Annotated in this window: 162 protein-coding genes, 4 tRNA genes and 2 pseudogenes; 61 read left to right on the top strand and 107 right to left on the bottom strand. The window is 60.5% G+C overall.

Annotated elements, in window-relative coordinates; genetic code table 11:
- Window positions 1-471: 471 nt before the first annotated feature.
- The 20 genes from ACM110_RS21470 to ACM110_RS21375 all read right to left on the bottom strand — a co-directional run bounded on the left by ACM110_RS21470 (window position 472) and on the right by ACM110_RS21375 (window position 23,070).
- A complete protein-coding gene (locus ACM110_RS21470; RefSeq protein ID WP_416129367.1) occupies window positions 472-1,368 on the bottom strand; it encodes a CsgG/HfaB family protein in 897 nt (298 codons plus the stop codon).
- A gap of 30 nt (window positions 1,369-1,398) precedes the next feature.
- Window positions 1,399-1,818 (bottom strand): curli assembly protein CsgF, encoded by a 420-nt coding sequence (locus tag ACM110_RS21465; protein ID WP_338586003.1) that lies wholly within the window; start codon window positions 1,816-1,818, stop codon window positions 1,399-1,401.
- Complete coding sequence (gene csgE, locus ACM110_RS21460) at window positions 1,815-2,198, bottom strand: curli production assembly/transport protein CsgE (protein ID WP_416129366.1); 384 nt, start codon at window positions 2,196-2,198, stop codon at window positions 1,815-1,817. Before csgE ends, ACM110_RS21465 begins: the two co-directional genes overlap by 4 nt.
- A complete protein-coding gene (locus tag ACM110_RS21455; protein ID WP_416129365.1) occupies window positions 2,195-2,734 on the bottom strand; it encodes a type II secretion system protein in 540 nt (179 codons plus the stop codon). Before ACM110_RS21455 ends, csgE begins: the two co-directional genes overlap by 4 nt.
- The gene (locus ACM110_RS21450; protein ID WP_180206144.1) at window positions 2,709-3,083 is read right to left on the bottom strand and encodes a type II secretion system protein; all 375 of its coding nucleotides are present in this window, start codon (window positions 3,081-3,083) and stop codon (window positions 2,709-2,711) included. The genes ACM110_RS21455 and ACM110_RS21450 overlap by 26 nt, the downstream gene beginning before the upstream one ends.
- 4 nt (window positions 3,084-3,087) lie before the next feature.
- Window positions 3,088-3,561, bottom strand: a complete 474-nt coding sequence (locus ACM110_RS21445; protein WP_416129364.1) for a type II secretion system protein — start codon at window positions 3,559-3,561, stop codon at window positions 3,088-3,090.
- A gap of 2 nt (window positions 3,562-3,563) precedes the next feature.
- Window positions 3,564-5,396, bottom strand: a complete 1,833-nt coding sequence (locus ACM110_RS21440; RefSeq protein WP_416129363.1) for a secretin N-terminal domain-containing protein — start codon at window positions 5,394-5,396, stop codon at window positions 3,564-3,566.
- A complete protein-coding gene (locus ACM110_RS21435; protein ID WP_416129362.1) occupies window positions 5,393-5,902 on the bottom strand; it encodes a hypothetical protein in 510 nt (169 codons plus the stop codon). The genes ACM110_RS21440 and ACM110_RS21435 overlap by 4 nt, the downstream gene beginning before the upstream one ends.
- Window positions 5,902-6,450 carry a GspMb/PilO family protein gene (locus tag ACM110_RS21430; RefSeq protein WP_338585995.1) on the bottom strand — a complete coding sequence of 183 codons (549 nt, stop codon included), beginning with the start codon at window positions 6,448-6,450 and terminating at the stop codon, window positions 5,902-5,904. The genes ACM110_RS21435 and ACM110_RS21430 overlap by 1 nt, the downstream gene beginning before the upstream one ends.
- Window positions 6,437-6,982, bottom strand: a complete 546-nt coding sequence (locus tag ACM110_RS21425) for a PilN domain-containing protein (RefSeq protein ID WP_416129361.1) — start codon at window positions 6,980-6,982, stop codon at window positions 6,437-6,439. The genes ACM110_RS21430 and ACM110_RS21425 overlap by 14 nt, the downstream gene beginning before the upstream one ends.
- Window position 6,983: 1 nt before the next feature.
- Window positions 6,984-7,787: a hypothetical protein gene (locus tag ACM110_RS21420; RefSeq protein ID WP_416129360.1), complete on the bottom strand. Its 804-nt coding sequence runs from the start codon at window positions 7,785-7,787 to the stop codon at window positions 6,984-6,986.
- A complete protein-coding gene (locus ACM110_RS21415) occupies window positions 7,768-9,474 on the bottom strand; it encodes a GspE/PulE family protein (protein ID WP_416129359.1) in 1,707 nt (568 codons plus the stop codon). Before ACM110_RS21415 ends, ACM110_RS21420 begins: the two co-directional genes overlap by 20 nt.
- Window positions 9,475-9,558: 84 nt before the next feature.
- Window positions 9,559-10,092, bottom strand: coding sequence for a response regulator (locus ACM110_RS21410; RefSeq protein WP_338585991.1), 534 nt, complete (start codon window positions 10,090-10,092; stop codon window positions 9,559-9,561).
- 221 nt (window positions 10,093-10,313) lie between these two features.
- Complete coding sequence (locus ACM110_RS21405) at window positions 10,314-11,267, bottom strand: peptidylprolyl isomerase (protein WP_416129358.1); 954 nt, start codon at window positions 11,265-11,267, stop codon at window positions 10,314-10,316.
- 13 nt (window positions 11,268-11,280) lie between these two features.
- Entirely contained in the window at window positions 11,281-12,822 is a 1,542-nt protein-coding gene (locus ACM110_RS21400) for an ABC transporter substrate-binding protein (protein ID WP_416129357.1), read from the bottom strand.
- A 9-nt stretch (window positions 12,823-12,831) separates the two neighbouring features.
- Window positions 12,832-13,470, bottom strand: a complete 639-nt coding sequence (locus ACM110_RS21395; RefSeq protein ID WP_416129356.1) for an SCO family protein — start codon at window positions 13,468-13,470, stop codon at window positions 12,832-12,834.
- The gene (locus ACM110_RS21390) at window positions 13,467-14,120 is read right to left on the bottom strand and encodes an SCO family protein (RefSeq protein ID WP_416129355.1); all 654 of its coding nucleotides are present in this window, start codon (window positions 14,118-14,120) and stop codon (window positions 13,467-13,469) included. The genes ACM110_RS21395 and ACM110_RS21390 overlap by 4 nt, the downstream gene beginning before the upstream one ends.
- Window positions 14,121-14,132: 12 nt before the next feature.
- On the bottom strand, window positions 14,133-16,085 hold the full coding sequence (locus tag ACM110_RS21385) for a cytochrome D1 domain-containing protein (protein ID WP_416129354.1): 1,953 nt from the start codon (window positions 16,083-16,085) through the stop codon (window positions 14,133-14,135).
- Window positions 16,086-16,253: 168 nt separating this feature from the next.
- Entirely contained in the window at window positions 16,254-22,097 is a 5,844-nt protein-coding gene (gene mnxG / locus ACM110_RS21380; RefSeq protein WP_416129353.1) for a manganese-oxidizing multicopper oxidase MnxG, read from the bottom strand.
- A 364-nt stretch (window positions 22,098-22,461) separates the two neighbouring features.
- The gene (locus ACM110_RS21375) at window positions 22,462-23,070 is read right to left on the bottom strand and encodes a lytic transglycosylase domain-containing protein (RefSeq protein WP_416129352.1); all 609 of its coding nucleotides are present in this window, start codon (window positions 23,068-23,070) and stop codon (window positions 22,462-22,464) included.
- A 205-nt stretch (window positions 23,071-23,275) separates the two neighbouring features.
- Here ACM110_RS21375 and gspG point away from each other — a divergent pair, with 205 nt between their 5' ends.
- The 3 genes from gspG to ACM110_RS21360 all read left to right on the top strand — a co-directional run bounded on the left by gspG (window position 23,276) and on the right by ACM110_RS21360 (window position 25,654).
- On the top strand, window positions 23,276-23,710 hold the full coding sequence (gspG, locus tag ACM110_RS21370; protein WP_416129351.1) for a type II secretion system major pseudopilin GspG: 435 nt from the start codon (window positions 23,276-23,278) through the stop codon (window positions 23,708-23,710).
- Window positions 23,711-23,721: 11 nt separating this feature from the next.
- The gene (locus ACM110_RS21365) at window positions 23,722-24,909 is read left to right on the top strand and encodes a type II secretion system F family protein (RefSeq protein ID WP_416129350.1); all 1,188 of its coding nucleotides are present in this window, start codon (window positions 23,722-23,724) and stop codon (window positions 24,907-24,909) included.
- Window positions 24,910-25,060: 151 nt separating this feature from the next.
- The gene (locus ACM110_RS21360) at window positions 25,061-25,654 is read left to right on the top strand and encodes a hypothetical protein (protein WP_416129349.1); all 594 of its coding nucleotides are present in this window, start codon (window positions 25,061-25,063) and stop codon (window positions 25,652-25,654) included.
- Between the two features lie 128 nt (window positions 25,655-25,782).
- Here the strand turns inward: ACM110_RS21360 and ACM110_RS21355 are convergent, their stop codons facing one another.
- The 7 genes from ACM110_RS21355 to ACM110_RS21325 all read right to left on the bottom strand — a co-directional run bounded on the left by ACM110_RS21355 (window position 25,783) and on the right by ACM110_RS21325 (window position 36,577).
- The gene (locus ACM110_RS21355; RefSeq protein ID WP_416129348.1) at window positions 25,783-26,679 is read right to left on the bottom strand and encodes a LysR family transcriptional regulator; all 897 of its coding nucleotides are present in this window, start codon (window positions 26,677-26,679) and stop codon (window positions 25,783-25,785) included.
- Window positions 26,680-26,863: 184 nt separating this feature from the next.
- Window positions 26,864-27,490, bottom strand: a complete 627-nt coding sequence (gene ycaC, locus ACM110_RS21350) for an isochorismate family cysteine hydrolase YcaC (protein WP_338585977.1) — start codon at window positions 27,488-27,490, stop codon at window positions 26,864-26,866.
- A 69-nt stretch (window positions 27,491-27,559) separates the two neighbouring features.
- Window positions 27,560-29,398: an amidohydrolase gene (locus ACM110_RS21345; RefSeq protein ID WP_416129347.1), complete on the bottom strand. Its 1,839-nt coding sequence runs from the start codon at window positions 29,396-29,398 to the stop codon at window positions 27,560-27,562.
- Entirely contained in the window at window positions 29,395-30,006 is a 612-nt protein-coding gene (locus ACM110_RS21340; protein WP_416129346.1) for an antibiotic biosynthesis monooxygenase, read from the bottom strand. Before ACM110_RS21340 ends, ACM110_RS21345 begins: the two co-directional genes overlap by 4 nt.
- A gap of 463 nt (window positions 30,007-30,469) precedes the next feature.
- Window positions 30,470-34,138: a translocation/assembly module TamB domain-containing protein gene (locus tag ACM110_RS21335; protein ID WP_416129345.1), complete on the bottom strand. Its 3,669-nt coding sequence runs from the start codon at window positions 34,136-34,138 to the stop codon at window positions 30,470-30,472.
- Window positions 34,135-35,862, bottom strand: a complete 1,728-nt coding sequence (locus ACM110_RS21330) for an autotransporter assembly complex protein TamA (RefSeq protein WP_416129344.1) — start codon at window positions 35,860-35,862, stop codon at window positions 34,135-34,137. The genes ACM110_RS21335 and ACM110_RS21330 overlap by 4 nt, the downstream gene beginning before the upstream one ends.
- Before the next feature lie 64 nt (window positions 35,863-35,926).
- Window positions 35,927-36,577, bottom strand: a complete 651-nt coding sequence (locus tag ACM110_RS21325; RefSeq protein ID WP_338581911.1) for a GNAT family N-acetyltransferase — start codon at window positions 36,575-36,577, stop codon at window positions 35,927-35,929.
- 184 nt (window positions 36,578-36,761) lie between these two features.
- Here ACM110_RS21325 and xthA point away from each other — a divergent pair, with 184 nt between their 5' ends.
- Complete coding sequence (gene xthA, locus ACM110_RS21320) at window positions 36,762-37,574, top strand: exodeoxyribonuclease III (RefSeq protein WP_416129343.1); 813 nt, start codon at window positions 36,762-36,764, stop codon at window positions 37,572-37,574.
- A 144-nt stretch (window positions 37,575-37,718) separates the two neighbouring features.
- Entirely contained in the window at window positions 37,719-39,053 is a 1,335-nt protein-coding gene (locus ACM110_RS21315; protein ID WP_416129342.1) for a substrate-binding domain-containing protein, read from the top strand.
- Between the two features lie 83 nt (window positions 39,054-39,136).
- Here ACM110_RS21315 and ACM110_RS21310 read toward each other — a convergent pair whose 3' ends face one another.
- The gene (locus tag ACM110_RS21310; RefSeq protein ID WP_075947974.1) at window positions 39,137-40,366 is read right to left on the bottom strand and encodes an acyl-CoA dehydrogenase; all 1,230 of its coding nucleotides are present in this window, start codon (window positions 40,364-40,366) and stop codon (window positions 39,137-39,139) included.
- A 164-nt stretch (window positions 40,367-40,530) separates the two neighbouring features.
- Between ACM110_RS21310 and ACM110_RS21305 the strand changes: the two genes are divergently transcribed.
- The 3 genes from ACM110_RS21305 (at window position 40,531) to ACM110_RS21295 (ending at window position 43,087) form a co-directional block, all read left to right on the top strand.
- On the top strand, window positions 40,531-41,460 hold the full coding sequence (locus tag ACM110_RS21305; protein WP_416129341.1) for a LysR family transcriptional regulator: 930 nt from the start codon (window positions 40,531-40,533) through the stop codon (window positions 41,458-41,460).
- Between the two features lie 178 nt (window positions 41,461-41,638).
- Window positions 41,639-42,040, top strand: coding sequence for a MerR family transcriptional regulator (locus ACM110_RS21300; protein WP_007980992.1), 402 nt, complete (start codon window positions 41,639-41,641; stop codon window positions 42,038-42,040).
- A 147-nt stretch (window positions 42,041-42,187) separates the two neighbouring features.
- Complete coding sequence (locus ACM110_RS21295) at window positions 42,188-43,087, top strand: hydroxymethylglutaryl-CoA lyase (RefSeq protein WP_416129340.1); 900 nt, start codon at window positions 42,188-42,190, stop codon at window positions 43,085-43,087.
- 665 nt (window positions 43,088-43,752) lie between these two features.
- Here the strand turns inward: ACM110_RS21295 and ACM110_RS21290 are convergent.
- Complete coding sequence (locus ACM110_RS21290) at window positions 43,753-45,447, bottom strand: AMP-binding protein (RefSeq protein ID WP_416129339.1); 1,695 nt, start codon at window positions 45,445-45,447, stop codon at window positions 43,753-43,755.
- Between the two features lie 271 nt (window positions 45,448-45,718).
- On the opposite strand from ACM110_RS21290, the gene ACM110_RS21285 reads away from it, so the two are divergent.
- The 4 genes from ACM110_RS21285 to ACM110_RS21270 all read left to right on the top strand — a co-directional run bounded on the left by ACM110_RS21285 (window position 45,719) and on the right by ACM110_RS21270 (window position 51,359).
- On the top strand, window positions 45,719-46,882 hold the full coding sequence (locus tag ACM110_RS21285; RefSeq protein WP_416129338.1) for an isovaleryl-CoA dehydrogenase: 1,164 nt from the start codon (window positions 45,719-45,721) through the stop codon (window positions 46,880-46,882).
- Between the two features lie 97 nt (window positions 46,883-46,979).
- Window positions 46,980-48,584 carry a carboxyl transferase domain-containing protein gene (locus tag ACM110_RS21280; protein ID WP_416129337.1) on the top strand — a complete coding sequence of 535 codons (1,605 nt, stop codon included), beginning with the start codon at window positions 46,980-46,982 and terminating at the stop codon, window positions 48,582-48,584.
- A 13-nt stretch (window positions 48,585-48,597) separates the two neighbouring features.
- A complete protein-coding gene (locus tag ACM110_RS21275) occupies window positions 48,598-49,413 on the top strand; it encodes a gamma-carboxygeranoyl-CoA hydratase (protein WP_416129336.1) in 816 nt (271 codons plus the stop codon).
- Window positions 49,413-51,359, top strand: coding sequence for an acetyl/propionyl/methylcrotonyl-CoA carboxylase subunit alpha (locus tag ACM110_RS21270; RefSeq protein ID WP_416129335.1), 1,947 nt, complete (start codon window positions 49,413-49,415; stop codon window positions 51,357-51,359). The genes ACM110_RS21275 and ACM110_RS21270 overlap by 1 nt, the downstream gene beginning before the upstream one ends.
- A 39-nt stretch (window positions 51,360-51,398) precedes the next feature.
- On the opposite strand, the gene ACM110_RS21265 is transcribed toward ACM110_RS21270, so the two are convergent.
- Complete coding sequence (locus ACM110_RS21265; RefSeq protein ID WP_416129334.1) at window positions 51,399-52,037, bottom strand: LexA family protein; 639 nt, start codon at window positions 52,035-52,037, stop codon at window positions 51,399-51,401.
- Between the two features lie 129 nt (window positions 52,038-52,166).
- Here ACM110_RS21265 and ACM110_RS21260 point away from each other — a divergent pair, with 129 nt between their 5' ends.
- On the top strand, window positions 52,167-52,508 hold the full coding sequence (locus tag ACM110_RS21260; RefSeq protein WP_416129333.1) for a DUF6124 family protein: 342 nt from the start codon (window positions 52,167-52,169) through the stop codon (window positions 52,506-52,508).
- Between the two features lie 424 nt (window positions 52,509-52,932).
- Here the strand turns inward: ACM110_RS21260 and ACM110_RS21255 are convergent, their stop codons facing one another.
- The 5 genes from ACM110_RS21255 to ACM110_RS21235 form a co-directional block, all read right to left on the bottom strand.
- Window positions 52,933-54,543, bottom strand: coding sequence for a gamma-glutamyltransferase family protein (locus ACM110_RS21255; RefSeq protein WP_416129332.1), 1,611 nt, complete (start codon window positions 54,541-54,543; stop codon window positions 52,933-52,935).
- Window positions 54,544-54,667: 124 nt separating this feature from the next.
- Complete coding sequence (locus ACM110_RS21250; protein WP_416129331.1) at window positions 54,668-55,447, bottom strand: amino acid ABC transporter ATP-binding protein; 780 nt, start codon at window positions 55,445-55,447, stop codon at window positions 54,668-54,670.
- Between the two features lies 1 nt (window position 55,448).
- Window positions 55,449-56,216: an amino acid ABC transporter permease gene (locus tag ACM110_RS21245; protein ID WP_338581926.1), complete on the bottom strand. Its 768-nt coding sequence runs from the start codon at window positions 56,214-56,216 to the stop codon at window positions 55,449-55,451.
- Window positions 56,217-56,227: 11 nt separating this feature from the next.
- The gene (locus tag ACM110_RS21240) at window positions 56,228-57,034 is read right to left on the bottom strand and encodes an ABC transporter substrate-binding protein (RefSeq protein WP_338581927.1); all 807 of its coding nucleotides are present in this window, start codon (window positions 57,032-57,034) and stop codon (window positions 56,228-56,230) included.
- Window positions 57,035-57,077: 43 nt separating this feature from the next.
- Window positions 57,078-57,746 (bottom strand): GntR family transcriptional regulator, encoded by a 669-nt coding sequence (locus ACM110_RS21235; protein ID WP_338581928.1) that lies wholly within the window; start codon window positions 57,744-57,746, stop codon window positions 57,078-57,080.
- 359 nt (window positions 57,747-58,105) lie between these two features.
- Here ACM110_RS21235 and ACM110_RS21230 point away from each other — a divergent pair, with 359 nt between their 5' ends.
- The gene (locus ACM110_RS21230; RefSeq protein ID WP_416129372.1) at window positions 58,106-59,257 is read left to right on the top strand and encodes a M14-type cytosolic carboxypeptidase; all 1,152 of its coding nucleotides are present in this window, start codon (window positions 58,106-58,108) and stop codon (window positions 59,255-59,257) included.
- Window positions 59,258-59,358: 101 nt separating this feature from the next.
- Here the strand turns inward: ACM110_RS21230 and ACM110_RS21225 are convergent, their stop codons facing one another.
- Both ACM110_RS21225 and ACM110_RS21220 read right to left on the bottom strand, forming a co-directional pair.
- Window positions 59,359-59,904: a cytochrome b gene (locus ACM110_RS21225; protein WP_416129330.1), complete on the bottom strand. Its 546-nt coding sequence runs from the start codon at window positions 59,902-59,904 to the stop codon at window positions 59,359-59,361.
- Window positions 59,901-60,986, bottom strand: a complete 1,086-nt coding sequence (locus ACM110_RS21220) for a catalase family peroxidase (RefSeq protein WP_416129329.1) — start codon at window positions 60,984-60,986, stop codon at window positions 59,901-59,903. Before ACM110_RS21220 ends, ACM110_RS21225 begins: the two co-directional genes overlap by 4 nt.
- 158 nt (window positions 60,987-61,144) lie before the next feature.
- Here ACM110_RS21220 and ACM110_RS21215 point away from each other — a divergent pair, with 158 nt between their 5' ends.
- Window positions 61,145-61,651, top strand: coding sequence for a sigma-70 family RNA polymerase sigma factor (locus ACM110_RS21215; RefSeq protein WP_416129328.1), 507 nt, complete (start codon window positions 61,145-61,147; stop codon window positions 61,649-61,651).
- Entirely contained in the window at window positions 61,648-62,400 is a 753-nt protein-coding gene (locus ACM110_RS21210) for an anti-sigma factor family protein (RefSeq protein WP_416129327.1), read from the top strand. The genes ACM110_RS21215 and ACM110_RS21210 overlap by 4 nt, the downstream gene beginning before the upstream one ends.
- Before the next feature lie 81 nt (window positions 62,401-62,481).
- Here the strand turns inward: ACM110_RS21210 and ACM110_RS21205 are convergent, their stop codons facing one another.
- Window positions 62,482-63,318, bottom strand: a complete 837-nt coding sequence (locus tag ACM110_RS21205; RefSeq protein ID WP_416129326.1) for an IclR family transcriptional regulator — start codon at window positions 63,316-63,318, stop codon at window positions 62,482-62,484.
- A 244-nt stretch (window positions 63,319-63,562) separates the two neighbouring features.
- On the opposite strand from ACM110_RS21205, the gene ACM110_RS21200 reads away from it, so the two are divergent.
- From ACM110_RS21200 to ACM110_RS21170, 7 genes are read left to right on the top strand one after another with little or no spacing between them, the layout of a single operon-like run.
- Window positions 63,563-64,588 (top strand): ABC transporter ATP-binding protein, encoded by a 1,026-nt coding sequence (locus ACM110_RS21200; RefSeq protein WP_416129325.1) that lies wholly within the window; start codon window positions 63,563-63,565, stop codon window positions 64,586-64,588.
- Window positions 64,585-65,454 (top strand): ABC transporter permease, encoded by an 870-nt coding sequence (locus ACM110_RS21195; protein WP_416129324.1) that lies wholly within the window; start codon window positions 64,585-64,587, stop codon window positions 65,452-65,454. Before ACM110_RS21200 ends, ACM110_RS21195 begins: the two co-directional genes overlap by 4 nt.
- Window positions 65,455-65,460: 6 nt before the next feature.
- Window positions 65,461-66,255: an ABC transporter permease gene (locus ACM110_RS21190; protein ID WP_338581937.1), complete on the top strand. Its 795-nt coding sequence runs from the start codon at window positions 65,461-65,463 to the stop codon at window positions 66,253-66,255.
- Between the two features lie 7 nt (window positions 66,256-66,262).
- Window positions 66,263-66,553, top strand: coding sequence for a (2Fe-2S)-binding protein (locus tag ACM110_RS21185; RefSeq protein ID WP_416129323.1), 291 nt, complete (start codon window positions 66,263-66,265; stop codon window positions 66,551-66,553).
- Window positions 66,550-67,905, top strand: a complete 1,356-nt coding sequence (locus tag ACM110_RS21180) for an FAD-dependent oxidoreductase (RefSeq protein WP_416129322.1) — start codon at window positions 66,550-66,552, stop codon at window positions 67,903-67,905. Before ACM110_RS21185 ends, ACM110_RS21180 begins: the two co-directional genes overlap by 4 nt.
- A complete protein-coding gene (locus ACM110_RS21175) occupies window positions 67,902-69,017 on the top strand; it encodes an NAD(P)/FAD-dependent oxidoreductase (RefSeq protein ID WP_416129321.1) in 1,116 nt (371 codons plus the stop codon). Before ACM110_RS21180 ends, ACM110_RS21175 begins: the two co-directional genes overlap by 4 nt.
- An 18-nt stretch (window positions 69,018-69,035) precedes the next feature.
- A complete protein-coding gene (locus ACM110_RS21170; protein WP_338581941.1) occupies window positions 69,036-70,082 on the top strand; it encodes an ABC transporter substrate-binding protein in 1,047 nt (348 codons plus the stop codon).
- 944 nt (window positions 70,083-71,026) lie between these two features.
- On the opposite strand, the gene ACM110_RS21165 is transcribed toward ACM110_RS21170, so the two are convergent.
- From ACM110_RS21165 to ACM110_RS21135, 7 genes are all read right to left on the bottom strand, one after another.
- On the bottom strand, window positions 71,027-71,998 hold the full coding sequence (locus ACM110_RS21165; RefSeq protein WP_416129320.1) for a spore coat U domain-containing protein: 972 nt from the start codon (window positions 71,996-71,998) through the stop codon (window positions 71,027-71,029).
- The gene (locus ACM110_RS21160) at window positions 71,995-74,352 is read right to left on the bottom strand and encodes a fimbria/pilus outer membrane usher protein (RefSeq protein WP_416129319.1); all 2,358 of its coding nucleotides are present in this window, start codon (window positions 74,350-74,352) and stop codon (window positions 71,995-71,997) included. Before ACM110_RS21160 ends, ACM110_RS21165 begins: the two co-directional genes overlap by 4 nt.
- Window positions 74,353-74,404: 52 nt before the next feature.
- Window positions 74,405-75,163 carry a molecular chaperone gene (locus tag ACM110_RS21155; protein WP_416129371.1) on the bottom strand — a complete coding sequence of 253 codons (759 nt, stop codon included), beginning with the start codon at window positions 75,161-75,163 and terminating at the stop codon, window positions 74,405-74,407.
- Between the two features lie 43 nt (window positions 75,164-75,206).
- Window positions 75,207-75,707 carry a spore coat U domain-containing protein gene (locus ACM110_RS21150; protein WP_416129318.1) on the bottom strand — a complete coding sequence of 167 codons (501 nt, stop codon included), beginning with the start codon at window positions 75,705-75,707 and terminating at the stop codon, window positions 75,207-75,209.
- Window positions 75,708-75,711: 4 nt separating this feature from the next.
- Window positions 75,712-76,248, bottom strand: a complete 537-nt coding sequence (locus ACM110_RS21145) for a spore coat U domain-containing protein (protein ID WP_416129317.1) — start codon at window positions 76,246-76,248, stop codon at window positions 75,712-75,714.
- A 20-nt stretch (window positions 76,249-76,268) separates the two neighbouring features.
- Window positions 76,269-76,802 carry a spore coat U domain-containing protein gene (locus ACM110_RS21140; RefSeq protein ID WP_416129316.1) on the bottom strand — a complete coding sequence of 178 codons (534 nt, stop codon included), beginning with the start codon at window positions 76,800-76,802 and terminating at the stop codon, window positions 76,269-76,271.
- A 105-nt stretch (window positions 76,803-76,907) separates the two neighbouring features.
- Window positions 76,908-77,435: a spore coat U domain-containing protein gene (locus ACM110_RS21135; protein ID WP_416129315.1), complete on the bottom strand. Its 528-nt coding sequence runs from the start codon at window positions 77,433-77,435 to the stop codon at window positions 76,908-76,910.
- Window positions 77,436-77,717: 282 nt separating this feature from the next.
- On the opposite strand from ACM110_RS21135, the gene zapE reads away from it, so the two are divergent.
- Window positions 77,718-78,833 carry a cell division protein ZapE gene (gene zapE / locus ACM110_RS21130; RefSeq protein WP_416129314.1) on the top strand — a complete coding sequence of 372 codons (1,116 nt, stop codon included), beginning with the start codon at window positions 77,718-77,720 and terminating at the stop codon, window positions 78,831-78,833.
- A gap of 84 nt (window positions 78,834-78,917) precedes the next feature.
- Here the strand turns inward: zapE and ACM110_RS21125 are convergent, their stop codons facing one another.
- A complete protein-coding gene (locus tag ACM110_RS21125; RefSeq protein ID WP_416129313.1) occupies window positions 78,918-79,622 on the bottom strand; it encodes a YebC/PmpR family DNA-binding transcriptional regulator in 705 nt (234 codons plus the stop codon).
- 216 nt (window positions 79,623-79,838) lie between these two features.
- Here ACM110_RS21125 and ACM110_RS21120 point away from each other — a divergent pair, with 216 nt between their 5' ends.
- On the top strand, window positions 79,839-81,269 hold the full coding sequence (locus tag ACM110_RS21120) for a type VI secretion system Vgr family protein (protein WP_416129312.1): 1,431 nt from the start codon (window positions 79,839-79,841) through the stop codon (window positions 81,267-81,269).
- A 3-nt stretch (window positions 81,270-81,272) separates the two neighbouring features.
- On the opposite strand, the gene ACM110_RS21115 is transcribed toward ACM110_RS21120, so the two are convergent.
- Both ACM110_RS21115 and ACM110_RS21110 read right to left on the bottom strand, forming a co-directional pair.
- Window positions 81,273-82,664 (bottom strand): FAD-dependent oxidoreductase, encoded by a 1,392-nt coding sequence (locus ACM110_RS21115; protein ID WP_416129311.1) that lies wholly within the window; start codon window positions 82,662-82,664, stop codon window positions 81,273-81,275.
- Window positions 82,665-82,734: 70 nt separating this feature from the next.
- On the bottom strand, window positions 82,735-84,060 hold the full coding sequence (locus tag ACM110_RS21110; RefSeq protein ID WP_416129310.1) for an MFS transporter: 1,326 nt from the start codon (window positions 84,058-84,060) through the stop codon (window positions 82,735-82,737).
- Window positions 84,061-84,329: 269 nt separating this feature from the next.
- Between ACM110_RS21110 and ACM110_RS21105 the strand changes: the two genes are divergently transcribed.
- Window positions 84,330-85,202 carry a LysR family transcriptional regulator gene (locus ACM110_RS21105; protein ID WP_416129309.1) on the top strand — a complete coding sequence of 291 codons (873 nt, stop codon included), beginning with the start codon at window positions 84,330-84,332 and terminating at the stop codon, window positions 85,200-85,202.
- An 89-nt stretch (window positions 85,203-85,291) separates the two neighbouring features.
- Here ACM110_RS21105 and ACM110_RS21100 read toward each other — a convergent pair whose 3' ends face one another.
- Window positions 85,292-86,152 (bottom strand): LysR substrate-binding domain-containing protein, encoded by an 861-nt coding sequence (locus tag ACM110_RS21100; RefSeq protein WP_416129308.1) that lies wholly within the window; start codon window positions 86,150-86,152, stop codon window positions 85,292-85,294.
- A gap of 109 nt (window positions 86,153-86,261) precedes the next feature.
- Here ACM110_RS21100 and ACM110_RS21095 point away from each other — a divergent pair, with 109 nt between their 5' ends.
- Together ACM110_RS21095 and phnX are read left to right on the top strand one after the other, a co-directional pair.
- Entirely contained in the window at window positions 86,262-87,371 is a 1,110-nt protein-coding gene (locus ACM110_RS21095) for a 2-aminoethylphosphonate--pyruvate transaminase (RefSeq protein WP_416129307.1), read from the top strand.
- Window positions 87,372-87,521: 150 nt separating this feature from the next.
- Entirely contained in the window at window positions 87,522-88,349 is an 828-nt protein-coding gene (gene phnX, locus ACM110_RS21090; RefSeq protein ID WP_416129306.1) for a phosphonoacetaldehyde hydrolase, read from the top strand.
- A 67-nt stretch (window positions 88,350-88,416) separates the two neighbouring features.
- Here the strand turns inward: phnX and ACM110_RS21085 are convergent, their stop codons facing one another.
- Complete coding sequence (locus tag ACM110_RS21085; RefSeq protein WP_416129305.1) at window positions 88,417-88,791, bottom strand: hypothetical protein; 375 nt, start codon at window positions 88,789-88,791, stop codon at window positions 88,417-88,419.
- Between the two features lie 320 nt (window positions 88,792-89,111).
- On the opposite strand from ACM110_RS21085, the gene ACM110_RS21080 reads away from it, so the two are divergent.
- Window positions 89,112-89,660, top strand: a complete 549-nt coding sequence (locus tag ACM110_RS21080; RefSeq protein ID WP_416129304.1) for a cytochrome b — start codon at window positions 89,112-89,114, stop codon at window positions 89,658-89,660.
- Between the two features lie 120 nt (window positions 89,661-89,780).
- Here the strand turns inward: ACM110_RS21080 and ACM110_RS21075 are convergent, their stop codons facing one another.
- Together ACM110_RS21075 and ACM110_RS21070 are read right to left on the bottom strand one after the other, a co-directional pair.
- Window positions 89,781-90,698 (bottom strand): 1-aminocyclopropane-1-carboxylate deaminase/D-cysteine desulfhydrase, encoded by a 918-nt coding sequence (locus ACM110_RS21075; RefSeq protein WP_416129303.1) that lies wholly within the window; start codon window positions 90,696-90,698, stop codon window positions 89,781-89,783.
- Between the two features lie 167 nt (window positions 90,699-90,865).
- Window positions 90,866-92,905: an FAD-dependent oxidoreductase gene (locus tag ACM110_RS21070; RefSeq protein ID WP_416129302.1), complete on the bottom strand. Its 2,040-nt coding sequence runs from the start codon at window positions 92,903-92,905 to the stop codon at window positions 90,866-90,868.
- A gap of 210 nt (window positions 92,906-93,115) precedes the next feature.
- Here ACM110_RS21070 and ACM110_RS21065 point away from each other — a divergent pair, with 210 nt between their 5' ends.
- Both ACM110_RS21065 and ACM110_RS21060 read left to right on the top strand, forming a co-directional pair.
- On the top strand, window positions 93,116-94,246 hold the full coding sequence (locus tag ACM110_RS21065; protein ID WP_416129301.1) for a carbon-nitrogen hydrolase family protein: 1,131 nt from the start codon (window positions 93,116-93,118) through the stop codon (window positions 94,244-94,246).
- Between the two features lie 3 nt (window positions 94,247-94,249).
- The gene (locus ACM110_RS21060; protein ID WP_416129300.1) at window positions 94,250-95,290 is read left to right on the top strand and encodes an AraC family transcriptional regulator; all 1,041 of its coding nucleotides are present in this window, start codon (window positions 94,250-94,252) and stop codon (window positions 95,288-95,290) included.
- A 342-nt stretch (window positions 95,291-95,632) separates the two neighbouring features.
- Here the strand turns inward: ACM110_RS21060 and ACM110_RS21055 are convergent, their stop codons facing one another.
- The 11 genes from ACM110_RS21055 to ACM110_RS21005 form a co-directional block, all read right to left on the bottom strand.
- Window positions 95,633-96,475, bottom strand: a complete 843-nt coding sequence (locus tag ACM110_RS21055; RefSeq protein WP_416129299.1) for a DUF2242 domain-containing protein — start codon at window positions 96,473-96,475, stop codon at window positions 95,633-95,635.
- Between the two features lie 201 nt (window positions 96,476-96,676).
- Window positions 96,677-98,548, bottom strand: a complete 1,872-nt coding sequence (locus ACM110_RS21050) for a SurA N-terminal domain-containing protein (RefSeq protein WP_416129298.1) — start codon at window positions 98,546-98,548, stop codon at window positions 96,677-96,679.
- Window positions 98,549-98,780: 232 nt separating this feature from the next.
- Complete coding sequence (locus ACM110_RS21045) at window positions 98,781-99,053, bottom strand: HU family DNA-binding protein (RefSeq protein ID WP_002552737.1); 273 nt, start codon at window positions 99,051-99,053, stop codon at window positions 98,781-98,783.
- A 149-nt stretch (window positions 99,054-99,202) separates the two neighbouring features.
- Window positions 99,203-101,599: an endopeptidase La gene (gene lon / locus ACM110_RS21040; protein WP_416129297.1), complete on the bottom strand. Its 2,397-nt coding sequence runs from the start codon at window positions 101,597-101,599 to the stop codon at window positions 99,203-99,205.
- A gap of 161 nt (window positions 101,600-101,760) precedes the next feature.
- The gene (gene clpX, locus ACM110_RS21035) at window positions 101,761-103,044 is read right to left on the bottom strand and encodes an ATP-dependent Clp protease ATP-binding subunit ClpX (protein WP_007946893.1); all 1,284 of its coding nucleotides are present in this window, start codon (window positions 103,042-103,044) and stop codon (window positions 101,761-101,763) included.
- A gap of 112 nt (window positions 103,045-103,156) precedes the next feature.
- Window positions 103,157-103,792, bottom strand: coding sequence for an ATP-dependent Clp endopeptidase proteolytic subunit ClpP (gene clpP / locus ACM110_RS21030; protein ID WP_219097672.1), 636 nt, complete (start codon window positions 103,790-103,792; stop codon window positions 103,157-103,159).
- A 92-nt stretch (window positions 103,793-103,884) separates the two neighbouring features.
- Window positions 103,885-105,195, bottom strand: a complete 1,311-nt coding sequence (gene tig, locus ACM110_RS21025; RefSeq protein WP_416129296.1) for a trigger factor — start codon at window positions 105,193-105,195, stop codon at window positions 103,885-103,887.
- 386 nt (window positions 105,196-105,581) lie between these two features.
- Window positions 105,582-105,657, bottom strand: a tRNA-His gene (locus ACM110_RS21020).
- Window positions 105,658-105,735: 78 nt separating this feature from the next.
- A tRNA-Leu gene (locus tag ACM110_RS21015) sits at window positions 105,736-105,820 on the bottom strand.
- 58 nt (window positions 105,821-105,878) lie between these two features.
- Window positions 105,879-105,954: transfer RNA gene (locus ACM110_RS21010), tRNA-His, on the bottom strand.
- Between the two features lie 32 nt (window positions 105,955-105,986).
- Window positions 105,987-106,063 (bottom strand) — tRNA-Arg (locus ACM110_RS21005).
- Between the two features lie 274 nt (window positions 106,064-106,337).
- On the opposite strand from ACM110_RS21005, the gene folD reads away from it, so the two are divergent.
- Together folD and pbpG are read left to right on the top strand one after the other, a co-directional pair.
- Window positions 106,338-107,192: a bifunctional methylenetetrahydrofolate dehydrogenase/methenyltetrahydrofolate cyclohydrolase FolD gene (folD, locus tag ACM110_RS21000; RefSeq protein ID WP_416129295.1), complete on the top strand. Its 855-nt coding sequence runs from the start codon at window positions 106,338-106,340 to the stop codon at window positions 107,190-107,192.
- A gap of 239 nt (window positions 107,193-107,431) precedes the next feature.
- On the top strand, window positions 107,432-108,370 hold the full coding sequence (pbpG, locus tag ACM110_RS20995) for a D-alanyl-D-alanine endopeptidase (RefSeq protein WP_416129294.1): 939 nt from the start codon (window positions 107,432-107,434) through the stop codon (window positions 108,368-108,370).
- A gap of 57 nt (window positions 108,371-108,427) precedes the next feature.
- On the opposite strand, the gene ACM110_RS20990 is transcribed toward pbpG, so the two are convergent.
- The 3 genes from ACM110_RS20990 to ACM110_RS20980 all read right to left on the bottom strand — a co-directional run bounded on the left by ACM110_RS20990 (window position 108,428) and on the right by ACM110_RS20980 (window position 109,691).
- A complete protein-coding gene (locus ACM110_RS20990; protein ID WP_416129293.1) occupies window positions 108,428-108,643 on the bottom strand; it encodes a hypothetical protein in 216 nt (71 codons plus the stop codon).
- A gap of 17 nt (window positions 108,644-108,660) precedes the next feature.
- Complete coding sequence (locus tag ACM110_RS20985; protein ID WP_338581970.1) at window positions 108,661-108,870, bottom strand: DUF6021 family protein; 210 nt, start codon at window positions 108,868-108,870, stop codon at window positions 108,661-108,663.
- A gap of 92 nt (window positions 108,871-108,962) precedes the next feature.
- Window positions 108,963-109,691: a peptidase C39 family protein gene (locus ACM110_RS20980; protein WP_416129292.1), complete on the bottom strand. Its 729-nt coding sequence runs from the start codon at window positions 109,689-109,691 to the stop codon at window positions 108,963-108,965.
- A gap of 179 nt (window positions 109,692-109,870) precedes the next feature.
- On the opposite strand from ACM110_RS20980, the gene ACM110_RS20975 reads away from it, so the two are divergent.
- Window positions 109,871-110,029: a hypothetical protein gene (locus tag ACM110_RS20975; RefSeq protein WP_416129373.1), complete on the top strand. Its 159-nt coding sequence runs from the start codon at window positions 109,871-109,873 to the stop codon at window positions 110,027-110,029.
- 75 nt (window positions 110,030-110,104) lie between these two features.
- Here the strand turns inward: ACM110_RS20975 and ACM110_RS20970 are convergent, their stop codons facing one another.
- Together ACM110_RS20970 and ACM110_RS20965 are read right to left on the bottom strand one after the other, a co-directional pair.
- Entirely contained in the window at window positions 110,105-110,854 is a 750-nt protein-coding gene (locus ACM110_RS20970; protein ID WP_416129291.1) for a TerC family protein, read from the bottom strand.
- Between the two features lie 29 nt (window positions 110,855-110,883).
- Window positions 110,884-111,126: a hypothetical protein gene (locus tag ACM110_RS20965; RefSeq protein WP_338581973.1), complete on the bottom strand. Its 243-nt coding sequence runs from the start codon at window positions 111,124-111,126 to the stop codon at window positions 110,884-110,886.
- A gap of 226 nt (window positions 111,127-111,352) precedes the next feature.
- Here ACM110_RS20965 and nhaR point away from each other — a divergent pair, with 226 nt between their 5' ends.
- On the top strand, window positions 111,353-112,252 hold the full coding sequence (nhaR, locus tag ACM110_RS20960) for a transcriptional activator NhaR (protein WP_416129290.1): 900 nt from the start codon (window positions 111,353-111,355) through the stop codon (window positions 112,250-112,252).
- Here the strand turns inward: nhaR and ACM110_RS20955 are convergent.
- Window positions 112,239-113,399: an MFS transporter gene (locus tag ACM110_RS20955; RefSeq protein ID WP_416129289.1), complete on the bottom strand. Its 1,161-nt coding sequence runs from the start codon at window positions 113,397-113,399 to the stop codon at window positions 112,239-112,241. The genes nhaR and ACM110_RS20955 overlap by 14 nt on opposite strands.
- A 324-nt stretch (window positions 113,400-113,723) precedes the next feature.
- Between ACM110_RS20955 and sstT the strand changes: the two genes are divergently transcribed.
- Window positions 113,724-114,956: a serine/threonine transporter SstT gene (gene sstT / locus ACM110_RS20950; protein WP_416129288.1), complete on the top strand. Its 1,233-nt coding sequence runs from the start codon at window positions 113,724-113,726 to the stop codon at window positions 114,954-114,956.
- A gap of 147 nt (window positions 114,957-115,103) precedes the next feature.
- Here the strand turns inward: sstT and ACM110_RS20945 are convergent, their stop codons facing one another.
- The 15 genes and pseudogenes from ACM110_RS20945 to ACM110_RS20875 all read right to left on the bottom strand — a co-directional run bounded on the left by ACM110_RS20945 (window position 115,104) and on the right by ACM110_RS20875 (window position 129,356).
- Entirely contained in the window at window positions 115,104-115,613 is a 510-nt protein-coding gene (locus ACM110_RS20945; protein ID WP_416129287.1) for a DUF1993 domain-containing protein, read from the bottom strand.
- 75 nt (window positions 115,614-115,688) lie between these two features.
- Window positions 115,689-116,564 (bottom strand): SDR family oxidoreductase, encoded by an 876-nt coding sequence (locus ACM110_RS20940; RefSeq protein WP_416129286.1) that lies wholly within the window; start codon window positions 116,562-116,564, stop codon window positions 115,689-115,691.
- Between the two features lie 162 nt (window positions 116,565-116,726).
- The gene (locus tag ACM110_RS20935) at window positions 116,727-117,875 is read right to left on the bottom strand and encodes an acetyl-CoA C-acetyltransferase (protein ID WP_416129285.1); all 1,149 of its coding nucleotides are present in this window, start codon (window positions 117,873-117,875) and stop codon (window positions 116,727-116,729) included.
- A 158-nt stretch (window positions 117,876-118,033) separates the two neighbouring features.
- Window positions 118,034-119,089, bottom strand: coding sequence for an acyl-CoA dehydrogenase family protein (locus tag ACM110_RS20930; protein WP_416129284.1), 1,056 nt, complete (start codon window positions 119,087-119,089; stop codon window positions 118,034-118,036).
- Between the two features lie 10 nt (window positions 119,090-119,099).
- Window positions 119,100-120,266 carry an acyl-CoA dehydrogenase family protein gene (locus ACM110_RS20925; protein WP_416129370.1) on the bottom strand — a complete coding sequence of 389 codons (1,167 nt, stop codon included), beginning with the start codon at window positions 120,264-120,266 and terminating at the stop codon, window positions 119,100-119,102.
- 10 nt (window positions 120,267-120,276) lie between these two features.
- Window positions 120,277-121,032 (bottom strand): enoyl-CoA hydratase family protein, encoded by a 756-nt coding sequence (locus tag ACM110_RS20920; RefSeq protein ID WP_416129283.1) that lies wholly within the window; start codon window positions 121,030-121,032, stop codon window positions 120,277-120,279.
- Window positions 121,033-121,042: 10 nt separating this feature from the next.
- A complete protein-coding gene (locus tag ACM110_RS20915) occupies window positions 121,043-122,110 on the bottom strand; it encodes an NAD(P)H-dependent flavin oxidoreductase (RefSeq protein WP_416129282.1) in 1,068 nt (355 codons plus the stop codon).
- A gap of 2 nt (window positions 122,111-122,112) precedes the next feature.
- Window positions 122,113-122,985 carry an enoyl-CoA hydratase gene (locus ACM110_RS20910; RefSeq protein WP_416129281.1) on the bottom strand — a complete coding sequence of 291 codons (873 nt, stop codon included), beginning with the start codon at window positions 122,983-122,985 and terminating at the stop codon, window positions 122,113-122,115.
- A gap of 23 nt (window positions 122,986-123,008) precedes the next feature.
- The gene (locus tag ACM110_RS20905) at window positions 123,009-123,797 is read right to left on the bottom strand and encodes a CoA-transferase subunit beta (protein ID WP_416129280.1); all 789 of its coding nucleotides are present in this window, start codon (window positions 123,795-123,797) and stop codon (window positions 123,009-123,011) included.
- A gap of 11 nt (window positions 123,798-123,808) precedes the next feature.
- On the bottom strand, window positions 123,809-124,690 hold the full coding sequence (locus ACM110_RS20900) for a CoA transferase subunit A (RefSeq protein ID WP_416129279.1): 882 nt from the start codon (window positions 124,688-124,690) through the stop codon (window positions 123,809-123,811).
- Window positions 124,691-124,701: 11 nt separating this feature from the next.
- Window positions 124,702-125,592, bottom strand: a complete 891-nt coding sequence (locus ACM110_RS20895; protein WP_416129278.1) for a VOC family protein — start codon at window positions 125,590-125,592, stop codon at window positions 124,702-124,704.
- A gap of 233 nt (window positions 125,593-125,825) precedes the next feature.
- Window positions 125,826-125,962, bottom strand: a pseudogene (locus tag ACM110_RS20890) (DUF6124 family protein); the annotation flags it as partial.
- A gap of 49 nt (window positions 125,963-126,011) precedes the next feature.
- On the bottom strand, window positions 126,012-126,449 hold the full coding sequence (locus tag ACM110_RS20885; protein WP_416129277.1) for a hypothetical protein: 438 nt from the start codon (window positions 126,447-126,449) through the stop codon (window positions 126,012-126,014).
- A 477-nt stretch (window positions 126,450-126,926) separates the two neighbouring features.
- Window positions 126,927-128,048 (bottom strand): LLM class flavin-dependent oxidoreductase, encoded by a 1,122-nt coding sequence (locus tag ACM110_RS20880; RefSeq protein WP_416129276.1) that lies wholly within the window; start codon window positions 128,046-128,048, stop codon window positions 126,927-126,929.
- A gap of 123 nt (window positions 128,049-128,171) precedes the next feature.
- Complete coding sequence (locus ACM110_RS20875) at window positions 128,172-129,356, bottom strand: flavin-dependent monooxygenase (RefSeq protein ID WP_416129275.1); 1,185 nt, start codon at window positions 129,354-129,356, stop codon at window positions 128,172-128,174.
- Window positions 129,357-130,511: 1,155 nt separating this feature from the next.
- Between ACM110_RS20875 and ACM110_RS20870 the strand changes: the two genes are divergently transcribed.
- The 6 genes from ACM110_RS20870 (at window position 130,512) to ACM110_RS20845 (ending at window position 137,165) form a co-directional block, all read left to right on the top strand.
- Window positions 130,512-131,027 carry a flavin reductase family protein gene (locus tag ACM110_RS20870; protein WP_416129274.1) on the top strand — a complete coding sequence of 172 codons (516 nt, stop codon included), beginning with the start codon at window positions 130,512-130,514 and terminating at the stop codon, window positions 131,025-131,027.
- A gap of 9 nt (window positions 131,028-131,036) precedes the next feature.
- Window positions 131,037-132,716 (top strand): FAD-binding protein, encoded by a 1,680-nt coding sequence (locus ACM110_RS20865; protein ID WP_416129273.1) that lies wholly within the window; start codon window positions 131,037-131,039, stop codon window positions 132,714-132,716.
- Window positions 132,704-133,459, top strand: a complete 756-nt coding sequence (locus tag ACM110_RS20860) for a glucose 1-dehydrogenase (RefSeq protein WP_416129272.1) — start codon at window positions 132,704-132,706, stop codon at window positions 133,457-133,459. Before ACM110_RS20865 ends, ACM110_RS20860 begins: the two co-directional genes overlap by 13 nt.
- Window positions 133,460-133,472: 13 nt before the next feature.
- Window positions 133,473-134,555 (top strand): 2Fe-2S iron-sulfur cluster-binding protein, encoded by a 1,083-nt coding sequence (locus ACM110_RS20855; RefSeq protein ID WP_416129271.1) that lies wholly within the window; start codon window positions 133,473-133,475, stop codon window positions 134,553-134,555.
- A 210-nt stretch (window positions 134,556-134,765) separates the two neighbouring features.
- The gene (locus ACM110_RS20850) at window positions 134,766-135,512 is read left to right on the top strand and encodes an SDR family NAD(P)-dependent oxidoreductase (RefSeq protein ID WP_416129270.1); all 747 of its coding nucleotides are present in this window, start codon (window positions 134,766-134,768) and stop codon (window positions 135,510-135,512) included.
- A gap of 72 nt (window positions 135,513-135,584) precedes the next feature.
- Window positions 135,585-137,165: a FadD3 family acyl-CoA ligase gene (locus ACM110_RS20845; protein WP_416129269.1), complete on the top strand. Its 1,581-nt coding sequence runs from the start codon at window positions 135,585-135,587 to the stop codon at window positions 137,163-137,165.
- Window positions 137,166-137,282: 117 nt separating this feature from the next.
- Here ACM110_RS20845 and ACM110_RS20840 read toward each other — a convergent pair whose 3' ends face one another.
- Complete coding sequence (locus ACM110_RS20840) at window positions 137,283-138,161, bottom strand: SDR family NAD(P)-dependent oxidoreductase (RefSeq protein ID WP_416129268.1); 879 nt, start codon at window positions 138,159-138,161, stop codon at window positions 137,283-137,285.
- Complete coding sequence (locus ACM110_RS20835) at window positions 138,158-139,900, bottom strand: FAD-binding protein (protein ID WP_416129267.1); 1,743 nt, start codon at window positions 139,898-139,900, stop codon at window positions 138,158-138,160. Before ACM110_RS20835 ends, ACM110_RS20840 begins: the two co-directional genes overlap by 4 nt.
- A gap of 377 nt (window positions 139,901-140,277) precedes the next feature.
- On the opposite strand from ACM110_RS20835, the gene ACM110_RS20830 reads away from it, so the two are divergent.
- The 3 genes from ACM110_RS20830 (at window position 140,278) to surE (ending at window position 144,321) form a co-directional block, all read left to right on the top strand.
- Window positions 140,278-141,855, top strand: coding sequence for a DUF1302 domain-containing protein (locus tag ACM110_RS20830; protein WP_416129266.1), 1,578 nt, complete (start codon window positions 140,278-140,280; stop codon window positions 141,853-141,855).
- A 23-nt stretch (window positions 141,856-141,878) separates the two neighbouring features.
- Entirely contained in the window at window positions 141,879-143,258 is a 1,380-nt protein-coding gene (locus ACM110_RS20825; protein WP_416129265.1) for a DUF1329 domain-containing protein, read from the top strand.
- A gap of 85 nt (window positions 143,259-143,343) precedes the next feature.
- A complete protein-coding gene (surE, locus tag ACM110_RS20820; protein WP_416129264.1) occupies window positions 143,344-144,321 on the top strand; it encodes a 5'/3'-nucleotidase SurE in 978 nt (325 codons plus the stop codon).
- Window positions 144,322-144,474: 153 nt separating this feature from the next.
- Here the strand turns inward: surE and ACM110_RS20815 are convergent, their stop codons facing one another.
- The 4 genes from ACM110_RS20815 to ACM110_RS20800 form a co-directional block, all read right to left on the bottom strand.
- The gene (locus tag ACM110_RS20815; protein ID WP_416129263.1) at window positions 144,475-144,933 is read right to left on the bottom strand and encodes an REP-associated tyrosine transposase; all 459 of its coding nucleotides are present in this window, start codon (window positions 144,931-144,933) and stop codon (window positions 144,475-144,477) included.
- 281 nt (window positions 144,934-145,214) lie between these two features.
- On the bottom strand, window positions 145,215-146,330 hold the full coding sequence (locus tag ACM110_RS20810; protein ID WP_416129262.1) for a 3,4-dihydroxy-2-butanone-4-phosphate synthase: 1,116 nt from the start codon (window positions 146,328-146,330) through the stop codon (window positions 145,215-145,217).
- Complete coding sequence (locus ACM110_RS20805; protein WP_416129261.1) at window positions 146,327-147,253, bottom strand: alpha/beta hydrolase; 927 nt, start codon at window positions 147,251-147,253, stop codon at window positions 146,327-146,329. The genes ACM110_RS20810 and ACM110_RS20805 overlap by 4 nt, the downstream gene beginning before the upstream one ends.
- Window positions 147,240-148,079, bottom strand: coding sequence for an SDR family NAD(P)-dependent oxidoreductase (locus ACM110_RS20800; RefSeq protein ID WP_416129260.1), 840 nt, complete (start codon window positions 148,077-148,079; stop codon window positions 147,240-147,242). The genes ACM110_RS20805 and ACM110_RS20800 overlap by 14 nt, the downstream gene beginning before the upstream one ends.
- 146 nt (window positions 148,080-148,225) lie before the next feature.
- Here ACM110_RS20800 and ACM110_RS20795 point away from each other — a divergent pair, with 146 nt between their 5' ends.
- The 4 genes from ACM110_RS20795 (at window position 148,226) to ACM110_RS20780 (ending at window position 151,593) form a co-directional block, all read left to right on the top strand.
- A complete protein-coding gene (locus ACM110_RS20795; RefSeq protein WP_416129259.1) occupies window positions 148,226-149,269 on the top strand; it encodes a Rieske 2Fe-2S domain-containing protein in 1,044 nt (347 codons plus the stop codon).
- A gap of 135 nt (window positions 149,270-149,404) precedes the next feature.
- Window positions 149,405-150,535, top strand: coding sequence for a helix-turn-helix transcriptional regulator (locus ACM110_RS20790; protein WP_416129258.1), 1,131 nt, complete (start codon window positions 149,405-149,407; stop codon window positions 150,533-150,535).
- A gap of 87 nt (window positions 150,536-150,622) precedes the next feature.
- Window positions 150,623-151,171, top strand: a complete 549-nt coding sequence (gene nudE, locus ACM110_RS20785) for an ADP compounds hydrolase NudE (RefSeq protein ID WP_416129257.1) — start codon at window positions 150,623-150,625, stop codon at window positions 151,169-151,171.
- A 254-nt stretch (window positions 151,172-151,425) separates the two neighbouring features.
- Complete coding sequence (locus tag ACM110_RS20780) at window positions 151,426-151,593, top strand: hypothetical protein (RefSeq protein WP_007976884.1); 168 nt, start codon at window positions 151,426-151,428, stop codon at window positions 151,591-151,593.
- A 66-nt stretch (window positions 151,594-151,659) separates the two neighbouring features.
- Here ACM110_RS20780 and dmpG read toward each other — a convergent pair whose 3' ends face one another.
- The 4 genes from dmpG to ACM110_RS20760 are packed head-to-tail and all read right to left on the bottom strand — an operon-like array spanning window position 151,660 to window position 155,250.
- Entirely contained in the window at window positions 151,660-152,694 is a 1,035-nt protein-coding gene (gene dmpG, locus ACM110_RS20775) for a 4-hydroxy-2-oxovalerate aldolase (protein ID WP_416129256.1), read from the bottom strand.
- A 13-nt stretch (window positions 152,695-152,707) separates the two neighbouring features.
- Entirely contained in the window at window positions 152,708-153,616 is a 909-nt protein-coding gene (locus tag ACM110_RS20770) for an acetaldehyde dehydrogenase (acetylating) (protein WP_416129255.1), read from the bottom strand.
- Between the two features lie 18 nt (window positions 153,617-153,634).
- Window positions 153,635-154,426, bottom strand: a complete 792-nt coding sequence (locus tag ACM110_RS20765; protein WP_416129254.1) for a fumarylacetoacetate hydrolase family protein — start codon at window positions 154,424-154,426, stop codon at window positions 153,635-153,637.
- Entirely contained in the window at window positions 154,423-155,250 is an 828-nt protein-coding gene (locus tag ACM110_RS20760) for an alpha/beta fold hydrolase (protein WP_416129253.1), read from the bottom strand. Before ACM110_RS20760 ends, ACM110_RS20765 begins: the two co-directional genes overlap by 4 nt.
- A 249-nt stretch (window positions 155,251-155,499) precedes the next feature.
- On the opposite strand from ACM110_RS20760, the gene ACM110_RS20755 reads away from it, so the two are divergent.
- Together ACM110_RS20755 and ACM110_RS20750 are read left to right on the top strand one after the other, a co-directional pair.
- Window positions 155,500-156,270: an SDR family oxidoreductase gene (locus ACM110_RS20755; RefSeq protein WP_416129252.1), complete on the top strand. Its 771-nt coding sequence runs from the start codon at window positions 155,500-155,502 to the stop codon at window positions 156,268-156,270.
- 121 nt (window positions 156,271-156,391) lie between these two features.
- Complete coding sequence (locus ACM110_RS20750; protein WP_416129251.1) at window positions 156,392-156,874, top strand: SRPBCC family protein; 483 nt, start codon at window positions 156,392-156,394, stop codon at window positions 156,872-156,874.
- Window positions 156,875-156,880: 6 nt separating this feature from the next.
- Here the strand turns inward: ACM110_RS20750 and ACM110_RS20745 are convergent, their stop codons facing one another.
- The 6 genes from ACM110_RS20745 to ACM110_RS20720 are packed head-to-tail and all read right to left on the bottom strand — an operon-like array spanning window position 156,881 to window position 162,121.
- Window positions 156,881-157,267 (bottom strand): steroid Delta-isomerase, encoded by a 387-nt coding sequence (locus ACM110_RS20745; RefSeq protein ID WP_416129250.1) that lies wholly within the window; start codon window positions 157,265-157,267, stop codon window positions 156,881-156,883.
- Window positions 157,268-158,470 carry an acetyl-CoA C-acyltransferase gene (locus ACM110_RS20740; RefSeq protein WP_416129249.1) on the bottom strand — a complete coding sequence of 401 codons (1,203 nt, stop codon included), beginning with the start codon at window positions 158,468-158,470 and terminating at the stop codon, window positions 157,268-157,270.
- Window positions 158,471-158,501: 31 nt separating this feature from the next.
- The gene (locus ACM110_RS20735; protein ID WP_416129248.1) at window positions 158,502-158,960 is read right to left on the bottom strand and encodes a MaoC family dehydratase; all 459 of its coding nucleotides are present in this window, start codon (window positions 158,958-158,960) and stop codon (window positions 158,502-158,504) included.
- A gap of 2 nt (window positions 158,961-158,962) precedes the next feature.
- A complete protein-coding gene (locus ACM110_RS20730; protein WP_416129247.1) occupies window positions 158,963-159,745 on the bottom strand; it encodes an SDR family oxidoreductase in 783 nt (260 codons plus the stop codon).
- A 13-nt stretch (window positions 159,746-159,758) separates the two neighbouring features.
- Entirely contained in the window at window positions 159,759-160,952 is a 1,194-nt protein-coding gene (locus tag ACM110_RS20725; RefSeq protein ID WP_416129246.1) for an acyl-CoA dehydrogenase family protein, read from the bottom strand.
- Window positions 160,949-162,121: an acyl-CoA dehydrogenase family protein gene (locus ACM110_RS20720; RefSeq protein WP_416129245.1), complete on the bottom strand. Its 1,173-nt coding sequence runs from the start codon at window positions 162,119-162,121 to the stop codon at window positions 160,949-160,951. Before ACM110_RS20720 ends, ACM110_RS20725 begins: the two co-directional genes overlap by 4 nt.
- Before the next feature lie 171 nt (window positions 162,122-162,292).
- Here ACM110_RS20720 and ACM110_RS20715 point away from each other — a divergent pair, with 171 nt between their 5' ends.
- The gene (locus ACM110_RS20715) at window positions 162,293-162,940 is read left to right on the top strand and encodes a YceH family protein (protein WP_416129244.1); all 648 of its coding nucleotides are present in this window, start codon (window positions 162,293-162,295) and stop codon (window positions 162,938-162,940) included.
- Window positions 162,941-163,100: 160 nt separating this feature from the next.
- Here ACM110_RS20715 and ACM110_RS20710 read toward each other — a convergent pair whose 3' ends face one another.
- Window positions 163,101-163,619, bottom strand: a complete 519-nt coding sequence (locus ACM110_RS20710; protein WP_416129243.1) for a cupin domain-containing protein — start codon at window positions 163,617-163,619, stop codon at window positions 163,101-163,103.
- Between the two features lie 9 nt (window positions 163,620-163,628).
- Entirely contained in the window at window positions 163,629-164,447 is an 819-nt protein-coding gene (locus ACM110_RS20705) for a shikimate 5-dehydrogenase (protein ID WP_416129242.1), read from the bottom strand.
- Between the two features lie 245 nt (window positions 164,448-164,692).
- Between ACM110_RS20705 and ACM110_RS20700 the strand changes: the two genes are divergently transcribed.
- From ACM110_RS20700 to ACM110_RS20690, 3 genes are all read left to right on the top strand, one after another.
- Complete coding sequence (locus ACM110_RS20700; protein ID WP_150705441.1) at window positions 164,693-165,058, top strand: hypothetical protein; 366 nt, start codon at window positions 164,693-164,695, stop codon at window positions 165,056-165,058.
- 352 nt (window positions 165,059-165,410) lie between these two features.
- Window positions 165,411-165,605: a hypothetical protein gene (locus ACM110_RS20695; protein WP_150768365.1), complete on the top strand. Its 195-nt coding sequence runs from the start codon at window positions 165,411-165,413 to the stop codon at window positions 165,603-165,605.
- 115 nt (window positions 165,606-165,720) lie between these two features.
- A complete protein-coding gene (locus tag ACM110_RS20690) occupies window positions 165,721-165,912 on the top strand; it encodes a hypothetical protein (RefSeq protein WP_416129369.1) in 192 nt (63 codons plus the stop codon).
- Here the strand turns inward: ACM110_RS20690 and ACM110_RS20685 are convergent.
- Window positions 165,909-166,970: an AI-2E family transporter gene (locus tag ACM110_RS20685; RefSeq protein ID WP_416129368.1), complete on the bottom strand. Its 1,062-nt coding sequence runs from the start codon at window positions 166,968-166,970 to the stop codon at window positions 165,909-165,911. The genes ACM110_RS20690 and ACM110_RS20685 overlap by 4 nt on opposite strands.
- 162 nt (window positions 166,971-167,132) lie before the next feature.
- Here ACM110_RS20685 and yegQ point away from each other — a divergent pair, with 162 nt between their 5' ends.
- Window positions 167,133-168,458, top strand: coding sequence for a tRNA 5-hydroxyuridine modification protein YegQ (gene yegQ, locus ACM110_RS20680; protein ID WP_416129241.1), 1,326 nt, complete (start codon window positions 167,133-167,135; stop codon window positions 168,456-168,458).
- Window positions 168,459-168,554: 96 nt separating this feature from the next.
- Here yegQ and ACM110_RS20675 read toward each other — a convergent pair whose 3' ends face one another.
- Window positions 168,555-169,418 carry a LysR family transcriptional regulator gene (locus ACM110_RS20675; protein ID WP_338581986.1) on the bottom strand — a complete coding sequence of 288 codons (864 nt, stop codon included), beginning with the start codon at window positions 169,416-169,418 and terminating at the stop codon, window positions 168,555-168,557.
- 95 nt (window positions 169,419-169,513) lie between these two features.
- Between ACM110_RS20675 and ACM110_RS20670 the strand changes: the two genes are divergently transcribed.
- The gene (locus ACM110_RS20670) at window positions 169,514-170,413 is read left to right on the top strand and encodes a DMT family transporter (protein ID WP_416129240.1); all 900 of its coding nucleotides are present in this window, start codon (window positions 169,514-169,516) and stop codon (window positions 170,411-170,413) included.
- Between the two features lie 50 nt (window positions 170,414-170,463).
- On the opposite strand, the gene ACM110_RS20665 is transcribed toward ACM110_RS20670, so the two are convergent.
- Window positions 170,464-171,171, bottom strand: coding sequence for a FadR/GntR family transcriptional regulator (locus ACM110_RS20665; protein WP_338581988.1), 708 nt, complete (start codon window positions 171,169-171,171; stop codon window positions 170,464-170,466).
- 279 nt (window positions 171,172-171,450) lie between these two features.
- On the opposite strand from ACM110_RS20665, the gene ACM110_RS20660 reads away from it, so the two are divergent.
- The 3 genes from ACM110_RS20660 to ampC all read left to right on the top strand — a co-directional run bounded on the left by ACM110_RS20660 (window position 171,451) and on the right by ampC (window position 175,413).
- Complete coding sequence (locus ACM110_RS20660; protein ID WP_416129239.1) at window positions 171,451-172,797, top strand: MFS transporter; 1,347 nt, start codon at window positions 171,451-171,453, stop codon at window positions 172,795-172,797.
- A gap of 12 nt (window positions 172,798-172,809) precedes the next feature.
- Window positions 172,810-174,153 (top strand): glucarate dehydratase, encoded by a 1,344-nt coding sequence (gudD, locus tag ACM110_RS20655; protein WP_416129238.1) that lies wholly within the window; start codon window positions 172,810-172,812, stop codon window positions 174,151-174,153.
- Between the two features lie 120 nt (window positions 174,154-174,273).
- Complete coding sequence (ampC, locus tag ACM110_RS20650; RefSeq protein WP_416129237.1) at window positions 174,274-175,413, top strand: class C beta-lactamase; 1,140 nt, start codon at window positions 174,274-174,276, stop codon at window positions 175,411-175,413.
- A gap of 102 nt (window positions 175,414-175,515) precedes the next feature.
- Here the strand turns inward: ampC and ACM110_RS20645 are convergent, their stop codons facing one another.
- Window positions 175,516-176,070 (bottom strand): DUF4174 domain-containing protein, encoded by a 555-nt coding sequence (locus ACM110_RS20645; RefSeq protein ID WP_416129236.1) that lies wholly within the window; start codon window positions 176,068-176,070, stop codon window positions 175,516-175,518.
- Between the two features lie 164 nt (window positions 176,071-176,234).
- Between ACM110_RS20645 and ACM110_RS20640 the strand changes: the two are divergent.
- Window positions 176,235-176,333 (top strand): annotated as a pseudogene (locus ACM110_RS20640) (VOC family protein); the annotation flags it as partial.
- Window positions 176,334-176,353: 20 nt separating this feature from the next.
- On the opposite strand, the gene ACM110_RS20635 reads toward ACM110_RS20640, so the two are convergent.
- Window positions 176,354-177,139, bottom strand: coding sequence for a sulfite exporter TauE/SafE family protein (locus tag ACM110_RS20635; protein WP_416129235.1), 786 nt, complete (start codon window positions 177,137-177,139; stop codon window positions 176,354-176,356).
- Window positions 177,140-177,280 lie beyond the last annotated feature (141 nt).

Raw genomic sequence — 177,280 nt, 5'->3', positions numbered from 1 at the left:
TTGATCTTGATCCACCCGCCCCATCGGCAGGCTGAGTGGAGGCGTTCATCCGGGGGTGGGCGCGCAGCGCCGTGCGGCGAAGCCGCACACATCGAGAGGAGGTCGTCGCGAAGCAGACCGGAGGCGATGCCCCCGGATGAATGCCGGAGCGAAGGAACCCCGAGCCTTAGCGAGGGGCCGTACGTAAGGGGCGAGACTTTTTGGTTCCTTTTGTGGCGTTTGACAAAAGGGACTCGCCGTAAGGGCGAAACCATAAGCCGCCGTTACCGCAGAAATGGATATGTACACGATCAACTAAACCCCGGCCGGCTATCAGGGAGCCATCGCTGGCAAGCCAGCTCCCACAGGGTCAAAGTACATTCGAAAATTACTGGTCGCCTGACACATAGCCATCGCGGGCAAGCCTTGCTCCTACAGAAGCGGCACCGGGTATACCCGCAAGAACCAGGTCGGCCCGAAGGCCGCCTCGGTTCACTCATCCGAACTAGAACCCGAACCCGAACCCGACTCCGACCCCTCAGGCACCACTTTGGCCTGGGTCAGATACCGATCCAGCGTCTCGTTCTGCGTAGACACCGAGTTATCCCCCGCCACCTGCCACAGATGCCGCTCGATCCCCTGCGCCAGCAAATGCCCCACCGCCGATTCGATCGCCGACAACACACACAACTGCGCCGGTTCGTTGGTGGTGTAGCCGACTTCGGCTTCGAGCAACTTCTTGAACTCGATGAACTTGAATACCCCGGCACTGCGGCCCACGGAGTAGATGGTCTTGCTGGTCATCACGTTGGCGAGTATCTGGCCGCTGCGCACGTCCACCGCCCGCAGGTTCACGGTGACCTGGTCCACGCGGTATTCCCGGGAAATATCGATGCCCAGGTAACGTGCCCCTTCCCCGCCGCTTTTCACGTTGGTGTCATAGGCGATGATCCCGCCTTCGAGCATCATGTTCGCCGCTTGCAGCGGTGGCAGTTCACCCTGAATGTTCATCGGGGTATTGGGCTTTTTCTGCGAGGCGCGAATGATCTTGCGCTCGGTCAGCAGGTTCTGCAGCCCTTCACGTTCCAGCACCACGAACCAGCCGCTGGCCTGCATCGCGTCCATCAGCATGCTCGCCGCACCCTGGGTGACGCTGGTGGAAAACGAGCTGGCGGGCGTCGGTTTGTACTGTCCGGTCTGGTCACGGAAGCCATACACCACCGCCATCAACCGGCCCTTGGGTCGTGGCATGTTGATCAAGTCGTAATAGGTCGACGCCCGTGGTGTCAGGGTCGGGGTTTCGGTGTCCTGTTCGGCCCCGATCGGCTCGCGCAGGCTGCAGCCTTGAAGTGCTGCCAACAGCATCCCTAGCAAAATTATCTTTTTCATGTCCGTTGCTCCCCGTCAGCCCAAATCCCCTCAAGGGGCCAGGCCATTAACCTTGATTTCCGACACTTCACCGGTCGCTCGGTCGGTCACTTGGATCGTCAGTTGCCCTGAGTCGTCGAGGACGTTGACGATGAAAGCGTCCGTAGACAGGCTCCCGGTATTGCCGGTGGAGATGTTGTCCAGCAGTTGCCCCAGCAATCGCGATTGCAACTGGCTGCTGAAACGCTCCAGGGCCGAGGTTCCGGTCAGCGTGGCGCGGTCCTTCAAGTCCGGATCGTCATAGTCGTTCTGCGCCTGGGCGTTGTTGAGCAGCCAGGTGCCGTTCAACGGGTTGCCGCCAAACGAGGGGTTGATGGGCGTGTAGACCAGCTCCGTGGCCTGGACCAGGCCGAAACTGCCCAGCCCGAGCAAGCACAAACCGGTGCGCTGCAAGAACGTTTTCGTTTTCATAGTTCGTCCCTCTCAAGGTCCGTGGTGTCCTGCAACAAGGCTTCCAGCTTGCGCTGGACAATCTGCCCGCGTACCCAGTCGGCGGCGTCATAAGCCTCGTCCTTGAGCTCCACGGTGTTCGGCGGCAGGAAACGCCGGTAAACCAAACGTTGTTGAAATTCCACGGTCACCAGGCTGCCCCAGCGAGCCGAAGGTCGTTCGCGTACCACCAGGTTGAAATCCATCGGGCTGGTGGCCCGCAGGCGTTCACTGAACGAGTAGTAAAAGTCGTGGCCGATGTGCGAGATCGTGTCGTCGATGATGAACCCGAGCATTTCGTCTTCTTCGGCGACCACCGAAGTGCTCAACACCAGGATCAACGCCAGGCAGAACCGGTTCATGGCTGCACCGCCTGTGGCGATTGCGACGGGCCTTTGGCCGGGCCTGATGCGCCATCAAGGAAGGCTTTCTCGGCCACGAACTGCCAGTCTTTGTAGCTGGCCATGCCGTTGAAATCCGACCATTGAGTGGGAAAGTCCGCCTGCTTCAGCGGCTTGTCGGTGGACGGGCTGCTGAGGCCGGTGATGCGTCCGTCGAAGCCGCGCATCAGGAACCATTCGCCGCCGCCAATCGGGTCCGGGTACAGCTGGCGGAGGTGGTGCTTGGCATTGGGAAAACGCTCGTCCTGCAGCAGGTCGGCCAGTTCTTTCGGGTACTGCGCCAGGCCCGGCGAACTGCGGTAGTAGCTGCGCAGCGCCTGGGCGTATTGAGTGCCGACCCACAGCAACTGGCGTTCGCGGTCACGGCGCGAGGCGGTGGACCACAACTCGCCGGCACTGGCCAGGCCCATGCCCATCACCATGATCAGGAACAGCACACCCAGGTAGGTGAAGCCGTCCTCTGATGCAGGCTTACCACTCGGAATAAAGGCTGCCATCACGCGCCCTCCCTGTGGCACCGCTCTTGATATCGGCAACGCCGCCGGCCACGCCTTCAGGCGGCGCAACCATGACCCAGGCGTCCTTGCGTTCGGCAATCGGGTCCATCGGTGGGTTGCGCAGGTAACGCTGCTCGACCAGTTGTTCGATGGAATCGGGATAACGCCCGGTGTCGCCGTAGTAGTGATCCAGTGCTTCACGCATCGCCGACAGGCTCTGGCGCAAGGTGGTCTCTTTGGAGGCCTCCAGGCTGTTGAAATAGCGCGGCAAAGCGATGGTCATCAGCGTCGCGATGATTGCCATGACCACCATCAGTTCCAGTAGGGTAAAACCCTTTTCCCGACGCATATGCTCACCACTCCCGGTAGGCGATGCCGTTGAGGCCTTTGCCGCGGGCCTTGGAGTAGACGTCAAAGACGTCCTGCCCATCCCGCGGGTTTTCAGCGGTGCTGTCGTAGGAGCGCAAGCCCCAGCCGCCTTCGTCGTCACGCTTGACCGCCGCCAGCGGGTCGTGGGGCACGCGCCGCAGGAAAAAGAACTTGGCGCCCTTGGCACTGCGCACATCACGCACGCCTTCGACCAGTACTTGCAGGTTCGGCGGGTAGCCGCTGCTGTTCAGCGACTTCTCGATGTAGCCCGCATCGAATGCCCGTTTGTAGGCGTCGATGGCATCGCGGATCTGGTACAGCGAAGTACGCAGTTCCTCCTCCTTGCCCCGGCGCACCACGGTCTCGGTCAGCGGCGCGGCCATGCCGGCCAGCAGGCCGATCAGGGACAGCGTCACCACGACTTCGATCAAGGTAAAACCGCGTTGCGAGGCGTTCATGATCAAGGCTTCCCGACGGTAACGGTGGTAGCGATCGGTGCGCTCATGCCATTGGCCCGAACCTCTTCGACTTCGACCTTCGAGCGATCCGGCGCCTGGATGTGCATGCTGGTTTCGGTGCCGGTAGGGAATTCCATGTCCGACGGGCTCTGGTACGGCAGGTTGCGCACGATCCGCGGCGTGATCGACAACACCAGCTCGGATTTGCTGACGTCGTCCTTGTTGCTGCCGAACAACCGGCCCAGGCCGGGAATGTCGCCAAGGCCAGGAATCTTGTTGCCGGTGCTGCCATGGTCGTTGCGCATCAGGCCGGCGAGGATCTGGGTTTCGCCGTCGTGCAGGCGCAAGGTGGTCTGCGCGTTGCGGGTATCGACCTGGACCGGGATCGTGCCCTGGCGGGTCGGTTCCAGCGGCGTGGCGTTACTGACTTCCAGCGCCACTTTGATCGCCACTTCGTTGTTCAGGTGCACGGTTGGCTGCACTTCCAGTTTCAAACCGACATCGAGGTAAGTCACGCTTTCGGTGATCACCGGTCCCTGGGTCGACGGCACCGACGTGGCGCTGATGATCGGCACGCGCTGACCGATGTGGATACGCGCCTGCTCGCGGTTGCTGACGCGGATCACCGGGCTGGCCAGGGTGTTGATGTCTTTGTCTTGCGCGTTGATCTTGGCCTGTGGCGACGGCGAAATGGTGATCCGGCTGGAGTTGATGCCTTTGAGCTGATCGAGAATCGTCACCGCCGAACCATCGCTGTTGACCACGCCGAAGGTGTTCGGCCATTGCAGGCCCAGGTCGAGGATCCGTTGGGTGGCGACTTCCATCACTTCCACTTCCAGCACCACTTCAGGGTTGGACTGGTCTTGCGATTGCAGGAGTTTCTCGGCCATGCGCACGGCGTCGCCGGTGTCGCGCATGGTCAGGGTGTTGAGGCGTTCATCGACGAACACGTCGCGGGTCTTGAGCATGGTCTTGATCATGTTCAGCGCGGTGTTGGCATCGATGCTGGTCAGGTAGAAGGTGCGCATCACCAGTTCCTGATAATCCTTGAGCTTCTGCGGCGAATCCGGGTAGATCAGCAAGGTGTTTTCGTTCACCACTTTCTGGTGCAACTGGTTCTGTTGCAGCAGCAGTTCCACGGCGTCTTCGATGCGCACGTCACGCACGAAGATCGTGGCTTTCATGTCCGGGCGCAGGTCCTTGTCGAAGATGAAGTTCAAACCGGCCACCTGGGACAGCACTTCGAAAATGGTTTTCAGGTTGGCGTCGCGAAATTCCAGGGTCACCGGTTTGTCGAGGCGAGTGCGCAGTTGTGGATAAGGAATCACGTTGCGGCTCTGCACCAGGCGAATATTGCCTTGCAGTTCCAGGGCGCCTTCGTTGTTCGGGTCCAGTTCAAGAATCTGCCGCACTTGGCGTTCGGACCCGTAGATGTCGCCCCGGCGCAGGTCGCCACGGGCCAGTTCGAGTTTTTCATCGAGGCTGCGCATGTGTTCCAGTTGACGCATGGCGTCCTGGGCCCGGCGATTATTCGGCTCGATGGTCAGCACCCGTCCGTAACCCATGCGTGCCGAAGCGAAATCACGCTGGGCGCGGTCCATTTCGGCCTGGGTCAGCAGCGCGGTGATCGCGCGGGCACGGGCGGTGTTGAGGGCAATGTGCAGTTCGGTGTCGCGAGGGTTTTCGCGCAACCCTTCCTCGATCCTGGCCAGTCCGGCTTCATACTGACCTTGTTCGATCAGGTCAGAGGCTTCTTCCTTGGCGACCTGCGCCGAGCTGCATGCGGCCAGCCCTGCACAAAGGCACAGGCTTATCAGCAAACGGGACTTGTTCATTGCGCGCTCCCCACAGACAACGTCTGGGACAAATGCAGAGGCAAATAGACCAGGCTCAGTTCCAGATCGGAAATCCCCTCGATCTTCCATGTTTCGTCGATCACATCCCCTTTGCGCACGACGTAGATCTTTTCGCCGCTCTGCAAGAACACTTGCAGATCGGTGCGGTCATCCATGCGGCCAATGAACTGGAAAGGCATCGGCGGTGCAGTGGGGGCCTGCACGACCGGAGCAACGTTGACGGGTTGTTCGGTGACGCTGGCAAGCGTTGGCGCAGCCTTCCAGCTGCGGGCGGCGAACAGGTCGCCGGCCGGGCTCAGGTCCTTGATCGGCGCTGCCGCTGCGGCGGCTTTGGCGGCCGACGACGTCTTGCCTTTGGCGGGCGTGGCGACGGCGGCGACGTCCACGTCACTGTCATCGGCCTGCTTGAAGTAATCGGGCAACCAGGTCAGCGCCGCCGCTACACCGAAGAACGCCACCCAACCCACTACGCGTTTGGTATTCATCATGACCTCGACAGGTAAAGGGTCATGCGGATCCGGCCGGTCAGGTCGGTGTCGGCGATCTTTTTACGCTGGAACTCCACGTCCTCCACCACCACCGCCGGCAACTGGCCGAGCAAGGCGTGCAGGAAGCGCCGCAGTTGCGGGTAGCTGCCACGCACCGGCAGCAGAATCTGATAACGGGCCAGGTGCGTTTTCGGATCGATGCCCAGCGAATACTCGCCTCGCGCCAGGGTGATGCGTTCCTGGGCGGCCAGCGCGTAGATCTTGTCGATGGCCACGGTGGCCTGCGGCTGGGACGGCAACTTGCTGCGGAAATCATCGAGCTGGCGTTGCGGCACCACCGGCGCGGCCACGGTGCCGTCTTCCACCTTGGCCAGGTACTCGCTGGCTTCGCGGGTCTGCTGGCTCAGGTGCTGCAACGATTGCCAGTCCGGCAGCAAACCGGCCAGGCCGTAAGTCAGCGCCACCACCAGCACCGCCAGCCCTGCCAGGCCCGGAACGCCGAGGCTTTGCAGGTATTCGTGGACGATCAATCTAGGGATTTGCATCGCCAATCTCCCAGGTAGCCGACAAGTTGAATTGCACCGGATGTTCCGGCACGTTGGCGACGATTTCGTGGCTGAGCAGCGACACATCGGACAGCTCGTCGCTGGCTTCGAGGCGGCGGTGGAAGTCGAGCATGGCGTCCAGGTCCCGCGCCTCGGCACTGATCCGCACCTGGCCTTTGCGGGCATCCGGGGTCAGGGTCAGCAAGGCGATGTTGTCGCGTTGCATGGATTCGAGCGTGGCGAACAGGCGTTCCCAAGGGCGGCGCAATTGCTGCGAGACCTTGCGCATCTCGGCCAGGTTCTGTGCCTGCTCGCGGGTTTCCGCCGGGGTCAGGCTGATCTTGCTGCCGGTGTCGCCAGTGAGCACGCGTTGCGCAGTTTGCAGGTGACCTTGCTGTTGTTCGGCCTCCCCGCTGAGGTGTTGCTGAATCACCATGCAGGTCAGCGCCAGCATCACGCCAGCGACCAGCAGGCTCCAGCCCAGTGGCGTCGAGCGGCGGCGTGGCTGAAAGTCGAGCATCAGGGCGCGCATGTCAGGCCACCGCCCGGGACATGACGTACAGGCAATCGTGTACGGCTGTCCGGTCCTCTTCGAGGGTCCGCAGGTGCACACCGGGAACGTCCGGGTGCGAGTCGATGCGCGCCGGGGCGTGCAGATAAACATTCAGTGGCCGTTCGCTGGTGGACGCCTGCAATTGGCTTTCGCGGCCGATCAGCGCGGTCAGCGCGGCATCGCTGTCGCTGCTGCCCACCGAACGCACCGCCGCCCAGCGACCTTCGCGCGCCACCAGCAACACACTGCGCACCGGCTCGGCGACCACGAAGAGAAAGTCCCCGGCGTCGAAGCTTTTGTCGAAGTGGTTGAAGGCCGCCATCAGGTACGGCTGCACCGAACGCAGGCGCAAGCCACGACCCGTGACCAGAGTCCGCAGGCGTTCCAACAGGTCTTGCGGCAATGCCGTGGCGACCCGGTCGTAGCCGGCAGGTTCGGCCGAAAGCACCAGGTTCCAGGGTTGGCTCGGGACCCCGTAGAGGTCTTCGAAGCACAGTTGGGCAAACCCGCGCAGTTCTTCGGGGCTGCTGATCTGCTCGCTCCAGGGCACCAGGCAGAAACGGCTGAAGTGCCCGGAGATGACCACGGTCAATTCCGCACCGGCGCGGGCATGTTCGCCCAGCAAACGGTCGAGAGTTTCCAGGGCCACGGTCCAGGCCTGAAAGCCTTCGTCGATGTAGCCGACGCTGCCCAGCCACAGGGTTTGACTGCCCTTGCGCTGGCCGAGGCCGACACCACTGGCGCCGAGGACGGCGACAAATTGCTCACGAGATAAAAGTGACACGATTGATCTCCTCGAGAGTGGTCCGGCCTTGTTGCACCAGTTCCAGCGCGGATTCGCGCAGCAGGCGCAAGCCACGTTTGCAGGCGTGGGCCTTGATTTTCGAAATGGGTTGGCGCTCGACGATCATTTGCCGCAGCTCATCGTCCAGGTGCAGCAGCTCGGCAATCGCGCTGCGCCCGCGGTAACCGGTGCCACGGCAATGGCCGCAGCCCTTGCCATGCACGAATTGGTAGTGCGCGACGTTTTGCGGATCGAGGCCGGAGGCTTCCAGCTCTTCTTCGTTCGGCGTGTAAGGGGCGCTGCAGCTGACGCAGACCAGGCGAATCAAGCGCTGGGCTAGCACCGCGTTGAGCGCGGAGACCAGGCTGTAGGGGTCGATTTCCATTTGGGTGAAACGGCCGATCACGTCGAATACGTTGTTGGCGTGAATGGTGGTGAACACCAGGTGTCCGGTGAGTGCCGATTGCACGGCGATCTGTGCGGTGTCCGGGTCACGGATTTCACCGACCATGATTTTGTCCGGGTCGTGGCGCAGGATCGAGCGCAGGCCTCGGGCGAAGGTCAGGCCTTTCTTTTCGTTGACCGGGATTTGCAGCACGCCCGGCAGTTGGTATTCGACCGGGTCTTCGATGGTGATGATCTTGTCCACGCCGTGGTTGATCTCGGTGATCATCGCGTACAGCGTGGTGGTCTTGCCGCTACCGGTCGGGCCGGTGACCAGCACCATGCCGTAGGGTTCGGCGGCCAGGCGGCGCAGTTGGCGCAGGGTTTCTTCTTCGAAGCCCAGGGCCTGCAATTGCACACCGCAGACCTTGTCGGCGAGGTCCTGTTTGTCGAGCACCCGCAGCACGGCGTCTTCACCGAAAATGCTCGGCATGATCGATACCCGGAAGTCGATCTGCCGGCCGCTGATGCCGATCTTGAAGCGACCGTCCTGAGGCACGCGTTTCTCGCCGATGTCCAGTTCGGCCATGACCTTGACCCGGGAAATCACCTGTTCGGCGAACTCGTTGCCCTGGATCTTGCTGATGTTGTTGAGGACGCCATCGATGCGGTACTTGATCACCAGACCGCTGCCGGTGGTGCCCAGGTGAATGTCGCTGGCGTGCATTTTCAAGGCGTCGTACAGGGTCGAGTTGACCAGCTTCACCACCACGCTGGAGTCTTCGCTGATGCTGGTCAGGGACAGGCTTTGCAGGGTATCGATTTCGGTGCTGCCGTCAGCCTGTGCGTTGAGCGACTCCACCGCGTGGAAGCTTTCTTCGTGGCGGGCCAGGTAGGCTTTCAGGTCGTCGGCGTGCACCAGGTACAACGGCGCGCCGTGCAGGCAATCGTCGATCCAGGCCAGGCGGGCCGTGTCGAAGGGGTCGGCGAACACGCCGATGACCGCGTCGTCGTGACGCAGCAGGGTGAATTCGCGCTTGAGGCATTGGGCCAGGGTGACCCGATCGAAAACCGGCGTGGCTTGAAACAGGCTGTCGGTGTCGAGCACCGGATAATGCAGGGTAGCGCCCAGGCACTGGATGAAGGGCATGGGGGCCAGTTCGCAGAGCTCACCGAGGGCTTGCAGAACCCGCTCGCCGGAAGTGGCGGCCAGCGACCGCGCCTGAGCCAATTGCTCACTGGTAAACCGGGTCGGTACACAGTCCAGCGGCACAGCATCGACGACAAGTGATAGACGGTCCATGGCTTGCTCTCCAACGCCCGGGGCTTTGAGCCCTGTCGGCGCGGCGAGCTATTTCGGCGGGGGCCGGAACGTCTTGTCGCGCCACTACTCCCCGGTGAGCAATTGTTCGTCGTCTGGCGCTGTGGAGGCCGTGGTACTTCGTCGGCGATCTGCAAGCACCCAACTACCGTCGTACAACTGCAGCGGGAAATTTTCGGTCCTGCTCTGGCGTCGTTCGACGAATCCTTCGGATGTGCTCATGCCCGCTCTGGGTTCGCGCTGCTTTCCTAGAAGATCCAGCACTGCCCGGGCCAATTCCGCCAACGGAAACGGTTTGAACAGGATGTGGCTGACTCCCAGTTGCCGGGCCCGTTCGCAAACCTCTGCGGTGGGGTGCCCTGTGATCAGCACAAAATGACAATTCCTGTTCTGGCGGACGGCATCGAGCACCTGAAAGCCTTCCATATCGGGCAAGCGGTAATCGAACACCATCACATCGGGTGCGAAATCGTTAGCTTCAACGATTCCTTGCGCACCGTCGTGAGCAATCCGGACGTCCAACTCTTGCGCCTGCAGGTAACCCTGGAGGTTTTCTGCAAGAAGTTGTTCGTCGTCAACAACCAGTACTTTGTTTAACAAGGTGGACTCCTTGAAACCGCAGGTCCGAATACCGAACCTGGCGGAGTGCGCGCCTTACAAGGTCTAACGCACACTTCATGCCAGGCTGAGCGCCGGTAATTTTATGTATTCATGTCCTTGAATTTAAAAGCAATGCCTTTTCGTCCACATACCCCACCCCCAAAAGCGGGGAAAACCGATCGGATGTGGATTGATGCTTTTCCCCACTTTTGGGGGAAAGCTCAATCGTCGTCAACCCGCTCGATCCGATTGCTGGAACGCAGCTGCGCCAGAACCTGTAGACGCGCCTGAACCTGTTTCTGTCGGGCAAGGTAAGCCCGAACCATGTCAAGTCCTTGCTCCTCTGTGACATCGGCTGCCTCCATTCGGTTCTGTAAATAAATCAAATGCCATCCCACCGCCGTGCGCACCGGTTCACTGACCGCGCCGGGCGCCAGGGCAAAGGCTGCCGCGTCGAACTCCGGCAGCATGCGACCCCGTGAAAAATAGCCCAAATCACCGCCCTGGCTGGCCGAAACGTCCTCGGAACCGCTCCGGGCGACGCTGGCAAAGTCCTCGCCCTGAGCGATACGCGTACGCATTGCCTCCAAGCGTAGTCTCGCCGATGAAACAGTGGAAGCCTCCGCGCCCTGAGGCACTTTGATCAGGATATGCCTGACCTGAATCTCCTCGGGCCTCTTCATCTCGGCGCGATGCTCTTCAAAAAACGCCCGCACCTGTTTTTCGTCCGGCTCGGTGACCTTGGTCAGTTCGGCAAACATCTGCTGGGCCGTCAGGTCACGGCGGGTGTATTCGATGTAGGCCGCCTCATCGAAACCGGCGTCTTCCAAACGTCGGGCGAACACTTGCGCGCCGCCCATGGCTTGACGCGTCTGGTCGATTTGGCTTTGCACCGTGGCATCGCTGATCACCACGCCTCGCTTGACCGCTTCCTGCCAGAGCAGCTCCTTGTCGATCAAGGCGTCCAGTGCCGCTTTGCGCAACTGCTTGTACGCGCTGGGGCTGCGGATGCTGGCGACCGCCCGGCCCTGGTCTTCCAGGTATTCGGCGAAATATCGCTCCAGGCGCATCTGCGAAATTTCCTCGCCATTGACCCGCGCCGCGACCTGGCCATTGCTGCAAAACGCAGCGGGCACCCATAACGTCAACAGAATCAGCACAGTGTTGAGTTTCATGTTCAGCCTCCGGTCAGGGCATGGCGGCAATGGGTTTATAAGGGGCAACCAGATAGAAACGCTGGTCGGGCAGGTCAACCGTGACCACATGGGCACCGTTCAGGCCCAGGCGACGGCCCGGTCCGAAGCTGATCAGCGGGGTCAGGCCGGTATCGAAGTCATGCAGTCCTTCCAGCGCGGTGACCAGTCTCTCGCGGCTGGCATCGCGCCCGGCCTGCTTCATGCCTTCGCTGAGCAGCATCATCGAACTGAACGCGCCGACTTGCAGGACCGCGTGCTCGCCACCGAGTTGCTGGCGTTCGCGCAACTGGGTCAGGGCCAGACGCCCGGCGATCGTCCAGTCGCTGGGTACGAACGGATACGCGAGGAACACCCGTCGGGAGAAACCACTGGGCACCTGCAGCAAATCACCCGCTACCTGATTCGACGCGGCAAACAGGTAAGGCACCTGCCCCGCTGTGTTCAATCGCTCGGCCAGGTGACTGAAACCGCCGCTATTGCCCAGGTAAAACACCGAGCGCGAACCCAACGGCAATTCGTCCTGCGCCGATTGATAGATTTGCAGACGGACTTTCTGCCAGGCGTTGTCTTGCAGGTACTTGGCGAGATTCTCTGCTGCCAGCCGTTGGCCGGGCTCGTCCGGGTAGGCGATCAGCGTCGGCCCCTGCAACACTCGCAGGCTCGCGGCTGCATAGTTGGCCAGGGCAATCATCTGCTCGCGCAACCCCGGCAGCGGTTCGAAAATCTGCCGGCTGACCTGAGTCGTGCCTTGCAATGACAAAGGTCCGATCAGCGGTACACCGGCCTGTTCCAGGCGCGGTGCCAGCTCCGAGTCGAGCGCCGGCACCAGCGGAGCGATCAGGGCGAACACCTGTTCCTGTTCGATCAGTTGGCTCAGTGCCTGCTCGGCGCTGGCACGATCCGGACCGGGATCGAGAATGGTCAGGCGCAACTGCCGGCCATGAATCCCGCCCGCCTCATTGATCCGTGCGATACACCCCCTGAGCACCGCCGCCACCGTGACGCCCTCCTCGCTCAACGCCCCGGTGCTTGGCAACAACGTGCCCAGATGCAGGCTGTCAGGGCTCAGGCCCGGATCACGGTCATCGGCCAGGCGCTTGAGGTACGCCGTGAGGTTGCGCTGATCGTTCATCGACAGCACGAACTTCGGCATGGCCGGATCGAGTCGATTGTTGCCGGGGTCGCGCCCCTCCTGCACCGCCCTGGCTAAGGTGCCGTCGGTATACGCCGGGTAAGTGCGCCCGTTGATCTGCTGCTGGCCATAGGTGCTGGTCAGCCGCGACCACGTCAGGTCCGGTGGTCGCACCCCGCCCTCGGGACGCCCGAGCCCATCGGCGCCGTGGCAGTTGGCACACGGCAGGCTGGTGGCCGGCAGCAACGTGCCCGCCGCCCCGATCCGCGCCATGATCGGCTCACCACTGGCCGACACGCCCTCGCGATACAGGCGTTTGCCGGCGCTTTCGCTGGGGGTCAGCGGCAGCGCCTGGGCAGTCAGGCTGAGCACGAGCAGGCCGAGGATCAGGACGTTTTTCATGGCGCGGACTCAACGGCCAGCCACGGGCATTGTCAGCAACTGCAAGCGCTGGGCAATGGCGGCGGCCGGGGCGTCGGGACGGATTTTGCTCCAGCGTTTGTTGGCCACATCGCCAACGATCAACTGCGTGGAATGCTGCTCGGGGGACGGAATGATCTGGCCGATGCGGGCCAGGACCACGTCCATTTGCGCTTTGTCGCCGGTAAGAAAAAGCCAGTGGGGCCCATCGACGCCCTGCTTCAAGGTGTAAGCCTTGAGTACCGCAGGCGTATCCCGCTGCGGATCACTGGTAAGGGAGATAAAGGTGATGCCGTCCGCCTTGTCGCCCAGCACTTCACGAACTTCCTTGAGCTTTTGGGTGATCAACGGGCAGGCATCGGTGCAACTGGTGAAAATCACATTGAGCAGCACCACGCGGTTCTGCAACGCGTCGCTGTAGAAACGCAGGGTATTGCCGTTCTGGTCCTGCAACGGCGTGTCGGTGAACCAGGTTTTGGCATCACGTGTACCGCCCGCCGGTTGCGCCGCGGCTACCGCTGCCGTCGCAGCAGCAGGTGCCGCAGGTTGCTCATGCTGCTCATGGGAAAAGGCCAGGAAGCTGATGATGCAGAAGCACATCGTCAGGAAGATCAGGGCGAGCGCTTTCATGGTTGATGCTCCATGGCGATGGCAGTGTGCTTGGCGTGGGCGTTGCGCTGGCCGCTGAGTTTCTCGACTTCACGGCTGAGCACCATCGGGTCGGTGAAGCCGTAGTAGCGAGTCCAGTGGCGGCTGTTGCCGTCGCCCACGAGGATCAGCGGCTGGTGGTTCTTGAAGTCGCCGCTGAAGCTGCCAAGGCCCTTGAGCGTTTCGTTGACCGACTGCGGCGAACCGGTGAGCCAGCTCCAGCCCGGGCCGTTCTGGAAGGTGCGGGCGTAGTCGTTCAGGCGCTTGGCGTCGTCGCGTTGCGGGTCGATGCTGATCGACACCAATTGCACCTCGGTGCCGACCCGTGCGCCCAGCTGTTTCTGTACCTTGCCCATGATCGACGACACCACCGGGCACACCGTGGTGCAACTGGTGTAGATGAAGCTCATGACCACGATCTTGTTGCTGACCAGGTCTTTTTCCAGGCGTACGGTCTTGCCGTTCTGGTCCACCAGCGCCACGTCGGCGAACTTGACCTGGGCGCTTTCCGAACTGGCGCTCTTGGGCGGCGTGTGACCGGCGTGCTCATCCGCTGAATGAGCCAGGGCCTGGCCGATACCAACCGCCAACAGACACAGAGTCAGCAGTCCACGGTGTGCAAATCGCTTCATATCGATGTCCTCTCAATGAGTTTCGCCGGGCAGCACCCGAACGCTGGCAAATGTCTGGTCGCCGAAATCCGCACCCAGCGACGCCGCACGTACATGCAGGTACCAGGCGCCTTTCTGGTCAAGCGTTACCGGGGCTTCATAAACGCCGTTGCCGACGTCCAGTGCCGCGACTGCCTGAGGCCGCGAGGATGGCGCCAGGAAGTAACGCACCTGAACGTCCTTGACCCCGCTGCGCTGGGTTTTCTGCTTGCCCTGGACGATGCGAAAACGCACCACGTACGGACTGCCCAATGCGGCCGTGGACTTGTCGAGCATGAACTCGACTTTCGGCGTGCCAACCACTTGCGCGACGTTCGGATTCGCCTCAACCACGGTGCTGAAGCAATGGATGATGTTCGGCTGGTTAAGCAGGAACGCCACGTCGAACCGCCCCGCCGTTGGCAGTTTGATCCGTGCGCTGTACAGCCCCGGCTCGACTTCGCGCAGGCTGCGGTCGATGACCAGCGCTGCCCGCGCCACTTGCCCGCGATTGGGGTAGCCGGACATCGGAGCGTTCATGCCTTCGGCATAGAAGTAAGTGGTGTTGTCGGTCGGGTTGACCACAAACACCGCGTTGTCGTCCCGCGACACCGCCAGGCTCGATGCCAGCGGCAGGTCACCGGCCAGCCGTGGGGCCTTGGTTCCGGCTTCGAAACCCTGGGTAATCGGCTTGCGGCCTTCACCGAGAGACGACAGGTTGATCATCGTCACCCTGGACGAGGCCAGCCCGCGAATGTAGGCATAAGCCTTGGTGAACACCACTTGGTAGGGTTCGGCGGACACGTCCAGTTCATGGATCAGTGCATCGTTGGCCGCATCGATCACCGAGGCCTGGTTCTCCAGGGTATTGAGCACGATGCCGAAACGCCCGTCGGCGCTGAAGCCCATCGGGCCGAGGCCCTGTTTCAGCTTGATCACCCGTCGCACCGACTGGCTCGCAGCGTCAACCACCGTCACGGTGCCGTCCTTGCCATCGGCCACATACGCGGCCCCGGACAGCGGCGAATACACCACCGACAATGGGTGCGAACCGGTCTTGAGCTGTTTGAGCAAGGTCAGGCTGGCGACATCGATGATGCTCACCGTGCCGTCGTCGCGGTTGGTGACGAAGGCAAAGCGGCTGTCCTTGCTGAAGGCGATCTCGTGGTGGCCGCCGCCAGTGGCCAGGTGCTTGAGGGTTTTCAGGCTGCGGGTGTCGATGACGGTGACCCCGGATTGCTCCGCTGTCTTGGCGTTGTTGCCGACCCACAGCAGGCGCTCGTCCGGTTGCAAGGCCACGCGCACCGGGTTGCTGCCGGCCGCGACCGAATCGAGCAACTTGAATTGTTCGGTGTCGATCACCGCGACTTCGCCAGCGGTCGGCATCGACACGAACACGCGTTTGTTATCGCGCGGGGTGACCCAGTCCATCGGCGCTTGCTTGATGTCGATCCGCGTCATGGTGCTGGTGATGCCGCCCACCGACACCGACGGGTCCACCACCGAAACGCTGGCATCGCGGTTCATCACCAACACGAAATAGCTGTTGAGATCGAGCAGCGGCCGCGCGCCGATGCTTGATTTGAGGAACACCCCGACCCGGGCTTTGCAGCTTTGGTCGCGACCCTGGGCCTTGTCGGCGGCGACGGTTTCCGGGTCGACCCAGGCGCCGGGAGCAATGCCCGACAGCGGTTGGCCGGAAGTCTTGTCGGTGACGCGAAATTGCACGTCGGCGAACTCACCTTCGCGCAGTACGCCATCCTCGGCCAGCGCCTTGACGTCGAGCGCCACGGACACGCCATCACGCTCAAGGGTCTGGCCGGTCCAGGTGTTGGGCAGTGCCACTTGGTTGAGCAGGGTCGGCGGCGATGTACGCGATACCCCAAGCCAGATCAACGCCCCTGCGACGACGAGCGCACAACTGGCGAATGTGATGGTCCTGTTCATGGCAAAACTCCCCTTCAGATCTGTGTCTGCCTCACTTCTTTGAGCGACATCGCCCCGTAGGAGCAAAGCTTGCTCGCGATGGCGTCAACCGCCTCACTACACAAAACCGGGGTGACCCCATCGCGAGCAAGCTTTGCTCCTACAGGTCGGTGTCACCCCATCACACACCTACGGCGCAGGCGCCGGTTCCGGCTCGTTGGTCACCCGCAACAGCCCCCACAACCCGGCGGTATTACCGAAGGACGCGTTGTCGCGGTACAGGTAGTCCCCCGCTATCGCATTGCTGCCCCCGGCGCTCGGGTGCATGAAGCTGAAGTGCGCCGCCGGCAACACGCTTTCCCGGGCGCCGATGTACATCGACATCGGGTTGTAGCCGAATTTCACCGAACCGATCCCCGGTGTGCCCGTCGGGTAGCCACCCACATCACTCTTCTCCGACACGAACGGGTTCACCGACCAGACGTGACCGTCAAGCTGGAAGGTCGAACCGCGACTGCCACCGGACGGCATCAGGATGTGCGTACGGAACGGTTGCCCCGGCTTGACGTAGAACACCGGCGTTTGCGGATCACCGCCGACCAAGGCGTTGCTGTAGGCCATGTGCGCGTTCGGCACGTCGCCGTAGGTGCCAGGGCTGCCGGCGTGACCGAATGGTGCATCCGGGGCCAGGCCGAAGCGGAACCACATCGGTTCGATCTTGTAGTTGATCGCCATGCTCGCGTTGTCCTTCGGATCGTTCGGCACACCGTTGCCTTCCGAGGCAATGCCTTCCACCGGCCGGCCATTGGCCCAGCGAGTGTTCAAGGCGCGCTGCCAGACCATCGCAAAATCGCGGTAGACGGTCTGGCCCGGCGCGGTCACTGTGGCCGACGCGCGCTTGGCGTCTTCAACCCAGGTCGAACCGATCGGCAGGACGCTCATCGCACCGCCAAGGCCTTTTTGCGGTTGCTTGATGACGTCCGCCGGAGTGAAGTTCAACCCGCCGAACTCCACCGCCGTGGCGTTGATGTTGTCGACGTTGCGCCCCAGTTGGGTGATCGGTTTGCCTTCACGTTCCAGGTGCCCGGCGTAGTACTGATAGGTACGGGTCGGGTACGCACCGGTGCTGCCGACGCGCGGTGGCACGGTCTGGATCGGGTTGGCGCCGACGTTGGCACCGTCCGATTTGGTGATGTCATAAGCCAGCAGTTGCGCGTGCAGGCCGACATGGCTCGATGGCCGCAACAGGTTGTTGTTGAAGGTGGTCGAGCCCATGCCATCGTTGCGGTCACGCTTGGCCAGGCCTTGCATGATCGCAGTCTGGGCCAGGTCCGGCATTACGCTCGGCAGACGGTTTTCCAGGGTGATGTTGATGCAGTCACCGGCCGCCGCACGCAGGATCAGCGGTTCGACAGGCACACCGGGTTTCAACTTGCCGGTGATCGGATCGAGGTCGCCTTTGCGCACATACAGGATTGCGGTCGGGTCATGCAGCGGCCCGCTTTGTCCGCCGATGGTGAAGGTCTCGCCATCTTCAAGATCGGTCACTGTGATTTGCGGAATGCTCACTGGCCGCGAGTTCAGCACCAGGGTGCCGCCCGCCGGTTTCAGCGGCCCGCCGACATGCTGGCCGAGATTCGCCGGATCAGCGATGGACAGGCCCAGCGGATTGCTGAGGATGTCGTTGGCCAGCGCCGCGACCACTTCATAGTTGCGCTGCACGGTTGGCCGGGTGCCAATGCCGTTCGGGTTGGCGCCAATCCGTGGGCAGATGCCGTCGAACGCCACGGTGTTGCGCATGCCGGTCGGTTTCGGATTGTTCGGCACCGCGAACAGGTCGCTGCGTTGCGCCGTGTAGTTGCGCATCACGCCCCAGATGCCGTTCCAGTAACCCTCGATGGACGCGTCCATGGTGTACAGGTAGTCACCGGTGGTCGCCGCCGCGCTGGAAATCATCGACACCGGCGCATTGAAGCCCATCTGCTCGGAGATCCCGACCATCTGCGACGCGCGCCAGCCCGAGTTGGAGCTGTTGCCGAAGCCGGAACCGCTTTGCAGCCACTTCACGCCGTGCAGGGTGACGTTGTGCTCCTCTTCGTGACCGCCGGCATGCACCCGCAGCCGCACGTTGTCACCGGTGTAGGTGCGCAGCATCGGCGTGAACGGATCACCCGGTTCGGCGCCGCCACGGTTGATGTGCGGCGGGAACAGCGTGGTGCCGCCGGTTGGGCCGGTGGCCGCGGTGATCAGGTTCGGCGCCAGGTTCATCGCCGGGATCGCACGGTCGGTACGGCTTTGCATGGCATACGCCAGGTCGCCGCCCAGGCCATCGGCCTGCATGCCGCGCTTGCCGTCCGGGCCGACCTTGTTCGGGTCGTACACCCGCAGGGCCAGCGGTTCGTTGCGGTAGTTGACGACGAACATGCCAGGGTCATCCACCGAGATCGCTTGTGGGCATGGGCGGCTTGGGCAGCCCGGTTTCACGCCGCCGCGCAGCTCGACAACCGCTTCAAGCAACTCGCTGGTGTTGTCACGCACCGGTGGGTTGATCGCGTAGCGGAAGCTGTCGGCCGTGGCCGGGAACGCTTGCGGGTTCGGCACGCCGTTAGGGCCAGCGCCCACGTACACACCGGCTTCATAGGCGTGCTGGAAGTCGCTGTACTCAAGGAAGAACTCGCGGAAGCTGTCGTTCTTGCCGTCGCCATCCAGGTCACCGGTAGAGATCACCGCCTGCCACGAAGTCGGCCCGCCGTCCTGCCGCGCGCCGCTGTACAGAGGCTCGCCGGTTTCGGCGTGGAACCAGGTGGAACCGGCTGGTTCAGCCAGTACGGTGGCATACAGGCCAATCTGTTGGTGAGTCGATGGGCCGAGGTGGTCGTGGGTGAAGATGGTGCCCAGGCCACGGTCGACGCCATAGGTATTCACCACCGGGTCGACGAACCAGCGTTGCATGGCCGTCCGCGCGCCCACCCAATCAGCCCGGCCGTATTGACCGAAGAACGGGTGATTCTTGGCTTTCGGGCAAGCCGGGGTGCCGTCACGCGGGTCGGTGCCTTCGCACTGGTTGAACTCGCGGATGGCGTGGACGCGTTCCTGCACGGCGCCTGGGGAGAGCACGCCGTCTTCGTAGTTCCAGCCGTTGGACGAACCATCGGCGGACACCAGGTCCCACTTCGGCAGGTGAATGTGCTGGCCGATCACGTCGGTCGGCGTGCGCACCTGATAGTCGTCCATCTCATAGGTGGCCGGAATCAGGTTGGTTTGCTGGTACTGCACGCAATCGAAGGTATTCATGCGCATCACCAGAGGTTCTGGCGGACGCTGCTTGGTGATGACCGGCCAGGCGTCTTCCCACAGCGCAAGAATGCGCGCTTGCGGGAAGTGGTAGCCGACCTTGTTGTACACCGCGTCGAACTGGATGTTCGCCGCTTTGTAGACCCGCGGACGGTCCGCGGTGAAGGTCGAGGCACCGATGAACGACATGCCTTCGAGGCGCTCGCCACTGATGAACTCACCGGTGCCGGCGCTGCTGGTCAGGCGTTTTTGCCGGTCATCCATGCACGGTTCGTAGTACGGCGCACCGGCCACCGGCAAGGCGCCGTTGGTGCGGAAGTTGCGCGCCACGATCTGGTTGCCTGGCAGTACGGCAAAGCTTGGGTGATCTTTTTTCGCGTGGAAGGCCATGGCCGCTTGTTCGACTTCCGTGCCCTCCTCGGGCATGTAAATAGGCTTGGCCCGGGTCACAGTCTTGGAGAAGTCCAGCGACGTGGTGATGGTCTCGGCTTCGCCACCTTCAGACACACCGCCCAGGGCATGGCGCGCCAAGCCGCCGTTCCAGCCACCGGATTGGTTCGGGTCGAGGTTGGCCCACAAGGCTTTGCCACTCGCCTTCAAGGCTTGGGCGGTAGCGGCATCGAGCATGTCCAGCGGTGGGGTCGGTGGGCGTTGGCCGACCGAACTTTCCATGCCGCCGATCCAGAATGGATAGCCTGGGTTTTTCAGGGTGCCATCGGCATTGCGGTTGGCTTCGCTGCGATCGACCAGCGCCAGCGAGCCGATGGCTCCGGTGACACCGCCGTCATGATGCTCGCCGTCATCGTTGCCTTCTTCACCGTCATCGTCGTCGTTGGCAGCCACGAGGGTTTCGCCGATTTTCGGTACGACCGCGACTTTGCCCGGCATTGGCGGCATGGCTTTGCCTGGCAGTGGAACGACTGCCGGGATTGGCGTGCCGGCAACGATTTCGCCATCGGGCAAGGCCCGTGCGTCCGCCGCCGGTTTGCCGCTGCGCAGCGCATACGGTTCGCTGTGGAAGCCGTCGGCACCTTGTTGTGAAACTTCGAGTTTGGTGCCTTCTTCAAACACGTCGTGGACCCGCCACATGGCCCACATGCCTTGGGCAAAGTGCGGGTAGAAGTGGCAGTGATAAATCGCATCGCCCGCGACCCGGTTACGGTTGCCGGAACCGCCGTTGGCAATTTCATAGGTGTAGCCGGCGCCCGGCCCGATGCCTTGGGCATCCACGTAGTCGGAGTTGTCGTCATTGGGGTTGAACAGCCACTGATGGCCGTGCAAGTGGAAGATGTGGTGTTCGTAGCCGTTGTGCGTGTTGCGGAATTTGACGAAGTCACCGATGTAGCTGTGAGCGACGTTCGAAGGCTCCGACGGATACAACGCCGTGGTCGCCTTGACCCCGACCTGATCGGCGTTCGGCGTCTGGCCCGGGGTGATGCCTTCCAGCCCGGCGTTGGCCGGTACGTCCACCAGCATCGCCACGTCGCCGACGGTGTGGGCACTGAGGAAGAATTCTTCATAAGCGCAGGAAAGACAATCGTGCATCGGCCCCACACCCAAGCGGTTGGCGAGCACCTCGGCACCCATGCCACCGGCGCCATAGTTGATCATGAACGAGTCGCGAGTCGGCTCCAGCACATGGGCCATGACCGGGTCCGCGAAATAAGCGGGGAACGCTTGGGTGACTGCGGTTTCATCCTGGAACTGCGCGGAGAAATCGCGGAACGGCTCAAGGCGATTGGGGATGGCCGGGTTGCGTTTGCCCAAGGCTTCAAGTGGATAAGTGGAGCTTGGGAAACTGCCGTCGGCGTTGCTGCCCATGACGATTGCATCGGCTTCGCTGGAGATGATTTCATTGCCGTCGACCATGTTGATGATCGGCTTGCCGGCCTTGCCTTCACGAATCCACGGCTCGCGCTGTGGGTAGCGCGCCTGGTAATCGACAATCGGCTGACCGGCTGGCGTGCGCCCGGTGCTGGCCAGACGCATTTCTTCTTCGGTAATGGTATTGCGGTAGCTGCGACCGCCCTTGGGCATGACCGCCACCTGACCGAACAGACCGTTGGCATTGTTGCCGGCCGCGCCCTCGCCACCGAACGTTGCGCCACGGCTGCTCACCACGAACGCACCTTCGCGTTCGGCATACAGGGTGTAGGAACGACTGGCGCCAGGGGCAACCAGTGTGTTGGCGTTGCGCCCGGTATAGGACGCAATGTCATCGATGCTGTTGACCGCTTGCATGCCGTTGACCTGGAAGCCAACGTGACGGTCAGCCGCTTGTTCGTCTGCCTTGAACTGGGTCGCACCGTCACCGATTTCGATGCCTTCTTCCTCTTCACCCTCTTCCTCTCCACCGCCATCGCTGTGGGAGCCGGGGTTGGGCTGGTAGGCCAGCAGGTTTTGCAGGTTGACGGTCAGGCAGTCACCGGCAGCTACGCGCAATACCAGCGGACGCGGACGCTTGTCAGGCCGCAGGGACACTTTGCCCGGCACTGCCGCGCCGCCCTGCTCCAGGGAAACCTGGCGGTCATCGACCACGTCTCGACGCAGGGCGAACATCATGCCGTTGACGTTCTGTGCCCCGAGGCGGTTGAACATCAGCGGCTGATCCAGCGCCACGACGTTGGCCACCAGGTTGCGTTCACAGCGCGCAGCTGCTTCGGCAATCTCGATGCCGAGCATCGAAGCGGCCAACAGCAACCAGGGGAGTATTTGTGGAGCGTGGTAAATGCCGGTCATGATCACGGGCCTCACTGTGGGTGCTCACAGGGAATAATTCTCGACAAAACCCTTTGAGCAATCTGCATGCCATAAAAAATTCAGTTGTTTTTCAGCCAGTTACAATCTTCATTTAGTAAGTCGGGGGAAAAACCCCCACTTTTTCCCCACTTTTTTGCCCGAACCGTCTGTAGCAGCTGCCGAGCAACGCGAGGCTGCGTTAGACGGCGAAGCCGTCGTGAAATCAGGCAATGCGGTGGGACAGAAAAAATCGTCTTCAGGGTTGGCGACTGCTTCGCACTCGAACGCAGCCTCGCAGGCTCGGCAGCTGCTACAGCGGGGCCACCATGCCCCAATGTTGGGGAAACCCGCCCCGGGGTTTCGATCACAGCGGGGCATCCGCCGCCAGCCCCTGCAAACGCCGGTATTGGCGTAAAACGCTGGGTACATAACGCTGGGTTTCGGCGAACGGCGGGATCACGCCGCCACGGCTGAGTACCGCTTGCGGCCCGGCGTTGTAGGCCGCCACGGCGAGGGCGATGTCGTTGTCGAACATCGTCATCAGGCGTTTGAGATAGCGGGCGCCGCCCTGGATATTGGCCTTGGGGTCGTAGACGTCTTTGACGCCCATCTCGCGGGCGGTGTCAGGCATCAATTGCATCAAGCCACCGGCGCCTTTGGGCGATACGGCGCTGGCGTTGTAGCTGGACTCGGTCTGGATCACCGCGTGCAACAGCGCCGCCGGCAACTGGTTGTCGGTGGCGGCTTTGGATACCAGCTCGGCATAGGGTCGCGCGGCGATCATCTGCGGCTGTTGGTCGAGGCTGACCACGGTCGCCTCGGCCTCACGAATCACCCGTTCATATTGGCGACCGGGGCGGTGGACGTTGGACAGGACGAAGTTGCCCTTGGCGTCCACGGAAACGAATACATCGGCTTGAACGACGCCGGCCAGCAGCATCAAGCCGAGCATTCCTGTGGTGAGAGTTTTCATAGCTCTGTCTCCCCTGCCCGGCCCCGAAAAATGGGGGTAATGCCCCAATGGCCGGTCGTTTATCAGCCATACGCAAGCACTGTGCCGAAAGCGCGAGAGGCCGTAATACGGGGGTTGCAGGAGGACGGCAAAAGCTTGATGAGCATTTGCATGGCAATTGCATAGGCCTTTGTTGCGACCCTTCTGCCGACTGTGTGAGGTCATCATGAAACAGCGACTGCATTTCGCCCCGCGTCCTCAACGCGGGTTCACATTGCTTGAATTGTTGGTGGTGCTGGTGGTGCTGGGGCTGTTGGCCGGCATCGTGGCGCCGAAGTATTTTGCGCAACTGGGCCGGTCCGAAGTGAAAGTGGCCAAGGCGCAAATAGAAGGCCTGGGCAAAGCCCTGGACCTGTATCGCCTGGAAGTCGGCCATTACCCGTCGACCGAACAGGGCTTGCAGGCGCTGGTCACCGCACCGAGCGACGAAACCCGTTGGACCGGCCCGTACTTGCAGAAAAAGCTGCCGCAAGATCCGTGGGGCCGTAACTACACCTACCGCTATCCCGGCGAAAACGGCGAGTACGACCTGTTGTCGATGGGCAAGGATGGCCAGCCCGGCGGCGAAGGCGAAAACGCCGAAGTCACCAGTTGGCAATGACGGTGGCGACCATGCGGTTTCACCTCAAAGCAGTCGGCAAGGCCGGTGTGGTGTCGATGACCGTCGAAGCACCGGGCCATAGTGAAGCCCGGCGCATCGCCGAGGACCAGGGCCTGCGGGTGGTCAGCCTGCACGCCGAGCGGCACTGGCGGGCGTTGCGCCTCAAGCAGCGCGAAACCTTCAACCTGGTGTTGTTCAGCCAGGAACTAACCACGTTGCTCAACGCCGGCCTGCCGTTGATCGACGCGCTGGAAAGCCTCGCGGAAAAAGAATCGGCGCCACAGGCCCGCAAAACCCTGAGCGAACTGGTGCGCCTGCTGTATGAAGGCAAATCCTTCTCCCAGGCCTTGAGCCAGTTGTCGGCGGTGTTTCCTCCGCTGTACGTGGCGCTGGTGCAGTCCAGCGAGAAAACCGGCGCGGTAGGCGAAGCTTTGGGTCGCTACGTCAGCTATCGCCAGCGCATGGACGAGGTTCGGCAGAAGATCGTCAGCGCCTCGATCTACCCGATGCTGTTGCTGGTGGTGGGCGGCGGCGTGGTGTTGTTCCTGATGGGTTATGTGGTGCCGCGCTTCAGCCTGGTATTCGAAGGGCTGGGGTCGAACCTGCCGTGGCTGTCGCAGATCCTGATGACCAGCGGCATGTTCCTGCACGCCCACCAGGGCGAATTCTTCGGTGCCTTCATGGCCATCATCGTCGCCCTCGCCCTGCTCCAGCGACAACCGTCGTTCCGCCGTGGAGTGGATCGCCTGATCGAAAAACTCCCGGCGGTGCACCAGCGCATCTTCATGTACGAACTGGCGCGCTTCTACCGTTCGCTGGGGATTCTGCTGCAAGGCGGCATTCCCCTCGTCACCGCCATGGGCATGGTCCGCAACCTGCTGACGCCCGCCTCCCGCGTACGCCTGGACCAGGCCTGCGAACGGGTGCGCGAGGGACAATCGTTGTCGACCGCGCTGGAACTCAATCATCTGGTGACCCCGGTGTCCCTGCGTTTGCTGCGGGCCGGCGAACAGTCCGGCAACCTCGGGCAGATGATGGAGCGCAGCGCCGACTTCTACGACGAAGAAATCAGCCGCTGGATCGAATGGTTCGTACGGCTGTTCGAACCATTGCTGATGACCTTCATCGGCCTGCTGATCGGGGTGATCGTGATCCTGATGTACATCCCGATTTTCGAACTCGCTTCAAGCATCCACTGACCCTCCGGAACGGGGTCTCACGGCACGCTGCGGTGTTTTTTTCAACTTTCGACTGAATAAAGCCGGACGTTGACGTGTTCACCCACTGAATACAGCAGCAAGTTGCAATGTTCATCAACGTTCCAAGCTGAACAAAAAGACGGAGAACGACATGCACATCAACAAGCTTTTACTGGCAGTAGCTATTGGCGCGGTCTTGTCGGCGTCTACCGTATTGATCCCGGACAGCCTGTCCGGTGTATCGAGTGCACAGGCGAGAGATGGTGGTAGTGGCGGCGGCGGAGGTGGTGGCCACGGTGGCGGTGGCGGTGGCGGTGGCGGTGGCGGCGGCGGCGGCGGCGGCGGCGGCGGCGGCGGCGGCGGCGGCGGCCATGGTGGCGGCGGCAATGGCGGCGGTCACGGTGGCAGTGGTGGTGGCGGTAACGGCGGTGGCGGCGGTAACGGCGGCGGTGGCAATGGCGGCAGCAGCGGCAGTGGTCACGGTGGCAACAGCGCTGGCAGCGGTCACAGCGGCAGCGACCATGCGTCGGGACACTCCGGCAGCACAGCCTCCAATTCCGGACGCAGCGGCACTCATTCCGAACCGGGTGACGATCATGGTGTACACCGTTCGGGTGATGACAATGGCGTGCATCGCTCAGGCGAAATCGGCGATGACCACGGTGTTCATCAGGCCGGGGAAATCGGTGATGATCGCGGGCTGCATGCGGCTGGTGAGCCAGGCGATGACAAACGCATCAACTGACTTGCACTAAACCTTGTAGGAGCAAAGCTTGCTCGCGATGACGGAGTGTCAGTCAACATCACTGTTGAATGGACCACCGCAATCGCGAGCAAGCTTTGCTCCTACAGGGGATGTTGCGAATTGCCGATCTACGATTCACCCTTCGCCTGATCCAGCCGCTCCCGCAAAAACCCGATCAACGCCTGCACCGGTCGCGATGACTGGCGATGCTGCGGATACACCGCCGACAGCGTCAGCGGCTCCGGACGAAACGCGTCCAGCACCGGCACCAACCTGCCATCCTTCAACGCCGAACCGACGATGAACGTTGGCAAGTAAGTAATGCCCATCCCGGCAATCGCCGCGTCCCTGAGCAACTCACCATTGTTGACCCGCATCCGCCCGGTGACATTGACGGCCAGCGGCTTGCCCTGCCCCGTGAAACGCCATTGCATCTGACGACCGTGGCCGTACGGCAGGCAGTCATGGCTGAGCAAGTCTTCAGGTTTGACCGGCGTACCACGTTCCGCCAGATAAGCCGGGCTCGCGCAATACACGCGTTCGATCGAAGCGATGCGGCGGGCGATCAATGTCGAATCTTCGAGGGTGCCGATGCGCAAGGCCAGGTCGTAGCCTTCACCGAGCAGGTCTACCGGGCGATCGCTCAAGTCCACTTCGACGGTGACGTCGCGGTAGCGCTGCAAAAAAACGGGTAGCAGGCAGCCCAGATGCGCCAATGCAAACGACAGCGGCGCGCTGACGCGAATGGTGCCGCGCGGCTCGGTGGTCTGGCCGGCGATGCCCTGCTCCACTTGCTCGACTTCGCTGAGCAGGCGCAGGGCTGATTCGTAGTAACTCTGCCCGAGCGGCGTGACGTCCAGGCGTCGGGTCGAGCGATTAAGCAGACGCACGCCGAGGCGCTCTTCAAGCTGCATCAGGCGTCGGCTGACGAATTGCTTGGACAGGCCCAGTTGATCGGCGGCGGCGGTGAAGCTGCCGGAATCCATCACCTGGCAAAAAATACGCATGTCTTCGAACGGGTTCATTGTCACGCCTTGGTTGACGGTCAAATGCGTTATAGCGGTTTTTACCCTTTTCAGCACTCCATCATCCTGGATAGCAAAAGATCGCAGCCTGCGGCAGCTCCTACGTTGGAATGCGTTTCCCTGTAGGAGCTGGCGCAGGCTGCGATCTTTTCAAGGGTGCCGGCCGAAGCCGACAGCCGAACACTTACTTGGCGGTAAACGTGGTGTAGCTGTTGATCAGGTTGCGGTAGTTCGGAATGCGCTCGGACAACAGGTTGGCCAGGCCTTCCATATCGTTGCGCCAGTCGCCTTGCAGCTCGCAGGCCACGGAGAACCAGTTCAGCAGTTGTGCACCGGCAGCCGACATGCGCGCCCATGCAGCTTGCTGCACGGTGGTGTTGAAGGTGCCGGAAGCATCGGTCACGACGAACACGTCAAAACCTTCGGCTAACGCCGACAGGGTCGGGAATGCCACGCACACGTCAGTCACCACACCGGCGATGATCAATTGCTTGCGACCGGTGGCCTTTACCGCTTTGACGAAGTCGGCGTTGTCCCAGGCGTTGATCTGGCCGGGGCGGGCAATGAACGGCGCGTCCGGGAACTGCGCCTTGAGCTCCGGCACGATCGGGCCGTTCGGACCGCTGTCGAAACTGGTGGTGAGGATGGTCGGCAGTTCGAAGAACTTGGCGATGTCACCCAGCGCCAGCACGTTGTTCTTGAATTCGTTGGGCGAGAAATCCTGCACCAGCGAGATCAGGCCGGTCTGGTGATCGACCAGCAGCACCACTGCATCGTCTTTGTTCAGGCGCTTGTAAGGAACGTTGCTCATGTGAAACTCCTTGGTGGATGGTTGTGACTTGAGGCGCTGACGCTGACCGCCAGGGCTTTTTTGTATTCGTCAGAAGGCAAAGCACGAGCAGCCGAAGGCGCCCCAGAAACCGGCGAAATCGCTGACCGGCGCATTCGACAGACGCGCCCGCTCATGGCTGTGGGAGTGCACCGCGCACGGCCCGCTGCACTGGTGAACCTGCGCCTGCAACGGTGCGTTCGGCCGCCAGTGTCCCGGCACTTTCGCCACCGGCGACCAGTCCGGTAGCACCGGTACGCTGGCCGGCCCGAGTTTTTCGAAGTCACCGGCGGCGTACACCACCTTGCCGCCGACCACGGTCAACACCGACTCGATCCACTTGATCGCATCTTCATCGACACTGAAAAAGTCCGCGCTCAACGCCGCGACGTCGGCCAGTTGCCCGACCTTGATCTGGCCCTTCTTGCCCTGCTCGGACGAGAACCAGGCGCTGCCATGAGTGAACAGTTCGAGCGCGGTTTGCCGCGACAAACCTTCGGCATGCAACTCCATGCCGCCAACGGTGCGACCGCTGACCATCCAGTACAGCGAGGTCCACGGGTTGTAACTCGATACCCGCGTGGCATCGGTGCCCGCGCCTACCGGCACGCCTTCGGCGAGCATGCGTTTGATCGGCGGCGTCGCCTCGGCGGCTTTCGCGCCATAGCGCTCGACGAAGTACTCGCCCTGGAACGCCATGCGATCCTGAATCGCGATGCCGCCGCCCAACGCCCTCACCCGCTCGATGTTCTGCGGGGTGATGGTTTCGGCGTGGTCGAAAAACCACGGCAGGCCATTGAACGGAATGTCCCGATTGACCTTCTCGAACACGTCGAGCATGCGGCTGATGGATTCGTTGTAAGTGGCGTGCAAACGGAACGGCCAGCGCTGTTCGACGAGGTGGCGCACCACCGGCTCCAGTTCGTCCTCCATGCTTTGCGGCAGGTCCGGGCGCGGCTCCAGGAAGTCCTCGAAATCCGCCGCCGAGAACACCAGCATTTCCCCGGCGCCGTTGTGCCGCAGGTAATCGTCGCCCTGATGCAACTTCACACTGCCGGTCCAGTTCTTGAAGTCGCTCAGCTCTTCCTTGGGTTTCTGGGTGAACAGGTTGTAGGCGATGCGCACGGTCAATTGCTCATCCTTGGCCAACTGTTCGATCACCTGATAGTCGTCCGGATAATTCTGGAAACCGCCGCCGGCATCGATGGCGCTGGTCAGGCCCAGACGATTGAGTTCGCGCATGAACTGGCGGGTCGAGTTGACCTGATACTCCAGCGGCAACTTCGGCCCCTTGGCCAGGGTCGAGTAGAGAATCATCGCGTTGGGTCGCGCCACCAGCATGCCGGTCGGATTGCCGTTGGCATCGCGAACGATTTCACCACCCGGCGGGTTCGGCGTATCGCGGGTATAACCGGCCACTCGCAGTGCGGCACGGTTGAGCAAGGCGCGGTCGTACAAGTGCAGGACGAACACCGGCGTGTCCGGTGCGGCCTGATTGAGTTCTTCGAGGGTCGGCATGCGCTTTTCGGCGAACTGGAATTCGTTCCAGCCACCGACTACCCGCACCCACTGCGGTGTCGGCGTGCGGTCGGCCTGGTCCTTGAGCATGCGCAGCGCATCGGCCAGCGACGGCACGCCTTCCCAACGCAATTCGAGGTTGTAGTTCAAACCGCCACGGATCAAGTGCAGGTGGGAGTCGTTGAGACCGGGAATCACGCAACGGCCCTTGAGGTCGATCACCTGCGAATTCGCGCCGCGCAATGCCATGGCTTCGGCATCGCTCCCCACCGCGACGAAACGACCCTCGCTGATCGCCACGGCGGTGGCGAACGGGTTCTCGCGGTCAACGGTATGAAATTGGCCATTGAACAGAATCAGATCGGCGTTCATCGCGTTTCCTTTGGCAAATGGGCGGCGGACAGCCAGGGTGCGAACAGACGCGTCGCCATGGGCATGAAGACATACACCACCGACAGCACTATGGTCAGGGTGATCAGGAACGTGGCGACCATGTAACTGGACAGGAAGGCATTGAGCCGCAGCAGCGGCCCCCAGATCAGCGGCACCAGCAGCGTGTGCGGCAAGATCACCAACAGCGTCACCACGGCCTGCTTCCAGCGCGGCGGTGGCGAGCCGTCCTCGGCCTGAGGCGAGAACCAGAACTCGTTGACCGGATTAACCTCGGTCTGGTCGCCATCGGCGAGCATCGGCGCAGCTTCGTCGACCAACGCCTGGCGTTGCGGCGAATCGAGCCAACGCTGCATCGCCTCGGTAGAACAAAAGCGTAGCACGCAGGTGTACATGTCGAGGCCGGCGCTTTTGCCGCGCACCACATCTACCCCCAAGTGACCGACGTTCTGCCCGGCGACTTTGACGATGTTGCGCAACCACGCTTCGTAAGGCACTTCAAAACCGGCCTTGACCCGATGCTTGACGATCAGGGTCACGACTTCATCAGCCCCAGGGCTGGTCGATTCAAGTGAATTGGAATCAGACATCACGCAAGGCTCCGGCGAAACGAGCATTGAGAATGCCGGGACCCAGCGAGAAAAAATTGAATGTACGTGCTCTTTTTTGCGTGCGTATTGGGTTCTGGCTACGACGTAGATTCCTGTAGGAGCGAGCCTGCTCGCGATGGATATCAACGATAACGTGCCCTATCTGAATGATCGCGTTGTCCGGACGTTTTTCGCGAGCAGGCTCGCTCCTACAGTTGGTTTGGGTACATCTGGAAGAGACTGGTTGGCAGGGAGGCCGACATCGCCCGCAGGCTGGCTCCCACAGGGGGAAGGCGTACACTCAAGCTCTTCACCACTCAGTAGGCCGAGCGTTAGCTCGCCTGCAGCTTTTGATCTTGATCCACCCGCCCCTTCGAAACGAAGGACCACCGAGCCTTAGCGAGGGGCCGGACGAAACCATAAGCCGCTGTTACCGCAGAAACGGATATGTACTCAGAAGCCCCTAAAAATCACGCTTATAAAAAATATCCAGCGAACTGGCCACGCCACCCGCGGCTTCGAGGTAAACCTTTTTGCTCAGCTTGTAACGCAAGGCAATGGTATTGGCCGGCTCAAAAACCCCGACGCCATACCGCAAACTGAGCTTCTCCGAAAGATTGCCACTGGCCACAACGCTGGTGGCATTGCCGCTGCCTTGGGTATCGAGCTGGAAATCCTCGATCCCCAGATTCTTGGCCAGACCGCCCGTCACCCCGGAACTGCCCATCAAGCCCAAACCAAGCGCCGCTTGGGCGAGCATGTTGTTGTCCTCACCGTTGGTGCTCAGCGGACGCCCCAGCACCAGATAGGACAACGCCTGCTCCTGACTCATGGCCGGCTCGGAGAAAATCTGCGTAGTCGGCTGCTCGGCGCTGCCGCTCAAGCGAATGCCAGCGATCACATCGTCAGTCTGGCGAATGGCTTCGATGTCCAGATACGGCTGGTCGATGGGACCTGCGAACAGCAACCGCGCCCGTCGCACCGTAAGCCGTTGGCCATAGGCGCGATAACGACCGTCGTTGAGCCATAGCTCACCGCGAGTGTCCATGTTGTCGCCGATGTGCACATGCCCCTTCACGTTCGCGGTCAGGCCGAACCCGGCGAAACTAAGTTTTTCCTCGCCGACCACCACATCAATGTCCATTTTCATGGCCAGTGGTGGTTTGCCTTCTTCGGTCTGCTGGCCGACGATCACCGTGTCATCGGAAACCTTGACCGTTGATGGCGGCAATTCGCGGATGGTGATGTCGCCCTTGGGCACCTGCACTTTGCCGGCGATGGCCAGCTCGTCGCCCTTCATCGAGATTTTCAGGTCCGGCGCCACTTCGACCTTGGCGTACGGTTCGACACTGACCGGCAACTGCGAGCCTTTGAGCACCAGATCCACCACCAGCGCCTGGCCCCAGGCAATGTTGCCGTTCAAGCTGCCCTGCCCGGTCTTGCCGCTTTTCCAGCCGCCGTTGATCTGAACGGTTTCACCGGCGATGACTGCCTGCAACTGCAAGGCTTCGATCTCCATCGGCAACTCGGGGCCGGACACTTCGCCGTCGCTGAGTTGCAGACTGCCGTTGACCTGCGGCGCCAATAGCCCACCGGAAATCGTGCCGCTGCCATTCAAACGTCCGGTCAGCTTCTCGACCATCGGCACGAACGGCCGTGCCACCGACAGATCCAGACCACTCAAGCGGAAGGAACCGGTCAGCGGTTTGTTCTTCGGCAACGGGTTGATCTGCGCCTGCACCATCAGTTCGCCGAGCTTGCCGCCGACGAAACTGAGGTCGGTGTCGATGCGCTTTGGCGTGAGCTTGCTGGTGAGTTTCAGGGTCTGGTAAGGGAAGTCCAGCCACTGGTCTTTCTCCTTCACACGCAATGTGCCACCGCTGGCATCGATGCTGACTACGCCGTTCGGGCCACTGGCGGGCAAGTCCAGTTGCACGTCGGCGTTGAGTCGACCCTGCCAGGCGAAATCCTTCGGTAGCCACTGCGCGAGGCTGTCGATCGGGAATTGCTTGAGGTGGTAACGCAGCTTCGGCTCTGGCATCAGGCGTTGGTCTTCACCACACAAACTGGCCGGACCGGACGCCCAGCAATGGGCGCCGAAGTTGATTTTGCCATCCGCCAGCCGTTCCAGTTTTGCCGGACCTTGCAGTTTCCAGTCCTGGCCCCCGGCCTGGATATCGCCGCTGGCCAGACGTCCGCGCCAGTTGCCTTTATCCAGCGCTCCGTCGAGGCCAAGCGCGAGTTTGAGCTTCGGCCCTTGCAGGTCGAGGTTGAGTTTCTGGTTCTTGATGTCGCCCTGTCCGCTGGCGGTCAACGTGCCCAGCGAGGTGTCGCCCGCCTGGATGCCGCTGCCCTTGAGGTCGATTTTCGCCCGTTGCGCGCTGTCGAGGGTCGCGTCGAGGTTGAGGCTTTGCAGGCGATTGTCCTGGAACGCCAACTGCGTGCCTTGCAACCCGAGCTTGCCTTGCGGTGCCTTGAGCGTACCGGCGACGTCGACCCGGCCATTGATCTGCCCGCGCAGTTGCGGCCAGAGCTGGGCCAGGCGCAGCAGCTTGATATCGATCTGCCCACTGAGTTTCTGTTGCAGGCTGCCCTTGCCGTTGATGCTGTTGTCACCGAGCCGAATCTGTAGGGCGTTGAGATTCCATTGCTCACCAGCGCCGTCGGCCTTGGCCTGCAAAATCGCTGGTTGGCCGCGCAGTTTGCCCTTCAGATCAAGGTCGGCAGCGAGGCTGAGTTTTTCATTCTTCAGCTCGCCCTTGCTGCGCAACGGTCCAGCGAGGGTGCCCGGCAGTTCCGCGACCCAGTACGCCGGGTTGATCGCCGAAAGATCCAGCGCGGTGTCCCAGGCGATGCCATCGGCGAATTGCAGGTTCAAATGCCCTTCGGCCTTGCCTTGCCCGGCCACCAGTTGAATTTGTTGTAGATAGATTTTCGTCAGGTCGCCAGCGAAAGGGCTGGTCAGGGTGAACGCACCGGCCGGGCCGTCCAGCGCCGCGTTGAAGTGGCCGAGGTATTTGCTGTCGGTGTAGGAAACTTCACCGGTGAAGCTGCGCAGGGCCACTTCCGGTTCGTCGATTAATGGATAGAGGCTGTGCCACGGGAAGTCCAGCCAATCGATTTTCGCCTCGGCGCTCAGGCCTTTGCTCCAGTCCACCTGCCCGTTGAGCTTGAGGCTTTGCTTGTCGTTGGCGGTCAGGTCCAGCGCGGCGATCTGCGCGCCATTGGCGCCGACCTTGCCTTGCACCGCCAGCGCGACCGGGCCTTTTTCCCCAGGCAAATTGGCCTTGCCGAGCAACTGATAACCGTTTTTCAGATCGCCCGCGCCGGTGAGTTCCAGTTGATTGAGTTGCAGGGTGTCCGGCAGATCGGCGCTGGGCTTGAAGCCGTCAGCGGTGATGCGCACCTTGGCCGGCAGGTTTTCCGCCAGCGGTTGCAATTCGCCAGTCAGTTGCCCGGTGAGATAGCCGCTGCTGTCGGCTTTCAGGTTCAGGGTTTTCAGCAGGTCGCCGTCAATCTTCAACGCCAATGTCCAAGGCGCGGGAGTCGACAGGGTCAATTGGCCCTCAGCGGTGAGCGGCCAGTTTCCACCGGGTTGCAGACGCCCCGACAGACTCAGGCTCAGATCGTCACGCTGCAATTTCACCGAGTCGATCTGCATGCCCTGTTCTGTCCAGTGCGCCGCCAGTTGCAAACCCTTGAGCTGTTCACTGCCGTTGAACAGCAGGCTGCCGACCTTGATGTCCCCCAGTTCAAGCGCCACCGGCAACTTCAAGTCTGGAAGACTGATCGGCCCACTGCTTTCCTCCTCCGCACCGGGCGGGAATTGCAGGCTGACCTGTTCCGCTTGCAATTGATCGATGCACAAGGTCATACGCGTCAGGCACAGCGGCGACCAGGCGAAGATGACTTTGCTCAGCTCAACGCGGCTGGTGTCTTGCTGCCACAGCACGCGGTCGGCACTCCATTGCCCGCCCAGGCGACCCTGAAAATTGTCCAGGCTCAGACCCGGCACAAAGCCCAGTACCCAACGGCTACCCGTCGCCGTGCCGAGCACCGTGGCCAGCGTCACGACCAGCAACATCAACAGTGCCGCAATCGCCAGCAGCGTTACTTTCAAACCGCGTTTCAAAGCTCAGGCCCCATGGAAAAGTGCAAGCGAATGCCACCATCGTCGTCCAGCGCATGGGCCAGGTCGAGGCGGATCGGCCCTACCGGCGAAACCCAGCGCACGCCGATACCGACCCCGGTCTTGAGGTTCGGCAGTTCGAGTGTATTGAAGGAGTTGCCCTGATCGACGAAGGTCGCGACCCGCCACTTTTCAGCGACGGAGTATTGGTACTCGACGCTGCCGGCGACCATGTAGCGGCCACCGATGCGGTCACCTTCGTTGTTTTCCGGAGACAGGCTCTGATAATCGTAGCCGCGCACGCTCTGGTCGCCACCGGCGAAGAAGCGCAGCGACGGCGGCACCGATTTATAGCCGTTGGTGGCGCTGCCGCCGACCTGCACCCGTCCGAGGAAACGGTGCTTGTCGAACACCGTGGTCAAGCCTTTGACCAGTGCCGTGCCGTACAACAGGTTGTTGTCCGAGCCCAAACCTTCCTTGGCCACTTTGCTTTCGAATTGCAGGCGATAGCCGTTGTGCGGGTCGATGCGGTTGTCGCTTTTCAGGTACGAATAACTCACGCCGGGCATCAACAAGGTACTGAGCCCGGAGTCGTCGCCGAGCCGGTATTCCTCACGTTGCCACTTGAGCGAGACCACCCGCTGCCAACCGCTGGGCAACTTGCTGTGCCATTCCGGACCGATGGTCAGCAGCTTGCTGAGGCTGTCCTTGTCGGCGATTTCCTCTTTCTGATAGCCCCCGGCGAAACGCAGTTTGTCGGTCAGCGGCGGGTCCAGCGGAATGTCGTAGAACAGCCCGACGTTTTGCCGTGGCGCCGAAATTTCCGTCTCCCAGCCATAGCTGTGGCCCTGCGGGTTGACCCAATGCCGGGTCCAGTTGGCCTTGATCCGTGGGCCGACGTCAGTGGAGTACCCCAAACCCAAACCCATGGTCCGTGGCTTGCGGGTTTCCAGTTTGACGTCCACCGGGATCACATCGTCCTTGGACGCTGTCGGCGCGGCATCCACCCGCACACCCTCGAAATAGCCGCTCGATTGCAGCGCCTGATTGAGTTCGGCGATCAGTTCGGAGTCGTATGGCGTGCCGGCCTTGAACGGCACCATGCGTTGCAGCAGGTCTTCGTCGAACGGCGTGTCGCCTTCAAACTTGACCTTGCCCAGTGAGTAGCGTGGGCCGCTGTCGTAGATCAACTCGATATCGGCCACGCCGGCACGCGGGTCGACCGACAGTTTGGAACGGGTGAAATGGCCGCTGAAAAAGCCGTAGCGCGAAGCCTGGTTCTGGATCAACCGCTTGGCATCGTCGTACTGACCATGATTGAGCACCGCGCCGGTTTGCAGCGCATGGCTCTTGGGCACACGAAAGGATTTGAGCGAGGCCGCCGGGCCATCGATGCGGATAGTGACGTTGCGCAAATGCACCGGCTCGCCGGGCACGATATTGAGGATCAGGTGCGGCGTCTTGCCACCCGTCACGTTGCTGTCGATTTGCGGCTGGTAGTAACCCAAGGCCTGGGCGGCCTTGCGCGCCTGTTCCTCGGCGCCACGGCTGAAGCGCAACAACGCCTCTTCGTCACGATCGCCGAGACTGCCGATATAGCCCTCTATATTGGCTTTGAGTTCATCGTTGGACGGTTTGATCCGCACATCCAATTCACTTTGCGCCAGTGCCGCGCAGCTGCTGATCAGCATGAGCACGCCACTGGTAATTCTTCCTGGAAACTTCATAGGCGCGGATGCTATCACGGGCACGGGAGCGTGATAGAGCCTGGCACGCAAGGAAAGTTCGACCTTATGCGATTGCGCTCTGCACAACCTGCGGATTGGCGTGAAAAAACACGTGCTCGCGAATCGGTCCTACGGCCACTTCGCCGATTTCCTCGTAACCCTGGCGCTTATAGAACTCCAGATAACGCGGATTGCCGGTATCGAGCATCACTCCCTGGGAATTTTCATCCACCGCGCACCAGTTATGTACCGCTTGCAGCAATTGTTCGCCGAAGTGTTTGCCCTGGAACTGCGGGTGAATCCCCAGCAATGGCAGGACATGCACCGAGTCGGACGGCGAACACGCCGCCACCGCATCGTGATATTCGAGGTAGCGACGGGTGCAGCGAAAGCCAGTGCTGAGCACCATGCGCAAACGCCAGGCCCAGCTTTCGGTGATCCCCAGCCGACGTTGCGGCGGTGCGATCAGGGCGATACCGATCAAGCGATCGTTGACCAGCAGGCCGATGGCCGGTAAATCCTGCAAAAAGTGCTGTTTGACCAGTTCGCGCACGGTCGCGCGCACTCGCTGTTCGTAACCGGGGCGCTCGGCTTCGAACAAGTAGCCGAACGTCGGCTCGTGGCGGTAAGCCTGATACAACAGCGAACGCGCTTCGCGGGAATAGCCGCTGTCGAGCATGTGAATATCGGCAATGGCGGTGGAGGTTTCGGGCATGTCGGTTGATCTCCCCGGCACAGCTCGGGCGGCTGCGCTCTTATTGGTACGAACTCAGTGGCGCTGACACAGTTCCTTACTGATTCGGAATCAGTGTAGGCAATGAAATGGCAAACGTCCCACCTCGCACTGGCCCGATTCCTACATGTCAGCTAGCATCGCCCTTTTGCCAGGACTGCCGACCATGAAGATTGTCTCCTTCAACATCAACGGGCTGCGCGCCCGTCCCCATCAGCTGGCGGCGCTGATCGAAAAGCATCAGCCCGATGTGATCGGGTTGCAGGAAACCAAGGTCCACGACGACCAGTTCCCGCTCGATGAAGTCAGGGCCCTGGGCTACCACGTGTACTTCCACGGGCAAAAGGGTCACTACGGCGTCGCCCTGCTCTCGCGCCAGGAACCGCTGGCCCTGCACAAAGGTTTCGCCACCGATGAAGAAGACGCGCAGAGACGCTTTATCTGGGGCACGTTCGCCGACGCCAATGGCGTGCCGGTGACCATCATGAACGGCTATTTCCCACAAGGTGAAAGCCGCGACCACCCGACCAAATTCCCGGCCAAGCAACGTTTCTACGGCGATCTGCAGCAACTGCTGGAAAGCCAGTTCAAGAACGATCAACCGCTGGTGGTCATGGGCGACGTGAACATTTCCCCGGAAGACTGCGACATCGGCATTGGCCCGGACAACATGAAGCGCTGGCTGAAAACCGGTAAATGCAGCTTCCTGCCGGAAGAGCGCGAGTGGATAGCACGCCTGAAAAACTGGGGCCTGACGGACAGCTTCCGCCACCTGAACCCGGAAGTGGCGGACGTCTTCAGCTGGTTCGACTACCGCAGCCGTGGTTTTGAGGACCAGCCAAAGCGTGGCCTGCGTATCGACGTGATCCTCGCTTCCCATGGCCTGTTGCCACGGGTCAAGGCGGCGGGTGTCGACTATGAATTGCGCGGCATGGAAAAACCGTCGGATCATGCGCCGATCTGGCTTGAGTTGAGCTAAAAAGCAAAAGATCGCAGCCTGCGACAGCTCCTACAAATATCTACTGTAGGAGCTGCCGCAGGCTGCGATCTTTTGACTGTCATATTTTAGAAACCTCACTGACTTAATCTCCCGACACCTCCTTTGGCTATATAAGGTGCCGGCATGACGCTGCGCGTATTGTTCCTGTTGATGCTGTGCCTGCCGCAAATCGCAACGGCCGGCACGTTGCCGATCCCCGAGCACGGCCCGGCGCTGCGCATTCAGGGTTCCAACACCATCGGCGCAGCATTGGGCCCGGCGCTGGTGGAGGGACTTTTGCGCGAACAGGGTTTGCTCAAGGTACACAGCGAGGCCCCGGACAAGGCCAATGAGTTGCGGATCGTAGGCGAAACCGCGCAAGGACGCCGGGTCGAAGTGGAACTCGCGGCCCACGGTTCCAGCACCGGCTTCAGCGCATTGAAAAACGGCAGTGCCGATCTCGCCGCTTCATCACGTCCGATCAAGGACAGCGAACTTCTGAACCTCGAATCTTTCGGCGACCTGAAAAGCCCCGGCGCCGAACAAGTCATTGCCATCGACGGCCTGGCAATCATCCTTCACCCGCACAATCCGCTGAATCAACTGGACACCGTGCAACTGGCGCGGATTTTCAGTGGCGAGGTCAAGACCTGGGAAGAACTCGGCGGCAGCGGTGGGACAATTCATCTTTATGCGCGGGATGATCAGTCCGGCACGTATGACACGTTCAAGGAATTGGTCCTCAGCGGTCGTGGGAAATCCCTGAGCAGCGCTGCGAAACGCTTCGAATCCAGCGAGCAATTGTCTGACGCGGTCAGCCTTGATCCGCAAGGCATCGGTTTTATCGGCCTACCCTACGTGCGTTCAGCCAAAGCCGTGGCGATTGTCGATGGTCAGTCACAAGCCATGCTGCCACTCAACAGCCTGATCGCCACCGAAGACTATCCGCTGTCGCGCCGCTTGTTCCTTTATTTGCCGCCTTCCGCAAACAATCCGTGGGCGCAAGCCCTGGTAACGTTCGCCCAAAGCAGTCAAGGCCAGGCGATTGTCGCGGCCAATGGCTTTATCGCCCAGACCGTCCAGGCCATGGCCGTCACACCGAATGCGCTGATGCCGGAGGGCTATCAGGCACTGAGCCGTCATGCCCAGCGGTTGTCGGTGAATTTTCGCTTTGAGGAAGGCAGCGCCAATCTGGATAACAAGGCGCGACAGGACTTGTCGCGGGTGCTCGACTATATAGAGCAGAACGACAAGACCGATCGGCGGGTAACACTGGTGGGGTTTGGCGACGCCAAGGACGACCCGGCGCGCGCCGACCTGTTGTCGAAACTGCGGGCCATGGCGGTGCGGCGAGAACTGGTGAAGAGCGGCGTGGTGTTGCGCGAGATTCGCGGGTTTGGCGCGGTAATGCCGGTGGCGGCCAACAGCGCGGATGAGGGGCGGATCAGGAATCGGCGGGTTGAGGTTTGGGTGTATTGAAAAAGATCGCAGCCTTCGGCAGCTCCTACAAGTGCATGCATAACCTGTAGGAGCTGCCGAAGGCTGCGATCTTTTTTGCTGACTTACTGCCCGCTACGCATCATCTCTTTCGGCACATATTTGCCGATCTCGAACTTGCCAATCGCCGCCCGGTGCACTTCATCCGGGCCGTCGGCCAGGCGCAGGGTGCGCTGCATCGCGTACATGTAGGCCAGCGGAAAATCATTCGAAACCCCTGCACCGCCATGCATCTGGATCGCCCGGTCGATCACCCGCAGCGCAACGTTCGGTGCGACGACCTTGATCTGCGCGATCTCGCTTTTCGCCACTTTATTGCCGACGGTGTCCATCATGTACGCCGCTTTTAACGTCAGCAGACGTGCCATGTCGATTTCCATCCGCGAGTCGGCAATCTTGTCGATGTTGCCGCCCAGGCGCGCCAAAGGCTTGCCGAACGCGGTGCGATTCACCGAGCGCTTGCACATCAGCTCCAGCGCGCGCTCGGCCATGCCGATCGAACGCATGCAGTGGTGAATCCGGCCAGGGCCAAGGCGACCTTGAGCGATTTCGAAGCCGCGTCCTTCACCCAGCAGGACGTTTTCGTACGGCACCCGCACGTTTTCGAAATGCACTTCGGCGTGACCATGAGGTGCGTCGTCGTAACCGAACACCGGCAGCGGGCGCACGATCTTCACGCCTGGCGCATCCACCGGCACCAGAATCATCGAGTGCTGGGCATGGCGCGGCGCATCAGGATTGCTCAGGCCCATGAAGATCAGTATCTTGCAGCGCGGGTCGCACGCACCTGACGTCCACCATTTCTTGCCGTTGATCACCCACTCGTCGCCATCACGCACGGCACGGGCGGCCATGTTGGTCGCATCGGAGGACGCAACGTCCGGTTCGGTCATGGCGAATGCCGAGCGGATCTCGCCGCGCAGCAGCGGTTCGAGCCAGCGCTGTTTCTGTTCTTCGTTGGCGTAACGCACCAGCACTTCCATGTTGCCGGTGTCCGGCGCCGAGCAGTTGAACGGCTCCGGCCCCAGCAATGAGCGGCCCATGATTTCCGCCAGCGGCGCGTATTCGAGGTTGGTCAGGCCGGCACCGAGCTCGGACTCAGGCAGAAACAAATTCCACAGCCCTTCAGCCTTGGCCTTGAGTTTGAGTTCTTCCATGATCGCGGTCGGCTGCCAGCGATCGCCCTCGGCGACCTGGCGCTCGAACACGGCTTCGGCGGGGTAAACATAGGTGTCCATGAACGCGGTCACGCGCTCACGCAGTTCCTGAACCTTGGGCGAATAAGCGAAATCCATGAGCAGCTACCTTCTTGGGAGAGGTTGTTTAGGTCATGCAATCGATGCTAGAACAGCCATGAAAATTTACCTAGCCTATTCTCGGCGTGTATTAACATTCATCACCGATATATGATCGGCTGATCTTCAAGGCCAGCCGTCCACACAATAAGAGAGCCGCGTAAATGAATCTGAGCAAGGTCGACCTCAACCTTTTCATCGTCTTCGACGCGATCTACACCGAAGCCAACCTGACCCGTGCCGGGCAGATCGTCGGCATCACCCAGCCTGCGGTTTCGAACGCTCTGGCCCGCCTGCGCGAGACTTTCAACGACCCGCTCTTCGTCCGTACCGCCCAAGGCATGGTGCCCACGCCGATGGCGCAGAACATCATCGGCCCGGTCCGCAATGCGCTCTCACTGCTGCGTATCTCCGTGCAGGAAAGCCGGATTTTCAATCCGCAGCAGGCGAACAAGACCTACCGCATCAGCATGACCGACCTCACCGAAGCGGTGATCCTGCCGCCGTTGTTCCAGCGTCTGCGCCGCCTGGCGCCCACGGTGATTATCGAGAGCTTCCTGTCCAAGCGTCGCGAGACCACCAAGGAACTGGCGGCCGGTCGCCTCGATTTCGCGGTGGACGCACCGCTCAACACCGACCCGCAGGTGCGCCACGTCAAATTGATGGAAGACCGTTACGTCTGCGCCATGCGCAAAGGTCACCCGCTGGCGGGCAAGGAAAAGCTCAGCCTCGACGAATACCTGGGCCTGACCCACATCCATATTTCCAGCCGTCGCAGCGGTCTCGGTTATGTCGACCTGGCACTCGGCAAAATGGGCATCCAGCGCAAGATCGCGCTGCGCTCACAGCATTATTTAATGGCATCACAGGTGATGCAGCAGACCGACATGGTCATGACCGTGCCGGAACGTTTCGCCCGTCGTAACGATTTGCACGCCTTCAATTTGCCGGTCAACGATGTTCCGCCGGTGGAAACCCACCTCTACTGGCACGAAAGCACCGATCAGGACCCGGCCAATCGCTGGATGCGCGAGCAGATGATCGAGTTGTGCCAGCAGGTGACGGCGCATGAGAAGAAGCTCGAAAAGGTGTAGGGCCAAGCACCGAGTAATCGTTCATCGCGAGCAAGCTTTGCTCCTACAGGTTCGCCACAGCCCGTAGGAGCAAAGCTTGCTCGCGATGGGGCCAGAGCGAGCCACCGAAAACCCTGCCACTTGACGTAAACGTCAACCTACCTTTAGCTTAGCGCCATGACCTTTCGTGAGCGCTTCCATGAGCAGCCAGACCTACAGCATCTCCGACCTCGCCCGCGAGCTCGACATCACCACCCGCGCTATTCGCTTTTATGAAGAGCAAGGCCTGCTCAGCCCTGAACGTCGTGGTCAGGAACGTATCTATTCGCCCCGTGACAAGGTCAGCCTGAAACTGATCCTGCGGGGCAAGCGCATCGGTTTCTCACTGGCCGAATGCCGCGAGTTGATCGAGCTTTACGACCCCTCCAGCGGTAACACCAAACAACTGCACAGCATGCTGGCGAAAATCAGCGAGCGCCGGGAACAGCTGGAACAGCAACTGCTGGACATCGAACAGATGAAGCTTGAGCTGGATACTGCCGAAGAGCGCTGCGTGCAGGCGCTGGAGCAGACGCTCAAGAGCCAGGAATCGATTCAATAAACCCCGACCCCTTGTAGGAGCGAGCCTGCTCGCGATGGTCGTTAACGATGACGCGTACCTGCTGGATAAACGCGGTGCCTGGGAGCTCATCGCGAGCAGGCTCGCTCCTACAGGGTTCTCCGAACAATCAACACAGGTCGAATCCCCATGTCCCTTCCCACCCAAGTACGCCTGGTCGAAGTCGGCCCCCGCGACGGTCTGCAAAACGAAGCCCAACCCATCAGCGTCGCCGACAAGGTGCAACTGGTCGACGCGCTCACGGCCGCGGGCCTGGGCTATATAGAAGTCGGCAGTTTTGTTTCGCCCAAGTGGGTGCCGCAGATGGCCGGTTCCGCTGATGTCTTCGCGCAGATCCAGCGCAAACCGGGCGTCACCTACGGCGCCCTCGCCCCCAACCTGCGCGGCTTTGAAGATGCCCTGGCCAGCGGGGTCAAGGAAGTCGCGGTGTTCGCAGCAGCGTCGGAAGCGTTTTCCCAGCGCAACATCAATTGCTCGATCAGCGAAAGCCTTGAGCGTTTCGTGCCGATCATGGACGCGGCCAAACAACACGGCGTGACGGTGCGCGGTTACGTGTCCTGTGTACTGGGCTGCCCTTATGAAGGCCACGTAAAACCTGAGCAAGTCGCCTTTGTCGCCCGCGAGCTCTACGCTATGGGCTGCTATGAGGTTTCGCTGGGCGACACCATCGGCACCGGCACCGCTGGCGCAACGCGCAAGATGTTTGAAGTGGTGTCGGCTGACGTACCGCGAGAAAAACTGGCCGGGCATTTCCACGACACCTACGGTCAGGCCATGGCCAATATCTACGCCAGCCTGCTGGAAGGCATCGCGGTGTTCGACAGCTCCATCGCGGGCCTCGGCGGCTGCCCTTATGCCAAGGGAGCCAGCGGTAACGTCGCCACCGAAGACGTTGTTTACCTGCTCAACGGCCTGGGTATCAAAACCGGAATCGACCTCAACGCGTTGATCCTGGCCGGCCAGCAAATTTGCAACGTATTGGGTCGCCCTACCGGTTCGCGTGTGGCCAAGGCTCGCAGCGCACAATGAGTGGGGGGAATGTGTCCGGGTGTTACCGCAACCTCTGAAACGTGGGCGCAAGCGAGTAACACGGAAACAAAATGTAGGGTTTTACCTGAGGCGAAAAACCCTACAAAAACTCAAAGTGTTGATTTTAAAGGATTTTTAAAAGTTGGCACGGCTTCTGCTATATCTATCGCACAACAAGAATAAAAAAATTGCGGCAACCCTAATAAAAACAAGACGTAACGACTCTGACATAACAAAAACAACACGGCAGAGACGCAGCTAACAGATTTTTTTGGAGAAGATGTGCTTTTCAGGGTGCTTTTCGGAGTTACCCGCAACCGGACAGAGAATAATAAAACTACCTTCAGGTAGCTCCCGAATCGGTTGGATCGTTCAGCGAGAAAGTAGATCAGCGCTCAAAAAAATACGTTTGCTCTTGATCCCGAATGGGGATCGCCAAAAACAGCGGTAAAGGGCAACGGTTGCCAAAAACAAAAACAGACCGACCCTCAATAATAAAAAAAGAGCACGCGCAACGAAAATTAAAGGGGAGCTTCGGCTCCCCTTTGTGCTGTCTGGTGTTTGAGTTTTCCAAGAGAATCGCAACCTTGTAGGAGCTGGCGCAGCCTGCGATCTTTTGATCTTGACCTTCGCCAACCCTAAAAGATCGCAGCCTTCGGCAGCTCCTACCGTATCGCTTTGAGCTCCTCGATACTGATCTCGCGCATCCGGAATTTCTGGATCTTGCCGGTCACCGTCATCGGAAACTCCTCGACGAACTTGAAGTAACGCGGTGTCTTGAAGTGCGCGATGCGCTCCTTGCACCACGCTTGCAGTTCCTGCTCGGTAGCACTGTGGCCAGGATGAAACTTGATCCAAGCAACGATCTCTTCGCCGTAACGCGAGCAAGGAATGCCGATCACCTGCACGTCGGCCACGGCCGGGTGGGTGAAGAAAAACTCTTCCAGCTCCCGCGGGTAAACATTCTCACCGCCGCGGATGATCATGTCCTTGTTACGCCCGGCAATGCACACGTAACCCTCGTCGTTCATGCTCGCCAGATCACCGGTGTGCATCCAGCCGGCCTGATCGATCGCTTCTGCGGTGCCCTCAGGATTGTTCCAGTAACCGAGCATCACGCTGTAACCGCGAGTGCACAACTCGCCGATGGTGCCGCGCTGCACAAGGTTGCCTGCCTCGTCGATGATCTTGCTTTCCAGTTGCGGCTGGGTGCGGCCGACAGTGGTGACGCGCAACTCCAGGTCATCCGACGGACCGGTCTGCAACGACACCGGGCTGGTTTCCGTCATGCCGTAGGCAATCTGCACTTCGCTCATATGCATTTCGCTGATGACGCGACGCATCACTTCGATCGGGCATGTCGCCCCCGCCATGATTCCGGTGCGCAGGCTCGACAGGTCGAATTCGGCACGCTGCGGCTGATCGAGCATGGCGATGAACATGGTCGGTACGCCGTAGAGCGCAGTGGCTTTTTCTTCGGCGACCGTGCTCAGGGTCAGCAGCGGATCAAACGCATCGTTGGGGTAAATCATGGTGCTGCCATGGGTGATGCAACCCAGATTGCCCATGACCATGCCGAAGCAGTGATACAACGGCACCGGGATCACCAGGCGATCAGCGGCGGTCAGGCCGAGGCTTTCACCCACCATGTAACCGTTGTTGAGAATGTTGTAGTGACTGAGGGTCGCGCCCTTGGGGAAACCGGTGGTACCGGAGGTGTACTGAATGTTCACCGCTTGATCGAAATGCAGGCTGTCCTGACGTTCGCGCAGTTGTTCGCCCGACACGCTGGCCGCCAGATCGGCCAATTGCGACCACAGCAGGAAACCGCTGGGCGGCTGCGCATCCAGGCTGATCACGCCGCGAAGATCCGGCAAGCGTTCACTCTGTAATTTGCCGATGGATTGCTCGGCCAGCTCAGGCACCAGGCCTTGCAGCATGGCGTGGTAGTTGGAGGTCTTGAAAGCCCCGGCGCAGACCAGCCACTGGCAACCCGACTGCTTTAATACGTATTCGAGTTCGGAGCTGCGGTAGGCCGGGTTGATGTTGACCAGGATCACGCCGATTTTCGCCGTGGCAATCTGCGTGATGCACCATTGCGCGCAATTCGGCGCCCAGATGCCGAGACGGTCACCGGCCTGCAAGCCCAGCGCCAGCAGTGCTCTGGCATGCGTATCCGCTGCATCCGCCAGTTGCCGCCAGGTGTAACGCAGCTGCTGATGGCGAACGACCAGCGCTTCTCCGGTCGGGTACTGCGCGACAGTGTTATCGAACGCCTGGCCAATGGTCATCGCCAGCAAGGCTTTGTCCTGGGAACCACGGGTGTAACTGCGTTGCGGGCTTGCACTGGGTTGATCCATGACGACCCCTATTGTCTTTATTAATGGGCTACCTGCACTGTACCTGTAGGAGCGAGCCTGCTCGCGATGGACGTATGGACAACGCGTTCAACCAGACAATTCGCGCTATCGTTAACGTCCATCGCGAGCAAGCTCGGCTCCTACAGAATCACCCAAGTTGACGTTAACGTAAAGGGTGATTGACAGCCTTTCGTCACAGGCTTACGTTAACGTAAAGGTGAGAGCCGAATCACTGCCCTCCCCACCCAACAAAAAAGCCAAAAGGTGACCCATGAGCTACCCATCCCTGAATTTTGCCCTCGGTGAAACCATCGACATGCTGCGCGATCAGGTTCAGTCCTTCGTCGCCAAAGAGATCGCCCCGCGCGCCGCTCAGATCGACATCGACAACCTGTTCCCCGCCGACCTGTGGCGCAAATTCGGCGACATGGGCCTGTTGGGTATCACCGTTCCGGAAGAGTACGGCGGTGCCGGCCTCGGCTACCTGGCCCACGTAGTAGTGATGGAAGAAATCAGCCGCGGCTCGGCCTCGGTGGCGTTGTCCTACGGCGCGCACTCCAACCTCTGCGTCAACCAGATCAACCGCAACGGCAATCACGAACAGAAAGCCAAATACCTGCCGAAGCTGATCAGCGGCGAGCACATCGGCGCCCTGGCCATGAGCGAGCCGAACGCCGGTTCCGACGTGGTGTCGATGAAACTGCGCGCCGAAAAACGTGGCGACAAGTACGTGCTCAACGGCAGCAAGACCTGGATCACCAACGGCCCGGACGCCAACACCTATGTGATCTACGCCAAGACCGACCTGGAAAAAGGCCCGCACGGCATCACCGCTTTCATCGTCGAGCGCGACTGGAAAGGCTTCAGCCGCAGCAACAAGTTCGACAAGCTCGGCATGCGCGGTTCGAACACCTGCGAACTGTTTTTCGATGACGTCGAAGTGCCGGAAGAAAACATTCTCGGCGTGCTCAACGGCGGCGTGAAAGTGCTGATGAGCGGTCTCGACTACGAGCGCGTCGTCCTTTCAGGCGGCCCGACCGGGATCATGCAGTCATGCATGGACCTGATCGTGCCTTACATCCACGACCGCAAGCAGTTCGGCCAAAGCATCGGCGAGTTCCAGCTGATCCAGGGCAAGGTCGCCGACATGTACACCCAACTCAACGCCAGCCGCGCTTATCTGTATGCCGTGGCCCAGGCCTGCGAGCGTGGCGAAACCACGCGCAAGGACGCCGCCGGCGTGATCCTCTACAGCGCCGAACGCGCCACGCAAATGGCCCTCGACGCGATCCAGATTCTCGGCGGTAACGGCTACATCAACGAATTCCCGGCCGGCCGTCTGCTGCGTGACGCCAAGCTGTACGAAATCGGCGCCGGCACCAGTGAGATCCGTCGCATGTTGATCGGTCGCGAATTGTTTAACGAGACGAAATAAATTTCGTCAGCTGCAAGCGGCAAGCTTCAAGCCACAAGTAGAAGCGGTCCTCTTGCAGCTTGTAGCTTGCCGCTCAAAGCTGCTTACGGAGTAAGCCATGATTTTGCATACCCAGCTCAACCCTCGTTCAGCGGAGTTCGCCAGCAACAGCGCGGCGATGCTCAAACAGGTCGACGCGTTGCACACCCTGCTCGCCCAAGTGGCGCAAGGTGGTGGTCCGAAAGCTCAAGAACGCCACACCTCGCGGGGCAAACTGCTGCCCCGTGAGCGCATCAACCGCTTGCTTGATCCGGGTTCGCCGTTTCTCGAGATCAGCCAACTGGCGGCCTACGAGGTTTATGGTGAGGACGTTCCCGCCGCTGGCGTGATTGCCGGGATTGGCCGTGTGGAAGGCGTCGAATGCATGATCGTCGCCAACGATGCCACGGTAAAAGGTGGCTCGTACTACCCGCTGACCGTGAAAAAGCACCTGCGCGCCCAGACCATCGCCCAGCAGAACCGCCTGCCGTGCATCTATCTGGTGGACTCCGGCGGCGCCAACCTGCCACGTCAGGATGAAGTGTTTCCGGACCGTGAACACTTCGGCCGGATCTTCTTCAATCAGGCCAACATGAGCGCCATGGGCATTCCGCAGATTGCCGTGGTCATGGGTTCCTGCACCGCTGGCGGCGCGTATGTGCCGGCGATGGCCGACGAAGCGATCATGGTCCGCGAGCAAGCGACGATCTTCCTCGCCGGCCCGCCGCTGGTGAAAGCCGCGACCGGTGAAGTGGTCAGCGCCGAAGACCTCGGCGGGGCCGATGTGCACTGCAAGATTTCCGGTGTGGCCGACCATTACGCCGAAAGCGATGAACACGCCCTCGCCATCGCGCGACGCAGCGTGGCCAACCTCAACTGGCGCAAGCAAGGCGAGGTTCAGCAACGCACGCCGATCGCCCCGCTCTATAGCAGCGACGAGTTGTACGGCGTGGTTCCAGCCGACGCCAAGCAGCCGTTCGATGTGCGCGAAGTGATTGCGCGCCTGGTAGACGGATCGGTGTTCGACGAATTCAAGGCACTGTTCGGGACTACATTGGTTTGCGGTTTTGCCTACCTGCACGGTTACCCAATCGCGATCCTCGCCAACAACGGCATCCTCTTCGCTGAAGCGGCGCAGAAAGGCGCGCACTTCATCGAGTTGGCCTGTCAGCGTGGCATCCCGCTGCTGTTCCTGCAAAACATCACCGGTTTCATGGTCGGCCAGAAATACGAGGCCGGCGGCATCGCCAAACATGGCGCAAAACTGGTAACCGCCGTGGCCTGCGCCAAGGTGCCGAAGTTCACCGTAATCATCGGCGGCAGCTTCGGTGCGGGCAACTATGGCATGTGCGGGCGCGCCTACGATCCGCGCTTCCTGTGGATGTGGCCGAATGCGCGCATCGGTGTGATGGGCGCCGAGCAGGCGGCCGGCGTGCTGGTGCAGGTCAAGCGCGAACAGGCCGAACGCAGTGGCCAGGGTTTTAGCGCCGAGCAGGAAGCCGAGATCAAGCAACCGATCCTCGACCAGTACGAAGAACAGGGACACCCCTACTATTCCAGCGCTCGCTTGTGGGACGACGGTGTCATCGACCCGGCCCAGACCCGCGACGTGCTGGCCCTGGCCTTGTCCGCGTCGTTGAACGCGCCAATCGAACCGAGCCGCTTCGGCGTGTTCCGGATGTGATCGGGAGAAGAACATGAGCGACTTCAACACCCTCGAACTGCTGACCGACCCCCGTGGTTTCGCCACGCTGTGGCTCAGCCGTGAAGAAAAGAACAACGCTTTCAACGCCGAGATGATCCGCGAACTGATCCTCGCACTGGACAAGGTGTCGAGCGATGCCAGCCTGCGCTTCCTGATCGTCCGTGGCCGTGGCAAGCACTTCAGCGCCGGCGCCGATCTGGCGTGGATGCAGCAGTCGGCCGAACTCGATTACCACACCAACCTCGACGACGCCCGGGAACTGGCGGAGTTGATGTACAACTTGGCCAAACTGAAAGTCCCGACCCTGGCCGTGGTGCAAGGCGCAGCCTTTGGTGGCGCGTTGGGCCTGATCAGTTGCTGCGACATGGCCATCGGTGCCGATGACGCGCAGTTCTGCCTCTCGGAAGTACGCATCGGCCTGGCACCGGCGGTGATCAGCCCGTTCGTGGTGCAAGCCATCGGCGAGCGCGCCACCCGGCGCTATGCCCTGACCGCTGAACGCTTTGGCGGGCAACGGGCACGGGAACTGGGACTGTTGTCGGAGAGTTATCCGACTGCCGAGCTGGAGCAAAAAATCGATCAGTGGATCGACAACCTGCTGCTCAACAGCCCTGCCGCCATGCGTGCCAGCAAGGACTTGCTACGTGAAGTCGGCGACGGTTCGCTGAACCCGGCACTGCGTCGCTACACCGAAAACGCCATCGCCCGCATCCGCGTCAGCCCCGAAGGCCAGGAAGGTCTGCGTGCCTTTTTGCAGAAACGTCCGCCGAGCTGGCAAGCCGAAACCACCACCAAGGAGCCGCGTTGATGAGCGCACCTGTCCTCACTACCCTGCTGGTGGCCAACCGTGGCGAAATCGCTTGCCGGGTGATGCGCACCGCCAAGGCCCTGGGCCTGACCACCGTGGCCGTGCACAGCGCCACCGACCGTGACGCCCGCCACAGCCGCGAGGCGGATATCCGCGTCGACCTGGGTGGCAGCAAAGCCGCTGAGAGTTACCTGCAAATCGACAAACTGATCGCCGCGGCCAAGGCCAGCGGCGCCCAGGCGATCCATCCCGGTTATGGTTTTCTGTCGGAGAACGCCGGGTTCGCTCGCGCCATCGAAGCGGCAGGCCTGATATTCCTCGGCCCGCCCGCGTCTGCCATCGACGCCATGGGCAGCAAGTCCGCCGCCAAGGCCCTGATGGAAACTGCTGGCGTACCGCTGGTGCCGGGTTATCACGGCGAGGCTCAAGACCTCGACACCTTCCGCGATGCCTGCGAACGCATCGGCTACCCGGTGCTGCTCAAGGCCACGGCCGGTGGCGGCGGCAAAGGCATGAAAGTGGTCGAGGACGTCAGCCAACTGGCCGAAGCCCTGGCCTCGGCCCAACGTGAAGCGCTTTCGTCGTTCGGCGATTCGCGGATGCTGGTGGAGAAGTACCTGCTCAAACCGCGTCACGTGGAAATCCAGGTGTTCGCCGACCAGCACGGCAACTGCCTGTACCTCAATGAACGCGACTGCTCGATTCAACGTCGGCACCAGAAAGTCGTCGAAGAAGCACCGGCGCCTGGGCTGAGCCCGGAACTGCGCCGGGCCATGGGCGAAGCCGCCGTGCGTTCGGCACAGGCCATCGGCTACGTCGGCGCCGGCACCGTGGAGTTCCTGCTGGATGCTCGCGGCGAGTTCTTCTTCATGGAGATGAACACCCGCCTGCAAGTGGAACACCCGGTTACCGAAGCCATCACCGGCCTCGACCTGGTGGCGTGGCAGATTCGTGTGGCGCGTGGCGAAGCCTTGCCGATGACCCAGGAGCAGGTGCCGCTGATCGGCCATGCAATCGAAGTGCGGCTGTATGCCGAAGATCCGGGCAATGACTTCCTGCCCGCGACCGGGCGTCTGGAGCTGTATCGCGAATCCGCGCCGGGTGCGGGTCGCCGGGTGGACAGCGGTGTTGAAGAAGGCGACGAAATTTCGCCATTCTACGACCCGATGCTCGGCAAGTTGATTGCCTGGGGCGAGGACCGCGAACAGGCTAGATTGCGCCTTCTCAGCATGCTGGATGAATTCGCCATTGGCGGACTGAAGACCAACATCAACTTCCTGCGGCGCATCATCGGCCACCCGGCGTTTGCCGCGGCGGAGCTGGATACCGGGTTTATCCCGCGCTATCAAGAGCAACTGCTTCCAGCACCTGCGCAACTCAGTGACGAATTCTGGCAGGCCGCTGCCCAGGCGTTTACCCAGAGCCAGCACCGTTCAACACGCAGTGATGATCCGAGTTCGCCCTGGGCCATCGGCAACGGCTTCCGTTCCGGATTGCCAGCGGAAATCACCCTGCACCTGAGTTGTGAAAGCCAGGATCGCGCGCTGACTTTGGGCGACATCAACGCCCAACTCCGGGGCGAGCAATTGCTGACCGAACACAACGGCGTGCGCCGCCAGCATCGGGCGATCCGTCGGGGTGAACATGTGTATTTGCAATGGGACGGTGAGCTGCATCGCATCGAGTCCTACGACCCGATCAGTGCCGTCGAGGCCAGCCACAGTCATCAGGGTGGTCTGACAGCGCCCATGAACGGCAGCATCGTGCGCGTGCTCGTGGAAGCCGGGCAAACGGTCGAAGCCGGGGCGCAATTGGTGGTGCTGGAAGCAATGAAGATGGAGCACAGCATCCGCGCGCCGCATGCGGGTGTGATCAAGGCACTGTACTGCCAGGAAGGCGAGATGGTCAGCGAAGGCAGTGCATTGGTCGAGCTGGAAGAGGTGTGAAATGAAGATCGGTCCTACGCATTGCGAGGACCGATCTGATCAGAACTTGGCTGTTGCCTGAACCACCACGCCGATGATTCGGCACTCTTCGGTGTAAAGGGCTTTCGGATACGTCGGATTGAGCGGGACCAGATAACGCTGCCCGCCCTCATCGATCAACTTGCGAAAAACCGCCTCGCTGCTGTCCCGCCACTGCGCGATGACCAGTTTGCCAGGCACGGCTTCCACGTCCGGGTCCACCAGGATCAGCATGCCTTCGGCGATGCTGGGGCCACTGGGTGCGGTCATCGCATCGCCCGTGACCGTCAACCAGAATGCCGCGCCTTGAGCGTGGTAGTCCGACAGTTCAAAACGGTATTGGGCCTGTTCGCCATCGCGGACTTCCCCGGTTTCCCGCCAGTCACTGACCGGGTAGCGGAAGTACGGGTTGTACTTTTGCGTCAGGGAAATCCCGTCGTCCTGCGGCTCTTGAGGCTCGCGAATCACCAACACCACCTCGAGAAAATCCATCCCGAGCGCCTTCAACACGCGGTTCATGTTGTCGATGCCGGGCTCGCGACGCTTGTTCAGCCAATGACCAACGCCGCCCTGGGACATCCCGAGGCGGTCGGCGAGTATCTCTTGAGTGACTTTGAGCTCACTCATCTTGGCCTTGACCAATTCAATCCATTTATCCATGTGCGGCACGATACGGGGTGGACTCCGGCCATCAAAACACAAATTGTAGTATTTAAACTATGGTCACAAATACAGATCGTACTAGGATGGATTCACGGATCTGAATCAATCACGGAGCGTTCCCCCACCATGACCCAACCCGCCAACGACCTGCCTGATATGCAAATCGACACTTCCCTCACCTCACCGCAAGGTTCGGCCGCCGCCCAGCGCGCACTGGACTATTACCTGAAACCGGCTGTTTCAGAGGAAGGGGTCGCGGAACGTTTCTTTGATGTGAACCGAAATATCAGCAGCGAGGAGGCGCTGGTCCATGCGTCAGACCTGCTGCGCTGTGCCGCCGCCACGGCTTTCGAGTCAGCCAGTCATTTGCAGGGTTCGAGTCGGGACTTGGCGTTTTCGGCGGTGCACATGATCGACATGGCCAAAGCCATGGTGGACCGGTCACTGGAGAGAAATCAAATCGGTTGAAGCGGAGGTGTAAAAAAGAAAGGACTGGAAAGAATTTTCCAATCGCGCAGATAAAATCATTTGACTTGCAAACGAGAATGATTATTATTGCATCAGCTGGTCGCGAGATCAGTCGATGGACCAAGAGACCTTAGGTCGGTCTTTTGGACTATCTCCTCATCAGGCTAATCACGGTTTTTGACCCGGCTTTTTGCCGGGTCTTTTTTTTGCCAGTTTTCTGGCTTATGGCTTCAGGCTAATGAAGTCTTTAGGTGCCGCAAATTCGATGGCGCGGATGATATCAAAAGAATATTTGTTGGCAAGAGAAGCCTGTGATCATTAGGGCAAAGTAATGGCAAATAGCACTTGAGAATCAATCGCACAATCTCTAAGCTGCGTCGGCGTCAAGGAGGACGCCCCCCTTGATACCGCCCTTTCACGCCTTTCAATACACCGCGATATGCGAATCCGTTCGCGGCTCGGTTCCCCCGCACAACACCCCCGTTTCAGGATCACGCAGGATGATCTGCCCTCGCCCGTAACTGGTGAGATCGCAGGCAACTTCCACCGTGTGACCACGACGTGCCAGCGCCGCCGCCATGTCCCGTGATGCATCCTGTTCGATTCCGACCTTCAGTCCGCCCAGCCATTGCCAGCGCGGCGCATCGAGGGCTGCTTGCGGGTTGAGTCCAAAATCCACCAGGTTCATCACCATTTGCACATGCCCTTGCGGCTGCATGTAACCGCCCATCACGCCAAACGGCCCCATCGCCTCACCGTCCTTGCTGAGAAACCCGGGAATGATGGTGTGGAAAGTCTTTTTGCCAGGCGCCAGGCAATTGGAATGCGCGGGATCGAGGCTGAATTCTTCACCACGGTTTTGCAGGGCGATACCACTGTCAGGCAGTACCACCCCGGAACCGAACCCGTGGTAGTTGCTCTGGATAAACGAAACCATGTTGCCATCGGCGTCGGCGGTGGCCAGGTAAACGGTGCCGCTGGCGTGGGGATCGCCCGGCTGCGGGGCGATTGCCTGTTCGCCAATCTGCGCCCGCCGATGGCTTGCATAGTGATCGCTGAGCAAGTCGTCTACAGCGACCCGCATGTGCTCCGGATCCGTGATGTAGTGCAATCCATCGCTGTAGGCGAGTTTCATGGCTTCGAGTTGACGATGCCAGGTCTGTTGACTGTCGCGGTGATCGAACTCGAAGCCCTCGAGAATCTTCAATGTCATCAACGCCACCAGCCCCTGCCCGCTCGGTGGAATCTCCCAGACGTCGACCCCGCGGTAATTGACTTTGATCGGCTCGACCCATTGCGCGCGGTAGTCCTGCAAGTCGCTGGCGCGCAAATATCCGCCCGTGGCCCGGGAGTGTGCGTCCAGCCGTTGCGCCAGCGCACCACGGTAGAGACTTTCACAACCGCTGGCCGCCAGCTCGCTGAGGGTTCGAGCCTGGGCCGGGTTGCGGAACAGTTCACCGGCACGGGGTGCGCGACCTTCAATCAGAAAGGTCTCGAACCAGCTTTCAAGCACCTCGCTACGGTCAGGTGTGAAATCCTCCAGTGCGCTTTGCCATTGCAGCGCAACCACCGGCGATACGGGAAAACCATCGCGCGCCAGACTGATTGCCGGTTGCAGCAACTCGGCAAACGGCAGTCGACCGAAACGTTTGGACAGCTCAGCCCAGGCCGACGGGCAACCCGGAACGGTGACCGGCGTCCAGCCATGCAACGGCATCTTTTCATGGCCCGCGGCTTTAACCGCCTCGATGCTCAAGGCTTGTGGCGCAGCGCCATTGGCGTTCAAACCGTGCAATTTGTTTTGCGTCCAGACCAACGCAAACGCGTCGCCACCGATACCGCAACCGGTGGGCTCGACAACCGTTAACGCTGCGGCGGTGGCAATCGCTGCATCGATGGCATTACCGCCACGGCGCATGATTTCAATTCCGGCTTCAGCCGCCAGTGGTTGTGAAGCGGCGACCATGCCGCGCTTGGCGAAGACGCTTTGACGTTGTGAGGCGTAGGGGTATTCATGGGCTGAAAATTTGAACATGGCAGGACTCACACAATAGTAATGTTCATAAAAACCTGTAGGAGCGAGCCGCGATGGACTCAAGAGCCGCGTTTTTCCAGCACGCCCGCGTCATCGTTAACGTCCATCGCGAGCAAGCTCGCTCCTACAACACTCGACTGAGAAAGGCGCGGGTACGCGCGTGCTTCGGCTGACTGAAAATCTGCTCAGGCGGACCCTGTTCGATCAGTTCGCCCTGATCGAGCACCACCACCCGATCAGCCACCTCGCGGGCAAACCCCATTTCATGGGTAACAACGACCATGGTCATGCCCTCCTCGGCGAGCTCCTTCATCACTTGCAGCACTTCGCCGACAGTCTCGGGGTCAAGGGCACTGGTGGGTTCGTCGAACAGCATGGCCTGGGGTTTCATGGCCAATGCCCGGGCGATGGCCACCCGCTGTTGCTGACCACCGGACAACATCGACGGGTAGTGATCGGCCTTTTCCGCCAGCCCCACCCGCGTGAGCAGCGCCCGCGCTTGCTCCAGCGCCGCCGCACGCGCAACACCCAGCACCTGAATGGGCGCCTCGATGATGTTTTCCAGAGCCGTCATATGCGGGAACAGATTGAAACGCTGGAACACCATGCCGATGTCCCGACGCTGGCGGGCAATGTTGCGCTCCGAATCCCGGACCAGGCTGCCATCGGCCCGGGTGCGATAGCCCATCGGCTGACCCGCGACGCGGATCTGCCCCGACTGGATGTCTTCGAGCAAATTGATGCAGCGGATAAACGTGGTTTTACCGGAACCGGACGCACCGATCAGCACCACCACTTCACCGCGTTTCACTTGCAGGGAAATGCCCTTGAGAATCTCAAGCTCACCAAACGACTTGTGGATATCCAGCGCTTCGATGACCAGTTCTTCACTCATGTGCGCCATCTCAACGCCCCCTCAACAGTTTCATGGTGTTGCGTCCGAACATCCGGCTGGCGGCCGGTGCCGGGCGATCGGACTGACCGAAACGTGTCTCCAGCCAGCGCTGGAAAAAACCCCAGAGTGTGGTCAACGCCAGGAAGTAGATGGCCACCACCAGATACAATTCGAACACGCGGAAAGTTGCCGACGTCACCATTTGCGTACTGAGTAGCAGTTCCTGCACCCCGATCACGCTGACCAGCGTGGTGTTTTTCAGCATCACGTTGAACTCGTTGCCCAGCGGCGGCACGATCACCCGGAACGCTTGCGGCAGCACGATGCGGCGCATCAATTTGGGGAACGTCATGCCCAGGGACCGCCCGGCTTCGTACTGCCCCTTGTCCACCGCACCGATACCGGCCCGAATGATTTCGGCCATGTAGGCGCCTTCGTTGAGACCCAGCGCGATGATCGCCGCCTGGATGTTGCCCGGCACGATGAACCAGCCGAGGTCCAGGTCTTCAAAGCGGAAAATCCCGCCCGCCGCCAACGCCGTGTACAGAAACACGATCTGCACCAGCAACGGCGTGCCGCGCATCAGCCAGACATAAAAGCGCACCGGGTATTGCAACAACGGGTTACTCGACAGCTTCATCAACGCCGCGATCAGCCCCAGCACACAACCGAGCAACATCGCCGAAACGCTGATCAGGCAAGTCAGCCACAGCCCCGTCAGGTACACATCGCTGGGCTGCAGCAGGTATTGCCAGAACACATCCCAATTGAAGTTCATCAGGTTTTCCCTCAGTCCAGTTTGTCGCTGTCGACATGCCATTTACTGAGGAGCGCGGTGTAGCTGCCATCGGCGCGCATGCCTTGCAGGACTTCGGTCAACGCCACCGTCAACTGCGGATCGCTTTTGCGTACGCCGAAACCGGTGAGGATGCGATTGAATGCCGGCACCGCTGACTGGAACAGGTCAGGCGCCAGTTGCTGATAGTGTCCGGCGGACTCGACCGTGGTGCCGAAGGCGTCTACCTGATTGATGCGCAAAGCCTGGAACGCATCGGCATCGACGTTGTACACCACCAGTTTCATCGGCGCCTTGCCCGCCGCTTCAAGCTTTTCGTTCTCCTTGCCCAGCAGCATGCGGATGGTCGAACCGTTACTGACCGCGACCTTGAGCCCCGACAAATCTTCCAGCGTGCTCACCGATTTCGGGTTGCCCTTGGGTACCACGATCGACTGGCTGGAATACATGAAGTTGACGATGTCGATCACTTCGCGGCGTTCGGGTTTGTCGAACAGTTGATCGACGATCATGTCGCACTGCTGCGCCAGCAATGCCGGGATCAACCCGGCGAAAGGCGAGATGCGCCATTCGACTTTCTTGTCACCCAGGCGTTTGGCAATCGCTTCGCCCATATCGACCTGAAGTCCGACCGGTTTTTGCTTCAGGTCAAACGACACCAGCGGCGGCGAGTCCATGCCGGAGCAATAGACGATCTTTTCGCTCTTGCTTAATCGCTCGGGTAACTCGGGGGCGGCAAATGCCCATTGGGAACACAGACTCAAGGTGAACACCGCAACTAACGCGCAAGGCTTTTGCATGACATGACTCCAGGTGGCTGCAACGGGGGATGTGTTTGTTCTTCTACTGATGAGCCTCAAGAAACTGAATCAACCGCGGAATGGTGCCTTCGATGTGCTCGCATACCACGGCGGCTGCTTTATCCGGATCGCCGGAACGCAAAGCCGTCACAATCGAGGCATGTTCGTCCCGGGCACTGCGGGGTTTGTCGGCGTGTTGCAGCCACAGGCGCATGTGCGGCTCGATCACCGAATACAGCGCCGAAATTTGCCGCATCAAGCGCGGGCGCTCACTCAGGCTGCACAGGTATTCATGGAAGGCGCGATGGCGGCTGACCCACTCGGCACCGTCCTCGCGGTAGTCGTCCATCTCGTCGAGCAGACGCTCCAGGTGACTGAAATGGCGCTCGCTCATTTTGGTGACAGCCACCCGGATGGCGAGGCCTTCCAGGGCACTGCGCATCTCGAATACCTCACGCATTTCGTCGATGTTCAGCCCGCGAACGATGGCGCCGCGATTGGGCCGCAACGTCACCAGGCCGTCGGCATCCAGACGGCGGAAGGCTTCGCGCACGGGCATGCGGCTCATGCCGATTTCACCGGCGATATCCTCGGCGATCAGCCGTTCGCCGGTGCGGTAACGTCCCTTACAGATAGCCTCCAGAAGAAAGTTGTAAGCCTCTTCCTCGGCGGTAACAGGCTGGCGCTCGGTGTAGACAGGGGCGAATTTCATCGGTGCACCTTTTGTATTTTTGTATCCAATTATCCACAAAGCCAAAAAAGCACGATGCATGCCAAATTCAGCATGGGGCATGCAGGTGATTGATTAGGTTGGTTTATTGAGAATGGAGAACGCCGATATGCGGATTGGTCATCGCGGGTAACGAGTTGAAATGCCCCAGTCTGGGGTCGACAGGCCCCAAAGAGGTGCTGGTGGTAACACAACTGAAACCTTTGCCTGCAATCGAATGTTGCGGCGATCGGTGAGCGACGAAACAGAACGGCGTCCATGGGGATGAAACGTTTTTTCTGCGCTCCTAACCCTCTTCTCTTGCGTGTAAAGTAGCCGCCATAAAATCTAAATCAGGAACCCTGACCGTGGCCAAATCCTCTCTCGACATCAGTGCCAACTTCGACAGCGGCAACATTCAGGTCATTGACCTCAGCGACCCGCTCAAGCCCCTGCTGGCGATCCGCCCCGATACCAAGAGCAATCACTTTCAATGGTTCCACTTCAAGGCCAGCGGCCTGCACGTCGGTCAGGAACACTGGTTTCGCCTGAACAATGCCAGCCAGTCTTCGTACAACAAGGCCTGGGACGGTTATCAGGCGGTCGCGTCCTACGACCACGTCAACTGGTTCCGCGTGCCGACTATCTTTGAAGGCGACTGCCTGCGCTTCTGCCTTGAAGCCACGCAAACCCACGCCTGGTTCGCCTACTTCGAACCCTACAGCCGTGGCCGTCACGACTGGCTGATCGAGCAGGCGCTGACCAAGGCCGGCACCGAACTGCTGGCCACCGGCAAGAGCGTCGAAGGTCGCGACATCCAGTTGCTGCGCAAAGGCACCGGCGCCGAAGGCCAACGCAAAGTGTGGATCATCGCCCAGCAACATCCAGGCGAACACATGGCCGAGTGGTTCATGGAAGGTGTGATCGAGCGTCTGGAAAGACACGACGACCCGGTACTGAACAAACTGTTGGCCAGCGCCGACTTGTACCTGGTACCGAACATGAACCCGGACGGCGCCTTCCACGGTCACCTGCGCACCAATGCCATGGGCCAGGACCTGAACCGAGCCTGGCAGAACGCCAGCCCGGAAATCAGCCCGGAAGTGTTTTTCGTACAGCAGCAGATGGAAAAGTACGGTGTCGATATGTTCGTCGACGCGCACGGTGACGAGGAAATCCCTCACGTGTTCACCGCCGCGTGCGAAGGCAACCCGGGCTACACGCCGCGCATTGAAAAACTCGAAGAACGCTTCCGCAGCCACCTGAAGCACACTACCAAGGACTTCCAGACCAAACACGGCTACACCCGCGACGAACCGGGCCAAGCCAACATGACCCTGGCTTGCAACAGCGTTGGCCAGAAGTTTGATTGCCTGTCGCTGACCCTGGAGATGCCGTTCAAGGATCACGATGATCATCCGAACCCATTGACGGGGTGGTCGGGCAAGCGCTCGAAGCAGTTGGGGAAGGATGTTTTGACCACTGTGGCAGATATGGTTGATAGCCTGCGTTGATCGCCCTTTGAAATCAAAAGATCGCAGCCTGCGGTGCTCCTACATTGGAATGCGTTTCCCTGTAGGAGCACCGCAGGCTGCGATCTTTTTTTGCCCCGCGATTATCCGCGATCCTTACCCCGCAACATGCTGTCCAGCACATCATCACGACGCACCCAGGCGTGAAACAACGCCGCCGCCAAATGCAGCAGCACGGTCAGAAACAACAAGTACGCCAGATACCCGTGGGCCTTGCGCAGGAACGCAAACACCTGAGCATTGGCCGCTACGATCGATGGTAATTGCAACGAGCTGCTGAGCATCACCGGTTCGCCGGACGCCGAAATCATCGCCCAGCCGAGCAACGGCAAAATCAGCATCAAGGCATACAGCAAGATGTGGGAGGCCTTGGCCGCCAGCACTTGCCAACCCGGCAGGTCCGCTGGCAGTGGTGGTTGCGTGGTGGAGAAGCGCACGCCCAGGCGCACAATCACCAACAGCAAAATGGCAATGCCCAAGGGTTTGTGCAGATGGATCAGCATTTCATGTCGCTCAGACACCGAGGCAACCATGCCCGCGCCGATAAACAGCATGGCGATGATCATCAGCGCCATCAGCCAGTGCAGCAAGCGCGCCAGAGGAGCGAAGTGGTTGGGTTGAGTGCTCATTGCTGGGCCTCCTGTTTGGCGGCGGGCAATTGGCTGACTTCGCTGGTGCGACGCAGGTAGGAAGTGGCGTAACCCGCTGAACGAGCGGCGAGCAACGGGTCGTCGGAACCTTCGATACCGGCGGGCAATACCAAGGGGTCGTAGTTGATGTCACGGCACTCGCCGCTGAGTTGTGGCTGGGTGCTTTCAAGCACCAGAGTGCCAGCGTTCAACACTTTACGTCCTTCGGGCCAGGCTTTGCTGGCGTCGTTCACTGGGTCGCCGGGGTTAGCCAACGTGATGTTCAACTGCCAACGCAGCGGACCTGCGGCGATCCGTTGCACCAGATCCTTCTCCAAAAAGTCGCTGCCTTGCGGCGCCGTGGCACCCGGTGCGTCCTGAACCAGCGGCACCATGCTCCAGCGCACTGCCTGACGCTGCCCGGCGGCGTTCACCAGATAGAACGCGTTGACGCTGTTGTAGGTTTCGGTCACGTAGCTGGCCGAAGGCTTGGCCGTCTTGACCCACGCCAGAAACGGCACGGCTTCCGGGTGCGCTGCGAAGAATTCCGGCACCGCTTTCGGGTCCGGCTTTCCGGTAGCCGGATCCGGCGATTGCGCCTGCTGGAATTGATAGAACGCCTCGGGCGTGCCCACCGGGAACACCGGCATGCTGTTCATCCCGGTGCGCCATTGCTGGCCGTTGGCTTGAGTGAATCGCAATGCCAGGCTGCGGATCGGCACCGCATTGTCGGGTGCATAAGGATTGCCGGCCGGCAGGGCCAATCGTCCGACCACCGGGGTGCGCGCCTCATTGAACACTTGCGCCGTGGAGTAACTGCGCGCCTCACCGCTGCTCTCGAAATGACCGATCACGCACACGCCTTTGGAGTGGTTGCGACGGAATCCGGGATGCACGCCGTTGTTGGTTTCCAGCACATTGATCAGCTTTTTCGGCGTCAGGCGCTGTGGGTCAAGCGTGCCGTTGACGTAGGCAAACGCCCCGGCCACGGCGGCGACGACCACGGCAATGCCGGCCAGACGCAATGTCAGGCTCGCGGCACTCAACGGTGGCCGGGGTGGCGGTGATGATCGATCTACCATGAAAGACTCCAGGGCCATCGGCCGCGAGTGAGAAGAATCAGGCAGACGAACCGCGCAGCGGTTTATTCCCTCGCGCGGTATTTATTTTTTCGGGCGTGGAATAACCTCCAGTCCCGGGCGTCTTCCTAGTCCACAGCGTAGTGACTAGTCAGTACTTCATGAACGATATCGACGAACAACTGAGAGAAATCATTCCCAGATTGCGGCGATTTGCCGTGTCGTTGACGCGCAACTCCAGTAGCGCCGACGACCTGGTTCAAGCCAGCCTGGAGCGTGCGCTGTCGAGTTGGGGCGCCAAACGTGCCGACGGTGATCTGCGCGCCTGGCTGTTTTCGATTCTCTATCGACAGTTTCTCGATGCTCATCGACGTTCCCGGCGCTATGCACGGATGCTTGAATTTTTCACCGGGCGCGACGATGCGCAGCCTTCGGCAGAGCGCACCGTCATCGCGCAATCGACCCTCAACGCCTTCGACCGACTGCCCACCGAACAGCGCGCTCTGCTGCTTTGGGTATCGGTCGAAGGCCTGAGTTATAAAGAGGTCGCCGAGATTCTCGACGTACCCACCGGCACCGTGATGTCCCGCCTGTCCCGGGCCCGCCAGGCCCTGCGCGAACTCAGCGATGGCGAAATCACCCGCCCAGCTCTGCGGAGACTCAAATGATCAGCATGCCCCCAAGCGAGCGTGACCTGCACGCTTACGTCGACCATCAACTCAACGAAGACGACCGACGTCTGGTGGAGACTTTTCTTGCAAGTAATACAGACGTTTCCGCACAGGTCCGCGCCTGGCAGCAGGACGCCCAGCAACTGCGCGCGGCGCTCAGCGGTGCGTTGCAGCAACCGGCCAACCCGGCGCTTGATCCGGCGATGATTCGTCAGCGCCTCAAACGCCAATCGCGGCGACACCTGGCCAGCGCCGCGGTGTTGCTGATTGCGGTCAGCGTCGGCGGCTTCGGCGGCTGGCAGGCTCGGCAAATGACCTTCATCAGCACTCAGCTACCGATGACCGATGCCCTGCAAGCCTATCGCCTGATTGCCCAGCAAGAAATATTGCCGGCCGATTACAAGGCCAGCGATGACGGCGACATGCAGGGCTGGCTCGACCGTTACTTCACCCAGGCCAATCGCCTGCCCGATCTTGCCGGCGCCGGATTCAAACCGGTGAGCGGACGCTTGCTCAGCACCGAACAAGGGCCGGCGGCGATGGTGGTCTACGAGAATCAGGGCGGGCAGAAGATCAGCTTCTACGTGCGCCCGCCGGGGCCGAAAAACTATCTGCTGCCGAGAGGGAGCCGCAGTGATGGTGGTTTGCAGGCTGAATATTGGTCAGGGGGCGGCTACAACTATGCGATGGTCAGCCCGACCGATACGCCGGCGGCGCAGATGCTGAGGCAGACCGTGCAGTTTTAGACAATCAAAAGATCGCAGCCTGCGGCAGCTCCTACATTGGAATGCATTTCCCTGTAGGAGCTGCCGCAGGCTGCGATCTTTTCACCCCTGCCCAAACACCTGCGAAGGCCTGCGCAGCAACGGATCGAACGGATTGATCCGCGGCCCGATCAGCGCCGCTTCGCGCTTGAGCATGTCCACCACCGTCGGCAAGCGATCCGGCCCGAGGCGATCACTCACCGTCGCTACACTCAACGCCGCCACCGCCCGCCCCTCACGATCGAGAATCGGCACCGCGACCCCGGCCATGCCCTGCAACACGCCGGTGTTGCGTCCGGCGTAACCAAGCTTGCGCACGTTCTCGACTTCCGAGCGCAAAAACACTTCGTCGTACAGATGGAAATCCTTGAGCCGTGGCAGGTTGTAATGGATCACCGTGTCGCGCTCTTCTTCCGGCAGAAACGCCAGGATTGCCAGGCTGCCCTGCCCCACGCCCAGAGCCACGCGCCCGCCGATATCACCGGTAAAGGTGCGAATCGGAAACGGCCCTTCACTGCGATCCAGGCAGATCGCATCAAAGCCGCAACGCGCCAGCAAAAACAACGAATCACCCAGCGACGCCGACAGCCGCAACAACGCCGGGCGCACCAGTTCGCGCAGGTTGCCGCTATTGCCCGCACGGGCGGCCAGGGCGAAAAAATCCAGGCTCAGTCGATAGCGTTTGCTGCGCGCGTCCTGCTCGACCATGCCCTCGTCCATCAGGCTGCGCAGCAAGCGGTGAGTGGTCGGTTGCGACAAACCGATATGTTGCGCCAGTTGCGTCACCCGTTCTCCGCCCTCAACCGTATCGCCCAACGCACGCAGCACCCCAAACAGTCTTGAGACGGCCCCGACTCCGACTTCATTTTTGCTTTTATTCCGCTCAATGGAATCTGACATGTCATTTCTCGACAATTAATTTACTGATCGAATAAAACTGAAAATAGTCATCGCCTCAGTGAAATAGGCCATTGAGCCATCCTAGTCTTCGTCCTAATCTGCGTCCAGACGGGGCGATTCGAACAACAACGGCAGCCGACTCAAGTCGAGCGCCAGCGTACCCCCTGCAACACTTTTCGTATCTGCCCATACAAAAAAGCGCGCCCTCGGGCGACGCATAACAATCTCAGGTGGAGGCGCAGGCATGGCTTTTGTGCAACTTGAAAAACTCGGCAAACGCTACGGTGAAATCGACGCCGTGGTCGCCACCGACCTCTCAGTCGAGAAAGGTGAATTCGTTTCTCTGCTCGGCCCTTCCGGGTGCGGCAAAACCACCACCCTGCAAATGATCGCCGGCTTCGTCGAAGTCACCAGCGGGCGCATCTTGCTCGACGGGCGCGACATCACCCACGCCAAACCCGCCAGCCGTGGCCTGGGCGTGGTGTTCCAGAGTTACGCGTTGTTCCCGCACATGACCGTCAAGGACAACGTTGCCTTCGGCTTGCGCATGCGCAAAGTGCCGAGCGCCGAGATTCAGCAGCGGGTCGAGCGGGTGCTGAAACTGGTGCGCCTCAATCAGCACGCCGAGCGTTACCCACGGGAACTGTCCGGCGGCCAGCGCCAGCGTGTCGCCCTGGCCCGGGCGCTGGTGATCCAGCCGCCGGTGCTGCTGCTCGATGAACCGCTGTCCAACCTCGACGCCAACCTGCGCGAAGAGATGCAATTCGAGATCCGCCGCATCCAGCGCGAAGTCGGGATCACCACGCTGATGGTCACCCACGACCAGTCCGAAGCGTTGTCGATCAGTGACCGCGTGGTGGTGATGCAGGCCGGGCGCATCACCCAGATCGATGCGCCCTACACCCTCTACGAACACCCGCGCACCGAGTTCATTTCCGGCTTCGTCGGCAAGGCCAATCTGTTGCCCGGTGAGCGCGACACGGCGGGCGTGGTTCAGGTGTGCAGTCGTGGCGACGGTGACCTGACCCTGAGCCTGCGCCCGGAAAAAATCGACCTGCGCGACGCCGGACATGGCCGCTTGCAAGGCAAGATTGCCAGCCGTTTCTTTCTCGGCAGCCAATGGCTGTACGGCGTTTCAACCAACCTCGGTGAACTGTGCGTGGTGCGCCGCAACGACGGCTCGGCACCGCTGAGCGAAGGCACCGCCGTCGGCCTCGATTGGGACGCGGCGCTGTTGCGCGTGCTGAGTGTCGACGAGGTGACGGCATGAGTACGCTTGCCGCCATCCGCCAAGGACGCCAGGGTTACTGGCTGTCGGCACCGGCCCTGGCCTTGTACCTCGCGCTGCTGGTCATCCCGCTGGCCTTGACGCTGGTGCTGTCGTTCAACGTCTTCGACTACAGCTCGGGGATCGACGGCGACGCCTTCACCGTCGAGCACTACAGCATCCTGCTGGGCGATCCGTACTTCTATGAAATATTTCTGCGGACCTTGTGGATCAGCGCGCTGACCACTTTGCTTTGCGTGCTGATCGGCGTGCCCGAGGCCTACATCCTCAGCCGCATGGGCACGCCGTGGCGTTCGATTTTCCTGATCCTGATCCTCACGCCGCTGTTGATTTCGGTGGTGGTGCGCGCGTTCGGCTGGAGCCTGTTGCTCGGCGCCGACGGCCTCGTCAACCAGACCCTGCAAGCCTTCGGCGGCTCGCCGGTGAAGCTGCTCTACACGCCGTTCGCGGTGGTGATTGCACTGGTTCACGTGATGCTGCCGTTCATGATCATTCCGGTCTGGACCTCGTTGCAGAAACTCGACCCCGCCGCCGAACAAGCCGCGCTGTCGCTGGGCGCCAGCCAGTTCACGGTGATTCGCCAAGTGGTGCTGCCGCAAGTGATGCCCGGCATTTTGTCCGGAACGCTAATCGTGTTCGGCCTCGCCGCCAGTTCCTTCGCGATTCCCGGGCTGCTTGGCGGACGCCGCCTGAAGATGGTCGCCACGCTGATCTACGACCAGTACCTGTCGGAGCTCAACTGGCCCATGGGTGCGGCGATCGCCGTGGCCCTGCTGCTCATCAACCTGCTGATCATGCTGTCGTGGAACCGCATGATCGAAGGCCGCTACAAGAAGTCATTGGGGTAACTCGCCATGTCCAGGAACGGTCCTTTCGCCCTGTTGTTTCACACCCTGGTGGTGCTGTTCATGCTCGCGCCGCTGGTGGTGGTGTGCCTGGTGGCCTTCACCCCGGAGAACACCCTGAGCCTGCCGACCACGGATTTTTCCCTGCGCTGGTTCCGTGCGGTGTTCGAGCGCGCCGATTTTGTCGATGCGTTCTACAACAGCCTGATTTTGGCATTCAGCGCTGCCTCGCTGGCGACCCTGATCGCTGTGCCCGCCGCGCTGGCGATCACCCGTTTCGAGTTTCCCGGCCGGGACTTTCTCAATGGGTTGTTCCTGTCACCGATCATCATTCCGCACCTGGTGCTGGGTGTGGCGCTGCTGCGTCTGTTTGCGCTGATGGGGGTCAACGGCAGCTTCGCCTGGCTGATCTTCGCCCATGTGCTGGTGATTACGCCGTATGTGCTGCGGCTGGTGTTGGCCTCGGCCATCGGCCTGGACCGCAGTGCCGAACACGCAGCGCAATCTTTGGGTGCCGGGCGTTTCACGCTGTTCCGGCAGATCACTTTGCCGATGATTCTGCCGGGTGTCGCTGGCGGTTGGTTGCTGGCGTTCATCAACAGTTTCGACGAGGTCACGCTGTCGATCTTCGTCACCTCGCCGGCCACGCAAACCCTGCCGGTGCGCATGTACGTGTACGCCACCGAATCCATCGATCCGATGATGGCGGCGGTGTCGGCACTGGTGATTGCGCTGACCGCAGTGACCATGATTCTGCTTGATCGGGTCTATGGCCTGGATCGGGTTCTGGTAGGGAAACAATGAGGACGCCATGGCGCTGCTGAAACGACTGGCCGAAGGCGACCGCCCGGCCCTGGACTTTACCCTCGACGGCCAACCGGCCACCGCCTTGCTCGGTGACACCGTGCTGACGGCGGTGCTGACCTGCAGCGAACACCTGCGCGGCAGCGATTTCAGCGCCGAACCCCGCGCCGGTTTCTGCCTGATGGGCGCCTGTCAGGATTGCTGGGTGCGCCTGGGCGATGGCCGCCGAGTGCGCGCTTGCTCGACGCTGCTCGAAGCCGGGCAACAAATCAGCCGCGAACCGGGGCGATCGTTATGAAACCAGTCGTCATCATCGGCGCCGGGCCCGCCGGTATTCGTGCCGCGCAAACTTTGGTCGAGCATGGCGTACGCCCGGTGCTGCTGGATGAAGCGGCGCGCGGTGGCGGGCAGATTTATCGGCGTCAGCCGGCCAATTTCAAGCGTTCGCCGATCAAGCTGTATGGCTTCGAAGCGCGCAAGGCCAGTGCGCTGCACCAGACAATCGACACCCTGCGCGAGCAACTCGATTACCGCCCGGAAACGCTGGTCTGGAACGCCGAGGATGGCGCACTCGACATGTTGCAGGAGGGCCGGGCCGGGCGACTGGCGTTTTCCAAAGTGATCGTCGCCACCGGCGCCACCGACCGGATTCTCCCGGTACCGGGCTGGACCCTGCCCGGCGTCTACAGCCTCGGCGCCGCACAGATCGCCTTGAAATTCCAGGGCTGCGCCATCGGCGAACGCGTGGTGTTCGCCGGCAGTGGACCGCTGCTGTACCTGGTCGCCTATCAATACGCCAAGGCCGGCGCGAAAGTCGTCGCCGTGCTCGACAGTTCGCCGTTCAGCGCCCAGGCCCGCGCCCTGTCCGGCCTCCTGGCGCAACCGGCCACGCTGGCCAAAGGCATTTATTACCGAGGCTGGTTGACCGCCCACGGCATCGCGGTACATCAGGGCGCAACGTTGAATCGCATCGACGGTGAACAGCGCGTGCAGTCGCTGAAATGGTCCGACTCTAACGGCCAACATCAGCTGGACTGCGACGCCGTTGCTTTCGCCCACGGCCTGCGCAGCGAAACCCAACTCGCCGACTTGCTGGGTTGTGAGTTCGCCTGGAACCCGCTCAATCGCGCCTGGCTGCCAACTCGTGACAGCGCCGGTCGCAGCAGTGTCGCCGAGGTCTACCTGGCCGGTGATGGTGCCGGGATCATGGGCGCAGACGCTGCGGAGATGGCTGGCGAGCGTGCCGCGTTGGCGTTGCTCGAAGACATCGGCTACCTGATCCCGCCGCAACGCCCTGCGCAACTGGAACAGGCGCTGCAACGCATCGGCGATTTTCGCCAGGGGTTGGAACGTGCTTTTGCCTTTCCCGACAACTGGGCCGCCGACGTCGCTGATGACGTGACGGTCTGCCGCTGCGAAGAAGTGTGTGCCGGTGACATTCGCCAAGTCGTGCGCGAAGGCCACTGGGAAATCAACCGGGTCAAGGCGCACTGTCGGGTCGGTATGGGCCGTTGTCAGGGCCGTATGTGTGGCGCCGCTGCGGCGGAAATCATTGCCCGCGAAAGCCAGCGCCCGGTATCCGAAATCGGTCGGCTGCGGGCCCAGGCACCGATCAAACCGTTGCCATTTGGCCTGGAGATCGAAGCATGATCGACGTCGACGCAGTGATCATTGGCGGCGGTATCGTCGGCGCCTCCGCAGCGCTGTTTCTCGGCAAGGCCGGTCGCCGCGTGGCGTTGCTGGAACGGGACTTTTGCGGTTCGCATTCCAGCGGTGTGAACTACGGCGGCGTGCGCCGACAGGGCCGCCCGCTGTCGCAACTGCCACTGTCGCAACGGGCGCATGCGATCTGGGCGCAACTGCCACAGTTGATCGGCATCGACGGTGAATATCAACGCAGCGGTCACTTGAAACTCGCCCGCAGCCTCAACGATCTGCACGCCCTGCAAGACTATGCCGACAGCAGCCAGGGTTTCGGCCTCGATCTGCAAGTGCTCGACCGCGCGCAATTGCGTGCGCGGTTTCCATGGGTCGGCGACGTGGCGGTGGGCGCGTCGTATTGCCCGGATGACGGTCACGCCAATCCACGGTTGGTGTCCCCGGCGTTTGCCCAGGCCGCACGGCGACATGGCGCGCAGGTGCATGAGCAATGCGCTGTGACCTCGGTTGAACATGACGGCCAGCGCTTCCGCGTGTGCACACGAACCGGTCTGGAGTTGCACACGCCATGGCTGTTGAACTGCGCCGGCGCCTGGGCCGGCAGCCTCGCCGCGCAATTCGGCGAGCCGGTGCCGATGCATTCCGGGCACCCGGCGATGCTGGTGACAGAGCCTTTGCCGCTGGTGATGAACGCCAGCACCGGCGTCGAGGGTGGCGGCATTTATGCGCGTCAGGTGGCGCGCGGCAATTGCGTGTTGGGCGGTGGCCAGGGCTTTGCCCTCGACGACGCTCGCGCCCGCCCCGGTCAAGGCGCGGTGTTGGAAATCCTCCGCCAGGCCGTCGAGCTCTATCCATTTCTTGAAGGCGCCCAGGCAATTCGTACCTGGAGCGGCACCGAAGGTTACCTGCCAGATCGCCAACCGGTGATCGGTCACAGCCGTACCCAGCCAGGTCTGTTGCACGCGTTCGGCTTCGCCGGCGCCGGTTTCCAGATCGGCCCGGCGGTGGGCCAGGCGCTCACCGAAATCATCTGTAGCGGCGCGTCAAAGACGTCGCTGGATGCGTTTTCCATCACCCGGTTTCACTCCATTTCCGTAGCTTGATAGAGGAAGGTCGCGCCAATGAAAAACTTCAAACGCACTGCTCTGCTCGGTTTGTCCTGCATGAGCGCCCTGCTCACCGTCACCCAGGCCCACGCCGAACCGACGCTTTACCTGGGCATGAACGGCGGGACCATGGAGCGGCTCTACGCCGACAAGGTGCTGCCGGCCTTCGAGAAGGCCAACAACGTCAAAGTGGTGATCGTGCCGGGCACCTCCGCCGACATCCTGGCCAAGGTCCAGGCCAGCAAGGGCAACCCGCAGATGCACGTGATGTTCCTCGATGACGGCATCATGTACCGCGCGATCGCCATGGGCCTGTGCGACAAACTCCAGGACAGCCCGACGCTGGAACAGATTCCGGCCAAGGGACGGATCAAGGAAGAAGCCGTGGCCGTCAGCCTTGGCGTCACGGGGCTGGCGTACAACACGCGCCTGTTCAAGGAAAAAGGCTGGAGCGCGCCGACCTCCTGGATGGACATGGCTGACCCGCGCTTCAAGGACAAACTGGTGTTCCAGTCGATGGCCTCCTCGACCTTCGGCCTGCATGGTTTCCTGATGTTCAACCGGATTCAGGGCGGCAGCGAAACCGATGTCGAGCCGGGGTTCAAGGCCTGGCCGAACAGCGTCGGGCGCAACGTGCTGGAATACATTCCGAGCTCGGCGAAAATCTCCGAAATGCTCCAGACCGACGAAGCGGCGCTGTTCCCGCTGACGCCGACCCAGGTCACCGCCCTGAAACTCAAGGGCATGCCGGTGGAGTACGCGCAGCCGAAGGAAGGCGCCGTGGTACTTAACGTAGCCGAGTGTGCGATCGCCAACAACACGCAACCGGAACTGGCGCAGAAACTCGCGGCGTTCCTGCTGACGCCTGAAGCCCAGGCTGCGGCGCTTGAGGATGGTGACCAGATTCCTTCTAACCCGAATACCCCGACGACCGATCGCACCCGTGGGCAGGTTGAGGCGATGAAACAGTATCTTCAGACGGCGATTGCGGTGGATTGGGATCAGGTCAACGAACAGCGCCCGGCGTGGAATGCGCGGTGGAATCGGAGTATTGAGCGGTAGATAGCGTTTGCGTGGACACAGCAGTTGCTTGTGGGAGCAAGCTTGCTCGCGATGGTTTTGTGTTGGGCGATGAGTATTTTTTGGGTGTACATATCCGTTGCTGCGGTAACGGCGGCTTATGGTTCCGCCCTTACGGCGGGTCACTTTGGAAAAGCCCCAAAGTAACCAAAAGGCTTTGCCCCTGACGTTCGGTGCCTCGCTGTGGCTCGGCATGCCCTCGCTCCGGTCCTGCTCCGTGGGCCCGCCGCCATCGGCCATCCATGGCCGTGGGCGGCTAACCCGGCATCCTTGCCGGGTTGCCCACTGCGCAGAACCTCCACTCGGCCTCTCGAGGGTGCAAGAAGATCAAAAGCCAAAGCAAAAGCGAGGCGGCCTACCGGCCGGCCTGGCTCTTGAAGCATGCGCGTTTCTCTGTAGGAGCTGTCGAGTGCAACGAGGCTGCGATCTTTTGATTTTGTTTTTTACAAGCGAGATCAAAAGATCGCAGCCTTCGGCAGCTCCTACATTGGGCGTGATACAGCACAAAATCGGGTCGGCTGTCAGGCTGGCTCCCACAGTGGAACGGCGCACACCCAAGCTTTTCACCACTCAACAGGCCGAGCGTTAGCTCGCCTGCCGCTTTTGATCCACCCGCCCCATCGGAAGGCTGAGTGGAGGTGTTCATCCGGGGCTGGGCGCGCAGCGCCGTGCGGCGAAGCCGCACACATCGAGAGGAGGTCGTCGCGAAGCAGACCGGAGGCGATGCCCCAGGATGAATGCCGGAGCGAAGGAACCCCGAGCTCTAGCGAGGGGCCGTACGTAAGGGGCGAGCGTTTTTTGCTTCCTTTTTTAGGCGCTTGTAAAAAAGGGAGTCGCCGTAAGGGCGAAACCATAAGCCGCCGTCACCGCAGCAACGGATATGTACCCAATCAACCAAGAACCTGGTCGGCCCAGAGGCCGCCAAGTCAAAACCCAACATCAAGCACAACGCTATCCAGATAAGTCCCCGCCGGCGGCGTCACCTGATCCGTATAAACCTTCGCGTTGTAATTAAAAACCTGACTCCCTGTACCCAACCCATTCCCAGGATTAACCTCGGCATCCGTACTCGCCCGCCGCGCACTGCCCACATTGCCCCAGCGAGTCGTCCCGGCACTTTTGAAAATATCGTAAGCCAGATAATTCCCGCCAGACACCATCCGCCGCCGCCCCCCGACACTTACCGGATTCTGCCCATCCCCCAACCCGACGGTATACGCACTGCCCTTGGTACACGCCAGGTTTATGGTCTGCCCGGTGACCGGAGCAAACGCACTGACCACCGGCGCACTGCCAAACGCAATGTTCGGCACAGTGATGGTGCAGTCATTCGCCACCGTCATGTTCACCGTCAGCGTGGTGGTGCCGCTGCTGATATCGCGCCCCAGGCAAATGTCACCGATGCCAATACCGGAGCAGTAATTCCAGCTCCAGAAAATGCTCAGGGTTTCGCTGTAGACCCCGGCGGCGACGTTGCTGCCAACAATCGTGCGCAGGTAAAGCGGCACGGTTTTCGGCACCGTGCCGTTGAGCAGGCCCAAGGCATCGATGATGCCGTTGCGGGCAAAATCGTACGCCATGCCACGGGTCAGCGGGTAACTGGTACTGTTGTTGGCGTAAATCGTGTAGCCGATGACATCGCCGGTGGGTCCGCGCAAGCCGCTCTGGGTCGACGTGATCGTGGCATAAAAATGATCATTGGTCGTCAGCAACGACAGCAGCGAACCGGTACAACTCAAGCCACCGTTGAGCGTGGAACTGGGCTGCGACGTGGTGCGCACGGCAATCGAACTTTGCGAACCGAATCCCGCCGGCGTGGTACTGACCACCGAGCACAAGGCCCACGCCGATCCCGGCAGCCATAGCGCCAGCAGCATCAGCCACTTCGCCATGTTCATTGGCACACCAGCGGACCGATCAACGGGATCTGATCCTGGTTCATGTCCACGGCAAACTGCACTTGGCAGGTTTTGCCATCGGCCAGGGTAACCTGCAGATTGTTCTGCGGCTGCAGGTTTTCCAGGTACACCAGCCCGTCCCAACCGACCACGGTTTGCGTGCCGCTCTGCGTGTGCAAAACGCCGCTGCCCAAGGCCAATTCCTGCTGTTGTGCGTCCACCAGCACGATGCTCGCGGCGATCACCCGGCTCAGTGGAAACTCCAGCAAATAGCCGCTGCCACGACGCACCGCAATGCGTTGCTCGACGTTCGGGCTGCGCACGTTGGCCGGTAGATTCAGCGGATCGATTTCGTATTTTCCACGGTAATAGGCACTGCTCCACGGCACGAGCAAATGGCCGTTGCGATCGGTCTGGCCGACCTGCTGGTTTTCGTAGCGCACCGGGATGTTGGCATAGCCGTCGGTGCTGACCACCACGAAGGCATCGTCGATGCGGTTGGCGGCGAACACCTGGCGGTCCATCCACACCAGCGAACCGCTGGCATCGGCCCAACGCGTTTCGGCGTCGCTGGTGCCGTAGACACCAGCCTGCAATTGCACCGATTGCAGGCGCCAGGTCAGGTCGGCCTGCCGGTAATCCGCGCCGTCACCCTTGGCGTAGCCGAGATTGAAACCCACCCCGCCCTCGGTCGGTACGGCGCGGCTGTAATTGACGCGTTGTTGGGTTTGCCCGGTCTTGCTGCGCTCGCTGCTGATGGCCAGGCTGCCGCGCAGGTCGAAGGGAATCACCAGTTGTGCCTGCACCGCCCAGTTGCTGTCGCCGATCTCGCGATTAGCCGACAGGTAAAAACTGCTGTTGCGCCACAGCGGTTTGCTCCACGTCAGGTTGAGCAGGCGCGTGCGCGAATCGTCCGCCGCGCGCACGTCGAAATACCCGGCGCCCAGGCTGCCCCAGGTATCGAGGTTCACGCTCAGGGTCGCCTGTTCACTGCGCGTGCTGAGCGTGGTGTACGAGTTGTCGACAACCGTCAGGTCAGCGTATTGATCGCGCCGTTGCAGGCGCTGCCACGAAAAACTGAAACGCTGGCTGCTGTACTGATATCCGAGGCTCATCTGCTGACCGCTTTCACCGTCGAAACGGCTTTGGCTGATGGCGCTGTTGAGTACGCCGAAATTGCCCAGGCGCACATTGCCGCCGACACCGCCAAGGGTCAGGGCGTCCGAAGCTTCGGCGTGGCTTTCCAGGGTGAAGTTGTCGCTCAGGCCATAACGCAGGCTGCCGGACGTTACGCCCGGGCCGTAACTGAAATCGCGCAGGCCGTAATCCTGGCGCAAGGTGCCGGCGGCCAACGAGAAGTCGCTCAAGCCTTTTTGCAGCAGGCTGCTGGTGACGTAGAACGGCACCGTGGTCGAGACCTGTCGACCCAATGCATCGGTGGTGACCACTACGGCTTCGCCGGCGCCGTTGATGAAGGGAATGTTGGTCAGCGTGTAGGGACCGGGTTGCAGATCGGCGCTGCTGGATTTGTAGCCGTTGATGAACAGGTCCACCGACGACGGCACCGCCGCCTCCCCGGCAAACTGCGGCAAGGGATAGGTCACCAGATCCGGGCGCACGCCGAAATCCCTGGAAAACTGCACCCCGCCCAGACGCACCGAATTGCTCCACGGCAAAGCGCCGCTGACCAGATCCCCGGCCTCGTAGGTCAGCAGCCGCTCATCATCGGAGTAACGCCAGGTAGTGTCGTAGCGCAGGTAACCATTGCTCAACGTACTGACTTCGTCACCAGACAGCGTGCGGCGATATTGCCCGGTATTGGATAGAGTGCCCCAGCTGTCGAACAGCCGCACTTCGTTCCAGGCTGCGAGATAAGTGCCGGCATCATCGGTGTCATTGAGGTACAGGTCATAGTTGAACAACGCGCCAAAACTGCTCAGGGCCGGAGTGCGCGGGTAGGCCTCGCGGCGGCCGACAAACTGTTCGGGCAACCAGTCCGGCGGCACGTCCAACAGCAAGCGCTGGCCGTTGCTGTCGTACTCGCTATGCAGGCCCGGCAGGCTGTCGAGGCCGACTTCGGCACCGATGTCTGCCGGCAGTTTCATTCCGGTATCGCGCAATGCACTGGCCGGGAGGAAAAACTGCCCGTTGCGCTGCTCGACCGCCACGACTCGTCCGGTGTTCATCTGGTTGACCACCAGCTCCAGAAACAACTGCGCATCGGCCACAGCCTCCATGCCGCTGGGCGGAGGCGGCAGGTCGCCGGCCTCTGCGTGATGAACGATCGCCAGGCAACATACCCAACCCACGGCCCACAACGGACGCTGAACACTGCGAGCCCAACCCTGGTTCATTACTACTTTTTGTCCGTCATTGGACTGTTGACTCCTTTACCTCATCCGGCCTTCATCGCGATGGCGCAATACTCTGCACCTGCGACGCGCCATTGACCCGCACCTGCAACGCCGGTTCGCCGGCAACCGGACCGGGCGCAGGCCAACGCATGATGGCGCCGGGCAACACGTAGCCCAGCAGTCCTTCAACCAAGGGTTTGGTCTGGCTGCCCTGCTTGAGTGCCACATCGGTCAGCCGCGCGTGCACCGCGCCCTGGTTGCGCACTTCCACATATGGCTTGCCGTCCACGGCCACCGTGCGCCAGGTCAGGTTCGGCAGGCCGATGCCTTTCGGATCGCGCTGGCGGGTGGTGTCTTCCTTGCTCCACAGGCCTGCGCCATAGGCGAACAACGGCACCGAGTAGCGCATCTGGAAACGAATCGCCGCCGCGGTTTTGCCGTCATCCGCCTGAGGTGGTTTCGCCGAGGGAATTTCATCGATGATGATCCGGTAGGCCAGCTCCTGACCCGGCGGAACATCCCGGGTTCGCGTCAGGCGCACCAGTTGCTTCTGGCCCGGCTCGATCTTCGCCACAGGTGGACTGCCGATCACGTCGCGCTGGTTCTGGTATTGATCGTTGAAGCCGCTCTGGCTCCAGGCAAACACGCGGATTTGCAGATTGGCCGTCTCGCTGCCGCGATTTTCCAGCCACAAGGCGCTGGCCTGTTGATCGGCCTCCAGCACCGGATCGATCGGCCAGATCAGCACCGAACTGGCCGCCTGCACCTTGCCCACTCCCAGTAACAGCATCGCCGACAACGTGCATCGCATAACCGGTAACCACATACGCTTGCTCCTTGTTCAAATCGCTCCGTTACCACGACAACTGCACTTGCAGCACATCGCTGTAGGTTCCTCCCGGCTGATTGCCCGGTAACTGCACCTGGCCGTAGATCGGCAGGCTGATGTTGTTTGCGTCGCTGTACGCCACCGCCACGCTTTGGCCGATCCCCAAGACCTGGCTGAACGCCGCATCGCGAAACAATTGATACGCCACCCGGTTGCTGCCGGTGGTGAGCTGCATCTGTCGCCCGCCATTGTTGTACTGACCGCCATCGACGCTCATGTTCAGCGTCACCCCCGGCGTGCATTGCAACTTCACCCCGCCGGTCAACGCGACCTGGACCGGACCAGTGGCCAGCGCCGAGCGGCTGCCGAAATTCAGGCTGCCGTAATTGGAAACGCCGCCGACCACCAGGCAACCGGCGGTCACCGTGGCGCTGACCTGGAAGCTCTGGCTGGTCACCGCCGCCAGCGGCAACGGCACACTGCCAACGCACAGCAGCAGAAACGCCGCACAAGCATGGCGGGCCATGGCGCTAGAACGTCAGTTCGACGGCGACGGTGTCGGTGTAAGTACCGGCAGGTAAACCAGCCTTGCCCAGCGCCTGACCGTAGATGTTCAGGGTCTGCGCCACGCCGGTGCTGGGGGCGAGGTTGATCACGCCGTCAATCGCCAGCAACTGCGAGTGCCCGGCATCGGTGTACAAGTCATACGGCACGTAGTTGGCAACCCCGTCGTACAGTGCTCGGGTACCGCCCGCCGATTGCCCGTCATGGGCGCCGGCACGGACCTTGACCGTCGGCGTGGTGCCGCTGGAGCAGAGAATCGACAGCGCCCCGCCGCCACCGCCCAGCACCTGGCCGCTGGCCGAAGTGAACAGGCTGTTGGCGGTGCCGAAATTCAACGCGCCGAAGTTCAGGTTGGTGGAACCGCCGACACCGTTGACCTGACAACTGCTGGTCAGGATCAGGCTGGAAGTGATCTGGCCGGTGACCGTGGTGGCGGCCGTTGCGCTGGACGCCAGCGTCAGGCCAAGCAATGACAATCCGATCCTTGATGCAAACGTACGCATGGTGTCCGTCCTCTACGGGATTACCAGTCGAGCGTCACCGTCAGGGTGTCGGTATAGACACCGGCCGGTAGCGCGCGGGTATTCGCCACCACCGAGCCGAATACCGGAATCGGTATCTGCGCCCCGCTGGTAACAGCGAAATTGTGTTGTTGGCCGATGCTGTAGCTGCGGTTGCCGGAAGCATCGAGGAACAATTGATAAGGGATGGTCTGGCTGCCATTGCTCAGGCGCCGGGTGGTGCCATCGCCATGGGTGCCGCCGTCGATGGTGACGGTGAAACCGGTGACTGACGGGTTGCAGGCCACGTTCAGCTTGCCGCTGGCTTCGTCGCCGAGACTGGCCTTGATCGGGTTGTTCCAGGTCGGGCCTTGCTGACCGAAATCGAGGGTGCCGAAGTCGGCGACCGGGCTATCGGGGTTGGCCCCGTTAGTCACTTCGCAACCGGCGATGAGGGTTAGCCGCGCCTGAATCTGCCCGCTGATTGCGGCCTGCGCGACACCGCCCGTCAGTAGCAGTGCGCCGATGGCGATAACCCTGAAAAACTCGCTTGTCATCACACCAATCCCAATTCCTTCAGGATTAAACACACGGTCGTTCGCTCGCGAACGCCTCCTTCCCTGCACAATCCGGCTCCGCCAGATTGTTTGCTGCCGATCCACTCACCAGCTGACCGTCACCTTCACCAGATCCGAATAGCGACCGACTCGCACAATGTCCGCCATGGGTTCGATGCGGGCATACAAGGGCAAATCCACTGAGCCGCTGTCCGGCACGCGACCGCTCATCGGCACATCCACCGCCAGCGGGATACGCCGCGCCGGGTCCTGATACAGCCGATAGGGAATGGGTTTGCTGTGCTCGGCGTCGGCCGCCATGTAGCGCACGTCGCCGACGCCGCCATGCAGGCCGCCATCCACGCGTAATTGATATGGGGTATCGGGGTTGCATTCGAGCCGGGGCAAGCGCTCGTTCATCAGCGCGGCGCTCAATGGCCCGGCAGGATCATCCAGGCGCGCGGTGCTGCCGAAGTCCAGCACGCCCAGCTGCTCGATTCCTGCGCTGCGTTGTTGCCCGACCAATTGACAGCCGCGCTGCACATCGACCCGTACCTCCACCTGGAGTTCGGCGGCCGATACTGTCGCACTGAGCCCTGCGCCCAAGACTGCCAACACCACACGTCCATTCACGGCCCCATTCCTTTTGAGGGGTGTCTTATAGAGTCAGGTTAGCAATGCATCGGGAAATCGCCAGTCAGCTAACGATAATTGGATCCATGAAAAGCAGTGATTTTATAGTGCCACTACCGCCCAGAAGCTCGACAGCTTCGGGTTATAAGCTGTACACACCGCAGCATTTTGTCTAATTACATCCATATTCCATCGACACAACTGGAAGCACATTCATCGCTCTGGTTACACTACGCCGCCGCAGCTCGGGGAGCCTGCCTGAAGATCACGGGGTGACATCCAGTGGCCGTTCGACCGCCCAACCGTTCACGTCTCACACCACGCTGGCCGTCACTTCGCCGCCTGTTCGGCAAAGCCTCGGCCGCGCCTGCGACCGGTCGGGTCATCCACGACTACTTTCACCACAAGGCCCATGCCCAGGGCTACACCCTCAGTCACAGCCAGCAACGCGTGATCGACTGCATGGCGCAACACGCCACGACGTTGACGGGCGCTGCGGCGAAAACCCTGCCGGGGCTCTATCTGCATGGTGCCGTAGGCCGTGGCAAGAGCTGGCTGCTGGACGGGTTCTTCCAGGCCATTCCCCTTGCGGAAAAACAACGCCTGCACTTCCATGAATTTTTTGCCTGCCTGCACCAAGGGATGTTCCGCCATCGCGATCAGCCGGATGCGCTGGCGACCACCCTCGATGAATTGCTGCGTGATTGCCGGGTGTTGTGTTTCGACGAGTTCCACGTCCATGACATCGGCGATGCGATGTTGATCACGCGCCTGTTCAAAGCATTGTTCCGCCGAGGCATCCTGCTGCTGGTCACTTCCAATTACCCACCGGAAGGCCTGCTGCCCAATCCGCTGTACCATGCGCGCTTCAAACCGGTGATCGATCTGATCAACGCGCGCATGCAGGTGATGGAAGTCGGCGGGCCGCACGACTACCGCAGTCAGGTCAGAACCCATGCGCAGCAATTGTTCACTCAAGGCCAGTACGTCTGGCCCGCCACGCAGGCGCAACGTCAGGCCTCCAACCTGCCTGACGCCGATGCCGCCGCCATTGCCTTGCCGGTCGGTACGCGCCACTTGCCGGCACGCTACTGTGAAGGGCGCACCATCGGTTTTACCTTCAGCGATTTGTGCGATCAGCCCACGGCAGTCATGGATTATCTGGAATTGTGCCGACGCTTCGATCACTGGATCATCGATGAACTGCCCAACCTGGCGGACTGTTCGATTGCCGCCCAGCAGCGTTTCATCAATCTGGTGGACGTTCTGTACGATCAGGACAAGCACCTGATCCTGCTCGGCCAACGCTCGTTGCGTGAAAGCCTGGACGGTGATGCGATTGACCTGGCGCGTACGCGCAGCCGGTTGGGGCAGCTGGTGGAGGTTCGGGAGACATAGATCAAAAGATCGCAGCCTGCGGCAGCTCCTACAGATGTATGTGAAACCCTGTAGGAGCTGCCGCAGGCTGCGATCTTTTGGTGATTAACCCGCCAACCCGACAAACATGTCCTGCACGTCGTCGTGGTTATCGAGGCCTTCGAGGAACGCTTCGACTTCAGCCATCTGCTCATCGCTCAAACCGCTGACCGGATTCTTCGACTGGTAACCCAGTTTGGCCGAAAGCACGGTGAAGCCTTGCTCGGGCAGGGCTTTTTGTACCGCGTCGAGGTCGGTAGGCTCGGTCAGGAACAGGGTCGCGCCGTCTTCGCCCGGTTCGAAATCCTGGGCACCGGCTTCGATCGCAGCCATTTCCGGATCGGCGTCCGGGGTGTCCGGCGAGGCTTCGATCATGCCGACGTGGTTGAAGTCCCAGGCCACCGAACCGGAAGCGCCCAATTGGCCCTTGCGGAACGCGACGCGGATTTCAGCCACGGTGCGGTTGATGTTGTCCGTCACGCATTCAACGATCAGCGGCACCTGATGCGGGGCGAAGCCCTCGTAGGTCACGCGATGGTATTGCACGGTTTCGCCCAACAGGCCCGCACCCTTCTTGATGGCGCGGTCCAGTGTTTCCTTGGGCATCGAAGCTTTCTTGGCCTGTTCAACCACCAGACGCAGGTGTGCGTTGGTGGTGGTATCGGCACCGTTGCGCGCAGCAATGGTGATTTCCTTCACCAGTTTGCCGAAAATCTTGCCCTTGGCGTTGGCTGCCGCTTCTTTGTGTTTAACCTTCCACTGTGCGCCCATTACTCACTCTCTTGTCTATGGCGCCGAGACATCTATTGGCCGACGCTTTGCGCAAGTTTACCCGGCCTAAAGTTGGCAATCGACCAAAAATTCTGACCAAGAATCGACATCTTCTCCAACGGTTGTAGGGCGATTCTGAAACTTCGGTTTGCGATGTCCATATACCGCCGAGGTTTCGTACCCTCTTCGCCCGTCCCCATGGCAGAAGCGCGTTCGATGCATAACGACAAGGAAAGTCCCTACACCCTGACACTTCTCGACGACGACTTGAGCTTTCAGGTGGTACGGTTCAGCGGCCATGAGGCCCTCAACCAACCCTATCGGTTCGACATCGAAGTGCTCGGCCTGGCGCCGGCCATGCCTTCCGAACACTTGTTGCTACAACCGGCACACCTCGGTTTCGGGCGAGGTGCGGGTATTCATGGCGTGCTGCACAGCGTCAATCGCGAGCATCACGGGCCGCACTGTGTCAGTTACAAACTGGTACTGGTGCCCGCGTTGCAAGCGCTGGAGCAGTCTCGATCCCGGCGCATCTTTGCGCACCTCAGCGTGCCGATGATCCTGCGCCAGTTGCTGGAGGAACATTATCTACCTGACAGCAGTTATCGCTTTGAATTGACGACCGGACACTACCCGCTGCGGCCGTTTTGCATTCAGTACGACGAAACCGACCTGGCCCTGCTGCAACGGTTGTGCGAAGAGGAAGGCATTCACTATCACTTCGAACACCATCACGACGCCCATGTGCTGGTGTTCGCCGAAGACAGCCTGAGTTTCCCGCAGGAACCGCTGTTGATGCCGTTCCACAGCGATGCGCCCGACGCCGGCAACGCAGCGACGATCAGTGAATTGTTCCAGCGCCATGACGCGCCGCTCCTGTCGCCGCGACTCGACAGCAGAAACCGTGGCGCCGCAGGCCTCGACGACGGGGCGGCCAATCAGCCCATTGCCCGGGGAACGCCAACCTTGCCCCGCCCCGCCATCGAAAAGAGCCATCGCGATCAACTCGCCCGCCGGCATCTGGAACGTTTGCGTTGCCAGCAAGTGCAGATCCACGGCCAAAGCAATCACGGTGAATTACGCAGTGCCCACATCGTGCAAGTGGCGGAACATCCTCTGTCAGGGTTCAACGATCAATGGCTGGTGACCCAAGTGCGGCATCAAGGACAACAGGGCTCGATTCTGGCGCCGGATACATCGGACTTGCCGCCGAGTTACCGCAACCAGTTCACTGCCGTTCCTTGGTCGACGGTGTTCCGCCCGATGCTTGAACAGCCGAGGCCGAACATCCCCGGTCATCAGCCAGCGCGAGTGTGTGGCCTGGCCGGGCAACCGCCGACGGTGGATGATCGAGGCCGGATACCGGTCAGTTTATGGCCGGCATCGGATGTTGAATCAGAGGCATCCGACGGTCTCTGGATACCGGTTGCCCTTGCTGTTTCGGACAACCGTAGTGAGCCGTGCGCACTGCCTTTGGCCGGTAGCGACGGGCTGGTCAGTTTCCTCGACGGCGACCCCGATCGACCGGTGTTTTGCGCAAACCTGGGGCATCGCTCCAAGCCCCGGCCCGCTCGCTCCCCGGCGCCGCGCAGCGATACCCGACTGCTGCTGGACTGGTTGATCAACCCCACGCATCCGGGGCCCTGACCTTCAACCCTTGTCGGCCTTGCCGGCAGCGGCCGCGAACTTCGCCAGACGCACGTCCAGGTGTCGTGGCCGATGTCCGTGATCCTCGGCGCGCTCCTTGCGGCGGATGGCGTTGCGCACCATCAGCGAGCCGAGGTAGCGAATCGGCTCCGGTGGGAAGAAGCCCAGCGGCCCGTTGACCAACGGCGAACGGGTCCAGGCATTGTCGAGCCCCAGGACCATCGAAGCGAGAATCTGCCCGCCCATATGACACGGCCCGACGCCGCTGCCGGAGTAACCGAAACCGTAGAACACGTTGCCGCTGGCGCTCATCTGGCCGAAGAACGGTAAACCGGTGACCGAACGATCCGACGGGCCGTTCCACGTTGCTTCGACCTTGACGTCGGCAAACGCCGGGAAGAAATCCGCCAGGCTGCTCTGCAACAGGCCGGCATAAGGCGATGGTTGATCGAACACCGGCAGCATGCGCCCGCCATAGGCGAAGGTATTGCCGCCCTTGCCGAGCATGATCCGGCCGTCCGGGGTGTTGTGGTAGTAGTGCACGAAAATCCGCGAATCGAGCACCGTGACGCCGCTGGTCAACCCGATTTCATTGAGCAAATCGGGCCGTGGTTCGGTGATCGCCATGTCGCTGGAAACGATCGCCACGCTGCGCTCGAACTGCGGAAATGCGCGAGCCATCCACGCGTTCATCGCCAGCACCACGCGATCGGCGCGGACCGTGCCGTTGCGGGTCTGGATCCCGGCGGGCTTGCCCTCCTCCAGCCCGGTCATCGCGGTGTTTTCATGAATCTTCACCCCCAATTGCAAAGCCACCCGGCGCAAACCGCGCACCAGTTTGCCCGGCTGCACACTGGCCGCCGCCGGAGAAAACCAGCCTTCCAGATGCTTGGCCGAGCCCGCCATGCGCTGCACATCGGCCACTGGCCGCTGGGTGAACGAGTTGATGCCGTTGCGCTCCAGCGCCGCGATTACCGCGTCGGTCGAGCCGACCTGGGCGCGGTTGGTCGCGGTATAGAGGGTGCCATCGAGGCGATAGTCCGCGTCCACCGCGTACTGTTCGCAGAAGGCGCCGATGGCGTGGATGCTGCGCTCCGATTCCTTGACCAGACGCACGGCTTCTTCGACGCCGAACAACCGCTCAAGGGTGAAATACTTGGCCGACCACGACAGCGCGCAACCACCGTTGCGACCACTGGCCCCGGCACCGCAGATGTCCGCCTCAATCAGCAATACATCCAGCTCGGGGTTCTGCTCCTTGAGCATGATCGCGGTCCACAACCCGGTGTAACCGCCGCCGACGATACACACGTCGGCGCGGGCGTCGCCTTCCAGTGGCGGACAGGTTTCGGATGTATCAGCCTTCAAGGCCTGGTCCAGCCAAAAGGGTCTCATGGGGTCAATCTCCGGTCAGTGGTCCACACGCCAGCCTGCCGCAGGTGCAGCAGGCGACGCGGGACAGGATTCAGGTACGCAGGGGTTTGATGTTCATCGCCTGGTTGGGCACGAAGGGGTAGTTGGTTTTCAGGCCACCGGGGCGGCTGTTCCAGTGCGGGATCAGCACCAGCGCGGAGAACATCGCGCAACCGGCAAAGACGATGAACACGGTGACGGTGTCGAAGTAACCCGGCAGCAGCCCCCCGAGAATCGCCCCGACCGAGCCGCAGCCGTTGACGAAACCGGCTGCCGTGGCGCCGGCCTTGGCGGTGCCGAAATCGATGGCGGCCGCGCCGCTGATCATCGAGTCCGGTCCGTAGAGCGTCAGGCCCATGACGAACAACAGCGCCACCACCAGCGCCACGCTCCCGGTGTGCAGGGCGCCCATGAAAAACGCCAGGGAAACGGTCAGCGCCAGCAGGCTGATCACACAGGCCGGCATGCGCCGGGCGCCGAACAGTTTGTCCGAAGCCAGGCCAATCATGATCGGCCCGAGCAACCCGGCCAGTTCAAACGCAGTGGGAATGATCGCAGCGCCGACCTTGCCCACCGAGGGCATCTGTTCGAAAACGATCACCGGGCCCCAGAGTAGAATCGCGTAGCGTGCCGGTTTGAGCATGAAGTACGCCAAACCCAGCACCAGCACGGTGCGGTTGCGCAGGATTTCCTTCAGCGGCTCCCACATGCTGATTTTGCTTTGCGCCTCGGCTTCTTCAGCGGTCAGCACAGGTTCCGGCTCCACCGCCGGCAAGCCGACGTCTTCCGGTTTGTTGCGTTGGAAAATAAAAAACAGCACGGCGACCAGCCCAACTACCGCCGCACTGGAAATGAACGCCGCATGCCAGCTGCCGATGAGCGTATACGCCCACCAGCCGGCAAACGGCGAAGCGACAAGACCGCCAAAGGCGTAGCAGGAACTCCACAACCCCAGGACTCGCCCACGTTGCTCGGAGGGAAAGAAACTGCCGAGGTTCTTGCACAGTCCCGACCAACCGGTGGACTGCGCCAAGCCTTGAATCAACATGCAGGTGGCGAAGATCGGCAACGTGGCGTAAGTGCCCATCACCAGCGCGGCGGCCGCCGAAATCAGCAAGCCGCCAAGAACCACCACGCGAGGCCCGAAGCGGTCGGCAAGAATGCCCCAAGTGAATTGGCCGATGGCGTAAGCGGTCAGGTAAATGGCGTCGAGGTTGGCCATGGCCATTTTGTCGAGCATGAACGTCGGGTCTTCGCCGATGCCGAGTTTGGCAACGGAGAACGCTTTGCGGGTGAAGTAGAAAGCGGCGTAGGCGAGCCAGGTGATCGCGAAGATCTGCACGCGCCAACGCTTGATGGTGCCGATGTGCTTGTTCATTGTGGTTCTGACCTCAGGGTGTGAGTGTGCCGGCAGAATTGGAAGAAAACGCCTTTGTTTTTTATTGTTGAGCACTGCGAAATCACCTTGTCCCTGTGGGTGATTCCGGTCAGATGAGTCCTGTAGTTGCACGCACAGGCTCATGGCACCCGCTGCTGTTCGACTGACCAGTCACCGGGGCTGAGGTGGATAAAAACAATTACTGATTAATAAGTGAAATCGATTTATCGTATTTCACAAATAAGCTCAGCTTGTTACAGGAGTTTCCCATGTCGGTTTCCCACGCCCAGCTCAAAGCCTTCCATGCCGTGGCCGTGCATGGAAGCTTTACCAAAGCCGCCGAGCGATTGTTTTTGACGCAACCGGCGATTTCCGACCAAGTGCGCAAACTCGAAGAGCGCTACGGCGTTTTGTTGTTTCATCGCAACAAGCGCTCGGTGCGCCTGACCGATCTGGGAGAGCGATTGCTGAGTGTCACGCAGAAACTATTCGTGATCGAAGCCGAGGCCCAGGAGCTGTTACAGGACTCCCAGGCGCTGCAAACCGGCAGCCTGATTCTGGCGGTGGATGCGCCGGTGCACGTGCTGCCTCAGATCGCCCGCTTCTGCGAGCGCTATCCGGGAATCAGCGTGAAGATCGAAACCGGCAACACCGATGAGTCGCTGTTCCGGCTCTTCAACTACCAGGCTGATCTGGCGTTGCTGGGCCGTGACGTCAGCGATGAACGCCTGCTCTCCCTGCCGCTGCGCAATGACCCGATGGTGGCGTTCGTATCGCGCAACCATCCGTGGGCCGACCGCGAATCCATCACCCTCGCCGACCTCGACGACACGCCGCTGGTGCTGCGGGAAATCGGCTCGGTGACTCGCCAGACCCTGGAAGAAGAAATGGCCGGCGCCGGGTTTCGTATTCGTCCGGCGATTCAGGTTGAAGGCCGGGAAGCGGCGCGTGAGGCGGTGGTGGTGGGGATTGGTGTGGGCGTTGTCTCGGCGGCCGAGTTTGGTGCGGATTCGCGGGTGTGTGCATTGCCGATTACTGATTGCAAACGGCGGTTGACCGAAACGTTGGTGTGCTTGCGCGAGCAGAGTTCGCGGCGGATCGTGGCGACATTTCTGGAGATGGTTCGCGAGAGTCTGAACTGACCCCATCCCTGTAGGAGCTGCCGAAGGCTGCGATCTTTTGATCTTGTTTTTAAAAACGAAGATCAAAAGATCGCAGCCTTCGGCAGCTCCTACACCGGCGCCAACCCGAAAAACGCCTGAATCAAGCGCAGATCCCGCCGCCGCTCCATGCACCCCATCATGTGCCGGTTCACCAATCCTTCACCAATGATCGGCACCGCCGCCACTCGCGGGTCGTGACTGACCTCCACCGACGACACCACGCCCACGCCCAGTTCAGCGGCAACGGCCTCGGTCACCGCTTCGCGGCTGTCCAGTTCCAGCAACACCCGTGGATTGACCTTGGCCTGGGCACACGCGTCATCGAACGTACGCCGGGTAATCGAACTCGGTTCACGCAACACCATGATCACTTGATCCAGTTCCTTGAGCGGCACGCCTTTGGTCCGTTGCGCCCAAGGATGCCCATCAGGCACCAACGCACAAATGCGTGACTCGCTCAGGGCTTGCAGATGCAGGCCCTTGCGCGGCTCGACTTCGGTTAGCACCGCCACGTCGGCATGCTCGGACAACAATGCCGCCAACGTTTCCTGGGCATTGCCCAGACGCAGGTTAACGGTGATACCCGGATAGCGTGCACGCAGGCTCGCCAGCATCGGCATGACCATGTGCGGCCCGTCCGCCGCCACTTCCAGGCGCCCGGTCAGCAACTGTCGGTTGGCCTCCAGCATCACCTGCGCCTCTTCGGCCAGGCCGAACATCGCCCGGGTGATCGCCGCCAGTTTGGTGCCCTCCTCCGTCAACTCCACCCGTCGCGCGGTGCGGCGCAACAAGGTGATCTGGTAATGCTCCTCCAGTGCCTTGATGTGCCCGGTAACCGCAGGTTGGCTGATGAACAACCGCGCGGCCGCCCTGGTAAAGCTGCCCTCGCGGGCCACGGCATCAAAGGCGCGGAGCTGAAACAGGTTCATGAATAACCCTTACTGATGGCTGGCATAACAACAAACAATTTGATTGATAACTCGGCAAATTGCAATTTAGGCACCAACGCTTCATCCCATCGATTGCGAGGACACGAGAATGAGTACTGCCGCCCCCATCCTGCTCACCCCCGGCCCGTTGACCACTTCGGCCCGCACCCGCCAGGCGATGATGGTCGACTGGGGTTCATGGGATGACCGCTTCAACCAACTGACCGCCAGCCTCTGCGAACAATTGCTGGCGATCCTCAACGGCGCCGCCACTCACCACTGCGTGCCGTTGCAAGGCAGCGGCACTTTCGCTGTCGAGGCGGCAATCGGCACACTGGTGCCTCGCGATGGCAAGGTTCTGGTGCTGATCAATGGCGCCTACGGCAAACGCCTGGCGAAGATCTGCGAAGTGCTCGGCCGCTCGTTCAGCACTTTCGAAACCGCCGAAGACGAACCGACCACCGCCGCCGACGTCGATCGTCTGCTTTGCGCTGATGCCGGCATCACTCACGTTGCGCTGATCCACTGCGAAACCAGCACCGGCATCCTCAACCCGCTGCCGGAAATTGCCCACGTCATTGCACAACACGGCAAACGCCTGATCATCGACGCCATGAGTTCGTTCGGCGCCCTGCCGGTGGACGCTCAGCAGATCCCGTTCGATGCACTGATCGCCGCTTCCGGCAAATGCCTGGAAGGCGTACCGGGCATGGGCTTCGTCTTCGCCCGTAAAGAATCCCTGGCCAGCGCCGCCGGCAACTCGCATTCGCTGGCGATGGACCTTTACGATCAGCACAGCTACATGGTCAAGACCGGTCAATGGCGCTTCACCCCGCCGACCCACGTGGTCGCGGCGCTGCACGAAGCCCTGCTGCAATACAACGAAGAAGGTGGCTTGCCGGCACGGCACGGACGCTACGCCGCCAACTGCCAGGCATTGATGGAAGAGATGGGCAAACTGGGCCTGCGCAGCTTCCTGCCTGCCTCGATTCAGGCACCGATCATCGCCACCTTCCACGCCCCGAAAGACCCGCGCTATCAGTTCAAGGAGTTCTACGAACGGGTCAAGGCCAAGGGTTACATCCTCTACCCCGGCAAACTGACCCAGGTCGAAACCTTCCGCGTGGGTTGCATCGGTCACGTCCAGCCGGCGGAAATGCGCGAAGCCGTGGCGGCCATCGCTGAAGTGTTGCGCGAGATGGAAGTGCTCGAAATCTGAACCACCTTCCCCTGTGGGAGCGGGCTTGCCCGCGATGAGGCCAGACCAGTCAGCACACATGTTGAATGAAAGACCGCCATCGCGAGCAAGCTCGCTCCCACAGTAAAAGCTGCTCTCCAATAGTCAGTTGTTTACAGGAAATTAATTGCCATGAACTACACCAACCCAACCAAACTGCAAGCCGCCATCCTCGACTGGGCCGGCACCGTCGTCGACTTCGGCTCCTTCGCGCCGACGCAGATTTTTGTCGAGGCCTTCGCAGAATTCGACGTTCAGGTTTCCATCGAAGAAGCCCGCGGCCCGATGGGCATGGGCAAGTGGGACCACATCCGCACGCTGTGCGATCAACCGGAAGTCGCCGAGCGTTATCGCAAAGTGTTCGGCCGCACGCCGACCGACGATGACGTCACCGCCATCTACCAACGCTTCATGCCGTTGCAGATCGAGAAAATCGCCGAACACTCGGCGCTGATTCCGGGCGCCCTGAACACCATCGCCAACCTGCGCCAGCAAGGGATCAAGATCGGCTCCTGCTCGGGCTACCCGAAACAGGTCATGGACAAAGTCGTCGAACTGGCCGCCACCAACGGCTACATCGCCGACCACGTGGTCGCCACCGACGAAGTTCCCAATGGTCGCCCTTGGCCAGCCCAGGCATTGGCCAACGTGATCGCCCTGGGCATCGACGATGTCGCGGCTTGCGTGAAAATCGACGACACCGTGCCGGGCATTCTCGAAGGCCGTCGTGCCGGCATGTGGACCGTGGCGCTGATCTGCTCGGGTAACGCGCTGGGGTTGGACTATGAAGGTTATCGCGCACTGGCCAGCGACACCCTGGACAGCGAACGCAAGCGCATTCATGCGATGTTCGAAGGTTCGCGTCCGCATTACATGATCGACACGATTACCGACTTGCCGGAAGTGATTGCCGATATCAACAAACGTTTGGCCAACGGCGAAATGCCGCAAAACCAGTAAACAAAAAGCCGTAGGACTCAAATGAGTACTACGGCTTTTTTATGTCTTTGATTTACAGCAAGATCAATTATCGCTCATCGCTACCGAGAGGAATGTAGATCTCGGCATCATCCTCATCTTCAATAATCAACGTTTGAACTTCATCCGTTGGATTCGTGGTGTCCTCCACGCCCTCTTGCTCAACAGATTCGGCATCATCCGGTGCATCATCGGTGGGCTCGACTTCAGCCAAGGCCGTTTCCTCTTCAGCCGTCAGGCCGACTTGCCGCCCAGTTACATCAATGACAACCCCATCAACGTAAAACGTCAAACCATCAAACTCGAGCGAGCCATCGGCATATTGAATGGCGCCGTTGTTAAACTCTTTTGTTCCGTCGGACCACATTCTTCCCCAGGTGTATTCACTCACTTCACCACGGACTCCGTTCACATTGTCATTCATGCTCATTCCTTTGATCGCAAATTAATAAATACAGAAACATGGCCAACCCTTTAAATCAGCCGCCACGCCAGATGCATACTAATCAACCACCCTCGTCACTCAAGCCTGAAACTGAAAATACAGCACAAACAGAATCGCCCTACACCTGATCAACCGCTTTCAAACAGCCTGCGGTTATTTTATTTACGTGAAACTTTCTTCATGTCCGCATGCGGCAGAAAATCCTGCGTGCGCCAGGCAATCCCATACAAACAGGATTACAGTTAAAGCACCCCGTCACACAAGAACGGTGGTTAGATCCGTCCCGTGAGGAACACCGTATGCCGTGGAAAAATTCCGCCTCGCGCTACAGCACCGTATCGATCGCGTTGCATTGGTTGATGCTGGTCTTGCTGGCGCTGGTTTACGCCTGTATCGAGCTTCGCGGGGTCTTTCCCAAGGGCAGTGGCGGGCGAACGCTGATTGTCGAATCGCACTTCATGCTCGGCCTGACGGTATTCGTACTGGTCTGGGTGAGATTGTTCGCTCGCAGCCTCGGCCCGGCACCGCAGATCTTCCCGGCCTCGCCGCACTGGCAGATAACACTGGCCAGGCTGATGCACTGGGCGCTGTACATTTTCATGATCGCCATGCCATTGCTGGGTTGGCTGGTCACCAGCGCCAAAGGCAATCAAGTGATGTTCTACGGCCTCGACCTGCCGCTGCTGATGGCCGAGAACAAGGAACTGGCCAAAGAGCTTCAAGGCTGGCACGTTCTGGGCGGCACCATCGGCTATTGGCTGATCGGCCTGCATGCCGTGGCCGGGCTGTATCACCACTATGTGGTGGGCGATAACACCTTGTTGCGGATGATGCCCAAGCGCACTTAACGTCAACACACCCCCTGTAGGAGTGAGCCTGCTCGCGATAGCGGACTTCCGGTCAGCACAGGTCGACTGACAGTCCGCTATCGCGAGCAGGCTCACTCCTACAGGGAAATGCAGTGGTCTTCAGGCTTGTGTGAATCCCCGACGGCCCTGCAAGCCGCCGGTATGAACGAAGATCAGGCGTGTGCCCTTCTTGAATCGCCCTGATTCGACCTGCTGCCTGAGCGCCAGCAATGCCTTTCCGGTGTATAGCGGCTCAAGCGGAACGCCGCTGGCCTGCTCGGTCTGTTCGATGAATTCGATTAGCGGCGGATCTACTTTGGCGAAGCCGCCACGGCTGGCATCGATCAGCTCATAGGCCACTCCACCCTTCTGCTGAGTAATCTTTTCGACCTGCTGCGCCACACCATGGTCGTCAGGTACCGCCAGCGCGCCATAAACCGCGTGCTCTCCTGCTTCAGCCAAAACCAGGCCAGCCAAGGTAGTTCCGGTTCCACAGGCCAGCCACCAACCGTCGTAATCGCTCCAACCCAAATGAGGCAATTGCTTGCGGACCTGATCCTTGAGCTGCATGCAGCCACGCGCACCCGGCAACCCGCCTCCGCCTTCGGGCACAGGATGCAGATCGGGATACTGTTCTTTCCATGGCAACCAGAAACCCGGTTCATGCCGCGCTCGATAACCGCCATAGCCCAGCCAGTGCAACTGCATGCCGAACGCCTGCAAGTCCTTTACCGTTGGTGTTTCCTGTGGATGCCCGCGCAACAGGCCGACTGTGGAAAACCCGAAACGCTTGCCGGCCGCGGCCAGTGCATGCAGATGATTGGAATGAGCTCCACCCAGGCTGATGATGCCTTTGGTGCCGGACTGTTCAGCGAGTTTCAGGTGTTCAATCAGCTTGAACCATTTGTTGCCGCTGATCAGCGGGTCGATCTGATCCAGACGCAGGATCGCGCCTTCGATGCCGGCCGTGGTGAGCCAGTCGAAAGAAAGGTGTTCGAGGGGGGCTTGGGGGAGCCAGTTACCGGGAGGGAGATGCATCAATGCCGGATCCGTGTAAGGAGCCGGCATCTTAGCAGCCTTGAGACCGCCATCGCGGGCAAGCCTTGCTCCTACAATATTTGTGATCGCCGCATTATTTAGGCACGACACAAAACCTGTAGGAGCAAGGCTTGCCCGCGATGGCCATTGGCACGCTTGACCTGCTTTTACAACTGCGCAGCCAACCGAGAACCCTGATTGATCGCCCGTTTGGCATCCAGCTCCGCCGCGACATCCGCGCCGCCGATCAGATGCACGTTCTGCCCCGCCGCCACCAAGCCGTCCTGCAACTCGCGCAGTGGATCCTGACCGGCGCAAATCACGATGTTGTCCACCGCCAGCACTTGCGGCTCACCGGTTTCGCCGATGCGGATGTGCAGGCCTTCGTCGTCGATCTTCAGGTATTCGACGCTGTTGAGCATCTGCACCTGCTTGTTCTTCAGACCGGTACGGTGAATCCAGCCTGTGGTCTTGCCCAGGCCATCGCCGACCTTGGATTTCTTGCGTTGCAGCAGGAACACTTCGCGGGCCGGTGCATGAGGTGCAGCCTTGATCCCGGCGACACCGCCGCGCGCTTCCAGATGCGTGTCGATGCCCCACTCTTTCCAGAACTCATCACGGTTCAGGCTGGTGGCCTCGCCCTGATGGACCAGGAATTCCGAGACGTCAAAACCGATACCGCCAGCACCGATCACCGCAACGCGTTTGCCCACCGGTTTGCGCTGAAGCAACACGTCCAGATAGCTCAACACCTTGGCGTTCTCCACGCCCGGAATCGCAGGGGTTCTCGGGGCGATTCCGGTCGCGAGGATGATCTCGTCGTAACCGCCCTCGACCAGTTTCGCCACATCGACGCGAGTGTTCAGGCACACCTCGACGTTGCTGGTCTGCAATTTGCGGCCGAAATAACGCAGGGTCTCAAAGAACTCTTCCTTGCCCGGCACACGTTTGGCGACGTTGAACTGGCCGCCGATCTCGCTGGCCGAATCAAACAGCGTCACCTCATGACCACGCTCGGCGGCCACGGTCGCAGCGGCCAAACCGGCAGGGCCGGCACCGACTACGGCGATCTTCTTGATCTGCTGCACCGGCAAGTAGTTGAGTTCGGTTTCGTGACAGGCACGCGGGTTGACCAGGCAACTGGTCAACTTGCCGCCGAAGGTGTGGTCCAGGCACGCCTGGTTGCAACCGATGCAGGTGTTGATTTCATCGGCGCGGCCTTCAGCGGCCTTGTTGACGAAATCCGCGTCGGCGAGGAACGGTCGTGCCATGGACACCATGTCGGCATCGCCATCGGCCAAAATCTGCTCGGCCACTTCCGGAGTGTTGATGCGGTTGGTGGTGATCAGCGGAATGCTCACCGAGCCACGCAGCTTGGCGGTGACTTTACTGAACGCCGCACGCGGCACCTTGGTGGCGATGGTCGGAATCCGCGCTTCGTGCCAGCCGATCCCGGTGTTGATGATCGTCGCACCGGCCTTCTCGATGGCCTTGGCCAACAGCACGATTTCTTCCCAGGTGCTGCCGCCTTCGACCAGATCGAGCATCGACAAACGGAAAATGATGATGAAGTTCGGGCCGACCGCTTCACGTACGCGGCGGACGATTTCCACCGGCAGGCGCATGCGGTTTTCGTAGCTGCCGCCCCAGCGGTCGGTGCGGTGGTTGGTGTGGGCCGCGAGGAACTGGTTAATGAAATAACCTTCGGAGCCCATGATTTCGACGCCGTCGTACTCGGCCTGTTGCGCCAGGGTCGAGCAGGTGACGAAATCGCGGATCTGTTTCTCGATGCCTTCCTCGTCCAGCTCTTTCGGCTTGAACGGATTGATCGGCGCCTGGATGGCGCTTGGTGCGACCTGCTTCGGGCTATAGGCATAGCGACCGGCGTGGAGGATCTGCATGCAGATCTTGCCGCCCGCTTCGTGCACCGCGCGAGTCACGATCTGGTGCTTGAGCGCTTCTTCCTCGGTGGTCAGCTTGGCTGCGCCGGAGTACACGCCACCCTCGTCGTTCGGCCCGATACCGCCAGTGACCATCAGGCCGACACCGCCACGGGCACGCTCGGCGAAGTACGCCGCCATACGCTCGAAGCCACCCGGTTTTTCTTCCAGACCGGTGTGCATCGAGCCCATCAAGGTGCGGTTGCGCAACGTGGTAAAACCCAGGTCCAGCGGGGCCAACAGGTGCGGGTAATGAGCGGCGGTCATCGGTAACTCCACAACAAACGATCACGGAAAAAGTGAGGACGCTCTTTGGCGTCCCTCTGTCATGGGTTACAGACTATGAGCAGTCCAGCGGTCGCTCAATGACCGAAACTGACAACTTATTGATCAAAATGTGCAGCGCCCCTTGGCAAGCGGGAACATGGGTCATACCCTAGTCGTCGAACCCTGCACACGGCCGTCGACTGTTTCCCCATGCGCAAACTTTTGTACCTGACTTTCTCCATGGCGTTGATCGCCGCACTGACAACCTACGCCATGTGGGCTGCGGACCGCCCGGTCGGTCATTACCTCTCGGACTTGAGGATTGATCTCGCGGTTGACCAGGGCCAACCCGCCGACCGGGGTAACCTGCTGGGCATCCAGCCCGAATTGTTTCCTACCGACTATCAAAGCCCTAAGCGCCTGCACCGCAAACTCGCGGCCTACCTGCAGAAAGCGCAGGAACAAGGCCTGTTGAACGAAAAAACCATCGTCGTGTTGCCCGAGCATGTCGGCACCTGGCTGATGGTCAGCGGTGAAAAGGACGAGTTGTACCAGGCCACCACCCTCAAGGAAGCCATGAACTGGCTGGCCGTGAGCAATCCATTGAAGTTCGTTCGCGCGCTGATTAGCGCCGAGGGCGGCAGTCGTCTGGATGACGCGCACTTGCGCATGAAAGCCAAAGGCATGGCCAAGGATTACCAGGCACTGTTCGGCGGGCTGGCAAAAGAATTCCATGTAACGCTGGTGGCGGGGTCCATCGTGTTGCCCGAACCGAGCATCATCGACGGCACCCTCAAAATCGGTCGCGGCGCGCTGTACAACAGCAGCGTTGTGTTCGGCCGTGATGGATTACCCATCGGCCAGCCGCAGCGTCAGATGCACCCGGTTTTCGAGCAGCAGGATGCGATCAAGGCCAATGGCGAGCACACACTCAACGTCGTCGATACTCCGGCCGGGCGCCTGGGCGTGCTGATCGGCAGCGACAGTTGGTATCCGGACAATTACCGCAAACTCGACACTCAGCAGGTACGGATCGTCGCGGTTCCGGCGTTCGTTACCGGCCGTGGCACCTGGGATCAACCGTGGCGCGGCTATCAGGGCTCGTTGACCCCGGGCTCCGTCAGTCTCAAGGCCGGAGAACTCAGTGAGGGCCAGGCCTGGCATCGCCTGACCCTGACCACTCAATCCCCTTCAAGCCAGGCGATCGCCGGCATGAGCGTGTTCCTGCGCGGGCAGTTCTGGGACCAGTCCAGCGCCGGCCAGAGTTTTCTGAGCAGCAACGGTCAGCATTTCGCCGACGGCAACGTCCGCGGGGCGCGTCTGCTGAACCTTTGGTTGTAAGCCATGAAACCGCAGCCGATGCGTCTCGGCGATTTGTCGGTCGGCTTCGTTCATAGCCTGGCCGACGCCATGCGCAGCCACGGTGTCGACCCACAGCCCCTGCTGGAACAGTACGGACTGGATGCGGCCCGACTCGGCGAAGCAGGTGCCCGACTCTCGATTCCGCGCTACATGCGTCTGGGCCACGGCGCCATTCAGCTGACCGGCAACCCGGCGCTCGGCTTACGGATGGGTCAGCTCAGCCGCTTGAGCCAGGCCGGTCTGGCCGGTGTCACCGCGGCCCAGGCGCCGACGGTGCGCGAAGCGGCGCGCTGCCTGATTCGCTTCGAAGCCTTGTATGGCTCCAACTATCGCGGTCAATCGAGTTTCCACGAGGACCCTCAAGGGGGCTGGCTGCGCTTTTACTCCATCAGCCCTTACAACAGCTATAACCGCTTCGTGGTGGATTCGATCATCGCGGGCTGGTTACAGCAATTATCCAGCGTCAGCCCTGCCCCGCTGCGCGCCGAACGCATCGAGATCGAATTCGAAGAACCCGACTACCGCGCCGCCTATGACGCGTTGGGCGACTGCCCGATTCAGTTTGCTGCCGAGCACAATCAACTGCGCCTGAGCCTGGCCAGCCTCGCCCAGCGCAACCCGGAGCACTGCCCGAGCACATGGCGCCACTTGCTGAGTTTGTGTGAGCGGGAACTGGAGCAACTGACGCGCACCCGCAGCCTGCGTGAACGCATCACTCAGTTACTGGGGCCGTTGCTCAATGGTGGCCGGGAACCCGACCTGGAAGAAGTGGCGGCACGCCTGAAGCTGCCCACCTGGACCTTGCGCCGCAAGCTCGCCGAAGAAGGTACGCAATTTCGCGCGATTCTCAACGACACCCGTCGCGACCTGGCCATGACTTACATTCGCGATACCGAACTGGCATTCGGAGAAATCGCCTACCTGCTGGGCTTTGCCTCAGCCGAAGCGTTTCAACGCGCCTTCAAACGCTGGACCGGCCAGACACCCGGCGAGTTTCGCCGCAGTCATCGCCAATCCGCCTGACATTTACAACTCGGTAGCGTCTTCGGCGGGTTCCAGCGGATCCAGTTCAAACGCCTGATACTCGAGCAGCTCTTCTTGATAATCGTCCATTTTCGAATCCCCCACAGCTCATTAAAAAAAGTCTGAATAAATGACCAGCGCCTTGAGCCTAAAGTGCCCGCATGAAGGAAAAATGACGCGGGCACGACACTTCGTCGCCAATAGATAAAACGTAGCAGGCGGTCGGGGATTTATCACAGGATTTTTTCGATGCAGACCGCAGGACTACGGTCTGTTTGATGCGAGTCAATATTTACAGCGGGAACGGGACCAGCGCAGTTTCGCGTGGCCCCGTAGCGCCGATCACTGACCAGTGATCGGCATGGCCTGAATCGGCTCCGAAGGTGGCGCCATGTCGCTTGGGTTGGCCGGTGGCGTGATCGCTTCCGGGGAAGGCGTTGGCTCAGCGCTTGGAGCCGCAGTAATCGGTGCGGCTTCAGGCGGTGGAGCTACCGGCTCTGACGCGACTGGAGTCGCTTCAACCGGTGCCTGTGCCGCGTCTGCCGCCGGGGCAGGCTCAGCCGCGGTTTGCGGGGCCAATGGCGCCGGTGCGGCCTTGGGCTCAGGCACACCCAGATCGGTTTTCGGCTTCTCGGTGATATGCGCCGCTTCTTTCACTTCCTTGGGCAGGAACAGTTCGACCAGCGCGAAGAAACGCTCGTAGAACTTGGCGGACGTCACGGTTTCGCTCGCGACCTTGACCATCGAGTCATCCGACGAACCGATCGGCATCGATACCGAGCCCAGCACACCGACACCGAGACTGGCGGAGTTGTTGGTTTTCTTCAGCGCATACTTGTCTTGCAGGGCATTGGCGAACACCGTGGCGTGATGCCCGGCACTGCCGTCTTCGGCGCAGACCACACTGAAACTGATTTCCATGTGGGTCTCGCCGGTCTGCTGGAAGCTTTTGTGCCCGCTGATCAGTTTTGGATCGCTGCTGGTGATGATGTAGCCCTGACTCAGCAGGGCCCGACGAGCGGCTTCGCAGGAAGCGGTGTCGGCCACTGGATAGTTACGGGAAAATGTCCCGGAGTCGTCGAAGTTCTCATGCTCATAGATGGCGGCTTTCTTCGACGAGCACCCGGCCGCAACGGCCAGCACCAGCGCCAGCCCGGCAACACGCATGGGAAATGATTTAAACATTGAACATCCTGAGGAAAACGGTTCGGGGCGTATTGTGCAACAGATCGATGCTTAGCGGCGCATCGATTGTGTCTTAAAACAGTTACAGGAGTGTTGACTCCGACATTCAGTAAATGTCCCGCACGTTTGTCTGTTCACCTGTAACAAAAAACCCCGGCCTTTCGGCCGGGGTTCTTGTGTAGCGCACCACTCAGTCTGAGATCAGAAACGCTTGATGTCAGCCTGGCTTTCCAGCTGCTTGCGGTAGGCCGCAAAGTCTTGCTGCCCAACGCGTGAAGCGAGGAAGCGACGGTATTGAGCCTTCTCTTCTTCGGTCGGCGTTGCGGCTTCGTTGACACCGTTCAGGCGCACGATCACCAGGTTGCCATCGGCCAGAGTCACGCTGGTGAACGTCGGCTTGTCCTTGGCGGCAGGCTTGGGCATGCGGAACAGCGCTTGCAGCACAGCCGGGTCAACCCCTTCCTGAGCGCGAGTCGCGGCTTCGGTAACCTTCCAGCTCTGACCGTCAATCGGCTTGTCCAGTGGCGACTTGCCGTCGCGCAGGCTGGCAATCAACTCATCAGCATGGGTCTTGGCAGCCGCAATGGCGTGTTCCCTGGCCAACTGCGCACGGATCGGGCCCGCGACGCTTTCCAGCGGCAATTGCGTTGGCTTGAGGTGTTCCTTGGCGCGCAACACGATCACGGTTTCCGGATCGAGCTCGATGGCGGTGCTGTTGGCACCCTCATCCAGCACTTCCGGGCTGAACGCTGCGGTGATCACGGCACGGTTGGCCGCAATGCCTTCGCCACCTTCACGGCCGAACGGCGCGGACGTGTGAACGGTCAACTTCAAGTCTTGCGCCGGCTGGGCCAGATCGGAAGCTTCGAACGAGGCGTCCTCCAGCTGCTTGGTCGCCTCGACGAATCGCTGCTCGACCTGCGCGGTCTTCAAGTCGCGGGTCAGCTTGCCTTTCAGGCTGGCGAACGTCGGTACTTCAGGCGCTTCCACGCCCAGCAGCTTGATCAGGTGGAAACCGAAGTCGGTGCGAACCGGCTCGGAAACCTGATCCTTGGTCAGCGAATACAGGGACTTCTCGAAGACCGGGTCATAGACACCAGGACCTGCATAGCCGAGGTCGCCGCCATTGTTCGCCGAACCTGGATCCTGGGAGAACTCCTTGGCCAGGGCCTCGAACTTCTCGCCTTTGGCCAGACGCGCCTGGATCTCTTCGATCTTCGCCTTGGCCTGTGCTTCGGTGGTCTTGTCGTTCACTTCGATCAGAATGTGCGCAGCCCGGCGTTGCTCGGACAAGTTCGCGATTTCTTTCTGATACGCCGCTTGCAGGTCTTCGTCCTTGACGCTGACCTGATCAAAGAAGGAAGCCTTCTTCAACTCCAGATAATCGATGACCACCTGATCGGGCGTCATGAATTCCTTGGCGTGCTCGTCGTAATAGGCTTTGACTTCGTCATCGGTCAGCTTTACCGCCGCCGGGTCTACCTTGATGTTCAGGGAGGCGAAATCGCGGGTCTGTTTTTCCAGACGGGCGAAAGCCAGAACCTGAGCATCAGTGACGAAACCGCTACCCGCCAGACCGGCGCGCAACTGGCCGATCAGCATTTCCTGGGCCAGCATTTGGCGGAACTGCATGCGGCTGTAGCCGAGTTGACGAATTACCTGGTCGAAACGCTCAGGACTGAACTTGCCATCAACCTGAAATTCAGGGGTTTGCAGGATGACCTGGTCCAGCGCCGCTTCGGAGAAGGCGAACTTGGAGTTTTCTGCGCCTTGCAGCAGCAGTTTGCGATCGATCAGGCCTTTGAGGGCCGATTCGCGCAGCATCTTTTCGTCGAGCAAGGAAGCATCGAAATCCTTGCCCAGTTGTTGCATGAGTTGACGGCGTTGCATATCGACCGCCTGGCTCAGCTCGTTCTGGCTGATTTCGTCACCATTGACCTTCGCCGCCTCGTTTTTGTGCGTCGTGGCCTGAAAAATGGCGTCGAAACCGGTCAAAGCCATCAGTGCAACGATGACCCCGATAATGGTCTTGGCAATCCAGCCTTGTGAATTGTCCCTGATATTCTGCAGCATGCGTCCCCCATAAACGGTTGAACTTCAAAATTAGGCAACCGTGGAGCGTGGGTAGAATCCGGATAGAAGAAAGGCGCATCCGAGGATGCGCCTTCTCGTAACTGGCGGAGCGGACCGATAACTCGAACTTGCGAGCCTCGGCGTCTCGGACCGGCAACTGCCGTCTGGACTACCGCTCCGCTGCCAGGTCAGGCTTGACCCTGACCCGGATAGGCAAAAACCTGAATCGAACTTAGTTGACAGCTTCTTTCAGTGCTTTACCGGCTTTGAAACCTGGTTTTTTGGCTGCTGCGATTTCCAGCGTCTTACCGGTCTGTGGGTTACGACCAATGCGAGCTGGACGATCAGTTACGGAGAAAGTACCGAAACCAACCAGAACAACGGAGTCGCCAGCCTTGAGAGCGCCAGTGACGGATTCGATTACAGCGTCCAGCGCACGGCCAGCAGCAGCTTTCGGGATATCAGCGGATGCAGCGATAGCATCAATCAGTTCCGACTTGTTCACTCTAAGTCCCCTTATATCTATTTGAGTATGATTCTAAGTTTTTTTGGTGAAAGCAAAAACGAGTGCTGAATGGCCAACAGACACTTAAGAGCCGCTTTATAACAAGGGCTCTAAAAATCTGTCAAGGAAGCCCCCCAGGCAAATACGTACTAATGCGTGCTAATTCTTTCCTTAGAATCGGACTCGCGTTTTTCATCCTTCGCGACAATCTCCGGAGCCACATCCGGCAAGGGCTCCGGCGCGTATTGCAGCGCAATTTGCAGGACCTCGTCAATCCATTTAACCGGTTTAATCTGGAGATCTTGCTTGATATTGTCAGGAATCTCCTTCAGATCGCGAACATTCTCTTCAGGAATGATCACGGTCTTGATTCCACCGCGGTGAGCAGCGAGCAGTTTTTCTTTCAAACCACCGATCGCCAGCACTTGACCACGCAAGGTGATCTCACCGGTCATGGCCACGTCCGCACGCACCGGAATGCCGGTCAATGCCGACACCAGCGCCGTGCACATGCCTACACCGGCGCTAGGGCCGTCTTTCGGCGTCGCCCCTTCCGGCATGTGGATGTGGGTGTCACGCTTCTCGTGGAAGTCCAGGGGAATGCCCAGACTCTTCGCGCGGCTGCGCACAACCGTCAGGGCTGCGGTGATCGATTCGACCATCACGTCACCCAGGGAACCGGTCTTGATCAACTGGCCTTTACCCGGCACTACAGCGGCTTCGATGGTCAGCAATTCGCCACCCACCTGCGTCCACGCCAACCCGGTCACTTGACCAATCTGGTCCTGCTGCTCTGCCAGGCCGTAGCGGAATTTGCGAACGCCCAGGTAGTGTTCAAGATCGTCCGCAGTGACCTTCACCGAGAAGCGTTTTTCCAGCGCATGCTCTTTGACCGCCTTGCGGCAAACCTTGGCAATCTGGCGCTCCAGCCCACGCACACCGGCTTCGCGGGTGTAGTAGCGAATGATGTCGCGGATCGCTTCGGCGTCGAATTCCAGCTCGCCTTTCTTCAAACCGTTGGCCGTGATCTGCTTCGGCGAAAGGTATTTGACGGCAATGTTGATCTTCTCGTCTTCGGTGTAGCCCGGCAGACGAATCACTTCCATCCGGTCCAGCAGCGCCGGCGGAATGTTCATGGAGTTCGAGGTGCACAGGAACATCACATCCGACAGGTCGTAGTCGACTTCCAGATAATGATCGTTGAAGTTGTGGTTCTGCTCGGGATCGAGCACTTCCAGCAACGCCGACGCCGGATCGCCACGCATGTCGCTGCCCATTTTGTCGATTTCATCGAGCAGGAACAGCGGGTTACGGACGCCCACCTTTGTCATCTTTTGAATCAATCTTCCTGGCATCGAACCGATGTAGGTGCGGCGATGACCACGAATTTCCGCCTCATCACGCACACCGCCCAAGGCCATGCGCACGAATTTACGGTTGGTGGCGTGTGCGATCGACTCTGCCAGAGAGGTTTTACCCACCCCCGGAGGACCCACCAGGCACAACACCGGACCACGAATCTTCTTCACGCGTTTTTGCACGGCGAGGTATTCGAGAATCCGCTCTTTGACTTCTTCCAGACCATAGTGGTCGGCGTCGAGAATGTCTTCTGCGCGCGCCAGGTCCAGGCGCACCTTGCTCTGAGCCTTCCACGGCACCTGAACCAGCCAGTCGATGTACGAACGCACCACCGTCGCTTCCGCGGACATTGGCGACATTTGCTTGAGCTTGTTCAGTTCGGCCGTAGCCTTGGCGAGCGCGTCTTTTGGCAGGCCGGCGGCATCGATGCGCTTTTTCAGCTCTTCGACTTCGTTATGCCCTTCGTCGCTGTCGCCGAGTTCTTTCTGAATGGCCTTCATCTGCTCGTTCAGGTAGTACTCGCGCTGACTGCGCTCCATCTGCTTTTTAACGCGACCGCGAATGCGTTTTTCAACTTGCAACAGATCGATCTCGGCATCCAGCAACGCCAGGACGTGCTCGACCCGGGCCGACAAATCGATGATTTCGAGGATTTCCTGCTTCTGCTCGATCTTCAGGGCCATGTGCGCGGCCATGGTGTCGACCAGGCGCCCAGGCTCGTCGATGCTGTTGAGCGACGACAGGACTTCAGCCGGGACTTTCTTGCCCAGCTGCACATATTGTTCGAACTGCGACAGCAGGCTGCGGACAAACACTTCCGACTCGCGTTTTGGTGCGTCGACTTCGTCGATCAACGAGACTTCGGCACGGCAATGGCCGTCCACTTCGCTGAAGCGCTCCACGGCGCCTCGCTGCTCGCCTTCGACAAGAACCTTGACCGTGCCGTCAGGCAGCTTCAGCAGCTGCAGAACGGTCGCAATCGTACCTACGCGATAAAGTGCGTCTTCACCGGGATCGTCGTCAGCAGGGTTTCTCTGAGCCAGCAGAAGGATCTGCTTGTCGCCCGTCATCGCTGCCTCGAGAGCTTCGATGGATTTCTCGCGCCCCACGAACAGCGGGATAACCATGTGCGGATAAACCACGACATCACGCAATGGCAGGAGAGGCAATTCGATGGTTGTCTTCATGATTTCGCCTCTACGGCGGCCATATGGCCGGAAACAGATGGAAGTAAGCTTGAAACCAAGATGGGGGCAGCCTTCAAAAAAAACAAGCACAAAGACTGTGTAAAAAACCGGAAAAAGCAAAGGGGCCCGAAGGCCCCTTCTTTGTACCGACTGCGTGACGCTTAGGCGTCTGGCGCGGCCTTGGCAGCAGGCTCACTGTTTTCATAGATATACAGTGGCTTGGACTTGCCTTCTATAACGCTTTCATCGATCACTACTTTACTCACCTCGGATTGCGAGGGGATTTCATACATAGTGTCGAGCAATACACCTTCGAGAATCGAACGCAGCCCACGCGCACCGGTTTTGCGTTCCAGCGCGCGCTTGGCGACCGATTTCAGTGCGTCAGCCCGGAATTCCAGGTCCACGCCTTCCATCTCGAACAGCTTGGCATACTGCTTGGTCAGAGCATTTTTCGGCTCGGTGAGGATCTGCATCAAAGCAGCTTCATCAAGCTCGTCCAGCGTCGCAAGAACCGGCAGACGACCGACGAATTCAGGGATCAGACCGAACTTGACCAGATCGTCAGGCTCGACTTCACGCAGGGATTCACCGACTTTCTTGCCTTCTTCCTTGCTGCGAACTTCCGCGTTGAAACCGATGCCGCCCTTGGTGGAACGGTTTTGAATAACCTTTTCCAGACCGGAGAACGCACCACCGCAGATGAACAGGATGTTACGGGTGTCGACCTGCAGGAATTCCTGCTGCGGATGCTTGCGACCACCTTGAGGCGGAACGGAAGCGACCGTGCCTTCGATCAACTTGAGCAGGGCCTGCTGTACGCCTTCACCGGAAACGTCCCGGGTGATCGACGGGTTGTCAGATTTGCGCGAAATCTTGTCGATTTCATCGATGTAGACAATGCCCATCTGGGCCTTCTCTACGTCGTAATCGCACTTCTGCAGCAGCTTCTGAATGATGTTCTCGACATCTTCACCTACGTAACCCGCCTCGGTGAGGGTGGTTGCGTCGGCGATGGTGAACGGAACGTTCAGCAAGCGAGCCAGTGTTTCGGCAAGCAGGGTTTTACCCGAGCCTGTCGGGCCGATCAGCAAGATGTTGCTCTTGCCGAGTTCGACGTCGTCATTCTTTTTGTCACGCTGGTTCAGACGCTTGTAGTGGTTGTACACCGCTACGGCCAGAACCTTTTTTGCACGCTCTTGACCAATCACGTACTGATCAAGGATGCCGCTGATTTCTTTAGGCGAAGGCAATTTATGCGCGCTGCTCTCGGCCTGTGCTTCCTGCACCTCCTCACGGATGATGTCATTGCACAGGTCGACGCACTCGTCGCAGATAAAGACCGAGGGGCCGGCAATCAATTTGCGCACTTCATGCTGGCTTTTGCCACAGAAGGAGCAATAGAGCAGCTTGCCGTTGTCCTCGCCGTTGCGGGTGTCAGTCATTCGTTCGATCCAAATCCGATAGGCTTGCAACACAAGATGAAGGCTATTGCGGGCTTTTTCAAGCCCGCCGCTGATCAGACCAGCCGACCAAGCCTATTTTGAGCTGCTTATTTTAAGCGGGGCGCTGATTGATCACTTCGTCGATCAACCCGTATTCACGCGCAGCTTCTGCACTCATGAAGTTATCGCGGTTGGTATCGCGCTCGATTTCCTCAAGCGTGTGCCCGCTGTGCTTGGCCATCAACGTGTTGAGACGCTCACGGATGAAGAGGATTTCCTTGGCATGGATTTCGATATCCGATGCCTGGCCCTGGAAACCGCCCAGTGGCTGGTGAATCATCACACGCGAGTTCGGCAGGCAGTAACGCTTGCCAGGGGCACCGGCAGTCAGCAGGAAAGCGCCCATGCTGCACGCTTGGCCGATACAGGTGGTCGACACGTTGGGTTTGATGAACTGCATGGTGTCGTAGATCGACATGCCTGCTGTCACCGAACCGCCCGGGGAGTTGATATAGAGATGGATGTCCTTGTCCGGGTTTTCCGCTTCAAGGAACAGCAGTTGCGCACAGATCAGGTTAGCCATGTAGTCCTCTACCGGGCCAACCAGAAAGATCACTCGCTCCTTGAGGAGACGCGAGTAGATGTCGTAGGCGCGCTCGCCACGAGCGGACTGCTCGACAACCATCGGGACCAGGCCGCCTGCGGCCTGGATATCAGAGTTCTGCTGAATATACGAATTACGGAACATGCTCTGCAGTCACTCCCAAATAGTTATGTCTTGAATACGCATAAGCCAGCTCGAGAGCTGGCTTATGGTGTGTGCTTCTAACGCAAAAACAATCAGTCGGCTTGTGGAGCTTCTACCGGCTTGACCGCTTCTTCGTAAGAGACCGATTTGTCGGTCACGCTAGCTTTCTGCAGAACAGTATCCACAACTTGCTCTTCCAGCACAACCGAACGAACTTCGTTCAGTTGCTGGTCGTTCTTGTAGTACCAGGACACAACTTGCTCAGGCTCCTGGTAGGCCGAAGCCATTTCCTGAATCATCTCGCGAACGCGGGTTTCGTCAGGCTTGAGGTCGAATTGCTTGACCACTTCAGCCACGATCAGGCCCAGCACTACGCGGCGCTTGGCTTGTTCTTCGAACAGCTCGGCCGGCAGTTGGTCAGGCTTGATGTTGCCACCGAACTGCTGAACAGCCTGCACGCGCAGACGGTCAACTTCGTTGGACAGCAGAGCCTTAGGCACTTCGATCGGGTTGGTGGCCAGCAGACCGTCCATTACCTGATTCTTGACCTTGGATTTGATCGCCTGACGCAGTTCACGCTCCATGTTCTTGCGAACTTCGGTGCGGAAGCCTTCCAGACCGGTTTCCTTGATGCCGAATTGAGCGAAGAACTCTTCGGTCAGCTCTGGCAGTTTTGGCTCGGAAACAGTGTTCACGGTTACGGTGAACTCAGCGGTTTTGCCAGCCAGGTCGAGGTTCTGGTAGTCCTCTGGGAAAGTCAGGTTCAGAACGCGTTCTTCACCGGCTTTAGCGCCAACCAGACCTTCTTCGAAACCAGGGATCATGCGGCCGGAACCCAGAACCAGCTGAGTACCTTTGGCGGAACCGCCAGCGAACACTTCACCGTCGACCTTGCCGACGAAATCGATGTTCAACTGGTCTTCGTTCTGGGCAGCGCGGTCGGCCACTTCAAAACGGGTGTTCTGCTTGCGCAGGATGTCGAGCATCTTGTCCAGATCGGCATCAGCCACGTCAGCGCTCAGGCGCTCTACGTTGATACCTTCGAAACCGGCAACGGTGAACTCAGGGAACACTTCGAATACGGCAACGTATTCCAGGTCCTTGCCTGCTTCCAGCGATTTAGGCTCGATCGAAGGCGAACCAGCCGGGTTCAGCTTCTGCTCAACCACAGCTTCGTAGAAGGAAGACTGGATCACGTCACCTACAGCTTCCTGACGCGCATCAGCACCGAAACGGCGCTTGATTTCGCTCATTGGCACTTTGCCTGGACGGAAGCCGGCAATCTTGGCCTTTTGGGCGGTCTGCTGCAGACGCTTGTTGACCTGGCTCTCGATGCGCTCAGCCGGCACGGTGACGCTCATGCGGCGCTCAAGAGCAGTAGTATTTTCAACAGAAACTTGCATGGATATTCCTCGTTGCACAGACGTTAGCCGGCCGTTTCCGACCCCAGAATCAAGGGCATGCATTCTAGTGGGTCAAACTCAAGAAGTCACCCTACTGAAAACGGGTAAAAACGCAGCAGGCAATTTATAGGTGCGAATGCACGAATGCACCTCGCCCCGATGGCAAATACAACCAATCACGCCAGGGCTCTGCGCCAACCCTTCTATATATAGAAGAGGTCGCCAGCGATCTCCCTGACAGCCGACCTCGCAAGCAAGGCCAGCGGACAGAGCGGCATCATCGAGAAACATAAATACGACGAAACGCCCCGCCCCTGCGGCCCGGAACCTGCGGCCGCTGAAACAAAAAAGGCGCCAGACTTTTCAATCTGGCGCCTTTCGAAATATGGGGTGGACGATGGGGATCGAACCCACGACAACGGGAGTCACAATCCCGTGCTCTACCAACTGAGCTACGCCCACCATATTGCGTAACAAGGAAGCCAAACAGCTTCGTTGCTGAACTCCATTCACACCGACCGGCATGAGCGAAGCTTTATTTGGTGCGGATGAAGAGACTCGAACTCTTACGCCTCGCGGCGCTGGAACCTAAATCCAGTGTGTCTACCAATTCCACCACATCCGCGGAGTGAAGCTTTTAAAGCAAAGGCGCCAGACTGTTAATCTGGCGCCTTTTCGAAATATGGGGTGGACGATGGGGATCGAACCCACGACAACGGGAGTCACAATCCCGTGCTCTACCAACTGAGCTACGCCCACCATATTGCGTTACTTGTGCCAAAGCTGCCTAATGGCGCACCCGGCAGGACTCGAACCTGCGACCATCCGCTTAGAAGGCGGATGCTCTATCCAGCTGAGCTACGGGCGCCTTATTAGCTGTACCCTTGAAGGACTACAAACTAAGAGCTTGTCAGTCTTGCAGAACTGTAATTCCGTTCGACCTTCTTAACCAGTGCTAGGCTGTGCCCGACAAGTGCGACGAATAGTATAGAGCCCCCCTGAGGTCGTCAAATCCTTTTTAAAAAAAATTCATTTAATTAAAGGAGTTAGGGGAATTTGCAGACCAAGCGCCTTTGCCCTCACCGCATGACATGCGAGAATGCGTTCTCTTTTTTTCCCCTCTCGATGGTTAATCACGCGCAATGACTGCACAACTAATCGACGGCAAATCGATCGCCGCCAGCCTGCGCCAGCAGATCGCCCAACGGGTTACCGAGCGTCGCCAGCAAGGCCTGCGCACGCCCGGCCTCGCGGTGATCCTGGTCGGCAGCGATCCTGCCTCTCAGGTTTATGTCTCGCACAAGCGTAAAGACTGTGAAGAGGTCGGCTTCCTTTCCCAAGCCTATGACCTGCCTTCCGAAACCACTCAAGAAGCGCTGACCGATCTGATCGATCGCCTGAATGACGATCCGGCGATTGACGGCGTTCTGTTGCAGCTTCCTCTTCCTGAACACCTGGACGCCTCCAAATTGCTGGAGCGCATTCGCCCGGACAAGGACGTCGACGGTTTCCATCCTTATAACGTTGGTCGTCTGGCCCAGCGTATTCCGCTGCTGCGTCCGTGCACGCCCAAAGGCATCATGACCTTGCTGGAAAGCACCGGTGCCGATCTGTATGGAATGAATGCCGTGGTCGTCGGCGCGTCCAACATTGTTGGCCGCCCGATGGCGATGGAGTTGTTGCTGGCCGGTTGCACCGTGACCGTCACTCACCGCTTCACCAAGGATCTGGCCGGCCACGTCGGTCGTGCTGACCTGGTTGTTGTCGCCGCCGGCAAACCGGGCCTGGTCAAGGGTGAATGGATCAAGGAAGGCGCGATCGTGATCGACGTCGGCATCAACCGCCAGGAAGACGGCAAACTGGTCGGTGACGTGATCTACGAAACCGCCCTGCCCCGCGCTGGCTGGATCACTCCGGTACCGGGCGGCGTCGGTCCGATGACTCGTGCCTGCCTGCTGGAAAATACGCTGTACGCCGCTGAAACCCTGCACAGTTAAGGCTGGTTGCAGAGGTAGTCCGCGACACAAGAAACCCCGCCCATGGCGGGGTTCTTTTTTGCTCGTGGAACAGGTTCGACCATCCGCCGGAAAATGACATTTTTTTCATGTTTTCCGGGACTTTCACCTGTTACTTGAACAACCATCGACAGTTATTCAGCCATACTCCAGAATGTCGCGCTTTTTACGAAATAGCCCGTTACATAAACGGCGTATCAACACTTTATGAGTCTGCCAGCGTGAAAATCCGTCTTTCCATCCTGAGCCTAGTTTTTGCAGTTACAGGGACTTTCATCACGCCAATCGCCAGCGCTGGCGAAACCACCGCAGCGCCTCGAGATACCTCGCAACTCAAGCTCGCATCCGGCAGCTCTTTGCTGCTGGATATGCAGACCAACAAAGTCATCTACGCCAGCAACCCTGACGTGGTTGTCCCCATCGCTTCCGTCAGCAAGCTAATGACCGGCCTGGTCGTGGTTGAAGCCCGGCAAAACATGGAGGAATACATCAACATCAACATCAGCGACACGCCGGAAATGAAAGGTGTGTACTCCCGGGTCAAGCTGAAGAGCGAATTGCCACGCCGGGAAATGCTGCTGATTGCCCTGATGTCCTCCGAAAACCGCGCCGCAGCGAGCCTGGCCCATCACTATCCGGGTGGCTATGCCGCATTCATTGCCGCGATGAACGCCAAGGCCCGTGCGTTGGGCATGACCAATACCCATTTCGTCGAGCCGACGGGTCTGTCCCCGCGTAACGTTTCGACCGCTCGCGACTTGAGCAAACTGTTGATCGCCGCGCACAAGTACCCGTTACTGACCGAGTTGAGCACGACCAAGGAAAAAACCGTTACCTTCCGCAAACCCAACTACAGCCTGGGCTTTCGCAACACCGACCATTTGGTCCGTAAGCCGGACTGGGACATCCAGCTGACCAAAACCGGCTTCACCAACGAAGCAGGTCACTGCCTGGTACTGGTGACCCGAATGGGTAACCGCCCGGTGGCCTTGGTGATCCTGGATGCCTACGGCAAGTACACGCACTTTGCCGATGCCACGCGCATGCGCAATTGGGTAGAGAGCGGCAAGAGCGCGAACGTGCCTTCCGTAGCCTTGCAGTACAAGGCAGACAAGAACCTCAAGCAGCGCCAGAGCGGCGTGGTTGAGGCTTCGAAGTAACATTGCGGTGAACACACGAAAAAGCCCCGAACACTCGGGGCTTTTTTTCGTCGCCAATTAGTCGTTAGGCAGCGGCATCTGGTCGTCATCCGGAATGCCATCCCCTTTGCTCGGGTCGCGCCAGCCATGCGGATGTTCGGTTGGCGCTACGGTGGGACGAGCCAGTGGATCTCGCATCGGGCTGTCCGGGTCCAGCACCGGATCGATGCTTTCTTCAGGAGTGGTCGGAACGGTTTCCGGACGTTTGTCGTTGAAACTCGAATCGGTAGACATACGCACCTCCATGAGACCTAGGGTTTCAGATCACCGAGTGGATCGTAGGGCTTTGCCGGAGCCTTGGGATTATCACCCGGCTTCACATCCTTCGGCGCCTTGGCCGGTCCGATGGGATCGACCTGAGGATCGGCGAGGTCAGGAGAATCGGGATCAAACCCCAGTTCATCATCGCCGGACGAATGCTCGGACGAATGCGGGCCGGCGGGGGTATTGGAATGTGCCATGGACGCCTCCTGATCACGGCCCGGAAAGATCCGGGCCTTACTGGTTCAGAGGACGCCAACGGGCCGGGGTGCCCGGCAGATGACGAACGGGCTTACTGCGCGCTCAGAGCCTTTTTGGCCTTCGCCGCTGCCTGCTCCTGGCCGGCCTGGGCCAGATCGTTCGCCGCCTTGAGCCAGCGCTGCTGATCGACTTCCGCTGGAATCTGCGTCGGTGACTGAATCAGCACCGCCCATCCACCGGCATCCTTGAAAGCCGATTCGAACGAACCGAAGCTCATCAGCAACCGCTGGTCCATCCCGGCGCGCAACAGCACGGTCTGTTTCTGACGGTTGTAGCCGGACAGAATCGCATAACGCGGCTCAGCCCAAAGCGCCGACCCCTCGGTAAACCGCACCATCACAGGATATCCGGCCGCCACCTGAGTCAATAAGGCGGGCAAGTTGCTGTCCAGCGGATAAACCATCATTCCGTACTCACGGGCGAGGTTCTGCATGCTCTGTTGCAACTGGGCTTCGGCGCCCGGCAAACGCAGCGGTTTGTCGAGCAAACCCGGGGTGATCACGATGCCCTGCTGGGACAACATGCTCGCCAGCACTTGCGGCCCGCTTTGATTGGCCACGCCCTTATAAAACCGACCCGTGAGTTCGACCCGCTCCGGCAGCCGCTTGATCTGCGGCGCAACGCTCCCCGCGCAACCAGACAGACTGGCGACACAACCCACGATCACCGCCACCGAAAGAATTCGAGAAATTACCCGCACCATCGTCACTCTCTTGTTCAGACGCCAGGCAATCCGCTTCCCGGCTTGGTCGTCGATCATAGGACGCCGCGCGGCAGCGGTATAGCCTTAACCGGTAGTTGATTGCTTTCGATAGAGCGAACTGGTTGGTGACAGGCGACTTTCGGTCAATTGCCTGAAACACGCCAGCGACTAGACTGTCACTTGCATAGCGTGTGTGCCCGCTGCAGGGCAAAGAGGAGGCATCGATGAGCCTGACAATGACAATCGTAATGTTGATTTCCGGCTGGCTGGCCGTCGCCGCTGCCATGTTGTGGGGAGTTCTGCGCATTACCCGTCGTCACCATCACCATCCGGTCCAATCGGAGCCGGTGACGAAAGCCGAGAAACCGCCCGTACGTCACGCCACCGCGCACTGACATTTTCCGGATCCACATAAAAAAACGGCCGCCTGGACTCTTTCGAGTTCAGGCGGCCGTTTCGTTTAGCGATGGTTAAGCTTCAGTGGCAATGCGCTTTTGCTTCGCACGCCGGGACATCATGTTCAACACTTCAATCGTGGCCGAGAACGCCATGGCGGCATACACATAGCCTTTCGGTACGTGGGCGCCAAAGCCTTCGGCGATCAACGTCATGCCGATCATGATCAGGAAGCCCAGGGCCAGCATGACCACCGTCGGGTTGTCATTGATGAACTTGGCCAGCGGATCAGCTGCAAACAACATCACCAGTACCGACACCACCACCGCGATGATCATGATCGGCAAGTGCTCGGTCATGCCGACGGCGGTAATGATGCTGTCGATGGAAAACACCATGTCCAGCATCAGGATCTGCCCGATCGCCGCAGCGAAACCCAGGGTTACCGTCGATGTCGCCGATGTCGGATCATCCGGAGCAGGGTCCATGCTGTGGTGGATCTCGGTCGTAGCTTTCCACAACAGGAACAGGCCACCGGCGATCAGGATCATGTCTTTCCAGGAGAACGCGTGGCCAAGAATCTCGATTACCGGAGCGGTCAACTGGACAATGAACGCGATGGTGCTGAGCAAGCCCAGGCGCAGGATCAATGCCATGCCGATACCGATACGGCGCGCTTTCTGCCGGTGCTGCTCGGGCAGTTTGTTGGTCAGGATCGAGATGAAGATCAGGTTATCGATGCCGAGCACGATTTCCATCACCACCAGGGTGGCCAGGGCGACCCAGGCAGTGGGGCTGGCGGCTAGTTGTAAAAGGTATTCCATGGGTCAGTCCTGACTCGCTGTAAGACGGTTTAGATTTCCTTGGAGGAAGATTCGGATTTTTCCGAGTCTTTTTCCGATGATTCTTTTTTGCTGATCAGTCCGCCGGTGGCATCACTGAGCGCTTGCTCGGCGGCTTTGTGCGTATCGTCGATGGCCTGTTTCGCGCTTTCGGCGGCTTTGCCCATCAGTTGCTGGGCGCTTTTTTCGGCTTGGTCGCAACCGGCCAATACCAGTAAAGATGTGATCAACAGCGCCGTGGCTTTAATTTTCATGATGCTTCCCTCGATATAACGAACGGGACCGAAACGATGGCCCGTTGATAGCGAGGCATTCTAGGGAAGCAGATACTTCAGGAAAATTCGTATTTTTGCCATGTATACTTCGGTTTTTACGAATGTAGGAGTTGCCGAAGGCTACGATCTTTTGATTTTGTTTTTAATGGGCAGATCAAAAGATCGCAGCCTCGTTTCACTCGACAGCTCCTACAGGGGACCGTACATGTTGAATTATCGGCAATTGCACTACTTCTGGGTGGTGGCCAAAACCGGCAGCATCGTGCGCGCCTGCGAACAGCTGAACCTCACGCCGCAGACCATCAGCGGGCAGATTTCACTGCTCGAACAAACCTATGGCATTGAGTTGTTTCGCCGTGTCGGTCGGCAACTGGAACTCACCGAAGCCGGCCGGCAGACCCTGCCCTACGCCGAACAAATGTTTCAGCTGGGCGGTGAACTGGAGTTGATGTTGCGGGCACAACCCAATGAACAGCAGATTCTGTTTCGCGTCGGTGTAGCCGACGTGGTGCCCAAATCCATCGTCTATCGCCTGATTGCGCCCACCATGGAGTTGAGCGAACCGCTGCGCATTACCTGCCGCGAAGACAAGCTTGAACGTTTGTTGGCCGACCTGGCGATCCAGCGTCTGGACCTGGTGATCTCCGACAGCCCGATGCCATCGCACCTGGACATCAAAGGCTACAGCCAGAAGCTCGGTGAATGCGGGATCAGTTTCTTCGCCACACCTGAGCTGGCGGCGCGATACGGCGAGCATTTCCCGCGCAACCTGCACGGTGCGCCGTTGCTGATTCCGGGACCGGAAACCGTAGTGCGCAGCCGTTTGCAACGCTGGTTTGCCGAACAACAGATCCAGCCGAAGATCGTTGGCGAGTTCGACGACAGCGCCTTGATGCAGGCCTTCGGTCAATCCGGCAGCGGGATTTTCATCGGCCCGAGCGTGATCGCCGATGAAGTGAAACGCCAATGCGGCGTAGAGGTGATTGGCCAGACCGACGCGGTGAGCGAGTCGTTCTACGCCATTTCCGTGGAGCGCAAGGTCAAGCACCCCGGCATTGTCGCCATTACCGAAGGTGCCCGACGCGAGTTGTTTACAACGCTGTGATTTCTTCGCGCGGCTTGAAGGTCATCAGGGCGATGGCCAACAGGATCGAGGCGAGAATAAAAGCCGCCGCCGCGAAGCCAAGGCCTTGCAGGCCAACACTGTCGATCACCCGACCGCCGATCATCGCGCCCAAGCCAATACCGAGGTTGGCCCCGGCGATGTTCAGCGACGCAGCAAACGCCGGAGCCTCGGGTGCGGCTTTCATCAGGCGCACATGGCTGACCAAAAACAACGCCGCCTGAGTCACGCCCCAGATGCCCATCGCCGCCGCCAGACCGAGGGGCGAATGAATGTTCGGTACCAGCGCCACCAGGCCGGCAATCATGAATGCGCAGAACATCATCGAAGCCATCAGCGGGTGACGATCCACCGCGCGACCACCCAACGAGTTGCCGATCAAACCGACCGCACCGAAACCCATCAGATACCAGCCCACTACCGTGCCGTTGAAACCGGCCAGGCGTTCAAGGATGTCCGCCAGATAGGTGTACGCGGTGAACATGCCGCTGAACACGATCACCGACAGCAACACATGACCGATCATCAGCGGGCTGCGCAGGATCTTGAACTGCGAGCGAAAGCTGACCTGATGCTGGTGCAGGTTGGTTTTCGGCAGGTAGATAAACAGCAGCAACGCCTTGGCAAACGCGATGACCGCCAGAATGGCGAAGGCGCTGCGCCAGCCGAACGCATCGGAAATCAGCGTGCCCACCGGAATGCCAAACACCGTGGCGCAGACGATGCCGAAGCCGATCTTGGCGATGGCGCGACCGGCGTAGTCCGGGCCGACAATATCGACGGCGGTTTCACTGGCCAGCGCCCAGAACACTGGCAGCCCCAGCGCCGGAATCAACCGGGCGAACGCCATCACCCAGATGTTCGGCGCCAGCGCCGCGAGGGTGTTGGCCAGGCCAAACATGATCAACACCGAGATAAACAGCTTGCGTCGTTCGAAGCGGGCGAAGTACGCGGTGAGGAACGGCCCGAATGCGGCGACGGTGAAGGCGAACAGGGTCACCAGCAAACCCGCTTGCGGGATGCTGACGTCGAGGTCACGGGCGATTGCCGGCAGCAGGCCGACAATGATGAACTCCGTGGTCAGCACCGTGAAACCGGCGGCAGACAACAGAAGAATCGGAAACAGCATGCAAAACTCCAGAAAACGACAACACCAGCGATAGCCCGAAGGCTCACTGGCAGATGAAAATGAGGATGGCGAATCTTAACAGAGTGTTTCCGGATGCGGTTGCACGAACCTGCAATTCGCGTTGAATGCCGGGGTGGCAGTTCGTCACAGGTCTGAAAGATCGTTCTTACGCTGTGATAAAGTCCGCGCCCTGAAAAACGTACACCCTGTGTTCATCGAGCATTTATTGCCGCCGATGTCGCGACATTCTTCGGTTTCCTGCCTGCGATCTGCCCCGTAGAGCGGTGAAACTTCGAACTTATAAAAAATCAGAGATGCCGTTTTATGACTGCTTCATCCCCTTCTCTATTGCAACGCCTCAAACGCCTGAGCCTGGTCACGCAAATCGTGATCGGCCTGATCGCCGGTATTGCCCTGGCCCTGGTTGCGCCTGAAGCGGCGAAGTCCACCGCGTTCATCGGCAAAGTGTTTGTCTCGGCGCTGAAGGCCGTCGCGCCAATCCTGGTGTTCGTGCTGGTCATGGCGTCGATCGCCAACCACAAGCACGGCCAGGAAACCCACATCCGACCAATTCTGTTCCTGTATCTGCTGGGGACTTTTGCCGCCGCCGTGGTCGCGGTGGTTGCCAGCATGATGTTCCCGTCGAGCCTGGTGCTGTCGACCCAAGACGTCGCGGTCACAGCGCCGGGCGGGATTGGGGAAGTGCTGCAAAGCCTGTTGCTGAGCGTGGTCGACAACCCTGTCAGCGCCCTGATGAATGCGAACTTCATCGGCATTCTGGCGTGGGCCATCGGTATGGGCGTTGCCATCCGTCACGCCGGCGACACCACCCGGGAAGTGCTGGGCGACCTGTCCAACGGCGTGACGGTGATCGTGCGAGTGGTGATTCGCTTCGCCCCGCTGGGCATCTTCGGCCTGGTGGCCTCGACCTTGGCGACCTCCGGTTTCGGCGCCCTGATCGGTTACGCGCATCTGTTGGCCGTGCTGCTGGGTTGCATGTTGTTTGTGGCGCTGGTGATGAACCCGCTCATCGTGTTCTGGAAACTGCGTCGCAACCCGTACCCGCTGGTGCTGACCTGCCTGCGCGAAAGCGGCATCACCGCATTCTTCACCCGCAGCTCGGCGGCGAACATTCCGGTCAATCTGGAGTTGAGCAAGCGTCTGGGTCTGCACGAAGACACCTACTCGGTATCGATCCCGCTGGGCGCGACCATCAACATGGCCGGTGCGGCGATCACTATCACCGTACTGAGCCTGGCGGCCGTGCACACGCTGGGCATCGCTGTGGACATCCCCACCGCGATCCTGCTGAGCGTCGTCGCAGCGATCTGCGCCTGCGGTGCCTCGGGTGTGGCCGGTGGTTCGCTGTTGCTGATCCCGCTGGCGTGCAGCCTGTTCGGCATCCCGAGCGAAATCGCCATGCAAGTGGTGGCGGTTGGTTTCATCATCGGCGTGTTGCAGGACTCGGCGGAAACCGCGCTGAACTCGTCCACCGATGTGCTGTTCACCGCAGCGGCTTGCCTGGGTGAAGAGGCAAAAGCAGAACGCCTGGCCTAAAAGATCAAGAGATCGCAGCCTGCGGCAGCTCCTACATTGGATCGCCGTACACCCTGTAGGAGCTGCCGCAGGCTGCGATCTTTTGATTCACCAATGAAAAGCCCGCCAAGGCGCAAACCTTGGCGGGCTTTTTTGTACCTGGGCGGTTTAGAACGCGCCCATGTAGTCGCGCTTGCCCACTTCCACGCCGTTGTGGCGCAGCAGTGCGTAAGTGGTGGTGACGTGGAAGAAGAACTGCGGCAGGCCGTAGGTCAGCAGGTAGGACTGGCCGCTGAAGCGCTTCTCTTTCGGCGTGCCCGGACGGGTGACGATCTCGATGTTTTCCTTGCCATTGATCTGCTCAGGCGTGAACTCGCCGATGTAGGCCAGAACCTTGGCGATCAGTGCTTGCAGCTCGGCGAAGGTGGTTTCGGTGTCGTCGTACTTCGGCAGTTCGACTTCGGCCAGACGCGAAGAAATGCCTTTGGCGAAATCAACAGCGATCTGCACCTGACGCACCAACGGGAACATGTCCGGGAACAGGCGCGCTTGCAGGAACGCATTCGGGTCGATGTTTTTCTCGGTGGCGTGGGCTTCGGCCTTTTTCAGCACGCCGCTGAGGGCGTTGAGCATTTGCTGGAGAACAGGGATGGAAGCGTCGTACAGGGAAATGGTCATGGCAGGTCTCGTGTGATGACAGGAGGGAACGTGGGCCGATTATAGCCACCCGCGCCCTCCCGAGATCGTTCTTTTTCAGCTGCCGTAAACCTTCGCCGCCGGAACGGCCTGAGTCATCAACTGCGCAATCGCCTCGCCCATTTCACCCACCGCCCAACGGCCCTGGCGATCCAGTTGCGGACCACGGCGCCAGCCGTCGGCAATCGACAACTTGCCGCCCTCGATCTCGAACATCTGCCCGGTCACCTCGGCGGAAGCCTCGGAGCCCAGCCACACCACCAGCGGCGCGACGTTTTCCGGGGCGAAGTAATCGAAGCCTTCTTCAGGCTTTTTCATGGTGTCGGCGAACACTTGCTCGGTCATCCCGGTGCGGGCGGCCGGTGCCAGGGCGTTGGCGGTGATCCCGTAGCGGCGCAGTTCAGCGGCCTGCACCAGCGTCAGCGAGGCGATACCGCCCTTGGCCGCTGCATAGTTGGACTGACCGATGGAGCCCTGCAAACCGGCGCCGGAGCTGGTGTTAATGATCCGCGCATCGACCTTGGCGCCGCCCTTGGCCTGTTCGCGCCAGTACTTCACGGCGTGGCTGGAAATACAGAAGTGGCCCTTCAGATGCACGGCCACCACGGCGTCCCAGTCGCCTTCGGTCAGGCTGGCGAACATGCGGTCGCGACAGATGCCGGCGTTGTTGACCACCACGTTCAGGTCGCCGAAGGTTTCGATGGCCTGGCGCACGATCAGCCCCGCCGAGTCATAGCGGGTGATGTCGTCGCTGTTGGCCACGGCGCTACCGCCCTGCCCCAAAATTTCGCTGACCACGGCCAGTGCCGCTTCGCGGTTGATGTCGTTGACCAGCACTTTCGCGCCTTCAGCGGCGAAAGCCAGCGCGTAGGCGCGGCCGAGACCGCCGCCGGCACCGGTGATGATCACGACGCGGTTTTCACAGATTTTCATGTTCTACATCCTTCAAATTCATCACGGGTCAACACAATCCTCTGTAGGAGCGAGCCTGCTCGCGATGGACTCAAGAACAACGCGGCTATCCAGATACCCTGCGTATTCGTTAACGACCATCGCGAGCAGGCTCGCTCCTACAGGATCGGTGTACATCTGGTTTTACAGGCGTTCGATAATCGTCACGTTGGCCTGCCCACCGCCTTCGCACATGGTCTGCATGCCGAAGCGTCCGCCGCAGCGTTCCAGTTCATGCAGCAAGGTGCACATCAGGCGGGTGCCGGTGGCGCCCAACGGATGGCCAAGGGCAATCGCGCCGCCGTTGACGTTGGTTTGTTCATGGGGATAACCGGTCTCTTTCAACCAGGCCATGGCCACCGAGGCGAAGGCTTCATTGATCTCCACCCGGTCGATGTTTTCGAGCTTCATGCCGGCACGCTTGAGTGCGTAAGCGGTGGCCGGGATCGGCGCGGTGAGCATCCAGATCGGGTCTTCGGCGCGAACGCTGATGTGGTGGATTCGCGCGCGCGGCGTCAGGCCGTAGCGTTTGAGCGCCGCTTCGGAAACGATCAGCATCGCGCTGGCCGCATCGCAAGTCTGGCTCGACACCGCGGCAGTCACCCGGTCGCAGCCGAACAGGTATTCCAGCTCGGCCATTTTTTCCAGGCTGGTCTGACGCGGGGTTTCGTCATGCCGCACACCGGCGATCGGCACGATCTCGCGGTTGAAGTTGCCCTGAGCGATGGCACGCAACGCCCGTTGATGGGACTCCAGCGAATAGGCTTCGAGCTGTGCTCGAGACAGGTCCCATTTCTCGGCAATCATCTGCGCCGAACGAAATTGCGTCGGCGGTTGCGCGCCATAGCGCCGCACCCAGCCTTCGGAGCCGCTGAACGGATCGGTGAAGCCCAAGGGTTCGGCGGCGATCATCGCCGAGGAAATCGGGATCTGGGTCATGGTCTGCACACCACCGGCGATGACCACGTCCTGAGTGCCGCTCATCACCGCTTGTGCAGCGAAGTGCACCGCTTGCTGGGACGAACCGCACTGGCGATCAATGGTGGTACCCGGCACCGACTGCGACAAACCGGCGGCCAGCCAACTGGTGCGGGCGATGTCACCCGCCAGCGGGCCGATGGTGTCGACACAACCGAAGATCACGTCGTCGTAATCCTCGTCGGGAATGTCGTTGCGCTCGACCAGCGCGCGCAATACATGGGCGCCCAGGTCGGCGGCGTGAATCTGGCTCAGACCACCCTTGCGCCGCCCGGTGGGCGTACGCAGGGCGTCGACGATATAGGCTTCAGGCATGGTCTACCTCGGTATAAAAATGGAAGTCAGGCGCCGATAACCTGTGGGAGCGAGCTTGCTCGCGATGAGGCCGGCACATCCAACATTGATGCCATCTGACGCACCGCCATCGCGAGCAAGCTCGCTCCCACAGGAATTTCGTCACCTTTACTGACGGGTTAGAACGTATGGCCCGCACCCAGCTCTGCGTTGCCGTCAAACAGCGCCGCGCGAATCCGCCCTTTGTGCAGGCCGCGATCGCCCCAGACCTTGTCCAGGGCCCAGGCGCGCTTCATGAACAGGTGCAAATCGACTTCCCAGGTGTACCCCATGGCGCCGTGGGCCTGGATGCTGTTCTTCGCCGCGAGCATCGCCGCTTCCGCCGTTGCCAGTTTGGCGTGGGATACCAGCACGTCCTGCCCCGGTTGCTGCTCGGCCAGCGCATAAGCGGCGCGGTACAGCGGGCCTTTGGCGAACTCGATCTGCACCGCGACGTTCGCCATCAAGTGCTTGACCGCCTGGAACGAACCCACCGGTTTACCGAATTGCTTGCGCTCGAAGGTGTAGTCCACCGCAAGGTCGACCATGCGTTTGGCCAGCCCGAGCAGTTGCGCGGCACTGGCGAGGGCGCCACGGTTGAAGGCGGCCGTCCACAGGCGTCGGCCCTGTTCACCACTGGCCACGCAGGTGGCGGGGGTTGGCGTCCACTCGACCTGGAACAGCTGGCGGCTAGGGTCGACCGACTCGTTGCGGGTCAGGCGCACGGCATCACGCTCCAGCGCATGCAATTCATCGCCATGGGCCAGCAACAGCAAATCGGCGACATGGGCATCGCTGACCAGCGGATTACCCGGCTCGGAAACCGCGAGACGCGCACGGCCCTCGGCCACTCGCGACAACCATTGTTGTTTGAGCGCGGCGTGTTGCTCATCAAGAGCTGCAAGCAATGGAACGCCAATTAGCATGGTGTCCACCAATGGTTCGGGCAAACCGGCGTAACCGCATTCCTGGGCAATCAGCACGAAGTCCAGCTCATTCATGCCCATGCCGTCCTGCGCCTCGGGCACGGTCAGCGCGGTCAGGCCCAGTTCCACCAGTTGCGCCCAGAGCTGATCGCTGCGGCCACTGTCGCTCTGCCACAGTTCGCGAATGCGTTCCGGGGTGACTTCGTTGATCAGGAAGCTGCGGACGTTGTCCTGAAACAACAGTTGGTCGCGGCTGAAACTAAAGTCCATGGTCTATTCCTCAGGCTCGCGGCATGCCGAGCATGCGTTCGGCAATGATGTTGCGCTGGATCTCGTTGGTGCCGGCGTAGATCGGCCCGGCCTGGGCAAACAGGAAACCTTCCAGCCAATGGCCGACGTCACTGGCGGCCGCGGCTTGCGGCAGCAGTTCGCCACGCAAGCCGAGAATGCTCATGGCGGTGTCGTGCATGCGTTGGTCGAGTTCGGACCAGAAGATCTTGTTGGTCGAAGACTCCGGCCCGATCTTGCCGCCCTGCACCAGTTGCGAAGCTGTCATGTAGGTGCTCAGGGTGTAGGCCTCGGCATCGAGCCAGGCGCGCATCACCGCCTCGCCAATGGCCGGGTCGCGGTCGGCCTGCTCACGGTTGGCCAGGTACAGCTCGACCAGACGCTTGGCGGTTTCCTGGAAGCGCGCCGGTGAACGCAGCAACAAACCTCGCTCGAAACCGGCGGTGGACATTGCCACGTGCCAGCCCATGCCTTCGCCACCGAGGGCGTTTTCCACCGGGACTTTTACGTCGTCGAAGAAAATTTCGGCAAAGCCTGGCAAGCCATTGAGCTGTGGAATCGGCCGCACGGTGATGCCCGGCGTGTTCAGCGGCAGCAGGATGAAGGTCAGGCCGTTATGGCGCTGGGACTGCGAGTCGGTACGAAAAATACCGAACGCCCAATCGGCCCACACCGCGCGGGTCGACCAGGTTTTCTGGCCGTTGATCACGTAGTGGTCGCCCACCCGTTCTGCCTTGGAGCGGATCGCCGCCATGTCGGAACCGGCGCCCGGCTCGGACCAGGCCTGGGCCCAGATGTCTTCTCCCGTGGCCATGCGCGGCAGGAAGCGTGCCTTTTGTTCAGCGCTGCCGTACTCCATCAGGGTCGGGCCGAGCAGGAAGATGCCGTTCTGGTTGACCCGTGCCGGGGCGCCAGAACGGTAGTATTCCTCTTCGAAAATCAGCCACTCGATCAGGTCGCAGCCGCGCCCGCCGAGTTCGGTCGGCCAGGTGACCATGCCCCAGCGGCCTTCGTTGAGCCTGGCTTCCCAGGCTCGGTGCTCGGCAAAGCCTTGTTCGGTGTCGAACGATTGCAGCGGTTCACTCGGTACATTGGCCGCCAGCCAGGTCCGTGCCTCGGCACGAAAGGCCTGCTGGGCCGGGGTGTAGGTCAGGTCCATGGATATGCCTTCAGCCGTTGAATCGGGCATCGCGTTTCTCGACGAACGAGTCGCGTGCTTCCTGAGAGTCCAGTGAGCGGTAGGCTTCGAGGGTGAAGCCTTGCTCCCAGCGGTATTTGTCTTCCAGATTGCCGTCTTCGATGCCGGTCAGCGCTTCCTTGGCCAAGCTGATCATGCCCGGACTCTTGGCGGCGATGGTGCGGGCGATGCGCAGCGCGGCATCGCGCAGGTCCTCGCGCTTGACCACCTGCTCCACCGCGCCCAATCGATAGGCTTCGGCGGCGTCGATCGGCTCGCCGGTGAAGTACATGTGACGGACTTTCTGCACCGGGAACAGGCGCTGCAAATGCGCGCCGCCGCCCATGGCGCCGCGATCCACTTCCGGCACGCCGAAGGTGGCGCACTCGGACGCGACGATGATGTCGGCGGCGCCGCAGATGCCGATGCCGCCGCCGAGCACAAAGCCGTGCACGGCGACGATCACCGGTTTCGGGTTGCGATGGATCGCCTTGAAGCTGTCGTAGTTGCCCTTGTTCACCGCGACGATCAGGTTGCCGTCGGCGGCCAGTTCCTTGATATCGACGCCGGCGCAGAAGCCACGACCTTCGGCACGGATCACGATCACCCGCACGTCGCTGTTGCGGCCCAGGCCCCCGATCTCGCTGGCGATATCGGCCCAGCCCTGGTTGTTGAAGGCGTTGACCGGCGGCCGGTTGAACACCAGTTCGGCAATGCCGTGTTCGATGCTGACGCTAAATGGTTTCATGTCTTTCCTCTCACGACACACGGCGGCAGAGCTCGCCGAGGCGCGCTTCGGCGTCGCGGACGATCTGTTCAATCAATTGGGCGCAGCTGGGCAAGCTGTCGATGGATGCGGCGATCTGCCCGGCGGGCAACACGCCCGCGGCCGGTAGCCCGTCGACCATGGCTTTCTGGATCACCATCGGCGCGTTGGCGGCCATGATGCTTTGCGCGGCGGTCAGTTCGCCGGCACCGCGCATCTTCAAGGCACTGGTCAGCAACTGGGTCAGGCTCATGCCGGTGTGGCGGCGATACGCCAGGCCACTCTGCAACGCCAGCAACAGGCGCTTGAGGCCGCCGCTGTTTTCCAGCTGGTTGAGCAATTCGTTGCGGATCATCCGTTGCGGCATACCGTCGATGGCGCGGCTGATGATGATCGCGGCCGGGTCCTTGACCGCCAGGTAACGGGCCAGCGTTGCTTGCGGCACCGGACTGTCGGCACACATCAGGAAGCGCGTGCCCATGGCGATGCCTTCGGCGCCGTAGGCCAGGGCCGAGACCAAGCCCCTGCCATCCTTGAAACCTCCGGCCGCCAACACGGGCACCGACACGGCATTGACCACTTGATCGAGCAGCAAAGAAGTCGGTACGGAACCGGTGTGTCCTCCGCCCTCACCACCCTGCACGGTCACCGCATCGGCGCCCATTTCCACGGCTTTCTGCGCATGTTTAAGTGCGCCAACCGTGGGAATGCACACCACGCCGGCGTCCTTCAAACGGCTGATCATCTGCTTGCCCGGCGAACGGCTATAGCTGACCGCCCGAACTTTGTGGCGCAACACCAGCTCGACGATCTCGCCGGCATTGGCCTGGTACATGTGGAAATTAACCCCGAACGGCTGATCGGTCAGGCGCCGGGTTTCAATGATCGCCGCTTCCATCTGTTGCGGCTCGATGGTCGCCCCGGCGAGAAAACCGAAGCCGCCGGCATTGCCCGTGGCCGCCACCAGTTTCGGGTCGGCGACCCAGCCCATGGCGGTCTGGATGATCGGGTAGCGGCAACCGAGCAGTTCAGTCAAACGGGTATTCAACGAGATCGCCATGCTCACGCCTCACCCGGCTTGCGCTGGGAACTGGCCATGGCCTTGGCGTCGTAGCCACCGAGGCGGTCGCCGGACACCAGTTCATTGTGGGCATGGGCGAAGTGATGCAGGCCGAACACCATGTCCATGGTCGCGCGCTTGCCCATCAGGTCTTCGGCGTTGTTCACCGCTTGCTTGCTCAGTTGCAAGCCCAGGCGCGGCATCTGGGCGATGCGCCCGGCGATGTCGAGGGTCTGTTGTTCCAGCTCGTCGCGAGCCACCACCCGATTGAGCATGCCCATCTGATAGGCACGCGGTGCCGGCATGCGCTCGCCGAGGAACAGGAACTCCTTGGCGATGCGCGGATTGAGTTCATGCACATGGGCGAAATACTCGACCCCGGGAATGCCCATGCGCACCACCGGATCGGCGAAATACGCATCCTCGCTGGCGACGATCAGGTCGCAGACCCAGGCCAGCATCAACCCACCGGCAATGCACGCGCCCTGGACCATGGCGATGGTCGGCTTGGGCATCTCGCGCCAACGGCGGCACATGCCCAGATAGACTTCCTGCTCCCGGGCATAGAGAAACTCGCCGCCCGGTTTGTTCACATGGTCGTACCACAGGCTGGCGCGGTCGAAGGTTTTGTCGACGTCGCGGCCCGGGGTGCCGATGTCATGCCCGGCGGAGAAATGCTTGCCGGCGCCACGCAGCACAATGACCTTCACTTCATCGTCATCGCAGGCCCGGCGAAACGCCGCATCCAGCGCATAAGTCATCTGCGAGTTCTGCGCGTTGTGGAACTCGGGGCGGTTCATGGTGACCAGGGCCACCGCGCCTTGCACTTCGTAAAGCACCACGTCGGCCTGGTTTTTATCGTTATCTTCAGCCATCACTTTTCTCCGCAACGCGTTGCTCAGCGTTGGCCTGGCGGGTTGTCTTTGAGTTGCAGGGCGCGCAGGTTGTGCGGGTCCAGGCGCTGGATCAGTTGCAACTGCTCGGCCGTCGGTGCCGCCGTGGTCGGGCAGTCGTTCGGCACGTGCAGCTCGAAGCCGGTGTTGTCCTGGACTTGCGCCACGGTCACGCCGGGGTGCAGCGAGCGGATCCGTATTTGTCGAAGCGGACCTTGGAAATCGAGGACGCAGAAATCGGTGATGATCAGGCGGATGTCGATGTCGTCCAGCGACCAGCCCCGCGCCAGACGCGCCGGGTTGTAGCCGACCGAGGCGACCATATCGACCTCGCCTTCGACGAACACCCGACGGTTGTGGCTGGGCACGCAAAACGAGTTGGCGTGGCTGATCGAATTGCCGGGGAAACCCCGCACGCCAAGCATCTGTGCCTTGGGTTTGGCGTAGTCGCCGATGCAGGAAATGTTCGCCTGACCAAAGCGGTCGATCTGGGTCGGGCCGACCAGCGCATGGCGTTTGCCGCCCCAGACGTTGTCGAAAATCCGCGAGAAACCCATCCAGCTGTCGCGCTTGGGCTCGTAGCCTTTGCGCGCGCCCAGCGGCACCGGCTCGGCGACCATGTAGGCCTCGGAATCGGTCATCAGCAGTTGCGGGTTGCTGGTCAGCATGGCCAAGGACGCGGCCAGACGCGGGATCACGCCGATGCCGGAGGCCAATACTTCGTCGTCTTCGCGCCAGGCTTCGGAGGCCGCGCAGATCATCAACTCAGCGAGGCTGAAATCAGTAGTGCTCATCGAAAGGCTCCTCAGAAAATCGGCAACGGCAGTTCACGGATCGCAGCCAGGCCGCCGATCTTTTCCAGATACTGTTCGTGGGTGCAATCGACGTAGTCGCGCACGTAGCCTTCCCAGCCATCGGCCGCCTGGACCGTGGCGTTGTAGGCCTTGAAGTGCGCAACATCGAAACCGTACAGCGGCGCGCAGGACGACGGATGCGCGCCGCCCGGCACGTGGGCCACAGCGGTGGTCAGGTTGCGTTCCCAGAACACTTGATGGGCATGGGCGGCGTCTTGATGGAAATACTCGCTGTCGACCAGTTCATCGCAGGTCACGTAGCTGTGGGTCGCGGCCCGCACGAACAGGTCGTCCATGTAGTGATCCGGACCGCTGATCTGGCACACGCCGCGTTTGTCGGCGCGGTCGACGTGCACCAGCGCCGCGTCGAGTTTGAGCGCCGGCATGGCGACCCAGTCCTTGCCATCGGCATAGGGCGAGGCAATCAACTTGATCTGGCGGTTGTGGCGCAGCACATCGGTGCCCAGCCCTACCGCTGTCGGAATGAACGGCACGTTCATCGCTGCGGCGCGCAGGCCGAGCAGCAACATGCCTTCGTCGATCTCCATCACTTCCAGCGCCGCTTCCTGTCGCGCCTTGCGGAAGTACGGCTCCAGCGGAATGAAATCCAGCGAGACGAAAGCGAACACCAGTTTCTTGATTTTTCCCGCTGCGCAGAGCATGCCGACGTCCGCACCACCGTATGCAACAACAGTCAGGTCCTTGAGGTCCGAGCGCAGAATTTCGCGCACCAGCGCCATCGGCTTGCGACGCGGCCCCCAGCCACCGATACCGATGGTCATGCCGTCACGCAGTTGGCCGACGATCTCGGCGGTGGTCATTTGCTTGTCCATCGTCTTGTTCCTCATTGGCGACCGACACTGAAGTCGTGGCCCCAGTGGCTGACCACGGTGCTTTCGAACGGCGTGTGGCGGTCCCAGTCGACCACGAGGCCATCGCAGCCGTACTCCAGGTCAAACCCGGACGGGGTCTTGATATAAAAAGAAATCATCTGGTCGTTGGTGTGCTGGCCGAGGGTGGCCGACAGTTTCACACCGTTGGCATGCACGCGATCCAGGGCGCGACCGACTTCATCCAGCGCGTTGACCTCGACCATCATGTGCACGCAACCGTGAGGCATCGGGCACTCGAAAATCGCCAGCGAGTGGTGGCGGCCGTTGTTGCAGTGCAGGAAATGAATGCGTTTTTGCGGCTCGGCCGGGTCCGGGGTGAAGCGGACTTTCATCAGGTCGGACAGACCGAAACCCATCACTTGTTCGTAGAAGTCGCGGCAGCGCTCGAAGGCCGGCGCTGGCAGTACGACGTGGCCCATGCCGAGGTCGTTGGTGACAAAACCTTTGACCCCTACCGGCGAAACGAAACGGGCGAAGTCCTGCAACGGACCCCAGAAAATTTCGTGGCGATTGCCATTCGGGTCGCTGAAGTGCACCAGCTCCTGGACCTTGCGCAGCTCGGCTTCGGCTGCTGTACCGCGAGTGACTTGCACGTCGGCTTGCTGGAGCTCGCTGACCGCCTGTTCCAGCGCTGCTTTGCCGGCCACTTCCCAGCCGCAGGCACCGAAGCTGTTCTCGGCATTTTTTTGCACGAGGATGCGGTAATGACGCTCGTCCATTTTCAGGTACAGCTGCTCATCGTCGCCACTGACCATCATGCCCAACACCTGACTTGCGTAATGGCGCCATTGCGCCAGGTCGCTGGACAGCAGGGTGACGTAACCCAGACCACGGATATCCATGGATGCACTCCTCGTTTTTCTCAGGCCGTGCCGCCCTTCGGCTGGTGCCGGGGGAGACTTTATGTAAGGCCTATTCAAACGGGTTCGGTGAGGGGCAACATCGTCCAATGGGACTAGCGGAAAACAGGCAGAACGCAATCCCTGTAGGAGCTGCCGCAGGCTGCGATCTTTTGATTTTGTTTTTCAGATCAAGATCAAAAGATCGCAGCCGTCGGCAGCTCCTACAGAGAGCGTTACTCAGATGGTTCGATTTGATCGAGCACGCGATTCGCGGTGATTTCGGCGCGCATCACGCCGTTGGAAATGCCAACAGGACATTGCGCGCCGAGCTTTCCAGATGATCGACCAGGTAATGAACCATGACGTTTACCTAGACCAGCGCGTAGCGCGAGACATGTCGTGGCAAGTCTGCTCTGTTGTTACTGGCTGGTTTGGGCTTCTCGCACTTTCGTTTGCTCTGCCAGTGCTATTTCCTTGAAATCATAGGTAGGAAAAAACTCTGTCCGGTAACTTCCCCATGCGGTGTTTTCGAGTGCGAGATTTACCGCTGAGAGACGCGAGGCAGGCAAACGCAGAACGATGACCTGCCCTATACCCATGGTTATATTCCAGCTGACAACCTCCACCCCGGCAGGAGGGAATACTTTATAAAACTCCTGCCTGGCGAGTTGCGCCTTTAACTCGCCTAATGGTCGCGATTGATCGTGTTTCAGAAATACAGTCAGCATGAGTGCATTATCGGGCGTAGCGACGACCTCCTTCGAGACCGGAGATGTTGTCGACTGAGCATTCGCGCCAGCCGAACCTATTCCAGCCGGCAGGAAGATGGTTATTAAAAGAGGTCTTAATTTAGTCATGGTGCATGCCTTTATTTATGAGTTTATTCTTTTACATAAAAATGATCACTGCTATCAGGGGAGGAAATATAGGACCGATATCAACCACTCACAACTCCATGTATATATTTGCAACAATTACTCCAGCAACTATTTCCAATAAAGACAAAAACAATCCCGACAGGAAATATCTCCCGTAAAAGTTCGGAAACGCCTGTAGGAATTATCGGTATTTATATATTTCCGAAGTTAAAAAAAATAAGTGGCAACCACATAAACTCAATCGACCACGGATAAATCGGCAGGCATAAAAAAACGGGCCTTGGGGACCCGTTGGAAAGTTGGCCGGGCATCCGTGCCAGGCCTGAAAAGCAATCAAACTGTGGGAGCGGGCTTGCCCGCGATGGCGGAATGTCAGCCAACAGAGATGCTGAATGTGAAGCCCTAATCGCTGGCAAGCCAGCTCCCACAGGTAATGAGGCGTGAGTGGGCTGTCCTTCAGCCCTTACGGAAATGCGGGATGACCTTCTCGCCAATGTTCTTCAGAGTCTCCAACTGCGCCCACTGCGGCACGGTGCCCATCTGGCAGATGAACAGGATTTCATCGGCGCCGGCATCGATCAGGCGCTGCACGTAATTGATGCAATCCTCGACGGTGCCGTAGGCGTGGTTCGGGTTCATCATCGCCATGGTCGGGTCGGAGAAGTCGACGCTGACTTCTTCCGAGGCGAAGCGCGACTTGATCACGCTCTGGCCGTTGCCATCGACGAAGGTGTCGTCTTTCCACTTTTCCGGGTCCGGACGCTCGCCACCGCCGTACCAGTAGCCCAGGGATTCCATGAAGTAACGCTGGCCACGGATGCCGATGCGGCGCGCTTCGGCGTTGTCATCCAGAACGATGGCCGGGCACAGTGCGGCGATGTGACGGTTAGGGCGGAAACCGACCTGCTTCTTCTCATCTCGGTTGTCGTAGGCCGTGTGATACACCTCGACCTTCTTGGCGATTTCTTCTGGGCCACCGAAGCCCAGCACCAGCGCACCCATGCCACGACCACCAGCATTTTTCAGCGACTCGGTGTTGGTGCATGCCAGGTACATCGGCGGGTGCGGATCCTGGTAAGGCTTTGGATGGATCGGGCGTTTCGGGATCTGCACGAAGTCGCCGTTGTGCTCGATCTCGTCCTGCACGAACATTTTCGGGATCAGGTACATCATCTCGTCGATCTGCGGCTGCAAGGTCGCCAGGTCGTAGCCGAAGGTTCCGGCCTCTTGCTGGGTGCCGCCCTTGCCCACACCGAAGTGCACACGGCCCTTGGACAACAGGTCGAGGGTAGCGATGCGCTCGGCGACTTTCACCGGGTGGTTCATCGCCGGTGGCAGGCAGACCACGCCGTGGCCGATGCCGATGCGTTCGGTTTTACCGGCCACGAAAGCCAGCATGGTTTCCGGCGCGGACATGTGCGAGTAGTTGCTCAGCGCCGTGTGTTCCACGCACCAGAAGGTGTCGAAGCCGAGCTTGTCGGCGAGCACGGCTTGTTCGACTGTGTCTTCGAAAATCTTGCGGTCGCCTTCGCGGCTGGAGTCCACCGTCTGGGCTTCGTAAATCAGGGAAAATTTCATGGTTGATCCTTGGGCTTGTTTGGATGCGCAGTCGGCGCCAGAAACCTGTGCCTTGCGCCCATGCTCGGGTATTGGCAGGGCGCTCGAATCACGCAAACGGACTAGCTGATTTGTAGGGAAGCGTCAGAGAAAAAAGTCGTTGCTGTCCTGCCCCATGCTCACCCCACCAAGGTTCCAGGCGTACTTGGCCGGGCTGTTGGCGACGTGGGCGCGACCGGTGTGAATGTCGCGGAACGCACGGTTGATCGGGTGGCTGCGGAAGATCGTCGAGGCGCCGCTGTTGAACATCAGCTCGCCAGCGGCCTTGGCGCATTTGTCGGCCACCAGCGCCGAGTCGTAACGCATCTTCACCCGCTCGGGCATGCTCAGCGGCTCGCCTTTTTGCGCGCGCTCCAGCATCAGCGCGAAGTTGCGATGCAGCACGGTCTTGCACTCGTCGATACAGACCATGGCATTGGCCAGCGCCGATTGCGCGGCCGGGTCCTGGACCATCTTGCGACCGTCATTGACCCCGACGCGGGCGCGGTTATGCTCGACAAACTGATCCACCGCGCCTTGCAGGGCACCGATAGCGGACGACGAAACCGCACGTACGAAAATCTGCCCGAACGGCAGGCGGAACAACGGTGCAGTATTCACCTCATTGCCAGGACTGTTCTGCATGAAACCGTCGAACGCGCGATGGGTGCGATATTCGGGAACGAACGCGTTTTCCACCAGGATGTCGTGGGAGCCGGTGGCTTCCAGGCCCATGACGTTCCAGTTGTCGAGAATCTGGTAGTCGCTGCGCGGCACCAGGAACGTCCGGTAATCCGGCGCCCCGCCCGCCTCTGCGGGCGGCACCAGCGCACCGAGGAACGCCCATTCGCAATGCTTGCTGCCGGAGGAAAAGCCCCAGCGTCCGCTCAACTTGAAACCACCGTCGACCCGCTCGACCTTGCCCACCGGCATATAGGAAGACGAGATCAACACGCTGGAATCGCTTCCCCAGACATCCTGGGCCGCGCGGTCGTCGAACAGCGCCAGTTGCCAGTTGTGGATCGCCACCACCCCCAGCACCCAGGCCGAGGACATGCAGCCTTCGGCAAGGGTCATCTGCACGTCGAAGAAATCCTTGGGCTCCAGTTCATAGCCTTCCCAACGGGACGGTTGCAGGATGCGAAAGAACCCGGCGTCGTGGAAATCCTTCAGGGTTTCTTCAGGCAACTGCCCGGCTTGCGCGGCATTCAGGGCGCGTTCACGCAGGATCGGCACCAACTCGCGGGCACGTTGGCTCAGACGCTGGCGAATCAGGTCTTGGTTGAGCATTTTTATTGTTCTCCTTTGTTCACCCCATCCGCCGGGGCGCGCGTGCAACGGGGCGGGTGTAGCGCCCCTACACTGGCATTCAAACAATGCGCAACGCGGGGGACATCCCTCAAACGGACCATGTGGTTTTTGGGGATTAGTTACTGGGGATACATCTGGAAGAGGTGTGCTGGCTGTCGGGCCGCTATCGCCAGCAGGCTGGCTCCCACATTGGATCTCCGGTTTTATTTGGGATTTGTGGCCACTGAAGATCCCCTGTGGGAGCAAGCCTGCTAGCGATGGCTTTGTGTTTGGCGCTGTGATTTGGTCTACATATCCATTGTTGCGGTAACGGCGGCTTATGGTTCCGCCCTTACGGCGGGTCACTTTCGAAAAGCCGGAATGCCGGCCCAGACGAAAGTAACCAAAGCGCTTTGCCCCTGACGTTCGGCCTCACGAGGGTGCAAGAAGATCAAAAGCCAAAGTAAAAGCGAGGCGGCTTACCGGCCGGCCTGGTTCTTGAGGCATGCGCGTTTCTCTGTAGGAGCTGTCGAGTGCAACGAGGCTGCGATCTTTTGATTTTGTTTTTTACAAGCGAGATCAAAAGATCGCAGCCTTCGGCAGCTCCTACATTGGGCGTGATACATCACAAAATCGGGTCGGCTGTCAGGCCGCCATCGCTGGCAAGCCAGCTCCCACAGTGGGTCGGGGTGCATTCACGCTTTTCACCACTCAATAGGCCGAGCGTTAGCTCGCCTGCCGCTCTTGATCTTGATCCACCCGCCCCATCGGCAGGCTGAGTGGAGGCGTTTATCCGGGGGGGCGCGCAGCGCCGTGCGGCGAAGCCGCACACATCGAGAGGAGGTCGTCGCGAAGCAGACCGGAGGCGATGCCCCCGGATGAATGCCGGAGCGAAGGAACCCCGAGCCCTAGCGAGGGGCCGTACGTAAGGGGCGAGCGTTTTTTGCTTCCTTTTTTAGGCGCTTGTAAAAAAGGGAGTCGCCGTAAGGGCGAAACCCTAAGCCGCCGTTACCGCAGCAACGGATATGTACTCAATCAGCCCAAAGCCTGGTCGGCCCAGAAGCCGCCAAGGCCTAGTCCCCTCGGACGATGTTGAAGAAGGACACCAGAGCAAGAATCCATCGCACTCCCCAACCAACAAAAAGGCCCAGTGCGATGAACGACGTCAATCTCAAAGCCGACATGCTCCAGGCCATGCGCCGCCTGGCCAAGTCAGTCACCATTATCAGCACCAGCAACGGCTCCGAACGCTTCGCCATGGCCGCCACGGCCGTCGACTCCCTGAGCACCGAGCCGCCATCGCTGCTGATCTGCGTCAACAAGACCGCCTCGCCCCACGCCGCACTGGCGACCGGCGCGGACTTCTGCGTGAACATCCTCGGCGTCGAACAACAAGACCTGGCCAACCTGTGCAGCGGCGCGATCAAGGGCGAAGCCCGCTTCGACCGTGGCAACTGGCTGACCAGCCCCGGCGGCATTCCTTACCTGGGTGACGCGCAGTCGGCGATCCTTTGCCGCCAGGACGGCCACTTCAGCTACGGCACCCACACCGTGTTCATCGGACGCATCCTGCAAATCCACACCACCGCCGAGATCACCCCGCTGGTCTACCTCGACGGCAGCTACACCACCACCGCCAAACCCGTACCTTCTCTCGCTGCTGCTGGCTGAGGCCCGAGCATGAACGGCGTGAACGGGTTGACGGCGTTGCGAGTGAACAGCGCCGACCAGTTGCCATGGGATGACCGCTGCGACTTGCTGATCGTCGGGTTTGGCGGTGCCGGTGCTTGTGCCGCCATCGAAGCCAGCACTCGCGGCCTGTCGGTGCTCGCCCTGGATCGTTTCGAAGGCGGCGGCGCCACGGCGCTCAGCGGTGGGGTGGTGTATGCCGGCGGCGGTACGCCGTATCAGAGTCAGGCTGGCTATGAAGACACCAGCGAAGCCATGTTCAATTACCTGCGTCAGGAAGTCGGCGAGGCCGTCAGCGGCGAAACGCTAAAGCACTTCTGCGAATGCAGTGCCGAGCAACTGGCCTGGCTGGAGCAACAAGGCGCAGCGTTCGAGGCCAGCGTGCCCCCGCATAAAACCTCGTACCCGAGTGACCAGTTCTACCTCTATTACTCCGGCAACGAAGCCGTGCCGGCCTATGCCGCCAGCGCCAAACCGGTGCCCCGTGGCCACCGTACCAAAGGTCCGGGCATGTCCGGCGCCAGCCTGTTCGCCCCGCTCAAGGCCAGCGCCTTGCGCCACGGTGCACGCCTGCGTAGCCAGTGCGAAGTGCGGCGACTGGTGCTCGACCTCGACGACAAAGTCCTCGGCGTCGAAGCCTGGCAATTGCCCTCGGGTAGTCGCGCCGCCAAACAGCATGCGCGTCTGTCACGCTGGGCCGCCGCCATTCATATGTACGCCCCGGCGTTGGCCGATCGCTTGCGCGCCCGTCAGCGTCGCATCGAGCAGATCAGCGCCATTAGGCAATTGATTCGCGCCGAACAGGCGGTGCTGCTGAGCAGCGGCGGCTTCATCTTCAATCGCGAGCTGGTGCGCCAACACGCGCCGCAGTACCTGGCCGGTCTGCCGCTGGGCGCCACCGGGTGCAATGGCAGCGGCATCGCCCTGGGCCAGAGCGCCGGTGGCAGCGTGGCGCGGATGGACAAAGTCAGCGCCTGGCGCTTCATCAACCCGCCTCTGGCTTGGGCTCGTGGGCTGATCGTCAATGCGCGCGGGCAGCGTTACGCCAACGAAGAAATCTACGGCGCGACCCTCGGCCACGCCATGGTCGAAGAACAGGATGGCCGCGCCATTCTGATCCTCAATTGGGCGCTGGTTCGAGAAGCAATCCGTCAGGTCGGCCCCGGCAAAGTCTGGAATTTCCAACGCCTGCCGGTGCTGCTCAACCTGCTGTTCAACGCCAAGCGCAGCAACACCCTCGCCGGGTTGGCCAAGCGCTGCAACCTGCCGCCGGAACTGCTGCGCCAGAGCGTCGAGCGTTATTCCCGCGCGGCACGGGGTGAGGTCGCCGACGAGTTCGGCAAATCCGCCGCCATGCTCACCGACCTCGACCTAGGCCCGTGGTACGCCCTCGACCTGTCCTTCGACAGCAAACTCTTCCCCTGCCCGGTCATCACCCTGGGCGGGCTGAAGGTCTGCGAGGAAAGCGGTCAGGTCCTGGACCACGCCGGCCAGCCAATAGACGGCCTGTACAGCGCCGGCCGCAATGCGGTCGGGGTCGCTTCCAACCTGTATGTCTCCGGCCTGTCCCTGGCCGACTGCATTTATTCCGGTCGCCGGGCTGCCGCCCACGTGGCCGACCAATTCGCACTTCAAACCGCACGATCAGGAGAACAACAATGCAACGTGTAGAAGGCAAAGTCTGCATCATCACCGGCGCCGCCAGCGGCATCGGTCGCGAAGACGCAATCCTGCTGGCCCGCGAAGGTGCCAAAGTGGTGCTGACCGATCTCAACGAAGAAGCGGGCCGTCAGGTTGCCGCCGAGATCGGCAGCAACGCGCTGTTCATCCGCCACGACATCGCCAGCGAAAGCGATTGGCAGAACGTGGTGAAAACTACTGTTGAACACTTCGGCCGTCTCGATGTGCTGGTCAACAACGCCGCGATCCTGGCCCTCGGCAGCATCGAAGACACCACGCTGGAACTGTGGCAGAAAGTGCAGAAGATCAACGGTGACGGCTATTTCCTCGGCTGCAAATACGCGATCCAGGCGATGAAGGAAACCGGTGGCGGTTCGATCATCAACATGTCGTCGGTGGCTGCGTTGGGCGCGATGCCGATGTTCTGCGCCTACTCGGCGTCCAAAGGCGCGGTGGCGGCGATGACCCGTTCCATTGCCCTGCATTGCAAGCAGCAGGGTTACCGCATCCGCTGCAACAGCGTGCACCCCGATGGCGTGAACACGCCGATGACCCAGGCGCTGGCCGGTGGTCAGCCGATCCCGCAGGAAGCGCTGGACCAGGACCCGATGAACCGCATGGCCGCGCCACGGGACATTGCCAACGTGGTGCTGTTCCTCGCCACCGACGAGTCGCGATTCGTCAACGGTGCCGAGATCCGCGTCGACAACGCCCAACTGATCAGCGGGCTCTGAGGCCGAGGTGAACATGGGCACGCAACAACAGAACCTGACCCCGGCCGAACACACGACGGGAAGCGTTTCATTGCGAGTGTGCGCGGTGATCGACGAGACCGCCGATGCGCGCTCGCTGGTGCTGGACGTACCGCCAACCCTGCGTGAGCGCTTTCGCTACAAACCGGGCCAGTTCCTGAGTTTTCGCGTGCCCTTGGCCGGCAAACTGTTGACCCGCTGCTATTCCATGGCCAGCTCGCCCCACGCGGACGCGCTGCCCAAGGTCACGGTGAAACGGGTCGACGGCGGCCGGGTGTCGAACTGGATGAACGAAGTGCAGGTCGGCGACTGGCTGGAAGTGCTGCCACCGGCCGGGCTGTTCTGCCTGGATCCGCAGGCAGACACCGAAAAGCCGCTGGTCCTGTTCGGCGGCGGTTCGGGCATCACCCCGGTGTTTTCCATTCTCAAGTCGGTGCTGCACAGCAGTCGGCGGCCGATCAAGTTGATCTACGCCAACCGCGATGAAGCCTCGGTGATTTTCAAGGACGAGCTGTGCCGCTTGATCAAGGCGCATCCTGATCAACTGCACGTGGTGCACGTCCTCGATTCGGTGCAGGGCTTTCTGACCGACGCTCAAGTGCGGCATCTGTTGCGCGGCTCGGCTGGCGGTGACTATTTCATCTGCGGGCCGGGGCCGTTCATGGATACCGTGGAACGCACGCTGCTGGCGCTGGGCGAAGCGGCCGAGCGGATTCATGTCGAACGTTTCGTCTCGCCACCAGACCCCGATGAATTGCTGGCCGAAGAAGCCCTCGCCCGCGAAGCAGCGATGGGTTCGCAGTGCGAAGCGTTGATCGTCGAGCTCGATGGCGAGCAACACGAAATCGCCTGCCAGCCTGGTGATACGTTGCTGCAAAGCTGCAAGGCCGCCGGCCTGGATGTGCCGTCGTCTTGTGAAGAAGGTTTCTGCGGCGCGTGCATGTGCGTGGTCAAGGAAGGTGAGGTTCAGTTGGCGCGCAACGATGTGCTGACACCCAAGGAACTCGCCGATGGCTGGACACTGGCCTGCCAGAGCCGACCAATCGGGGCGAAAGTACGCCTGAAATTCCCGGATTGAGGCTTCGCCTCGCCCCCTTGTAGGAGCTGCCGCAGGCTGCGATCTTTTGATTTTTTAGAAGCAAGATCAAAAGATCGCAGCCTGCGGCAGCTCCTACAGGGATCGATTGAGGCGCTCTGTCGCCATAGTCTCAACGGACGATCATGTCCGGCCCGGTCTGCGGTTAGACTCGGCCACAGCATTAGCCCACAACAATAAAGAGGTGCAGTTATGGCTCGTTTGCAGAATAAGGTCGCGGTGGTCACCGGCGGCGCTTCGGGGATCGGTCTGGCCTGCGTGCGCCGTTTCGCCGCCGAAGGCGCGCAAGTGGTCGGGCTGGACATCGGCAGCGCACCGGCAGACTTTCCCGGCCTGTTCATGAACCTGGACGTGCGCGATGAAGCGCAGGTGCAGCAGGTCATGCAAGAAGTCATCAGCCGCTTCGGGCGCATCGACGTACTGGTCAACGCCGCCGGCGTCGCCGACCAGGGCAGCGTGACCCAGACCACCACCGCCAACTGGCAACGGGTGATGGACATCAACCTGACCGGCAGCATGCTCACCAGCAAATACGCAGTAGAGTCGATGGTGTCGCAGCGCAGCGGTTCGATCATCAACATCGGTTCGATCTTCGGCCTGCAGGCCTGCGACAACAACGTCGCCTACAACGTTGCCAAGGGTGGCATCAACCAGTTGACCCGTTCGATGGCCATCGACTACGGCCACGCCAATGTGCGCGTCAACGGTCTGTGCCCGGGCCTGATCGAAACGCCGATGACCAGCATGGTCCGCGAGCATGAAGCGTTCCACGCCTTCTTCGCCTCGCAGCACATGCTCAGCCGTTCCGGGCAGCCTGAAGAAGTCGCCAGCGCTGCGTTGTTCCTGGCGTCCGATGACGCGTCGTTTGTCAGCGGCCAGATGATCGCCGTGGACGGTGGATTCTCCGCCGGCCGCCGTTTCGCCCCGCCCGCGCAGTAACTCGCTATCCGGCCGGGCGCCCTGCCCGGCCCACTCCCTTTTTCGTACTTGTCTTCTAACCGGGGAGGCCCCATGCCGCCTGTCGCCACCGCACTGACCATCGCTCAACTGTTCGCCAACATCGCCCAGGCCTACGGCGACCGCCCGGCCATCGAAGACGCGGGCCATTCGATCAGCTACCGGCAACTCGACCAGTTGCGCAGGCAAGCCGCCCGCGCGTTGCTCGCGCTCGATGTCCAGGCCGGGGACCGCGTAGCGATCTGGGCGCCCAACGTGTGGGAATGGATCGTCGCCGCAGGCGCCCTGCAAAGCGTCGGTGCCGCCCTGGTGCCGCTCAACACGCGGATGAAGGGCAGCGAGGCCGGCTACATCCTGCGCGAAAGCGGTACCTGCGTGCTGTTTTCCATCGGTGAATTCCTCGGTGCGGACTATCCGGCCATGCTGGCGTCGGAGGACCTGCCTGAGTTGCGCCACATCGTCAGCGTGCGCGGCGCCAATTCAGGGACTTTGTCCTGGGAAAGTTTTATGGATCTGGGGACCGACGTGTCGCACCTGGCCCTGCGCACCCGCGAACAGAGCGTTGGCCCGCAGACCTTGTCCGACGTGCTGTTCACCTCGGGCACCACCGGCAAACCCAAAGGCGTGATGACCAGCCATGGCCAGAACCTGCGGATCGTGCGGGATTGGAGCGATATCGTCGGTTTGCGCGAGGGCGATCGCTACCTGATCGTCAACCCGTTCTTCCATTCCTTCGGCTACAAGGCCGGCTGGCTGGCGGCGTTGATGCGCGGCTGCACGATCTTGCCGCAGCAGGTGTTCGATGTGCAGGCCGTGCTTGAATGCGTGCAGCGCGAGCGCATCACCGTGTTGCCGGGGCCGCCGACGCTGTATCAATCGTTGCTGGCCCATCCGCAGCGCAACGAATTCGACCTGAGTTCCTTGCGCGTAGCGGTGACCGGGGCGGCGGCGATTCCCGTGGAGATGATCCACCGCATGCGCGACGAACTCGGCTTCGCCACCATCGTCACCGCCTATGGCCTGACGGAAGTGTGCGGTTTCGCCACGATCTGCCGCTCCGGCGATTCTGCGGAGCTGGTCGCCAACACCAGCGGCCGGGCGATGCCGGGAGTGGAAGTGCGTTGTGTCGGCAACAGCGGTCGCAGCCAGCCGGCAAACATTCCCGGTGAAGTGCAGATTCGCGGCTACAACCTGATGCAGGGTTATCTCAACAATCCTGAAGCCAGCCAGGAACTGCTCGACGCCGACGGCTGGCTGCACACCGGCGACATCGGCATGCTCGATGAACAGGGTTATTTGCGCATTACTGATCGACTCAAGGACATGTTCATCACCGGAGGCTTCAATGTGTACCCGGCGGAAATCGAGCAGTGTCTGCTGACATATCCGGGGGTCGCTCAGGCGGCGGTGATTGGTATTCCTGACGAGCGTTTGGGTGAGGTGGCGATGGCGTTTCTGCTACCCGCGCCGGGGATGGAAATCGAACAGACTCGGTTCCTGTCCTGGTGCCGTGAGCAGATGGCTAACTACAAGGTGCCGCGTCGAGTGCAGGTGCTGCAGAGCATGCCGATCAATGCGGCGGGGAAAGTGACCAAGAATGTGTTGCGCGAGTGGGCGTTGCAGCCCGTCAGTTAAACGCAATCCCTGTAGGAGCGAGCCTGCTCGCGATGGTGTGTCAGTCGACATCAATGCAACTGATAGACCATCGCGAGCAGGCTCGCTCCTACAGGTTTTTGTGTATGCCTGGATGGATCAGACCACCCGCGCCGGATGCTGTTGGCGCGGGTCGCCGAGCAGGGCGCGGTGGGACGGTGGCTGACGGCCTTCGGCTTCGCTGATGCCGTAACCGGGGGCAATTTCTGCGGTGATCAGCGTCTGCCCGGATAACCTCATCAACTGCGGATCATTGAGCAACGCATGAATCACCCACCCGTTGAATTGCGGGGTTTCGGCGTGGGCGAGAAACGCCTGGTACTGCTCGCCATGCTGCTCGCCGGCAATCTTCGTGCGCTCGGTCAGTTGCGGGCCGAGCCACAGCGACAACGCCGCCACGCTCTGCCCTTCGAAATCGATCGCCATGTCCGCCGCCAGTTTGTCGATACCCGCCTTCTGAGCACCGTACGCCGGGCCGTGCATGTAGCAACCGGCACCGAATGATGAGGTGAAACAAATCAATCCTTGGGCACTGCGCAGCAACAATGGTGCGGCGTAGTAACTGGCGATGTAGGCCGAACGCAAACCAACATCGAGAATGCGCACCAACTCCAGCGGCTTGGCCCAGAACGGTCCCGGCTCCATCAACTGGTCATGGATAAACGCTGCGTTGTTCACCAGCAAATCCAGATGGCCATACTCTTCGTCTACGCGTGAAAACAGTGCCTGAACCTGCGCATCATCGGCATGATCACAGACCACCGCGATACCGCGCCCTCCGGCTGCGGTGATTGCCGCAGCGGTGTCTTCCAGCGAGCCGCGCAAGGCGTGCCCATACAAATTCGATCCGCCCTGATCCGGGGCGCGACCGGTGACATACACGGTCATGCCCGCCGCACCCAAGGCCAGGGCGATGCCTCGCCCTACTCCGCGACTGGCGCCGGTAACGACGGCTATCTGTTGGCGTGGCTGATTCATTCAACACTCCCGAACAAGGTTTTCGCCGAGGCTGTTTCGCTCTGGCGCTTGATGTGATTGGCCGCCAGATACCCGAAGGTCATGGCCGGGCCGATGGTCGAGCCGGCGCCCGGATAGGTGCGGCCCATCATCGATGCGGCGCTGTTGCCGATGGCGTACAGGCCGTTGATTGGCTCTCCGTCTTCATGCAACACGCGGGCGTGCACGTCGGTCAGCAAACCGCCCTTGGTGCCGATATCGCCAGCATCGATACGCACGGCGTAGAACGGCCCCTTGAGCAACGGCGCCAGGCACGGATTGGGCTTGACGCTCGGGTCGCCGTAGTAGCGATCGAACAGTGATTCGCCCTTGTGGAAATCTGCGTCGACGCCCAGTACCGCCATGGTGTTGAAGCGCTGCACGGTGCGCGTCAGTCCATCAGCATCGACGCCGATTTTCGTCGCCAGTTCTTCCAGGCTCGGTGCCTTGTGGAAGTAATCGCGCAGGTGTTCGGGCAATTGCCAGTCGCGCTGGGCATAACCCGGCAGCAACGCGCCGCAGGGGTATTTGCGCCGGAACTCAGCGTCGAACACCATCCAGCACGGCACGCTCGCCGCGCCTTCGCGGTTGTTGGCGTACATCGCGTAGACGATGTCGGTATAGGGCGCGGCCTCGTTGACGAAACGCTCGCCCGCCGCGTTGACCATCACACAGCCCGGCAAGGTTCGTTCGACAAACAACGCGCGTTGTTTTTCTTCGGCGCGCACGTAAGTGGTCGGCGCCCACCAGCTGTGTTCCATCAGCGCGGTTTGCCCACCGACGGCCTGGCCGGCGCGGATGCCGTCGCCGGTATTGTTCGGCGGCGTGGCACTCCAATCCGCTTTGGACGGTTGCGGCAAATACTGCTCGCGCATCGCCTGATTACGCTCGAAACCACCGGCAGCGATGATCACCCCGTAACGCGCCTTGACGTTGAGCAACTGACCGTTGCGATTGACCCGCGCCCCGCCGACCCGGTCGCCGACCAGCAACAATTCTTCCAGTGCACAGTTGAGCCACAACGACTTGCCGCGATCCTGCAACGAACAGCGCAAGGCACCGATCAAGGCATTGCCCAGGGTCAGGTAACGGTCGCGACGGGACAAACGTCGGCCTTCGCGGTCGCGCCAGTAACGCCACATCACCCGCAGGGTCAGGCGCAACCAACCGGGGCCACGGCACAGCAATACTTGCGCTTCCTTCATGGTCATCGCCATGCGCCCCATCATCAGCGTGCCGGGAGATGGCGCACGCATGCGCAGGAACTCTTCGCCAAGTTCAGCGGCGTCAAACGGTTGCGGGTCCATCGAGCGATAACCCGGTTTTCCGCCTTCGACTTCCGGGTAGTAATCGGCGTAACGCGGTTGCGCTTCGAAGCGCACGCGGGTCTGGTTTTCCAGGTACTCGACCATCTCGCGACCGTGTTCGACATACGCCTCGATGCGCCCATCATCGATCTCGCCACGGGTCACCGCACGGATGTAGGCAATCGCTTCGGCCGCCGAATCGCTGCCACCGAGGGCATTGATCCGGTGGTTGTCGGGGATCCAGATACCGCCGCCGGACACCGCCGAGGTGCCGCCATATTCGCTGCTCTTTTCGATCAGCAGCGCATTCAGGCCCAGGTCGTGGGCGCGCAACGCAGCGGTCATGCCCCCCGCGCCGGAGCCAATCACCAGCACATCACAGCACTCGTCCCATTTGATCCCGGCAGCGTTCATGCGATCACCCTTGTTCTGCGCCCATCAGGCAAAAACCGCCGCTGCCGGATCTTCGCCCGGTGCAGTCGGTCTCGGGATTGTTCGCCGCGCGCGCCGGGTGTTCATCGTCCCATCGGACTAAGCCACAGCTCCTCGTCATCCCCGATCCCCTGTAGGAGCTGTCGAGTGCAACGAGGCTGCGATCTTTTGATTTTTCAAAGCAAAGTCAAAAGATCGCAGCCTTCGGCAGCTCCTACATGGATCCGTTGTCCCCGTGCAAATCGCTTAGTCCGCTTGGACGATGTTGCGCGCAAGTCGTGACTCCATAGTCGCCCACAGCACCAATCACCCCCCCTGAATTGCAGGTCGGGCAGGCCTGACCTGGGCATGAGGACGACATGATAAAAACAATAATCGCCCCACAATCGCTGCATCCGCGCACACAGTTGGCCTTGCTGTTGCTGGCCGGCGGACTGAGCACTCAAGTCAACGCGATGAGCTTTCAGCCCAGCGATGACCTGAGCGTCGATTGGGACACGACACTGACCTACAGCCTTGCATGGCGCACCGAATCGCGCGATCACAAGCTGGTCGCCAATGCCAACGGCAACGACGGCGACAACGCCTTCGACAGAAACAGCCTGATCAACAACCGCGCCGGTTTCCTCACCGAAGCCAACATCAAGTGGCGTGAGGATTACGGGGTGTTCCTGCGCGGTACGGGTTTCTACGACAACGTCTACGATCGCGGCAATGACAACGACACGGGCACTTCGAACTGCTTCGCGGGCGGTCATTGCAGCCGTTCCGACCGCTTCTCACAGGACACCATCGACCAGCATCGCGATGAACTGCGCATGCTCGATTACTACGCCTATGGCACCTGGGACCTGAGCGGTCACAACCTCAATGCGCGTCTGGGCAATCAGGTGGTGAGCTGGGGTGAAAGCCTGTTCTACCCCGGTATTTCTGCGGCGCAGAGCCCGGTGGATGCGACCAAGGCGACCACGCCGGGTGTTGAGGTCAAGGAAATCCTGCTGCCGGTCGGCCAGCTGTTCACCCAGTTCAGCCTGACTGAGAGTCTGGGTGTCCAGGCCTACTACCAATACAAATGGGAGAAGACCGAGCTGTTCGGCGTGGGCAGCTATTTCTCCACCACCGACTACATCGACAAGGGCGGCTTCAACGACGCCACTGGTTTCCTCACCCGTCTCAAGGATGACGAGCCGAGTGACAGCGGCCAGTACGGTGTGGCCTTCACCTATGCCGCCGAGTCGTTGAACAACACCGAGTTCGGCATTTACTACTCGCGTTATCACGACAAGACCCCATCGCTGGATTTCCAGACCGATCTGGGTCACTACCGCGTGCGCTACTTCGACAACATCGACTTGTTCGGCGCGAGCTTCGCGACGGTCATCGGCGACGTGAGCTGGGCCGGTGAGGTCAGCTACCGCGACGGTTCGCCGGTGATGGTCGACAACGGTTTCTCCAGCCCCGTGCGCGGCGAAACCCTGCAGGCGCAGACTTCGGCGATCTACGTGGTCGGCCCGACGTCCTGGGCGGACAACACCACCCTGACCGGGGAAGTCGTCTACAACACCGTGCTCAGCAACGACAAGTCGCAACCGCTGACCCTGGCCCCCGGCTTCACCTTGCCGGGCACCGACAGCCTGGTCTACGACCGCGATGCCTGGGGTTACACGGTTCAGGTCAACCTCGATTACAACAACGTGTTCAGCGGTTGGGACATGTCGGTGCCCGTCACCTACAGCACCGCCGCGCAGCATGACAGCGCGCTGGTGGGCTCGATCAACTCAGGCCAGGGCGACGACCGCGCCAGCATCGGCAGCTCTTGGCGCTACCTGGGCAACTTCACCGTCGAGGCCCGCTACAACGCCTACCTCGGCAACGCCAACAACAGCCCGTTGGCCGACCGCGACAACGTCGCGCTCAACTTCAAGTACCGGTTCTGATTCCCCAATCGGAGGAGCACAGCATGTCCAGATTCACCCAAACATTATTGAGCACCGCGCTGACCGTCGGCCTGCTCGGCAGTGGCCTGGCCTACGCCAAGGTCAGCCCCGAAGAAGCCGCGCGCCTGGGCCAGGACCTGACCCCGATGGGCGCGGAAAAGGCCGGCAACGCCGACGGCAGCATCCCGGCCTGGAGCGGCAAATGGCTGGGCCTGCCGCCGGGTCTCAAGTTTGACGGCCCCGGCACGCCGTACCCGGACCCGTACGCAGCGGAAAAACCGTTGTTCGTGATCGACTCGAAGAACATGGACAAGTACGCCGCCAACCTCACCGATGGCCAGAAAGCGTTGCTCAAACGCTACCCTGACACCTTCAAGATCCCGGTGTACCCGAGCCACCGTGACTTCCGCGTTGACCCGAAACTGGTCGAAGCGGTCAAGCACAACGCCCTCAATGCCGAGCTGGCCAACGACAACAACGACACGAAAAACGCGTGGGCCGGTTCGCCGTTCCCGATTCCGAAAAATGGCAGCGAGTTGATGTTCAACCACACCCTCGCCGGCCGCGCCGCCGCCGAAGAGGCCAACTACCGCCAGGCCGTGGTGTATTCCAACAAAGAGCGGGTACTCGAAGAGGTCAACTACAAGATCTTCTCGATCTGGTCCAACCCGGACAGAACCCTGGAAACGTCCAACGGCATTCTCACCAACTTCCTGATTACCACCCTGGAACCGGTGCGCAAGAAAGGCGAGATCGTCGTCGGCCACGAGTTCATCAACCCGACGGCCTCCCCGCGTCAGGCCTGGCAATACAGCCCGGGCCAACGCCGGGTACGTCGCGCGCCGACCGTGGGTTACGACTCGCCGACCGGTGCCGGTGGTTTTCGCGTCTACGACGAAGACCGTTTGTTCAACGGTGCGCCGGACCGCTACAACTGGACCATCGTCGGCAAAAAGGAAATCTACATTCCGTACCACAACTACAAGATCGACGATCCGAGCGTCAGCACCGATCAGATCCTGGACACCACCGGCCACATCGATCCGCAGTACATGCGCTACGAAAAACATCGGGTCTGGGTGCTGCAAGCCACCCTCAAGGAAGGTGCCCGCCATGTCTACGCCAAACGTGTGATGTACCTGGACGAAGACACCTGGGCCGCGACCCTGGCCGACAACTACGACAGCCGTGGCCAGTTGTGGCGCACCAACATGCAGACTTCGATCTACGCCTACGAGATGCAGCGCTACCACGCTCGCCTCGGCATCTACCACGACCTGATCGCCGGCTCGTACCTGGTTGACCGGATTCTGATCGATCAGAAACCGGCCAAGCTCAACGCCACCGCCTTCACCGAAGACGAATTCACCCCTGGCAACCTGCGCAAACTCGGCACCCGCTAAACCCACCGCGCCCCGACCGATTCATTCGGTCGGGGCGTTGTGCTTTTCTATATCTGCCATCTGCCCACTTCACGGAAAACCTCCCATGAACAAACTGCTCACTGGCGTGATCGCCATGGCCAGCGTCGGCCTGTCGATGCAGGCCAACGCCCTGAACATCCTGCTGACCAACGACGATGGCTGCCGCGCGCCCGGCATCGATGCGATGTACCGCGCACTGACGGCTGCCAGGCATAAGGTCACGCTGGTTGGCCCGTTGAACGACAGCAGCGGCATCAGTGCCGCCAGCGTGGTCGTGCCTGGTCAGGCGTTGGCGGTTACAGAGCTGGCTGCGGACAAGTTTTGCGTTGGACCGCCGGAGGGTTACACCTCGCCTGCCGGTAAGACATCTGCCATCGGCACGCCGGTGGATGCGGTCAACGTCGGTCTGGATGTGATCCTCAAGGACAACCGCCCAGACCTGGTGGTGTCCGGCAGCAACTTCGGAGAAAACGTTGGTCCACTGACGCAGATGTCCGGCACCCTCAACGCCGCCGTGCGCGCCATGTTCAAGGGGATTCCGGCGGTGGCGGTATCCACGGCCATCGACATGGACCTGATCATTCGCGATCAACAGGCCGGGTATCGCAAAACCCTCGACGCCATGGACGACACGGCGCGGTTTGCGGTGAAGGTCATTGAACAGGCGAGTCTTGCCGGTGCGGAAGCCAAACAGGCGTGCGCCAAGAACAAACAAAAATGCGAACTGAACGTACTCGGCCTGCCGGGCGTCAACGGCCTGAATCTCAACTATCCGCCGCTCAAACCTGACGAGGTCAAGGGTGTGAGCTTTGCTCCGATCGGCAATTGGGACCGCGTTAACTTCACCTCACAGCGCGGCACTGATGGCGTGGTCCACGTCAACCTCGCCCCGCCATCGACCCCGACCGCCGAGCAGCAAAAAGCCGATGCGTATCAACTGTGGCAGGGGCATGCGGTGATCACCGTGATCGACGGCAACATGACTGCGCCGGATGCAGTGCAGGATCAGGCGAAGGAAATGTTGCGAGGCATCAAGCCTTAAGGGCTGAGCACATTCGACATTGCTGTCGCCTGATACACCGCCATCGCGAGCAAGCTCGCTCCCACAGTGGATCTGGGTGTTCGCGGACGTTGCATACACCTGATAACCCTGTGGGAGCGAGCTTGCTCGCGATTGAGGCAACACGGTTCCAGATCAAACCCATATCGCGTCCCACAGCGCATAGTCGCCAAGCTTCTCCACCAACCCAGCCCGCAACGGGTTGGCGACGACATAACGAGCAAGCTTTACCAAATCCTCATCCCGCCTCAGCGCCCGATCGTGATAGCCCTGCTGCCAAAGGCTGCCTCTACGACCGGCGGACAGGTTCACAGCCCGCGTACTCAAGGATTTTGTTTTTTGCATCAGCTGACTGAGTGAGCACTGTTGCAGTTCGATCAACCAATGAAAATGATCAGGCATGACGACCCATGCCAAGGAATTCGCCCAGCCTTGCTTCTGCGCTTGTCGAAATTGCTCAACGACCAATCGGCCTAAGCGGAAATCCTTGAAGACTGGCTCCCGGTGGAGAGTGTTGGTGGTTAACAGGTAAACCCTGCTGAACTCAGCATAACGACCGATACGTAGACGATGTGAAGAAGGTACGTCAGGCATTCCGTTGCCCCCCAATATGAAGTCATGAAGGCTAGACCGAGGAATGCCCGAGCGTGGGCGCAACTTTGGACTAGATGTGTCTGATAGTCAGTCATCGCGAGCAAGCTCGCTCCCACAGTAGATCTGGGTGTTCGCAGACGTTGCGTACACCTGACAACCCTGTGGGAGCGAGCTTGCTCGCGATGGGGCCGGTACATTCAACATCAATGGCGCCTGACAATCCGCTATCGTCGGATCGCCGCCCGGAGCAAGCTCGCTCCCACAGTTTTTTTGTGTTGGCTTTAGATTGGGGGTTGGAACGGTACGAATTCCGTCACTTCCAGATCAAACCCTGACACGGCCTTGTACGGCACCGGCGAGCTCATCAGGCGCATTTTGCGGACGTTCTGGTCCCGCAGGATTTGTGCGCCGATGCCCAGGGTCCGTTGCGGAAACTGCGGCGTGCGCTGCTTGCCTCCGCTGCGCTGACGCAATTGCTCCAGTACGCCATCGGCCGTTTCCTTCTGCGCCAGCAATACCAGCACGCCAGAACCTGCCGCGGCAATACTTGCCAACGAACGCTCCAGCGTCCATTGCTGCGGTCCGCCTTCGCTTTCGCAGCTCAAGGCATCGCGCAGGGTCTCAATGCTTTGCACCCGCACCAGCACCGGTTGCGAGCTGTCGACCTTGCCCTTGACCAGCGCCAGATGCAGCGCACCTTGGTAGGTGTCCTGATAGGTCGTCACCCGAAACTCACCGTGGCGGGTGTGCAAGGGATACTCATCACCACGCTCGATCGTGCCTTCATGCAGGATGCGGTAGTGAATCAGGTCGGCGATGCTGCCGATCCGCAGGTCATGGCGCTGGACGAATTCGAACAGCTCGGCACCACGGGCCAACTCGCCCTCTTCATTGAGAATCCCCACCAGCGTTGCCGCCGGTTGCAGGCCTGCCAGGCGCGTCAGGTCGCACGCGGCCTCGACATGCCCGGCCCGCTGCATGACGCCACCGGGCAAGGCTTGCACCGGGAAGATATGCCCCGGCTGCACCAGGTCCGCCGGACCGCTGGCCGGATCCACCGCCACCTGAATCGAACGCGCCCGATCCGCCGCAGAGATGCCGGTGGACACCCCGGTCGCCGCTTCGATCGAACGGGTAAACCCCACGCCATGCTGCGCCCGGGAATTGGGCACCATCAAATCCAGCCCCAACGCACGGCAACGTTGCTCGGTCAGGGCCAGGCAAATAAGCCCGCGTGCCTGCACCGCCATAAACGTGACCGCCTCGGCCCCGGCCTGTTCGGCCGCCATCAGCAACGAGCCTTCGCCGTTGTGTTCGTCGTCGGTGATGACCACCATCTGCCCGGCCGCGATGGCCTCGATCAACTGCGGCACCGTGTTGAACACCGCGCCGTTCAATTGAATGCCCTGCGCAGGTCGGCTGCCGCATCGGCCAACGCGAGTGCCGCGCGTTCGACAAAGGGTGCCATGCTGATGAAACCGTGAGTCATGCCTTCGCAACGTTGCAGGCGCACCGAGATGCCGGCCTTAAGCAAGCGCCGGGCAAATGCCTCGCCTTCATCGCGCAAGGGATCGAATTCAGCCGTGAGCAACGTTGTCGGTGGCAGTCCCGCCAGTGACTCGGCATGCAGCGGCGAAGCCAAGGGATCATCGCCCTGCCCAGAGTCCTGCAAATATTGCTGCCAGAACCAGTACATCATCGCGCTGCTGAGCAGATAGCCTTCGGCGAAATCCTCGTAGGACTGACTGTCGCAACGCGCATCGGTCACCGGATAAAACAGACATTGGTAACTGATCTTCGGCCCTTGCCTTTGCGCCGCCAATTGACTGACCGCCAGCGCCAGATTGCCTCCTGCACTGTCTCCGGCCAGCGCCAGCCGACGGCCATCGACACCCAGCGCGGCAGCGTTTTCCACCAGCCAGCAGGCGGCGGCATAACAGTCGAGCGGTGCCGCCGGAAAATGATGCTCCGGCGCCAACCGGTAAGCCACAGACACCACCACCGCCTCTGCCTGACGGGCCAGGGATCGGCAGAGATTATCGTGGGTATCGAGGTTCCCCATGACAAAACCGCCACCGTGGAAAAACACCAGCAGCGGCAAACTGTCCTCGTCCAGTGGCCGATACAGCCGTGCATCCAGCTCGCCGCCCGCGCCGGCAACCCGCAGGTCACGCACCTCGATCATCGGATCGCCGGGAATGGCCGGCAGCAGGTTGTCGGAAAACTGCCGGTATTGAACGGCGTCCACCTGGCTGAAATCGGGCTCCGGAATGTCGCGAAACTGCTGGAGCACCGCAGCGATCTGTTTATCGAGCGGCATGGGCATCTCCTTCTACATCGGTCATTTGAAACTGTGGGTTGCGCTCTTCCAGGATGCTTTGCACCCGCCGCTCCAGCGCCGGTTTGAAGCCTTTATGGGGCAGGATCCAGAAGCGTTTGTCAGCGATGGCGGCGAACACCTGCGCCGCGAGTTCGGCCGGTGTCATGCCTTGGCGGATGGTGCTGTCGAGCAGCTGACTGAAGTCAGAGCCGGCGCTGTCCACCACCTGGTTCGAGGCCATGATTTCACTGGCCACCGGCCCCGGACACAGCACCGAAACCGATACCGGCGCACCGAGCATCGCCAGCTCGTAATGCAGGGTTTCCGAGAGCGCGACCACGGCCTGCTTGGTCACGTTGTACGGTGCCATCAGCGGGCTGCTGACCAACCCGGCAAGCGACGCGGTGTTGATCACATGCGCCGCTCGCCCCTGCCGCAGCAACAGCGGCACGAAACTGCGAATGCCGTTGATCACGCCGTTCAGATTCACGTCGAGCATGCGCTGCCATTGCGCGTCGGTGATTTCCCAACTGAAACCGGTTTGCATGACCCCGGCGTTGTTGAACAGCAAATCAACGCCGCCAAACTGCTCTAAGGCGCAATCACGCAGACGCTCGACTTGCTGCACATCGCCGACGTCGGTGACACAGGCAATCGCCTGCGCACCGCCAACATTCAATTCATCGCACAGGCTTTGCAGACCTGCCGCATCCCGATCCGCCAGCACCAGACGCATGCCCAGCGTTGCCGCGTGCTCGGCCAGGCCTCGACCGATACCACTGGCGGCCCCGGTAATCACCGCCACCGGCCCTTGTTCATTATTCATCGCCAACTCCTGCCTTGGGTCCAATGGCGCCAGTAGAGCGGGCCTGTTTGACGCAGCCATCGTCCATTCAGACGATGCCCGCTTTTACAGGGGCGGCAGAATCCCTTACATGCGCCAAACCCGTGATCCCTTGGGAGAATAATAAGATGAGTACCCTGCACCGCATCGAAGCCAAACTGCTGGAAGACCGCTACGCCCGTGGCTGGCATTGCCTGGGCCTGGCCGCGCAATACCGCGACGGCAAGGCCCATCGCCTGGAGGTGTTCGGCACCCGGCTGGTGGCCTTCCAGGGCGAAGACGGCGAGCTGCACATTCTCGACGGCTACTGCCCGCACATGGGCGCCGACCTCAGCACCGGTTGCGTCGAAGGCAACTCGATCCGCTGCCCGTTCCACGCCTGGCGCTGGGGCGCCGATGGTGTCTGCGATGACATTCCCTATGCCAAGCGCATCCCGCCACGGGCCAGGATCAAGAGCTGGCCGATCATGGAAGAGAACCAGCTACTGTTCGTCTGGAACGACCCGGAAGGCAATCCGCCGCTGCCGGAGCAACGCATTCCGCGCATCGACGCCTGCTTCAATGACGAATGGGCGGCGTGGGAAGTAGCCGAATTGCAGATCGGCACCAACTGCCGCGAACTGATCGACAACATCGCCGACATGGCGCACTTCGGCACGGTGCACGGCGCGCCGGTGGAAGAGTTCATCAACGTTTTCGAAGGCCATTTGGCGACCCAGATCATGCGTGCCCGCAGTGAGCGCTTGTCCGGTGACAGCGTGCTGAGCACCGAAGCTACCTATTTCGGCCCGGCCTACCAGATCACCGAAATGACCGGCGCCATGAACGGCCAACCGATCCACTCAATCCTGCTCAATTGCCACGTGCCGATCGACCTCGACAGCTTTACCCTGCGCTACGGTGTGCTGGTGAAGAAGATCCCGGGGCTCAGCGAAGAGCAGAATCAGGCGATGGCCAAGGCCTACGTGCAGCAGGCGCAAGCGGCCTTCTATGAAGACGTCGCGATCTGGCACAGCAAGACCCGCGTCGATAACCCGCTGCTGTGCGATGGCGACGGCCCGGTCTATCAGTTGCGTCGCTGGTACGAGCAGTTCTACACCGACGTCGAAGCGCTGTCGGCTGACGTTGCCGAACACAAGAAATATGTCGTGCGCGCCACCGAACGGGCCTGACGACAGCGGCGTTTCGCCCGCCATGGGCCTGACCGGCAGCCGCCCGTCAGGCCCCGAGCCCGAGCGTTGCAAGGAGTCGATACCGGCGCTTATTCTCGGCCACCGCCAACGCTAATAATAAAAATGGTTTTACCTATGCAGCAGAGCCTCAGCCTCGATACGTTCAGTGATTTGCTCGGCAACCTCTACCAAGGACCGCTGGAAACCATTCCCTGGGCGACCTTCCTCAATCAGCTCAATGTGCATCTGAACAGCAAGTACGTAACCTTCATCCTGCGTCCGCCCAGCGCCCACGTGGACGGCTTGATGGTCAACACCACCGGCACCTCGACCGAGGCGACCGCGTCGTACAACAAGCACTTTTTCAGCCTCGATCCGTTTGTCGACCTGCCCAACCGTCAGGTTGTGACCCTCGCCGAATTCGTTTCCAACGACGATTGGCAGGAGTCGGAGTTCTACAAGAATTTCCTTGAGCCGGTGGACGTGTTCCATATCCTCGGCGCCGATATCAATACTGTCGACGGTGCCCAGTGCCGCATTCGCATCAGTCGCGGCCGCGACGACAAGGCCTTCGGAGCCGAAGAAAAAGAACTGCTGACGCACTTCATTCCGCACCTCGAACGCTCGATCAAGATCCACATGCAGCTCAACCGCATCGAAGCCGAGCGCAATCTTTACGCCGGCGCGGTGAATCAGATGGCAGTCGGCACGATCATCCTCGATGAAGCGGGCAAGGTGCTGCAGACCAACCAGGTCGCCGACCGGCTGATCCAGGAAAAGGACGGGATCAAACTGGTCAACGATGGCCTGCAAGTCGGTACGGCCCGGGACACCCAGGAATTCCGCCGACTGGTCAAGCAGTCGCTGTTGTCGCAAAAGAGCGGCAATCCGTCAGTGGTAGAAGCCCTGCGCGTACAGCGGCCGTCCGGCAAAGCGGATCTGGGGATCATCGTGCGCTCGGTGCCCTTGAGCGACTGGAGCGAAGGCAAGCAGTGCCCGACCGTGGTGATTTTCATCAGCGACCCGGAGCAGCAGTCCACCGCGCCGCAGGATATCGTCCGCGCGCTGTTCGACTTCACCCCGGCGGAAACACAACTGGCGATGTTGCTGGCCAACGGTTTGACCCTCGACGAAGCTTCGGAAGAGTTGGGCATCAGCCGCAATACCTCGCGGGCGCACTTGCGCTCGACCTTCTCGAAAACCGGCGTGACTCGCCAGACCATGCTGGTGCGCCTGATCCTGCGCAGCGTGGCGACGCTCGGTTAGTTTCCTTTGCCGCCCTCGTCCGCTTGGACGATGGCGGCCCTTGCGGTGCGGCGCACAGTGTCTTCATCCCAACCAGGGGTCAGACCCATGCGCAACTCTCCGACCATCCTCAAGACTGAACTGCTGGCGCAAAGCGGCCACTTTCAGATCGAAGCCCTGCACCTGCAATTCAGCAACGGCCAGCAGCGGATCTACGAACGTTTGCGCGGTACCGGTTATCGCTCGGTGATGCTGGTGGCGATGCCCGACCCCGAGCATGTGTTGCTGGTGCGCGAGTACGCGGTGGGTGTGGAAAAAACCATCCTCGGATTGCCCAAGGGCGGTGCCGAGCCCGACGAAGATTATTTGCAGGCAGCGCAGCGTGAGTTGAGCGAAGAAGTGGGATTGCGTGCCGCGCGTCTCACTGAGCTGGGTGAACTGACGCTGGCGCCGGGGCATTTGTGCCATCGCTACCGTGTGGTGCTGGCTGAACAATTGAGCCCTTGCCAACTGATTGGCGACGAACCGGAACCGCTGGAATGTTTGCGCGTGCCGATGGTGCAGATTCCTGAACTGGTGGCCCGGGGTGAACTGCATGAAGCACGGGCGATTGCCGCGCTGTTCATGGCAATCGGCGCCCTCGCCCGCCGTGACTGATGCGCAAATTTTGTAGGAGCTGCCGCAGGCTGCGATCTCTTGACCTTGCTCTTAAAAATCAAAAGATCGCAGCCTCGTTGCACTCGACAGCTCCTACAGAGGATCGTGGATTTATGCAAAATTTTCGGCCAAACCCGCTCCCACAAGGGATCCGCTGAGATTCAAATTGTTCGGCTAGTCCATTCGGACGAAGCCACCCGTCCCACACCGCCATAACCTGTCTCTACAACAATAAAGCCGTGTCGAGACCCATCATGCGCAAATCCACTTGTGCTCTATTCATCATCGTCTGTGCAGGCGCGTCCACCAGCCTTTGCCAACTGTTCAAGAACGAAGCCTATCGACCGACCACCGCGTACTTCAGCTGTGCGAGCACGGCCATCAACTGCTATCCGCCGCTGGTACGCAACCTGTTGCCTTGAGCACAAGGTCTCATCGGACATAAAAAAACCACCGAATCATCGGTGGCTTTTTCGTTGCTTCCAGGATCAGGTTGGCAATACACCGCGAGCCCGCGACAGCGTCAGCGCCAGGTCTTCGATCATGTCTTCCTGACCGCCCACCGTGCCACGTCGACCCAGCTCCACCAACAGTTCGCGAGCCGCAATGCCGTACTTCTGCTCGGCACGCTTGGCGAACAGCAGGAACGAACTGTAGACCCCGGCATAACCCAACGTCAGCGCATCGCGGTCGAGGCGGATCGGTTGGTCCATCATCGGCACCACCAAGTCTTCGGCGACGTCCATGATCTTGTACAGGTCGACGCCACTGTTGACGCCCATGCGTTCCAGTACTGCGACGAACACTTCCAGCGGCGTGTTGCCCGCCCCCGCGCCAAGGCCCGCGACCGAACCGTCGACGCGAGCAGCACCCGCCTCGATAGCGGCCAGGGAGTTGGCGATAGCCATGCCCATGTTGTGGTGGCCGTGGAAGCCGACCTCTGTTCCGGCATTCAGACCGGCACGCAGGGCACCGATTTTTTGCGTCACTTCATCGGGCAACATGTAGCCGGCCGAGTCGGTGCAGTAGATGCAATTGGCGCCGTAGCTCTCCATCAACCGCGCCTGCTCAAGCAGTTTCTCCGGGCTGACCATGTGCGCCATCATCAGGAAGCCGACGGTGTCCAGGCCCATCTTCGCCGACATGCCGATGTGCTGGCCGGACACGTCCGCCTCCGTGCAGTGGGTGGCCACGCGAATGGTCGACACGCCGTGTTCGTGGGCCATTCTCAGGTGATCGAGGGTGCCGATTCCCGGCAACAGCAGCGCCGAAACCTTGGCCTGCTGCATCTTCGGGATCACGGCGGCGAAATACTCTTCGTCGCTGTGGGCCGGGAAGCCGTAGTTCAGCGAAGCACCGCCCAAGCCATCGCCATGAGTGATTTCGATCAGCGGCACACCGGCCGCATCGAGGCCGGTGGCCACCGAAACCATTTGCTCAATGCTGATTTGATGCTGTTTGGCGTGCATGCCGTCGCGCAGGCTCATGTCGTGCAGACGGACGCTCTTACCTTGCAAATTCATCGGGATTCTCCACTCAACGGACGGGCAGTTGCAGGGCGCCCTTGTGGGCTTCTTCGGCGAACATCTCGGCCGTGCGCAAACCGGCGGCGGTCATGATGTCGAGGTTGCCGGCGGACTTGGGCAGGAAATCGCCGAGGCCTTCGACCTCGATGAAAATCGACACCTTGCGCCCGTCGAACACCGGCCCGTTGATCAGCTTGTAGCCGGGCACGTAGCGCTGCACTTCGCGGACCATTTCCAGCACCGAGGTGCGGATCGCGTCCTGGTTCGGCTCGTCATCGGTCAGGCAATGAATGGTGTCGCGCATCATCAACGGCGGCTCGGCCGGGTTGATCACGATGATTGCCTTGCCGCGTCGCGCGCCGCCGATCTGCTCCACTGCGCCAGCGGTGGTGCGGGTGAATTCGTCGATGTTCTGCCGCGTGCCCGGGCCGACCGAACCGGAGGACACGGTGGCGACGATTTCGCCGTAGCTCACCGGTTGCACCCGCGACACGGCCGCCACCATCGGGATGGTCGCCTGGCCGCCGCAAGTAACCATGTTCACGTTCATCGCCAGGCTCGACGCGTGCTCCTTGAGATTCACCGGCGGCACGCAGAACGGGCCGATAGCCGCTGGCGTGAGGTCGATCATGATCACGCCCAGCTCGTTGAGCTTGCGGCTGTTTTCCGCGTGTACGTAGGCCGAGGTGGCATCGAAGGCGATGCGAATGTCATCGTCGAGCACGTGCGGCAGCAAGCCGTCGACACCGCCAGCCGTGGTCTTGATGCCCATTTCCCGAGCACGTTTCAGGCCTTCGGATTCAGGGTCAACGCCCACCATCCACACCGGCTCGATCCATTCCGATCGGCACATTTTCATCAGCAGATCGGTGCCGATGTTGCCCGGGCCGATAATGGCCGCTCTGAGTTTTTTGCTCATGGGGTCAAACTCCAAAAGTCAGGCGCAGAAAGACACCCGGGCACTGCCCAGGCCATCGATGGTCAATTCGAAGCGGTCGCCGGCGCGGGCCGGTTCCAGAGGTACGAGCGAGCCCGAGAGAATGATTTCCCCGGCCTTGAATGGAATGCCGAACGCACCGAGGGTATTGGCCAGCCAGGCCACCGCCGTCAGCGGATTGCCTTGCACTGCCGAGCCCAGGCCTTCGCTCAGTGGTTTGCCATTTTTGAATACGCGCATGCGCAGGTTCGGCAGGTCCAGTTCACGCGGGTCGACCTGGCTGTCACCGAGCACAAACACGCCGCAAGAGGCGTTGTCGGCAACCGTGTCCTGGATGCGGATGCGCCATTCGTGAATCCGCGAATCGACGATCTCGAAGCACGGCATCACGTATTCGGTAGCCTCCAGAACGTCGGCTTCGGTGATGCCGGGGCCGACCAGATCGCGCTTGAGCTTGAAAGCGATCTCGCCTTCGGCGCGAGGCTGGATCAGTTTGGTGGCCGAGAGGGAAATTTGCGCATCGTCAGCGAACGACATCTGCCGGGTGATGAAGCCGAAATCCGGCTGATGCACGTTGAGCATCTGTTGCACCGCCGCCGAGGTCACGCCGATTTTCTTGCCGACGATCTCGTCCCCGGCCGCCACCCGACGCTCAATCGCGTACAGGGAAATGTGGTAGGCGTCTTCGATGCTGATCGCCGGCCAGCGCTCGGTCAGCGGTGCCAGTGTCGAGCCGCTGAGCAGCGCCTGATAAAGCTCTTCGCCGAACTCGCGGCGCAATTGCACGCTCATCCGCGGGCCTCCTGAAGAAACGCCAGGCACTGGCGGTTGAAAAACTCACGGTGCTCGACCTGCACCCAATGCCCACACTCACTGAGCATCACGAAGCGGATACCGGTGCAGTGTTCGAGCATGGTTTGCGCACCCGAGGACGGGCAGAATTTGTCGTTCATGCCCCAGAAGCCGAGGATCGGGCATTGCAGATCGGCGAGGCGCGACGTCATGTTCGGCACCTGCATGGTCGACAGCACGCACACCGGTTGCTGTTGCACCACGGCCACGCGCTCGTTGACGGTTTCGTCGCTGATCAGGCTTTCGTCGAATAGTTGCAACACCAACAAACGACGCATGCCCGCCGCATCGTTCAGTTCACCTTTGGCGAAGGCCGCGCCCATTTTCTGGATGCCTTCCATGTGCAGGTAATACTGTTCTTTTTCCATCAGGCCACCGGGGGCCATCAGCACCAGACGGCTGACGCGCTGCGGTTGGTCGAGAGCCAGTTTGATCGCGATCGCGCCGCCCAGAGAGTTGCCGACCAGCACACAACGCTGGATGTCGAGGGCGTCGAGCAGACCGCTCAAAGCCGAGACGAAGAAGTCCAGGGTGTAGAGGGTGTCGGGTTTGTCCGAAGCCCCATAACCCGGCAGGTCCGGAACGATCACCCGATAACCGGCCTCGGCAAACACCGGGTAGTTCTGCTTGAAGTTGCTGTGACCGCTGGCGCCAGGCCCGCTGCCATGGATGAAAATCACGGGTTCGCCGTTGCCGACGTCACGATAATGCAGCTGCAAACCATCCGGCAGCGTAACGAAGTGCCCTTGCGCTGAAGCGCCCATAAGGTGTCCTCCCGGCCTGTTGTTGTAGCCGGATTATTCCGAGGGCACGGGTGGGCAACATCGTCCGACAGGACTACGGCGCCGTAGGAGCTGCCGAAGGCTGCGATCTTTTGATCTTGCTTCAAAAACAAAATCAAAAGATCGCAGCCTTCGGCAGCTCCTACAGTCTCTAGTCTTATCGGACGTTGGATTGCAGGAACCACAGACCTAGCATCGACGGCATTCCCGAGCGACAAAAAGAGATTTCCCATGCTTGATCCGATGGACTTTCGCGACAAAGTGGTACTGGTCACCGGTGGTGGCAAAGGTGTGGGGCGCGGCATCAGCCAGCGCTTTCTCGACTGCGGCGCCGAGGTGGTGATCTGCGGTCGCGAAGCCCCGCGATCCTTGCCCGCCAGCGCCGGGCGTGAGGCACTTTTCGTAGGCTGCGATCTGCGGGATGTCGAGCAATCCGGGCGCTTGATCGCACAAGTCGTCGAGCGCTTCGGCCGTCTCGATGTGCTGGTCAACAACGCCGGTGGTTCACCGAATGCCGATGCCGCCACGGCTTCACCGCGTTTCAGCGAAGCGATCATTCGCTTGAACCTGATCGCCCCGCTCAACCTCTGCCAGCAGGCCAATCAGGTGATGCAGGCCCAGACCGATGGCGGCGCAATCATCAATATTTGCAGCGTCAGTGCAACACGCCCGTCCCCCGGCACCGCTGCGTACGGCGCGGCCAAGGCCGGGTTGCTCAACCTGACCACTTCGCTGGCGGTAGAGTGGGCGCCGAAGGTGCGGGTCAACGCCGTGACCGCCGGGCTGATTCTCACCGAGCAGGCGGCCATGCATTATGGCGACGATGCGGGCATCGCCCGGGTGGCGGCGACCATTCCGTTGCAACGCCTGGCGACGCCGGAAGACATTGGCGATACCTGCCTGTACCTGGCGTCGACATTGGCCCGTTACGTCAGTGGCGCGGACATCGCGGTGCATGGCGCGGGTGAACGTCCGGCGTTTCTTGATGCCGCTCAATCCTGATGAGATCGCAGCCTCGTTTCACTCGACAGCTCCTACAGTTGAACCTCAATCCCTGTAGGAGCTGTCGAGTGAAACGAGGCTGCGATCTTTCAAGCATACTCATAACAAGAGGACTCCCGACATGCCCGCAATCGCCAGCCACAGCGTACTGCTTGACCTTTCACAACCAGCCGCATGGGCCAAACTGCGCGACCTGAGCCTCGCCCCGCATTACGTGCCGGGTCTGACCGGTTGCCAATATCATCCCGGTGCGCACGAGGGCGTTGGCGCCAGTCGCCGGGTGTTTCGCAAGGGCGGTCAGTATCTGGATGAAAGCGTGGTGAGTTGGCAAGAAGGCGTCGGTTTCGTGTTGCTGCTGCACAAGGGCAGCAATGGCTCGCCCTTTCCGTTTCGCGAGGCAAGTTTCAGTTATGCCTTGCAAGCCGAAGGGAGCGCGACGCGTATCACCCTGCAAATGAGCTACAGCCTGCGCGGGGGCAGGCTGATGGAATGGCTTCTGGCAAAAGCCTTCAACAAAGTCGTGCAGCAGATTGCCGAGAATCTCAAGGCTTACTACGAAACTGGCCGAACACAAAATTCCGATCTGCTGCAACCAGCCCTGTAGCAGCTGCTACGAGGGATTGGCGGTGATGTTTACTTCGCTCCAATAAGCCTTCATCGAGCGAATCTTGCCTTCGCCGTCGAACTCCATCACGTCGATCACATGCAGCGAACACGGTTGCCCGCCCCACTCCATGTCGACCCGAAACGGCATCGCGCCGCAGCCGTTCGAGGTCGCGCGTACCGGGCCGGTTTGGGTCGCTGAAACTTTCATCGCGCCCAGACCCTGGCGGTAGAAGCGTCCAATGGCGTCGATGCCGTGCAATGGCGCCTGACCGACCGGATCTTCGACCGTTGCATCCTCTGCATAGAGCGCGAGGATGGCGTCGATGTCACCGGCATCCACCAGTTCCAAGTAACGCGCCATGGTCGCCTGAATCTGTTGTGCGTCGATCATTCAGACCACCTCGAACAAGGCAGCCGCGCCCATGCCGCCACCGATGCACATGCTCACCACCACGTAACGCAAACCGCGGCGCTGGCCTTCGATCAACGCGTGTCCAACCATGCGTGCGCCGGACATGCCGAATGGATGGCCAATGGAAATCGCTCCGCCATTCACATTCAAACGCTCAGCCGGAATGCCCAGGGTGTCCCGGCAATACAGCACCTGACAGGCGAACGCCTCGTTCAATTCCCACAGGCCGATGTGGTCCATGGTCAGGCCATGGCGCTTGAGCAGCTTGGGAATCGCATAGACCGGGCCGATGCCCATCTCATCCGAGTTGCAGCCGGCGACCGCCATGCCACGATAAATTCCCAGTGGTTCCAGACCACGTTTCTCGGCCATTTTTGCGCTCATCAACACTGAAGCCGACGCACCGTCGGACAGCTGTGAAGCGTTACCAGCAGTGATGAAGCGCCCTTTCTCACTCCACTGACCGCCCGGCCATACCGGCTCCAGCGCATTCAGGCTTTCAAGGGTGGTGTCGACGCGGTTGCACTCATCGCGTTGCAAGGTAACGAGTTCATAGCGGGTTTCACCGCTGGCCTTATCGAAGATCGCCTGGCGGCTGGTCAGTGCTGCCAGCTCACGGTCGAAGCGGCCGTCACGCTGGGCCTGCGCGGTGCGCATCTGGCTCTGGTAGCTGTATTCGTCCTGTTCTTCACGGGAGATGCCATAACGCGCCGAGACGATTTCGGCGGTTTCGATCATCGGGATGTAGGCGTGTGGATCGAGCTCGATCACCGAACTCGACTGGTTGCGATAGAGGTTCTTGTGCTTGTTCTGCACCAGGGAAATCGACTCCAGGCCACCGGCCACGGCGATGTCGATTTCGTCACACATGATGCCCTTGGCGGCCATGGCGATGCTCATCAGGCCCGACGAGCATTGGCGTTCGACGGCCATGCCGGCAACGGAAGTCGGCAAGCCACCGGCAATCGCGCACAGGCGTCCGAGGTTGTAGGACTGAGTGCCCTGCTGCGCGGCGGCGCCGATGATCACGTCGTCTACTTCACCTGGCTCGATGCCAGCGCGGCGCACGGCTTCGCGCACCACGTGGCCGCCAAGCTGCGGCGCTTCAGTGTCATTGAACGCACCGCGAAAGGCTTTGCCGATCGGGGTGCGGGCGGTGGAAACGATGACGGCTTCTTTCATGCTGGACTCCTCGAAAATTCTGCAGACTGATTCAGGCGGGGTAATAGCGACTGATGGTGTCGACCACGCAGCCGGGGCGTTCCTCGCCGTCGATCTCGACGCTGACGCGAATGGTCGCCTGCACGCCGCCCTTCACTTCCTCGACCGCGGTCAATTGCGCGCTGCCACGCACCCGCGAACCAACGCGCACCACCGACGGGAAGCGCACCCGCTCGCAGCCGTAATTGACGCCCATGGCCAGGCCACGGACTTCGACGATTTGCGGCAGAAACAGATTGACCAACGAAAGGCTCAGGTAACCGTGGGCGATGCAAGTGCCAAACGGGCCGCTGGCAGCCTTGACCGGATCGACATGAATCCACTGGTGATCACCGGTAGCGTCGGCAAACAGATTGATCCGGTCCTGATCCAGCAACAGCCAATCGCTGACGCCGATTTGCTGGCCTACGGCATCGAACAAGGCCATCGGCGTGTCGAAAATACGTGGCATGGTCACGCCCTCTGGCTCGACACCGACAGCACTTCGCCGGTCATGTAGGAGCTGTAGTCGCTGGCCAGGAACATCATCACGTTGGCCACTTCCCAGACTTCGGCGGCACGGCCGAACGCTTCGTTGGCGGCCAGTTGATCGAGCACCGCTTGCGGTGCGGATTTGCGCAGGAAATCGTGCAGGGCAATGCTCGGACTGACCGCGTTGATGCGGATGCCGTAGTCGGCGGCTTCGACGGCTGCGCAGCGGGTCAACGCCATCACGCCGGCCTTGGCGGCGGCGTAGTGCGCCTGTTCTTTCTGCGCACGCCAGCCGAGTACCGAGGCGTTGTTGACGATGACACCGGCACGCCGCTCCATCATCTTCGGCAGCATCGCGCGGGTCATGCGCATGGTGCCGGTGAGCGTCACGTCGATGACCCGGTTCCACTCGTCATCGGCCATGTCCACCAGCAACCGTGAGCCACCGAGGCCGGCGTTGTTGATCAGCACGTCGACGCCTTGCAGGTCACGTTCGGCGCAGGTGATCAGCTGCTGAACCTGGGCTTCATCGGCGACGTTGCAGACCTGGCCGAACACTTGTTGCAGACCCGTGGTTTCGCGGATTTTCAGCACCGCTTCGGCCAACCGGCCTTCATGGATATCGCTGATCATCAACGCGCGGCAGCCTTCTTCGGCTGCCCGCACGGCGGCGGAAAAGCCGATCCCGGCGCCGGCTGCTGCGGTGATCAGAACCGACTTGCCGCGCAGCAGACCGCGCCCTTCAACATATTGAGGTACAGACATGAACTCTCTCCTTTCAGGCGCGTGGACGCGGTTCCTTGGGCATACCCAAGGCGCGCTCGGCAATGATGTTGCGCTGGATTTCGTTGCTGCCGCCGTAGAGGGTGTCGGCGCGGCTGAACAGGTACAGCGACTGCAAACGGGTCAATTGATACGGCGCCGCTTCGAGCAGTTCTGAGTCAGCGCCGAGGACATCCATCGCCAACTTGCCGAGGCTGGCGTGCCAGGTCGACCAGAACAGCTTGTAGATGGTCGCCTCCTTGCGCAGCGATCCGTCCTGACTACCCGAGAGCATGCGCAGCGAGTTGTAGCGCATGATCCGCAGCCCGCTCCAGGCTTCGGCCATGCGCTGACGCAGGATCGGATCGCGGTCGGCGCCATTGGACTTGGCGATGGCGATGATTCCGTTGAGTTCGTTCTGAAACTGCATCTGCTGGCCGAGGGTCGACACACCCCGTTCGAAACCCAGCAACGCCATGGCGATCTTCCAGCCTTCACCCGGCGCGCCGATGATGTTGGCGGCGTCGGTGCGCGCATCGTCGAAGAACACTTCGTTGAACTCCGAGGTGCCGGTCAGTTGCTCGATGGGACGCACGGTGATTTCTGCCTGAGCCATGGGCACCAGCAGGAACGACAGACCGCGATGGCCAACACTGCCCGGTTCGGTGCGGGCGATCACGAAGCACCAGTCCGATTCGTGGGCCAGTGAGGTCCAGACTTTTTGTCCGTTGATCAGCCAACTACCGGTCGACTCATCCAGCGTGGCGCGGGTCTTGACGTTGGCCAGGTCGGAGCCGGCGCCCGGTTCGGAATAGCCCTGGCACCAGAACGACGTACCACTGACGATCCCCGGTAAAAAACGCTGTTGCTGTTCGGCCGTGCCGAAGGCGGCGATGGTCGGACCGGCCAGGCCTTCACCGATATGCCCCATGCGTCCGGGGCCGCCAGCACGGGCGTATTCTTCATGGAAGATCACCTGTTGGGTGATCGACAATCCGCGTCCGCCATGCTCCGGCACCCAGCCGACGCAGGTCCAGCCGCCTTCGGCGAGCTTGCGTTCCCAGGCTTTGCGCTCTTCGGGAAACATGTGCTCGTCGCCCGGTCCGCCGCGAAAACGCAGGGCTTCGAACTCGCCGCAGAGGTTGGCGCTCATCCAGTCGGCGACTTCTTTACGGAAGCGTTCGTCCGGCTCGCTGAAACTGATTTTCATGGCTGCTCTCCCAGAATCTGCGCGGCAATCCGCTCGCGATGCCAGGCCGGCAGCCCGAGGAAACTTTCGCTGGCGCGGGCGCGCTTGAAGTAGAGGTGCGGGTCGTACTCCCAGGTGAAACCGACGCCACCGTGTAACTGGATCGATTCGGACGCGCAGTGAAAATAGGTGTCCGAGCACTGCGCCTTGGCCAGCGCCGCTGCCAGCGGCAATTCGGCGGCGACTTGCCCATCGCCCTGCGGATCGAGGACTTCCTGGGCCACGCACGCGGCGTAATAACTGGCCGAACGCGCGCATTCGACTTGCAGCATCATGTCGGCGGCGCGGTGTTTGAGGGCCTGGAAACTGGCGATGGCGCGACCGAACTGCTGGCGCTCCTGCATGTAGGCGACGCTCAGGTCGAGCACTTGTTGCGCGCCGCCAGTTTGCTCGGCAGCGAGGCCGATACAGGTTAGTTGCAGGACCTTCTCCAAATGCGACCAGCCATGGCCGAACTCACCCAGCAACGCGTCGGCTTCAAGGTACAAACCCTTGAGCGTAATCCGCGCCTGACGTCGGGTCTGGTCCATGGTCGGGAGCATTTGCCGTTCGATGCCAGCGCGAACGGCGTTGACCGCAAACAGGCTGATGCCCGTTTCGCCGGTGGAACCGGGTTGGCGTGCGGCGATGATCAACAGGTCGGCACCATGCCCGTCGAGCACATGCTTGAGGGTGCCATCGAGGACAAAGCCGTCACCCTCGGCCACCACCGTTGCCTGCACATCCTCGGCCGCCCAGCCATTGGCGCTGCTGAACCCCAGGGTCGCGGTCACGCTGCCGTCGGCAATCGACGGCAACCAACGCAGTTTCTGTTCCTCATTGGCGGCCAGTAACAGCGTCGGTGTGGCCATGCAGGCGGTGGCGAAAAACGGCGAGCACAGCAGGCGCCGGCCCATCTGTTCCAGCAGGATCGCCAGCTCAACAAAGCCCAGACCAAGGCCGCCGTAAGCTTCGGGAATATGAATCGCCGGCCAGTACATTTCCTGGCACAGACGCTGCCAGAGGGCCTCATCGAAACCCCGTTCACTGACCATCGCCGCGCGTACGGCGGCCGAATCCGAGACATCGGCGAGGAAGCCCTCGGCCGATGCGCGGATCATTTCCTGTTCGTCGCTGAATGCAAACTCCATCGCGGCGCCTTCTGCTCGTTTGACGGGGCGCGCGTGGCGCAACACCCCTTTGAGCATGAAGTTTGGCGCCGCCCGGGTTCGGCAGAATCGTTAGCCTTGCCTAGTCCGAACGGGCGATGTCAAAGTGCGTCTACGCAAGTGAAAAACATGAATCGGCTAAGGATGCAGAACATGAGCACTGAGCAAGAAACGACGTTCGACGAACCACGGCTCAACAGCACGGAGATCCGCATTCTGGGTTCGTTGATCGAGAAACAGGCCACCAGCCCGGAAACCTATCCGCTGACCCTCAATGCCCTGGTGATTGCCTGCAACCAGAAAACCAGCCGCGAGCCCGTGATGAACCTCACGCCCGGTCAGGTCGGCCAGAGCCTGCGCGCACTTGAAGGACGTGGTTTCACCAAACTGGTAATGGGCAGTCGTGCCGATCGCTGGGAGCACAAGGTCGACAAGGCGCTGGAACTGGTGCCGGCGCAGGTGATTTTGACCGGGCTGATGTTTTTGCGTGGCCCGCAGACGGTAAATGAACTGCTGACCCGCAGTGGCCGCATGCATGAGTTTGAAGATACCGAACAGGTGGTGCATCAGCTGGAACGGTTGATTGCGCGAGGGCTGGCGGTGTTGATTCCGCGTCAGGCCGGGCAGCGTGAGGACCGCTATACCCATGCGATGGGTGATCCGGCGGATATCGAGGCGATCCTTGCGGCCCGGCAGAACCCGAGCGAGCGCGGTGCCGGCAGCGGTGTTTCGGTTGAGCGGATTGAAGAGCTGGAAGCGCGGATTGCGGCGCTGGAAGAGCGGTTGGCGCGACTCGAATAAAACACGCGGTCCGTAGCAGCTGCCGAGCCTGCGAGGCTGCGTCCGGCTGCGCAGCAGTCGTAAAATCAGCCATGCAGTGATTCAGGAAAAACCGCGTGTGCAGGATTTACGACTGCTTCGCAGCCGGACGCAGCCTCGCAGGCTCGGCAGCTGCTACAGGCTATTCACCGTCCCAGTAATCGACGCCATCCTCCTGCCGCGCCACCGCAACAAACCCCGAAGCATTGCCCTCGGCATCCACCTTGAAATCATCCATCACCGCATATTTGCCGGAATCCGGGTATTCGCAGATTTCCGGTGACTGCTGGGTGCTGACGGCGAGGTAACGCAGTTCGGCGTTGCTGGAATTGATGATCTGATGGGCTTTTTCCGGGCCGCCCGGCGGGCAGGCAATCACGTCGCCGGTACGGATTGGAAACCGCTCTGCGCCGAGTCGCACCTCGCCTTCCCCGGCCACCACGTAGAACATTTCTTCGTTGACCCGATGACTGTGAAACGGGCTGCCACGCATGCCCGGTTCCAGCACATACAAGCGATAACCGAGCTTCTGCGCGCCCAATAATTGACCGACGCGGGCCAGGCGTTGCTGGTAGCGCCCGGCGGTTTCGCCGGTGGGCGCGAACGCTTCGGGCAACGGTTCGAGTTCGACCTGATTCAAATTGAGAATGGGTGGATGCATGGAATCCTCCTAGCTGCGGGCAAATGCCACCGCTTTCTGAAACTGTTCCTCGGTCGGCCGCACGCCGGTGTACAACACAAACTGCTCCAGCGCCTGGATCGCAATCACTTCCAGACCGGTGATCACCTTCTTGCCCTCGGCACGACCACGCACGATCAGCGGGGTTTCCGAAGGAATCGCCACCACATCGAAGACGATGTCCGCCGCTTTGATGACATCAATCTCGAACGCCAGTTGACCGGCCTCGGCGCCACCATCCATGCCCACTGGTGTCACGTTGACCAGCATCTGCGGGCGACGAGCCCCCAGTTCCGCCTGCCACTCATAGCCTAGGGAGTCGGCCAATGCCCGCCCGGCGCGCTCGTTACGAGCCACTATCAGGCCGTTTTTGTAACCGCCATCGCGCAAGGCGCTGGCCACGGCTTTGGCCATGCCGCCGCTGCCGCGCAGGGCAAAGGTGGTGTCCTTGGGCACGGCGTGGGTTTCCAGCAATTGGGCAATGGCAATGTAATCGGTGTTGTAGGCCTTGAGATGGCCGTCGGTGTTGACGATGGTGTTGATCGACTGAATAGCGGCGGCAGACGCATCCAGCTCATCGACCAAGGCAATGCAGGCTTCCTTGAACGGCATGGATACGCCACAACCACGAATGCCCAAGGCGCGAATGCCGCCCACTGCACCGGGCAAATCCTGGCTGCTGAATGCCTTGTAGTAGAAATTCAGCCCCAGTTGTTCATACAGATGATTGTGAAATCGCAGCCCAAAGTTCCCCGGACGCCCGGAGAGCGACATGCACAGTTGGGTGTCTCGATTGGGGTTCATCTGCATGTAAATCTCCTTCTAACGCACTTTCAGATGGACGGGATTAGCCAGCCCACAGGTTCTGATCGATGATATTCGCGTACCTGCCCGCGGCACTAAAACGTCCGTAAGCAAACCGGTACAGACCTTACACAAAATTTACCAAACGGCTGTGCTGAATCTCAAAAAAACGCTGTCTTAGAAGTATCCCCGCGACAATCCTTGGGTCTATTGCAGACGCAAGCGCCGGGTCGAAGAACCGAGGAACTATCATGATCCGTAAAATCCCCACAATTGCCCTGCTGATCGGCGCGCTCGCTCTCACAGGTCAGGCGCAAGCCCATGGTGGTGGTAATGACGCGGCGGTATTTGGAGCGATCGTCGGTACTGCCATCGTTGGCTCGGCTCTGATCAACGCCAACCGGCCAGTCTACGTCGCGCCGCAACCGGTCTACGCGCAGCCGGCACCGGTTTATTACGCGCCACCACCGCCACCGGTTTACTACCAGCCGGCGCCGGTGTACGTGCAACAGCCGATCTATTACCGTCCGGCGCCGGTCTACTACGGACCACCCCGTGGCTATTACGGCCCGCCACGCGGTTACTACGGCCCTCCCCACGGTTATGGCCGCTGGTGACAGACTTACAGGCCCCGCCCGACAGCGGGGCTTTTTTATGTCCGCACGGAAACCCTGTCCCCTGTAGGAGCGAGCCTGCTCGCGATGGACGACAACGATGACGCGTGTTTACGGGATGAACGTGGTGTCCTGAGATCATCGCGAGCAGGCTCGCTCCTACAAGTAGCTGCCGTTCGTCGGCAACGGTCTTGATAAATCGCGTCAGTGTCGTTATCGGGACAGTATCAGTTGCTCAAGCAGGCAAGATTGACTCACCCCTTCTTTTGGGGAAACCGTCATATATATGTCATGTCAGATCCGCAAGCTTGAACCTGTCCGCCAACAACAGGTTGATAACAACAAGGACGCCCTCATGCCAACGCAGAACCCGCACCGCATTGTCGGTCTGTGCACTTCCAGCAAGGTGTACAACACGCTGACCGAACTCAAGCACCTGGAAGGCCACCGCAGCGCCAAGTTCCTCTCGCTGCTGACGCAAAACCTGGTGCGCAAAGGCCTGCTCAACGAGCAGGAAGTGGTCCATATGCTCGATCAGGTGGTCGACTGACCGACAGGCGGTCGGTTAGCCACAACGACGTCAATGACCACTATCGAAAACGGTGATTGTCGGAAATTTCGCCCGCCCCGTAAGGTAGCTCCATAGATTGATGGAGGTACTTATGATGTCTCAGGTTCAGATTATGTCCGTTATTGGCAGCGCCGTTCCCGCACAGCTCAGAGCGCTCGGAATGCTCGCCTGCTGGTATCTGGTCCAGGACGGCGAACAAATCAGCGGCCCGCTCACCTCGCTACCCGACGCCCAGGCGTTGTCGCAGCAGATCAGCACTGGCCAACAAGGAAAACTCAGCGCTTAAGGCAGCTGAACCCGCGGTTTGGTTTCGATGAAAATGGCCCAGCTCGACATGAACAGGGCCGCGATCAACGGGCCGATGACAAAGCCGTTGAGGCCGAAAATCGCCAAGCCGCCGAGGGTCGAGATCAGGATCATGTAGTCCGGCATTTTCGTGTCCTTGCCCACCAGGATCGGACGCAGCACGTTATCCACCAGGCCGATTACAAACACACTGAACAACACCAGTGTCACCCCTTGCCAGATCGCTCCGGTGAACAGGAAAAACGCCGCTACTGGCGCCCAGATAATCCCCGCCCCCACCGCTGGCAACAGCGACAGAAATGCCATCAACACTGCCCAGATCAATGCGCTGGGAATGTCCAGAAACCAGAAAATCAATCCGCCCAACGCACCCTGCGTGATCGCCACCACCAGATTGCCCTTCACGGTGGCCCGCACTACCCGGTTGAACTTGAGCTGCAAACGACGCTTCTGGTTTTCCTCCAGAGGCACGGCCATGCGCACCTTGCGCGCAAGCTCCGCACCGTCACGCAGGAAGAAAAACAGCAGGTACAGCATGATGAAAAAACTGACGATGAATTCGAACGTGCCCTGACCAAAACTGAAGGCCTGGGTGGCGACGAACTGGTTGCCGGTCATCGCGCTCTTGATGATTTTCTCGCGCAAGCCATTCAGTTCCCCCATGCCGAAGCGATCGAGCAAATGCTGGAAGTACGGCGGCAGGCTGTGCTTGAACTGCGCCACATAACTGGCGATATCCAGTTCCCCGCTCTCGATGTTCTTATAAAGCGCCGTGCCTTCCTGAACCAGGAAGATAGTCAGGATGATCACTGGCAGGATCGCGATCAACAGGCAGATGCTCAAGGTCAGCAGTGAAGTGAGGTTGCGTTGCCAGCCGAATTTCAATTGCAATTGTCGTTGCAGGGGGGCAAACAGGATTCCGAGGATCACCGCCCAGAATACCGCGCCGTAAAACGGCAGCAGAATCCAGACGAAAGCGATGCTCACCAGCAACAGCAAAATGGCCAGCGATTTGTCTTTGAGCGTCTCTTCGTTCATGTCCGATCCATGCCAATCCACCGGGTCGCAGAAGTACGCCCTGATGCTTAGGCCACGACGGCCCGCGCGAGTGCCATCGGTTTGTTCATCAAGCATAGATCCAGATCAATAAACCCTTTGGGCCAGGCGTTTACCCTCGGCGGCTTTTGCGATCGACCCGCCATGAACCTCATTGCTCCCGAACTGCTCGCCCCCGCCGGCACTCTGAAAAACATGCGTTATGCCTTCGCCTACGGCGCCGATGCGGTGTACGCCGGCCAGCCGCGCTACAGCTTGCGGGTGCGCAACAACGAATTCGATCATGCCAACCTGGCGCTAGGCATTCGCGAGGCACAGGCTCAGGGCAAGCGTTTCTATGTGGTGATCAACATCGCGCCGCACAATGCCAAGCTCAAGACCTTCCTCAAGGACCTGGCGCCCGTCATCGCCATGGCGCCCGACGCGCTGATCATGTCCGACCCCGGCCTGATCATGCTGGTGCGCCGACACTATCCGCAGATGCCGATTCACCTCTCGGTGCAGGCCAACACGGTGAACTGGGCGAGCGTGGAGTTCTGGCAGCAACAAGGCTTGAGCCGGATCATCCTGTCGCGGGAGCTGTCGCTGGAAGAAATCGGCGAAATCCGCCAACAGGTCCCGGCCATGGAGCTTGAGGTGTTCGTCCATGGCGCGTTGTGCATGGCCTATTCCGGTCGCTGCCTGCTGTCGGGCTACATGAACAAGCGCGACGCCAACCAGGGCAGTTGCACCAACGCCTGTCGCTGGAAGTACTCCGTGCAACCGGCCACCGAAAACCCGCTCGGCGACATCGTCCAGCACTATCAACCGGAACCGACCCTGGGCCTCGGCGCTCCCACCGAACAAGTGTTCCTGTTGCGGGAAGCCAATCGCCCCGATGAACTGATGCCGGCCTTCGAAGATGAACACGGCACCTACATCATGAACGCCAAGGACCTGCGCGCCGTGCAGCACGTCGAGCGTTTGACGCAGATGGGCGTGCATTCACTGAAAATCGAAGGGCGGACCAAATCGCATTTCTATTGCGCACGGACCACTCAGGTTTATCGCCGGGCAATCGATGACGCGGTGGCAGGCCGGGTATTCGACCGCGACCTGATGACGGACCTGGAATCCCTCGCCCAACGCGGCTACACCGAGGGTTTCCTGCGTCGGCATGTGCATGACGAATACCAGAACTACCAGAACGGCAGTTCAGTGTCGGAACGGCAACAGTTTGTCGGCGAACTGACCGGCGAGCGGCGGGATCGATTGGCGGAAGTCAGGGTGAAGAATCGATTCGGTCTGGGCGATCACATGGAACTGATGACGCCCAAGGGCAACTTTCACTTTGATTTGCATCAGTTGCAGAACGTCAAGGGCGAAGCGATTGAAGTTGCACCGGGGGATGGGCACACGGTGTATTTGCCGATTCCGGATGCGGTGGATCTGAGTTTCGGTCTGCTGATGCGCGATATCAGCGCAACGTAAGCCCCTGTAGGAGCTGCCGAAGGCTGCGATCTTTTGATCTTAAGAAGCAAAATCAAAAGATCGCAGCCTTCGGCAGCTCCTACGCAAGTGAAACGCCTAAGCAAACTCCTCGCGCAACATCGCCACAAACGCTTCCCGCGCCGGGTGTACCCCGGCGTTTTCATGCCAGTAGAACAGGCTCTCGATTGCCGTCAGTTCGGGAAACTCGAACGCCACGCACCCGGCACCCTTGGCGTATTGATCGAAAACCCCTTTGGTCACCAGCGCCACGCCGGCTCCGGCGCTGACGCAACCGACAATCGCGCCATAGCTGGCCAGGCTGACAATCGGCAGCGACAACCCGTTGCGCAATAACCAATGCTCCATCGCCGCCCGGTAGGGACAGCCCTGAGGCCAAAGGAACATGGTCTTGTCGTGCAAGTCCGCCACATCGTGCAGCGGTCCGAGAGAGGTTGAGGCGATCACCAGCAACTCTTCGCGGTACATCGGCGTGCGCTTGAGCTGCGAGCGCTCGACGTCGACCGCGACGATCGCACCGTCGAGCTTGTGATTGAACGTGTCGTCGAGCAACTGGGCCCAAGTACCGGTGGTCAGCTCCAGCGCCACCTGCGGGAAACGCTTGTGGAATTTCGCCAGCAAACGCGGCAAACGCCCGGTGGCCGAAGACTCGATGGCCCCAATGCGTAATGGCCCGGACGGGTCGGCCGAAGGGTCCACCGCGCGCTTGGCCTCGGCGGTGAGGGCCAGGATTTTCGAGGCGTAGGCCAGAAAGGTCTGGCCCGACGGGCTGATGCGCAACCCGCGCCCCTCACGCAGAAACAGCGCGACACCCAACTCTGCTTCCAGCGACTTGATGCGTGCCGTGATATTCGACGGCACGCAATGCAGCAACTCGGCGGCACGGGCAATGCTGCCTACCTCAGCCACGGTCTTGAACATGCGAATCTGCGCCAGCTCCATACATCACCCAAAGTGAACAGTTAGCGCAGTATAAGTCAGTTGTGGCGAACGATCAGGATTCCGATACTCGGTGCATATCCCACCGGTGCACGACCATGAATCCACTCACGCCCTCCCCCTTGAAAATCATCCTGGCCATGGCGTTTGTCGTGGCCTGCTGGGGTTACTCCCCGACCGGCATCCACATCGGATTGCTGGCCTACGACCCGGTGCACCTGGCGTTGCTGCGATTTCTGATCGCTTCGGTGTTCATGGCCGTGGTCGCGGTATGGCGAGGTATTCACCTACCGAAACTGCGGGATCTGCCGCTGCTGTTCGGGCTGGGCTTCTTTGCGGTGAGCCTGCATCACGTGGCGATCAATTTCGGCCAACAGGGCGTCAGCGCCGGTGCGTCGAGTGTGCTGGCGCAGACGACGCCGCTGTTCAGCACGTTGCTGGCGCGTTTCGTATTCAAGGATCGGGTGAGCCTCTGGCGTTGGGGCTGCGTGATACTGGGATTGCTCGGCGTGGTGATCGTGGTGGCCGGGGATCATGGCTTCGGCAGCATCGATGCCCATGGCTTGCTGATCCTGCTGGCGGCGCTGTCGTGGAGTCTCTACTTCGGTCTGCAAAAGCATCACACCGGGCGTTACAACGGGTTGACGCTGGTGTGCTACACGGTCTGGTCCGGGACTGCGCTGCTGTTGGTGTTCCTGCCGGGGCTGGTGGATCAGGTGATGAATGCGCCGCAACGTGTGCAGTTGGCGGTGTTTGCCCTAGGGATTTTCCCGAGCGCGTTGGCGTATCTGGCGTGGGCCTATGTGTTGGCGCATGTGGATTTGAGCCGTGCGACGATGACGCTGTATCTGGTGCCGCCGATGGCGATGCTCATTGCTTCTTTTGCGCTGGGCGAGAGACCGACGCTGATGGTTGGGGTTGGGGCGGTTGTGGTGTTGATCAGTGTGTTGGCGTTGAATCTGGAGCACAGAGCGGTGGTACAGGTAGCGCGGGCTTGATCGACGATTTGTGTTGAGGCGTTTGACGTCATCGCGGGCAAGCCTTGCTCCTACAGCGAAAACCGGTCCCGGCTGTTGGTCAAATGCAGCCACATCGCCGCCCGCGCCGCGTCCGGGTCCTGGCGTTTGATGGCGTTGAGAATCGCCTCATGTTCGAGGTTGGCCAGTTGCCCGAGTTTGCTCAAATCCACCGCCCCGCGTTCGGCCGCGTTGACCCGGGTTCGCGGGATCATGGCACTGCCCAGGTGCTGCATGATTTCGGTAAAGCATACGTTGCCGGTGGCCTCGGCGATCAGCAGGTGAAAGCGCCGGTCGGCTTCGACACAGCTGTCGTTGTTGGCCAGCAGGCTTTGATAATCGTCGAGCGCTTCGCGCATCTGCTCCAGTTGCTGGTCAGTTCGGCGAGTCGCGGCCAGCGCCGCCGCCTGGGTTTCCAGGCCCATGCGCAATTCCAGAATGCTGCGCACGCCCAGCGCGGTATCGACATTCAGCCGTAACCCCTGCTCCGGCGCCCGCTCCAGCACAAACGTGCCGATGCCGTGACGGGTTTCCACCAGCCCCGACGCCTGCAATTTCGAGATCGCCTCGCGCACAACCGTGCGACTGACCCCGTGCTCCTGAACAATCGAATTCTCCGACGGCAGCTTGTCGCCGGGCGACATTTGCCCGAGCAGGATGCTCTGGGTCAGCTTGGCCACCAGATCGTGGGCCAGATTGTGGCTGCGCTTGCGGGCAGGTGCGTCGAGGTCTTCTTGCATGAGGGCGTCCGAAAAACTTGGCTATCGAATCGTAGCACTGCGTTCAGCGGGAATCGTTAGAAAAATCGCACCAACTTGTATGACAACACTCAACAAAATCACTTTTTTGCCCACGAAAACAGTTTTCTTCAATCGCTAAAAATTCATCAGATCAAAAATAAATCGCCATTTTGCTAGGCAAGTCCTGTTGCAGGATGAAAAATCGTAGTTGTATGATGTCTATCAACAACGCAGCAACCGTTACACCCCGCATAAAAATAACGAGTGGGAGAAAACGCAGTGAATACATCCATCTCCGGGATGAACGACGACGCCGATTCCGTGCTGAAGTCCGCCATCTCCAAAGTCAAACGTCACGTCCTGCCGCTGTTCGTCATCATGTTCATCGTCAATTACATTGACCGGGTGAACATCGGCTTCGTCCGCGCCCACATGGAACACGACCTGGGCATCGGCGCGGCCGCCTACGGCCTCGGTGCCGGTCTGTTCTTCATTGGTTACGCGCTGTTCGAAGTGCCCTCCAACATCCTTCTGCAAAAAGTCGGCGCACGCATCTGGCTGACCCGCATCATGCTGACCTGGGGCCTTGTCGCGGCGGGCATGGCGTTCATCCAGAACGAAACCCACTTCTATATTCTGCGATTCCTGCTGGGTGTGGCTGAAGCCGGATTCTTTCCCGGAGTGATCTACTACTTCACCCGCTGGTTGCCCGGTGTTGAGCGCGGCAAGGCGATCGCGATTTTCCTCAGCGGCTCGGCGATTGCCTCGCTGATCTCCGGCCCGCTGTCCGGTCTGCTCCTGCAAATCAGCGGATTCGGCATGCACGGCTGGCAATGGATGTACTTCATCGAGGGCATGTTCTCGGTGGGCCTGTGCGCCTTTGTCTGGTTCTGGCTGGACTCCAAACCCCACGACGCCAAATGGCTGACCCGCGACGAGCAAGACGCACTGGTCAAGGCCATCGACGACGAACAACTGGCCCGCGAAGCAGCGACGCCGATCAAGCCATCGCTGGGCAAACTGCTCAAGGACCGGCAGATCATCCTGTTCTGCGTGATCTACTTCTTCATCCAGTTGACCATCTACGCCGCGACGTTCTGGCTGCCGAGCATCATCAAGAAGATGGGTGACCTCAGCGACTTCCAGGTCGGCATGTTCAACTCGATTCCATGGTTGCTGTCGATCATCGGCATGTACGCCTTCGCTTCGCTGTCGGCCAAGTGGAAGCACCAACAAGCCTGGGTTGCCGTCGCATTGTTGATTGCTGCTGCCGGGATGTTCATGTCCACCACCGGCGGGCCGATCTTCGCTTTCGTTGCGATCTGCTTTGCGGCGCTGGGTTTCAAATCGGCGTCGTCGCTGTTCTGGCCGATTCCCCAGGCGTATCTGGATGCACGGATCGCCGCCGGCGTCATCGCGCTGATCAACTCGGTGGGCAACCTCGGTGGCTTCGTCGCGCCGACCACCTTTGGCCTGCTGGAAGAACGCACCGGTTCGATTCAGGGCGGACTCTACGGCTTGGCCGCGACCTCGATCATCGCCGCGATCATTGTCTTCGCCGCACGCAACAAACCCAAATCCGCGCCCGCCATCCCATCGGCTGAATCCGCGCCTCGTCACGCTTGAAAGGATAAAAAAATGATCGCACAAGACACCGCCAAAGCCCCGATCATCACCAGCATGCAGGTGGTTCCGGTGGCCGGCCATGACGGCATGCTGCTCAACCTGAGCGGCGCCCACGGCCCGTTTTTCACCCGCAACATCGTGATTCTCAAGGACAACGCCGGCCACACCGGCGTCGGCGAAGTACCGGGTGGCGAGCGCATTCGCCAAACCCTCGAAGACGCACGCAGCCTGGTGGTCGGCAGCCCGATCGGCACTTACCAGAAGATCCTCAATCAGGTGCGCCAGACCTTCGCCGACCGCGATGCCGGTGGTCGCGGTTTGCAGACCTTCGACCTGCGCATCACCATTCACGCCGTCACCGGACTTGAAGCCGCCCTGCTCGACTTGCTCGGCCAGCATCTGGATGTGCCGGTCGCGGCCCTGCTCGGCGAAGGCCAGCAACGCGACGAGGTGAAGATGCTCGGCTACCTGTTTTACGTCGGTGACCGCAACGAAACCGACCTCGCCTACCGCAGCGAACCGGAAGCCGACAACGATTGGTTCCGCGTGCGTCACGAGAAAGCCATGACCGCCGATGCAGTGGTGCAATTGGCAGTCGCCGCGCACGCGAAATATGGCTTCAAGGACTTCAAGCTCAAGGGCGGCGTGCTCAGCGGAGATGCCGAAATCGAAGCGGTCACCGCCCTCGCCGAACGCTTCCCCGATGCGCGCATCACTCTCGATCCGAATGGCGCCTGGTCCCTGAAGGAAGCGATCCGTTTGTGCCGCGACCAGCACAACGTTCTGGCCTACGCCGAAGACCCGTGCGGTGCGGAAAACGGTTATTCGGGGCGCGAAGTCATGGCCGAGTTCCGTCGCGCCACGGGCCTGAAAACCGCCACCAACATGATCGCCACCGACTGGCGGGAAATGGGCCACGCGATCCAGTTGCAATCGGTCGACATCCCGCTCGCCGACCCGCACTTCTGGACCATACAAGGTTCGGTTCGCGTGGCGCAGATGTGCCACGAATGGGGCCTGACCTGGGGCTCGCATTCCAACAACCACTTCGACATTTCGCTGGCAATGTTCACCCACGTCGCGGCGGCTGCGCCGGGTGAGATCACGGCCATCGACACCCACTGGATCTGGCAGGACGGCCAGCGCCTGACCAAAGCCCCGCTGCAAATCGTTGAAGGCTGCGTGCAGGTGCCGCAGAAACCGGGACTGGGCGTAGAACTGGACATGGACCAGGTGGCCAAGGCCCACGAACTGTACAAGGGCATGGGCTTGGGTGCGCGGGACGACAGCGTGGCGATGCAGTTTTTGCTTCCGGGATGGAAGTTCGATAACAAGCGGCCATGTCTGGTGCGTTGATTCAGCGTTAGCGCGCCCAAAGTCATAAACCCGAGCCGCCAATCAACGGCTCGGGTTTAAAGATCGAGGTTTTAACCTCTAGAATGACGCGCATCTGAATCGACAACGGACAACATCAACATGGATCGCCTGAAAACGCTCGCGGCTTGCCTGGGACTGCTGACCGCAGGCCAGTGCGTCGCACAGGACCCAATCGAGTCGGTGGTGAATGCCGCTGTTAAACCGGTCATGCAGAAAGAAGGCATTGCCGGAATGGCCGTGGCCGTTACCGTCAACGGCAAACAGCACTTCTTCAACTACGGCGTGGCGTCGAAAGAACCCGCCAAACCGGTCACCGAAAACACCCTGTTCGAGATCGGCTCGGTCAGCAAGACCTACACCGCCACCCTCGCCGCCTATGCCGTGGCCAACGGCAAACTGTCCCTGAACGACAAGGCCAGTCAGATCCTGCCAGCCTTGCGCGGCAGCGCCTTCGACAACATCAGCGCTTTGCAACTGGGCACCTACAGCGCCGGCGGCTTGCCCCTGCAATTCCCGGCCGAATTCGATTCGCCCGACAAAATGCTCGGCTACTACCAACAGTGGAAACCGGCTTTCGCCCCCGGCAGCCAGCGACTGTACTCGAACCCCAGCATCGGTTTGTTCGGCTACCTTGCCGCGCACAGCCTGGGTCAGCCGTTCGATGAAGTGATGGCTAACACCTTGCTGCCGAAACTCGGCCTGAAACACACCTTCCTGAAAGTGCCACAGGACCAGATGGGGCTTTATGCGCAGGGCTACAACAAGGACGGCAAACCGGTGCGAGTCGGGCCGGGTGCGCTGGATTCCGAAGCATATGGCGTAAAAACCAGCGCGGCGGACCTGTTGGCGTTTGTTGAAGCGAACCTGAAACCGTCGCACCTGGAAAAACCATTGCAGCAGGCGATTGCGTTGACTCATACCGGTTACTACACGGTCGACGACTTGACCCAGGGTCTCGGTTGGGAGTTGTATCGCTACCCGATCACTCTGGATCGATTGTTGGCGGGCAACTCGACGCCGATGGCGATGGAGCCGCACAAAGTCCAATGGCTGAATCCGCCGCAATCGCCAACGCAAGACTTGCTGATCAACAAGACCGGTTCGACCGGTGGGTTTGGGGCGTACGTTGCGTTTGTGCCGTCGAAGGACATGGGGATTGTGATTCTGGCGAACAAGAATTATCCGAATGCGGAGCGGGTAAAGATTGCGCATCAGGTGCTGAGCGCTTTGGGCCAATAAGCCCTGAGTTCAGTATCGACCAGTCAACCGTAATCCTTGTGGGAGCAAGCTTGCTCGCTCCCACAGGTTTTGTGATCGCTCTCCCAATGAGTCAACGCTGAATCAGTCATCCGGCATTTCAGGCGGCTTGGTAGGTTTCGCCGGTTTCACCGGTTTACCATTTTTAGCGCCTTTGGCCGCCGGTTCAGGTTCAGCGGCGGGCGTCGCCACGGTTGGCGGCGGGGTTTCCTTCTCGGCCGCCGGCAACTGGTCGACGGCTGCGAAAATCTCTTCCAGCTTGACGGTATCCGATTGTTCGAATTTCTTTTCGCCGTCCTTGCCGACCAGAATCACTTTGGTCTTGGCGCCGGCGCCCAGCTTCAGTGAGCGGATCAATGCCGCCGTATCTTGCGGCCCCAGGTCCTTGCCTTCACGCTGGCCCATCAGGTTGAGCACGGTGTACAGCACCATGTTGCGATCGGTGAACCCCTTGCGATTGGCCGGCTCATCCAGCGACTTTTTCAGGCCGACCCACGTCGGATCAACCGTGCTCGGAGCGATAACAATCAATGGCCGGGACCTGCCCTTGTCCATGTCCAGTGGTGAGTCGCCATCGGCGGCGAACAGGGGGCCGGCAATCGCCAGCAGGGTAGCCAGGGTCAGTGACCTGATGAGCATGCGCATCTCCTTTTGATATCCACGCTCTAATGATTGCGCATTGCGGCGTTCGTTCCGGTGACGCTTCGCAAATGTAGTTCGCCTTGCCCCAAGCTTAGGTCAGGGCGGTCAATGCGCAACAGGCCGAATGGAACTGAAACCATTACAAAGCGCTACCCGAACTGCGACAGCGGCTAAAGGAAATCAATGATTGTGCGGGGAGACGGCGGGTGTATTTCGATGACCCGGACGGGCATCTGCTGGAAATATTCACCCGCGAATGAAGCTGGCGTAGCGAGTTGAATCAGAACGCCAGCTTGTAACCAATCAGCACCAGCATCGTCGCCAGGCAAGGGCGCAGCACTTCATCGGAGATGCGCCCGGTCAGGTGGCTGCCCAGGTAAATCCCCGGCAGCGAACCGACCAGCAGGTAACCCAGCACCTGCCAATCCATGTTGCCCATGCTCGCATGGCCCAGACCGGCGACCAGCGTCAGCGGCACGGCGTGCGCGATTTCCGTGCCGACCAGGCGGCGGGTCGGCAATAGCGGATAAAGGATGAACAACGCGACAGTGCCCAGGGCGCCGGCGCCGATGGAAGTCAACGCAACCATGGTGCCCAGGACCAGACCGGTGACGACGGTCATGGCATTGAGGCGTGGGCCGCTTGGGTTGTAATTGCCGCCGGCGCGTTTGTGGGCGAAATCGAGCAGTCGCTTCTTGAACAGAATTGCCAGCGCCGTGGCGAACAATACAAAGCCCAGGGCTTGCTTGATGATCGCGTTCATCGCGTCGGGGCTGGAATGCAACGTGCTGAGGAACCACAGTGTCAGCATCACGGCCGGCACACTGCCGAGGGTCAGCCAACCGGTGATTTTCCAGTCGATGTTGTTGTTCTTCCTGTGCACCAGCACGCCACTGGATTTGGTGATGGCTGCGTACAGCAAATCGGTGCCGACCGCCGTCGCCGGGTTGATGCCGAACCACAGCAGGATCGGGGTCATCAACGACCCGCCACCCACGCCCGTCATGCCGACGATGAAGCCGACGACGAGTCCGGCTACAACCAACCCGATGTTCACTAAATCCATTGATACGTCCACATAGACCGCAGGGAAAATCTGGCCCGCAGCATAGCGATTTTTCTTATAACCAGTTATATCGATACGATCTATCTTTATGCCTTACTCGCCACCACCCTGTAGGAGCTGCCGCAGGCTGCGATCTTTTGA

Origin of the sequence: Pseudomonas sp. NFX98 (assembly GCF_047784845.1) — a bacterium.
Classification (GTDB): domain Bacteria; phylum Pseudomonadota; class Gammaproteobacteria; order Pseudomonadales; family Pseudomonadaceae; genus Aquipseudomonas.
The sequence above is the reverse complement of the archived record's forward strand: the minus strand, read 5'-3'. Positions and strand labels throughout refer to the sequence as shown.

Coding starts and splice junctions, on each gene's coding strand:
- ACM110_RS21470 (WP_416129367.1), bottom strand. CDS start 1,368: ATGAAAAAGATAATTTTGCTAGGGATGCTGTTGGCAGCACTTCAAGGC.
- ACM110_RS21465 (WP_338586003.1), bottom strand. CDS start 1,818: ATGAAAACGAAAACGTTCTTGCAGCGCACCGGTTTGTGCTTGCTCGGG.
- csgE (WP_416129366.1), bottom strand. CDS start 2,198: ATGAACCGGTTCTGCCTGGCGTTGATCCTGGTGTTGAGCACTTCGGTG.
- ACM110_RS21455 (WP_416129365.1), bottom strand. CDS start 2,734: ATGGCAGCCTTTATTCCGAGTGGTAAGCCTGCATCAGAGGACGGCTTC.
- ACM110_RS21450 (WP_180206144.1), bottom strand. CDS start 3,083: ATGCGTCGGGAAAAGGGTTTTACCCTACTGGAACTGATGGTGGTCATG.
- ACM110_RS21445 (WP_416129364.1), bottom strand. CDS start 3,561: ATGAACGCCTCGCAACGCGGTTTTACCTTGATCGAAGTCGTGGTGACG.
- ACM110_RS21440 (WP_416129363.1), bottom strand. CDS start 5,396: ATGAACAAGTCCCGTTTGCTGATAAGCCTGTGCCTTTGTGCAGGGCTG.
- ACM110_RS21435 (WP_416129362.1), bottom strand. CDS start 5,902: ATGAATACCAAACGCGTAGTGGGTTGGGTGGCGTTCTTCGGTGTAGCG.
- ACM110_RS21430 (WP_338585995.1), bottom strand. CDS start 6,450: ATGCAAATCCCTAGATTGATCGTCCACGAATACCTGCAAAGCCTCGGC.
- ACM110_RS21425 (WP_416129361.1), bottom strand. CDS start 6,982: ATGCGCGCCCTGATGCTCGACTTTCAGCCACGCCGCCGCTCGACGCCA.
- ACM110_RS21415 (WP_416129359.1), bottom strand. CDS start 9,474: ATGGACCGTCTATCACTTGTCGTCGATGCTGTGCCGCTGGACTGTGTA.
- ACM110_RS21405 (WP_416129358.1), bottom strand. CDS start 11,267: ATGAAACTCAACACTGTGCTGATTCTGTTGACGTTATGGGTGCCCGCT.
- ACM110_RS21400 (WP_416129357.1), bottom strand. CDS start 12,822: ATGAAAAACGTCCTGATCCTCGGCCTGCTCGTGCTCAGCCTGACTGCC.
- ACM110_RS21395 (WP_416129356.1), bottom strand. CDS start 13,470: ATGAAAGCGCTCGCCCTGATCTTCCTGACGATGTGCTTCTGCATCATC.
- ACM110_RS21390 (WP_416129355.1), bottom strand. CDS start 14,120: ATGAAGCGATTTGCACACCGTGGACTGCTGACTCTGTGTCTGTTGGCG.
- ACM110_RS21385 (WP_416129354.1), bottom strand. CDS start 16,085: ATGAACAGGACCATCACATTCGCCAGTTGTGCGCTCGTCGTCGCAGGG.
- mnxG (WP_416129353.1), bottom strand. CDS start 22,097: ATGACCGGCATTTACCACGCTCCACAAATACTCCCCTGGTTGCTGTTG.
- ACM110_RS21375 (WP_416129352.1), bottom strand. CDS start 23,070: ATGAAAACTCTCACCACAGGAATGCTCGGCTTGATGCTGCTGGCCGGC.
- gspG (WP_416129351.1), top strand. CDS start 23,276: ATGAAACAGCGACTGCATTTCGCCCCGCGTCCTCAACGCGGGTTCACA.
- ACM110_RS21365 (WP_416129350.1), top strand. CDS start 23,722: ATGCGGTTTCACCTCAAAGCAGTCGGCAAGGCCGGTGTGGTGTCGATG.
- ACM110_RS21360 (WP_416129349.1), top strand. CDS start 25,061: ATGCACATCAACAAGCTTTTACTGGCAGTAGCTATTGGCGCGGTCTTG.
- ACM110_RS21355 (WP_416129348.1), bottom strand. CDS start 26,679: ATGAACCCGTTCGAAGACATGCGTATTTTTTGCCAGGTGATGGATTCC.
- ycaC (WP_338585977.1), bottom strand. CDS start 27,490: ATGAGCAACGTTCCTTACAAGCGCCTGAACAAAGACGATGCAGTGGTG.
- ACM110_RS21345 (WP_416129347.1), bottom strand. CDS start 29,398: ATGAACGCCGATCTGATTCTGTTCAATGGCCAATTTCATACCGTTGAC.
- ACM110_RS21340 (WP_416129346.1), bottom strand. CDS start 30,006: ATGTCTGATTCCAATTCACTTGAATCGACCAGCCCTGGGGCTGATGAA.
- ACM110_RS21330 (WP_416129344.1), bottom strand. CDS start 35,862: ATGAAGTTTCCAGGAAGAATTACCAGTGGCGTGCTCATGCTGATCAGC.
- ACM110_RS21325 (WP_338581911.1), bottom strand. CDS start 36,577: ATGCCCGAAACCTCCACCGCCATTGCCGATATTCACATGCTCGACAGC.
- xthA (WP_416129343.1), top strand. CDS start 36,762: ATGAAGATTGTCTCCTTCAACATCAACGGGCTGCGCGCCCGTCCCCAT.
- ACM110_RS21315 (WP_416129342.1), top strand. CDS start 37,719: ATGACGCTGCGCGTATTGTTCCTGTTGATGCTGTGCCTGCCGCAAATC.
- ACM110_RS21310 (WP_075947974.1), bottom strand. CDS start 40,366: ATGGATTTCGCTTATTCGCCCAAGGTTCAGGAACTGCGTGAGCGCGTG.
- ACM110_RS21305 (WP_416129341.1), top strand. CDS start 40,531: ATGAATCTGAGCAAGGTCGACCTCAACCTTTTCATCGTCTTCGACGCG.
- ACM110_RS21300 (WP_007980992.1), top strand. CDS start 41,639: ATGAGCAGCCAGACCTACAGCATCTCCGACCTCGCCCGCGAGCTCGAC.
- ACM110_RS21295 (WP_416129340.1), top strand. CDS start 42,188: ATGTCCCTTCCCACCCAAGTACGCCTGGTCGAAGTCGGCCCCCGCGAC.
- ACM110_RS21290 (WP_416129339.1), bottom strand. CDS start 45,447: ATGGATCAACCCAGTGCAAGCCCGCAACGCAGTTACACCCGTGGTTCC.
- ACM110_RS21285 (WP_416129338.1), top strand. CDS start 45,719: ATGAGCTACCCATCCCTGAATTTTGCCCTCGGTGAAACCATCGACATG.
- ACM110_RS21280 (WP_416129337.1), top strand. CDS start 46,980: ATGATTTTGCATACCCAGCTCAACCCTCGTTCAGCGGAGTTCGCCAGC.
- ACM110_RS21275 (WP_416129336.1), top strand. CDS start 48,598: ATGAGCGACTTCAACACCCTCGAACTGCTGACCGACCCCCGTGGTTTC.
- ACM110_RS21270 (WP_416129335.1), top strand. CDS start 49,413: ATGAGCGCACCTGTCCTCACTACCCTGCTGGTGGCCAACCGTGGCGAA.
- ACM110_RS21265 (WP_416129334.1), bottom strand. CDS start 52,037: ATGGATAAATGGATTGAATTGGTCAAGGCCAAGATGAGTGAGCTCAAA.
- ACM110_RS21260 (WP_416129333.1), top strand. CDS start 52,167: ATGACCCAACCCGCCAACGACCTGCCTGATATGCAAATCGACACTTCC.
- ACM110_RS21255 (WP_416129332.1), bottom strand. CDS start 54,543: ATGTTCAAATTTTCAGCCCATGAATACCCCTACGCCTCACAACGTCAA.
- ACM110_RS21250 (WP_416129331.1), bottom strand. CDS start 55,447: ATGGCGCACATGAGTGAAGAACTGGTCATCGAAGCGCTGGATATCCAC.
- ACM110_RS21245 (WP_338581926.1), bottom strand. CDS start 56,216: ATGAACTTCAATTGGGATGTGTTCTGGCAATACCTGCTGCAGCCCAGC.
- ACM110_RS21240 (WP_338581927.1), bottom strand. CDS start 57,034: ATGCAAAAGCCTTGCGCGTTAGTTGCGGTGTTCACCTTGAGTCTGTGT.
- ACM110_RS21235 (WP_338581928.1), bottom strand. CDS start 57,746: ATGAAATTCGCCCCTGTCTACACCGAGCGCCAGCCTGTTACCGCCGAG.
- ACM110_RS21225 (WP_416129330.1), bottom strand. CDS start 59,904: ATGAGCACTCAACCCAACCACTTCGCTCCTCTGGCGCGCTTGCTGCAC.
- ACM110_RS21220 (WP_416129329.1), bottom strand. CDS start 60,986: ATGGTAGATCGATCATCACCGCCACCCCGGCCACCGTTGAGTGCCGCG.
- ACM110_RS21215 (WP_416129328.1), top strand. CDS start 61,145: ATGAACGATATCGACGAACAACTGAGAGAAATCATTCCCAGATTGCGG.
- ACM110_RS21210 (WP_416129327.1), top strand. CDS start 61,648: ATGATCAGCATGCCCCCAAGCGAGCGTGACCTGCACGCTTACGTCGAC.
- ACM110_RS21205 (WP_416129326.1), bottom strand. CDS start 63,318: ATGTCAGATTCCATTGAGCGGAATAAAAGCAAAAATGAAGTCGGAGTC.
- ACM110_RS21200 (WP_416129325.1), top strand. CDS start 63,563: ATGGCTTTTGTGCAACTTGAAAAACTCGGCAAACGCTACGGTGAAATC.
- ACM110_RS21195 (WP_416129324.1), top strand. CDS start 64,585: ATGAGTACGCTTGCCGCCATCCGCCAAGGACGCCAGGGTTACTGGCTG.
- ACM110_RS21190 (WP_338581937.1), top strand. CDS start 65,461: ATGTCCAGGAACGGTCCTTTCGCCCTGTTGTTTCACACCCTGGTGGTG.
- ACM110_RS21185 (WP_416129323.1), top strand. CDS start 66,263: ATGGCGCTGCTGAAACGACTGGCCGAAGGCGACCGCCCGGCCCTGGAC.
- ACM110_RS21180 (WP_416129322.1), top strand. CDS start 66,550: ATGAAACCAGTCGTCATCATCGGCGCCGGGCCCGCCGGTATTCGTGCC.
- ACM110_RS21175 (WP_416129321.1), top strand. CDS start 67,902: ATGATCGACGTCGACGCAGTGATCATTGGCGGCGGTATCGTCGGCGCC.
- ACM110_RS21170 (WP_338581941.1), top strand. CDS start 69,036: ATGAAAAACTTCAAACGCACTGCTCTGCTCGGTTTGTCCTGCATGAGC.
- ACM110_RS21165 (WP_416129320.1), bottom strand. CDS start 71,998: ATGAACATGGCGAAGTGGCTGATGCTGCTGGCGCTATGGCTGCCGGGA.
- ACM110_RS21160 (WP_416129319.1), bottom strand. CDS start 74,352: ATGAACCAGGGTTGGGCTCGCAGTGTTCAGCGTCCGTTGTGGGCCGTG.
- ACM110_RS21155 (WP_416129371.1), bottom strand. CDS start 75,163: ATGCGATGCACGTTGTCGGCGATGCTGTTACTGGGAGTGGGCAAGGTG.
- ACM110_RS21150 (WP_416129318.1), bottom strand. CDS start 75,707: ATGGCCCGCCATGCTTGTGCGGCGTTTCTGCTGCTGTGCGTTGGCAGT.
- ACM110_RS21145 (WP_416129317.1), bottom strand. CDS start 76,248: ATGCGTACGTTTGCATCAAGGATCGGATTGTCATTGCTTGGCCTGACG.
- ACM110_RS21140 (WP_416129316.1), bottom strand. CDS start 76,802: ATGACAAGCGAGTTTTTCAGGGTTATCGCCATCGGCGCACTGCTACTG.
- ACM110_RS21125 (WP_416129313.1), bottom strand. CDS start 79,622: ATGGGCGCACAGTGGAAGGTTAAACACAAAGAAGCGGCAGCCAACGCC.
- ACM110_RS21120 (WP_416129312.1), top strand. CDS start 79,839: ATGCATAACGACAAGGAAAGTCCCTACACCCTGACACTTCTCGACGAC.
- ACM110_RS21115 (WP_416129311.1), bottom strand. CDS start 82,664: ATGAGACCCTTTTGGCTGGACCAGGCCTTGAAGGCTGATACATCCGAA.
- ACM110_RS21110 (WP_416129310.1), bottom strand. CDS start 84,060: ATGAACAAGCACATCGGCACCATCAAGCGTTGGCGCGTGCAGATCTTC.
- ACM110_RS21105 (WP_416129309.1), top strand. CDS start 84,330: ATGTCGGTTTCCCACGCCCAGCTCAAAGCCTTCCATGCCGTGGCCGTG.
- ACM110_RS21100 (WP_416129308.1), bottom strand. CDS start 86,152: ATGAACCTGTTTCAGCTCCGCGCCTTTGATGCCGTGGCCCGCGAGGGC.
- ACM110_RS21095 (WP_416129307.1), top strand. CDS start 86,262: ATGAGTACTGCCGCCCCCATCCTGCTCACCCCCGGCCCGTTGACCACT.
- phnX (WP_416129306.1), top strand. CDS start 87,522: ATGAACTACACCAACCCAACCAAACTGCAAGCCGCCATCCTCGACTGG.
- ACM110_RS21085 (WP_416129305.1), bottom strand. CDS start 88,791: ATGAATGACAATGTGAACGGAGTCCGTGGTGAAGTGAGTGAATACACC.
- ACM110_RS21080 (WP_416129304.1), top strand. CDS start 89,112: ATGCCGTGGAAAAATTCCGCCTCGCGCTACAGCACCGTATCGATCGCG.
- ACM110_RS21075 (WP_416129303.1), bottom strand. CDS start 90,698: ATGCATCTCCCTCCCGGTAACTGGCTCCCCCAAGCCCCCCTCGAACAC.
- ACM110_RS21070 (WP_416129302.1), bottom strand. CDS start 92,905: ATGACCGCCGCTCATTACCCGCACCTGTTGGCCCCGCTGGACCTGGGT.
- ACM110_RS21065 (WP_416129301.1), top strand. CDS start 93,116: ATGCGCAAACTTTTGTACCTGACTTTCTCCATGGCGTTGATCGCCGCA.
- ACM110_RS21060 (WP_416129300.1), top strand. CDS start 94,250: ATGAAACCGCAGCCGATGCGTCTCGGCGATTTGTCGGTCGGCTTCGTT.
- ACM110_RS21055 (WP_416129299.1), bottom strand. CDS start 96,475: ATGTTTAAATCATTTCCCATGCGTGTTGCCGGGCTGGCGCTGGTGCTG.
- ACM110_RS21050 (WP_416129298.1), bottom strand. CDS start 98,548: ATGCTGCAGAATATCAGGGACAATTCACAAGGCTGGATTGCCAAGACC.
- lon (WP_416129297.1), bottom strand. CDS start 101,599: ATGAAGACAACCATCGAATTGCCTCTCCTGCCATTGCGTGATGTCGTG.
- clpX (WP_007946893.1), bottom strand. CDS start 103,044: ATGACTGACACCCGCAACGGCGAGGACAACGGCAAGCTGCTCTATTGC.
- clpP (WP_219097672.1), bottom strand. CDS start 103,792: ATGTTCCGTAATTCGTATATTCAGCAGAACTCTGATATCCAGGCCGCA.
- tig (WP_416129296.1), bottom strand. CDS start 105,195: ATGCAAGTTTCTGTTGAAAATACTACTGCTCTTGAGCGCCGCATGAGC.
- folD (WP_416129295.1), top strand. CDS start 106,338: ATGACTGCACAACTAATCGACGGCAAATCGATCGCCGCCAGCCTGCGC.
- ACM110_RS20990 (WP_416129293.1), bottom strand. CDS start 108,643: ATGTCTACCGATTCGAGTTTCAACGACAAACGTCCGGAAACCGTTCCG.
- ACM110_RS20985 (WP_338581970.1), bottom strand. CDS start 108,870: ATGGCACATTCCAATACCCCCGCCGGCCCGCATTCGTCCGAGCATTCG.
- ACM110_RS20980 (WP_416129292.1), bottom strand. CDS start 109,691: ATGATCGACGACCAAGCCGGGAAGCGGATTGCCTGGCGTCTGAACAAG.
- ACM110_RS20975 (WP_416129373.1), top strand. CDS start 109,871: ATGACAATCGTAATGTTGATTTCCGGCTGGCTGGCCGTCGCCGCTGCC.
- ACM110_RS20970 (WP_416129291.1), bottom strand. CDS start 110,854: ATGGAATACCTTTTACAACTAGCCGCCAGCCCCACTGCCTGGGTCGCC.
- ACM110_RS20965 (WP_338581973.1), bottom strand. CDS start 111,126: ATGAAAATTAAAGCCACGGCGCTGTTGATCACATCTTTACTGGTATTG.
- nhaR (WP_416129290.1), top strand. CDS start 111,353: ATGTTGAATTATCGGCAATTGCACTACTTCTGGGTGGTGGCCAAAACC.
- ACM110_RS20955 (WP_416129289.1), bottom strand. CDS start 113,399: ATGCTGTTTCCGATTCTTCTGTTGTCTGCCGCCGGTTTCACGGTGCTG.
- sstT (WP_416129288.1), top strand. CDS start 113,724: ATGACTGCTTCATCCCCTTCTCTATTGCAACGCCTCAAACGCCTGAGC.
- ACM110_RS20945 (WP_416129287.1), bottom strand. CDS start 115,613: ATGACCATTTCCCTGTACGACGCTTCCATCCCTGTTCTCCAGCAAATG.
- ACM110_RS20940 (WP_416129286.1), bottom strand. CDS start 116,564: ATGAAAATCTGTGAAAACCGCGTCGTGATCATCACCGGTGCCGGCGGC.
- ACM110_RS20935 (WP_416129285.1), bottom strand. CDS start 117,875: ATGCCTGAAGCCTATATCGTCGACGCCCTGCGTACGCCCACCGGGCGG.
- ACM110_RS20930 (WP_416129284.1), bottom strand. CDS start 119,089: ATGGACTTTAGTTTCAGCCGCGACCAACTGTTGTTTCAGGACAACGTC.
- ACM110_RS20925 (WP_416129370.1), bottom strand. CDS start 120,266: ATGGACCTGACCTACACCCCGGCCCAGCAGGCCTTTCGTGCCGAGGCA.
- ACM110_RS20920 (WP_416129283.1), bottom strand. CDS start 121,032: ATGAAACCATTTAGCGTCAGCATCGAACACGGCATTGCCGAACTGGTG.
- ACM110_RS20915 (WP_416129282.1), bottom strand. CDS start 122,110: ATGGCGATCTCGTTGAATACCCGTTTGACTGAACTGCTCGGTTGCCGC.
- ACM110_RS20910 (WP_416129281.1), bottom strand. CDS start 122,985: ATGGCTGAAGATAACGATAAAAACCAGGCCGACGTGGTGCTTTACGAA.
- ACM110_RS20905 (WP_416129280.1), bottom strand. CDS start 123,797: ATGAGCACTACTGATTTCAGCCTCGCTGAGTTGATGATCTGCGCGGCC.
- ACM110_RS20900 (WP_416129279.1), bottom strand. CDS start 124,690: ATGGACAAGCAAATGACCACCGCCGAGATCGTCGGCCAACTGCGTGAC.
- ACM110_RS20895 (WP_416129278.1), bottom strand. CDS start 125,592: ATGGATATCCGTGGTCTGGGTTACGTCACCCTGCTGTCCAGCGACCTG.
- ACM110_RS20885 (WP_416129277.1), bottom strand. CDS start 126,449: ATGACTAAATTAAGACCTCTTTTAATAACCATCTTCCTGCCGGCTGGA.
- ACM110_RS20880 (WP_416129276.1), bottom strand. CDS start 128,048: ATGAAATTTTCCCTGATTTACGAAGCCCAGACGGTGGACTCCAGCCGC.
- ACM110_RS20875 (WP_416129275.1), bottom strand. CDS start 129,356: ATGCTCAACCAAGACCTGATTCGCCAGCGTCTGAGCCAACGTGCCCGC.
- ACM110_RS20870 (WP_416129274.1), top strand. CDS start 130,512: ATGAACGACGTCAATCTCAAAGCCGACATGCTCCAGGCCATGCGCCGC.
- ACM110_RS20865 (WP_416129273.1), top strand. CDS start 131,037: ATGAACGGCGTGAACGGGTTGACGGCGTTGCGAGTGAACAGCGCCGAC.
- ACM110_RS20860 (WP_416129272.1), top strand. CDS start 132,704: ATGCAACGTGTAGAAGGCAAAGTCTGCATCATCACCGGCGCCGCCAGC.
- ACM110_RS20855 (WP_416129271.1), top strand. CDS start 133,473: ATGGGCACGCAACAACAGAACCTGACCCCGGCCGAACACACGACGGGA.
- ACM110_RS20850 (WP_416129270.1), top strand. CDS start 134,766: ATGGCTCGTTTGCAGAATAAGGTCGCGGTGGTCACCGGCGGCGCTTCG.
- ACM110_RS20845 (WP_416129269.1), top strand. CDS start 135,585: ATGCCGCCTGTCGCCACCGCACTGACCATCGCTCAACTGTTCGCCAAC.
- ACM110_RS20840 (WP_416129268.1), bottom strand. CDS start 138,161: ATGAATCAGCCACGCCAACAGATAGCCGTCGTTACCGGCGCCAGTCGC.
- ACM110_RS20835 (WP_416129267.1), bottom strand. CDS start 139,900: ATGAACGCTGCCGGGATCAAATGGGACGAGTGCTGTGATGTGCTGGTG.
- ACM110_RS20830 (WP_416129266.1), top strand. CDS start 140,278: ATGATAAAAACAATAATCGCCCCACAATCGCTGCATCCGCGCACACAG.
- ACM110_RS20825 (WP_416129265.1), top strand. CDS start 141,879: ATGTCCAGATTCACCCAAACATTATTGAGCACCGCGCTGACCGTCGGC.
- surE (WP_416129264.1), top strand. CDS start 143,344: ATGAACAAACTGCTCACTGGCGTGATCGCCATGGCCAGCGTCGGCCTG.
- ACM110_RS20815 (WP_416129263.1), bottom strand. CDS start 144,933: ATGCCTGACGTACCTTCTTCACATCGTCTACGTATCGGTCGTTATGCT.
- ACM110_RS20805 (WP_416129261.1), bottom strand. CDS start 147,253: ATGCCGCTCGATAAACAGATCGCTGCGGTGCTCCAGCAGTTTCGCGAC.
- ACM110_RS20800 (WP_416129260.1), bottom strand. CDS start 148,079: ATGAATAATGAACAAGGGCCGGTGGCGGTGATTACCGGGGCCGCCAGT.
- ACM110_RS20795 (WP_416129259.1), top strand. CDS start 148,226: ATGAGTACCCTGCACCGCATCGAAGCCAAACTGCTGGAAGACCGCTAC.
- ACM110_RS20790 (WP_416129258.1), top strand. CDS start 149,405: ATGCAGCAGAGCCTCAGCCTCGATACGTTCAGTGATTTGCTCGGCAAC.
- nudE (WP_416129257.1), top strand. CDS start 150,623: ATGCGCAACTCTCCGACCATCCTCAAGACTGAACTGCTGGCGCAAAGC.
- ACM110_RS20780 (WP_007976884.1), top strand. CDS start 151,426: ATGCGCAAATCCACTTGTGCTCTATTCATCATCGTCTGTGCAGGCGCG.
- dmpG (WP_416129256.1), bottom strand. CDS start 152,694: ATGAATTTGCAAGGTAAGAGCGTCCGTCTGCACGACATGAGCCTGCGC.
- ACM110_RS20770 (WP_416129255.1), bottom strand. CDS start 153,616: ATGAGCAAAAAACTCAGAGCGGCCATTATCGGCCCGGGCAACATCGGC.
- ACM110_RS20765 (WP_416129254.1), bottom strand. CDS start 154,426: ATGAGCGTGCAATTGCGCCGCGAGTTCGGCGAAGAGCTTTATCAGGCG.
- ACM110_RS20760 (WP_416129253.1), bottom strand. CDS start 155,250: ATGGGCGCTTCAGCGCAAGGGCACTTCGTTACGCTGCCGGATGGTTTG.
- ACM110_RS20755 (WP_416129252.1), top strand. CDS start 155,500: ATGCTTGATCCGATGGACTTTCGCGACAAAGTGGTACTGGTCACCGGT.
- ACM110_RS20750 (WP_416129251.1), top strand. CDS start 156,392: ATGCCCGCAATCGCCAGCCACAGCGTACTGCTTGACCTTTCACAACCA.
- ACM110_RS20745 (WP_416129250.1), bottom strand. CDS start 157,267: ATGATCGACGCACAACAGATTCAGGCGACCATGGCGCGTTACTTGGAA.
- ACM110_RS20740 (WP_416129249.1), bottom strand. CDS start 158,470: ATGAAAGAAGCCGTCATCGTTTCCACCGCCCGCACCCCGATCGGCAAA.
- ACM110_RS20735 (WP_416129248.1), bottom strand. CDS start 158,960: ATGCCACGTATTTTCGACACGCCGATGGCCTTGTTCGATGCCGTAGGC.
- ACM110_RS20730 (WP_416129247.1), bottom strand. CDS start 159,745: ATGTCTGTACCTCAATATGTTGAAGGGCGCGGTCTGCTGCGCGGCAAG.
- ACM110_RS20725 (WP_416129246.1), bottom strand. CDS start 160,952: ATGAAAATCAGTTTCAGCGAGCCGGACGAACGCTTCCGTAAAGAAGTC.
- ACM110_RS20720 (WP_416129245.1), bottom strand. CDS start 162,121: ATGGAGTTTGCATTCAGCGACGAACAGGAAATGATCCGCGCATCGGCC.
- ACM110_RS20715 (WP_416129244.1), top strand. CDS start 162,293: ATGAGCACTGAGCAAGAAACGACGTTCGACGAACCACGGCTCAACAGC.
- ACM110_RS20710 (WP_416129243.1), bottom strand. CDS start 163,619: ATGCATCCACCCATTCTCAATTTGAATCAGGTCGAACTCGAACCGTTG.
- ACM110_RS20705 (WP_416129242.1), bottom strand. CDS start 164,447: ATGCAGATGAACCCCAATCGAGACACCCAACTGTGCATGTCGCTCTCC.
- ACM110_RS20700 (WP_150705441.1), top strand. CDS start 164,693: ATGATCCGTAAAATCCCCACAATTGCCCTGCTGATCGGCGCGCTCGCT.
- ACM110_RS20695 (WP_150768365.1), top strand. CDS start 165,411: ATGCCAACGCAGAACCCGCACCGCATTGTCGGTCTGTGCACTTCCAGC.
- ACM110_RS20690 (WP_416129369.1), top strand. CDS start 165,721: ATGTCTCAGGTTCAGATTATGTCCGTTATTGGCAGCGCCGTTCCCGCA.
- ACM110_RS20685 (WP_416129368.1), bottom strand. CDS start 166,970: ATGAACGAAGAGACGCTCAAAGACAAATCGCTGGCCATTTTGCTGTTG.
- yegQ (WP_416129241.1), top strand. CDS start 167,133: ATGAACCTCATTGCTCCCGAACTGCTCGCCCCCGCCGGCACTCTGAAA.
- ACM110_RS20675 (WP_338581986.1), bottom strand. CDS start 169,418: ATGGAGCTGGCGCAGATTCGCATGTTCAAGACCGTGGCTGAGGTAGGC.
- ACM110_RS20670 (WP_416129240.1), top strand. CDS start 169,514: ATGAATCCACTCACGCCCTCCCCCTTGAAAATCATCCTGGCCATGGCG.
- ACM110_RS20665 (WP_338581988.1), bottom strand. CDS start 171,171: ATGCAAGAAGACCTCGACGCACCTGCCCGCAAGCGCAGCCACAATCTG.
- gudD (WP_416129238.1), top strand. CDS start 172,810: ATGATCGCACAAGACACCGCCAAAGCCCCGATCATCACCAGCATGCAG.
- ampC (WP_416129237.1), top strand. CDS start 174,274: ATGGATCGCCTGAAAACGCTCGCGGCTTGCCTGGGACTGCTGACCGCA.
- ACM110_RS20645 (WP_416129236.1), bottom strand. CDS start 176,070: ATGCTCATCAGGTCACTGACCCTGGCTACCCTGCTGGCGATTGCCGGC.
- ACM110_RS20635 (WP_416129235.1), bottom strand. CDS start 177,139: ATGGATTTAGTGAACATCGGGTTGGTTGTAGCCGGACTCGTCGTCGGC.